This is a genomic window from Ruminococcus flavefaciens MA2007 (assembly GCF_000621845.1).
Taxonomy (GTDB): Bacteria; Bacillota; Clostridia; order Oscillospirales; family Ruminococcaceae; genus Ruminococcus; species Ruminococcus flavefaciens_E.
The window spans coordinates 170,566-379,736 of record NZ_JHXF01000001.1; the positions used below are offsets into that span (position 1 = coordinate 170,566).

General features: G+C 48.7%; 164 protein-coding genes and 3 tRNA genes (1 of these 167 running past the window's edge). 105 read left to right on the forward strand and 62 right to left on the reverse strand.

Going from position 1 to position 209,171, the window contains the following annotated elements; genetic code table 11:
• From dnaX to T497_RS0100955, 7 genes are all read left to right on the forward strand, one after another.
• Nucleotides 1–901: the 3' portion of a DNA polymerase III subunit gamma/tau gene (gene dnaX, locus T497_RS15415; protein ID WP_037324136.1), read on the forward strand. Its footprint begins 710 nt before the window's first position; the window shows 901 of its 1,611 coding nt (coding positions 711–1,611); its start codon lies off the left edge, out of view; it ends in the stop codon at nucleotides 899–901.
• Between the two features lie 306 nt (nucleotides 902–1,207).
• On the forward strand, nucleotides 1,208–1,558 hold the full coding sequence (locus T497_RS0100925; protein WP_028513994.1) for a YbaB/EbfC family nucleoid-associated protein: 351 nt from the start codon (nucleotides 1,208–1,210) through the stop codon (nucleotides 1,556–1,558).
• A gap of 6 nt (nucleotides 1,559–1,564) precedes the next feature.
• Nucleotides 1,565–2,167: a recombination mediator RecR gene (gene recR / locus T497_RS0100930; RefSeq protein ID WP_024861208.1), complete on the forward strand. Its 603-nt coding sequence runs from the start codon at nucleotides 1,565–1,567 to the stop codon at nucleotides 2,165–2,167.
• A 163-nt stretch (nucleotides 2,168–2,330) separates the two neighbouring features.
• On the forward strand, nucleotides 2,331–3,137 hold the full coding sequence (locus tag T497_RS0100935) for a peptidylprolyl isomerase (RefSeq protein WP_028513995.1): 807 nt from the start codon (nucleotides 2,331–2,333) through the stop codon (nucleotides 3,135–3,137).
• Nucleotides 3,138–3,339: 202 nt separating this feature from the next.
• Entirely contained in the window at nucleotides 3,340–4,854 is a 1,515-nt protein-coding gene (locus T497_RS18900) for a peptidylprolyl isomerase (RefSeq protein WP_080693255.1), read from the forward strand.
• A gap of 111 nt (nucleotides 4,855–4,965) precedes the next feature.
• The gene (locus T497_RS0100950; RefSeq protein ID WP_028513996.1) at nucleotides 4,966–6,270 is read left to right on the forward strand and encodes a UDP-N-acetylglucosamine 1-carboxyvinyltransferase; all 1,305 of its coding nucleotides are present in this window, start codon (nucleotides 4,966–4,968) and stop codon (nucleotides 6,268–6,270) included.
• A gap of 349 nt (nucleotides 6,271–6,619) precedes the next feature.
• Nucleotides 6,620–7,960 carry an MATE family efflux transporter gene (locus tag T497_RS0100955; RefSeq protein ID WP_028513997.1) on the forward strand — a complete coding sequence of 447 codons (1,341 nt, stop codon included), beginning with the start codon at nucleotides 6,620–6,622 and terminating at the stop codon, nucleotides 7,958–7,960.
• 63 nt (nucleotides 7,961–8,023) lie between these two features.
• Here the strand turns inward: T497_RS0100955 and T497_RS0100960 are convergent, their stop codons facing one another.
• A complete protein-coding gene (locus T497_RS0100960; RefSeq protein WP_028513998.1) occupies nucleotides 8,024–8,635 on the reverse strand; it encodes a TetR/AcrR family transcriptional regulator in 612 nt (203 codons plus the stop codon).
• A 489-nt stretch (nucleotides 8,636–9,124) separates the two neighbouring features.
• Between T497_RS0100960 and T497_RS0100965 the strand changes: the two genes are divergently transcribed.
• Entirely contained in the window at nucleotides 9,125–11,224 is a 2,100-nt protein-coding gene (locus T497_RS0100965; protein WP_028513999.1) for an efflux RND transporter permease subunit, read from the forward strand.
• A gap of 123 nt (nucleotides 11,225–11,347) precedes the next feature.
• Complete coding sequence (locus T497_RS0100970; protein ID WP_028514000.1) at nucleotides 11,348–14,062, forward strand: hypothetical protein; 2,715 nt, start codon at nucleotides 11,348–11,350, stop codon at nucleotides 14,060–14,062.
• A 257-nt stretch (nucleotides 14,063–14,319) separates the two neighbouring features.
• On the opposite strand, the gene T497_RS0100975 is transcribed toward T497_RS0100970, so the two are convergent.
• The 11 genes from T497_RS0100975 to T497_RS0101025 form a co-directional block, all read right to left on the reverse strand.
• Entirely contained in the window at nucleotides 14,320–15,657 is a 1,338-nt protein-coding gene (locus tag T497_RS0100975) for an aspartate kinase (protein WP_028514001.1), read from the reverse strand.
• A gap of 427 nt (nucleotides 15,658–16,084) precedes the next feature.
• Nucleotides 16,085–16,708, reverse strand: a complete 624-nt coding sequence (locus T497_RS0100980; protein WP_028514002.1) for a redox-sensing transcriptional repressor Rex — start codon at nucleotides 16,706–16,708, stop codon at nucleotides 16,085–16,087.
• Nucleotides 16,709–16,729: 21 nt separating this feature from the next.
• The gene (gltA, locus tag T497_RS0100985) at nucleotides 16,730–18,115 is read right to left on the reverse strand and encodes an NADPH-dependent glutamate synthase (protein WP_028514003.1); all 1,386 of its coding nucleotides are present in this window, start codon (nucleotides 18,113–18,115) and stop codon (nucleotides 16,730–16,732) included.
• 1 nt (nucleotide 18,116) lies between these two features.
• A complete protein-coding gene (locus tag T497_RS0100990; protein WP_028514004.1) occupies nucleotides 18,117–18,956 on the reverse strand; it encodes a sulfide/dihydroorotate dehydrogenase-like FAD/NAD-binding protein in 840 nt (279 codons plus the stop codon).
• 331 nt (nucleotides 18,957–19,287) lie between these two features.
• The gene (locus tag T497_RS0100995; protein WP_028514005.1) at nucleotides 19,288–20,238 is read right to left on the reverse strand and encodes a LysR family transcriptional regulator; all 951 of its coding nucleotides are present in this window, start codon (nucleotides 20,236–20,238) and stop codon (nucleotides 19,288–19,290) included.
• Nucleotides 20,239–20,258: 20 nt separating this feature from the next.
• Nucleotides 20,259–20,936, reverse strand: a complete 678-nt coding sequence (locus T497_RS15430) for a sugar O-acetyltransferase (protein ID WP_080693256.1) — start codon at nucleotides 20,934–20,936, stop codon at nucleotides 20,259–20,261.
• A gap of 187 nt (nucleotides 20,937–21,123) precedes the next feature.
• Entirely contained in the window at nucleotides 21,124–22,311 is a 1,188-nt protein-coding gene (locus T497_RS0101005) for a D-alanine--D-alanine ligase family protein (RefSeq protein ID WP_028514006.1), read from the reverse strand.
• A gap of 196 nt (nucleotides 22,312–22,507) precedes the next feature.
• The gene (locus T497_RS0101010) at nucleotides 22,508–24,175 is read right to left on the reverse strand and encodes a Mur ligase family protein (RefSeq protein WP_028514007.1); all 1,668 of its coding nucleotides are present in this window, start codon (nucleotides 24,173–24,175) and stop codon (nucleotides 22,508–22,510) included.
• Between the two features lie 68 nt (nucleotides 24,176–24,243).
• Nucleotides 24,244–25,017 (reverse strand): alpha/beta fold hydrolase, encoded by a 774-nt coding sequence (locus T497_RS0101015; RefSeq protein WP_028514008.1) that lies wholly within the window; start codon nucleotides 25,015–25,017, stop codon nucleotides 24,244–24,246.
• Nucleotides 25,018–25,248: 231 nt separating this feature from the next.
• A complete protein-coding gene (locus tag T497_RS17210; RefSeq protein WP_051530411.1) occupies nucleotides 25,249–25,989 on the reverse strand; it encodes a zf-HC2 domain-containing protein in 741 nt (246 codons plus the stop codon).
• A 204-nt stretch (nucleotides 25,990–26,193) separates the two neighbouring features.
• Entirely contained in the window at nucleotides 26,194–26,664 is a 471-nt protein-coding gene (locus T497_RS0101025; RefSeq protein ID WP_028514009.1) for an RNA polymerase sigma factor, read from the reverse strand.
• Between the two features lie 294 nt (nucleotides 26,665–26,958).
• Here T497_RS0101025 and T497_RS15440 point away from each other — a divergent pair, with 294 nt between their 5' ends.
• The 9 genes from T497_RS15440 (at nucleotide 26,959) to T497_RS0101070 (ending at nucleotide 39,542) form a co-directional block, all read left to right on the forward strand.
• Nucleotides 26,959–29,928 carry an acyl-CoA dehydratase activase gene (locus T497_RS15440; protein ID WP_051530413.1) on the forward strand — a complete coding sequence of 990 codons (2,970 nt, stop codon included), beginning with the start codon at nucleotides 26,959–26,961 and terminating at the stop codon, nucleotides 29,926–29,928.
• Nucleotides 29,929–29,962: 34 nt separating this feature from the next.
• Nucleotides 29,963–31,192 (forward strand): 2-hydroxyacyl-CoA dehydratase, encoded by a 1,230-nt coding sequence (locus tag T497_RS0101035; RefSeq protein WP_028514010.1) that lies wholly within the window; start codon nucleotides 29,963–29,965, stop codon nucleotides 31,190–31,192.
• 125 nt (nucleotides 31,193–31,317) lie between these two features.
• Complete coding sequence (locus T497_RS0101040; RefSeq protein WP_028514011.1) at nucleotides 31,318–32,178, forward strand: phosphatidylserine decarboxylase; 861 nt, start codon at nucleotides 31,318–31,320, stop codon at nucleotides 32,176–32,178.
• A gap of 25 nt (nucleotides 32,179–32,203) precedes the next feature.
• Nucleotides 32,204–32,911: a hypothetical protein gene (locus tag T497_RS0101045; RefSeq protein ID WP_028514012.1), complete on the forward strand. Its 708-nt coding sequence runs from the start codon at nucleotides 32,204–32,206 to the stop codon at nucleotides 32,909–32,911.
• Between the two features lie 297 nt (nucleotides 32,912–33,208).
• Nucleotides 33,209–33,544, forward strand: a complete 336-nt coding sequence (ylxM, locus tag T497_RS0101050; RefSeq protein ID WP_028514013.1) for a YlxM family DNA-binding protein — start codon at nucleotides 33,209–33,211, stop codon at nucleotides 33,542–33,544.
• Between the two features lie 21 nt (nucleotides 33,545–33,565).
• Complete coding sequence (gene ffh, locus T497_RS0101055) at nucleotides 33,566–34,948, forward strand: signal recognition particle protein (protein WP_028514014.1); 1,383 nt, start codon at nucleotides 33,566–33,568, stop codon at nucleotides 34,946–34,948.
• Nucleotides 34,949–35,013: 65 nt separating this feature from the next.
• On the forward strand, nucleotides 35,014–35,256 hold the full coding sequence (gene rpsP, locus T497_RS0101060; RefSeq protein ID WP_028514015.1) for a 30S ribosomal protein S16: 243 nt from the start codon (nucleotides 35,014–35,016) through the stop codon (nucleotides 35,254–35,256).
• A gap of 74 nt (nucleotides 35,257–35,330) precedes the next feature.
• On the forward strand, nucleotides 35,331–35,564 hold the full coding sequence (locus T497_RS0101065) for a KH domain-containing protein (RefSeq protein ID WP_024861192.1): 234 nt from the start codon (nucleotides 35,331–35,333) through the stop codon (nucleotides 35,562–35,564).
• A 534-nt stretch (nucleotides 35,565–36,098) separates the two neighbouring features.
• Nucleotides 36,099–39,542: a glycosyl hydrolase family 95 catalytic domain-containing protein gene (locus T497_RS0101070; protein ID WP_028514016.1), complete on the forward strand. Its 3,444-nt coding sequence runs from the start codon at nucleotides 36,099–36,101 to the stop codon at nucleotides 39,540–39,542.
• Between the two features lie 143 nt (nucleotides 39,543–39,685).
• Here T497_RS0101070 and T497_RS0101075 read toward each other — a convergent pair whose 3' ends face one another.
• From T497_RS0101075 to rplM, 3 genes are all read right to left on the reverse strand, one after another.
• Nucleotides 39,686–42,604, reverse strand: a complete 2,919-nt coding sequence (locus T497_RS0101075; RefSeq protein ID WP_028514017.1) for a leucine-rich repeat protein — start codon at nucleotides 42,602–42,604, stop codon at nucleotides 39,686–39,688.
• A 391-nt stretch (nucleotides 42,605–42,995) separates the two neighbouring features.
• Entirely contained in the window at nucleotides 42,996–43,397 is a 402-nt protein-coding gene (rpsI, locus tag T497_RS0101080) for a 30S ribosomal protein S9 (protein ID WP_028514018.1), read from the reverse strand.
• Between the two features lie 16 nt (nucleotides 43,398–43,413).
• A complete protein-coding gene (gene rplM / locus T497_RS0101085; protein ID WP_024861350.1) occupies nucleotides 43,414–43,842 on the reverse strand; it encodes a 50S ribosomal protein L13 in 429 nt (142 codons plus the stop codon).
• An 878-nt stretch (nucleotides 43,843–44,720) separates the two neighbouring features.
• On the opposite strand from rplM, the gene T497_RS0101090 reads away from it, so the two are divergent.
• The 5 genes from T497_RS0101090 to T497_RS19005 all read left to right on the forward strand — a co-directional run bounded on the left by T497_RS0101090 (nucleotide 44,721) and on the right by T497_RS19005 (nucleotide 50,436).
• Nucleotides 44,721–46,874, forward strand: coding sequence for an endo-1,4-beta-xylanase (locus T497_RS0101090; protein ID WP_028514019.1), 2,154 nt, complete (start codon nucleotides 44,721–44,723; stop codon nucleotides 46,872–46,874).
• A 222-nt stretch (nucleotides 46,875–47,096) separates the two neighbouring features.
• Entirely contained in the window at nucleotides 47,097–47,786 is a 690-nt protein-coding gene (locus tag T497_RS0101095) for a hypothetical protein (protein ID WP_028514020.1), read from the forward strand.
• 98 nt (nucleotides 47,787–47,884) lie between these two features.
• Complete coding sequence (proS, locus tag T497_RS0101100) at nucleotides 47,885–49,330, forward strand: proline--tRNA ligase (RefSeq protein WP_028514021.1); 1,446 nt, start codon at nucleotides 47,885–47,887, stop codon at nucleotides 49,328–49,330.
• A 229-nt stretch (nucleotides 49,331–49,559) separates the two neighbouring features.
• Entirely contained in the window at nucleotides 49,560–50,000 is a 441-nt protein-coding gene (gene rnhA / locus T497_RS0101105; protein WP_028514022.1) for a ribonuclease HI, read from the forward strand.
• Between the two features lie 31 nt (nucleotides 50,001–50,031).
• Nucleotides 50,032–50,436, forward strand: a complete 405-nt coding sequence (locus T497_RS19005) for an EF-Tu/IF-2/RF-3 family GTPase (protein WP_028514023.1) — start codon at nucleotides 50,032–50,034, stop codon at nucleotides 50,434–50,436.
• Between the two features lie 115 nt (nucleotides 50,437–50,551).
• Here the strand turns inward: T497_RS19005 and T497_RS0101115 are convergent, their stop codons facing one another.
• The 7 genes from T497_RS0101115 to T497_RS15450 form a co-directional block, all read right to left on the reverse strand.
• Entirely contained in the window at nucleotides 50,552–52,009 is a 1,458-nt protein-coding gene (locus T497_RS0101115; protein ID WP_242839954.1) for a leucine-rich repeat domain-containing protein, read from the reverse strand.
• Nucleotides 51,996–54,248 (reverse strand): leucine-rich repeat domain-containing protein, encoded by a 2,253-nt coding sequence (locus T497_RS0101120; RefSeq protein ID WP_028514025.1) that lies wholly within the window; start codon nucleotides 54,246–54,248, stop codon nucleotides 51,996–51,998. The genes T497_RS0101115 and T497_RS0101120 overlap by 14 nt, the downstream gene beginning before the upstream one ends.
• Nucleotides 54,249–54,347: 99 nt before the next feature.
• Entirely contained in the window at nucleotides 54,348–55,370 is a 1,023-nt protein-coding gene (fliB, locus tag T497_RS0101125; protein ID WP_028514026.1) for a flagellin lysine-N-methylase, read from the reverse strand.
• 237 nt (nucleotides 55,371–55,607) lie between these two features.
• Entirely contained in the window at nucleotides 55,608–57,581 is a 1,974-nt protein-coding gene (locus T497_RS15445; protein ID WP_242839951.1) for a polysaccharide biosynthesis protein, read from the reverse strand.
• 40 nt (nucleotides 57,582–57,621) lie between these two features.
• Complete coding sequence (locus T497_RS0101135; protein ID WP_028514027.1) at nucleotides 57,622–58,335, reverse strand: CpsB/CapC family capsule biosynthesis tyrosine phosphatase; 714 nt, start codon at nucleotides 58,333–58,335, stop codon at nucleotides 57,622–57,624.
• A 332-nt stretch (nucleotides 58,336–58,667) separates the two neighbouring features.
• Nucleotides 58,668–60,992, reverse strand: a complete 2,325-nt coding sequence (locus T497_RS0101140; protein ID WP_028514028.1) for a cellulase family glycosylhydrolase — start codon at nucleotides 60,990–60,992, stop codon at nucleotides 58,668–58,670.
• Between the two features lie 417 nt (nucleotides 60,993–61,409).
• The gene (locus T497_RS15450; protein ID WP_037324240.1) at nucleotides 61,410–64,871 is read right to left on the reverse strand and encodes a YfhO family protein; all 3,462 of its coding nucleotides are present in this window, start codon (nucleotides 64,869–64,871) and stop codon (nucleotides 61,410–61,412) included.
• A 404-nt stretch (nucleotides 64,872–65,275) separates the two neighbouring features.
• Between T497_RS15450 and glmM the strand changes: the two genes are divergently transcribed.
• The 3 genes from glmM to T497_RS0101160 all read left to right on the forward strand — a co-directional run bounded on the left by glmM (nucleotide 65,276) and on the right by T497_RS0101160 (nucleotide 70,394).
• Nucleotides 65,276–66,661, forward strand: a complete 1,386-nt coding sequence (gene glmM, locus T497_RS0101150) for a phosphoglucosamine mutase (protein WP_028514029.1) — start codon at nucleotides 65,276–65,278, stop codon at nucleotides 66,659–66,661.
• A 213-nt stretch (nucleotides 66,662–66,874) separates the two neighbouring features.
• Nucleotides 66,875–68,458: a hypothetical protein gene (locus T497_RS0101155; protein WP_028514030.1), complete on the forward strand. Its 1,584-nt coding sequence runs from the start codon at nucleotides 66,875–66,877 to the stop codon at nucleotides 68,456–68,458.
• Nucleotides 68,459–68,603: 145 nt separating this feature from the next.
• A complete protein-coding gene (locus tag T497_RS0101160; protein ID WP_028514031.1) occupies nucleotides 68,604–70,394 on the forward strand; it encodes a Na/Pi cotransporter family protein in 1,791 nt (596 codons plus the stop codon).
• A gap of 82 nt (nucleotides 70,395–70,476) precedes the next feature.
• Here the strand turns inward: T497_RS0101160 and T497_RS0101165 are convergent, their stop codons facing one another.
• From T497_RS0101165 to T497_RS0101190, 6 genes are all read right to left on the reverse strand, one after another.
• On the reverse strand, nucleotides 70,477–71,250 hold the full coding sequence (locus T497_RS0101165) for a hypothetical protein (protein WP_028514032.1): 774 nt from the start codon (nucleotides 71,248–71,250) through the stop codon (nucleotides 70,477–70,479).
• A complete protein-coding gene (gene rnr, locus T497_RS15455; RefSeq protein ID WP_037324142.1) occupies nucleotides 71,247–73,427 on the reverse strand; it encodes a ribonuclease R in 2,181 nt (726 codons plus the stop codon). Before rnr ends, T497_RS0101165 begins: the two co-directional genes overlap by 4 nt.
• Before the next feature lie 68 nt (nucleotides 73,428–73,495).
• Complete coding sequence (secG, locus tag T497_RS0101175) at nucleotides 73,496–73,753, reverse strand: preprotein translocase subunit SecG (protein WP_028514033.1); 258 nt, start codon at nucleotides 73,751–73,753, stop codon at nucleotides 73,496–73,498.
• Nucleotides 73,754–73,998: 245 nt separating this feature from the next.
• A complete protein-coding gene (locus T497_RS0101180; RefSeq protein WP_028514034.1) occupies nucleotides 73,999–76,629 on the reverse strand; it encodes a glycoside hydrolase family 9 protein in 2,631 nt (876 codons plus the stop codon).
• A 272-nt stretch (nucleotides 76,630–76,901) separates the two neighbouring features.
• The gene (locus tag T497_RS17215) at nucleotides 76,902–79,448 is read right to left on the reverse strand and encodes a glycoside hydrolase family 9 protein (RefSeq protein ID WP_051530418.1); all 2,547 of its coding nucleotides are present in this window, start codon (nucleotides 79,446–79,448) and stop codon (nucleotides 76,902–76,904) included.
• Nucleotides 79,449–79,764: 316 nt separating this feature from the next.
• On the reverse strand, nucleotides 79,765–81,135 hold the full coding sequence (locus T497_RS0101190; RefSeq protein WP_028514035.1) for an ABC transporter substrate-binding protein: 1,371 nt from the start codon (nucleotides 81,133–81,135) through the stop codon (nucleotides 79,765–79,767).
• A 297-nt stretch (nucleotides 81,136–81,432) separates the two neighbouring features.
• Between T497_RS0101190 and T497_RS0101195 the strand changes: the two genes are divergently transcribed.
• The 9 genes from T497_RS0101195 to T497_RS0101235 all read left to right on the forward strand — a co-directional run bounded on the left by T497_RS0101195 (nucleotide 81,433) and on the right by T497_RS0101235 (nucleotide 87,861).
• Nucleotides 81,433–82,548 (forward strand): D-alanyl-D-alanine carboxypeptidase family protein, encoded by a 1,116-nt coding sequence (locus T497_RS0101195; RefSeq protein ID WP_028514036.1) that lies wholly within the window; start codon nucleotides 81,433–81,435, stop codon nucleotides 82,546–82,548.
• 13 nt (nucleotides 82,549–82,561) lie between these two features.
• Nucleotides 82,562–83,287 (forward strand): RsmE family RNA methyltransferase, encoded by a 726-nt coding sequence (locus T497_RS0101200; RefSeq protein WP_028514037.1) that lies wholly within the window; start codon nucleotides 82,562–82,564, stop codon nucleotides 83,285–83,287.
• Between the two features lie 108 nt (nucleotides 83,288–83,395).
• Nucleotides 83,396–83,659, forward strand: a complete 264-nt coding sequence (locus T497_RS0101205) for a hypothetical protein (RefSeq protein WP_028514038.1) — start codon at nucleotides 83,396–83,398, stop codon at nucleotides 83,657–83,659.
• Nucleotides 83,660–83,828: 169 nt separating this feature from the next.
• A tRNA-Pro gene (locus tag T497_RS0101210) sits at nucleotides 83,829–83,905 on the forward strand.
• Nucleotides 83,906–83,978: 73 nt separating this feature from the next.
• Nucleotides 83,979–84,054, forward strand: a tRNA-Thr gene (locus T497_RS0101215).
• 38 nt (nucleotides 84,055–84,092) lie between these two features.
• Nucleotides 84,093–84,178 (forward strand) — tRNA-Tyr (locus T497_RS0101220).
• A gap of 219 nt (nucleotides 84,179–84,397) precedes the next feature.
• A complete protein-coding gene (gene typA, locus T497_RS0101225) occupies nucleotides 84,398–86,218 on the forward strand; it encodes a translational GTPase TypA (RefSeq protein ID WP_028514039.1) in 1,821 nt (606 codons plus the stop codon).
• 163 nt (nucleotides 86,219–86,381) lie between these two features.
• The gene (locus T497_RS0101230) at nucleotides 86,382–87,194 is read left to right on the forward strand and encodes a hypothetical protein (RefSeq protein WP_028514040.1); all 813 of its coding nucleotides are present in this window, start codon (nucleotides 86,382–86,384) and stop codon (nucleotides 87,192–87,194) included.
• A gap of 13 nt (nucleotides 87,195–87,207) precedes the next feature.
• Nucleotides 87,208–87,861, forward strand: coding sequence for a hypothetical protein (locus T497_RS0101235; protein WP_028514041.1), 654 nt, complete (start codon nucleotides 87,208–87,210; stop codon nucleotides 87,859–87,861).
• A 401-nt stretch (nucleotides 87,862–88,262) separates the two neighbouring features.
• Here T497_RS0101235 and guaB read toward each other — a convergent pair whose 3' ends face one another.
• The 7 genes from guaB to T497_RS0101270 form a co-directional block, all read right to left on the reverse strand.
• Nucleotides 88,263–89,735, reverse strand: coding sequence for an IMP dehydrogenase (gene guaB, locus T497_RS0101240; protein WP_028514042.1), 1,473 nt, complete (start codon nucleotides 89,733–89,735; stop codon nucleotides 88,263–88,265).
• 172 nt (nucleotides 89,736–89,907) lie between these two features.
• A complete protein-coding gene (locus tag T497_RS0101245; RefSeq protein WP_028514043.1) occupies nucleotides 89,908–91,197 on the reverse strand; it encodes a leucine-rich repeat protein in 1,290 nt (429 codons plus the stop codon).
• A 1-nt stretch (nucleotide 91,198) separates the two neighbouring features.
• Nucleotides 91,199–92,368: an amidohydrolase gene (locus T497_RS0101250; protein WP_028514044.1), complete on the reverse strand. Its 1,170-nt coding sequence runs from the start codon at nucleotides 92,366–92,368 to the stop codon at nucleotides 91,199–91,201.
• Nucleotides 92,369–92,374: 6 nt separating this feature from the next.
• Nucleotides 92,375–92,872, reverse strand: coding sequence for a shikimate kinase (locus T497_RS0101255; RefSeq protein WP_028514045.1), 498 nt, complete (start codon nucleotides 92,870–92,872; stop codon nucleotides 92,375–92,377).
• A 10-nt stretch (nucleotides 92,873–92,882) separates the two neighbouring features.
• Nucleotides 92,883–93,338 carry a GNAT family N-acetyltransferase gene (locus tag T497_RS0101260; RefSeq protein ID WP_028514046.1) on the reverse strand — a complete coding sequence of 152 codons (456 nt, stop codon included), beginning with the start codon at nucleotides 93,336–93,338 and terminating at the stop codon, nucleotides 92,883–92,885.
• 1 nt (nucleotide 93,339) lies between these two features.
• Entirely contained in the window at nucleotides 93,340–94,176 is an 837-nt protein-coding gene (locus tag T497_RS0101265; RefSeq protein WP_028514047.1) for a shikimate dehydrogenase family protein, read from the reverse strand.
• Nucleotides 94,173–95,081 (reverse strand): ACP S-malonyltransferase, encoded by a 909-nt coding sequence (locus T497_RS0101270; protein ID WP_028514048.1) that lies wholly within the window; start codon nucleotides 95,079–95,081, stop codon nucleotides 94,173–94,175. The genes T497_RS0101265 and T497_RS0101270 overlap by 4 nt, the downstream gene beginning before the upstream one ends.
• 284 nt (nucleotides 95,082–95,365) lie before the next feature.
• Between T497_RS0101270 and T497_RS0101275 the strand changes: the two genes are divergently transcribed.
• The 19 genes from T497_RS0101275 (at nucleotide 95,366) to T497_RS0101365 (ending at nucleotide 110,495) form a co-directional block, all read left to right on the forward strand.
• Nucleotides 95,366–96,352 carry a beta-ketoacyl-ACP synthase III gene (locus T497_RS0101275; RefSeq protein ID WP_028514049.1) on the forward strand — a complete coding sequence of 329 codons (987 nt, stop codon included), beginning with the start codon at nucleotides 95,366–95,368 and terminating at the stop codon, nucleotides 96,350–96,352.
• 131 nt (nucleotides 96,353–96,483) lie between these two features.
• Nucleotides 96,484–97,410 carry an enoyl-[acyl-carrier-protein] reductase FabK gene (gene fabK, locus T497_RS0101280; RefSeq protein ID WP_028514050.1) on the forward strand — a complete coding sequence of 309 codons (927 nt, stop codon included), beginning with the start codon at nucleotides 96,484–96,486 and terminating at the stop codon, nucleotides 97,408–97,410.
• On the forward strand, nucleotides 97,407–97,613 hold the full coding sequence (locus T497_RS15465) for a DUF4177 domain-containing protein (protein ID WP_037324146.1): 207 nt from the start codon (nucleotides 97,407–97,409) through the stop codon (nucleotides 97,611–97,613). Before fabK ends, T497_RS15465 begins: the two co-directional genes overlap by 4 nt.
• 78 nt (nucleotides 97,614–97,691) lie before the next feature.
• Nucleotides 97,692–98,432, forward strand: a complete 741-nt coding sequence (fabG, locus tag T497_RS0101290) for a 3-oxoacyl-[acyl-carrier-protein] reductase (RefSeq protein ID WP_028514051.1) — start codon at nucleotides 97,692–97,694, stop codon at nucleotides 98,430–98,432.
• Between the two features lie 80 nt (nucleotides 98,433–98,512).
• Entirely contained in the window at nucleotides 98,513–99,769 is a 1,257-nt protein-coding gene (gene fabF / locus T497_RS0101295; protein WP_028514052.1) for a beta-ketoacyl-ACP synthase II, read from the forward strand.
• Nucleotides 99,770–99,781: 12 nt separating this feature from the next.
• Entirely contained in the window at nucleotides 99,782–100,255 is a 474-nt protein-coding gene (gene accB, locus T497_RS0101300) for an acetyl-CoA carboxylase biotin carboxyl carrier protein (RefSeq protein ID WP_028514053.1), read from the forward strand.
• Nucleotides 100,255–100,839 (forward strand): hypothetical protein, encoded by a 585-nt coding sequence (locus T497_RS0101305; RefSeq protein ID WP_028514054.1) that lies wholly within the window; start codon nucleotides 100,255–100,257, stop codon nucleotides 100,837–100,839. Before accB ends, T497_RS0101305 begins: the two co-directional genes overlap by 1 nt.
• Before the next feature lie 3 nt (nucleotides 100,840–100,842).
• On the forward strand, nucleotides 100,843–101,499 hold the full coding sequence (locus T497_RS0101310) for a hypothetical protein (protein WP_028514055.1): 657 nt from the start codon (nucleotides 100,843–100,845) through the stop codon (nucleotides 101,497–101,499).
• A gap of 5 nt (nucleotides 101,500–101,504) precedes the next feature.
• Nucleotides 101,505–101,948 carry a 3-hydroxyacyl-ACP dehydratase FabZ gene (gene fabZ / locus T497_RS0101315; RefSeq protein ID WP_037324149.1) on the forward strand — a complete coding sequence of 148 codons (444 nt, stop codon included), beginning with the start codon at nucleotides 101,505–101,507 and terminating at the stop codon, nucleotides 101,946–101,948.
• A 22-nt stretch (nucleotides 101,949–101,970) separates the two neighbouring features.
• Entirely contained in the window at nucleotides 101,971–103,323 is a 1,353-nt protein-coding gene (accC, locus tag T497_RS0101320) for an acetyl-CoA carboxylase biotin carboxylase subunit (protein WP_028514057.1), read from the forward strand.
• A gap of 12 nt (nucleotides 103,324–103,335) precedes the next feature.
• Nucleotides 103,336–104,196 (forward strand): acetyl-CoA carboxylase, carboxyltransferase subunit beta, encoded by an 861-nt coding sequence (gene accD / locus T497_RS0101325; protein WP_051530419.1) that lies wholly within the window; start codon nucleotides 103,336–103,338, stop codon nucleotides 104,194–104,196.
• A 2-nt stretch (nucleotides 104,197–104,198) separates the two neighbouring features.
• Nucleotides 104,199–105,005, forward strand: a complete 807-nt coding sequence (locus T497_RS0101330) for an acetyl-CoA carboxylase carboxyltransferase subunit alpha (RefSeq protein WP_028514059.1) — start codon at nucleotides 104,199–104,201, stop codon at nucleotides 105,003–105,005.
• Nucleotides 105,006–105,048: 43 nt separating this feature from the next.
• Nucleotides 105,049–105,285, forward strand: coding sequence for an acyl carrier protein (gene acpP, locus T497_RS0101335; RefSeq protein ID WP_019680237.1), 237 nt, complete (start codon nucleotides 105,049–105,051; stop codon nucleotides 105,283–105,285).
• Between the two features lie 197 nt (nucleotides 105,286–105,482).
• Nucleotides 105,483–106,154, forward strand: coding sequence for a cobalamin biosynthesis protein CobQ (locus T497_RS0101340; protein ID WP_028514060.1), 672 nt, complete (start codon nucleotides 105,483–105,485; stop codon nucleotides 106,152–106,154).
• Between the two features lie 118 nt (nucleotides 106,155–106,272).
• Nucleotides 106,273–106,479: a 4Fe-4S dicluster domain-containing protein gene (locus tag T497_RS0101345; RefSeq protein ID WP_024861397.1), complete on the forward strand. Its 207-nt coding sequence runs from the start codon at nucleotides 106,273–106,275 to the stop codon at nucleotides 106,477–106,479.
• Between the two features lie 42 nt (nucleotides 106,480–106,521).
• A complete protein-coding gene (locus tag T497_RS0101350; RefSeq protein ID WP_037324243.1) occupies nucleotides 106,522–107,565 on the forward strand; it encodes a 3-methyl-2-oxobutanoate dehydrogenase subunit VorB in 1,044 nt (347 codons plus the stop codon).
• Complete coding sequence (locus tag T497_RS0101355) at nucleotides 107,565–108,338, forward strand: thiamine pyrophosphate-dependent enzyme (RefSeq protein WP_028514062.1); 774 nt, start codon at nucleotides 107,565–107,567, stop codon at nucleotides 108,336–108,338. Before T497_RS0101350 ends, T497_RS0101355 begins: the two co-directional genes overlap by 1 nt.
• Nucleotides 108,338–108,871: a 2-oxoacid:acceptor oxidoreductase family protein gene (locus T497_RS0101360; RefSeq protein ID WP_028514063.1), complete on the forward strand. Its 534-nt coding sequence runs from the start codon at nucleotides 108,338–108,340 to the stop codon at nucleotides 108,869–108,871. Before T497_RS0101355 ends, T497_RS0101360 begins: the two co-directional genes overlap by 1 nt.
• Nucleotides 108,872–109,433: 562 nt before the next feature.
• Nucleotides 109,434–110,495 (forward strand): alpha/beta fold hydrolase, encoded by a 1,062-nt coding sequence (locus T497_RS0101365; protein WP_028514064.1) that lies wholly within the window; start codon nucleotides 109,434–109,436, stop codon nucleotides 110,493–110,495.
• Nucleotides 110,496–110,541: 46 nt separating this feature from the next.
• On the opposite strand, the gene T497_RS0101370 is transcribed toward T497_RS0101365, so the two are convergent.
• Nucleotides 110,542–111,453, reverse strand: coding sequence for a hypothetical protein (locus tag T497_RS0101370; protein WP_028514065.1), 912 nt, complete (start codon nucleotides 111,451–111,453; stop codon nucleotides 110,542–110,544).
• Nucleotides 111,453–112,508, reverse strand: coding sequence for a hypothetical protein (locus tag T497_RS0101375; RefSeq protein ID WP_028514066.1), 1,056 nt, complete (start codon nucleotides 112,506–112,508; stop codon nucleotides 111,453–111,455). Before T497_RS0101375 ends, T497_RS0101370 begins: the two co-directional genes overlap by 1 nt.
• A 226-nt stretch (nucleotides 112,509–112,734) precedes the next feature.
• Here T497_RS0101375 and T497_RS0101380 point away from each other — a divergent pair, with 226 nt between their 5' ends.
• From T497_RS0101380 to T497_RS0101410, 7 genes are all read left to right on the forward strand, one after another.
• Nucleotides 112,735–114,102: a citrate/2-methylcitrate synthase gene (locus T497_RS0101380; RefSeq protein ID WP_028514067.1), complete on the forward strand. Its 1,368-nt coding sequence runs from the start codon at nucleotides 112,735–112,737 to the stop codon at nucleotides 114,100–114,102.
• A 7-nt stretch (nucleotides 114,103–114,109) separates the two neighbouring features.
• Nucleotides 114,110–114,532 (forward strand): hypothetical protein, encoded by a 423-nt coding sequence (locus tag T497_RS0101385; RefSeq protein ID WP_028514068.1) that lies wholly within the window; start codon nucleotides 114,110–114,112, stop codon nucleotides 114,530–114,532.
• Nucleotides 114,533–114,559: 27 nt separating this feature from the next.
• Nucleotides 114,560–115,573, forward strand: a complete 1,014-nt coding sequence (locus T497_RS0101390; protein WP_028514069.1) for an aldose 1-epimerase — start codon at nucleotides 114,560–114,562, stop codon at nucleotides 115,571–115,573.
• A gap of 106 nt (nucleotides 115,574–115,679) precedes the next feature.
• The gene (locus T497_RS15470; RefSeq protein WP_051530421.1) at nucleotides 115,680–116,318 is read left to right on the forward strand and encodes a YbhB/YbcL family Raf kinase inhibitor-like protein; all 639 of its coding nucleotides are present in this window, start codon (nucleotides 115,680–115,682) and stop codon (nucleotides 116,316–116,318) included.
• A 363-nt stretch (nucleotides 116,319–116,681) separates the two neighbouring features.
• A complete protein-coding gene (locus tag T497_RS0101400) occupies nucleotides 116,682–119,168 on the forward strand; it encodes a GH36-type glycosyl hydrolase domain-containing protein (protein ID WP_028514070.1) in 2,487 nt (828 codons plus the stop codon).
• Between the two features lie 532 nt (nucleotides 119,169–119,700).
• Nucleotides 119,701–120,225, forward strand: coding sequence for a TIGR04002 family protein (locus T497_RS0101405; RefSeq protein ID WP_028514071.1), 525 nt, complete (start codon nucleotides 119,701–119,703; stop codon nucleotides 120,223–120,225).
• A 169-nt stretch (nucleotides 120,226–120,394) separates the two neighbouring features.
• The gene (locus tag T497_RS0101410; RefSeq protein WP_028514072.1) at nucleotides 120,395–120,880 is read left to right on the forward strand and encodes a hypothetical protein; all 486 of its coding nucleotides are present in this window, start codon (nucleotides 120,395–120,397) and stop codon (nucleotides 120,878–120,880) included.
• A 526-nt stretch (nucleotides 120,881–121,406) separates the two neighbouring features.
• Here T497_RS0101410 and T497_RS15475 read toward each other — a convergent pair.
• A complete protein-coding gene (locus tag T497_RS15475; protein ID WP_037324154.1) occupies nucleotides 121,407–121,601 on the reverse strand; it encodes a hypothetical protein in 195 nt (64 codons plus the stop codon).
• A 315-nt stretch (nucleotides 121,602–121,916) separates the two neighbouring features.
• Here T497_RS15475 and T497_RS0101420 point away from each other — a divergent pair, with 315 nt between their 5' ends.
• Nucleotides 121,917–122,879, forward strand: a complete 963-nt coding sequence (locus tag T497_RS0101420; RefSeq protein ID WP_028514073.1) for a helix-turn-helix domain-containing protein — start codon at nucleotides 121,917–121,919, stop codon at nucleotides 122,877–122,879.
• Nucleotides 122,880–122,999: 120 nt separating this feature from the next.
• A complete protein-coding gene (locus T497_RS0101425; protein WP_028514074.1) occupies nucleotides 123,000–123,800 on the forward strand; it encodes a DUF3592 domain-containing protein in 801 nt (266 codons plus the stop codon).
• An 82-nt stretch (nucleotides 123,801–123,882) separates the two neighbouring features.
• Here the strand turns inward: T497_RS0101425 and T497_RS0101430 are convergent, their stop codons facing one another.
• Complete coding sequence (locus T497_RS0101430; RefSeq protein ID WP_028514075.1) at nucleotides 123,883–125,121, reverse strand: hypothetical protein; 1,239 nt, start codon at nucleotides 125,119–125,121, stop codon at nucleotides 123,883–123,885.
• A 468-nt stretch (nucleotides 125,122–125,589) separates the two neighbouring features.
• On the opposite strand from T497_RS0101430, the gene T497_RS0101435 reads away from it, so the two are divergent.
• The 7 genes from T497_RS0101435 to T497_RS0101465 all read left to right on the forward strand — a co-directional run bounded on the left by T497_RS0101435 (nucleotide 125,590) and on the right by T497_RS0101465 (nucleotide 133,456).
• On the forward strand, nucleotides 125,590–127,995 hold the full coding sequence (locus T497_RS0101435; RefSeq protein WP_051530425.1) for a glycogen/starch/alpha-glucan phosphorylase: 2,406 nt from the start codon (nucleotides 125,590–125,592) through the stop codon (nucleotides 127,993–127,995).
• Between the two features lie 81 nt (nucleotides 127,996–128,076).
• On the forward strand, nucleotides 128,077–129,966 hold the full coding sequence (locus tag T497_RS0101440; protein ID WP_028514077.1) for a glycoside hydrolase family 13 protein: 1,890 nt from the start codon (nucleotides 128,077–128,079) through the stop codon (nucleotides 129,964–129,966).
• Between the two features lie 14 nt (nucleotides 129,967–129,980).
• Complete coding sequence (locus T497_RS0101445; RefSeq protein ID WP_028514078.1) at nucleotides 129,981–130,691, forward strand: AzlC family ABC transporter permease; 711 nt, start codon at nucleotides 129,981–129,983, stop codon at nucleotides 130,689–130,691.
• Nucleotides 130,688–130,987 carry an AzlD domain-containing protein gene (locus T497_RS0101450; protein ID WP_028514079.1) on the forward strand — a complete coding sequence of 100 codons (300 nt, stop codon included), beginning with the start codon at nucleotides 130,688–130,690 and terminating at the stop codon, nucleotides 130,985–130,987. The genes T497_RS0101445 and T497_RS0101450 overlap by 4 nt, the downstream gene beginning before the upstream one ends.
• A gap of 307 nt (nucleotides 130,988–131,294) precedes the next feature.
• Entirely contained in the window at nucleotides 131,295–131,780 is a 486-nt protein-coding gene (locus T497_RS0101455) for a terminase small subunit (RefSeq protein WP_028514080.1), read from the forward strand.
• Entirely contained in the window at nucleotides 131,767–132,480 is a 714-nt protein-coding gene (locus tag T497_RS15480; RefSeq protein ID WP_431602418.1) for a PBSX family phage terminase large subunit, read from the forward strand. The genes T497_RS0101455 and T497_RS15480 overlap by 14 nt, the downstream gene beginning before the upstream one ends.
• A 46-nt stretch (nucleotides 132,481–132,526) precedes the next feature.
• Nucleotides 132,527–133,456, forward strand: a complete 930-nt coding sequence (locus T497_RS0101465; protein ID WP_028514081.1) for a hypothetical protein — start codon at nucleotides 132,527–132,529, stop codon at nucleotides 133,454–133,456.
• 40 nt (nucleotides 133,457–133,496) lie between these two features.
• Here the strand turns inward: T497_RS0101465 and T497_RS0101470 are convergent, their stop codons facing one another.
• Complete coding sequence (locus T497_RS0101470) at nucleotides 133,497–136,301, reverse strand: dockerin type I repeat-containing protein (RefSeq protein WP_028514082.1); 2,805 nt, start codon at nucleotides 136,299–136,301, stop codon at nucleotides 133,497–133,499.
• A gap of 719 nt (nucleotides 136,302–137,020) precedes the next feature.
• On the opposite strand from T497_RS0101470, the gene T497_RS17220 reads away from it, so the two are divergent.
• Both T497_RS17220 and T497_RS0101485 read left to right on the forward strand, forming a co-directional pair.
• Nucleotides 137,021–138,337, forward strand: coding sequence for a sensor histidine kinase (locus T497_RS17220; protein WP_051530427.1), 1,317 nt, complete (start codon nucleotides 137,021–137,023; stop codon nucleotides 138,335–138,337).
• Complete coding sequence (locus tag T497_RS0101485) at nucleotides 138,318–139,121, forward strand: LytR/AlgR family response regulator transcription factor (protein WP_028514083.1); 804 nt, start codon at nucleotides 138,318–138,320, stop codon at nucleotides 139,119–139,121. The genes T497_RS17220 and T497_RS0101485 overlap by 20 nt, the downstream gene beginning before the upstream one ends.
• 212 nt (nucleotides 139,122–139,333) lie before the next feature.
• Here the strand turns inward: T497_RS0101485 and glmU are convergent, their stop codons facing one another.
• Nucleotides 139,334–140,710, reverse strand: coding sequence for a bifunctional UDP-N-acetylglucosamine diphosphorylase/glucosamine-1-phosphate N-acetyltransferase GlmU (gene glmU / locus T497_RS0101490; protein WP_028514084.1), 1,377 nt, complete (start codon nucleotides 140,708–140,710; stop codon nucleotides 139,334–139,336).
• 19 nt (nucleotides 140,711–140,729) lie between these two features.
• On the reverse strand, nucleotides 140,730–141,866 hold the full coding sequence (locus T497_RS15490) for an alpha/beta hydrolase (protein WP_051530429.1): 1,137 nt from the start codon (nucleotides 141,864–141,866) through the stop codon (nucleotides 140,730–140,732).
• A 246-nt stretch (nucleotides 141,867–142,112) separates the two neighbouring features.
• Here T497_RS15490 and ppdK point away from each other — a divergent pair, with 246 nt between their 5' ends.
• Nucleotides 142,113–144,740 (forward strand): pyruvate, phosphate dikinase, encoded by a 2,628-nt coding sequence (gene ppdK / locus T497_RS0101500; RefSeq protein WP_028514085.1) that lies wholly within the window; start codon nucleotides 142,113–142,115, stop codon nucleotides 144,738–144,740.
• A 116-nt stretch (nucleotides 144,741–144,856) separates the two neighbouring features.
• On the opposite strand, the gene T497_RS15495 is transcribed toward ppdK, so the two are convergent.
• The gene (locus tag T497_RS15495) at nucleotides 144,857–145,810 is read right to left on the reverse strand and encodes a hypothetical protein (RefSeq protein ID WP_051530431.1); all 954 of its coding nucleotides are present in this window, start codon (nucleotides 145,808–145,810) and stop codon (nucleotides 144,857–144,859) included.
• Nucleotides 145,811–146,033: 223 nt separating this feature from the next.
• On the opposite strand from T497_RS15495, the gene T497_RS0101510 reads away from it, so the two are divergent.
• Nucleotides 146,034–146,336, forward strand: a complete 303-nt coding sequence (locus tag T497_RS0101510) for a metal-sensing transcriptional repressor (protein WP_028514086.1) — start codon at nucleotides 146,034–146,036, stop codon at nucleotides 146,334–146,336.
• 16 nt (nucleotides 146,337–146,352) lie between these two features.
• Nucleotides 146,353–148,839 (forward strand): heavy metal translocating P-type ATPase, encoded by a 2,487-nt coding sequence (locus T497_RS0101515; protein WP_028514087.1) that lies wholly within the window; start codon nucleotides 146,353–146,355, stop codon nucleotides 148,837–148,839.
• Nucleotides 148,840–148,962: 123 nt separating this feature from the next.
• Here the strand turns inward: T497_RS0101515 and T497_RS0101520 are convergent, their stop codons facing one another.
• Nucleotides 148,963–149,955 carry a GDP-mannose 4,6-dehydratase gene (locus T497_RS0101520; RefSeq protein WP_028514088.1) on the reverse strand — a complete coding sequence of 331 codons (993 nt, stop codon included), beginning with the start codon at nucleotides 149,953–149,955 and terminating at the stop codon, nucleotides 148,963–148,965.
• Between the two features lie 392 nt (nucleotides 149,956–150,347).
• Here T497_RS0101520 and T497_RS0101525 point away from each other — a divergent pair, with 392 nt between their 5' ends.
• Entirely contained in the window at nucleotides 150,348–151,514 is a 1,167-nt protein-coding gene (locus tag T497_RS0101525) for a nucleotide disphospho-sugar-binding domain-containing protein (protein ID WP_028514089.1), read from the forward strand.
• A gap of 1,101 nt (nucleotides 151,515–152,615) precedes the next feature.
• Here the strand turns inward: T497_RS0101525 and T497_RS0101530 are convergent.
• Nucleotides 152,616–153,317 carry a hypothetical protein gene (locus tag T497_RS0101530; protein WP_028514090.1) on the reverse strand — a complete coding sequence of 234 codons (702 nt, stop codon included), beginning with the start codon at nucleotides 153,315–153,317 and terminating at the stop codon, nucleotides 152,616–152,618.
• A 388-nt stretch (nucleotides 153,318–153,705) separates the two neighbouring features.
• On the opposite strand from T497_RS0101530, the gene T497_RS0101535 reads away from it, so the two are divergent.
• Together T497_RS0101535 and T497_RS17225 are read left to right on the forward strand one after the other, a co-directional pair.
• Nucleotides 153,706–154,374 (forward strand): response regulator transcription factor, encoded by a 669-nt coding sequence (locus T497_RS0101535; RefSeq protein WP_028514091.1) that lies wholly within the window; start codon nucleotides 153,706–153,708, stop codon nucleotides 154,372–154,374.
• 18 nt (nucleotides 154,375–154,392) lie between these two features.
• Complete coding sequence (locus tag T497_RS17225) at nucleotides 154,393–156,513, forward strand: sensor histidine kinase (protein ID WP_080693263.1); 2,121 nt, start codon at nucleotides 154,393–154,395, stop codon at nucleotides 156,511–156,513.
• A 435-nt stretch (nucleotides 156,514–156,948) separates the two neighbouring features.
• On the opposite strand, the gene T497_RS0101545 is transcribed toward T497_RS17225, so the two are convergent.
• From T497_RS0101545 to T497_RS0101575, 7 genes are all read right to left on the reverse strand, one after another.
• On the reverse strand, nucleotides 156,949–157,917 hold the full coding sequence (locus T497_RS0101545; RefSeq protein ID WP_028514092.1) for a GTP-binding protein: 969 nt from the start codon (nucleotides 157,915–157,917) through the stop codon (nucleotides 156,949–156,951).
• Nucleotides 157,918–157,958: 41 nt separating this feature from the next.
• Entirely contained in the window at nucleotides 157,959–159,608 is a 1,650-nt protein-coding gene (locus tag T497_RS0101550; RefSeq protein ID WP_028514093.1) for a dockerin type I domain-containing protein, read from the reverse strand.
• A gap of 379 nt (nucleotides 159,609–159,987) precedes the next feature.
• Nucleotides 159,988–161,010, reverse strand: a complete 1,023-nt coding sequence (locus T497_RS0101555; RefSeq protein WP_028514094.1) for a sensor histidine kinase — start codon at nucleotides 161,008–161,010, stop codon at nucleotides 159,988–159,990.
• The gene (locus T497_RS0101560) at nucleotides 161,007–161,669 is read right to left on the reverse strand and encodes a response regulator transcription factor (protein WP_028514095.1); all 663 of its coding nucleotides are present in this window, start codon (nucleotides 161,667–161,669) and stop codon (nucleotides 161,007–161,009) included. Before T497_RS0101560 ends, T497_RS0101555 begins: the two co-directional genes overlap by 4 nt.
• Before the next feature lie 309 nt (nucleotides 161,670–161,978).
• The gene (locus T497_RS0101565) at nucleotides 161,979–163,304 is read right to left on the reverse strand and encodes a hemolysin family protein (RefSeq protein WP_028514096.1); all 1,326 of its coding nucleotides are present in this window, start codon (nucleotides 163,302–163,304) and stop codon (nucleotides 161,979–161,981) included.
• A 450-nt stretch (nucleotides 163,305–163,754) separates the two neighbouring features.
• Nucleotides 163,755–165,209 (reverse strand): zinc-ribbon domain-containing protein, encoded by a 1,455-nt coding sequence (locus T497_RS0101570; protein ID WP_028514097.1) that lies wholly within the window; start codon nucleotides 165,207–165,209, stop codon nucleotides 163,755–163,757.
• Nucleotides 165,210–165,363: 154 nt separating this feature from the next.
• Nucleotides 165,364–166,038 carry a dockerin type I domain-containing protein gene (locus T497_RS0101575; RefSeq protein WP_028514098.1) on the reverse strand — a complete coding sequence of 225 codons (675 nt, stop codon included), beginning with the start codon at nucleotides 166,036–166,038 and terminating at the stop codon, nucleotides 165,364–165,366.
• Between the two features lie 365 nt (nucleotides 166,039–166,403).
• On the opposite strand from T497_RS0101575, the gene metG reads away from it, so the two are divergent.
• Nucleotides 166,404–168,389, forward strand: coding sequence for a methionine--tRNA ligase (gene metG / locus T497_RS0101580; RefSeq protein ID WP_028514099.1), 1,986 nt, complete (start codon nucleotides 166,404–166,406; stop codon nucleotides 168,387–168,389).
• 354 nt (nucleotides 168,390–168,743) lie between these two features.
• On the opposite strand, the gene T497_RS0101585 is transcribed toward metG, so the two are convergent.
• The 4 genes from T497_RS0101585 to T497_RS0101600 all read right to left on the reverse strand — a co-directional run bounded on the left by T497_RS0101585 (nucleotide 168,744) and on the right by T497_RS0101600 (nucleotide 173,534).
• Complete coding sequence (locus tag T497_RS0101585; RefSeq protein ID WP_028514100.1) at nucleotides 168,744–170,621, reverse strand: hypothetical protein; 1,878 nt, start codon at nucleotides 170,619–170,621, stop codon at nucleotides 168,744–168,746.
• Nucleotides 170,591–171,106, reverse strand: a complete 516-nt coding sequence (locus T497_RS0101590) for an RNA polymerase sigma factor (protein WP_028514101.1) — start codon at nucleotides 171,104–171,106, stop codon at nucleotides 170,591–170,593. Before T497_RS0101590 ends, T497_RS0101585 begins: the two co-directional genes overlap by 31 nt.
• Nucleotides 171,107–171,391: 285 nt before the next feature.
• Nucleotides 171,392–172,069 carry a 2-C-methyl-D-erythritol 4-phosphate cytidylyltransferase gene (gene ispD, locus T497_RS0101595; protein ID WP_028514102.1) on the reverse strand — a complete coding sequence of 226 codons (678 nt, stop codon included), beginning with the start codon at nucleotides 172,067–172,069 and terminating at the stop codon, nucleotides 171,392–171,394.
• A gap of 25 nt (nucleotides 172,070–172,094) precedes the next feature.
• Nucleotides 172,095–173,534: a hypothetical protein gene (locus T497_RS0101600; protein ID WP_028514103.1), complete on the reverse strand. Its 1,440-nt coding sequence runs from the start codon at nucleotides 173,532–173,534 to the stop codon at nucleotides 172,095–172,097.
• Between the two features lie 277 nt (nucleotides 173,535–173,811).
• Between T497_RS0101600 and T497_RS0101605 the strand changes: the two genes are divergently transcribed.
• The 4 genes from T497_RS0101605 (at nucleotide 173,812) to T497_RS0101620 (ending at nucleotide 180,275) form a co-directional block, all read left to right on the forward strand.
• A complete protein-coding gene (locus T497_RS0101605) occupies nucleotides 173,812–174,576 on the forward strand; it encodes a histidinol-phosphatase (RefSeq protein ID WP_037324158.1) in 765 nt (254 codons plus the stop codon).
• Nucleotides 174,577–174,753: 177 nt separating this feature from the next.
• A complete protein-coding gene (gene pth / locus T497_RS0101610; RefSeq protein WP_028514105.1) occupies nucleotides 174,754–175,380 on the forward strand; it encodes an aminoacyl-tRNA hydrolase in 627 nt (208 codons plus the stop codon).
• 11 nt (nucleotides 175,381–175,391) lie between these two features.
• The gene (mfd, locus tag T497_RS0101615) at nucleotides 175,392–178,859 is read left to right on the forward strand and encodes a transcription-repair coupling factor (RefSeq protein ID WP_028514106.1); all 3,468 of its coding nucleotides are present in this window, start codon (nucleotides 175,392–175,394) and stop codon (nucleotides 178,857–178,859) included.
• Between the two features lie 300 nt (nucleotides 178,860–179,159).
• A complete protein-coding gene (locus T497_RS0101620; protein ID WP_028514107.1) occupies nucleotides 179,160–180,275 on the forward strand; it encodes a hypothetical protein in 1,116 nt (371 codons plus the stop codon).
• A gap of 179 nt (nucleotides 180,276–180,454) precedes the next feature.
• Here T497_RS0101620 and T497_RS0101625 read toward each other — a convergent pair whose 3' ends face one another.
• From T497_RS0101625 to T497_RS0101640, 4 genes are all read right to left on the reverse strand, one after another.
• Nucleotides 180,455–180,664: a helix-turn-helix transcriptional regulator gene (locus tag T497_RS0101625; protein ID WP_028514108.1), complete on the reverse strand. Its 210-nt coding sequence runs from the start codon at nucleotides 180,662–180,664 to the stop codon at nucleotides 180,455–180,457.
• A 15-nt stretch (nucleotides 180,665–180,679) separates the two neighbouring features.
• Entirely contained in the window at nucleotides 180,680–181,009 is a 330-nt protein-coding gene (locus tag T497_RS15505) for a DUF6442 family protein (protein ID WP_037324161.1), read from the reverse strand.
• A 12-nt stretch (nucleotides 181,010–181,021) separates the two neighbouring features.
• Nucleotides 181,022–181,354: a DUF6442 family protein gene (locus tag T497_RS0101635; RefSeq protein WP_028514109.1), complete on the reverse strand. Its 333-nt coding sequence runs from the start codon at nucleotides 181,352–181,354 to the stop codon at nucleotides 181,022–181,024.
• 389 nt (nucleotides 181,355–181,743) lie between these two features.
• Entirely contained in the window at nucleotides 181,744–184,161 is a 2,418-nt protein-coding gene (locus tag T497_RS0101640) for a GH36-type glycosyl hydrolase domain-containing protein (protein WP_028514110.1), read from the reverse strand.
• Between the two features lie 433 nt (nucleotides 184,162–184,594).
• On the opposite strand from T497_RS0101640, the gene T497_RS0101645 reads away from it, so the two are divergent.
• The 22 genes from T497_RS0101645 (at nucleotide 184,595) to recG (ending at nucleotide 206,024) form a co-directional block, all read left to right on the forward strand.
• Nucleotides 184,595–185,041, forward strand: a complete 447-nt coding sequence (locus T497_RS0101645; RefSeq protein ID WP_028514111.1) for a LytTR family DNA-binding domain-containing protein — start codon at nucleotides 184,595–184,597, stop codon at nucleotides 185,039–185,041.
• A gap of 12 nt (nucleotides 185,042–185,053) precedes the next feature.
• On the forward strand, nucleotides 185,054–185,797 hold the full coding sequence (locus tag T497_RS0101650) for a hypothetical protein (RefSeq protein WP_028514112.1): 744 nt from the start codon (nucleotides 185,054–185,056) through the stop codon (nucleotides 185,795–185,797).
• A 294-nt stretch (nucleotides 185,798–186,091) separates the two neighbouring features.
• Nucleotides 186,092–186,685, forward strand: a complete 594-nt coding sequence (locus T497_RS0101655; RefSeq protein WP_028514113.1) for a hypothetical protein — start codon at nucleotides 186,092–186,094, stop codon at nucleotides 186,683–186,685.
• A 187-nt stretch (nucleotides 186,686–186,872) separates the two neighbouring features.
• Nucleotides 186,873–187,307 carry an SMI1/KNR4 family protein gene (locus tag T497_RS0101660; RefSeq protein WP_028514114.1) on the forward strand — a complete coding sequence of 145 codons (435 nt, stop codon included), beginning with the start codon at nucleotides 186,873–186,875 and terminating at the stop codon, nucleotides 187,305–187,307.
• Nucleotides 187,308–187,489: 182 nt separating this feature from the next.
• Nucleotides 187,490–187,963, forward strand: coding sequence for a ribosome maturation factor RimP (gene rimP, locus T497_RS0101665; RefSeq protein WP_028514115.1), 474 nt, complete (start codon nucleotides 187,490–187,492; stop codon nucleotides 187,961–187,963).
• Between the two features lie 56 nt (nucleotides 187,964–188,019).
• Entirely contained in the window at nucleotides 188,020–189,222 is a 1,203-nt protein-coding gene (nusA, locus tag T497_RS0101670) for a transcription termination factor NusA (RefSeq protein ID WP_028514116.1), read from the forward strand.
• Nucleotides 189,223–189,224: 2 nt separating this feature from the next.
• The gene (gene rnpM, locus T497_RS0101675; protein ID WP_028514117.1) at nucleotides 189,225–189,503 is read left to right on the forward strand and encodes an RNase P modulator RnpM; all 279 of its coding nucleotides are present in this window, start codon (nucleotides 189,225–189,227) and stop codon (nucleotides 189,501–189,503) included.
• A complete protein-coding gene (locus T497_RS0101680) occupies nucleotides 189,472–189,795 on the forward strand; it encodes a L7Ae/L30e/S12e/Gadd45 family ribosomal protein (protein WP_028514118.1) in 324 nt (107 codons plus the stop codon). The genes rnpM and T497_RS0101680 overlap by 32 nt, the downstream gene beginning before the upstream one ends.
• A 74-nt stretch (nucleotides 189,796–189,869) precedes the next feature.
• Complete coding sequence (infB, locus tag T497_RS17895; protein WP_028514119.1) at nucleotides 189,870–192,563, forward strand: translation initiation factor IF-2; 2,694 nt, start codon at nucleotides 189,870–189,872, stop codon at nucleotides 192,561–192,563.
• Between the two features lie 39 nt (nucleotides 192,564–192,602).
• Entirely contained in the window at nucleotides 192,603–193,193 is a 591-nt protein-coding gene (locus T497_RS0101690; protein ID WP_028514120.1) for a hypothetical protein, read from the forward strand.
• A gap of 17 nt (nucleotides 193,194–193,210) precedes the next feature.
• Nucleotides 193,211–193,549, forward strand: coding sequence for a 30S ribosome-binding factor RbfA (gene rbfA, locus T497_RS0101695; protein ID WP_028514121.1), 339 nt, complete (start codon nucleotides 193,211–193,213; stop codon nucleotides 193,547–193,549).
• Nucleotides 193,550–193,561: 12 nt separating this feature from the next.
• Entirely contained in the window at nucleotides 193,562–194,512 is a 951-nt protein-coding gene (locus T497_RS0101700; RefSeq protein WP_028514122.1) for a DHH family phosphoesterase, read from the forward strand.
• The gene (gene truB, locus T497_RS15510) at nucleotides 194,512–195,405 is read left to right on the forward strand and encodes a tRNA pseudouridine(55) synthase TruB (RefSeq protein ID WP_037324167.1); all 894 of its coding nucleotides are present in this window, start codon (nucleotides 194,512–194,514) and stop codon (nucleotides 195,403–195,405) included. Before T497_RS0101700 ends, truB begins: the two co-directional genes overlap by 1 nt.
• Nucleotides 195,406–195,409: 4 nt before the next feature.
• Complete coding sequence (gene ribF / locus T497_RS0101710; RefSeq protein WP_028514123.1) at nucleotides 195,410–196,294, forward strand: riboflavin biosynthesis protein RibF; 885 nt, start codon at nucleotides 195,410–195,412, stop codon at nucleotides 196,292–196,294.
• Between the two features lie 107 nt (nucleotides 196,295–196,401).
• Nucleotides 196,402–197,532 carry an ABC transporter ATP-binding protein gene (locus T497_RS0101715; protein ID WP_028514124.1) on the forward strand — a complete coding sequence of 377 codons (1,131 nt, stop codon included), beginning with the start codon at nucleotides 196,402–196,404 and terminating at the stop codon, nucleotides 197,530–197,532.
• Entirely contained in the window at nucleotides 197,532–198,251 is a 720-nt protein-coding gene (locus T497_RS0101720; RefSeq protein ID WP_028514125.1) for an ABC transporter permease subunit, read from the forward strand. The genes T497_RS0101715 and T497_RS0101720 overlap by 1 nt, the downstream gene beginning before the upstream one ends.
• A gap of 27 nt (nucleotides 198,252–198,278) precedes the next feature.
• On the forward strand, nucleotides 198,279–199,910 hold the full coding sequence (locus tag T497_RS0101725) for a Gldg family protein (protein WP_028514126.1): 1,632 nt from the start codon (nucleotides 198,279–198,281) through the stop codon (nucleotides 199,908–199,910).
• On the forward strand, nucleotides 199,907–201,439 hold the full coding sequence (locus T497_RS0101730) for a DUF4340 domain-containing protein (RefSeq protein ID WP_028514127.1): 1,533 nt from the start codon (nucleotides 199,907–199,909) through the stop codon (nucleotides 201,437–201,439). Before T497_RS0101725 ends, T497_RS0101730 begins: the two co-directional genes overlap by 4 nt.
• 51 nt (nucleotides 201,440–201,490) lie before the next feature.
• Nucleotides 201,491–201,772: a hypothetical protein gene (locus T497_RS0101735; protein ID WP_051530436.1), complete on the forward strand. Its 282-nt coding sequence runs from the start codon at nucleotides 201,491–201,493 to the stop codon at nucleotides 201,770–201,772.
• 404 nt (nucleotides 201,773–202,176) lie between these two features.
• The gene (locus T497_RS0101740) at nucleotides 202,177–202,785 is read left to right on the forward strand and encodes a response regulator transcription factor (protein WP_028514129.1); all 609 of its coding nucleotides are present in this window, start codon (nucleotides 202,177–202,179) and stop codon (nucleotides 202,783–202,785) included.
• Nucleotides 202,761–203,975 (forward strand): sensor histidine kinase, encoded by a 1,215-nt coding sequence (locus T497_RS0101745; protein WP_028514130.1) that lies wholly within the window; start codon nucleotides 202,761–202,763, stop codon nucleotides 203,973–203,975. The genes T497_RS0101740 and T497_RS0101745 overlap by 25 nt, the downstream gene beginning before the upstream one ends.
• 12 nt (nucleotides 203,976–203,987) lie before the next feature.
• Nucleotides 203,988–206,024, forward strand: a complete 2,037-nt coding sequence (gene recG / locus T497_RS0101750; protein WP_028514131.1) for an ATP-dependent DNA helicase RecG — start codon at nucleotides 203,988–203,990, stop codon at nucleotides 206,022–206,024.
• Between the two features lie 393 nt (nucleotides 206,025–206,417).
• Here recG and T497_RS0101760 read toward each other — a convergent pair whose 3' ends face one another.
• Nucleotides 206,418–208,073, reverse strand: a complete 1,656-nt coding sequence (locus tag T497_RS0101760) for a DAK2 domain-containing protein (RefSeq protein ID WP_028514132.1) — start codon at nucleotides 208,071–208,073, stop codon at nucleotides 206,418–206,420.
• A gap of 34 nt (nucleotides 208,074–208,107) precedes the next feature.
• Nucleotides 208,108–208,467: an Asp23/Gls24 family envelope stress response protein gene (locus T497_RS0101765; protein WP_028514133.1), complete on the reverse strand. Its 360-nt coding sequence runs from the start codon at nucleotides 208,465–208,467 to the stop codon at nucleotides 208,108–208,110.
• Nucleotides 208,468–209,171: the final 704 nt, after the last annotated feature.

The following is a 209,171-nucleotide window of genomic DNA, read 5'->3' on the forward strand; positions in this document are numbered from 1 at the left end:
TGCCGCAGGTATCGCAGGCAGAGACTACCTCTATGATATGCTTGACGCTGTATCGGACTCCGATACTCCAAAGGCGTTATCCATAACCGCAGACCTCTATGATATGTCGAAAGACCTGACAAGGCTCTGCGAGGAGCTCATAACACAGCTCCGCAACGTTATGCTCATAAAGGCTTCTCCCGATACGGCGGACAAGCTCATAGTTTGTATGCCCGACGAGCTGGAGCGCTTAAAGGCTATCGCAGAAAAGTCCGACCTGCCTACGGTCATGGACAGGCTCTCAGCTTTGCAGGAGTGCCGCGAGCGTATGCAAAGGGCTATGAATAAGCGCGTAGAGTTCGAGATGTCCCTCATTAAGCTCTGCGGAAATGTAAAGAATACAACAGAAAGTATTGACAATTCTGAAATATATGATAAAATAAAACAGTTGGAGGATAAGATAAACACCGTCCCGAGAGCTGTTCCTGCGGCTGGCAAGCCTGCCGAGGAAAAGCCCGAGGTGCTTGAAGCAAGCGCCGTTCCTGCGGACGAGAAAATTGTTCCCACCATTGATATCAAGAAGCTCAAGCCCGAGGACATTATCCCCTGCGAACGCTGGAACGAAGTCCTCGACGAGTTCAGGAATATCAACCCTGCCGTTGCAGGAAGCCTTGACGGCTCTTTTGCAGGTACAGCAGGAAACTACATCTTTATCACAGCTCAGAACCGCTTCTTTATGGAGCTTTTCAAGGTCAAGGAGAACGCGAATTCCCTCGGCGCGGCTATCGCAAACGTGCTGGGACAGCGCTTCATAATCAAGGCAAGGTGCGCCACAACTGTTGCGGAGCAGAAAAACCTCGCCGAGAGCCTTATAAAAAAGGCTATGGACAGCCAGATAGAGACTGCGGTGGAGAATCAGTAAGTTTAAAAGCAAATATGATTTGGTTCAGCTTGAAAAACGGTTTTACCTAAGAAAGGGATTCCAAAGGGACTGTGTTCCTTTGGCAGAGTCCAGAGGCAGCGCCTCTGGCGGGTTTGGGCAGAGCCCAAATATCGAAGGCGCTTCGCAAAGAGTGAATCAAAAAACAGTCCGGCGGACTGTTTTTTGAGAGGGAACGCCTTGCAAGTGAAGGCGTTCCCTTAAAATACGTTTATTGACAGACTGAAACAAGAATAATTTGCTTTATATAAAACATAGAAACTAATATTTTCAAAGGAGAATTTTAAAATGAAAGCAAGAATACCTAAGAATATCAACGGCGGCGGCGCTCAGAACATGAACCAGATGATAAAGCAGGCTCAGAAGATGCAGGATCAGATCACTGAGCTTCAGGAAGATATCGAAGGAAGAGAGTTCTCTGCTACAGCCGGCGGCGGCGCAGTTGAAGTTACTATCACAGGCAAGAAGACTATCAAGTCTCTCACACTCAAGCCCGAGGTAGTTGATCCCGAGGATATAGATATGCTTCAGGACCTCATCATCAGCGCTGTAAACGAAGCTATCAACAACGTTGAGACTACAACAGAGGCTGAAATGAGCAAGATCACAGGCGGAGTATCTCTCCCCGGTCTTTTCTGATAAAGAATGGCGGATCATAACGCTCTGCCGCTGGTCATACTGGCGGAGAAGTTCGCTTCTCTCCCTGGTATCGGCATGAAATCTGCCCAGAGACTTGCGTATCACGTAATGTCAATGGATACCGAGGCGGTGGAGGACTTCGCAAAGGCGCTCATCGACGCAAAGAAAAACGTTCACTGCTGTAAGTGCTGCCAGAATCTCACGGAGAGGGACATCTGCCCTATCTGCGACGATCCCGAGCGCGACAGGAGCGTTATCTGCGTAGTCGAGAATCCCAAGGACGTTACAGCCTTTGAGCGTACCAGAGAGTACGGCGGCGTGTACCACGTGCTTCACGGACTGCTGTCCCCTATGGACGGCATAACTCCCGATAAGCTTCGCGTAAAGGAGCTTCTTGCGAGGATAGCCGAGGGCGGTGTGGAGGAAGTCATCATGGCTACCAATCCCACTGTAGAGGGCGACGCAACGGCGATGTATATAGCAGGACTTTTAAAGCCTATGGGCATAAAGGTCACAAGGCTTGCATTCGGACTTCCCGTGGGCGGTATACTTGAATATGCCGACGAGGTAACGCTGTTCAAGGCGCTGGAAAATCGAAATGATATGTAAAAAAGTGGGCAAATGCCCACTTTTTTTAGCTTGTAGGGGCGGATATTATCCGCCCGAAAAACGATATGAACCGACGGGTGAACAGCTAATAGCTGTAAATGGTTGACAAAAACAGGAGTTTTGGTTATAATAAAGGGGTATATGCTTAGGAAAGGACTATTTTATGCTGAAAAAGAACAATGTTGTCAGACTCGTTTTAATATTTACTCTTATAATGGGCGTTACATCACTGGTGGTAATGCTCAGCAATACCCTTATGGCACGCAATAACAGCTACATCACCATTGACGCCGAAACTATGAAGCTGGTACAGCTTGATCCCCCGAAGGACGGCGATCCTATCGCTATCGTGGATACTGACCTCGGAGAATACCGCTTTGTGCTCTATCCCCAGTATTCCCCCAACGCCGTGGCTAACTTCACGGAGCTTGCAAAGCAGGGCTATTATAACGGCACCTACGTTTTCCATTCGGAGAGCGGCGTTTATTCTGCGGCAGGAGCTCCCAACAAAAACGGCAGTGCCAACGACAACTCCCACGAGCTGGTGGAGAGAGAGCTTCATCAGGACTTATGGCCTTTCAAGGGAGCTGTTCTTGCCATGAATACCACTGTCAAGAAGAGCTTCAAACAGAAAGTCCTCGGCGGCGGCACATATTACAACGGAAGCCGCTTCATGACGCTGAATACCGTGAAATTCAACGACGAATTCAAGAAGGAGCTCAAGGACTATTCCGAGAGCGAAAAGCTTGCCGACGCCTTTATCGAGCACGGCGGAGTTCCAAATTTCTCACAGCAGATAACAGTAATTGGTCAGACCTATAAGGGCATGGACGTTGTCGAGAAGCTTGCAGGTCTCGAAGCGCAGGAAATGGGCGTTTATAAAGTCCCCGTAAAGGACGTGAAGATAAAAACCGTCACTATCGGCACATATTCCGCAGCCGAAGAAGCAAAGGAAGAAGCCAAGAAGTAACCGTATACCGTTGCTTTTAGGAAGAAATCACCATGTTTTAACCGCTTTGATTGTCTGAAAAATACAAAAAATTATGAAAACTCTTTACAAAACGGTTTTTGTGGTGTATAATATATAAGTTGAAGTATAAGTTAATGCATAGTTTTTTTGTTCTGTTTTGAACATACTATCATATAGTTTCACGTTTTCAAGGAGTGAAATCATGTTTAGAAGAATCATTGCAGGTATTTTCTGCATGGCTCTTGTGTTCTCGTCTCTTGCATCATGCGGCAAGAATACCAAGGGTAACGGCGGTTCTGCTTCTGACACCTCGGGTACATCGAGCTCTGCCGAGATCGGTACTACAGAGGCGGCAACAGAGCCCATTACAGCAGAAAACGTCGATATAGCCAATTTTACAGCTCCGCAGAAGGGCGATACCATAATCACTATGAATATCAAGGATTACGGTGCCGTAAAGTTCAGACTCTTCCCCGAATATGCGGACAAGGGAGTTGAGAACTTCGTTGAGCTGGCTAAAAAGGGCTACTATGACGGACTCAAGTTCCACAGAGTCATCAAGGACTTCATGATTCAGGGCGGCGATCCCGAGGGAACAGGAATGGGCGGCGAAAGCGTCTGGGGCGGCAAGTTTGACGGCGGCTCGGATCCCCACCTTATCCACTGTGCAGGCGCTCTTGCTTACGCAAACAGCGGCGGAACAGCTACTGACGGAAGCCAGTTCTATGTGGTAACAGGTACTGTTCCGACAGATCAGAATTTCGAGGACTTTGCGGCGGCAGGATATGCTTTCTCCGACAACGCAAAGGCTATATATAAAAAGGTCGGCGGTGCGCCGTGGCTGGACGGCGGTTATACCGTTTTCGGTCAGGTCATCGACGGACTCGATGTTATATTCAAGGTACAGAACGTAGCGGTAGACGCTCAGAACAGCAAGCCCTTCAGGGACGTTATCGTTGAATCCGTTACTGTAGGCGAGTATAACGGCGAGGATATACACTGGTATCTCGACGAGTACGAAAAGTTCGACGGCGAGGCTATCAGACAGGCTACAGGCAAGGAAAATCTCTCAATAGCCAACTTTACAGCTCCGAGAGAGGGCGAAAAGGTAGTTTCCATGAAGCTCAAGGGCTATGACGGAGAGATAAAGATAAAGCTCTTCCCCGAGTATGCGGAAAAGGGTGTTCCAAGCTTCCTTGAACACGCTGAAAAGGGCTATTATGACGGCCTTACATTCCACAGAGTTATCAAGGACTTCATGATACAGGGCGGCGATCCCAAGGGCGACGGTACAGGCGGCGAGTCCATATACGAAAAGGGCTTTGACGACGGTGCAGATTCTCACCTTATCCATGCCGCAGGAGCTGTTGCATATGCAAACAGCGGTTCTACTGCTTCAAGCGGAAGTCAGTTCTACATCGTTACAGGTCAGAAGTATGACGCAGACCAGATAAAACAGCTGGAAGACGGCGGTTATTTCTTTACCGAAAACGAAAAGGAGATATACTCAAAGAACGGCGGCGCTCCGTGGCTTGACGGAAATTATACTATCTTCGGTCAGGTATTCGACGGACTTGATATCGTATTCGATGTCCAGAACGTTGAGGTAGACGACAGCAGTAAGCCAACCAAGGACGTTACCATAGAGTACGTTAAGGTTTCGGAATATAAGGACGAGCCCGTCCGCTTTGATATTTCCGATTACGATAAAAACTAATAATTCAGCAAAATCCCAAATTGTGTAAATTGCCGGCGTCTTATGCCGGGGAACAAAAGAAAGAAATTCGGGAAAAGATAAAGATACCCGAAAAATAAGGAGAGAAAATATTTGGATAAGTTTGTTGTAAAAGGCGGAAGACGCCTTGAGGGTGAAGTCACAATAAGCGGTGCCAAGAATGCGGCTGTAGCTATTCTTCCCGCAGTTATTCTTTCAGATGAACCATGTATCGTAGAAAATGTGCCCTACATCAGCGATGTCAGAATCTGTATCCAGATCCTTAAAGAAATGGGTGCACAGGTCGAGAATATAGGCAAGGACGCCTACAGGATCGATCCTACTACAATAGATAAGTTCTGCGTACCTTATGAGTATGCAAGAAAGATGCGTGCTTCGTATTATTTCCTTGGAGCGCTCCTCGGAAAATTCAATAAGGCAAGAGTTTCCATGCCCGGCGGATGTCCATTGGGCGACCGTCCTATCGACCAGCATTTAAAGGCTTTCACAGCTCTCGGTGCGAATTACAGTCTCAGTCAGGGCATGATAGACCTTACTGCAAATAAGCTCAGCGGCAATCAGATATTCTTCGACGTTGTCACTGTCGGAGCTACTATGAACGCTATGCTGGCGGCTGTAAAGGCAGAGGGACTCACAATCATCGAGAATGCGGCTAAGGAGCCACATATCGTTGACCTTGCAAACTTCCTCAACTCTATGGGAGCTAACATCATGGGCGCAGGTACAGACGTTATCAAGATAAGAGGCGTCGAGCACCTCCACGGTACTACCTACGCTGTTATCCCCGACCAGATAGAGGCAGGCACTTTCATGGTTGCAGTTGCCGCTACAAAGGGCGATGTGCTCATAAAGAACGTAATCCCGAAACATCTTGAGTCGATCACAAAGAAGCTTGAAAAGATCGGCGTGAACATAGAACAGTTCGACGATAGTATCAGAGTATGGGTTGACGGTCCTCTTGTAAAGACCAACATCAAGACAGCTCCGCACCCCGGATTCCCTACTGATATGCAGTCTCAGATAGCTACGCTTCTCTGTCTTGCAGAGGGGACAAGCATTATCACCGAAAATATCTGGGAACAGCGTTTCCGCTATGTTGACGAGCTCAGAAGAATGGGCGCAGATATCACAGTAAACGGCAAGGTTGCTCTTATCGAGGGCACAGGCAAGCTTATGGGAGCTCCCGTAAAGGCTTGCGACCTGAGAGCAGGCGCTGCGCTGATAATCGCAGGACTTGCTGCAAGCGGCGTTACCGAGATAGAGGATATCTACCATATCGAGAGAGGTTATGACTGCATGGAGGGCAAGCTTCGTGCGCTGGGCGCTGATATCGAAAAGGTGAGCGTACCTGATAAGGCTGAGGAAACAAAGCCCGAAAACGATAAGGCTGCTGTTTAATAAGCAATATGGCTGCTGCACAGATGTGCGGCAGCTTTTTCGTCATTTTGCAGGGGCGCACAGTGTGCGTCCGTGCCTTACGAAATAGCCTTAAATGACCTAATGTAGGGGCGGATAATATCCGCCCGTTAAGGGACGCCCTCTCTTGCAGGGCGTCCCCTCTTCAAAAACAGTCCACCGGACTGTTTTTGAATTCACCCCTTGCGGAGCGCTTTGTAACTGTGGGGCTTTGCCCCACACCCCACCAGAGGCGCTGCCTCTGGACTCTGCCAAAGGAACACAGTCCCTTTGGAATCCCATTCATGGGCTCGGCAAGTAATATAATCGCCACATAAGAAAAAGGAGATTTATGAAAGATAAAAGTATATACAAAAAATTATTCACCATAGTAACGCCCATAGCTTTCCAGTATTTCATGATGTCGCTGGTATCGGCTTCGGACGCCTTTATGCTGGGCTTTATGGATCAGGACTCATTGTCGGCTTCGTCGCTGGCAGGTCAGGTCGCCTTTGTGTACAGCCTGTTTTTCATGGCGTTCATATCGGGCTGCAACGTCCTTGCGGCTCAGTACTGGGGCAAAAATGACCACACCACTGTCGAGAAGGTACTCGCTCTTACAATGCGATACTCTCTCCTTGTGGGAGCTGTTTTTACTCTGGGAGCTCTGTTCTTTCCCGAGTACATTATGCGCTTCTTCACCAACGAGCCCGAGCTGATACGTCTCGGCGGAGTTTATCTCCGCACCGTTGCCCTGTCATACGTACTGGCAGGCTTCTCACAGGCGTATTTCGGCATTATGAAGGTCTGCGACTGCGCAGGGCTCAGCTCCCTTATCGGCAGCCTTTCCGTTATATTCAACATTGTGGTGAACTGGCTGCTTATCTTCGGCATCGGACCTTTTCCGAGAATGGGCATTTCGGGCGCGGCTCTGGCGACAGTCCTTGCGAGAGCCTTTGAGTGCGTGTTTATTCTTGTAGTAATGCTTCGCGGCAAATGTCCGCCTTTGCGTGTGGGTATGCTGTTTCATCTTAATGAAGCCGTTCTGCACAAGGACTACATAAAATATACCCTGCCGCTTCTGCTGAATCAGCTTGGCTGGGGCGGCGGTGTCACCATGTACTCGGTCATCATGGGCAGACTTGGCAGCGACGCTGTAGCGGCGAACTCCATAGCCAGCATAGTCCGCAGCATGATAGCGAGCCTCTGTTGGGGCATTGCCGCCGGTGTAGGCATAGTTATCGGCGGTATGCTGGGCAGGAACGAGTTAGACGAAGCCAAAAAGGCTGGCGGAAAATTCGTGCGGCTTTCACTTCTTATCGGTGCAGGCTCGGGAGTGGTCATACTTGCGCTGACGCCGTTTATCCTTAAAGTAATAACTCTCAACGAGCAGGCGCAGTATTACCTGAAGTATATGATGTTCATGGCGGCTTACTATATCATCGGAAACGCGCTGAACTCCACTGTTATCGGCGGTATCTTCCCTGCCGGCGGAGATACGAAATTCGGCATGATATGCGACATAGTGACGCTCTGGTGCGTGGTAGTCCCCATGGGTATGATAGCGGCTTTCCTGCTGAAATTACCCGTTCTTGCAGTAGCATTCATACTAACTCTGGACGAGTTCGTGAAAATACCTGCTGTATACAAACATTACATGAAGTATAAATGGGCTAAGAACATTACGCGCTAAATCAGCCCCTACAAAAGAAAGGCGAACCGTTCGGTTCGCCTTTTACTATTTACTACTCACTATTTACTTCGTATTCCCCTCATGCTGTGCTATCATCATTCTTATATTATTGTACAGATAGGGCTTGAGCTTTTCAAGTGAGCATGGCTCCTTGTAGAGTATCGCCGAATAACAGGTTGAGCTCACAAGCTCGATTATCATAAACAGCATTATTTCGGGGTCCTTTATGCCCTTGGGAGCTTCCGAAAGGAGCTTCTCGTATATGCTGGAGAAGTCCACGTCGTCATCGGAAACAGGCGAAGTGATAGCTGTCTTGAATATGCCCCAGCTCAGGTTCTTGGATATGAATGTGAGCAGGGACTGGTTCTCGTTGAGCTGATTTATGATATGGTCGCTGACCTTTATTATCTTTTCCTCAAATGGGAGAGCGTCCAGCTTGTCCCCAAGGTCAGCTATGGCTTTTTTGAAAAGCTGGCTGGATTTATGGGATATGAGCTTGTTCCTTATGTCGTATTTATCCTTGAAGTATAGGTAAAAGGTGCCCTTTGCAACTCCTGCCTTACTGACGATGTCTGTTATGGAAGTCTTGCTGAAGCCCTTTGTGGTAAAAAACTCGAATGCAGTTTTCAGCAGTGAGTTTTCCTTGAGCTTTTTGTTTGTATCGACCTTTCCCATTAGTACACACCTTTCTGCAAATCCGAAATCGCTTTTCAATTTTGGATTTAGTTAAGAGTTGAGAGTTTAGAGTTGAAAATTATAGAGTCGTTTATGGTGAGAGTTTCATAATAATGTGAGTGAACACTTTAACTCTCAACTCTCAATTCTCAACTCTGAACTTTGCGCTGTATTTATTATAGCCCGAAAAATAGAGCCTGTCAAGGGCATAAAAGTGACTAACGGTCACGAAAAAATCAAGCCGTATTTGTGCAGGTATACAAAAATATGACCAGAAGTCAGTTTTTTATATTTTCACGGTTGACTATTGGTCATTTTTGTAATATACTATGTAATAACAACGATAAACGGGCATATATTGAATGTCCGCCGAGCAATTTCCTCTTTCTGTTTCCTTTCCCAAAGCAGTTAAGATTATTCTCCTAAAGGTATAACGGCTGGCGGACTTTCAATATATGCTCGTAAAATCATAAAGAAAGGATCGATAATATGCTGAAATTCGGTGAATGGATAGCCAAGCACCGCGTACTGATACTTATATTCGGCGTGGTAATGCTTCTGCCCTCAGCAATGGGCTATCTGAAAACTCGTGTAAACTACGATATACTATCCTATCTGCCAAAGGATATAAACACTATGGTGGGACAGGATATCCTGAAAGATGAATTCGGAAACGGCGGCTTCTCCCTTGTAATGGTGGAGGGAATGAGCGACAAGGACGTGGCGGCGACTGCCGATAAGATAGCCGCTGTCGACCACGTTTCAAACGTTGTCTGCTACCAGTCCATGACAGGCTGTACTATCCCGAAGGAGATACTTCCTGCGGATATCTACGACTTCTTCAACAAGGGCGACAACACCATGATGGCGGTATTCTTTGACGATACCACCTCGGCGGACTCAACACTGAACGCTGTTGAGGAGATAAGAGGAATAGCCTCAAATCAGTGCTTCGTCAGCGGTATGTCTGCCATAACCCTTGACATGAAAAATATCACAGAGAATGAGACGCTCATATATGCGGTCATCGCGGCGATACTCACAAGCATCGTGCTTATGGTGACTATGGATTCGTTCCTGATACCCGTATTCTTTATGCTGAGCATAGGCTTCGCGGTAGTCTGGAACCTCGGCACAAATATCCTCCTTGGAGAGATATCGTTCATAACACAGGCTCTTGCAATGGTCTTGCAGCTTGGCGTTACGATGGACTACTCAATATTCCTGTGGCACAGCTACAAGGAACAGCAGAAGTACTTCCCGAACAGCAATCAGGACGCAATGGCACACGCTATCGCGGCTACTATCACATCAGTCGTGGGAAGCTCATTCACAACAGTTGCAGGCTTCCTTGCAATGTGCTTCATGACATTCACACTTGGCCTTGACCTTGGCATCGTAATGGCAAAGGGCGTTGTATGCGGCGTTATCTCCTGCGTAACAGTGCTCCCTGCAATGATACTTCTCTTTGACAAGGCTATAGCAAAGACCTCACACAAGGATTTCTTACCTGCTTTCAAGCGCACATCTTCATTTATCGTCAAGAACTCATGGATATTCCTTACAGCGGCTATCGTAGTTCTTATACCTGCTCTTTACGGCAATAACCACTACAGCGTTTACTACAAGCTGGACAGCACCATGCCAAAGCATCTGGACAGCGTTATCGCCAATACAAAGCTGGCTGAGGAGTACGGCATGAACAGCACCCATATCCTCATGGTCAAGTCGGATATGAGCGCTAAGGACGCAAACAAGATGCTCGGCGAGATAAAGGACGTTGACGGCGTTCAGTTCGCAGCAGGCTTCAATTCACTGGTTGGCTCGGCTGTTCCCGAGGAGGTCGTTCCAGACGAGATAAGAAGCGTCCTCAAGAGCGACGAATGGCAGCTTATGCTTATCGGCTCTGAGTACGAGATAGCCTCCGACGCGGTAAACGCTCAGGTTGGCAAGATAGACGATATCGCACATAAGTACGATCCCGACAGTATGCTTATCGGTGAAGCTCCTGCAACAAAGGATCTCATTACTATCACCGACAGGGACTTCAAGGTAGTAAATCTTCTTTCCATAGGCGCTATATTCCTTATCATAGCATTCACCTTCAAGTCCATATCGCTCCCTGTGATACTTGTATCGGTCATCGAGCTGGCTATTATGATAAACCTCGGCACAGCCTACTACACAGGCTCAACGCTGTCGTTCATAGCTCCTATAGTAATAGGAACCATACAGCTTGGCGCGACAGTTGACTATGCGATACTCATGACCACAAGATACCGCACCGAGAGACACAGCGGCAAGGACAAAAAGGAGTCAGTGGGCATCGCTCTCAGCACTTCCATAAAGTCCATAATCACATCGGCTCTGGGCTTCTTTGCTGCTACAGTAGGTGTTGCCGTTTACTCGGATATCGGACTTATCTCGGAGCTGTGTATGCTCCTTGCAAGAGGTGCGCTTATCTCAATGGTGGTAGTTATAGTAACACTGCCGTCAATGTTCATGGTATTTGATAAGCTTATCTGCAAGACAAGCGCAGGCTTCCTGCCAAAGGCAGAAAAGTACACATACAGATTCAAAAACGCTTAATGGCTTCAGCGGGGAGCCCCCGCAGGCATTTTCGCGTTTCACTTCTTGTGGAGCACGATTATTATTCCGCGCATTAAGCCGTATCTAAATTGTAACACATACACATATAAAGGAGAGATAGATATGAAAAAGCTAAATAAGATAATGGCAGCACTTGTAGCTGCGGCAGTTTCCGCGGGCGCTACAGGCTCTATAGCATACGCAAACAGCGGCAAGGAGCAGGAAGCTCCTCAGGTCAAGGAGAAAAAAGAGACAGCGGAAAGCGCTTCAAGAGCCGACAACGGCGAGAACGCCTACAAGGACGAGACGGTTTACGTCCTCTGCAACAGCGATTCCTCCGTCAAGAACGTAGTCGTAAGCGACTGGCTGAAGAACGCTCCCGCACTGTCAAGCATTTCCGATATATCCGACCTCAGCGACATCGTCAATGTAAAGGGCGACGAGACCTTTGAGGTATCGGACGGTAAGATAAGCTGGAATGCTGACGGCGACGACATCTACTACAAGGGCAATTGCAAAAAGGACCTGCCCGTTGATGTTACTATGGAGTACTTCCTCGACGGCAAAAAGGTAACTCCCGAGAGTATCGTAGGCAAGAGCGGACACCTTGTTATCCGCTGGACATACAAGAACAACCAGAAGGTCACAAAGAAGATAGGCGGCACTGACAAGGAGATATATACTCCTTTCATGGCTGCAAGTGCGGCTCTGCTCAGCACTGACAAGTACCTCAACGTAGAGGTCACAAACGGCAAGGTCATCTCAGACGGCGAAAAGCTCATCGTTGTGGGCATGGCATTCCCAGGTCTGGGCGAGAGCCTTGACCTCGGCAGGATAGAGGGCATGGACGTTGATATCCCCGAGAGCTTCGAGCTTTCCGCAGACGTAAGAGGCTTCGAGATGAACACCTCTGTTACAGTGGTATCCAACGAGATATTCTCACAGCTGGATCTTGACGAGACAGTTGACATAGACGACGTTATGGGCAAGCTCAGGGAGCTCAGTGACGGCGCAAAGAAGCTCACCGACGGTACAGCTTCACTCTATGACGGCGTCAAGAAGCTCAACGGCGGCGCAGGCGACCTTACAAGCGGTATCGACAAGTTATTATCGGGCTCTGCGGAGCTCAAAAACGGTGCGGCAGACCTGAATAACGGCGCTAAGAAGCTGGCTGACGGAGCTAAGACTCTCTCGGATTCCACAGGCAAATTCTCCGCAGGTCTCGGCAGCGCAAAGGACGGCTCTGCTAAGTTAAAGGACGGTATCGGTCAGGTAAGCGGCGGCGCAGCACAGCTCTCAGAGGGTATAGGCTCTGCAAAGAACGGTTCTGCGGCATTGGTCGACGGATTCGGCAAGGTAAGCGCAGGCGCAGACGCTCTCAGCAGCGGTCTCAAGGACGCAAAGACAGGCTCAGACGCTATGACGGAGGGCTTCACAAAGGTAAACGAGGGCGCAGCAGCTCTCAAAACAGGCGCAGATACACTCAGCGGCGGCGTTGGCAAGCTCACAGACGGCAGCAAGCAGGTCAAGGACGGCTCTGCTAAGCTTTCCACAGGTGCGGCTGCACTTAACGACGGAGCTGCAAAGCTCAGCGAGTCCGCAGGACAGATGTCAACAGGCATAGGCTCTGCAAAGAGCGGCGCAGACAGCCTTGCAGAGGGTATTGCAAGCGCTAAGACAGGCGCGGCTTCACTGGTAAGCGGCGCTGACGCTCTCACAGCAGGAGCTTCACAGCTCAGCGACGGTATCGCACAGGCAGGAGCTTCTCTTGACACAACTATCACAGCAAACGAGCAGGCTCTTGCAGCATTGCAGGCATTATATCAGCAGTCTCCTTCACAGGAGCTTGCGGTGGCAATAGGCACATTACAGCAGACTATCGACGGTCAGAAGCAGATAGCGGCTTCTATGGCAGAGGGTGGAGCTCTCAGCACAGGTGCGGCTTCCGTAAAGAGCGGCGCAGCACAGCTTGGCGGCGGACTTGGACAGCTCAGCACAGGTCTTGAAGCTGCACAGGGCGGCTCAGCGGCATTACAGCAGGGACTTGCAAAGCTTGACGAGGGCGGCAAGGCACTGGCAGCAGGAGCTTCACAGCTCTCAGGCTCTACAGCACAGCTCTCAAAGGGCGCGGCAGACCTGAGCACAGGCGCGGCTGCACTTGACGGCGGTATCGGTACTCTCGCAGGGGGCAGCGGTCAGCTCATAGGCGGTCTGGACTCCCTCGTAAAGGGACTTGAACAGCTCAGCGGCGGAAACACCACACTCAACGCAGGTCTTGGCAAGCTCTCGGCAGGCGCGGTTGACCTCAGCGGCGGTATCGGACAGCTCTCAAACGGCGCAGCAGCTCTGGACAGCGGTCTTGCACAGCTCGCACAGGGTTCACTCACACTTAACGGCGGTCTTGGACAGCTCAGCACAGGAGCAGCAGACCTTGACGGCGGACTTGCACAGCTCTATGGCGGCAGCTCACAGCTCAGCGGCGGTGCAAGGACTCTGTACGATTCCATAAAGCTTCTCAGCGGCGGCGCAGGCAAGCTTTCGGACGGCTCTGTGGCTCTGTACAACGGTATCGGCACATTAAAGGAAGGCGGCAAGACTCTTGCTGACGGCACTCAGAAGCTGGAGGACGGCGCAAAGGAGCTCAACGACGGTATGGTCAAGTTCAACGACGAGGGCATATCAGTTCTCACAGGTGCAGTTGACAAGGCTCTTCCTGAGATGATAGACACATTCAAGGCGCTGAGAGAGGCTTCACAGGAGTACAACAGCTACTCAGGCATCTCGGATAAAATGGACGGCAGCGTCAAGTTCATCTATCTGGTAGACGGAGCTAAGTAATAATGTAGGGAACGGCGCCCTCGCCGTTCCACAAAAAAGGCAGTCCGTATGGACTGCCTTTTTTATTCGTAATGCGTAATTAGTATATTTTGTAGGGGCGGCGTTCCGCCGCCCGTGCTAATAATATCGTAAGACGCGGGCGCCCAAAGGGCGCCCCTACAAATGGCTAAAAACTAAGGGCGGATAATATCCGCCCCTACACGGAACGCCGAGGCGTTCCCTGCTAATCACTATTCACTATGCACTAATCACTAAATTTACTGCTTCTCGGAGTTGATGAACATATCGTATATTCTGCGGATAGCCTCGGGGAGGTCGTTCTCGCTTACGCCGATGATAACGTTCAGCTCGCTGGAGCCCTGATCTATCATCTTAACGTTGATACGCGCATGAGCCATAGAAGCAAATATACGTGCAACAGTACCGCGTGTGTTCTTCATTCTGCGTCCAACGACTGCTAAAAGTGCGATACCGTCCTCGATTTCGAGGTGATCGGGAGCAACAGCCTTGCGGAGGTCTGCAAGCACCTTGTCGCGTACTGCGTCAAGCTTCTCGGTGCTGAGAGTAATGCTCATGGTGTCGATACCAGAGGGCATATGCTCGAATGAAAGACCGTTGTCGTAGAGCACCTTGAGTACCTTCATACCGAAGCCTGCTTCGTTGTTCATCATAGCCTTTTCGATATTGATAGTGCTGAAGCCCTTCTTGCCTGCGATACCTGTGATAGTATGGCTGAGGCTCTCCCTGCTGAAGTTGTAATCGTCGCTGACGATCATAGTGCCTGCGTCCTCGGGAGCGTTAGTGTTTCTGATATTTATCGGGATACCTGCTGAGCGTACAGGGAAGATAGCGTCCTCGTGGAGAACAGAAGCTCCCATGTAAGCAAGCTCGCGGAGCTCACGGTATGTGATGACCTCGATAACATCGGGCTTGTCAACTATTCTCGGATCAGCTACGAGGAATCCGGAAACGTCTGTCCAGTTCTCGTAGATATCAGCCTTTACAGCGTTTGCGATGATAGAGCCTGTAACATCGGAGCCGCCGCGTGAGAATGTCTTGATGAAGCCCTCTGTAGTCCTGCCGTAGAAGCCCGGGATAACAGCGTTGTCCAGTCCCTTGAGCTTGTCGCGTACAGCCTTTACAGTATCGTCAAGGAGAAGTGAGCCCTTTGTATCGAAGATGATAACGTCAGCTGCGTCAACGAAAGTGAAGTCCAGATACTTAGCAAGTACCTTGCCGTTGAGGTACTCGCCGCGGCTTGCAGCGAAGTCCTTGGTAGGACGAGCCTTGAGCTCCTTAACGATAGCGTCGAACTCGCTGTCGAGGGACATATCGATGCCCAGCTCGGAAATAATGCCGTTGTAGCGGTCCTTTATCATCTGGAAGTCCTTGGAGAAATCCATGCCGCTGCTTGCCAGCTCGCAGCACTTGTAGAGCATATCAGTTACCTTGATATCGTCGGAAAATCTCTTTCCGGGAGCAGAGGGAACAACGTATCTGCGCTTGTCATCGCTCTTGATGATAGCGGCTACCTTTTTGAACTGATTTGCGTCGGCAAGGGAGCTTCCGCCGAACTTAACGACCTTATTACTCATATATATCATTCCTTTATTACATTGATAATTTTATAGCAATATATATTATATGCTATTTCACGTATGAAATCAATTGACAGAAAGTCGAATTTCACCGCAGTAAAAACTGTGTTTTTGGTGAATACGCTTGTACGCCGCTGGCGGACAGTGGCGAGCCTTTAGCCTATAGCTTGTAGGGGCGGATATTATCCGCCCGAGGAAACGATGAAATTACTTTGTAGGGGCTGCCTTTGGCAGTCCGCGGTTTCCGACGCAAATATAAACAGCTAATTGTAGGGGCGGCGTTTCGCCGCCCGTATGGATACGCGATGTTGTTTGGCGGGCGACGGGACGTCGCCCCTACAGTCTAAAGGCTGAAAAAGGACTGCCTAAGCAGTCCCTTTTAGTTTTATTTGATTCATATAGTGCCGTAAGCGTTCGAGCTGGCTCAGCTCGCGTGACACCTTGCAAGCATTGCAAGAGTCAGGGAAATATTCTCATTATGCACCGCAACGCCCTTGGGAGCGTTGAGATGTACTGCGGCAAAGTTCAGGATAAACCTTATCCCTGCCTCTGCCATACGGTCACAGACCTCTTGTGCCGCTGTTTCGGGCACGGTGATGATACCGATACGGATATCGTTTTCTCTGCAAAAGCTCTCCAGCTGGTCTATATGGCGGACGGGCTTGCCGTTTATTGAGCTCCCCACACTTTCCTTTTTGTGGTCAAAGCCGCATACTATATCAAAGCCGTAAGCCTCAAAGCCGTTGTACTCCAGCATAGCCCTGCCGAAGTTGCCCATGCCTGCCACAACTACCCTGTCGCGGTTCTCAAAGCCGAGGAATCTGCCGATATCGCTCATGAGCTCCGAGGTCATATACCCCACCTTCGGTCTGCCGCCGCTGCTCACAGAGGCGAGGTCTTTTCTCACCTGCACGTCGTTGAGCCCAAGAGCTTCGGCAATAGCCGTTGCGGATATATTGCCCTTTTTTCTTTCCTCGGGCAGCGACCTGAGATAATTGAAGTAAAGAGGCAGACGTGAGAGTGTCTGTGAGGTAATATTTTTGTCCATATTATACCTCCGTCAGAGGGCTCACTTGTTCTGCATATATTTATCCATAGCCGCAGCAGCCTTTTTGCCTGCGCCCATAGCGAGGATAACTGTAGCAGCTCCTGTTACAGCGTCGCCGCCTGCGTAAACGCCCTCCTTGGATGTGAGACCGTCCTCGTCAGCGATGATACCGCCCCACTTCTGGGTGTCGAGACCTGCTGTAGTTGACTTGATAAGAGGATTAGGCGAAGTACCGATAGACATGATAACGCAGTCAGCCTCGATGTCAACGAATGCGCCCTCTATCGGAACAGGCTTTGCTCTGCCCGAAGCGTCAGGCTCTGAGAGCTCCATCTGCTGGCAGTGAACGCTCTTTACCCAGCCGTCCTCTGTAGCCTGTATCTCTATAGGATTTGTGAGGAACTTGAAGATGATGCCCTCTTCCTTAGCGTGCTCAACTTCCTCTGCTCTTGCAGGGAGCTCCGCCTCTGTACGTCTGTATACGATGTATACCTCAGCGCCCAGTCTCTTAGCGCAGCGTGCTGCGTCCATAGCAACGTTTCCGCCGCCTACGATAACAGCCTTTGTGCCTGCTTTTATAGGAGTAGCGCTGCCCTCTTTGTAGGCTTTCATGAGGTTGATACGTGTGAGGAACTCGTTAGCGGAATAAACGCCGTTGAGGTTCTCGCCGGGGATATTCATGAATCTCGGGAGGCCTGCACCTGAGCCAATGAATACGCTCTCGAAGCCCTCTTCCTTCATGAGCTCGTCAACTGAGATAGTCTTGCCCACTACTGTGTTTGTCTCAACCTTAACGCCGAGAGCCTTGAGACCGCCTATCTCCTTCTGAACGATAGACTTAGGAAGTCTGAACTCGGGGATACCGTAGGAAAGAACTCCGCCTGCAACGTGGAGAGCCTCGAATATAGTAACGTCATAGCCCTTTTTTGCAAGGTCGCCTGCGCAGGCAAGACCTGAAGGACCTGAACCGATAACAGCAGCCTTGTGACCGTTCTTTGCAGGTATCTCTGGAGCTGTCTCGGGCTGTGCGTTGTGCCAGTCTGCAACGAATCTTTCAAGACGTCCGATAGCAACAGGCTCGCCCTTGATTCCTCTAACGCACTTGCTCTCGCACTGTGTCTCCTGAGGACATACTCTGCCGCATACAGCAGGGAGTGAGCTTGACTTTGTGATTATCTTGTAAGCCTCTGCGAAATTACCCTCAGCTACCTGAGCGATAAATGCAGGGATATCTATCTGTACGGGACATCCTGTTGAGCAGGGCTTGTTCTTGCAGTTGAGGCAGCGCTTTGCCTCGTCGATAGCCTGCTCCTCGGTATAGCCGAGAGCTACCTCGCTGAAATTCTTGTTTCTTACATCGGGAGCCTGTACAGGCATTTCATTTCTTGTAGGTGACATATTAGCCATTTCACTTTACCTCCTTGAACAGATTGCAGGCTTCTTCGTAAGCATGGCGCTCAAAGGGCTTATACATAGCGCCTCTTGCCATAGCCTCGTCGAAGTCGATGAGATGACCGTCGAACTCGGGACCGTCAACGCAGGCGAACTTAGTCTCGCCGCCTACTGTCAGACGACAGCCGCCGCACATTCCCGTGCCGTCTATCATTATTGGGTTCATGGAAGCAACAGTGGGGACACCGTACTCCTTAGTCAGCTTACAGACAAACTTCATCATGATAAGAGGACCGATAGTGATGACTCTGTCATACTTCTCGCCGCTGTCGATGAGCTTTTTGAGAGCGTCGGTAACGAGTCCCTTTTCGCCTGCTGTGCCGTCGTCGCTCATGAGAACGAACTTGGAGCTTGAAGCCTTGAATTCGTCTTCAAGGATAACGAGGTCCTTGTTTCTGAAACCAACTATTGAGTGCACCTCAACGCCGAGTTCGTGGAGCTTCTTTGCAACAGGGTAAGCAATAGCACAGCCTACGCCGCCGCCTACGACAGCGACCTTTTTCAGTCCCTCTGTCTCTGTAGCTCTGCCAAGAGGACCTACGAAGTCCTGTAAGCAGTCGCCCTCGTTAAGGTGATTGAGCTTTTCTGTAGTAGCGCCTACTATCTGGAAAATAATAGTAACCGAGCCGCTCTGGCGGTCAAAATCAGCGATAGTGAGTGGGATACGCTCACCGTCGGCGTCTGTTCTGAGTATAATGAACTGTCCGGGTTCAGCCTTTCTTGCTACCTTTGGAGCGTTTATGCGCATAAGGGTAACAGTAGGGTTGAGGCTTCTTTTTTCAAGAATTTCAAACATTTAGTCCATACCTTCCTTGCCAATAGATTTACAATGCAGGATATTTCGGGGAGTGTCGCCGTTGACTTCCGCCGATACAGGCATTGCAGGATATATTCAATATTATATCACACAAAACAATGTTGCACAAATATAACAGAGGAATATCGGTATTCCGATATCGATATTCTTATAGCGATTTATATATCGGACATTGTCAGACATTGGCTTGTCTCCGTGGCAAAACAGTGGAAAACAGTAAAAGAGGACGGCAAAAGCCGTCCTCTTATTCGTGAAAATAACTTACAATAACTATTCTTAAATAGAATATATCCATTCCCAAGAGAATATATCACTTATACTCTGCAAAGGCGCTCTCATTTCGCACCTCATAGAGACGGTTCACCAGTTTGAGCTCGTTTTCCGAGAGCTTGTGTCCCGATGTGTATATGAGCAAGTCCTTGTAGCTGTTGTCGGGGAATGCGCATTTTCTCTGCACCAGACCGTACTTTCCGCAAAGGCTTGCAGGCATAGGCGAGTCCATCATAAACGCCTGCGGCACGGTCAGCAGGAAGTCCAGAGCGCTTCCGCGGTCATACATACAGACCTTTCTCACAGGCACGTCCGCAGGACGGTTTGAAGCGTAGAGCTTCTCCACAGCTCCCGAAACATATGGAACTGCGTCGTCGCCCTGTCCAAGCTCGGTATAATTGCAGGACAGGTCTGCGTAGGTTATGCTGTCAGCTCCTGCGGCAGGGTGCTCGGCGGACATTACCGCCAGCATCTCGAACTCCCAGAGGAGCTTGCTGTCCAGATTCTTTTCTGCAAGGAAGTCGGTGAAATACTTCTCGTGAGCAGTATTGAAGCGGATAACTCCGAAATCATAGCCGTTTTCGCGGACATTCTCGATAGTTCTCAGGGAATTGGTCTCGCAGAAGAATATCTCCATGTCCTCGGGAGCGTTCAGCGAGGCGATGTACTCCGAGAAAGCCTTTGAGATATAGCCCGTTCTCGGCACGGATATGCGCAGACGGCTGTTTTTCGGCTTGTCGGGAGAGTGTATAGCCTCCATATTATCTATCTGGATAAGTATCTGCTTGGCATAATCAAGGAATTTCAGTCCCTGATCCGTGGGGATAACGCCCTTTGATGTACGTCTGAAAATAGTTATGCCAAGGGTGCTTTCCAGTTCCTTGATAGCCTTGCTCAGATTAGGCTGAGCCATGTAGAGATTTTCCGCTGCCTGAGTGATAGAGCGTGTTTTTTCAATTTCAACAGCGTATTTGAAGTGCAGTGTGTTCATGGTCCAGTCGTCCTTTCGTCTTAATCAATGCGGCGTATCTCGATTCTTCTTGACTTTGGCTTTTCCTCGGGAGCAGGCTTCTTTTCGGCAGGCTCGGGCTTTTTCTCCGCAGGCTTTTCTGCAGCGGCTTCGGCAGCCGCAGCAGGCTCCAGAGTTTTTGTGGGAGCGCATGGATTGCCCACAGCCACGCAGTTTGAGGGGATATCCTTGGTAACTACGCTGCCTGCGCCGATAACAACATTGTCGCCGATAGTAACTCCGCCGATAACGGTAACTCCGCCGCCTATCCAGACGTTGCTGCCGACTTTAATGGGCTTTGCGTATTCAAGTCCCTGATTTCTCAGGTTAGCTTCAATAGGGTGTTCTGCGGCGTAGAATCCGCAGTTAGGACCGATAAAGACGTTATTGCCGAACTCGATATCGGCACAGTCAAGGATAACAAGGTTGTGATTTGCGTAGAAATTGTCTCCGATAACGATGTTATAGCCGTAATCGCAGAAGAAATTGGGCTCGATAACGGTGTTTTCGCCTCTGAGAGCCACAAGACGGTCAAGTATCCTCTCGCGCTTCTGGAAGTCGTTGCACTCAACGGCATTGTACTCGGCGCAGAGCTTCTTAGCCTTTATCCTCTCGTTGAAGAGCTCTCTGTCGTTGGCATTGTAAAGCTCGCCTGCCTGCTGTTTTTCTTTTTCGGTCATTTTAAACCCTCCATTCATCAATTCATAATTCGCAATTCGCAATACATGGCAGCGAATAAATGCACTTTTTTAGAGTTGAGAGTGCAGAGTTGAGAGTTATTGTGTTCGCTTCGCTCACATTATTATAATGATCCCGCCGCAGGAGACTCCATAACTTTCAACTCTCAATTTTCAACTCTCAACTTATTCATCTCTTGCTTCCCTTTGAACCGAAGCTTCCTCCCATAGAGAGGATATTGGTATCAAAGGTGTAGCTTATCTTCTCGCCCTGTCTGTAGCGCTTGAGAGCAAGCTGGATAAGTTTTTCAAGCAGCTCAGTATACTTAACGCCCTTTGGCTCCCAGAGATAGAATGCAAGAGAGCCGGGGATAGTATTTATCTCGTTTATGTAGACCTTGTCTGTAGCCATATCTATCATGAAGTCGATACGTGTAACGCCGTTGAGTCCCAGATAGCGGAATGCGTCAACAGCAGTCTTTCTGATGAATTCGTCCTGCTCGGGAGTGATATCGGCAGGTATCTTTCTTTTAAGGGTAGCCATACCCTTGCTGCCGCCCTTGCCGCCGCCTACGTACTTCTGGTCGTAGCTGAGGATATCGTCGCCGCTTGCCTGTACAGGCTCCTCGCATACGGAAGCTTCTGCGGATTCGCTGTCACCTGCAACTGCGCAGTTTATTTCCTTGAGCTGTACAACGCATGGCTCGATGAGGATACGGTCAGCGAACTCGAAAGCCTCCTCGATAGACTTGATAAGGCTGTCTCTGTCCTTGCCCTTGGAGATACCAACGCTTGAACCGAGGTTGATAGGCTTAACGATAACGGGATAGCCGAACTTCTTCTCAACTTCCGCTACCATTCTGTCCATTTCGTTTATCTCGTATGAGGAGAAACGGCAGCAGTCCAGTACAGGGAAACCTGCGTCCTTGAGGAGTATCTTCATTACGAATTTGTCCATTCCGATAGCAGAAGCTAAAACATCGCAGCCTACATAGGGCAGGTCGAGAGTCTGGAGATAACCCTGTAATGCGCCGTCCTCAACGTTAGTACCGTGAACTATAGGGAAAGCAACGTCGATATCGGAGATGACATTGGAGCCGAACATCTTCTTTTTCAGGCTCTGAAGCTGTACCTTGCCTTCTGTACTGCGGACAAATACGCACTCTGTTGATTCGCTGAGCAGAGCAGGAATGTCCTTGAAGCTGTTGATGTCCAGCATTTTTTCGCTTGTGAAAAATTCGCTCTTTTTGGTCATGTAAACGGGGATAATGTTGTATTTTTCCTTGTTTATGCTTGCCATAGCCTGAACTGCCGAGATAACTGATACCTCGTGCTCAACGCTTCTTCCGCCGAAAAGAACTGCAAGATTGATCTTCATTGTAATTTCTCCTTATGATCTGGTGTAGGGGCGGCGTTCCGCCGCCCGACAGTTTTTTGTATTCAGCACGGGCGGCGGAACGCCGCCCCTACAAAGACAATAATTAATGTGCTGTAAGCGATGTACAATTATCACTTTTAATGAAAGTGAACGAGTTTACGAGTGCCAACGTGGCAAGGGTGCAGCGTCACGCTGCTTAATAGTTGTCGGGTAAATCGTTTTCAAGAAGAACTATTTTCTTCTTGTCTGTCTGATATGCGTTTACGTGGGCAAGAGCCTCGTTAAGACTGTCCGCAACGAAAACGTTGTCCATATCGTAGCCTGCGTCCTTGATACCGTTGTATATAGGAACTGTCTGATTTTTGCCGACGAGCACTATGTGGTCGCAGGCTTTTGCAGCCTCCTGACCGAACTCGAAGTTCAGCTCCTCCTGCTTTGCGCCAAGCTCGACCATACCAGGTGTTACCAGTATGCGGCAGGCGTCGAAAAGTCCCAGAACATTGAGGGCTGCACGGCAGCCGCTGGGGTTTGAGTTGTAAGCGTCGTCGATAAAGGTCATATTTCCGCCCTTGTCGAGAAGCTGTAATCTGTGGGGAACTGCGGCGATACGCTTAACGGGAAGTGTGAGCTTGTCGAGTGAAATGCCTGTTCCGTGTGCGTAGGCGATAGCTCCGAGAACGTTCTGTACGTTGTGTTCGCCGAGGAGCTTCATTGAGAAGCGTTTTGTCTCGCCGTCGGGAGCAGTTACCGTGAACTCCGTGCCTCTGTCGGATACGGAAATGTCAGTTGCGCGGTAGTGGTTGCCCTCCTGAAGTCCGTAAAGCACCGCATTGGGGTACTCGGGAGCTTTCCTGCGGATAAGCTCGTTGTCGCCGTTGAGGTATATCTTTCCGCCCTTTGCCTTTACATGGTCGGCAAGCTCGAACTTGGTGTTTACCACGTTCTCGATAGAACCGAAAGTCTCAAGGTGCTGAGGACCAACGGAAGTGATGATACCGTCGTGGGGATCTGCAATGCCGCAGAGCTCCTTTATCTCGTGAACTCGTCTCGCGCCCATTTCGCAGATGAAATACTCGTGTGTGGGCTTTAAATCGCGGCGGATAGTTATTGTAACTCCCATTGGAGTGTTGAAGCTTTCGGGAGTTTTCAGCGTGTTGTACTGAGAATTGAGAAGCTCGTCAAGGTAGAACTTCATGCTGGTCTTGCCGTAGCTTCCCGTGATACCCACCTTGTGAAGCGTGGGGCACTCGGAAAGTATGCGCTTGGCGTCGTTGATATACCAGTTCTGTACCGCCTTTTCCACGGGCTTGTTGATAAGGTTGGAAAGCGGAACAAGTATTGGCGTGAGGTACAGTGCCGAGCTAACAAGTATAAACGACGGAGCTATTGATATGATTCTGAATGAGATATAAGCCGGTATTGGCATGGTCGGGAGATATCTCGAATCGCTGCGGTAAGCGCTGTCAGGTATAAACTGCTTTGCGTTGATTATCGCAATTACATAGAACACCGCAATGAGTATGCCGAAGGTTATCATCATCCGCTTCATGCGGGCTGTGTACACAAGGGGCTTCTTGAACTTCTTGCCGGGCTTGTTGAGCAGTGCGATAATTGCATTGAAGAAGCACAACGCTATGGCAAGAGAGGCTGCTGCCAATTTATGATACTCAAGCGGTATCAGCAGGAACTGCACACAGAACAGCACTGCAGGCAGTATATACCGCTTGGCGTTCTTCTTCATCCAGCGTGAATGCTCGGGAGTCTTGTAGCCGTTGAGCTGGAGCATATGGAACTCTCTCAGCCCTAAAAACACGATCGCTCCCAGCGCAATGACTGCATATATTATCCATAAAACCAATTTCATACTTATCTCCTTTAATTCAGTGAGTAGTGAGTCGTTGTGGTGTCCGCTTGCGCGGACGGATTTTAAATCTACTCACTTATTTTGAGGAACGAGCACATTACGCGGTTGAATGTGAACTGCTGTTCGAGGAAGGAATAATGTCCTGCGTTTTCAAGCTTTACAAGACCTGCGTCGGGAATGAGCTTTTCCATTTTTTCGCCGTCGGAGAGCGGTGTGGCAGTATCGTTCACGCCCCATACAAGCAGTGTAGGCGCCTTGATATTAGGCAGATAAGGCTCCAAGTCCTCGTTTACCACCTTTACCATGACCTGTCTCATCATAGGCGAAGCTGCTGCGTAGTCCGCGCTGCCCATTTTCTTGCGGAAGTTCTCCAGCGCGTCGGGGAAGAGCTTCTTAACTATGCCCCACGAAAGGACAGTCTTGCCCATTTTGTAGTAGCGTGTGCGCCATGTCTTTTTGTTGGACTTTGGCGGCATGATGCCTGCGCTGTCTACAAGAATGACCTTTGTCACCTTGAATGGCAGGTCATTGCGGCTGTGCATTTTTATGATGACACGTCCGCCGAAGCTGTGACCGAGGAGCATTACCTCCTTGGCGTCATAGTCCTTGAGAAAGTCGATGACGAACTGCACATATGAGCTTACGTCCCATACCTCTTTTGGCTCGTCGCTTTTACCGAAGCCGGGCATATCCATAGCCACGACCTTGTACTTCTTGGAGAGGAGCTCCATCATATTGGCGAAAAGGGTGATATTGCTGCCCCAGCCGTGGAGCAGGACTATGAGGTCGCCCTCGCCCTTTTCCTCGTAGTTTATCTTCAAACCGTTTACTGTTTTTATCAATTTTATTATCTCCAACCTGTTATTAATTGAGAATGGAGAATGTAGAATTGAGAATGAATGTATTCGCTTTACTCACATAATAGCAGAACAACTTTCAACTCTCAACTCTCAACTCTCAACTTTATATCATATACGGCATACAGCCGCAAATATACATATATAATTTATTATATCACTTACGGAATTTATTGTCAACAAAAAAATCGGACGGCAATTGCCGTCCGAATGAGATTATTTTTCGACATTTTCCTGATAGAGCTCCCAGAGGTCAAAAGTCTCGGTCTTATCGCGGTAATGGATAGTAAGTGTAGAGCCTTCCTTTACGTCGTTTGCGCCCCATGAGTACTGATTCGGGTATTTTCCGCGTTCGTCATAGGGAAGCTTCATAACGGGATATATCCAGATATGATAATGACCTATTATGTCGTTTATGCCCTCGTCGGTGACGATATATTCATATTTTGAATCGCCGCGCTCGTTTATGCAGCTGCAATCGCCGTAAAACTCGAAATTTATCATTTTTTCTGTTTTAACATCAACACCGTCGGGGATAGGGTAGAAATTATCGTTAAACTCAGAGCGGTATTCACATTCATAGCCGCCGGCTTCGTTAGGAGCATCGTTTTTTACAATGTATGATTTGAATTCCTTTGCTTCTACGGTATAGTGCAGCTTATCCGAGCTTATGGGGATAACTCCCACAAAAACGAACACAAAAACTGCTGCCAGAACAGCTATTGTCCCGAAAACAGCTCCGATAACTTTGAGTTTTGTGCGCTTTTTTACCTTTTTCAGCGGTTTTATGTCCTTGTCGGGGACTTTTATATCATCTTCCTTTTGTTTCATGCTCTCATAGACGGCGTTGCACTCCCCGCACTCATGGAGGTGCTTTTCTATCTCCTCATTGCTGTCCTGAGATGTAAGTTTGTCGCAATACAGCGGCAAAAGGTCTTTCACGATGTTGCATTTCATATGCTCGCCTCCGTCCATTGTAGGGGGCGATGCCTTACAGGCACCCGTACCCTCTGTCCTGCGGACATCTCCCTGCACAGCAGGGAGTCACCCACATCGCCCCGTGGCTATTTTGTATTTTGGGCGGGCTGATGTGGGCATCAGCCCCTACATTGGTCATTTTCATTTGTTTCGTAAGACACGGGACGTCGAGGACGCCGTCCCCTACAGTAGCTTTTGTTTTGCGCGGTAATAGGTCACACGCGCCCAGTTCTCGGTCTTGCCGAAAATCTCCCCTATCTCGCGGAAACTCAGCTCCTGTGTGGCTCGGAGAAGCACTATCTCCTTTTCCGTTTCGGGCAGGGAGTGTACCTTTTTCAGCAGCCGCAGTCTGCTGTCGGAGCTCTCTGCCGCTTCGTCGGGACGGGGCGCATTGTCCTCTATCAGCTCGGATATCTCTTCGGTCTTGTGGCTTTTTCGCTTGCGGAGCTCCTCAAGCCAGCAGTTTCGGGCGATACTGCACAGCCATGTATACACCGAGCACTCGCCCTTGTATTTCTTCAGGGAGCGGATAGCACGGTAAAAGGTCTCCTGAGTGAGCTCCTCGGCAGTATCGGAGTTTCCGCATAGAGTCATCAGATAAAGGAACACCTTTCTGCCGTTATCTCTGTAGTATTTTTCCATATCCGACGACATACCACCGCCCCCTCTCCTTGAACGTTCACTTATTAGTTGCACGAAAACGCCATTCGTTACAGTAATGAGCTAAAATTTTCAAATTGACATTGCAATTCTTTCGTGCTATACTGAAAAAGCATTGAATATCGGTCATTTTAATCCATTATACCATTTTTGGACAGATCAATCAATCGGCGGAACGGCGTTCTCCGCAAAAATAACCTTTACATATTATTATAAATATGGTATAATAAAATATTAGCGGCGGAATAAAAACGCTCCGCTGTACGATTACTTCTACTGAGGTGTAAAATGTCAAATAAATATTCTCTCGGCATAGATGTGGGCTCTACCACGGTAAAAACAGTAATTACAGACGCAGACGGCGAGATAATCTACTCCAAATATCAGCGCCACCTTTCGAAGGTCAAGGAGACCGTTACAGACCAGCTCAAAATAATACAGGCTGACCACCCTAATGAGGAATTTTCCGTTTGTATCACGGGCTCGGCAGGACTCGGTCTTGCAAACTCCGCAAAGATACCCTTTGTTCAGGAAGTTCATGCGGCTTTTCTCGCTGTAAAGCAGAAGCAGCCCGACGCTGACGCAGTTATCGAGCTGGGCGGTGAGGACGCAAAGATAATCTTCCTCACAGGCGGCGTTGAGCAGCGTATGAACGGCACCTGCGCAGGCGGCACAGGCGCTTTCATAGACCAGATGGCTACTCTCCTCGGTATCACCGCAGATGAGCTCGACGAGCTGTCTCTCCACGCTCAGAAGATATACCCAATAGCTTCGCGCTGCGGAGTTTTCGCTAAATCCGATATACAGCCCCTTCTCAATCAGGGCGCAAGACGCGAGGACGTTGCCGCAAGTATCTTTCAGGCGGTAGTTGACCAGACCGTCTCGGGACTTGCTCAGGGACGTACTATCGAGGGAAAGGTGCTTTTTCTCGGCGGTCCGCTGTTCTTCCTCAAGGGACTGAAAAAGGCGTTCACAAAGACACTCGGACTTGACGAAAAACACGCTGTATTTCCGCCCGAGGCTCCTGTTTTCGTGGCATACGGCTGCGCAATATATGCGGCAACTGCCGAGGATTCATTCAAGATAGAGGACATAATCGACAAGATAAGCAACGCCAAGGCTTCCGATGATATCGTAACAGGCGAGCCCCTGTTCCGTTCACACTCCGAGTACGACAAGTTCATCGAGCGCCATAAGAAGTTCGACCTCGGATATGCTGATATACATACATATAAGGGCGACGCATACCTCGGTATCGACGCAGGCTCTACTACCACAAAGCTCGTTCTCATCACCGAAGACGGACGTATGCTCTACAACCACTACTCGTCCAATCAGGGACAGCCTCTTGACAAGATAGCCGAGCAGGTAAAGCGTATCTACGCCGCTATGAACCCCGAGATAACCATAAAGGGCTCTGCGGTAACAGGCTACGGCGAGGACCTCATAAAGGCAGGTCTTTCCATTGACCACGGCATTGTCGAGACCGTGGCGCACTTCAAGGCGGCGGCTTACTTCTGCCCCGACGTTGACTTCATCATCGACATCGGCGGACAGGACATCAAGTGCTTCAAGATAAAGAACAAGAGCATCGACAGCATAATGCTCAACGAGGCCTGTTCCTCGGGCTGCGGCTCTTTCATACAGACATTCGCAATGGCTTTGGGCTATGATATCGCGGAATTCTCACAGTTGGGACTCTTTGCCGAGCACCCTGTTGACCTTGGCTCGCGCTGTACCGTATTCATGAACAGCTCAGTAAAGCAGGCTCAGAAGGACGGCGCAACAGTTGAGGATATTTCCGCAGGACTTTCATCGTCTATCATCAAGAACGCCATTTACAAGGTTATCCGTGCCAATTCTCCCGACGACCTCGGCAAAAACATCGTCGTACAGGGCGGTACATTCCTCAACGACGCAGTGCTCCGCTCATTTGAAAAGGAGCTGGGCAGAAACGTTATCCGTCCTGCTATTTCGGGACTTATGGGTGCTTTCGGCTGTGCCCTCTACGCTAAGGAGAGAGCAAACGGTGAGCCCTCAAAGCTCATTTCCGCGCAGGAGCTTGAAAACTTCACCTACGAATCACGCTCCGCTAACTGCGGCGGCTGTACTGCTCACTGTCAGCTGAACATCATCAACTTCGGCAAGGGCAGACGCTTCATTTCGGGAAACCGCTGCGAAAAGGGCGGCGGTATCGCCAACAGGAACACCGTTCCAAATCTCTACGAGTTCAAATACGACAGTATCCTCAATACAGTGAAAACTCACCAGCCCAAGCGTTACCGCGCTACTGTGGGGCTTCCCCTTGCGCTGAGCTTCTATGAGCAGCTGCCCTTCTGGCATATGCTGTTCACAACGCTTGGCTTCAGGACTGTCATTTCCGACGAGAGCTCCCGTGATATGTATTATCTCGGTCAGCACACTATCCCCTCGGATACGGTTTGCTACCCTGCAAAGCTTACTCACGGACACATCGAGAATCTTCTCGACAAGGGCGCAGACTTCATATTCTACCCCTGCATGAGCTACAACATCGACGAGGGCGAGAGCGACAACCACTTCAACTGTCCTGTTGTTGCCTATTATCCCGAGCTTCTCCTTGCAAACAACCCGAGACTCAACAAGGATAATTTCATACACCCGTATCTCGACCTCAATATCAAAAAGAACGTGATAAAGGTGCTGAGCCACGCTTTGAGAAAGTACAACGTCAAGGGCAGGATACCCGAGGCTGTTGACAAGGCTTACGAGGCTCTGGAGACCTACCATAACACCGTTACACGCAAGGCTTTCGAGATAATCGAGCAGGCAAGAGCCGAAAAGCGCAAGATAATCGTTATCGCAGGCAGACCTTATCACATCGACAAGGAGATAAACCACGGCATACACAAGCTTGTATCAAGCCTTGGCATGGCTGTCATCACTGAGGACAGCATTGCAGGTCTGTCAAAAACTCCCAAGCTGGGCGTCCTCAATCAGTGGACATACCATTCAAGACTTTACCGTGCGGCTAAGTACGTTACAACTCAGCCCGATATGCAGCTCATACAGCTGGTATCATTCGGCTGCGGAATCGACGCCGTTACAGGCGACGAGGTGAGACATATCCTCGAAAGCCGCGGAAAGCTCTACACTCAGCTTAAAATCGACGAGATAAACAATCTGGGCGCGGCAAGGATAAGACTGAGAAGCCTTGTTGCCGCTATGGAGCAGGCAGAGCAGAAGCCTGCAAAAAAGCCTGTAGTACAGCCTGTGTGAATCACAGACCTGAAGTAATTTTACGGAGGTTCTTATGCCTGAATATGCAAAGTTTACCGAGGATATGATAAAAACTCACACTATCCTCGTTCCCGATATGCTGCCCATACACTTCAAAATGCTCATATCCATATTTGAAGCAAAGGGCTATAAGCTGGAGCTGCTGCGCAACGACTCACGCTCGGTAGTAGACGAGGGACTTAAAAACGTCCACAATGACGCCTGCTACCCTGCTCTGCTGGTAATAGGACAGTTCATGGACGCGCTGAAAAGCGGCAAGTACGATCCCGACAAGACCGCTCTCCTCATCACACAGACAGGCGGCGGCTGCCGAGCTTCAAACTACATACACCTGCTGAGAAAGGCTGTTGCCAAGAATTATCCACAGATACCTGTGGTATCACTGAATTTCAGCGGACTTGAAAAGGACAGCGCCTTTAAGATAACCGCTCCCATGTTCCTGCAAATGCTGTACGCAGTGCTCTACGGCGACCTGCTGATGACCTGCTACAATAAGTGCAGAGCCTATGAGATAAACAAGGGCGAATCAAAGAAAATGCTGGATAAATGGCACAGGAGACTGTGCAATATCTTCCTGAAGGGCAGCAAGATGTTCCTTAAATCCAAGAAGATATACAGGGATATCCTCAACGACTTCGCTTCTATCCCGTTAAGCAATGAAAAGAAGATAAGAGTCGGCATAGTCGGCGAGATATATGTAAAATATTCGCCCCTCGCAAACAATCATCTTGAGGATTTTCTTATTTCCGAGGGCTGCGAGCCCGTTGTGCCGTCGCTGCTGGAGTTCGTAATGTACTGCGCAGCTGGCACATTCAACGACGCCAAGATATACGACCATACCACAAAGGAGTCTATATTCAACAAGATAGGTTATGAGCTTATATACGCAAAGCAGAAGGAGCTCATCAAGGTAATGAAGGAGCAGGGCAGCTTCGAGCCCCTCCACGACTTCGAGCACCTGAGAAAGCTTGCGGACAAGTACATCAATCAGGGCGTAGTAATGGGCGAGGGCTGGCTCATACCTGCCGAAATGGCGGCTCTTGCAAAGTCGGGAGTCGAGAATATCATCTGCACTCAGCCCTTCGGCTGTCTGCCCAATCATATCGTTGCAAAGGGTATGTCAAGAGCTATCAAGCAGGACAACCCCAACGCAAATATAGTCGCAATAGACTACGATCCCGGCGCTACAAGAGTAAATCAGGAAAACCGCATAAAGCTCATGCTTGCCAACGCACGTCTTTAACTATTGTATATAACCCATTTGTAGGGGGCGATGCCTGACAGGCACCCGTACCCTCTGTCGCTTTGCGACATCTCCCTGTACTACAGGGAGTCACCCACATCGCCCTGCAATACAAGGAGCTTAACATGATAAAAACAAGAACAGGACAAGTCATAGAAACAAACGCAAAACAGAACAAGCTTCTGAAAAAACTGTACGGAAACGTTTTCGGCAGAGTACTGCTGAAAACGCTGACAGCTCCTGCGATATCGAGAGCTGCCGGTGCTTTTATGGACTCGCGCCCCTCAAAGGTGCTCATAAAGCCTTTTATCAAGCGAAGCGGCATTGATACCTCGGAGTACATGATGAACGGCTTCCGCTCGTACAACGACTTCTTCACACGCGTCATAAAGCCCGATAAGCGCCCCATAGACCGCGTACCGAGCCACCTCATAAGCCCCTGCGATTCAAAGCTGACTGTCCATAAAATAGGCAAAAACAGCATATTCCGCATAAAGGGCTCGCGCTACAGAGTCAGCGACCTTGTGCAGAACGAGTTCCTCGCAAAGCGCTTCGGCGGCGGATACTGCCTTATTTTCCGCCTTGAGGTCAACGACTACCACCGCTACTGCTATATCGACGACGGTACGAAGTCAGAGAATACCTACATTGCAGGAGAGCTCCACACCGTAAATCCCATAGCTCTCGAACGATACAACATATATAAGCGCAACTGCCGCGAATATACAGTGCTCCACACCGAGAATTTCGGGGACGTGGTACAGGTAGAGGTGGGAGCTATGCTCGTTGGCAGGATAGTCAACCACCACGGCGAGACAACATTCCGCAGAGGCGATGAAAAGGGCAAATTCGAGTTCGGCGGCTCGACTATAGTCATGCTCTTCGGAAAGGACAGTATTGCCGTTGACGAGGATATACTCCGAAACTCCTCGGAGGGTATCGAAACTGTGGTGAAATACGGCGAAAAGATAGGAAAAAAAGCATAAAGGCAAAGAATTACAGGAGATAAACATGAAAAAAGCTATAATATTTTTACTTTGCGCTTCAATGCTCGGAGCAGTGGGCTGTATGGAGAAGAAAATGCCCGAATCGAAGCCAAAGACTATATATTACGACGATAACGGCAATCCTGTGGCAACTCCGCCGCGTAAAAACGGCGAGGGAGAGCTTGAAACACAGCCCCCTGTGCCCACAGAGCCTACAACTCCGCCGCCTACAGCTCCCGAGGGCGAATTTGACGTTGATATAGTCCGTCAGAACATCTACATAAAGGGACAGCTGGTGCAGATACCTGTAAAGCTCGGGGATTTCCCTGTGGGCTGGACATATACCCTCTACGATAAGAAAGAATACGGTATCGAAGAGGGCAGAGGCATGGCTAAAATGTACTACTGCAGCGAGTACATGGGTACGGTACTGCTGGATAACTGCTATGACGGCAAAGAGGACGAAAGTACAGTATACAGCATATCTACCAGCGAATCGGACAGCAATATCTATGGTATAACTCCCCGTGTTTCCACTGTTGAGGACGTAAAAGCCCATGTCGGCGAGCCCGATGAGGTGCAGGAAATGGAAAAGCCGTTCAAGCATATGTTTACCTACGGCATATCGGAGGGTACGGACAAAAACGGAGTTCTCCGCGCAAATATGCTTGACGTTTCATTCGACGAAAACGGCGTTGTGGAGCTGGTCAGCGTTTATTATTCAATGAAGTGAGAAAGGGCGGATATCCGCCCTTTTTTGTTTTTGCTTCAAGAGGAATCATGTGTAGGGAACGGCGCCCTCGCCGTTCCGCTTGATGATATTGCGTGTGACGTGGGACGCCGAGGGCGGCGTCCCCTACATATGTCATTTGGAATCGTTTTGTCAGGCTCGGGCGCACATTGTGCGCCCCTACAGGCAACGTGTGAAATTTTTCGCAGAAAAATTTCACCCAAGCCCTTGACAAAAGGGAAAAGATGTAGTATAATGTGTAAAGTGATTTTGCATTACACCCAGTGAGGTACGCGAAAAATGGCTAAGGAATTAAAATTCGTTATGCTCCTCGACTGCTACGGAGACCTGCTCACCGAGCACCAGCGCAGTATCATGGAGCTGTATTACTGCGAGGACTTATCCCTTGCGGAGATAGGTCAGCCGCTGGATATCACCAGACAGGCTGTGCGCAGTATCATAAAGCGTACCGAGGAGATACTCCTCAATTACGAGGAAAAGCTGGGATTTGCCGAAAGGCTCGGCAAAATGCGGGACTGCTTCCGCAATATCGAAGCCGCCGCAGAGCATATCACCGACGAAAACACAAGAAATATCATACTCTCCGAGACCGCTAAGGGCGGAGAGCTTCTGTAAAATATACGAAGGAGGCTCGTCATGGCATTTGAAGGACTTTCCGAAAAACTGAATAACGTCTTTAAAAAGCTCAAATCAAGAGGTAAGCTGACAGAGTCCGATGTTAAAGAGGCTATGCGCGAGGTGCGCCTTGCACTCCTCGAAGCTGACGTAAGCTACAAGGTAGTAAAGGACTTCGTAAAAAAGGTAACTGAAAGAGCTGTCGGCGAGGAAGTGCTGGCAAGCCTTACTCCTGCTCAGCAGGTGATCAAGATAGTAAACGATGAGCTGGTAGAGCTCATGGGCAACAGCAATGCAAGGATAAATATGGCGTCGAAGCCTCCCACGGTCATCATGATGTGCGGACTTCAGGGTTCAGGTAAGACCACCCACGCCGCAAAGCTTGCAAAGCTCCTCAAGAAAGAGGGACACCGTCCTCTGCTTGCAGCCTGCGATATCTACAGACCTGCGGCTATCAACCAGTTACAGGTAGTTGGTGCAAAGGCTGACGTAAAGGTATTTGAAATGGGACAGATAAACCCCGTGGAAATTGCGAAGAAGGCTCTTGCCTACGCTAAGGACTACGGCCACGATATCCTCATTATCGATACCGCAGGACGTCTCCACATCGACGAGGCTCTTATGGAAGAGCTTGTCAACATAAAGGCTGAGACTCATCCTGACGAGATAATGCTTGTCGTAGACGCTATGACAGGTCAGGACGCAGTCAACGTAGCTAAGGCATTCGACGACGCTGTGGGCATCACAGGCGTTCTCATGTCAAAGCTGGATTCAGATACAAGAGGCGGTGCGGCTCTGTCCGTACTCTCAGTTACAGGTAAGCCTATCAAGTTCGTTGGTATGGGCGAAAAGCTCGATGATTTCGAGCAGTTCCACCCCGAGCGTATGGCTTCGCGTATCCTCGGCATGGGTGATGTGCTCACTCTTATCGAGAAAGCCGAGAACGTCATGTCCCAGAAGGACGCTGAAAAGCTCACCAAGAAGTTCAAGGAGAACAAGTTCGATATGGACGACCTCCTTGACCAGATGAAGCAGATAAAGCGCATGGGTTCAATGAAATCCATACTTGGAATGCTCCCCGGCGTAGGCGACAAGCTGAAAGACGCCGATATAGACGATAGTCAGCTCACCAGAATAGAGGCTATGATAACCTCTATGACCAAGGCTGAACGCGCTAAGCCCTCTATCATCAATCCCTCCCGTAAAAAGCGTATCGCTAACGGTTCGGGTACAAAGGTAGAGGAGGTCAACAGACTGCTGAAGCAGTTTGAACAGATGCAGAAGATGATGAAGCAGTTCACAGGCAAGTCCGGAAAGATGTCACTGCGTAAGGCAAGAAAGAACCTTGCAGGCATGAACTTCGACAAGCTCACAGGCAAGGGCGGCGGAAATCTGCCGTTCTGACAAAGCTTTCAATGCGGTCTCCCGCCGCTTGAATATACAAGTAATCATATGGAGGTGAATTTAAAATGGCAGTAAAGATCAGACTGAGAAGAATGGGGGCTAAGAAGGCTCCTTTCTATCGTGTAGTAGTTGCTGATTCAAGATACCCAAGAGACGGTCGTTTCGTTGAGGAGATCGGTTACTATGATCCTACTAAGGAGCCATCTGTTGTTAAGATCGACGCAGATAAGGCTAAGGATTGGATCTCTAAGGGTGCACAGCCTACTGATACAGTAAAGGCTCTCCTCAAGAAAGAGGGAGTTCTTTGATTCAAAAGCTTAATGGAGGAGGAGAGGCTCACGCGTCTCTGCCTCTGTCCCCAAGCTTTACGGAGGTTATTACAATGAAAGACTTACTTTATGCTATCGCAGCAGGCCTCGTAGAAGACAAGTCCGCTATCAATATTACCGAGGACGCACCCGACGAAGAGGGCGTTATCGTTTTCCACCTTAACGTTGCTCCAGACGATATGGGCAGAGTTATCGGTAAGCAGGGCAGGATCGCCAAGGCCCTCCGTACTATCATGCGTGCAGGCGCAGCAAAGAAGGACCAGAAGGTCTCTGTTACGATCGAATAAGTATCATAAGCTCCCCAAAAGGGAGCTTTTTTTGTTTGTTTAGTCAACAGACCTTATTCAAAAATTGCTCATATTTATCTTTTTTTGCTTACTTTATGTATAGTACTTGACACGATAGGTTATGGAGTATATAATAAATAACGGTATTGGTCCAGACAAGACACATATCAAAAAGCTTTAAAGCTTATATACCCTCTCTTTAAAAGCCCGTGCTGCGCTGCACGGGTTTTTTCTTTTTGTAGGGGCGCACAGTGTGCGCCCCTACAGGCTAACGGCTGAAATATGGGCATTTTGACGGCAAAACGATAATATTTTGCAGTAAAATCAGCCTTTTTTGCAAAATAAGTGCTTTATTTGCAGCGGTGATGTAGAAAATGTATATATTTTGTTGACACATATTTATAATAATGATACAATTATTATACATAGATATATATAATCTGTTATTTGGTTAAAATAACAGACAGAAGGGTGATATTAAAATTTATGGAACGGTCCTCCCTCGGACTGTCCCAAAAAAGGAGTTGGAAAGGAATGAAACTTAAATCCACCAGAAAATTTCTCTCCGTTTTCCTCTCAGCGTGTATGGCACTCCCTATGGTAACAGGCGGAGCTCCCGTACCACAGCTCAAAACGGAGAATACTGCGGCGGCAGCCGAGTACCCCCACGATGACGACCTTGTACTGCGTTACAATACTCAGGCAGGCAACGTCAACACAGATAACGCTTTCAATAACGACGAGTCGTTCTACAAGGCGCTCCCTCTCGGAAACGGCAGAATAGGCGCAATGGTCTACGGAAACTGCCCCAACGAGCTCATCGACATCAATGAGTGTACCGTATGGAGCTCAGGTCCCGGAAGCAACAATAAGGAGGGCGGCGGAAACCATATCAAGGAGATACAGGACCTCATCAAGAACGGCAAATATAACGACGCTAACGGTCTCGTCGGCAGATATCTCATAGGCGGCGGCGAAGCAAAGTACCAGAAGGTGGGCGCTCTCAGGCTCAACCTCGGTCACGAGAATGTCTCGAATTATTCCCGTACCCTCGATATGAACGACGCTGTAGCCCGTACCACATATACTGCAAACGGCAAGAAATACACCCGTGAGACCTTCGTAAGCTATCCCGATCAGGTCATGGTTACACGTATAACCTGCGACAGCGCAGGCTCGGTATCCCTTACGGCAGGCTACGATGGCCTGCTCAACGGCGGCGTTACTACCGACGGAAACGATACTATCGTTGCCAACGGTCACGCTGACAAGGACCTCTGGATAGACGGAGCAGTTTACTACTCCTCACGGAGCAAGGTCATTCCCGACGGCGGAACTATCAACGCAGGAAACGGCAGAGTAAACGTTTCGGGTGCTGATTCCGTGGTCATTCTCACATCTGTCCGCACTAACTTTGTGGACTACAAGACCTGCAACGGTGATGAAAAGGGCGGTGCGGCGGCTGATATCAAGAACGCCGAAAAGCTCTCCTATGATACTCTATATGCGCATCATATCGCCGATTATCAGGAGCTCTTCAAGCGCGTTGACGTGGAGCTTGGCGGCAATACAGCCGATATCATCTCAAAGACAACTCCACAGCGCATAGCCGAATTCGGCAGATCAAACGATCCGAAAATGGTAGAAACTCTCTTCCAGTACGGAAGATATCTTATGATAAGCGCCTCCCGTGACGCTCAGCCCATGAATTTACAGGGTATCTGGAACAAGTATTCCTCCCCTGCATGGGGCAGTAAGATGACTACCAATATAAATTACGAAATGAATTACTGGCCTGCATTCACTACAAATCTGGGCGAGTGCTTCCAGCCTTTCGTTGAGAAGTCCAAGGGACTGGCAGAGGCAGGAAACGTCACCGCAAGAGTGAATTACGGCATACAGAAGGGCTGGGTGCTCCACCATAACACCGACCTGTGGAACAGGACGGGCGCTATCGACGGCGCGTGGGGACAGTGGCCTACAGGCGGCGCATGGGTATCGAATATGCTCTATGACGCTTACCGCTTCAATCAGGACGAGGAGTACCTCGCTGATATCTATCCCGTTATCAAGGGCAGTGCGGAGTTCCTTAACTCCCTCATGACGCCTGCTACCATAAACGGTCAGCAGTACATGGTCATCAGCCCCAGTACCTCTCCCGAGATAAATCTCCCTGCTTACCCGAATTCATGCATAGACCAGAGCGTCACTATGGACAACGGTATCGCAAGAGAGCTCTTCAAGGACGTGGCAGAGGCTTCCGAGATACTGGGCACAGACGAGGCTCTCCGCAGTATGCTCAACAGCAAGCTCACAAATATCCGTCCCGAAACTATCGGAAAATGGGGACAGATACAGGAATGGGCTCAGGACTGGGACAACAAGAACGAAAAGCACCGCCATATCTCCCATATGTACGCTCTTTATCCGGGCTACGAGATAACACCTACAGATAACCCGACTACTGCAAAGGCGGCTTCTGTTTCGCTGAATGCAAGAGGCGATGACGGTACGGGCTGGTCTGAGGCGTGGAAGCTGAACTGCTGGGCAAGACTTGAGGACGGCGAACACGCATACAAACTTGTCAAGCTCCTTATCTCTCCCGTAAACAACTACGGAAGACTTTACGATAATCTCTGGGACGCACATCCGCCTTTCCAGATAGACGGAAACTTCGGCTTCACATCAGGCGTGGCTGAAATGCTCCTCCAGAGCCAGAACGACGTTATAACACTTCTCCCTGCACTGCCCAAGCAGTGGTCAACAGGTCACGCAAACGGTCTCTGCGCCCGCGGAAACTTTGAAGTTACCGAGATGTACTGGGAGAACGGCAGACTTGACAGAGCAACTATCCTCTCCAAGTCAGGCGGCACCTGCACAGTCAGATACGGCGGCACAGTTATAAGCTTTGACACCGAAAAAGGCAAGGAATACAAGCTCAGCGGCGAATTACAGCTTGAAAACGGCGGAGATATCCTCCAGAATCTTGCTATAGGCAAGGACGTTACAGCTTCGGGTGCTGAATCAGGCGATGACGCAGCTCAGGCAGTTGACGGCGACGACAGCACAAAGTGGTGTCACGACGACGGTCTCAGCGGCGAGTGGATACAGGTAGACCTTGGCGCTAATTACGATATCCAGCGCTGGAACGCTAAATTCGCAGGTATACAGGAGAATATCAAGTATAATCCCCGTGATTTCGTGATACAGGCAAGCTCCGACGGCGAGAGCTGGACGGACATAGCTAATGTATACGGCAATACCAAGAGCTCCTGCGGACGTTATACCAAGGGCGTTTCCGCAAGATATGTAAGACTGGAAATGAAAACATCTACCCAGAATGCCGACGGCGGCGCGAGAATTTACGAGCTTGAGGTATGGGGAAAGGACGACAAGCCGCCTGTACCAAAGACTGCATTCAAGAAATACGGCTGCAGCGGCTATAACTTCAAATACGGCGAGATACGCAAGGACGACAGCGGCAAGACTGCTATCGGCTATATCACCGACGGTTCTTACATCGTTTTCCGCGGTCTCGACTTCGAGAGCGGAGCTGAGGGCTTCCGCGCAAGTGCGGCAAGTGCTACCGAGGGCGGAACTATCGAGGTCCGTATTGACGGAGCAGACGGCGAGCTCATAGGCGAGTGTACTGTTTCGGGCACCGACGGCTGGGACGTATATACCGAGACTTCATGCAAGACCGCACAGTGTACAGGTCAGCACGACGTTTACCTTGTATTCAAGGGCGGCGACGGATATCTGTTCAACGTTGAGGACTTCGGATTCTACGGTATCAAGGGCGATATCAACGGTGACCGTGTGGTGGATATCTTCGACATGGTGCGCTACAGAAAGGCGCTCATCGAGGAGATAACTCTCAGCGGACTTGCATATTCCAATGCGGATATGAACGCAGACAATAAAAACAACGTAGCCGATATACTGCTGTTACAGAAGCAGATACTCGGTAAGGCATAAAAACAAGGGCGCTGTGCGCCCTTGTTTTTTATGTTATAAGTAAGCAGAAAGTAGTGAGTAGCGAGTAGAAAAAACAGTGCCCTCGCAGTTCCATACAATTTCGCATTATGCATTAAAAAGGACGGCTTTGCCGTCCTTTTGCATTAGTTATCTCTCATTGACTCCAATATCTTCTTGCGGAACTCGACCATATCGAATATATCAACATTTCCGTCGCCGTTAAGGTCAGCGGACTTGGTCTGTGCTTCGTCCAGCGAAGTCATGCCCTTGATAAATCTTGACATCATTACAAGGTCAGCCACATTGAGAGCTCCGTCGCCGTTGAGGTCACCGTTCTTATAAGCTGTCGATGTGTCTATCTCCTCGAACTTTACGCCGTACATCTTGGCGTAAGCCTCTGCGGTAGAGCCTGCATAGCCGTGGATAACGGTTTCATAGCAGTTGCCTTCTGCACATGTTCCAAATGTTCTGGTCAGGCAACTTGAGGACGTGAAGCCAACTTTATCCCAAGGCATTTCACTTTCAAGTTCATTGTGAAATGCAGGGATAGTCTGAGAACCTGCGCAGATCTTGCACTCGGGATCATAAATATAGATATCCTTAATGTATTCAGCATACTTGAATGCGTCAAAGTCGATAATGTTGGAATAAACCTCTGCTCTTGTACAGTCCGGAGCATTGCCGCCTATCATTTCCCAGCTCATTTTTGTGACGCTCTTCGGGATAACTATAGGTACGCCGGCAGCTATTGACGCAATTCCTGTAGTACCTTCTCTTGGTACTATCTCATTGCTGCTTAATTCTTTATCAAATATTTTTACTTCTCGTGTCGGCGGTACTCTTTCATCATTGCTGTATGAAATGATTTCAACGTATTGCTTCATAGATTTATTGGTATCTACGAGCCAAGTGCCAAGGTATCCGAGACTGTTCTCAAATTCCACAGCAGGAACATCGTTAAAAGCGTCAAGACCTATCTGATTTACGCTTTCGGGAAGTGTTATATCTGTAAGCTTAGTACAATACATGAAAGCAGAATCGCCGATAACGTCAAGATTCTTGGAAAGCTTAACGCTTTTAAGATTATTTGACCTCATAAAAGCACAGATACCGATAGTTTCAACGCTGTCAGGGAGCTCGATGCTCTCAACATTGTCGAGGCTGTAGAATGCAAAGCTGTCTATTATCTTTACGCCGTCGGGAACGACTATCTTCTTGCCTGCGTATCTTGACGGAACTTTGATGAGCTTTGTCATGTCCTTGGTGTAGATGATACCGTCAACTGATGTGAGATAAGGGTTATCCTTGTCCACATTGTAGTACGCTACCTTGTCCTCGGCGGAGTCCACCTGCTGAACATAGCGCTCAGCAGTTGCAGGGATATTTATTATATCAGCATTTGCACGAGGTACTGATATATCCTTTACGGGAGCGCCGTTTGCTTCGGGAGCTATGGTTATTTCCTTTATTTTATCGCCGTTGTTAATGTTTACCTTTGCTGTAGCATAGGTATCCGTGTATCTATTGTAGGTAACTCCTGCGTCGTCGTCGTGTATTGTGGTGGGGTTACCTATAGAGCTTCTGAGCGCCAGCGGCTTGAATATTCTTCTGTATTTTACAGCGTAGTCCTCTGCTGTAGAGCCCTCAATACCGTAGATAATAGTGTCATATTTGGTTGCTGCGCCTATCTTTATAGGTGCTGATTTTACCTTGACATCAACAGGCTGTGCTATTGCAAAGCCTGAGTTATCCTTCTCATCGAGCGCAGCCATTTTCTGAACGTATTCATCGTCTTTGCTGACGTCTTCATCGCTTGCGGTAATGTTTATAGATTCGTCAAGCTCAATGAGCTCGGTATTTATTGCCTTCTGTATCGTATTTGAGCCCCCATTCGGTGAATGAACAGTTGTTACTCTTGCACCAAGCTTGTACTCTATGGGCTCTTCTTCATTATTGCTCGGAGTTAATGAATCGTCGCGCTCAACCCAGTATGGAGGCAGAGCTGTCTTGGAATCTATTATCTTGCAGTTAGGATCGAATATGCATATCGACTTGATACCGTTTGTAGCGAAACAGCGTTCCGGGATAGCGTCGTTGTAGAAATCTATGCAATCAATGTTCAGATACTCCCCAAGACCTGAAACAAGGTATTGTGTGATATGCTTTACGGAGCTTGGCACATAAATGTTTCTGAGCTTGTATCTTGCGGTGAAAAGTCCGCATACTGTACCCACTGTGCCTTTTCTGATATCGCCGTCTTCAATGTCCTTATCCGAGCCTACAGCCCAGTTGTCAACGTACTTTATACCGTCCTCGGTCTCGACGCAGGCAGTATCCCTGAATACGTCCTCGTACATTTCCTCTAAGCTGTCAGGCAGGTCAACGCTTTCCAGCGATGAGCAGCCTGCAAAAGCCATGTATCCAACAGCCTTGAGCTTCTGCGAGAAGTTTACCTCGGTAAGACCGCTGCAGCCGCAGAAAGCAGAAGGGTATATCTTCTCAACATTCTTGCCCATAGTTACCTTTTTGAGGTCACGGCAGCAGGCAAGGGCTCCGCGGTCGATGCTGACAGTTTCATCGGAGATAGTGAGCTCTGTTTTGCCGTTTCCGTTTGGGCAGGCAACGAGTTCCTTCATATCCTTGGTATAGATGACTCCGTCAACAGCAGTGAAATACTTGTTATCCTCGGGAACAGTTATCTCCTCTAACCCTTCCTCTGCGATATACAGCCAATCCAATACCGCAGTATTCTTGGACATATTTATCTTTTTAAGCTTTTTGCATTTTTCAAAGGGACCTATCCCAAAACCAACAACAGGCAGCTCCTTGTATGTTTCGGGAACGGTGAATTCCTCGATATCTTCCTTGTCCACCTTTGCTATTGTCGCAAACTTGGTGTAAACATTGTAGGTTATGCCGTCAGCTTCGGCAGTTGAATGACCGCCGTCAAGGTCGAATTCTTCCGTGCTTATGCTGGCAGTTTCTGCGAAAGCAGGTGCAGCTGTGCCTATTGAGCCGCAGATGATAGAAAGAGCAGCGAGTGTTGAGATGATTTTTTTCATAATAATAACCTCCTATATCATTTTGACATATGGCAGTTTAATCACACCATATATTATAACATATAACGAATTTTATGTCAATATTAACAACAGAATAAAGACTCAGGGCTTTGTGTGTGCTTATTTTTTGTTCAGATCATATGATGCTTCGTAGCTGAGATTTGCATTGATAAAAAACAAAAAACCTCGCAGGATAGCCCTGCGAGGCGATTTTTCGTATAGTCCCAATAGGGATAAAATTATCTCTTTGAGAATTGTCGCCGCGTTAAGAAAACAGTCCAGCGGACTGTTTTTAGCGGAGACCGCAGCGGCTGTGCCGCGAGGACACTCAGTCCGGATAAAAGAAAAGTACCTCCGCGAAAGCAAAGGTACTTGATAAGCAATAATCTGATTATCTCTTTGAGAACTGAGGAGCACGACGAGCAGCCTTGAGACCGTACTTCTTTCTCTCCTTCATTCTTGGATCACGAGTGAGGAATCCAGCCTTCTTGAGGGTTGGACGGAGCTCGGGATCGAATTCAAGAAGAGCTCTTGAAACGCCGTGTCTGATAGCGCCAGCCTGACCTGTAACGCCGCCGCCTGCAACAGTGCAAACGATATCGAACTTCTCAACATTGTCTGTAACAGCGAGTGGCTGACGAACGATGAGCTTGAGAGTCTCAAGACCGAAGTAATCGTCGATGCCTCTGCCGTTGATAGTAACATTACCTGAACCTGGGTAGATTCTGACTCTTGCTACGGAGTGCTTTCTTCTGCCTGTTCCGTAATAGTATTTAACCTTTGATTCGTACATTTAAAAGCACCTCCTATTAAAGCTCGTAAGCAACAGGCTTCTGAGCCTCCTGCTTGTGATTAGCGTCCTTGTAGGTTCTGAGTCTCTTGAGCTGAGCTCTGCCGAGGCTGTTGTTAGGGAGCATACCGTTAACAGCGATCATCATAGCTCTGTCAGCCTGCTGAGCCATCATGTCCTTGTAAGAAATGGACTTGAGGCCGCCGATCCAGCCTGTGTGCCAGTAGTACTTCTTCTGCTCGAGCTTTCTGCCTGTGAGAACAGCCTTAGCGCAGTTGATAACTATAACGTGGTCTCCGCAATCAACGTTGGGAGTATAAGTGGGCTTGTGCTTACCTCTGAGAATGTGAGCAGCCTTAGCAGCAACACGACCGAGGGACTGTCCCTCAGCGTCGAGGATATACCAAGTACGGCTTACTTCAGCGGGTTTTGCCAGTGTAGTTGACATAAATATTTCCTCCTGTAATAAAATTTCGGACGGAAAGCGTATCCAGAAACAAGAGGCAGAGCCTCTGTAAGAAGCATAAGGACCTGCCTCTTGCTTCCCGAAAAAACGCCTGTTCCTCCGCAGTGCAAGAATTATTATACACTATAGTGCAGGAGATGTCAAGGCTTTTTTACGGATTTTTTTAATATATACCCTATTTTCTCTTAAAATCTCTCACTTATGCTCTCTTTCTCTCTCTTTCTCACGTTTCATTTCAGCTTTTGAGGTAGAAAAACGAGGAGACATTTCACGGAATTGTGTGCATTTTGTTGTAGGGGAGCCCGCCCTCGGGCTCCCGAGCCCTTAGCCGTTAGCTGTAGGGGCGGCGTTCCGCCGCCCGCATTAAAAAAACGAATAAATGGGCGCGGACGCACACTGTGCGCCCGTGCTTGATGAAATAACCTGAAATGACCATATGTAGGGGACGGCGTCCTCGACGTCCCACAATAGCAACGAAATCAAATGGGCTGTCGGGGACGCCAGCCCTACAATTGGCTATTTACATTTGAAGCGCAAACCGCGGACACGCAATGCGTGTCCCTACAGGCTAATTATTTTTCATCATATTTACCGTAAGCGATGTACGATTATGTTTAACAGATGAAGTGAGCGAGCTTGCGAGCGTCAACGTGGCAAGGGTGCAGCGTCACGCTGCCGTGGCAAGGGTGCAGCGTCATGCTGCCGTGGCAAGGGAGCGGCGGCACGCAGTGGCTGACCATTTTTATTGTGATATATGAAATCCTGCCAATTATTGCTGATTATCGCCTGTAATCATTGACATATGTGCACAAATGTGATATAATACAAGCACAAAAATTTATTTTTTGGAGGAATTAACAATGAGAGGAAAACACATGAAGAAGCTGATAGCTGGCGTTATGGGTGCAGCAATGGCGCTTTCAGCTGCGGCTTCGGCTGCTAATGCGGCAGTTCCTGCAAATGTGCAGATTGCAGGCAGCAAAACAGCAGACGCAAAAGAAGGCAAGGTAGTTTACGAGTGCGGCTTTGAGAGCGAGGCAGACCTCGAGCACTGGTCAAACAGAGGCGGCGACGATACTACCGTTATCGCTATCTCAAAGGACGCTGCAAAGAGCGGCGACAGCGGTCTTTCCGCTACAGAGAGAGGCGACACATGGCACGGCCCTGCTTTCCGTATGGACGGCTTCCTTGAGCCCGACAAGCAGTACTACTTCTCCTGCTCCGTAAGAGGAGAGTGGTACACAAATACAACTCTTAGCTTCCAGTTCAGCGTTGACGGCGAGACTTCATACTCAAACCTCAAGCAGAACATTCAGGCTACCAGCGGCGGCGGAAACAGCTGGGCAGAGATAAAGAACGTTCCTATCAGCTATTCTGAGGGTATGGAGGGCGTTTACGTTTACTTCGAGGGCGGACAGGAGTCCATATTCATCGACGATGTAAAGATAACAGAGGCTCCCCGTGTTGATATCGAAGCTGACCTTCCTTCACTCAGCGAGATATACAAGGACAAGTTCAAGATAGGTACAGCCCTTTCTCCTGAGGATATGTCGTCACAGCCGTTTATGGACCTTCTTCAGAAGCACTTCGGCGAGAGCATCACAGTCGGCAACCAGATGAAGCCTGACTACGTTCTCAACAAGACAGCTACTCTTAAATATCTCGAAGAGACAAACGACGACGAGAATCCGCAGATAAGCTTTGCACAGGCTAAGCCTGTTCTCAACTATGCAAGAAAATACGGTATCCCCGTAAGAGTTCACACTCTCGTATGGCACAGCCAGACTCCTGAGTGGTTCTTCAAGGAGGATTTCGACGAGAAGAAGGATTACGTTTCTCCCGATAAGATGAAGAAGCGTATGGAAAACTACATCAAGAACTTCTTCACAACACTTACAGAGCTCTATCCTGATGTTGACTTCTATGCCTGCGACGTTGTAAACGAGGCATGGACAGACGACGGAAAGCCCCGTGAGGCAGGTCACTGCTCACAGTCCAACAACTACGGTGCTTCCGACTGGGTTGCAGTATTCGGCGACAACTCATTCATCGACTACGCTTTCGAGTATGCAAGACAGTATGCTCCTAAGGGCTGCAAGCTCTACTACAACGACTTCAACGAGTACATGACAGGCAAAATGGACGCTGTATGCGACATGGCTGAGAGACTCAAGAAGGCAGGCAACATCGACGGTATCGGTATGCAGTCTCACCTTGACGTAAGACAGAGCCTTGACGCAGCATTCCCGTCACTTGGTATGTACGAGAACGCTCTCAAGAAGTACACAAGCCTCGGTCTCGACGTTCAGATAACAGAGCTTGACGCTACAGTACAGGAGAACTCAGGCGACAAGTACTTCGACATTCAGGCTAAGTACTACAAGGGACTCTTCGACCTCTATGAGAAGTACAGCGACAAGATCTCCGCAGTTATCTTCTGGGGAATCACAGATCCAAAGAGCTGGAGAGCTTCACAGAATCCGCTTATCTTCGACAAGGAGTTCATGGCTAAGCCTGCTTTCACATCTATCGTTGACGGCAGAACAGCAGCCGATCCTGTAAGAACTACTATTGCAAGCGGCGGCAAGACAACTACAACAACTACTACCACATCTGCTACAACTACTACCACATCTTCCGCAACAACTACATCGGGCAGCACAACGACTACAACAGTATCAACACCCGATAACGTAACAACAACTACTACAACAGCTCCAAGCGATATGCCCAAAGTAAAGAAGTACGGCGACGCTAACGACGATGAGGGAATCGACATGGGCGACGTTGTTATCATCATGCAGGCACTTGCTAACCCCAACAAGTACGGCATGGAGGGCTCGGACGACCACCACATCACAAAGCAGGGCTGGGTAAACGCTGATATCAAGGGCACAAGCGCAGGCGTTACAACAGACGACGCACTTGCAGTACAGGAATATCTCCTCGGCAAGCGCAAAACTCTTGACGGAGGCATCAAGGGTTTGAACGAGCCCGGCGGAGCTTCAAAATGAGTTTTGAGCATTACATGATATAGTTTATTTAAGGCTGCACGGCTTGTCTGTGCAGCCTTTTCTTTAGTTAAAGGACGGGCTGATGCAGGCATCAGCCCTGCAAGCTAACGGCTATTATCGCAAAATATTGACATTTTTCGGCAAGTGTGGTATCATTAGGCTGTATTTATGCACCGCGTAAATCAGAATGTTTTTACGAATACTATACTAAGGAGAACTATTATGAGCTTCACAAATTTTTCAGACGGGAATCCATCATTTGACAGCGGCAGAAAGACTATGTCGCCTTTGGCTGCCATACTTATGCTGGTACTTATTGCGGCATTCGGACTTTTCATGGGCATATCCGGCTTTTTTAAAACTGAAATGTCTCTTGACGACGCTCTCACAGCAGGTCCTAAGCCCGGAAAATACGTCAGCGGAGTTCCTGCTTACGGCGCAAATCACCCCAATTTCGAGTATTCTCACAAGATAAGCGTTCTGCCCCTGATAAATGAAAACTATTACCTCGTTCTTTCCGAGGATATGCAGCATGGCGTTCTTGTACGTGCTGACGAGGAATTCGGCAAGAATTTCAGCAGCGAGGATTATTCAAATATCACAGGCATAAAGATAAAGGGCAACGTAAAAAGCACAAGCACAAAGGTGCAGAATAATTTTTCTGGCATGGACTACAGGTCGGTGCACAGTTCATACTACATAGACCTGCTCAGCACAAAAATGAACATATATTGGCTTATCATAGGCATATACAACGTAATTGCGTTAGTGTGCGTCATTATACATTTCAAAAAGAACGGCGTCGGCAGTGCACCGAGCACAGTTCTCGGCAAGGTCTTTGCAGGCGTTATGTTAATAGGCGCATTTTACATCACATATCTCCTTTTAGTGATGATAGTTCAGTTAGTGTGAGGAAATTCCCGAAATCGGGCTGTCGCTGATTGACAACAGTAAAAATAGATGATATAATTAATGTATCTATTGAAATATAACAGAAAGAGGTCATATTTATGGCAAAAGATAAAAAGCTGGTATCCGAGATAACCTCAATGGACGAGGATTTCGCACAGTGGTATACCGACATCTGCAAAAAGGCAGAGCTTATTGAATATACAAGCGTTAAGGGCTGTATGGTAATTCGTCCCTACGGCTATGCTATCTGGGAAAATATGCAGCATATCCTTGATACTACTTTCAAGGAGCTGGGACATGAGAATGTTTGTATGCCAATGTTTATCCCCGAGAGCCTTCTCCAGAAGGAAAAGGACCACGTTGAGGGCTTTGCCCCCGAGGTTGCATGGGTAACTCACGGCGGCAGCGAAAAGCTTGAGGACAGACTTTGTGTACGTCCTACATCAGAGACTCTTTTCTGCGAGCACTATGCTAATATCGTTCATTCATACAGAGACCTGCCAAAGCTCTATAACCAGTGGGTAAGCGTTGTCCGCTGGGAAAAGACAACACGTCCTTTCCTCCGTTCAAGAGAGTTCCTCTGGCAGGAGGGACACACTATCCACGCAACAGCTGAGGAGGCTGTGGAGGAGACAGAGCGTATGCTCAACGTATACGCAGATTTCTGCGAGAAGTCCCTTGCAATGCCTGTTATCAAGGGCAAGAAGACAGAGAGCGACAAGTTCGCAGGAGCTGTTTCTACCTACGCTATAGAAGCTCTTATGCACGACGGCAAGGCTTTACAGGCTGGTACTTCACACTATTTCGGCGACGGCTTTGCAAAGGCTTTCGGCATTGAATATACAGACAAGGAAAACAAGAGAGTAAATCCTCACCAGACAAGCTGGGGCGTTACAACACGTCTTATCGGCGCAGTTATCATGACTCACGGCGACAACAGCGGTCTTGTGCTCCCACCTGCTGTAGCTCCTGTACAGGCAGTTATCGTGCCTATCGCACAGCACAAGGAGGGCGTTCTTGACAAGGCTGGCGAGCTCCTTAACGAGCTCAAGGCAGCAGGTATCAGAGTAAAGCTTGACGACAGCGAGAACTCACCGGGCTGGAAGTTCGCAGAGTACGAGATGAAGGGCGTACCTGTACGTATAGAGATAGGTCCCCGTGATATCGAGGAAAATCAGTGCATCGTGGCTGTTCGCTACAGCGGAGAGAAGAAGACAGTAGCTCTCGGCGACCTTGCAGTATATGTAAAGGCTCTTCTCGAAAAGGAGATACCCGAGGGTATGTTCAATAAGGCTGCTGAGAACCGTGCAAACAGAACATATGCCTGCACAACTATCGACGAGATAAACAAGGCTCTCACAGAGCACGGCGACGGCTTTGTAAAGGCAATGTGGTGCGGCGAAGAAGCCTGCGAGGACGAGGTCAAGGAAAAGACAGGCGTTGGCTCAAGATGTATCCCATTCGAGCAGGAGCAGCTCAGCGACAAGTGCGTATGCTGCGGCAAGCCTGCAAAGTGCATGGTATACTGGGGCAAGGCATATTAATTAAGAACTAAGATTTGTAGGGGCTGCCTTTGGCAGTCCGCTAATGCCATATTTACTGCAAATAACCAACTGTAGGGGGCGATGCCTACATCGCCCCGTTGGATATATATTATACCGTCGGGCTGATGTGGGCATCAGCCCCTACATTATTTTCCTTGCATTTTCAGCGGGCGGCGAAACGCCGCCCCTTTTTAAAACAAGCTAACGGCTATATTACGAGGTGAGAACTATCAAAACAGTTGAGATATTCACAGACGGTGCCTGCAGCGGCAATCCCGGACCTGGGGGCTACGGCGTAGTGCTCCGCTTCGGCAGCGTGGAAAAGGAGCTCTCGGGCGGCGACAGCGCCACCACCAACAACAGAATGGAGCTTCTCGGCGTTATAACGGGACTTTCCGCTCTGAAAGAGCCCTGCAAGGTAATACTCACCACCGACAGCAAATATGTTGTGGACAGCGTAACAAAGGGCTGGGTGTACGGCTGGAAGAAAAAGGGCTGGATAAAGTCCGACAAGAAGCCAGCCCTGAACGTTGACTTATGGGAGCAGCTCCTGCCTCTGCTGGAAAAGCACGATGTGACCTTCAACTGGGTAAAGGGACACGCAGGGCACCCCGAAAACGAGCGCTGTGACCGCCTTGCAGTCGAGCAGCGCGACTTACACGCAAGATAACGGGAAAAATATCCGAATGGGGAGTGATATCATGGGGATTTTAGACAATATCAAGAATATGCTCTTTAACCGCGAGCCCAAGGACAACGGCTTTATGACCGACGACGAAAAGGAGCTCCGCGAGTACGAGGAATACTACACACCGCAGTCGGGAGTTGCCGAGGGTACATACTCCGAGTTCGTGGTGAGCGATGTTTTCAGCATAAGCGGCAGGGGAACTGTTGCCGTGGGAACAGTCACAGGCGGAGTTTTTCACGCAGGCGACGAGGTTCTCATAGTTCACGGCAATAACGACGGCATACCCACGACAATAGTCAGCATAGAGCAGTTCCGCAAGATTTGCGACAGCGTTTCCGAGGGCGCAAATGCAGGCTTTCTTCTCAAGGACGTGGACAGAAAGCAGATATCGCGCAATGATATCATCAAGAAGAAGTAATCAGTTATTATTTATTAGTGATTAGTGAATAGAAAAAGGCAGTCCATACGGGCTGCCTTTTTAAATACATAAATTTCAATATTACGCCTTTTGTGAGTATATATAGAGGGCGATTTTATTCTTCTTCGTCCTCTTCTTCCGCTTCGGGAGCTTCTTCGTTATCGTCGTCCATTATCTTTTTGTAGTTCTTGGCTTCTTCGGCTTCCTTTTTAGCTTTAAGAGCCTTTTTAGCGCCTGCGGAAGCTGTTTTTGAGCTTCTGCGCATGAGAACTACTGCAAAAACTATTATAAGTATGGCAAGCCCTGCCATAGCGGCAATGAAAGCCACCTTTTTAAGGTTCACGTCGGTAACGGTGTGGGCTATTTTTTCTGACTTTGCGTACTTTTCGCCTGCCGAGCCCGAGAAAACGCTGAGATTGAAGCCCTCAAGGAGCTGTCTCTGTGAGTTCTCAACAGTATAGCCGAAAGCATTCTTGCCTATGGTCTTGATACTCTTTGGTATGCTGACCTGTTTCAGAGCGTCGCATACGAGGAAAGCGTCCTCGCCTATGGATTCAATGCCCTCGGGGAGTATCAGCTTATTCAGCGCCATGCAGTACGCAAAGGCGTTGTCGTCAATTTTTTTCAGAGTGGTAGGCAGTGACAGCGTTTCTATCTTCTGGTCGAACATGAAAGCTCCGTAGCCTATGGTATCAAGTCCCTCTGCGAAATCCACGGACTTTATCTCCGAGCAGTAGCTGAAAGCCTCGTCCTGAATATGGGTGAGCGAATTCGGGAAATGTATTGCACTTAGCTTTGCACAGGTCGAGAAAGCGCCCGAGTGTATCTTCTGAACTCCCTCGGGGATATTTATCTCGCCGCTTATCAGGGTAGAAGCGCGGAAGATCTCGGTCTTGTCCTTATCCATGAGCATATCGTTCTCATAGACAAATGAGCTGTTTGCAGATGCGTCGATATCGCTTATACCGAACCAGCTTCCCATAGCGTTGTCGCCGATAGTCTGGAGCGAAGCAGGCAGCTTAAAGGAGCTTACATTGCCGCACTGATAAAAGGCGTAATCGCCAAACCTGGTGATAGTGTCGGGGAGCTTTATCTCTGCGAGAGCATCGCAGAGTGCAAAGGAATAGTCGGGTATCTCCGTTATAGTTGAGGGGATATCAATGCTTGTAAGTTTCTTGCAGTCGAAAAATGCGTGGTCGCCAAGGCTTGACAGCTTTCTTGGCAGAGTTACGGTTTTGAGGGCTTCACAGCCGTAGAATGCATTTTTTCCGATAGATGTTACCGAATCAGGTATCTCCAGCGAAGTGATCCCCGTACAGTAGGCAAAAGCCTCGTCACCGATAGCTGTTATAGCCTTGCCGTTTCTTATGGACGGCACTTTTTCTACGATTATAGCACTGCACTTTGTGATAGTATAGGTGTCGTCGTCATTGAGCTCATAATAGAACGAGCCGTCGTAGAGCTCATCGCTGCCGCCGGGCAGATCGTCGGCAGCTGCGCCCATTGGCACTGCACAGCATACAGCCGCACCGAAAGCGGTGATAGCTGCGGCAATATTCTTAATCCTCATCATCTTCAAGGGAATCTTCCTCCTTGTCGGTATCCTCGTTTTCTTCCTCCTGACGCTTTTTGCGGCGTTCAGCAGCCTTTTCCCTGTTTTCAGCCTTAGCCTTTTCAGCCTTGCTCTTTTTTATCTTCTTTCCTGTGAAAGCGCCGATAATACCAAGGATAAAGGCTGCGATAATGCCTCCCACGGTATAAAGGAAGCCCTTTGAGATATTCTTGCCGAATATCTCCGCAGTGCCTGTGATGACCTCTATTCCTGCGTCCTTTGCCCACTTGCAAGCCTCGCAGTCCTTGACGGTGTAGAGCTTGAAGCCCTCCACAAGAACGTCAGAGGGAGCGCCGTTTTCAACGTCGGCGTTGTCATCGTGATAGTAGCCGAATGCGCAGGTGCCGATATTTACGAGAGTATCGGGAAGATGCAGTGATTTCAGGGCGTTGCAGTTATAGAAAGCGTCGGCGCCGAGAGTTGTAAGGCTGTCCGACAGCTTTACCTCGGTGAGATTCTCACAGCCCTCAAATGCATAGGCGTTTATAACGTCCGCCTCGGGTATCTCCACCTTTTTCAGATTCAGTGCACGGATAAATGCGGACTGAGCTATCTCCTTCAAGCCCTTTGGAGCAATGAACTCTGTCTCGGGCTTTGCAGGAGGATAAGCGATAAGCACCGACTTGTCCTTATTGTAGAGGACTCCGTTTTCCGAGCTGAAATTGCCGTCGCCCTCGGTAATGGTTATATCTTCAAGACCTATAGCGTACAGGAAAGGCTCCTCGTCGTTCCATTCCTTCAAGCAGCCGTCAGCCTTTACAGTCTTCAGTGCCGAGCACTCGCGGAAGATTTGGTTTCCGATAGTCTCTGCGCCGAGGAATTCAACGCTTTCAAGAGCCATACACTCGTCAAAGGCATTGTCGCCTATGGTCTTGACGCTTGCAGGGGTAGTAATCTTTTTGAGATTTCCGCACTGATAGAAGGCTCTTCTTTTGAGCTCCTTTATGCCCTCGGGAATGATTATCTCCGAGGCAGGACAGCTTACATTGAAGCAGTTGGTATATATAGCGTCTACTTTTTTGCCGTCAATGGTATCGGGAACTGTTATCTTGTCCTCCTGTGAATAGCAGAAGATGAGTGCCACCTCGCCGTCTATGACAGCGTACTCATAGTCGCCCGACTTTGTGCTGTTGAGAGCCTGTTCCTCGACAAGCTTCTCCTCGTACTCTTCGGGAGTCATAAACGAGAAGCTATTCTGGTAATCGTAATCGCTGTCTTTGTCATGAGCGTATACAGACGCAGCTCCGCCCTGTCTGCCCACGATAGTAAATGCTTCGTTCTTGGAAGCTACCTGACCGCTGGCGCTGGTATAGTAGCCGAATGCGCAGTAGCCTATAGATGTTACCGAATCGGGTATGACTACCTCGGTGAGCCCTGTGTCAAAGAAAGCGTACTGACCTATGGTCTGGAGCTTTTCGGGCAGGGTTATCTCTTCGAGCTGTCCGCAGCCTGCAAAGGTTCCGCCGCCGATATGTTCAACAGTATCGGGGAGCTTTACTTCATTCAGATGACTGCAGTTCGTGAAAGCGTAATCGCTTAAATATTCAAGCTTAGTGCCGCTGAAATCAGCAGAGCTGAGCCTTGTGTTGGCAAATGCGAAGTGCTCTACCTTTTCCAGTGAAGCAGGTATTTTTATATCATAAGGTATGGTATTGTAAAACGCAGAAGCGCATACCTTCTTTACGGTGTCGGGGATAGTGAAGCTGTCGCCCTTTTTGCAGCATGGATAGCAGATAATTTCAGTCTTGTCCTTGTTGTATAATATGCCGTCCTCAGCGCAGAAATCAGCGCTGCCCTCAGCGACCTTTATCTCGGTGAGATTTGTGCAGAATACAAAGGGATTGTCAGCTGAGATATATGTCACAGAGGCAGGGATAGTCACGGTCTTGAAGGTGTTGTTCTCATGGTCGCTGCCGAGAGCGGATCTGCCCAGCTCTGTAACTGCGATACCGTCGAGAGTATCGGGGATAACAAGGTTTTCGGCAGTGCTTGTGCAGTCCTCGATGCATACCTTGCCGTCGTGAGTAAGCGAATACATGAAATCGCCGCTCTTTGTATAGGCGTCTGTGCTTGTAACAGCTTCTGTAGCGCCCTCTACAAGGAAATCCTCATCGGCGAATGCGTTTATAGCAGGAACAGCCGCATATGCGCAGATAAGCATTCCTGCGATGAAAGCAGCCGTTTTTTTGCGGTCAAACATAAATATTACCCTCTCATTATGATTTGCTCGTCAGGAGCCTATAATTCCTATATATTGTATCATAAAATGTGTAATATTGCAATGAATTTCACGCAGTTTTCAGAATAGCTCTCTTAGAAGCTCTTTCAGCGCATCGCAGCTTAAAAAGGGCTCACTGCCCAGAATTTCAAGGAGCTGCGCCATGTTTTCGTCGGAATACTCCACTTCCTTGGAATAATCCTTGGCGATATCGGCACATTCCTCAAAGCCGCATATGCCCTCGGCAGCCTTGCAGCGGTAAAGGGTACTGATGACGATAACGCTGAACGCCGCGAATTTGGCGTAGCTCAGCACCTCGCCGTCGTAAACGCTTTTCAGCAGGTAGCGGAATATAAGATACAGGGCTATCCTGCGCAGATAGGGCAGGTGAGCGCTGTCCGCCGCAGGAGCGTTTTTCAGCTTGCCCTTACAGCTGCGAATATAGGGCAGCCAGTGGTCGTCAATGGGTTCAAGTTCTTCAAGACAGGCGAATATGTCGCTGAGAGCGTCCTCGCCGCCTGTTTTCGGGACTTCTTCCGTGGGTATGTCTATGTACTGCTGAGCGTTCTCCGCTATGTCCAGAATTCGGCAGAGGGCTTCACCGAGAGGGATAGTCCCGTCGTTCAGCACGTTGAACATCTCTCCGCGCACTTCAAGGAGCAGTCTGAGAAACTCCTCATCATATTCTCCCGAAGCCGATTCATAGGGGATATCCTCCTCGCAGAGCGAAAAGTCGCTTGAAAGAATGAGCCTTGCGGCGGCTTCACAGCAAAGCCCTACGCCGCCCTCCTTGAAAACGCCGAACCACTCGAAGTATCGCGGGTGGTCGGAGCATATCTGACAGAGCCTGTCCTCTCCCAGCTCGGTGTAGATATCGCATAGTCCTTGTCGGTTGAGAAAGGGGCAGCGCTCGTCCTCGGTGAGCAGGAAGGAGCCGTCCTGTATGTTTTTGCGGAGCCTTTCGCCGAAGTCTCCGCCTACGGTCATGTAGTAGTCATAGGTGTCGCTGTCGATGTCTATTTCCCAGCCCTTGCAGCAGCTGTCGCGGCATTCTCCTGCGATACAGCGGAAATGGCGGCAGTATACAGGCGTTCTGTAAATCATATCATTCACCTTGAAAAATAAAAATGTAAAAACAAAAGCGGGGCGATGTGGGTGACTCCCTGCTGTGCAGGGAGATGTCCGCAGGACAGAGGGTACGGGTGCCTGTAAGGCATCGCCCCCTACAGATGTTTTTGCAAACGTGCTTTGGGGCTGATGCCTACATCAGCCCGTTTTGGGTTTATATGGAATGGTTATTTCGATAAGCTAAAAGGGACTGTAGCCAGTCCCTTTTTAATATCATTTTTTCTTAGGATAGGGGACGTTATCATAGTCCTCTTTGTGTATCTTCGGGTTTTTCTTTTCGGTAATGAGCGCTGCACGGTTAAATTCCTCAGGTGTTGTGAATGTGGGAACTATCTCGTGGAGAGCCTCAACAGCCACGTCGTTGAGATTCTCGTTTGCGGCGTTGCGGAGCTTTCTCAGCTGCTTGATGAACTTTTCGCTGTCAAGCTCTATCTGCTTACCGATAAAGATAAGCTCGTTGGAGGTCTTTTGCAGTCCCTCCTCGTCCATAAGGAGCTCTTCGCGGAGCTTCTCGCCCGGGCGGAGTCCCGTGAACTTTATCTCTACCTCGTCGTATGGCTTCTTGCCGTACATACGGATAAGGTTCTCGGCAAGTCTTACGATGTGAACAGGCTGTCCCATATCGAGGACGAATATCTCGCCGCCGTGAGCTATGGCAGCAGCCTCCATAACGAGACTTACAGCTTCAGGAATGGTCATGAAGTATCTGATAACGTCGGGGTGTGTTACGGTAACAGGTCTGCCCGACTCTATCTGACGTCTGAAAAGCGGTATTACAGAGCCGTTTGAGCCAAGTACGTTGCCGAATCTTGTAGTTACGAACTCTGTGCAGCCGTCATGCTGCTGTGACAGATACTGGATTATCATCTCGCAGCAGCGCTTTGAAGCGCCCATTACGTTGGTAGGATTTACAGCCTTGTCCGTTGATATCATAACGAACTTCTTTACCTTGTGGAACTGCGCAAGAGTTGCGGTATTGAATGTACCGATGACATTGTTCTTGATAGCCTCCATAGGCGAGTTCTCCATAAGGGGAACGTGCTTGTGAGCAGCTGCGTGGAACACGATATCGGGCTTGTAGCGTTCAAAAATGCAGTTCATGCGGTAGTAGTCTCTTACAGAAGCGATAAGTACTGTAAGATTGAGCTTTTCGCCGTACTCCATTATGAGCTCCTGCTGAACGTCGTAAGCGTTGTTCTCGTAGATGTCCACGATAATAACATGATTGGGGTTGTACTTGGCTATCTGGCGCACCAGCTCAGAGCCGATACTTCCGCCGCCGCCTGTTACCATGCAGGTCTTGCCGCTGATGAAGTTCCTGATATCCTCGTTGTCGAACTTGATAGGAGCTCGTCCGAGGAGGTCCTCGACCTTGATGTCGCGCATCTGAGTGAGGATAGGAGTATTGCCGCCGTCAAAGATAAGGCTTCCGATAAAGGGAACAACCTTTACCTTTGCGCCTGTTCCGGAGCAGATATCGAGGATACGCTTGCGCTCGTCCTCGAGACAGGACGGGATAGCGAAGATTATCTGTTCGATGTGCTGCTGGTCAACGAATTTATGTATCTCGTGGGTAGTGCCCACAACGGTAACGCCGTTTATTTCGCTGCCTATCTTGTTTCTGTCATCGTCGATTATACATACGGGATCGTATACCGCCGATACCTTGTCGTCCTCATAGGGCGACTTCTTGGCATTCTCTATCTCTGTGAGTATCATACGGCAGGTCTGACCTGCGCCGACTATCATGGTACGCTTGCGGCTGCCGTCGGTCTTTGACTTTGAGAACGTTACGAAGGTCTCCTTGAACAGCAGTCTGAACATACACACGCCTACCAGCGCTATCGCAGCCTGAACTGTCAGGAACAGGGCAGGAACGTCCTTGCGTATGATGTAGACTATTATGCCTGCTGCAAGGAAGCCGAAAACGACTCCGTTGATACAGGACAGATAGTCACGCTTGTGGAAGAATCTCCACAGCTTGCTGTAAGCGCCGAATATGAACAATGTACCGCAGCAGGTCAGTGAGCACACAGCGAAGCTCATGAGCATATCGGAGCGCCCGACGTCTGCATTAAAGAATGAAAGCGCGAAATTGGCTATCAGTGCGGCTGAAATTACGATGAATACGTCAGCAAGAGCGAGAATTATCCTGCGTATGCTGAATTTCTCAAGTGTTTTTTTCAATTTTCTTCCCCCCATATCGGCTTATAGCCGAGTATGTTTTTTATCCCTCTCCAATTACAACTTCTTCTGCCACGAATGGCAGCACTTCGTTTGAAGTCTTTATGACTTCGGGATCACATCTCTCCAAAAGTAAATCCCAGTTAGGGCGGCGCGTATCTGTATTATGGGCGTCGCTGCCAAAGATGATACTGCGTTTTTCGTCCCTTAGCCGATTTATCAGTTCAGCTTCTCTTTCAAGGAGAAACACCTCGTTGTTGAACTGAAAAACAGCGTCTGTATGCAAGATCCTGTCAAAATTCTCAGGCGTGTAATACGCCATGCAGCGGTGGATATGAGCGAGGACGACAGTCAGCCCGTATTCTGACCGTATGGCGTTTATCTCCTCGGACATCCATTCCTCATAGTCACGGAAAGGCAGCTCCAGCAATATCATCTCGGAATCTTCGATTGCAAGCTTGTCTATCCCGTGTATCTTCGATATACCGTGCTCGATAGCGACCTCAGCTCCGAGTGCGATATTCGGCAATACTATATTCTGCATTTCCGCAAGCTCCGCCATGCTCTCATAGGCGTCCTCGCGTCTCAGCAGATATTCTGTCAGTGACCGTTCCTCGTGGGCATAGAAATGGGGCGTAGCGATGATACGCTCAACGCCCTGCTCCTTCATGATATTTATCATTTCCAGAGAGGTCTCTGCGTCCACAGCACCGTCGTCAAATCCGGGCAGAATATGGCAATGGTAATCTGTAAGCATATTCAGTTGTCTTCCTTTTTCTTTTTTGAACTACATTTCCCCGTATTCAAAAACAAAACATCTATCGGGGCAGCACTGCATATATTTTTCTCTGCTGCTGTTATATCTTTTTCGTGAAAGCCGTTTATGTTATTTTCTTAAAATAATCTGAAAAAACGGCGTCGATATAATTATATAACAGGAAACAGCGCTTTGTCAATAGGTAACAAAAGTTAATATTAAATAATATGTAAACTCAGTAATTATATTACCAAAAAATGTAATAAAAAATACAGCTGTCATAAGACAGCTGTATTAAGAGGTATATGAGAAACCTGGTTTTTGTGTATCAATTACTTAACAACAACGCCTGCTGGAACAGGAAGTGCGTTTATCTTGTTAAGGAGGAAGCACTGGATAGCCAGAGCGTCCTGAGCTGTAACGCCATTGTTTTCGTAAACGTCAGCAGCTTCAGCAGCCTTGCCCTCAAGCTTGTACTTATTTGGGTTAGCAAGTGACTGCATGATAAGAACTACGTCAGCCATATCAACCTGACCGTCCTGGTTAGCGTCGCCGTTGCCGTTGCTCTTCTTGTCAGGAGCTGTAGTTGCAGTTGTTGTAGTTGTTGTGTCAGTAGCGCTTGAAGTTGACTCAGTTACAGTTGTTGTAGTTGTAGATGATGTAGTTGTTGTTGCGCTTGTAGTAGTTGTGGTTGTTGCAGAAGTTGTTGTAGTAGTTGTAACCTCTGCCTTGCCGAAGTTGTAGCCGTCGAAGTCAACGAGCTCTGCCTGATACCAGATCTGAGCCTCAGCTGACTGGATACCGCTTGGGAACTTGCTTACAGGGATCTCAACTGAGAGATTACCGTTAGCGTCTGTCTTGCCTTCCCACTCGATCTGCTCCCAGCCGTTGCCGTTGAAGCCGATGCAGCCGTTAGTATCAGTGTTAGGCTCACCCTTGATCTTGATGATGAGGTTGTCGCCAGCCTGTGCGTTAGCAAAGTCGATGTTGGTCTTCTTTGTCTTGTCAACAGGAACGTCGATCTTAACATCAGGAGCATCGAGGATAACGATCTTTTCGATGTTTGTCTTGCCTGGTGTTCTTGCCTGCATATGGTTGATAGTTGAAAGGTCACCTGAGTAAGCCTTTGGAACCTGCTGATCTACGAGATAGTAAGCGATACCGTTAGCTTCGTCAACTGTGTAAGCAGCCATTTCAGACCAGCCCTTGTAGTCCTTATCGGAAACTGCAAGGACAGGCTGATCGCCTGTGTACTTGATAGCAACTTCCTTGCCCTTGAGGTCGTTCCATGAGATCTCCTTGCCGGGAGTTGAGTTGCCGTATTCCTTTTCCCTTGCAACATCGATCTCAGCATTCTCGAGGAATACCTTACCTGTTGAGAGATTCTGGTGGTCGTAAGTAGGCATCTTGCCTTCGCTGCCCCAAACGATAGACTTATCGTTCATGATCTCCATCATCTTGTTGATGATAGGGAGGTTGTTTTCAAACCATTCGCCTGTTTTACGGTCAATATAGCCGTGTACCTCGCCTGGGTTCTGAGTAGGATCGCTGGCGTCCTTTTTCTGTCCGTTGTCCCAGAGAACGCAGGGGATACCATATTTCTTTGTAGTCTCAAAGTACTGTGTTGTCCACTCAACACGAGCCTGTGTATTTCCAAAGTCAGAAGTACCCATTTCTCCGATAACTACAGGAACGCCCTTGTTAACGAACATATCACGGAAGTTCTGGAGGTTGTAAGCAAGGTCGTTGCTGAACTCCTTAGTGAAGGTGTCGTGGTAAGCGCCTTCCTTCTCGTTTGTATTCATTGTGAAGTTATAAGGTGTATAAGCGTGGATAGAAACTGCAACGAAGTCGTCGTCAGGAAGCTCTATCTGGTTGAGGAAAGTCTTGTCTGAGCTTGCAACGTAGCCAGGGAGCATAAGGAGACGAGTCTTAGCGTAAGGACTGTCCATGTCTCTGATGAGCTTAACGAAGTTAGCTTCCAGCTTGTTGATAACGTCAGCTTCCTTAACAGGAGTTGCAGACCACCATTCCCAAGATGTGCCCTTAGCACGAGGCTCGTTCATGCACTCAAATATGAGGTGCTGATCGTAATCCTTGAATTCTGTAGCGATCTGAGTCCAGATCTTCATGAGTCTTGGGTTGATCTCATCATAAGCTGTAGCAAGATCGGATCTGTTGATCCAGCCCTCCTCATGGTGAACGTTAAGGATAACGTACATACCGTTCTTGTAAGCGTAGTCAACTACCTGATGAACACGAGCCATCCACTGGGGATCGATGTTGTCGTTCGCGTCAAGGTGCTGGAACCATGTTGTAGGGATACGGACTGTATTGAAGCCCTTTGCCTTGATAGCCTTGAAGAGTGTCTCGTTAGCCTCAGGGCAGCCCCAGCAGGTCTCTGTCTCAAGACCGGCGCTCTTAACGGGGATATAAGTTTTGGGATCGTTAGGATCGGGCTCCTGAGCATAAGCGTCGAGGGTATTACCCAGATTCCAGCCCACCTTCATGTTTTCTGTGATCTCAAATGCTGTCATTGTCTTGTCCGCAGCGTCAGCAACAAAACTGATCGGTGCGATGCGAAGTGAAGAAAGGAGGCATACTGCTGCAGCAGAAATGCTTACGAATCTCTTCACGTTCTTTGAATTATTGAACATAAGTATCGTTCCTCCCTGAAAAAGTATCAGTAGTTTTTTTGTTAAGGTCCAGTGCAGTAAACCTTAACTTCCTTACAACTAAATTTTAGCATAAATGTAGAATAAAGTCAAGCCTGTTTGTGCAAAATGCAACAATATTTGCATAGAAATTATGGTGAAGTTTTTATTACAAATGCCAGTAGAACAAGCGATAAATCGCGGTATTTGTTTCTATTATATTATTTCGTCAGATTAATTTTCAGGTATTGTTTATACTATTTCATATTAAGACAATAGAATTTACATGGAAATAATTTGTTAATAAGTGGGTATCTAAATTACTATTTTTTAGCGTAAATTACCATAAGGAAAAGCCCCTGCATTTGCAGGGGCTCAAACTTGTTTTTGCTTTGATTTTAGGTCAGCTGTTTCCTGTGCTTATTCCTCGTCTTCGTCGTCGTCGGACATAAGCTCCTCAGCGGCTTTTTCAGCTCTTTCTGCTGAATCCTCAGCCGTCTTTTCGGCGGTATCCGCTGCCTTTTTGAACTCTTCATCAGCGTTTGCGATGAATCTTTCGGCGTCGTTTACCTCCTCTTCGGGCTCTTCCTCGGGTTCTTCAACAGGTATTGGAGCTACTGCGCCCTTGGATTTGATTATTTCCACCTTTTTCCTGCCTGTATCCTCAGACTTTTCGGTGTCCTTGGGCTTTTTAGGCTTTTTGTTCTCCTTGGATTCCTTTTTCTCCTTGTCGTTCTTGGAGCTCTTGGTCTCCTCGGGTTCTTCCTCGGGCTCGTCCTCTATCTTTTCGCCCTTGAGTATCTTCTTTGCTTTCTGTCTTTCCTTGAGCACCTTATTGTGCTTCTTGTCGTACATATAGAAGAATATGAGGCAGGCAGCGCCAAGAATAAGGGTTATTATTCCTGTGTTGAAGCCCGGAGGAGTATACTTCATGGATACTGTGTGATGTCCTGCGGGAACGCGGATACCGATGAGAGTGCCGAGAACTATTACTTCGCCCTCTGAGCCTGCCTTGTTGCGGAGTATCTTCTGCTTTGAACCCTCGACAGGCTCTTCGGAGATGAGGCTGTCAACGGTCTTGCCGTCTATCTTTACTTCCCAGCCGGGCTCGTAAGGGATAGTGGTCATGAGTATCTGACCGTCCTGAGCGTCAATGTCGCCTACGAGATAGCGGTCATTGGTCTTGCTCATATCGAGGTTCCACGGGTTAGCCTTGAGCTTTGCGATGTCCTCTGCGAAAGCCTTTTCATCAAGATAGTAGAAGTTGAAGCCGGCTTCCTTTCTTATCATTATGTACTCATCGCTGCCGTCGTACTGTCCGTTAGGACCTGACGGAGGAATTGTAAGTCTTATCTCGACCTCGTCGCCTTCATTGAATGGTCCCATTCTTACGACAGGTGAGGAGTTTGTGTTGAAGTATGTGCCGTAGCCGTCATAAGCTTCTGTGCCTGACTTCTTGCCTCTGTAAACGCCGTCCTCGCCCTTTACAGCTACCCATACGTTTGCAGCTCTTCTCATTTCAGAGCCGAGGTGCATATAGATGTCGCCGTCGTGAGGAACAGTTACGTCAACGTTTATTACAGCGTCGTCAACGCCTGCATATGCTTCGTAGCAGTCGTGGAGAGTGCCGTTGTTGTTGTAATCGTGGAGATATACCTTTGAATCGTCGTAGTGTATATCGCAGTCAAAAGGAACATAGTACTGCTTAGGCTCTATCGGTACAGTGGTATAGTCTGTTGTGCTGCCTGTCATAGAGCTGAGGAAGTTGTTGAGACTGTTGAACGGGTTGTCGTTGCCCAGTCCCGAAAGGATAAGGATATCGTCGTCAGCCATATAGCCTATTCCGAGAGCGTTGGGGTTCTCGTAAACGTCTATGTTGGCAGTAACGTCCTTGTCCTTCTTATATGTTGTTGAAAAACGCTTGATGTATGATGAATCAAGCATTTCCGAGCTGGAAAATCTTCTGTCGGGATCATCGAGAACGTACTTGATACCGAGGATAGAGTCAGCAACGGGATTGCAGCCCTCATACTTTGACTCGAAGCTCTGTGTGAAGTAGCCCATAGTCTCGATGAATGTGATAGCGCGTGAGTTCATTACCGAGCTGGAGTGTGAGATACCTTTGAGACCGTAAGCGAGGTCGTCGTTTACCATACGGTTGAAGGTCTTTTCTGCGCGGTAGAAGCCGCCGTCGTACTCTTCAAGCTTCTTGACAACGTCGGGAGCGCTCATTATGTCGGTATAGGTGTACTTGCCTGAGTTGCCGACCTCCTTGTATATCTTTCTGAAGGAGTCGAAGCAGTTATAGCCTGTTTCAAAGAAGATAAGGAGAGACATAGCCACTGTGATAGCGTTTCTGCCCTTCTTTGTCCTTGAGTGGCTGTACATATATACGCCAACGATGTAGATAGCTGCAAGGATAAGACCGAATGCAATAGTACCCAGCCAGAGCTGCTCCTTGGCGTCGGAGGAATCAAGATATGCCTTGTAAGGTGTGATAGCAACGTACTTGTACTTTTCCTCGTTGTAGTTGAAGCTCTTCATCATGCCGCAGAATATAGCGGTGAGACCGCTTATGATACCGCCTGATACAAGAGCGCTCGGCAGCGACATCTTGTAGCCGTCCAGATGTGAGAATACCTCCGCAGCCATGGACACAAGAATGAATGAGAGCAGGAAAGAGTATCTGTATGGGAGCCAGTTAGGATCCTGACCGCCGTGCCACATCATGTTTACAGGCTTTACGTACATACTGAACAGCATTACGAATGTCAGGAAGCCGTAGCCTATCTTGTTGTTGCGCTTTATCTTCTTGTTTGCGAAGAACAGCGGTATAAGAACGAATGTGAGCACGCCGCAGTATATCTCGGGGCGTCCGTAGAAGCGGGTTCCCTCGTCAACGTTTACCGAGTAGTACTGGTTTGGCAGCAGACAGGGTACAAGCTCAACAGGGTTGAACATTGCCTTGTAGCTGTAGTCGGGCACTGAGAAGTCGAACTTACCGAGAGCCAGTGCGTTGTAAACGGGGAGTATCATGATAGCGCTGCACATTACCGTTACCGCAGCCGCGATACCCATTCTCACGAATACTGTGAAGTAATCGCTTATGCCCTTGAATTTCCGCTGTGTTCCAAAGAATACATAGTAAAGGAAGTACAAAGCGATGAAAATGGCTATCATAAAGCCGATATAGAAGTTTGCGATGAACATTATCGCCGTCGGGATAATGAAGTTTATCTTGCGTCCGTCATCGACTAAGTATTCAACACCGAGGATTATCAGCGGCAGGAATACAGGACCGTCTATCCACATAGGATCGATGAGCTGGATAACGACATATGCCATCATTGCGTACATCGTCGAGAACATGACAGACTGGAGAGGCTTCAGGTTCTTGGATTTCTGTGCGTATACACAGAAGGTGAGACCTGCTGCGCCTACCTTTGTCATCTGCATGATCATTACGCTTTCGAGGATCATCTTCCTCGGCAGCAGCATTACGATCAGCGTGAAGGGACTTGCGAGGTAGTATCCTATGATACCCATGAAGCCGCCTGACAGGTTTCTGCTCCAGCTGTAAAAGGCGCTTCCGTCGCCCCAGAATGCGTCTCTGAGAGCCTCGAAGTAGTAAATGTACTGACCGTTGAGGTCAAGGGTGAGCACTGAGCGCTCGCCGAACGGGTAGACATCAAAGCATATGTACGACACGAATGTCAGCATGAAGGGGACGATAAAGGACAGAATATAGAATACAGGTCTGAACTTGTGTCCGCGCTTCTCGGCTATGATGTCTGCGGCAGTAACGGCTGGCTTGGTGCTGCCGATCTTTGTGCGGGCATTGCTTTTTCCGGATTTTGTGCCCGTAGCTTTTGACTTAGCCAATTTTGTTCCTCCTTTATTTCGGGCGGCAGAAGCCATAATACCCGATTATAATACTATTTTTAATTATACTACAAAATCAAAACCTTTGCAATAATAAACATAAAAATATTTTTGAAAAAATTTTCGGAAAAAGGTGAGAGTTTTCGCTGTCTTTTACGTCTAATATATAGGAGTACTTTTTATTGCTTTCGGTAAACAATTAATTTTGTGAATTATTTATTAAATCTGTTGACTGCTTTGATACAAAGTGCTATAATAAAAATGTTCAGGTTTTTTACGCCTGTATGATCGAAGTATGTTATAGTTGATGACGGAATTATTGATTTTTCCCTGTGTGTTGCAGGCACGGAGAGGAAAACAGAAAGCTTTTCAACTAAAAATTTATTTTAAGGAGATAATCAGAAGTGGGTAAATATTTTGGAACTGACGGATTCAGAGGAACGGCAAACGAAAACCTTACAGCCGATCATGCATATAAGGTAGGACGCTTCCTTGGCTGGTACTACGGCGAGCTCAAGAGAAGAAATGGCGACGAGAGCGCTCCGCGCATAGTAATAGGCAAGGATACACGCCGTTCAAGCTATATGTTCGAGTATTCTCTGGTAGGCGGACTTACCGCTTCGGGCGCAGACGCATATCTGCTCCATGTTACAACTACTCCGTCAGTGGCTTACATTTCGAGAGTTGACAGCTTTGACTGCGGTATCATGATTTCCGCAAGCCATAACCCATACCACGATAACGGCATAAAACTCATCAACGGACAGGGCGAGAAAATGGAGGACGAGGTTATTGACCTCGTTGAGGCATATCTTGACGGAAAGCTTGAAGCATTCGGTCAGAAGTGGGAGGAAGTCCCATTTGCTCACGGTGAGAAGATAGGCAGAAGCGTTGACTATGTAGCAGGCAGAAACCGCTACCTCGGCTACCTTATCTCACTCGGTATGTACTCATTCAGAGGCATGAAGATAGGTCTTGACTGCGCAAACGGCTCCGCATGGAACATTGCAAAGTCTGTATTCGAGGCTCTCGGCGCTGAGACTCACGTTATAAATGCATCTCCTACAGGCATCAACATCAACAACAATGCAGGCTCAACACATATCGAGGGACTCCAGAAGTTCGTAGTTGAGAACGGTCTTGACGTTGGTTTTGCATACGACGGAGACGCTGACCGCTGCCTCTGCGTTGACGAAAAGGGCAATGTCATCACAGGCGACCATATCCTCTACATATACGGAAGATACATGAAGGAGGGCGGACGTCTCCTCAACAATACAGTCGTTACTACAGTTATGTCCAACTTCGGTCTTTACAGAGCCTTTGACGAGATAGGCATTGACTACGCAAAGACTGCTGTAGGCGACAAGTACGTTTATGAGTACATGAAGGAGCACGGCTGCTGCATCGGCGGCGAGCAGAGCGGACACATCATCTTCTCCAAGTATGCTTCTACAGGCGACGGTATACTCACCAGCCTTAAAATAATGCAGGTCATCATGTCCCGTCAGAAGAAGCTCAGCGAGCTTGCAGCTCCATTCGTTGTATATCCACAGGTACTTGAAAACGTAAAGGTCAAGGACAAGGCTGCTGCACAGGCAGATCCCGATGTACGCGCAGAGGTGGACAAGGTAGCAGCAGAGCTTGGCGACAGCGGAAGAATACTCGTCCGTGAGAGCGGTACAGAGCCTCTCGTAAGAGTAATGGTAGAGGCACAGGACGAATCTGTTTGCCGCAGCTGCGTTGACAGAGTAGTAGATGTTATCAAGCAGAATGGACATACATTATAATATAAGCATATAAGCTCTCCGAGTTATGCGCTCGGAGAGCCGTTCTGCGTTATTGGTGCAATCTGTAGAATGTCACAGAGGGCATATTGTTCAATTTTAGCGAATAACTGGAAATTTTGTTAAGGTATTGACGATGTGCTTTTTTAGTGATATAATAAACAATACGGCGTGTTATGCCGTAATAAAGGAAATAACAATAAAACGGAGGGTAAAATGGCTAAGAATAACGAACGTAACCTCAATGTTACGATAAAGAATCAGGAAGATAACAAAGACGAAGTAATTATTTCGATCTCCGCAATAATGAAAAATCTCAAGAAATACCTTGCGGTATGGCTGGTGATTGCTATTATAGCAGGTCTTCTGACATTCTCTTTATCAGCGATAAAGTCTTTTACAGCAAAGACACCTGCTAAGGCTCTGGTAAGCTTTACATACAGCGGTATCGAGCAGGGACTTGATCCTAAGGGACGCAAGTTCGAGATCGAGAGCATGAAGAACCCTAAGGTCATTGAAAAGGCTCTTACAGAAAAGGGACTTGATCTTAAAAAGATCGAGGATATCAGAACAAGCCTCAGCTTTGATTATAAGATCCCTCAGGAGGCTTACGATCAGCTCACAGCCTACAACAGCGTAATGGACAAGGCAACAAGCGGAAGCCTTTCAGCTGCACAGGCTATGCTGGATACAAAGTACTATCCTACACAGTTTACTGTACACTTTGATTTCGGCAAGGCAGGCTTTGACAGACAGACAGGCGTTGATTTTCTCAATACACTGCTCAGATGCTACGGCGATTACTTCTATGAGGAGTACGGCTTCAACGAGCCCCTTGGTACAGCTGTAAAGGCTGCTGATTATAATAACTATGATTATGCTCAGCAGGTTGACCTTTTCAGAAACTCACTGAGAACAGTTAAGAGTTACCTTGACAACCTTGCAAAGGACGATACAACAACATTCCGTTCAAGTGCTACAGGCTATACATTCAGCGACCTTTCAGATTATGCAAAGACTATCACAGGCATCGATCTTGACAGAATTTCTTCTTATATCACTGTAAACAATGTAACTAAGGATAAGGATTCCACACTTGCTTACTATAATTACAGAATAGAGAACCTCAAGCGTGACAAGGATGAGTATGCAGAGCGCCTTGCTGCGATAGAGAGCTCTATTGCTTCATATGAAAAGGATGTTGTTCAGGTATTCGGAAATGGTATTGATGATACCGAAAAGAAGCAAACTGTTCATTCCGAGCAGTATGATACACTGTTCAAGCAGAAGACAAGCGTTGAATCAAGCCTTGCACAGACAAAGCAGGATATTGACTTCTACACTTCCAGACGCGATGCTCTCCAGAACAACAAGGCAAGCTCAAAGGCTAATGTTGACAAGGTAGAGGCTGATATTGCAGACCTCAGCAAGAAGGTAGAGAATCTCGTTGATCTTACAGAGCAGACTGCAAGCGATTATTACGAGAACGTACAGTTCGCAAACGCTTACAATATCCTTGTTCCTGCGACAAAGTCCGTAGGAGCAGGCATCAGTCAGGCTGTAAGCGATTCTGTAAAGACTATCGTTATAGTTGAGCTTCTTATATTCGTAGTTTACCTTGCCGTTGCATTTATCGCAGCTCTCAAGTCTGAGAACAGCAAGAAGCCCGTAAAGGCTGGCGCTGACGACGATGATGATGACGATGAGGACATCGACCTTGAGGAACTGGTAGACGTTATCGAGGAAGAAGCTGAAAAGGCTGAAAAGCAGACAAACGTTAAAAAGAACAAGAAAAAGTAAATGAACTATTAAGGGACTGCCTTGTGGCAGTCCCTTTTCTTATGTTAAATCCACGTTAAAGAATGGCAAAAATCCTTGACTTGCGGTCATATCCTGATATAATTATAAATAGAAGCGGGAAAATATATTTTATCAGGAGAAAATTATGGAAGAATTTTCTATTTTTAACATCTTCACCCTTTTGGGCGGACTTGCCTTCTTCTTGTACGGCATGAAGGTAATGTCTACGGGACTTGAAAAGCTCACAGGCGGCAAGCTGGAGCTTGCACTTAAAAAAATGACCTCTAACAAAATCAAAGCACTGCTGCTCGGAATGGGCATAACTATTGCGATACAGTCGTCGTCAGCAATGACTGTTATGCTGGTAGGTTTTGTAAACTCGGGCATTATGTCACTTGAGCAGACTATCGGCGTGTGCTTTGGCTCTGACATCGGCACAACACTTACTGCGTGGATACTCAGCCTTGCAGGTGTTGACGGAAAGAATCCGTTTATAAAGATGCTCAAGCCTTCATCATTTGCACCGTTAGTTGCACTTATAGGTGTTATAATGATAATGGCAGCAAAGAAAAACAAGAAAAAGGACATAGGACGTATTCTTGTAGGCTTTGCCATTATAATGACAGGTATGACTCTTATGTCAGATGCGGTATCACCTCTTGCTGATTCGCCTAAGTTCCAGAATGTACTTACCGCATTCCAGAATCCTATCCTCGGCGTTCTTGTAGGAGCAGGCTTTACAGGCATAATCCAGAGCTCCGCTGCCTCTGTCGGAATATTACAGGCGTTTTCACAGACAGGTGCGCTGACATATGGTATGGCGCTTCCTATAATCATGGGACTTAATATCGGTACTTGCGTAACAGCTCTCATTTCGAGTATCGGAGTAAACAAAAACGCCAAGCGCGTGGCTTGTATACACATACTGATAAAGATACTCGGAACGCTTATACTGCTTCCTATATCAATGATACTTGAAAGCGTGATCCATCTTAGTATATTCGATCAGACTGTTGGCTATGTCGGAATTGCGGTCATGCACTCTATATTCAATATAGCAACGACAATCATTCTCTTGCCGTTCTCAAAGCATATCGTAAACCTTTCAAAGATAATAATCAAGGACGATGCTGCCGAGGAGGAAAGCTCGAAAAAGACAATTACAGGTCTGGACACTATACTCCTCAAAACTCCTGCTGTAGCTGTACACACCTGTATCTCAGCTACAAATCAGATGGCAGAGCTCACAAGAGAGACTATCCTCAAAGCATTGGAGCTACTTAAAGGCTACGACGAGGAAGCCTGCGACATCATAATCGAGAACGAGGATATTATCGACGGCTATGAGGACAAGATAAACAGCTTCCTTATCAAGCTGTCGAAATCCAGTATCACAGGTGCAGACAGCCGAAGCGTTTCCAAGATGATGCACTGCGTCGGAAACTTCGAGAGAATATCCGACCATGCAGTAAATCTTGTGGAGTCGGCTCAGGAAATGCACGAAAAGGGCATAATGTTCTCTGACGAATGTATCAACGAGATAACAGTTATTACCGACGCTATTGCCGAGAATATAAACAAGGCGTTCGACTCATACGTCAACAGCGACCTTGCTACTGCCCATAAGGTAGAGCCTCTTGAAGAAGTGGTGGACAACCTCAGCACAGAGCTGAAAAACCGCCATATCCGCAGACTTCAGAATGACGAATGTACAGTTGAGCTGGGATACATCTTCCAGGACGTTCTTACAAATCTGGAGCGCGTATCCGACCACTGCTCCAATATCGCAGGCTGTCTTATCGAGACAGACGAGAAGAAGACTCTCCATGCTTATCTCCACGATGTCAAGGAGAACGACGAGACATTCAGAAATGAATATCGTGAGTATGCAGAGGAATATTTCCGCAGACTGAGCGGTACAAGCGTAAATGCATAAAATTAAGCGGCTGATGATTCAGCCGCTTTTTGTTATATTTTGCAGAGGACGCCGTGAATGTGCGCCCGATAAACACGCTGCATTAATAAGGCAGATTGAACTTTCCTGCCTTCCAAACGTTATCGCTGCCGATAACTACGGAGAATTCATCAGTTTCGGTATACGGAGCCTGACCGTAGTCGTCGCCGTCATAGTAATTCTCAACGGTGAATACTATCTCATTGTCAGACTTTGACTTTATCTCGGTTACCTTTGAGGACGAATAGTAGATATTACCGCCGCGGTTTCCGCAAAGAGCATATGCAGAGCCGTTCTTGTCCATATAGAGAGAAGCAAGCTCGTTGGCATGGCTGTCGCTGAATACCTTGTGGTACTCGTTCATTACATCGCTGAAAGAATGTATTTTGCTGTCGGTTATGCGGTAGAAGCGCCATGAAAGGTCGTTTTCGATGTAGTCGTTGTTGTCTGTCTCAAAGGGACAGCCTACTGTGAACTTCATCTCTGTGCGGCAGGCGGACTCGAAAAGAGCCTGTGCAGCTGCAATAAGTGTCTTGTCGTCAGCCTTGGAGCTGTCCTCGCTGAAAGCTACAGCACCGTCGTCGTTGTACTCGAAAGCGCCGCCGCCCAGCGGATCGGGCTGCTGTGCTGTCTTTGTAGTGGTCACAGCGGAGGTGGTAGTGGTTGCTGCGGTAGTTGCAGCAGATGTTGTAGTCTCGGTGCTGTATGCGCTTGTAGTGGTCACAGCCTCTGTGGTCTTAGGCTTAGGCTGCTGTGAAGCTGTGCCTGCCTTTTTGCCGCAGGATACTGCGCCTGCTGTAAGAGCTGCTGCTGCCATTAATGCGATTATCTTTTTCATTGTTCTTCCTCCTGTTCGTCGTCGTCAAGGACGAAATCAATAGTTCCGTCGCTGACATTTACTGCGGCGCAGACCACCTGAACGGTCTGTCCCAGTGTGTATGATACTCCGCTGAAGCTCTCTGTAAGGGAGACAGGCTCGGAGTAGTCGTATTCGCCCTCGGGGAGCGTCCTGATATGAACGAGTCCCTCCACGGTGTTGGGGAGCTCCGCATAGAAGCCGAACTCGGTAACGCCCGATATCTTAGCGGTGAAGCTCTCGCCTAAGTGAGCCTTCATGTATTCCGCCTTGTAGCAGTCCTCGCATTCGCGCTCGATAGTCACGGCGCGAAGCTCTGCCGCTGATGAACGCTCCGCGGCATTGACCGCAAAGCCAGCATAGCGCTTGTTGAGCCAGTCATTGTTGTAGCCTGCCAGTATATCCGTGATTATGCGGTGTATTGCAAGGTCGGGATATCGGCGGATAGGCGAGGTGAAGTGAGCGTAGTCCTCCAGCACCAGTCCGAAATGTCCCAGCGGTTCGTGGGAGTACTTCGCCTTTGCCATTGAGCGGAGCACCAGCATATTGACCGCCTCGAATTTCTCCGTGCCCTTGGCTTCTTCCAGTATCTTAGCCGCGTGAACGGGCTTGAATTCGCTGAAATGTGGACACTCAAAGCCGTACTTCGGCAGTATCTCGTGGAGCGCCTCGGTCTTTGCTTCGGGGGGAGCTTCGTGTATACGGTACACGAATGGGACTTTTTTGTCCTTTGCAAGCTTAGCCGCCGCTTCGTTAGCCGTCAGCATGAATTCTTCGATTATGCGCTCGGACTTTCCTCGCTCACGGGGCTGTACGTCACAGCAGATGCCGTTTTCATCTATTATGAGCTTGCTTTCCGTGGTCTCTATCTCGGGAGCGTGGCGGAGCTTTTTCTTTTCGATGAGCTTGTCCGCCAGCTCGTTCATAAGGTCGATGCTCTTGCGGACCTTTGAGTATTTCTCGGCTATCTCAGGGGACTCCGCACCTTCGAGAATGCGGTTTATCTCGGAGTAGACGCCCTTTACACGGGAGCGGATAACACTTTTGCAGAAGCGGTAGGAGAGCATATTTCCCTCCTTGTCCAGCTCCATGAAAGCCGAAAGAGTAAGCCTGTCCTCGTTGGGATTGAGGGAGCAGATACCGTTTGACAGCTCCTTGGGAAGCATTGGTATGACCTTGTCGGCGTAGTAGATACTTGTGCCGCGCATGAGGGCTTCCTTGTCGAGGGCGCTGTTGCCCTTGACATAGTGGGAAACGTCTGCGATATGAACGCCGAGACAGTATCCCTTTTTCGTCTTTGTCAGGGAAACTGCGTCGTCGAGGTCCTTGGACTCGGCACTGTCAATGGTGAATATATCCATATCACGCAGGTCCTCGCGGTTGTTGAAAGAGTACTCCTGCACACCGCCCTCTGCTATCTTGCGGGCTTCTCTCAGAACTTCCTCGGGGAATGCCGTGGGAGCGCCGTGTATCACCAGTATTGAAGCTGCCGAAGAAGCGGCGTATTCCGAGCTGCCGAAAACGAGGGTTATCTTTACCTTGTGCTCGGCGTGTCGCCTGCCGCGGTAGACTATCTCCGCCAGCACCTTGTCGCCGTTTTCAAAGGGAACGCTTTCCTCTTTCACGATGATGACGTGATTCCTCGAAGCTGTATCGGGAACGAGATATGGCTTGCCGTCCTCGAACTCTATCCTGCCTGTGAGCTGTGAACTGCCGAACTCCAGTATATCCAGCACTTCGCCCTCGGGTTCACCCGAACGGGAGGGGATAGCGGAGATAAGCACCCTGTCGTTGGGCATAGCGCCCAGCATACACTTGCCGGGTATGAAGTACTCCACGCCCTCGTCGGTAACTGCAAAGCCGAATGTCCTGCTGAGCCTTGTCACCGTGCCGGGGTATACGTTCATACGGGAGCAAAGGGCAGCCTTCATGCCCTTTTTCATCATGACAACGCCCTCGGTGCGGAGCTGCGAAAATGCCTCGGTGAAGTTCTCTCTGCCCGATTTTTTAGTCCTGCACTTGGACTCCAGCTCGCTGAGGGGCATGGATTTCTTTCCGTAAGTCTTTAAAAAGGTGACTATTTTATTTTTATAGCTCTCTACCGATACGGGAGAGCTGCTTTTTTTTGCTGTTTGCTTTTTCTTTGGTTTTTCTGACATAAACTCTCCTTGCCTTGAGGATTTCAATAAAAATTTAAGCCCCATGACCTAAGTCACAGGGCAGCTTTTTACTTTGTGAAGATCGGTACGATGTTTACCGCAAGTACAATGATGAAAAGCAGGATAGCGAGGAATCTTGTTATCTTAGCAAGTATAGCTTCCTTGGTTCTGCCCTCGTTCTTGCCGTAGAATGAATCAGCGCTCGCACCTGTGAGAGCAGCGGTCATGCTGTCCTGTGATTTCTGCTCCTGTGAAAGGCAGAGGATAACAGTGATAACACTGATGACGAGTATTGCGATACCGCCGATGATCTCTAAAGTTGACATAAAAAACTACCTCCGAAATATACAGTTATGATTTACGGCGAAAGCCGAAATATTTCAATTAGCTTTACTATTATATCACAGAAGCGGCGGATTTGCAAGAGTTTTCAGCGAAAAAGCGAGGCAAAAAAACAAAGCAAAATTGTTGAAATCATACAAGTTTATGGTTTGTAGGGGCTGATGCCTACATCAGCCCGCAGTATGCACGTAAAATAAAAGCAGCTCCCGTTGGGAGCTGCTTAATGTCATCAAACCTGATCTGTAGGAAGTGAAGAGATCACATTGAGGAGCTTGAGCTGGATAGCGAGAGCGTCGTTTGAAGTAACACCGTTACCTCTCTTGTGAACGTCTGCGTTAGCCTGTCCCTGCTCTGTCATGTGTGTTCTGTCAGAACCGTTGAGACCGTACTTATTTGGGTTAGCAAGTGCCTGCATGATAAGAACTACGTCTGAAAGGTCAACCTGATTATCGCAGTTTGCGTCACCGAGGAGCTTAGCGTCGAGTTCCTTGTTAGAAGCTGTAGTAGTTGTAGTTCTTGTGGTTGTGGTTGTTTCCTTTGTAGTTGTTCTTGTTGTAGTAGTTGTAACTCTTGTAGTTGTCTTTGCACTTGAAGAGCCGTCCATGTGGAGAACTACCTTTTCGATAGTAACGCCGTCATCGTGTGGCCACCAAACCATAGCCTTGATAGTAGAGCCTGCATTTGAAGGAATTGTGTAGTCGATAGATACAGTCTTGTCAGAATTTACCTTAACGCCCTTGAATTCTTCCTGTAACCACTCGCCGTTCCATGTACCGAAACCGCCTGATACCTCAGTGTCGTTTGAATTTACCTTGAGGTAAAGAGTAACTGACTTAGCGCCGTTGTGAGGGAACTCAGCAACGTTGTTTATTGCGCCGTCATCGCCCTCTTCTGTCTTTGCACCAAGCTTTGAGCCTTCAAGTACAACATCGTTTCCGTTTGAAGAAGTGCTGCTGTTGTCAGGCTTTGTAGTTGTTGTTGTGGGCTTTGTAGTTGTAGGCTTTGTAGTTGTGGTCTTGTTTGTGCCTGAGCTTGAACTTGCGCTCTTATGGAGAACTACCTTTTCGATAGTAACGCCGTCATCATGCGGCCACCAAACCATAGCCTTGATAGTAGAGCCTGCGTTTGAAGGAATGTTATAGTCGATAGATACAGTCTTGTCGGAATTTACCTTAACGCCTGAGAATTCTTCCTGTAACCACTCGCCGTTCCATGTACCGAAACCGCCTGATACCTCAGTGTCGTTTGAATTTACCTTGAGGTAAAGAGTAACTGACTTAGCGCCGTTGTGCTCAAACTCAGCAACATTGTTTATTGCGCCGTCATCGCCCTCTTCTGTCTTTGCACCAAGCTTTGAGCCTTCAAGTACAACATCGTCATCGTTTGAAGGGGTGTTGCCCGGGTTATAAACTGTTGTGGTAGTTGTATTGTTGCCCGGATTAGGCTGAGTAGTAGTTGTTGTATTATTGCCGGGAGTTACAGTAGCGCCGCTGCCGCTGTAGATCTTCTTAACGCCCTCGATCTGTGATACAGTAGAGCCTGTCTTGTAGAAGTGGTAAAGACCAGCTGCTGCACCAACGAAACCTGCGTTATAGTCGATAGCAACCTCGTTGCCCTGATAGTCGGAACGGATATCCTGATATGTGCCGTTAGCATCGAGAGGACCGCCGCAGAGAGCACCTATAAGGAGGTACTTGTTGTTCTGTCCGTCGTTCTCCTTGCTTGCTCCTACATCAGGAGAAGCTGCTCTGTGGTGAGGATTCTTTGAAGAATCAGGCTTGAAGCCAACTACGAGACAGTGCTTCTGTCCGTTTGCGAAAGCCTTGTCGCCTGTGAGGTATTCCATCTGGCCCTTAGCCCATGAGGAATCAGCCTTATTGTACTTAGCTGCTACGAGTGAGCAAAGCTGAGCTGTAGCGTTGTGTCTTGCGCTGCCCCACTCGTTAGCGAAGTAGTAGTTGTTGCCGCTGAACTTGCTGAGCTCTGCTGCGCTGCCCCAGTCGCCTGTGATCTCGCCCTTGAGGATAGCAGCACCGAGCTGAACGCTCTCCCATGAGTGAACTGAGTAAGCTGTAGGACAGCCCTTCAGATCGTTGAGGTAGCTCTGATCCTTTGTTGCGAGGTAGAGCCAGCCTGCAGCCCATGCAAGCTCGTCGTCAGAGCCTGTCCAGTGAGCATCATAGAATGTACCTGCTGAGTAGAAGCTCTTGTCCTTCTTTGAGAATTCGTAAAGAGCCTTAGCGTACTTAAGGTCATCAGCGTTGCCGAAGTTTACGTAGTTAGCTGCGAGAGCTGCTGCATATTCAGCAGTTACGTTAGCAGCGCCGCCTGTTGTCCAGAGCATACGTCCTCTGTCGCCCTGAGTTTCAGGAGCACCCCAGTAGTTATGGTCTGTGTTGCCCTCGCCCTTTTCGATGAGGACTCTTGATACTGTATTTCCGTTAAGCTCTGTAGCGTCACGGAAGAATTTAGCGAATTTGTCAGTTATCACCTTGAGGTGAGCTGTCTGACCTGTTGAGTCGTAAGCGTCCTTGAATTCATAGTAGGACCAGCCGAGAGTAGAAGCTGCATAGCCCTGTGGCTGACCGAACATTACGTGGTCACCTGCGTCATGGAAGCCGCCGGGAACTACATCGTTTGTATGGCAGTTGCCTCTCCATGTGAGAGCGCAGTCGGAATTGTTGCCACACATATTTGCGTCATAGAAATAGAGGGAGTACTGAAGGAGCTTTGCGTAGTTATCGCCGTCTGCCGCATTTGCTGTGAGAGAGGGAGACACCGCTGAGAGAGGTGCCGCAAGTGCGGACATAGCGACAGCGCCGCTGATGATGGCTGATTTCAGCCTGTTGAATTTGTTCATGTTATCACACTACTTTCTAAAGTTTTTTCGCCTATAATATGTCTCAAAATCTATTATACAAGTTTTGGTATGAAATTTGGTTACAAATCGGTAACTAAAATATTACAATACGGTTAAATCATACTGTTTGCCTGTATTTTCGGCATAGTGTGCAATCAGGAGCGATAGATATTGTGCACAATCACGATGAAATTGTTGTGCAACAGGTGGACAAAAACAGCCCGTGCAGAGCAAGCTCCGCACGGGCTCTAAGGAGGTGTTGAGTTATATCTTTATCCTATGACAGGTATCGGCAGCTCGGATATGAGCTTCAGCAGATACTTCTGAATATAGAGGGCGTCCTCACCTGTAACGCCGCCCTGCTGATTTACATTTGCATTTGCAAGACCTGATTCTGTGATGTGGCTCTTGTCTGTGCCGTTCAAGCCGTATTTATTTGGGTTGGCAAGAGACTGCATGATGAGTACAACGTCCGAAAGGTCAACAAGGTCGTCGCAGTTGGCGTCACCGTACACTATTCCTGCGCCTACGGTGAGGGATACTGCCTTTGACTGACCTGTAGGAGCGACAAATACTATCCTTGCGCTGCCTTCCTTCAGTCCGACTATCTCGTATGTGCTGTCGGTCTTCTTGGTCAGTGAGATAACGTCGTCGTCATAGCTCAGATTTCCGAACTGGATAAGATTTGCGCCCTTTGTAAATGTGAGGACAGCCTTATCGCCCACGGATATTTTCTGACGGTCAAGGCTCATCTCAAAGTCGGAGCCGTCAAGATATGTGGTAGTCGTGGTAGTCGGCGTTGTGGTCATTGTAGTAGTAGTAACAGCTGCTTCCTTGACGGCTATATTGTGCCTGAAGTTTGTAAACTGTATATTACGGTGCCAATCGTCAGTGTATGTGCCATCGTACATTACTGTATAGCTGCCGGGCTTCAGCTCGTTAGCCATATCGCCCTTCCAGATAGCGCCGTTATCGCCGCCTATTGTTACCACCTGGGGATCGAGGGTGATATTGTCGATGATGAAGGGCTCGCCGTAGATTATGCCTGCTCTGTTTCCGCCCTCTACCTCCTGCCAGTACGTCTGCGAGCGTACCTTTACGGAAATTCCCGAAAGGTCAAGGCTTTCACCGACGGTGTAGATGCTCTTTGAGGGATATGAGATCACTTCCTGAACAACGTAAGCAGCAGTCATTGTAATGGTATATACCGGCTGAGGCGATGTTGTAGTGGTAGTCGTAGTTGTTTTTCCGTTATCAACCGATGTTGTGGTAACAGTGGTGGTAGTCTCGGTAGTAACAACTGACGAGCTGCTGCCGAACTTGAAGTTTTCGTTTATTTCGGCTGCCTTTTTGGCAAGTGCAGGCATAGCTGTTGCGTCGCCGCCGTAAAGATTAGCGATACCTGCGCAGGCGATAGCGAAGCAGCCGTTGTAGTCCAGCGCACCCTCGGTGTACTGGTATTTGTCGGTCTGATCCTGATATCCGCTCTTGTCGTCGCCGCCTACGAGGAGACCGTAAGCTGTGTACTTAGCGGAAGGATTTGATGAAGCGCCGTTTGCGTCGCTGCCCGGGTTAGCTGCGCGGTGGTGGATATGTACAGGCCACTTGTCGCCGTAGCCCAGCAGGAAGCTGTAGCCCAGACTGTTGTCGCCGAGGATATGATCCATCTGATATTTTGCAGCCTTTGCGTAGTCAGCGTCCTTGTCGCCGTTTGCAAGAGCTATAGCGTCCATCTGCTTGGCGCAGTTGTAACGTGAAGCTCCCCAGCCGTCGGCATTGTAGGTGCCTACCTTGAGGTCGCCCTGACTTTCAAGCTCTACCTTGAGCTCGTCTGCGAAAGCCTGCTCGCCTGTAGCCTTGTACATCAGAGCCGAGTAGCCCTGCCAAACCTTGTTCCAGCAGTAAACCCAGCCGTCATACTGGCTGTTGCCGTAGTCCTTGTTCTTGGGGACGCGGGTGGGCTTGTCGCCTGCCTTGCAGAGCCACAGCCAAGCCTGAGCCATAGCCTCTTCGTCCTGATACTGAGCCTCGGTGCCGTAGAAATCCGCCAGTCCGCCGCCCTCGTTGCCCACGTTCTTCTGACCGAAAGCAAGGAGCGCCTTAGCGTACTTGATACACTTATCGGCGTAATCGGGTTCAGTGTCCTTTAATACGTAAGCCGTACCTGCCAGACCTGCTGCCATTTCGCAGCATACTGCGGAGTTGTTTTTGCCTGCCGTCAGCCAGTAGATAGGTCTCTTATAGGTCTGTGCCTCAGGAGATGACCATATAGCGTGATCCTCGCCGCCGTTTGCGACAACGTGAGCTACAGCAGCTACATTGCCCGAGCTGTCGAGGAAAGTCGTCTTCATAAGGTAGTCTGCGCCCCATTTCAGCTCATATATAAGGTGGTCCTTGCAGCCTGCCTTTTCGTATACATCAGGGTTGAGGTAGTCCGAAAGAGCCAGACTGTTGATACCGAAGCCGATAGTGAGGTTGAACTTTATGTGGTCGCCTGCGTCGTGGAAGCCGCCCGAAACATCAACTTTACCGTCACCGTCGGGATCGACTATGGACTTTTCGGAGCTGCCTAAATCTCCCACGGACGCCTCTGCGTCGTAGGTATGGCAGTCTCCGCGCCATGTGAGCGGACCGTCGGTGATACCGCTTCCGCAAGCATTTGCGTCGTACATATAGAGCGACATTGCAAGTGCTTTATAGTAGTTGTTGTCCGCTGCTGCTGATGTAACGGGCTGTATGAACGCTGTTGAAGTCAGCGCCATAACTGCCGATGCGGCGGCAGCGGTAAGCTTTTTAGAAAGCTTGACTAAATTCTTCATTGTAAAAACCCCTCTCATGTTTTGTCACAGAAGCATAGCTTCTATATTAACATTATAACATATTCGGACGAGTTTTTGTGAACGTTTTGTGTACATTTGCACAATGAGGGTAAACTTTGGAGAATGTATCAAAAACCTTGCAGGGGATTTGTTATATTTTACTATCGGAAAACGAAAAAGGACGGTTATACCGTCCTTGTTTAGCCTTTAGCTATTGTAGGTGAGGGCGTCCTCGACGTCCCGAAATATTGTTACATATGGTATGTAGGGGCTGATGTAGACATCAGCCCCTACACTAATCACTAATTTCTTAGTTCTAATTATACTTCTTTATCTCCTCGTCGATAACAGGGGACATTCTGTCGCGGAGCTCCTCCCATGAGCCCACGGGAGCGCCGCCCTCTAACAGAGCTGAGGTAATATTGTCCATAGCACCGCGTGTATCAAAGTTGCAGTCGCCGTTTTTCAGCATTTTATCGCCCATTCCGTAGCCGAGGTCAACAACAGGGTTTGCCTTTGCGGAGCTGATGTACTCCTGCAATGCGTTGTACTGCTCCTCGGTCATGGTCTTGAGAGCCTGTTCCTTTTTCTTAGCCATGAACTTCTCGTCAGAAGCCGCCAGTCTCTCGCATTTGAGATATGTGGCAACAGCCTTGCCCTTTTTGGAGCCCTTTACCAGCATTCTTGCGTCGTAATCGCAGGCGATGTAGTACTTGTCTGCGTCGGGAGACTTGGGGAAAGGAACTATCATAAGGTCTGCTTCGGGATTTATCCTGTTTGAGGTAGCCAGTGTAAGGTCGCTGGAAGCATAGAACAGAGTGCTCATATCTGTGCGGAAAGCGCCGTTAAGGCTCTTGTTGTACAGCCAGCGTGACTGGAGATCTCGCATTATGCCCTCAGCCTTGGCTATTTCGCCGTCCTTGATGTTGTTGGTGAGCTTTTCGCCGTCGAAGCCCACAACGGTCTTGCCGCTCGAAGCGAGGATAGCTCTTCCGAAGAAGCCGCTTATGCCGAAATGGTGCAGAGAATCTTCACTCTCCGAGAACTTGTTTATCATGTTATTGAATGCGTTCCAGTCCCATTTGCCGTCCTTGTACAGGGTGTAGGGATCGTCCATGCCGCCGTCCTTCATGAGCTTTCTGCTGTAGGTTATGAGCTGGGGCTCGGAAACAGAGAAAGGCACGACATAGTGCTTGCCCTTGTATGCAAATTTGTCTATGACAGCGGACATATCCTTCCACATTCCCTCGTCAACGCCCATTTCGCTGAAATAGGAATCGAGGGGCTGGAATCTGTCCTTGAGAACGCCCTCGGGGAATACGCTCATATCGTATGGGAACATATCCACCTCGTCGCCTGCCTGTATCATCTGGTCAAGCTTTGTGAACTTTTCGTCGGGCGAAACGGATACGAACTGTATGCTGCCGCCGTAAACGTCCTCGAATATTGACAGTGCCGATGAGCGCTGACCGCCCTCGGGGTTGAGGTCAAAATCCGACAGCCACACGATATCCATGCTTCCGGGCGCGGTGACGGGCTCGGGCTTATCGTCCTTTTTCTGATTCGTGACAGCGGAATCGGGGGCTTTCTCCGACGATGTCTTTGTATTCTTTTTGCTGCATGAAGCTGCGGAAAACACTGTTCCCACGGCTAAAAAGCCAGCAACTATTCTTTTGATGTCTGACATAGAATTACTCCTTTCACATACTGCACAGATGAATGTACAGTATGAGCATATATTATTATACTCGTTTCATTCGGGCGTGTCAAGGACGGCAGGATTTTAACCGCTTTGTAACCAAAATTCCGCTCCTTTGTGGAAAAACGCCAAAAACGATGCGCGTTACTTGTCAAAATGTTCAAATAATACGGAATCGACATAAAATTACGTGACATTTCATTTTTACTGTGATATAATATAAATAAGGTATTTAACAGGCAGTAATAATGACCTGCCGGAAATTATAGAAAGGGCTTTATCAATATGGACAACAACCAATACGATAGATACGAATCACATCGTCCCCGTAAAAGAGTATCACGCAAGACACTGAGAAACAGACGTCTTGCAGCGCTTTTCATAATAGCATTTCTTGTACTTCTGTTCATAATCCTCATTGCAAAGGGCTGCTCAAAGAGCGACAAGAAGGGCAAGGCAAGCAAGGTGACATCTGCAACTACAATAACCACTCAGGCTACCACCACGGATCCTGCCATAACTACAACTGCTACTACTACAACAGTTGCAGATCCTGTGAACAAGAGCGATTTCAAGCTTGACAAGACAAGCGTTTACATCGAGGTCGGCGAGCAGGATACACCTATGGTACAGGCTTATCCCGAGGGCACCTACGAAGCTGACGAGCGCTGGTCAACAGGCGATCCGAGCATTGCAAGCGTTGACAACTACGGACATATCAAGGGCATCTCTCCCGGAGTATGCTACGTAACTCTCAGATCGGCGGCTGATCCGAAGCAGGAAGTTATGATAAAGGTAACTGTCCGCGGCGAAGAAACTGATACATCAACGCCTCAGTCAAACAAGGCTGAGGCTCCAGAGCCCCCTGTATATGATACAGAGGGGCTTACTTATATTGAAGGGGTATTGATAGCAAACAAGTCCTACAGTTTGCCCGCCACATTCGCACCCGGGCTTGAAACTATCTGTTATTCCCAGTTTCAAGCCCTTTCCGGCGCAGCAGCCAAGGAAGGGCTTAGTATTTATCTGCAATCGGGCTACCGCTCCTACCACGATCAGGAGATAATCTATGATAACTACGTAAAAGAGGACGGCAAGGAGGCGGCTGATACCTATTCCGCACGTCCGGGGTACTCCGAGCACCAGACAGGACTGTGTATCGACGTAAATACCATAGACGACGCTTTCGGCTATACTCAGGAGGCTTCATGGCTGGCGGAGCACGCCCATGAGTACGGCTTCATAATCCGCTATCCGCAGGGCAAGGAGTCATACACGGGCTACAAGTACGAGCCGTGGCACATCAGATACGTAGGCTCAAAGCTGGCGACGAAGCTCCACAAGAGCGGACAGTGCCTCGAGGAATATCTGGGCGTCAAGTCCGAATATAAATCAGAATGAAAGGCTGAGGAATATGCCAAGATTCTTTACCAATGAGATAGATGAGAACAATATCGTCCTGACAGGCAGCGACGCCAACCACATCGGACGCTCCCTCCGCATGAGAGTGGGCGAGGAGGTGACAGTCTGCTGCAACGGCGTGGACTACTGCTGTACTATCGGCAGTATTACCGCAGACAGCGTGTATCTCGACCTTGTTGAGAAGCACCGCTGCGCCGCCGAGCCAAATATAAATGTGACGCTGTTTCAGGCTGTCCCGAAGCTGGACAAGCTGGAGTACATTATACAGAAAAGCGTGGAGCTGGGCGTATCGCGGATAGTTCCCGTGCTCACAAGACGCTGCATATCCCGTCCCGACGAGAAGGACTTCGGGAAGAAAAAGCTGCCACGTCTCAACAAGATAGCCGAGGAAGCGGCAAAGCAGTCGGGCAGAGGCATGATACCCGAGGTAACGCCTATGGTGAGCCTCAAGGAGGCTGTTGCGATGATGAAACAGCTTGACAGAACAGTGCTCCTCTATGAGGAAGAGGGCGGCTGTTCCTTCGGAAACGTCGATTTTTCGGGAGCTGAGACCGTGGGACTCTTCATCGGCAGCGAGGGCGGCTTCGACAGGGAAGAGGCTGAAATGACCGTAAATGCAGGAGCAAAACAGGTCTGGCTGGGCAAGAGGATACTGCGTTGTGAAACAGCACCAATAACAGCCCTTTCAATTTTGATGTTTTTAACAAATAATATGTAAAGAGTTGAAATTTCAGAAAGAGTATGATATAATATTTATAGATTATCGTAATCCGATCGCAAGCGGTTCGGTAAGTTCTAATTCTTGCGGAGAAAAGAGGAAAATAAAATGAATAAGTTTTTAGTTGCTATTTTAGCTGCTGGCGCAGCAGCTGCCGTTGGATATGTCGCAGCACAGGCTCTCAAGGACAAGGGTTCGGATTCAGATTATGATGACGACGATTACGATGATTTCGACAATTTCGATACTGATGAAAGCATCGACTTTGAGATCAGCGAGGACGCTGCTGATGAGATAAAGGAAAAGGCAGAGGACGTTGTTGAGGATATCAAGGACGCTGCTGAAGAAATCGCAGACGATATCAAGGACTAATGATCTTTATAAGGGAGCTGCGGCTCCCTTTTTGTTTTATCTGCTTTTCGCAAAAAACGACAAAAACAGCCGATGTTATTGTGAAATCCTACAAAATGCATGATTTGCACTTGACAATGACATTTTGCTCTGATATAATATAAAAGCTGTCTGTCACAGACTGTATCAACGAGGCGTAACTCAGTTTGGTAGAGTGCTTGCTTTGGGAGCAAGATGCCGCAGGTTCAAGTCCTGTCGCCTCGACCAGATTTTTTTGAAAAAATTCAAAAAAGTACTTGACAAGCACAGCAAATTATGATATAATAATTAAGCGTTAAACGCTGGTGTAGCTCAGTTGGTAGAGCAGCTGATTTGTAATCAGCAGGTCGGGGGTTCGAGTCCGTCCACCAGCTCCATTATTTTGTCCTGAGACAAAATACAACAACTCTTAACTGGGAGAGTTCCCGAGTGGCCAAAGGGGGCAGACTGTAAATCTGTTGCTTTTCAGCTTCGATGGTCCGAATCCATCCTCTCCCACCAGAAACGCCCCGAAAAAATTTCGGGGCTGTTTTTGTTTCATTCGCCGTAAACCTTGCAAATCCACTGCAAGGGCTTTTTTATGCCCGGGAAAAAAGAGGATTTGCACGGAAATACAGGCTTTATGTTCAGAAAAGTATATATAATGCAGGGACAAATCGGCATGAGCCGTTTACATATATAAACACAAGAAAGTCAAAGACTATCTGGAGGAAAGAAAATATGATAAGAGAAGATTTAAGAAACATTGCCATTATCGCTCACGTTGACCATGGCAAGACCACTCTCGTTGACGAAATGTTAAAGCAGGGCGGCGTTTTCCGTGAGAATCAGGCTGTTGCAGAGCGTGTAATGGACTCAAACGACATCGAGAGGGAGAGAGGTATCACTATCCTTGCGAAGAATACCTCAGTTATGTACAACGGAACAAAGATAAACATCATCGACACCCCCGGCCATGCTGACTTCGGCGGCGAAGTTGAGCGTGTACTGGAAATGGTCGACGGCGTTCTTCTCCTTGTTGACGCAGCAGAAGGCCCTATGCCCCAGACACGTTTCGTACTGTCAAAGGCTCTGGAAATGGGACACAAGATAATCGTTGTGGTAAACAAGATAGACCGTCCCGACGCCCGTCTCGACGAGATAGGCGACGAAGTTCTCGAACTTCTCCTTGACCTTGACGCAAACGAGGAACAGCTCGAAAGCCCACTCCTTTTCTGCTCGGGAAGAAGCGGTACAGCTTCACTCAGCCAGTATGAGGCAGGTACAGACCTGAAGCCCCTTTTCGATACTATCATCAACTACATCGAGCCTCCGAAGGGCGAGGAGAACGATCCTCTCCAGATGCTCATCTCCTCTATCGACTACAACGAGTACGTCGGACGTATCGGCATTGGTCGTATCGTAAGAGGCAAGATAGCCGTAAACCAGCAGGTAACTGTCTGTGATTACACAGGCTCAAAGAAGAACTACAATGCCAAGATAGTTTCACTTCTCCAGATACAGGGACTCAACCGTGTTCCCGTTCAGGAGGCTCAGATGGGCGATATCGTATGGATATCGGGTATCGAGAACATCACTATCGGCGATACAATCTGCGCAACAGACGCTCCCGATCCGCTCCCATTCGTAAAGATAAGCGAGCCTACTGTTGAGATGACATTCTCGGTAAACGACAGCCCATTTGCAGGACGCGAGGGTAAGTTCGTTACATCACGTCAGCTCCGCGAGAGACTCTTCAAGGAGCTCTTAAAGGACGTTTCTCTCCGTGTTGAGGAGACAGACTCAACAGACGCATTCCGCGTAGCAGGTCGTGGTGAGATGCACCTGTCAATCCTTATCGAGAATATGCGCCGCGAGGGCTATGAGCTGGGCGTATCAACTCCCCGTGTACTCTTCAAGACCGACGAGAACGGCAGAAAGCTTGAGCCTATCGAGCGCCTTGTTATCGACGTTCCCGAGGACTGCGTCGGCTCCGTAATGGAGAAGATAGGCGCACGTAAGGGCGATATGGTGGATATGCACCCACAGGGCACACGTATGCGTATCGAGTTCCTTATCCCTGCAAGAGGACTTTTCGGCTATAAGAGCGAGTTCCTTACAGATACAAAGGGCGAGGGCATCATGAGCCACGTATTCGACGGCTATCAGCCTTACAAGGGCGATATCGAGCGCAGAAACACAGGCTCTCTCGTTTCATTCGAGACAGGCGAGGCTGTTACCTACGGTCTTTACAACGCTCAGGAGCGCGGACAGCTCTTCATCACATCGGGTACTCCCGTATATGAGGGCATGATAGTAGGAGCTTCACCAAAGACAGAGGATCTTGTAGTAAATGTCTGCAAGAAGAAGCACCTTACAAATACCCGTGCAAGCGGAAGCGACGACGCACTCCGTCTTGTACCGCCAAGAATACTCAGTCTTGAGGACTGTCTTGAATTCCTTGCTGACGACGAGCTTCTCGAGGTAACTCCCGAGTCTCTCAGAATCAGAAAGAGAACTCTCAGCAATACTCAGAGAGCAAAGGACAGAAGCAAGAAGTAAATTTCATCAAACAAACACATTAAAACCATACAGTTTGCAGATTTGGGAGCTATGATAGTAAAAAATCTCTGTCATTGCTCCCGAAAACGTATTTTTCAGGGGATCAGGCAGGAGAAATAGAACAGCAGTAAGCCTTTTTAAGTCAAAACGAGAGGAAAGTATCATGGATAAGAAAAGAGTCATTGCACTTATTCTTGCCGCAGCAGGACTTCAGTGCCTTGCAGGCTGCGGAAAAAATAAAAAAGATGACAGTATGCCGCTTTATGCGGAAACTCCTGTTGAGACCACAACAGAGCCCCCTGTGGGCGGAGCTGATATATCAGGCGATAAATACGACAGCGAAGCCTATCAGGCTAAGATAAACGAACACGTCAAGGCTGCGGAGCTCACAGACGCACCGCTGGTGCTTGGCAGCGTGGGCAAGGACATTATCGTACCCGATGAGGGCGCGGAGGATTCGGGACTTGGCACGTACCGCGTAAGTAGCAGCGGCATAAAGCTGTATTACGACGAGACCGTCTTCCCCGAGGAGCTCATGCTCACACTGGAAAAGTATTTCACTTCGTTCCCGTCGGCTGATTATGCAACATACAGCCGCTGTGTCTTCCCGAGCTACATCACGGAAATGGAAAGCTTCCTTGAAAAGAACTACAATTATGACCTGAAGGCCTCTTTTTCAAAGCAGTGCTCGACACTGGCAGAGAAAATGAAGGGCGACTACAGGATAACCCGTATAAAGCTGGAAGAGGCTCCCGTATATGAGGAAGGCAAGGATAATATTGAGAACTATTTCTCGTCCCTTGACGAGGTGTTTGAAAAGGACTATCTGAATCAGGTCAAGGAGGAAAGCGACGAGCTCATCGACGCCTGCTTCTATGTAATGGCTGAGGATCCCTACGGAAAAGAGCAGATGCTTGTTGCGGAATACGAGATAGTCTTTGCTGTCAAGGACGGCAAGTATTATACATTTGGCTGAGGTGGCGCATAAAATGAAAGGATATATCGGAAAAGCGGCAGCTTTTCTTGCGGCGGTGCTGGTAGCTGTTTCTGCGGCAGGCTGTGCCGATAAAAAAGAAGATGAACACGACCACGGACATAACATGGCAGGTATCAGTGCTGCTGACGGTGACTATTCGGAGTTTGCCGAGAAAGAGCTGAAGCCCGACAGTAATGACGTGCCAATATTTATAACCTTCCGCGGAAACCTTGCCGAAGATGAAGAGGCTGCAAAGGTAGCTGAGTTTTACTATGCAATGTCGGAAAAGAGCGTCGAGTACCTTGAAAAAAGCGTACAGCCCGACGTGCTGAAAATGAAGCTCAACGGCTCAACATCAGCGGACTATCTTGATGTTCAGTATAATTTCATCAAGGACTCCATAACAGGCTGTGACTTCAAATTCACTGCTGTTACCATTGATGAGGACGCGGCGAATGACGATACGATATATTACTATGATTCACTGCTTGCAAAGGCTGCTCCCGACTTGAAGCCCACTGCAAAAAAGGTGTTCAATGTAAACTGTCTTTATGACAAGGGCGACGGCGGACAGCTTTCTATCGCAGCAAGACTCAAAGAAAAGGGCATGAACGAATTGGAAGTTGCGGTCTATACTATAGACGGCAAGCCATATATAATATTCTAAAGCAAAAGGACGGCATTGCCGTCCTTTTTTAGTGATTAGTAAGTAGAGATATCCACTATGAATTTACTGGCTGAGAGTATGAACGGGATTCCTAAGGGACGTGTTCCTTAGGCGGAGTGACTCCCCATAAAATGGGGAGATGTCCGTAGGACAGAGGGGACGTACCGGTAAGGTCAGAGGCAGCGCCTCTGGTGGGGTGTGGGGCAAAGCCACGCAGTTACGAAGCGCACCGCAAGGGTGAATCCCGAAAACAATCCAGTGAATTGTTTTCGGGAGAGGGACGCCCTGCAAGAGAGGGCGTCCCTTATCGGGCGGATATTATCCGCCCCTACAGACCATTATATCGGGACGCCGAGGGCGGCGTCCCCTACAAAAAAAGGCGGACTTTCGTCCGCCTTTTTTCATATCTGTGTTGAATAGTTTGGAGCTTCCTTTGTGATGTAGATATCATGTGGGTGGCTCTCTTTAAGTCCTGCGCCTGTAATGCGTATGAACTTAGCCTTTTCGTGGAGTGTGGGGATATCTACACAGCCGCAGTATCCCATACCCGAACGGATACCGCCGACCAGCTGGAAGATAGTATCTGCAACAGGTCCCTTGAAAGGCACACGGCCTTCAACGCCCTCAGGAACGAGCTTCTTAGCGCCCTCCTGGAAATATCTGTCCTTAGAGCCGTTTGCCATAGCGCCGAGGCTGCCCATGCCTCTGTATACCTTGAACTGACGTCCCTGATATATCTCAGTTTCGCCGGGAGCTTCTGCACAGCCTGCAAGGAGCGAGCCGAGCATAACTACGTTTGCGCCTGCTGCAAGAGCCTTTACGATATCGCCCGAGTACTTGATACCGCCGTCAGCGATAACAGGGATACCGTATTTCTGAGCTACACAGGCAACGTCATAAACGGCAGTTATCTGAGGAACACCGATACCTGCAACTACACGGGTAGTACAGATAGAGCCCGGTCCGATACCTACCTTTAAGCAGTCAGCGCCTGCTGCGATAAGAGCCTCAGCAGCTTCTGCTGTAGCGATATTTCCTGCGATAACAGGGATATCGGGATATGCTTCCTTGACCATTTTCAGGCACTTGATGATGTTTGCGCTGTGACCGTGAGCAGAGTCAAGAACAAGTACGTCAGCCTGAGCGTCGATAAGAGCCTTTGCTCTTTCGAGAACGTTAGCTGTTACGCCGATAGCAGCGCCGCAGAGAAGTCTGCCCTTGCTGTCACGGGCGGAGTTAGGATACTGAACTGATTTCTCGATATCCTTTATAGTGATAAGTCCCTTGAGGATACCTGCCTCATCAACGAGAGGGAGCTTTTCTATCTTGTGTGCACGGAGGATATCCTGAGCCTGAGCGAGAGTAGTACCAACAGGAGCAGTGATAAGGTTGTCCTTAGTCATTACCTCTGATATCTTAGCGTTGAAGTCTGTGAGGAAACGCATATCTCTGTTGGTGATGATACCGACCAGCTTGCCGTTTCCGTCAACTATCGGAACGCCTGATATCTTGTACTTGCCCATAAGCTCGTCCGCATCAGCGACGATATGGTCTTCGGTGAGGGAGAATGGGTTCACGATAACGCCGTTCTCACTTCTCTTGACCTTGTCCACCTCTTCAGCCTGCTGTTCGATGGACATATTCTTGTGGATAATACCGATACCGCCTTCACGGGCAATGGCGATAGCCATACGGGAATCGGTAACTGTGTCCATAGCGGCTGTCATGATAGGTGTGTTGAGGCGAACGGTTTTTGTGAGCTGAGTACCGATCTGTATCATGTTGGGCGTAACATTTGATTCAGCGGGTATAAGCAGCACATCGTCGAAGGTAAGACCTTCCTTCTGAAATTTGCTGTTCATGTCGGTCAGCATAAAAAATTCCTCCTTGCAGTTGTAATATTAACTTTAATGATACTATTTTTTGCGGCTCATGTCAATAGTTTCAGTGGCTTGCTGTGCATAGAATTTTGTTTTCAAAAAAGGTCGCTTTTTGGCGAAAAAGCAGTTTGTTATATTAAAGTAATTCAGTGTTAAAGCGGCATTATCAGTGCTTTAATGCGTTTTCCGCGTATTTTGTAAGAATGAGCGAAGCGTCCACTGCATTGACAGCTGTGTTGTTGTCGTAATCGGCGGCGATGACCTGTTCAACATTGAAAGACGACGGCTTGTCGGTGGAGGTAAGTGCGTACTCAGACAGTACCGTAGAGGCGTCAACTGCGTCGATAACGCCGTCGCCTGTGACGTCGCCCTTCTGAAGCACTCTCGTGCCGAAGATGATACCGTTTTCAGAGGCATACTTTTCCGCGGCAGAGCCCTTTTCGCCCTTGATGACGAAGCCCGAGATGTTCTCGGAGGAGGACTGTCTTGTGTCGTATCTTCTGCCTATAGCGTCTTCATTTATTGTGGTCACGGTTTTGGGGATATATATGCCGCTGAGAGAAGCACAGCTGAAAAAAGCATCACAGTCGATAGATTCGACGCTGTCGGGGATAATGATGTTATTGAGCGATGTACATGAGTAGAAGCAGCTGTCTGGAATAGCTTTCAGAGAAGAGCCGAGGCGCACCTTTGAAAGTGAGTTGCAGCTCATAAAACAGCTATCGCCGAGAGACTTTACCGAATCGGGGAGCTCCACTGATTTAAGGGAAAGGCAGCCCGAAAAGGCGGCGTCGTTTATTGATGTGACGGTATCGGGAATGGATACGGAGGCCATATCCTCTCTCTCAAAAAAAGCGCCTTCGCCGATAGTTTTTATCTTATCAGGCACAGCAGCACTGCTACCGCCTGCATATTTTACGAGGGTATCGCCGTTCTTGCTGCACAGGCAGGAGTTCACCGAAGAATAGCTCTGATTATCCTTGCTGACGGTGAACGAGCTGAGCTTTGGGCAGGCAGAAAAAGCGTATTCGCTGATATTTGCAGCTCCTTTGCCGATAGTTACGCTTGTCAGTTCGGGGCAGGCGGAGAATGAAAGACTGTCTATCTCAGAAGCACCGTTGCCGATAGTTACGCTGACCAGATCGGGACAATCGAAGAAAGCCCGATTGCCTATTTTTTCCACACTGTCGGGAATAACGCAGGTCTTGAGACCTTCACAGTGAAAAAACGTATTCTCGCGGATACAGGTAACAGGCAGCCCGTCGATCTTTTCGGGAATGACAAGGTCGCCGTTACGGAAATCTTTCCCTATGCCGTCAATGCTTATGTGGTCTTTTTCTACCTTGTATACTACACAGCTTGCGCCGGCAGGAGTTTCAGCGGCATATGAGGGCGTTTTCGGAGCTGCTGCAAAGAGCACTGCGGCAGCAGCGGCAAAGGATATCAGCCTTTTCATTTTATACCTCCCTGCGGCATACTTCGCCGCTTACCATAACGAGTACGGGCTCGGACATCAGGTCGAGGGGGTTATCGCCCTTTCTGTAGAGCTGTATATCCGCGTCCTTTCCCACGCTGAGAGAGCCTGTGGTATCGTCGATGCCCAGTATCTCAGCAGGGGCTATAGTGAGAGTTTTCAGTGCCTCGTCAAAGTCAAGTCCGCCCTTTACCGCAGCCTGTGCGGAGAGGGGGAGATACTGTATGGGGATAACCGTATGGTCTGTGCAGATAGCTATTTTTACGCCGTTTTCATGGAGTACAGAGGCGTTTTTCAGTTCAAGTCCGCGCATTTCGGGCTTGCAGCGGTCACAGATAACGGGACCGCATATGACGGGTATCTTCTCCTCGGCAATGATGTCGGCTATCTTGTGTCCCTCAGTGCCGTGTATGATGACCGCGTCAAGGCTGAATTCCTTTGCAATGCGCATAGCCGTGCAGATATCATCTGCGCGGTGGCAGTGGAAGAAAGCCTTCATCTTGTGGTCGAGCAGGGGCATGAGAGCCTCGCATTTTATGTCATATTCGGGGGGATCGTAGTTCTCGCTGTCGGAGTAGTAGCTGTCCATATCATGGGCATAGCGGCGAGCCTTGTAGAGTCCCTCGCGGATAAGAGCGGTTATCGCCATACGTGTTACGGGAGTTTCCTCGCGTCCGTTGTAGACGTTTTTGGGATTCTCGCCGAGAGCGAATTTTATTCCGCAGTTCCTTATGAGCATATCGTCAATGCGCCTGCCGTATGTTTTTATAGCGGCTATCTCTCCGCCGCAGGCATTGGCGCTTCCGGGGCTTGAAGCCGCCGCGGTTATGCCGCGCATACGGGCTTCCTCGAAGCAGCGGTCAAAGGGGTTGATACCGTCGATAGCTCTCATCTGGGGAGTAAATGGATCGGTGGATTCGTTGCAGTCGTCCCCCTCGAAGTCCAGACCGTCCTCGATAATGCCGAGGTGGTTGTGGGCGTCGATAAATCCTGGCAGAAGCATACCGCCCTGTGCGTCTATGGCGTCCTTGTCGTCATAGGGGAGGTATCCGCTGCCGATATTGCGTATTTTTCCGTTCTGGATATCTATCCAGCCGTCCTTTACCACACCAAGAGAGCCCATGGTGTGAATTTCAGCATTATAGATAAGCATAGCCGCTCACTTTCTCAGTATCCCGGCAATTTTCTCCGCATTTTCAACGGGACTGCCGTTACATTCAAGTCTTATGGTCGAGTGTGCCAGATAAACGTCCCTGCGGGAGTTGTAGAGAGCTTCAAGCTCCTCCTTTGTGGACTTCACCACGATAGGACGGTTTGTATCGTCTTTTATGCGCTCGTAGCAGGTCTCAAAGGGCACGTCGAGGAATATGACAGCCGCGCCTGCGTCCTTTGCCGCCTTTGCCGTATCAGGATTAAGCATAGCGCCGCCGCCGCAGGCAGCAACAGTAGTCTTGCCGCAGAGGGACTTGACTATCTCAGCCTCGGTCTGACGGAAGAAGGGCTCGCCCTTTTTCTCGAATATCTCGGGAATGGTCATTTCCAGAGTGCGGACGATGAGGTCGTCCGTGTCGCAGAAGCCGCAGCCGAGCTTTTTAGCCGCAAGCTTGCCTATAGTAGATTTTCCGCAGCCCATAAAGCCGCATAAAAATACAGTCATAGTATTCTCCTTATTCTTGCTTGTTGCGCGCCAGCTTTACCAGCGGCACCCATTCGTCCTCTATCATCTTCTCGCCTGTGAGCTGAAAGCCGTGACGCTCATAAAAGGCTATGCCTCGGGAGTTGTACTCCAGCGCCCAGAGGTTGTCCGCGCCGAAGCTCTCCATTGCAAATTGCAGGAGCTCCGCGCCTATGCCGCCGCTCTGGAACTGCGGCTCCACATAGAGCTTTACCACCTCGGTGCCGTTTAAACGGATAATGCCCTTTATTACGCCGTTATCCTCGTAAACATATGTATTCAGCAGTTCCTCCGAGCCCTCGGAGTATTCTGCCGCCATATCCACAACGTTGAGCTCCGAAAAATAGAACTCGTCATTGCGGAAGAAGGGGTAGAAGTTCATGCGGTAATTGGTTATGATTATCTCGGCGATACGGGAGGCGTCCTGTGGTTTTGCAGGTCTTATCATGCTACTTGTTCATGCTGTCAACAGCGTTCTCGACGTCGGTGATTATCTTTGCGATATCCTCGGTTCTGAAGCTGCCGCCGTACCATATCTCGTGAGCCTTTACAGCCTGATATACCAGCATTGAAGCTCCGCCTACGGCTGTCTTGCCGAGAGCACGGGCTTTCTTCATGAGGAGAGTCTCCTTGGGATTGTAGATAACGTCGAATACGCTGCCGCTGTTTTCGATTATGGTATCGCTTACTGCGCAGGCGTCGACCTTGGGGTACATACCTACGGGAGTAGCGTTTATAAGCAGGTCATAGCTGCCGTCAAGAGTGGATATATCGGCAATTCTCACAGAAGCGCCGCTGCACTTTGCCAGTATCTCAGCCATGAGTATCTGAGCGTTCTTGACGTCCTGAGGGATAACTGCGAGAGTTATGGTGCCGCCGTGACGTGCGACCTCTATAGCTATCATTCTGCCGACGCCGCCGCAGCCTAAAATAGCCACATTGCCGCCGATAGGGAGCTGCTCTGCGGAACGGAGGAAACCGTCGCAGTCGGTGTTGTAGCCGATGAGCTTTCCATTGTCGTTGTTGATGCAGTTTACGGAGTTATAGCGCTGAGCGCTTTCGCCGAGCTCGTCCACAAGGGCGATAACAGCCTGCTTGTGGGGGATAGTGACGTTGAGACCGCGGAGAGCTTCGAGAGTGCCGCGGCTGTTTGCCATATCCTCGGGGGCTATGTCGATAAGCTCATATGATGTATCTGCAAGTCCGCTGAGAGCGAACAGCTTTTCGTGGATAAGAGGGGACATTGAGTGTCCCAGCGGGTGTCCTATAAGCGCAAATTTATTCATGATAATGCTCCTTCAAGTGTTTCCATATCTTCAACATTCACTGCTGTCACGTCCTTGAGAGTCTTCTTTACCAGACCTGTGAGAGTTCTTCCGGGACCGAATTCAACGAACTTGTCGGCGCCTGCTTCCTGCATAGCTGCCAGCTCGGAAGTAAAGCGTACAGGTGATACGATGTGCTTTGCAAGCATGGAAGCCATATCGGAGAAGTCTGTGAGCTCGCCGCCTGTGAGGTTTGAATAATACTTCACATTTGGAGTCTTGAATTCGATAGTCTTGGCTGTTTCGTAGAATTTATCGGCAGCAGGCTGCATGAGCTTTGAATGGAAAGCGCCTGCAACATTGAGTGGGATAACTCTTGCCTTCATGCCTGCGAAAATATCGCTTACCTCGGCGATTCCCTCGGGAGTGCCTGCGATAACTGTCTGAACAGGTGAGTTGTAGTTTACGGCTGTGACATATTCCTTAGCCTCGCCGCATACTCTCTCAACTTCCTCGGGAGCTATCTTCATGATAGCAGCCATAGAGCCCTTTGCAGAGGAAGTAGCCTCCTCCATAGCGGCAGCTCTTGCCTTGATAAGGCGGAAAGCGTCCTCAAGGCTTATCATGCCCGAAGCGTACATTGCAGCGTATTCACCGAGTGAGTGACCTGCAACGCCGTCGAATGTGAAGCCCTTTGCCTGAGCAGCTTTAAGGCATACGATAGATGTAGCCATGATAGCAGGCTGAGAGTTGATAGTTCTCGATAATTCGTCGAGAGGAGCGTTGAAGCATATCTCCTTCAGGTCAGTGCCCAGTATCTCCGAGCCTGTCTCGTATACCGAGAGGAGTTCGGGCATTGCTTCTGCTATGTCCCTGCCCATTCCCTCGTACTGTGAGCCCTGTCCTGAAAATAGTGAAATTGTCATAATATTAAACTTCCTTTCTGTGTGTTCTTCACAAATGTGTAGTGAAAATTCACTTATGTATTATTGTAAATTTGTGAGAAATGCCGATATTTTGTTTTAAGTTTGTCAAAGTGCTGAAATATCGTTGCAAAAACCCTCAAAATGATTTACAATATATTATGTGTGGTATTCTGTCTGCTCATAGAAATCCCCTGCAAACGGGATACCGACATTACTACTATAACATAAATTTTTGGTTTTTACAACCATGTTTTATAATTTTGTTGATTCTAAGGAGCTTTTTAATGGGTATAAGCATTTTGGGAATGGGCAGCTATGTGCCCGACCAGATAATGACAAACGACGATTTTACCCGTTTTGTTGAAACTGATGACGAGTGGATACGCACAAGAACAGGTATATCTTCGCGCCATATGGCAGGCTGGGAGCCCACATGGTACATGGGAAAGCAGGCTTCGCTGAGGGCTATAGAGGCATCGGGCATAAAGCCCGAGGATATCGGGCTCGTTATCTCATGTACGGCTACGTCCGATTTTCTCACGCCGAGCATGGCAAGCGTTATCCAGCATGAGGTAGGCGCTGTCAATGCGGCGGCATTTGATATGAACGCAGCCTGTTCAGGCTTCGTTTATGCTGCGGACGTTGCAAGGCGCTTTCTTGAGACCGATGATTCGCTGAAATACGTTCTTGTTGTAGCCAACGAAGCACTGACCAGATTCCTTGATTTCACCGACAGGTCGTCATGTATACTCTTCGGCGACGGAGCTGCCGCAGTCATACTGGAAAAGAGCGGCAAGCTCTATTCCTCGGCGCTCTGTTCGGACGGCAGCGGAGCTTCACTGCTCTGCGCAAGGTCGCTGAAAGTAGCTCCCGAGGTAGCTGTTGAGAGCGATTTCGAGGATCCCTTCCCCGATGTGCCGCTCCACAAGCTCCAGCAGAACGGAAAAGAGGTATACAAGTTCGCAGTATCGGCTCTGCCTAAGTCATTTGAGCTTGCAGCAGAGAAGATAGGCGTCACCAAGGACGATATCGACTGGTTCGTACCTCATCAGGCGAATATACGCATAATCGAGACCGCAGCCAAGAAGCTGGGCGCACCTATGGAGAAGTTCATCGTGACTCTCGACCATTACGGAAATACTTCCAGCGCTTCAATACCTCTTGCACTGTGCGAGGGCATAGAAAAGGGACTTATCAAGCGCGGACAGAAGATAGCTCTCATAGGCTTCGGAGCAGGTCTTACCTACGGCGGAATAATTTTTGAGTATTAAGAGCTAAGAACTAAGAGCTAAGAACTAAGATGTAGGGCTGGCGTCCCCGACAGCCCGTGAGTTTTGAACGTATCGCGGGACGTCGGGACGCCGTCCCCTACAAGGATATGAGAAAAAGGAGAACTACTACTATGAAAACACGCATCACTGAGCTTCTCGGCTGCGAATACCCCATAATACAGGGCGGTATGGCATGGGTAGCCGAACACACATTAGCTTCCGCAGTATCAAATGCAGGCGGTATCGGACTTATCGCAGGCGGCAGTGCTCCCATTGATTATCTTCGTGAGCAGATACACCTCTGCAAGGAAAAGACAAACAAGCCATTCGGCGTAAATATAATGCTTATGAGCCCCAATGCCGACGACCTTGCCCAGCTCTGTATCGACGAGGGCGTTAAGGTCATCACCACAGGCGCAGGCAACCCCGGCAAGTACATGGCTGCATGGAAAGAGGCAGGCATAAAGGTAATGCCCGTTGTTCCGTCAGTTGCTCTTGCGAAGAGAATGGAGAAGTCAGGTGCTGACGCTGTTATCGCTGAGGGTACAGAGTCAGGCGGACATATCGGCGAGAACACAACAATGTGTCTCGTTCCGCAGGTAGTCGACGCTGTTGAGATACCCGTTATCGCAGCAGGCGGTATCGCTGACGGCAGAGGTATGGCAGCTGCTTTCATGCTGGGCGCTGAGGGCGTTCAGATAGGCACACGCTTCCTCGCTTCCGAGGAGTGCCAGATTCATCCCACATTCAAGGACCTTGTCATCAAGGCTAAGGATACAGACAACATCGTAACAGGAAGATATACAGGTCATCCATGCAGAAATATCAAGACCAAGTTCGCTAAGAAGCTTGCTACAGGCGAAAAGGAGGGAACTCTCTCACCCGAGGAGTTCGAGCAGCTCACAGTGGGCGCACTCCGCAGAGCTGTAGTTGACGGCGACGTTGACAGCGGTTCGTTCCTCTGCGGCGCTATATCGGGCATGGTAAATGACATAAAGACCTGCGCGGACATCGTTAAGGAGATAAATGACGGCGCAGAAAAATTGCTGAAGATATGAAGTACATTTACGTTAAAGCAAGGAAGAAGCTCAGCGGCAGCTTCTATATAAAGAGCCGCGAGGGTGAGCTCAGACCGCGTGAGGTCATTGACAAAATGGCAGAGCAGGGCTACAGATATGTAGGTCATGTTCCCGTTTATATCGGAGTTCAGGGCGCGCTCGAGGAATACGACATGATATTCGAGGAATGCGGAAAACAGTGACATTTCTCACTTTTATTCATGCGTGAATATGTGTTAAAATAGAATAAAGACTTAAACTTATTACGGAGGTAATAAAATATGGCAACAGCAATAATCACAGGCGCTTCTCAGGGTATAGGCGCTTGTATCGCAAAAAGACTCGCACAGGACGGCTTCGACGTAGTAATAAATCACTATCCCAGCGACGGAGATAAGGAAAAGGCTCTTGCAGTGGCAGAGGAATGTCGTGCATTCGGCGTAAAGGCTGAGTGCTATGCGGCTGACGTCTCAAAATTCGACCAGTGCGAGGCTATGGTGAAGCAGGTAAAGGCTGACTTCGGCACTATCGACGCCCTTGTAAACAATGCAGGAATCACAAAGGATAAGCTCCTTGCGAGAATGTCAGAGGACGAATACGACGCTGTTATCGCAGTAAACCAGAAGAGCGTGTTCAATATGACAAAGTTTGTAACTGCTGTAATGATGAAGCAGAGAAGCGGCAGGATAGTAAACGTAGCGTCCGTTGCAGGACTTTACGGAAACCCCGGTCAGATGAATTACTCGGCTTCAAAGGCTGCCATAATCGGAATGACAAAGACCACGGCAAAGGAATTCGGTTCACGAAACATTACCTGTAATGCGGTAGCTCCCGGCTTCATACATACACCGATGACAGATGTTCTGTCCGATGAGCTGAAGGCAAAGATGCTCGATGCAGTTGCTCTCAGACGCTATGGTGAGCCTGAGGAGATAGCTTCTGTAGTATCCTTCCTCGTTTCCGATAATGCGTCCTACGTTACAGGACAGGTCATCGAGATCTCCGGCGGTCTTTCAATGTAACTTCGATAAAGTCACACTATGGAGCTAAGCTCCCATCGTACTAAAATACCTATTTGTAAAGAATTAAGAGAGGAAAATATATGAGCAGAAGAGTTGTTATCACAGGAATGGGTGCAATAACACCACTGGGTACAGGAGTTGAAAAATTCTGGAACGGAATAAAGGAGAATAAGCTGGGCATATCTTTTATAGATATGTTTGATACCAGCCGTACAGGCGTAAAAATAGCAGGTATCGTCCGCGACTTCAACGAGGAGGATTACTACGGCGTTGAGGGCTGCTTCGACAAGAAGGAAGCACGTCACATGGATAAGTTCACAAAGTACGCAGTAGTAGCCGCTCACGAAGCCCTTACAGACGCAGGCACCAACTTCGGTGACATTGATCCTTACAGAGTGGGCGTTCTTGTAGGCTCGGGAATCGGCGGCATAGACCTTACCCTTTCCGAGTATACAAAGTATCTCGAAAAGGGACCAAACAGAATGTCCGCATTCTACATTCCTATGATGATAAGCAATATGGCGGCAGGAACCATTTCCATGAAAACAGGTTTCCGCGGAGCTAATTTCGATATAACAACAGCCTGTGCAACAGGTACTCACTCCATCGGCGAAGCCTTCCGCAAGATAAAGGACGGCTACCTTGACGCTTGTCTTGCAGGCGGCACAGAGTCCACGGGAGTTGAGTTCACATTCGGCGGCTTCTCCAATATGAAAGCCCTCACAAAGTCCGACGACCTTACAAGAGCCTCCATTCCTTTCGACAAGGAGAGAAGCGGCTTCGTTCTCGGCGAGGGCAGCGCAGTCCTCGTTCTTGAGGAGTACGAGCACGCAAAGGCAAGAGGCGCTAAGATATACGCAGAGGTAGCAGGCTACGGCGCTACCTGCGACGGCTACCACATGACATCTCCTATGCCGGGCGGCGACGCTGCTGCAAAGGGCATGGAGCTTGCAATAGAGGAGGCCGGTCTCAAGCCCGAGGATATAGATTATATCAACGCTCACGGCACATCTACAGGTCTTAATGACAAGTACGAGACTGCCGCTATAAAGAAAGCGCTGGGCGACCATGCAAAGACAGTAAAGATAAGCTCTACCAAGTCCATGACAGGACATCTTCTCGGCGCAGCAGGCGCTGTAGAGGCTGTAGTATGCGCAAAGAGCATACAGGAGGGCTTCATTCACGCAACAGTGGGATATAAGGTACCCGACGAGGAATGCGACCTCGATTACTGCGGCAGCGGTAATATCGAGCAGGAGGTAAATGCCGCACTGTCCAATTCACTGGGCTTCGGCGGACACAATGCAACTCTCTGCTTCAAAAGGGTAAAAGATTGAGGAGGACATTAAATGGAGAAGATTTACGGTCAGATAGACCTTGAGACAATAGAAAAGCTTGCTGACATAATCAATAAAAAGGAGCTTTCAGAGCTCACTATCGCAAGCGGCGAGAATACTATCACATTAAAGGGCAAGAAGGCTGTTCCCATGCCTATGCCTGTAGTTGCTGCGGCAGCTCCCGCACAGACAGCAGCTCCCGTTGAGAGCGCACTTTCCGCAAGCGAGGCTTCAATGGCTGAAGAGGTAAGCGGCAAGATAGTGAAATCGCCTATCGTAGGTACATTCTACTCTGCACCTTCACCAGATAAGCCGCCTTTCGTAAAGACAGGCGATGAGGTCAAGAAGGGCGACGTTATCATGATAATCGAGTCCATGAAGCTCATGAACGAGATACAGTCCGAGTACGACGGAGTAGTTGAGCAGATACTCGTATCCGACGGACAGGCAGTAGAATTTGACCAGCCTATCATGGTCATAAAGTAATGACTTACAAGTACATCACGCAGGCGACTATAGATTCGGGCGGAAAGAATATCAAATCTCCCGAGGAGTTTCAGGAAGCCCGTATTTATAACATGGAGGCTGTAAAGAATTACAACAAGCGCCATAAGGTACACGCTGTATTCAATGTATGGATAATAGTCCAGTATGTTCTTCTGTTCTGGAAGTTTACAATAGTACTGTTAGGAATGACATCAACTTCAAGCGCAGGTCTGACGAACTGGAGGATAGCTCTCGGAGCTATCGGTTTAATTTCATATCTTGGACTGGTGACATATTTCGTCTTTATAAGAGGCTGCCGCGACAAGTTCATACTGGGACTTGTGTCAATGCCGGTCGCTCTGGTGTCGCTGGTATTCCTGACCTTTCCGCTGGGAAATTTCACCGCTGCGCTGTATTATTCCCATGTTGAGAACGAGCTCTCAAAGGAACTGGGTTATCCCTCTTTTCCGAGACTTAACGTCACAACTTTCAATACCGACGCGGACAACCTCTCCGAGCTCACCTATGACAGCATACGCGAAAAGATAAACAGAGACCACCCCCACGACGGAACATTTCTATAAATTATGGAACTGAAATATATTACACAGGATAATATCGACGAGTCACATATAAATATCACCTCTGCTGAGATGTTCAAGGAATTTCAGGAATACAACGGGCTCATGCTCCGTATGCAGAAGAAGCGCTATGCTTTTCTCCGCGATTTCTGGGCGTTATGGATAATGAACGCCATACTTCTCTTTTTTGGTGTAAAGCTCATTTTATTCTGGAAATGCTCGCTGATATACATGGCAAGCGGAATGTATCCGCTTTGTTTACTGGTTGCAGCCGTTTACCTGATCCTTATGATATACTTTATAGGTATACGCAAGCTGTACAGCTGGAAGGCAGGACTTCTTATATCTCTCCTGCTGATACCCGTAAACATTTCGTTAATACCTCTTGCTGCCGCAAATGCTATTGTTATCTACCTTATGGAGAAGATAGACAGCGAGATGAGAAACGAAACAGGCTATCCTCATTTTACGCAGCTTCACGGCTCATATAAGAGCATGGTCAAGGACGGCGAGGTCTTCGGCATAGAGAGCGAGGGCGTTTACGCCACGGGCATGAAGGCTGATTACGTAGTCCCCGAGGATCCATTTGCAAAGTACAGGATAAAGCCCGAGGACGATATGGGTATGCTTGCAGATAACGATATTAGTAATATTAAGGAGTAACTATCATGGCTGATATACTTATGAATAAAGAACAGATAATGGAAATAATCCCACACCGCGATCCTTTTCTTCTCATTGACGAGATAGTTGATATGGAAGTCGGCGTAAAGGTACACGCAAGAAAGTACATCAAGGAAGAGGACTTCTGGTTCAAGGGACACTTCCCGGGATATCCCGTAACTCCGGGCGTACTCATGGTTGAGATGCTTGCACAGGCAGGAGCTGTTTGTATGCTCTCAAAGCCCGAGTTCAAGGGCAAGCTGGGACTTTTCGGCGGTATCGACAAGGCTAAGTTCCGCAGACAGGTAGTTCCCGGTGACGTACTCGACCTGGAAGTAGAGATGATACGTCAGAGAGGACCTGTGGGCACAGGAAAGGCAACTGCCTCTGTAGGCGGCGAAAAGGCTGTATCCTGCGAGATAACCTTTGTAATTACTGACAATAAATAAACTCATACAGGAGATAAGATAAATGTTCAGAAAAGTACTTATCGCCAACAGAGGCGAGATAGCTGTACGAATCATAAGAGCCTGCCGCGAGCTGAATATACGCTGTGTGGCAGTCTATTCCACTGCTGACCGCAATTCTCTCCACGCACAGATAGCCGACGAGGCAGTATGCATAGGACCAGCGGCTACAAAGGACAGCTACCTTAACATGAACGCTATCATACAGGCGGCGCTGAATACGGGCGCTGAAGCCATACACCCGGGCTTCGGCTTCCTTTCCGAGAACGCTGAGTTCGCAAGGCTCTGCGAGGATAACGGAATAGTTTTCATCGGTCCGTCATATAAGTCTATAGAAATGCTTGGCGACAAGGCTGCTGCCAAGGAGACAATGGCTGCTGCGGGAGTACCTGTTATCCCCGGCTCTAAGGGCGCAGTAAAGTCCCTTGAAGAGGCTAAGGAAATTGCCGACAAGGCAGGCTACCCCGTGCTGGTAAAGGCTTCGGCAGGCGGCGGCGGACGCGGCATACGCCGTGTTGACAGTCCCGACGAGCTTGAAGCTCAGATGACAGCCGCTCAGCAGGAGGCGAAGAACTTCTTCGGCGATGACGCCGTTTATATCGAGAAGTTCCTCATAAATCCCCACCATGTGGAGATACAGATAATCGCCGACAAGCACGGCAACTATATCCACCTCTGCGAGCGCGACTGCTCGATGCAGCGCCGCAACCAGAAGATGCTGGAGGAGTGCCCCAGCCCTATCGTAAGCCCCGAGCTTCGCGCAAAAATGGGCGCTGCGGCAGTTACAGCCGCTAAGGAGTGCGGCTACTACAACGCAGGTACTATCGAGTTTCTCGTTGACGAGAACCGCGACTTCTACTTCATGGAGATGAATACCAGAATACAGGTAGAGCACCCTATTACCGAGGAGGTAACAGGCTTTGACCTTGTAAAGGCTCAGATAGAGATAGCAGACGGCAAGCCTCTTGAAATAAAGCAGGAGGACGTTACCATGCGCGGTCACGCTATCGAGTGCCGTATCAACGCCGAGAACCCCGACAAGGGCTTCCGCCCGTCACCGGGAACTATCACAGCCCTCTATATGCCTGGCGGTCCCGGAATAAGAATAGACGGCGCTGTATATCAGGGTTACACTATCACACCTTACTATGATTCGATGATAAGCAAGCTCATTGCTCACGGCTCCGACCGAGAGGACGCCATAAACAAGATGAGATGGGCACTTTCCGAGTTCATCGTAGAGGGCGTCGATACAAATATCGACTTCCAGCTTGAAATAATCAGAAATGCCGATTTCAAGGCAGGAAAATACGATATAGGCTTCCTCGGAAGATATATGGAAGAAAAGAACAAATAAGAATAAGAGAGAATGGGGAGAAAAGAATTGTTTGAAGATTTTTTTAATGTAGTAAAGAAACGCTTCAATGACGGCGAGGAGGAATACAAGCCCCCTATGTTCAAATGCCCCCGCTGTCAGGGTACGAGCCCTCTTTCCAAGTATGAGGAGCTCCACAGAGTCTGCCCCAAGTGCAACTATCACGGCAGACTTTCGTCAACAGAACGTATCGCAATAACAGTAGACAAGGGCAGCTTCAGAGAGCTCAACGGCGGCATGAAGAGCGCCAATCCGCTGGATTTTCCTGATTACAGCGAAAAGCAGGCGGAGCTCCGCGCAGCAACGGGACTCAGCGAGGCTGTCATCACAGGTACAGCTACTATCAAGGGCTCGCCTGTAGTCATCGGTATCATGGATTCACGCTTTATGATGGGCTCTATGGGCAGCGTCGTAGGCGAGAAGATAACCCGTGCCTTTGAGTATGCCACGGAGAAGAAGCTCCCTGTGGTAATGTTCACCGCTTCGGGCGGCGCACGTATGCAGGAGGGTATAGTATCCCTCATGCAGATGGCTAAGACCTCGGGCGCAGTAAAGCTCCACAGCGAGGCAGGCGGACTTTATATATCCGTAATGACCGATCCTACCACAGGCGGCGTAACAGCAAGCTTTGCTTCACTGGGCGATATCATCATCGCCGAGCCGAAGGTGCTCATAGGCTTCGCAGGCAGACGAGTTATCGAGGGAACTATCAAGCAGAAGCTTCCCGACGACTTCCAGCTTGCCGAGTTTATGTATACCAAGGGCTTTGTTGATATGATAGTCGAGCGCAGAAAGCTGAGAAGCGTACTTTCTCACCTTCTGAAGCTCCACGGATTTTACCCCAAGGAGGCATGAGCATGGACGACAAGAGAACAGCGTGGGAACGCCTTCAGCTCATACACACTAAGGGCAGACCTACTATAAAGGATTATATACCACAGATATTCACAGACTGGTACGAGATGCACGGTGACCGACTTTTCGGCGACGACAGGGCTATCATCGGCGGTCTGGCAAGACTTGACGGCAATCCCGTTACCATTATCGCAGAGGTAAAGGGCAGGGATATCAACGAGAACAAGACCTGCAACTTCGCAATGCCCCACCCCGAGGGCTACAGAAAGGCTCTCAGACTGGCAAGGCAGGCTGAGAAGTTCCACAGACCTATCATCTGCTTCATAGATACCCCCGGTGCATTCTGCGGAGTTGCCGCAGAGGAGCGCGGACAGGGCGAGGCTATCGCCAAGAATATAGCCGAGTTCATGACTCTCCGCACACCTATAGTATCTATCGTTCTCGGCGAGGGCGGAAGCGGCGGAGCTCTTGCTCTTGGCGTATGCGACGAGCTTGCTATGCTTGAGAACGCAGAATACTCGGTATTATCGCCAAGAGGCTTTGCAAGCATACTCTGGAAGGACGCTTCAAGAGAGCAGGAAGCCAGCGAGATAATGAAGATAACCGCAGAGGATATGGTTCGTCTCGGCGTTGCAGAAGCTATCATCGAGGAGCCTCTCGGCGGCGCACATAACGATTTAGACAAAATTTCAGAAAATATACACGAATATTTGTCACAAAAAATCCCGGAAAAATGCAAAAAAGATATTGACGTTTTGCTTAAAGAACGCTATACTAAATTTAGAAAAATCGGAGCGTTCACAGAATGAACCGATTTTGACAAAAAAATAAAGAAAAATGGAGGACCAAATAATGATTTTTGAAAAACTCAAAGATATTATTGCAGAACAGCTCAGTGTGGAGGCAGACGAAGTAAACATGGATTCAAATATCCAGGACGATCTCGGTGCTGATTCACTGGACGTTGTTGACCTCATCACAACTATCGAGGACGAGTTCGATATCTCTATCCCCGACGAGGCTGTAGAAGAGATCAAGACAGTAGGCGACATCGTAAACTACATTGAAAAGAACACAGACGCTGAGTAATTCAGCGATATATGCCCCGACCACCGGTCGGGGCTTTTTTTACAGCGTGACGCAGCTCCGTTTTGTATATCATCGGTAAAAGAGGTTTAACAGCTGTACAACTTTGTCTATGTTGAAAAATACCACTTGCAATTAATGTTTTAAAGTGGTATAATATAGTTTGTAGGATTTTTCACAAGTAATTCAAGAGGATATTTATGAAAGAGATCAAGATAGTTACAGGTCACTACGGCAGCGGAAAAACCAATTTCTCCGTAAATCTCGCGGTAAAAGCCGCAGCGGAGGGCAAGTCCGCAGCTATCGTAGACCTTGATATAGTAAACCCCTATTTCCGAACAGCCGATTTCCGCGACCTGTTTGAGGAAAAGGGCATAAGGCTCATTGCTCCCGATTTCGCAAGGAGCAACCTCGATATCCCGTCTATACAGTTCGACGTTGTGGAGCTGGCTACCGACGAGGACTGCCTCATCATTGACGTGGGCGGCGACGACGCAGGCGCTGTTGCGCTGGGACGCTATGCCGACGACCTGGAGCAGTTCAAAGACAGTATCGAGATGTACTACGTCATAAATCAGCGCCGATACCTCACCAATACCGCTGAGGAAGTCACAAAGCTGATGTATGAGATAGAAGCGGCAGCACGTATGAAGCATACGGCTATCGTAAACAATACCAACTTAGGCTGCGAGACTACTCTCGATATCATCGAGCAGTCACGTCCCTTTGCTGAGGAGACCTCCCGTATCACGGGGCTCCCCGTAAAATACACGGTCTATCCCGAGGAGCTTGTAAAGCCCTCCGACAAGTCCGACGTATTCCCCGCAAAGGTATATGTAAAGCCCGTCTGGGGGCTCACCCAGAATGCATAATTCATAATGCATAATGCATAATTGCATGAAAAATCGGTTATTCCGTAAATTTCGCAAGCAGCATTAATTATGAATTATGAATTGTGAATTATGAATCAATTTGAAAGGAGCGAAAGGTATGGAAAAAATGACAGTTATTACCGAGCGCTGCAAGGGCTGCGGTCTCTGTACAGCTGCCTGTCCCAAGAAGATAGTCGTTCTCCAGAAGGAGAAGCGTAACAAGAAGGGATATTTCTACGCAGAGTGTACCGACCAGTCAGCCTGCATTAGCTGTGCAATGTGCGCAACTATGTGCCCCGACTGCGCTATCGTTATTCAAAAATAATTATTTATCGAAAGGAGCTGTTTAGCTTTGGAAAGAAATCTTATGAAGGGCAACGAAGCGCTGGCAGAGGCTGCTATCAGAGCAGGCTGTAAATGCTTCTTCGGTTATCCTATAACTCCTCAGACAGAGCTTGCCGCTTATATGGCAAAGCGTATGCATAAGGCAGGCGGCGTATTCTTACAGGCAGAGTCCGAGATCGCTGCTATCAACATGGTACTCGGCGCTGCTTCAACAGGCGTCCGTGCAATGACATCATCATCTTCACCGGGAATCTCACTGAAGAGCGAGGGCGTATCATACATTGCAGGTTCAGATCTTCCTGCTGTTATCATCAACGTTGAAAGAGGCGGCCCCGGTCTGGGCGGTATCCAGCCTTCACAGGCTGACTACTGGCAGGCTACAAAGGCTCTCGGTCACGGCGACTTCCAGCTTCTGGTATATGCACCTGCTTCAGTACAGGAAATGGTAGACTACGTTGTCAAGGCTTTCGACCGCGCTGACAAGTACCGTATGCCTGCAATGATCCTTGCAGACGGACTTCTCGGACAGATGATGGAGCCTGTTACATTCCCTGAGATCAACCCCAACGCTTACGATAAGAGCGGCTGGGCTGCAAACGGTCACAAGATGCAGAGAGAGCACCACATCATCAACTCCCTCTACCTCAAGCCAGATGAGCTCGAGAATTCTATCCTCGACCGTTACAAGAGATACGAGATAATCAAGGAGACAGAGACCGAGGCTGAGCTTTATCTCACCGAGGACTGCGATATCCTTGTATGCGCATTCGGCGCAACTGCAAGAGTTGCAAAGTCTGCTGTAAACGACGCAAGAGCACAGGGCATCAAGGCTGGTCTCTTCCGTCCAAAGACACTGTGGCCATTCCCTGTAAAGGAGATAAACGAGGCTGCTAAGAACGCTAAGAAGCTTCTCAGCGTCGAGATGTCAATGGGACAGATGATAGAGGATATCAAGCTTGCTATCAACTGCTCAAAGCCTGTAGAGTTCTACGGAAGAACAGGCGGCGTTATCCCCACACCTGCTGAGGTTCTGGGCGAGATCAAGAAAATAGGAGGTGCTCTCTGATGGCTGTAGTATTTGAAAGACCAAAGTCGCTTATCGACATTCCTACACACTACTGCCCCGGCTGCACACACGGTATAGTTCACAGAATACTCTGTGAGGTTATCGACGAAATGGGTATCGAGGGCGATACTATCGGAGTATGTCCTGTTGGCTGCTCTGTTATGGCATATGATTACTTCAACTGTGATATGATAGAGGCTGCTCACGGACGTGCACCGGCTGTTGCAACAGGCGTTAAGCGTACAAACCCCGATAAGTTCGTATTCACATATCAGGGCGACGGCGACCTTGCTGCTATCGGTACTGCCGAGACAGTTCACGTTGCTACAAGAGGCGAGAATATCGTCGTTATCTTCATCAATAACACTATCTACGGAATGACAGGCGGTCAGATGGCTCCTACAACTCTTCCCGGTCAGGTTACACAGACCACACCTTTCGGAAGAAGCCCCGAGCTTGCAGGTTATCCTGTAAAGGTATGCGAGATGCTCTCAACACTGACAGGTACAGCTTATGCTGAGCGTGTTGCAGTTGACAGCGTTCCTCACATCAAGGCTGCAAAGAAGGCTATCCGCAAGGCATTCGAGAACCAGAAGGCAGGCAAGGGCTTCTCAATCGTAGAGGTTCTTTCAACTTGTCCTACAAACTGGGGACTTGCTCCTCTTGACGCTATCAAGAGACTTCAGGACGAAATGATACCATACTACCCGCTCGGCGTTTACAAGGACGTTGAAGAGGGCGTATTCCCAAAGACAGAAGGAGGTAACGAGTAATGGCTACTACAGAGATCCTTCTCGCAGGCTTCGGCGGACAGGGTATCCTTTTCGCAGGAAAGATACTTGCATACTGCGGACTTATGGACAATAAGGAGCTCTCATGGCTCCCTTCATACGGTCCTGAGATGAGAGGCGGTACCTGCAACTGTTCAGTTACTATCTCCGATGATCCTATCGGTTCACCTCTCGTTGTTACACCACATCTTCTTATCGCTATGAACCAGCCTTCATTCGACAAGTTCGTAAGCTGTGTACGCCCAGGCGGTAAGGTATTCTTCGACAGCACAATGATAGAGCCTGCTACAGACAGAACAGACATCGAGCTGTACGGTATCCCGTCACAGCAGATGGCTGACGACAACAACCTCAAGGGCGGCTCAAACATTATTCTTCTCGGCAAGCTCCTCAAGGAGACAAACATCTGCTCACTTGAGACAATGCAGAAGGCTATCGAGAAGGTAGTTCCGCCTAAAAAGGCAGCACTTATCCCTAACAACTTCAAGGCTATCGAGCTCGGCATGAACGCATGATCAAAAACGTGAAGAAGCATTGCTTCTTCACGTTTTTTAGTTATTAGTGAGCAGTGATTAGTAGGGGACGGTGACTCCCTACAGTGTAGGGAGATGTCTGAAGGACAGAGGGGCGCGGCTTCTGTTGGAAGTTCTCGACGTCCCATGTAGGGGCGGCGTTCCGCCGCCCGTGCTTTGTGCTGAAATAACAGCAGCAAATTTATCGCATATACATTGTAGTGGGCGATGCCTACATCGCCCCGTGGAAATTTTGTAGAATTGGCGGGCTGATGTGGGCATCAGCCCCTACACATGGTTATTTAAAGCTGATACAAAAAATCCCCCGAGATGGTACTCTCTGGGGATTTCCTTGCGTGAAGCAATACATAATTACCTTCGTGGTTATATGTATTATAACACGTTAAATTAGATTTGTTAAGCGATTAGGGCTGCGTTTTATGCGGACGCCAAACAGTCGCCCGTACAGATTGATTGACAAATCTGCTGCTATATGCTATAATATGTAAACTATGCCGCAAAAACGGCAAATATAAGGATATGAGATATTAAGGAGAGAAAGACTATGGGAGTTATCAAGAAGATATTCAAGGTTATCGGCAGGATACTGCTGGTATTGCTGATACTTATACTGATATTTATTATCGTAAGCTTCTTTTATCAGAGATCTGCGCAGAAAAAGGACAGGGAGCTCCTCGAAAGGGACGGCTTCGTTCACTTTTACGACGCAGGGGACTATAAAATGAACATAAACATCTACGGCGAGGGCAAAAACAAGATAATCGTTATGCCCGGCAACGGTCATGCGGAGTTCACCGTGGATATGAAGAAGTTCTCCGAGCATCTCAGCGACGATATCAGCCTTGTGGTCGTTACACGTCCGGGCTACGGCGTTTGCGAGGAGACAGACCACGATGTTACAACGGAATACATAGTTGACAGCACACGAACCGCTCTGAAAAACGCAGGAGTTGAAGCTCCATACATACTTATGCCCCATTCTCTCAGCGGAATCTACGGCACCTACTGGGAGAACACCTATCCCGAGGAGGTATCGGGAGTTATCTTCCTTGATTCCGTCAATGAAGCTTACCCAGAAGCGACCGAAGAGGAGATAAACGAGATGACTTCGGGCGTTCAGTTCCAGATCACTAAATTCCTGTACAAAACAGGCGTTTTAAGAGTTATTAGCGATATTACAAGCAAAGACAGCTCCGAAGAATACGCAAAGGACGCAAATGCTCTGTTTGCGCTGAATCCGCCTGCATTTTCAAAGTCTCATATCAGCGAGACGAAGAACTTCAACAGCAATATGAAAACAGCGTGGGCTTCTATAAAGTCCAACGATATCCCGAAGATATACATATCGACCAACTATCAGACAATTGACGATATAAGGGACTATCTTATGTTTATGGACGGCGAGGTGGACGAAGCCAAGGCTCAGGAATGGTTCGAGGACGAAAAGTCCGAGAGAGAAACGGAATATCGTAATAACAGAAGCAAATACATTGAAAAGGTAGGCAACTGCAAGGAGATAAACATTGCAGGAAGTCATTTCATCTATGAGCAGAAGCCCGACGAGGTGGCAAAGGTCATCGAGGACTTTGTCAGCGGTATAAAGTAAAATACAAAAAGCTCCCGTTTCGGGAGCTTTTTTTGCAATATTTATCTTATCTGTGGTGACCGCCGCCGCCGTGGCTTCCGCTGCTGTGATGGCCTCCACCTCCTCCGCTGCGATGACCGCCTCCGCCGCTGCTGCTTGATGAGATCCTGTGTCTTGTCTGATATGTACGGATATGATTATCGGACTTCTGTGTAAAGTTTACAGCGTCCTTTGACAGATAAACGCTGGGATTTGTCTTTGCCTTAAAGGTGTAGTGCCTCTTTGAGATGAGGAACGTGATAAGGGCTGTGACAAGTCCTATGATAGCTGAAGCAAACCATATGGGAAGCAGTAATATCAGTGGTTTTCTTGTTGTTACATAAAGCTTATCGCCTTTATAGTAGATATAAGTGCCCTTTGACTCGTCGTGGTAATAATGAGAGGTATTTCCGTTATTTGCGTATACGCTGAGCTGATTGAGAAACTCCACAACAGCATCGTATATCTGGTCGCTTTCATATGATGAGCCCGAGGAAGGGAGGTAAAGGTCCATGTGGCTGAAGATGCTCTCCCTGTTTTCCTCATAGAGAAGTATAGCCTTTCCTGATGTGGATATATAGTCGTAAGCAGGCACCTTGCTGGAAAGGTCAAGGTAATACATAAGACCGTCGGTGTCTGGCTGGAAAAATGCTTCATATGTACAGTCGCAGAAATCCTTTGTCTCATAGTCGCTGCGGTATGTACCGTTTACATAGATGAGGATATTCATTTCCAGCTCTTTGGCTTTCTGCTGTATCATTTCATCAAGCTCTTGTCTCTGAGTGTCCGAGAACAGATTCTTGTCATCGTGCAGGAATGAGTCCTGATAATTGCCGTTCCAGCCTACATAGTTATTTGGCGGCTCTGAGCAGCCGGTCAGCGCCATAAGCATACACAGACACATTATGGCTGTCATTATAAGCGATAAAAGGCGTTTCATCAGAGGGTAGCACCTCCTATCACAGCACAGACAGCTGCAACTGCTGCTCCTAAGCCGAGACAAGCCAGCCAGAGCCTGCCCTTTGAAAGGGGCGGAGTACCTGCAAGCTTTCCTGTCTGACCGTTTATGGCAAATTCATATACCTTATCCTTATATTTATAGGACATGAACCATACAGGGAGCAGCATATAGCTCCAGTTGGTCTGCTTTATGCGGTAATCCTGTATCATAGGCGAAACGCTGCTATAACCCTTTATGGTATCATTTATAAGTGAAGCCGTCGCCTGAGTTGCACGGACGCGGATACGCGGAAATACCGCTGCCTTGTCCACGTCGTACTTATCTGCATAGAAGCCGCTGAGATATGACATTGAGAAGTCTTTAAGCTCTCTGTAGTCATATGGCTCGATAGACTCCATGAGCAGGTCGTCTATCTTGGTCTCGCCGTCGGCAGGGATACCTCTTGTAGTAAGGTTTCCGCGGCGGACAACATCATATTCCTGAGTTTCGGTGACACGGTAGTCTCCCGATGTCCAGCTCCTTGTCTTTTTGCCTATGGCGTGATAATCAATGTCGATATCGCAGTCAGCTACCCAGAACGGCACGTAAAGACCTGTAAGCTTTTCCAGCTGCTGCTGTGATTTGAATTCCTTTGGCACGAACCAGCGCTTGCCTATCCACTTCCTGAAGATGGATATAGCGTTGTCTTTTGTGAGCTTGAAGCCGATGACCTTGTCGGGCTTGAATTCGCCGCCCATTTTGCCTGCAAGGATAACAGGGTTGTGGCAGTAATAGCAGAAAGTCGCAGTCTGCTGGTCATCAGCCATAATTTCGGCACCGCAGCTCTTGCAGTGATACAGATTCGTGTGGCTTGCAAACTCATTCTGCGTCTGTGCAGCCGCCTGCGGTATACTGTTTTCGGTATTTGCGCAGAGCTCTTTTATTTCCTCTACAGTAAATGCACTGAGACAGAATTCGCATTCCAGCTTCTGCGAAGCAGGGTTGAATTTCAGGTCTGCCATGCAATTGGGGCATTTATACTCAACTGATTCCAATTTATATCATCTCCCTTGTACCATTAACAAAAGTCGGCAGAAAAACCGACAAATATATTTTACCATATCACACAGATTTTTTCAAGAGAAATGATAAAATTTAACATCTTTTCTTTGACAAAGAAATTAACTTTTTGTTTAGCCTTGACAAAATTACTAAAATCAAATATAATTGTAATATGCATATTTATTACTACTATTCGTAAAAAGAAAGGGATGACGATACATGAGATACAAATTTTCAGACATCACACCAGAGATCACAAAACTTGCTGATATGTCGCTTGAAGGCTACAAAATAGATCCCGAGCTCTACACACAGTACGACGTAAAGCGCGGACTCCGCGATATAAACGGCAACGGTGTAGTTGCAGGTCTTACCAATATCAGCACTATCAAAGTGATAGACAGCGGCGACGGAATGCCCAATCACGGCGACGGAAAGCTGTATTACAGAGGAATTGACGTTGAGGATATCGTCGCAGGTTTCATAAAGGAAAAGCGCTTCGGCTTTGAGGAGACCGTATATCTTCTTCTTTTCGGAAAAATGCCCTCGGAGCACGAGCTTGCCGAGTTTAGGGCTATACTTGCGGATTTCCGCGAGCTCCCGTCCAATTTCATGCGCGACGTTATTATGAAAGCTCCCACAGACAATATGATGAATACTCTTGCAAAGAGCGTTCTTGCGCTGTATTCATATGATGATAAAGCAAACAATATCTCGGTGCCCAATGTACTGAGACAGAGCATAGAGCTCATAACCCTTTTCCCCGTGCTTGCAGTGTACGCATACCACGCCTACAGATACGCAAGACTGGGCGGAGACCTTTTCATACACAGTCCAAAGCCCGATATGTCCATAGCTGAGAATATACTCTATATGCTCCGCGAGGACGGCAAGTACACCGAGCTTGAAGCCCGTATACTTGACTTGGCGCTGGTTCTCCACGCAGAGCACGGCGGCGGAAACAACTCCACATTCACAGTTCATGTTGTGTCCTCCTCGGGAACCGATACCTATTCCGCTATCGCGGCGGCACTGGGCTCGCTGAAAGGTCCCAAGCACGGCGGTGCAAATATCAAGGTAGCAATGATGTTCGACGATATGAAGCAGAATGTAAAGGACTGGACTGACGAGGAGGAGGTAAAGGATTATCTCCGCAGGCTTCTCCACAAGGAAGCCTTTGACCATGCAGGACTTATCTACGGCATGGGACACGCAGTCTACTCACAGTCGGATCCGAGAGCCAAGGTATTCAAGGGCTTTGTAGAGTCTCTCAGCTCCGAAAAGGGCAGACACGAGGAATTTGCGCTGTATTCGCTGGTGGAGCGCCTTGCTCCCGAGGTCATCGCCGAGGAGCGCCGCATCTACAAGGGCGTCTGTGCAAACGTTGACTTCTACAGCGGCTTCGTATACCGTATGCTGGGCATACCCGACGAACTGTTCACGCCTCTTTTCGCAACTGCGAGAATATCGGGCTGGTCGGCTCACAGAATAGAGGAGCTCATCAACTCCAACAAGATAATCCGTCCTGCGTACAAGGCAATATCGCCTATGCGCGAGTACACCGACATGGAAAACAGAATGGACTGATGACATCATGAAAACTGTAGTTCTTTGCAAGTCCTACCTCATGGGGACAATTTGTCCGCTGGTGATATATCTTGCGGCAGGCGCATACGACATCATCACACAGGAAGATAATTCGGCGTTGAATGTTATGGTAATCGAGGGGCTGCTTCTTTTTGCACTGCCTGTATTCTTCCTCAATATGGAGAAAAGGCTTGGCAGTCAGTGTCTCACAAAGTGGATACCGCCGATGTATCTCATAGCTTATGGGGTGATAACACTGGTAATGCTCATTGTTTTAAGCAGCCTTGACATGACAAAGCTGTTCGGTCACCGGACTTTAGGCGGCATAGGCTTGATATTCATGTGGTTCGTAATGGTCGGCGGCTGTATATGGGCGATATTGTTCCGCATAGGAGCTCTTATAGTAAGAGCCGTAAAAAAACAAAGTTAAAATACATTTAAAAGGAATGTGATATAAATGAACAACACAGCAGAATTATTCGACTGGAAGGGCATGACCTGCGTAAAACTCAGCGCAGGCGGCTATGAAGCATGGGTAGCCAATGAGATAGGCTCAAATGTTATCCGACTCCGCGACAACGTCAACGGTCTGGAGTTCTTCCGCTTTGTGGAGAGCAATACACCCGACGCTATCAAACAGTCCGCAGAGGTATGGGGACTTCCCACACTTTACCTGCCTAACCGCTTTGCAGACGGCGTACTGAAAACATCTGACGCAGTATATCAGCTCCCCGTGAACGAGCCTGCACCCTATAACAACCATATCCACGGCTTTCTCCACAAGAGAACTCATGAGGTCGTTGAGTACAAGGCTGACGACAACTGTGCATGGGTAAAGACTCGCTATGTATACGATGAAAAGGACGAGTTCTTCAAGTATCTCCCTGTACGCTTCACAGCAGAGTACACATTTACTCTCTCGGAGCAGGGACTTGAGCAGAATATCCGCTTTATCAACATGGACGGCGAAAAAGTCCTTCCCATGTCGCTGGCTTCACATACAACTATCAATTCTCCGTTCGTTGACGGCGCAAAGGAGGAGGATATCCGCCTGACAGTGCCGATAGGCAAGCGCTGCGAGCTCAACGAGCGCTGTCTGCCTACAGGACAGCTGAAAGTGCCCACAATGCACGACCTTGAGTACAAAAACGGCGCAAAGAAGCCTGTATTGCAGGTAGTTGACAACGAGATGTACTTCGGCGAGTATATCGACCTTGACGGAGAGAAGTTCCACGGCGTCATCGCAGAGGATACTGCCAGCGGCAAGAAGCTCTGCTACGAGGTATCCGAGGAGTACGGCTTCTGGATAATCTGGAACGACCGCGGCTTCAATCATTATTTCTGTCCCGAGCCGATGACAGCGATGATAGACGCTCCCAACCTCAGTATGCCTGCCGATGTTACAGGCTACCGCGAGGTAAAGCCCGGAGACGTTTTCGAGGCACACGAGAGATTCTTCACTAAGAAGTGATCAGTGAATAGTGATTAGTGATTAGTTAGGGAGCGCAGGCTCTGCGCTGTAGGGGCGGATATTATCCGCCCTTTATGGTTTTATCAGATACGGAAAGGAACATACTATGAGATATTTCAGAATAACTGCAATACTATGCGCAGCAGCAATATTTGCACTTAACACAGGCTGTACTCAGGAGTCCCTCGAGTCAAGAATTACCGAGCCGACTACTGCTGCAACGACAGCAGCCGAGGTACAGACAACGTCTGCTGTCGAAGCTGTGGCTGAAACAACTGCCGAATCAAAGGAGCTTGACCTGAGCAAGCTCAGCACCTTTGAGCTTAGCTCCGAAGACTTGCATGACGGCATATGGGACACGGTCATAACCAAGACCGAAAAGGGCGAAAACCGTTCACCTCAGCTCTCATGGAAGCCTGTTGACGGCGCTTCATGCTATGCTGTATTTATGATAGATACCTCCGCAGGCAACTGGCTGCACTGGAAGTCCGTGACCGACAGCGAGACTGTTCTTCCTGCGGGCTGGGCGCCCCAAAGCGAGTACGTCGGACCTTATCCTCCCAGCGGAACTCACGATTATGAGATATACGTGCTGGCGCTCAAAGAAAAGCCCGAGAGGATAAAGGGCTCATTTGACAACTCAAATCCAAAAATGCTGGAGTACGCCAAGGAAATAGACGGTGAAAAAGAGGATAATATCATATCCTACGGTCATCTTATGGGAACATATACCCACGGGGATTGAATCAAGGGCGGAGCTATCCATTCTTTAAGTTATTAGTAATTAGTGATCAGTGATTAGTTAGGGAATGCCTTCTGAACGCCCGTGTATAGTATAAATGTGCCGTAAGCGATGTACAATTATCATTGTTGATAATAGTAAGCGAGTTTACGAGCGACAACGCGGCAAGGGGGCGCAGGCACTGCGCTTGTCCACACGACTCCCGTAAATACGACAGAAAAGTAGGACAATGTGCACAAAAAAGGACTTGAAAAAAATACAACGCAATTTTTGCTTAATCTATTGTATTATATGCAAATATATGGTATAATAATACAAATGCGGTTTTTATGCCGCTTTTGTCACCAAAAATAAAGGAGTATAATTATGAAGTTCGGATTTTTTGACGACGCAAGGAAGGAATATGTTATCAATTCCCCTAAGACTCCCTATCCGTGGATAAACTATCTCGGCAATCAGGGATTTTTCTCACTTATCTCTAATACAGCAGGCGGCTACTGCTTCTATAAGGACGCACGCCTCAGACGTATCACTCGTTATCGCTACAACAACGTGCCTCTTGATATGGGCGGACGTTATTTCTATATCAACGACAACGGTACCATCTGGAACCCCGGCTGGTCTCCTGTAAAGACAGCTCTCGATTTCTATGAGTGCCGTCACGGTATGGGCTATACCGTTATCACAGGCAAGAAGAACGGACTCAAGGCTGAGGTAACATTCTTCGTTCCTCAGAACTACGACGGCGAAGTTCAGCAGGTCGTTCTCACAAACGAGAGCAATGAGACAAAGAGCTTCTCTATCTTCTCTATCGCTGAATGGTGTCTCTGGGACGCTCAGGACGACTGCACAAACTTCCAGAGAAACTTCTCCACAGGACGTGTTGAGATAGAGGGTTCAACTATCTACCACGTAACAGAGTACAGAGACAGACGTAACCACTACGCTTTCTATACTGTAAACGATACTATCGACGGCTACGACACAGACCGTGATTCCTTCCTCGGAAGCATCTACAACGGCTGGGACAACCCTGAGACAGTAAAGGCTGACAAGCCTGCAAACTCATTTGCAGACGGCTGGTCACCTGTAGCTTCACACTACAAGAAGGTAACTCTCGCTCCCGGCGAGTCCAAGACTCTCATCTATATCCTCGGCTATGCTGAGAACCCACAGGACAAGAAGTTCGCTTCTGAAAAGCCTGCGAACCTCCTCACAAGAGAGACATGGGTACTCAACAAGGAAAAGGCTTATGCTATGATCGAGAAGTACAACACTCCCGAGAAGGTAGCAGCAGGTCTTGAAGAGCTCCGCAATACATGGGAAGAGCTCCTTTCAATCTTCAATGTAAACACACCTGATGACAAGGTAAACAGAATGGTAAACATCTGGAACCAGTATCAGTGTATGGTAACATTCAATCTTTCACGTTCCGCTTCTTACTTCGAGAGCGGTATCGGACGCGGAATGGGCTTCCGTGACTCCAATCAGGATATCCTCGGCTTTGTACACCAGATACCTGAGCGTGCAAGAGAGAGACTTATCGACATCGCTTCAACACAGCTTTCAGACGGCGGCTGCTATCACCAGTACCAGCCACTTACAAAGAAGGGCAACGCTGATATCGGCGGCGACTTCTCAGACGATCCGCTCTGGATGATCCTTTCTGTTGCAGCTTATATCAAGGAGACAGGCGACTGGGGAATCCTCGACGCTAACGTTCCTTTCGACGACGATCCGAACGGCAAGCACACAATGCTCGAGCACCTCAACGTTTCCTTCTATCACATCGTAAACAACCTCGGACCTCACGGTCTCCCGCTTGCAATGAGAGCTGACTGGAACGACTGTATCAACCTTTCATGCTTCTCAGATACTCCCGGTGAGTCCTTCCAGACCTACACCAATCCTAAGTTCGCAGCAGAGGGCGGCTACTCCAAGATAGCTGAGTCCGCATTCGTTGCAGCACTCTTCACATACACAGGTCCTGCATTCGTAGGCATTCTCCAGCACCTCGGCAAGGCTGACGAAGCTGCAAAGGCTCAGGCTGAGATCGACAAGATGAAGAAGAACGTTATGGAATCCGCATTTGACGGCGACTGGTTCATCAGAGCTTACGACGCAAACGGCGAGAAGATGGGCTCCAAGGAGTGCGAAGAGGGCAAGATATTCATCGAGCCGCAGGGCTTTGCAGTTATGTCCGAGATAGGTAAGGATCAGGGCGCTGATATCAAGACTCTGAACTCTATCGACAAGTACCTCAACTGCGAGTTCGGTCTCGTTCTCAATAACCCTGCATTCACAAAGTACTATATACAGTACGGTGAAATTTCCACATATCCCGGCGGATACAAGGAGAACGCAGGTATCTTCACACACAACAATGCATGGATAATCTGTGCTGAGGCATATGTAGGACGCGGTGACAAGGCATTTGAGTACTACAGCAAGATAGCTCCTGCATTCACAGAGGAGACATCTGATATCCACAAGACAGAGCCTTACGTATACGGTCAGATGATCGGCGGTAAGGACGCAAAGAACTTCGGTCAGGGCAAGAACTCATGGCTGACAGGTACAGCAGCATGGAACATGGTTGCTATTTCCCAGTACATTCTGGGTGTACAGCCTGTATTCGACGGACTCAAGGTAGATCCTTCCATTCCTCACGAGTGGGACGGCTTCACAGCAGTTCGTAAGTTCCGCGGTGCAACATTCAACATCACAGTCAAGAACCCTGCACACGTTTGCAAGGGCGTAAAGTCTATGACAGTTGACGGCAAGGCAGTAGAGGGATGCGTAATTCCTGTATGCAGCGGCGGCACACACGAAGTTGAAATTATAATGGGTTAATCAAAAGGGCAGGCTTTGAGCCTGCCCTTTTCAGTTATTAGTGAATAGTGATTAGTAGGGGCGCACAGTGTGCGCCCGTTTTTTTGCAATGTACGACCTGTAGGGGCTGCCTTTGGCAGTCAGCAAATCCTGTTATATTGCCGTAAATGTGTAGGGGGCGATGCCCACATCGCCCCGCAAGTACCGTATTTACCTTAAATGACCTTAAATCTGTGTAGGGGCGCTTTCCGAGCGCCCCTCGATATCCGTAAATCTTCAAATGACCAATTGTAGGGGACGCGCCGCAGCTAACCGCTGCACGTACCCTCTGTCAGCTACGCTGACATCTCCCTGCACAGCAGGGAGTCACTCAGCGTCCCGAAAGCAAACCTATACCCCGTAAAAGCCTCCGTCTATACGTCAACCGCACCACAAAAAAGCAGTTGACGCTCACAAAGATTGTGCATGATACCGCTTGAAAAAAGTCATATCTAATGCTATAATAAGTTCAACCTAAAACATAGGAATTTAGTAGATAAAGGAGCGGTTATCAATGACAAGGACGGCTCAGGACACAAAAATCAGGAGAATAGTGCTGACAGGACTGTTTTCGGCGCTTATTTTCGTATTTACAGCGTATATCCACGTACCTACGGGAGCAGGCTACACTCACGCAGGTGATGGCTTCATATATCTTGCGGCTTGTATATTGCCTACGCCTTACGCAGTTGCGGCAGGCATGATAGGCGGAGCTCTTGCGGACGGACTTACAGGCTTTCCTGTGTGGATACCTGCAACTATAGTTGTCAAGGCAGTCACAGCTCTGTTTTTCACGAGCAAAAAGGACAAGATACTGAATCTCCGCAATATACTGGGAATTATCCCGTCACTTGCGGTCTGCATAGTTGGCTACAGCCTTTATGAGGGAGTCTTCATGGCAGGCGGCTTCAACAAAGCGGCAATAATAGCGGCATTCGGACAGACTCCGTTCTATGCCATACAGGTAGGAGCAAGCGCGGTGCTGTTTTTAGCGGCAGGCGCGGCTCTGGACAAATCTGGACTTAAAAAGCGGATATAAGCGTAAAAGGACGGCAAAGCCGTCCTTTTTTATATGTAGGGGACGGCGTCCTCGACGTTCCGAAATTGAATTAAATTAAACGGGCTGTAGGGGACGCCAGCCTCTACAGACTTGAATTTTAATACATAATATGGTATAATAGCTTAACAATAACAAGAGGGTGAAAGCAATGCTCAAAAAGATACTCAGCGGCGAAGCCTGCGCGAAATGTCGGCTCTGCTGCATATTTGACCGCTATGACGTATGGGAGACTCCCGTATTTACTGCGGAGCTCTGCGAAAAAATAAGAGCCGTCCGTCCCGAGGCCCAGTTCATCACCAAGGACGGCGGCTACATATTCAGAGTAGGTGAGCTCAGGGGCGACGAGCTCTTCTCATGTCCAGCCCTTGCGGAAAATGGCTGTATGTTGGGTGACGAGAAGCCCTTTGACTGCCGCATATGGCCATACCGCATAATGGAAGTTGGCGGCAGACGTGCCATAACCTTTGCCTCTATATGCGAGGAGCTCTACCACAGACCGCTGTCGGAGCTTGTAGGACTGCTGAAAGAGGGGCTTGCGGACGTGATATTCGCCTATGCAGACCAGCACCCCGAGATAGTGAAGCCCTACTATGAGGGCTATCCCGTGCTGATGTTTGAGCGAAAGCCGCTGTAATCTTTGCGCTGTAACTTGCTGAACCTATGAAAGGGATTCCAAAGGGACTGTGTTCCTTTGGCGGAGTGACTCCCCATAAAATGGGGAGATGTCCGAAGGACAGAGGGGACGTACCGGTAAGGTCAGAGGCAGCGCCTCTGGTGGGGTGACTCCCCACAGTGTGGGGAGATGTCGCAAAGCGACAGAGGGGCTGGGGCGGTTAGCCTGGGGCAAAGCCCGCAGTTACAAAGCGCTCCTAACAGGAGCGAGTACCCTCTGTCAGCTACGCTGACATCTCCCTGTACTACAGGGAGTCACCGCAAGAGGTGAATAAAAAAACAGTCCACTGGACTGTTTTTTTAGAGGAGACGCCCTGCAAGAGAGGGCGTCTCCTAAAGGGCTGTCGAGGACGCCAGCCCCTACAATGGGACGCCGAGGGCGGCGTCCCCTACATATGTTTAGGTTCTGTCTTGATTTGCCAAGAAAAATCCGCAGCTTTTAATATCTGAAAAAGGGACATTCCCGTAACAGGAACGCCCCTTTGCGATCACTTCTTGATCTTGTCAACGATATCCTCAACCTTATCCTTGACCTTTGCGATGTTTTCCTTGGTAGCAACCTTGCTTATCATGTCCTTAGCCTTTTCAATGTTTTCTTTTGAAGCAAGCTTTTCGATCTTCTCGTCGGGGAGGTCGATGCCTGTTTTTTTCTCAACTGCTTCTACTGCTTTTTTGATCTCCATAGGGGGATACCTTCTTTCGTATAAAATTTATATTTTTATTGTAGCACACTTTTTTCATAAATGCAATACTTTGAAATGACTTTTTACAGTATTTTATTTGTAAAGGCGGTATTATCCGCCCGAGAACATTAAGCTGCCGCCGCAGGCGGCAGCTTAATGTCTGATTATTGAAAAGTGCGCGAAAAATCGGCAATTGCAACTGCCGATTGACAAATTGTAAAGGCGGCTTGCTTGCGTGTAACCGCCCGAAATGATAAAATAAAATCATAGACCGAGGGACATTCCCCACGGAAAAAACATATGGAGGATACATATATGATACTTGCAGACAAAATAATCGAATTAAGAAAAAGACAGGGTATGTCACAGGAGGAGCTCGCCGAAAAGCTCGGTGTGAGCCGCCAGTCAGTATCCAAATGGGAGGGCGCACAGTCCACTCCCGACCTTAACCGTATATTACAGCTCTCGGAGATATTCGGAGTCACTACAGATACATTATTAAAGGACACCGAGGAGCTCTCCGCAGGCAATGTTCCCGTGCAGGAGAGCGCCGAGACCGAGCCACCGCTCCGCAAGGTATCAATGGAGGAGGCAAACAGCTTTCTTACCGTAAATGAAAAGCGCTCAAAGCTGGCCGCTATCGGAGTATTTCTCTGCATAATCAGTGTAATACCGCTGATAGTTCTTGAAGAACTGACAGGCTTCAGCGACCTCATAGGTGTGCCGCTGATGTTCATACTTATAGCCATAGCTGTAACGCTGTTCATCATCTCGGGAATGAAGATGAAGCCCTATCAATACCTTGAAAAAGAGGGTATTGACACAGAATACGGCGTTTCGGGCATGGTAAACGAGAAAAAGTCAAAGTATGAGCCAAAATTCACCCTCAGCATAATAACTGGCGTAGTTCTGTTCATACTGTCTTTCGTTCCTACTATTATCATTGAATCGCTCATGGGCGAAACTGCTCTTACAGGAGCTCTCGAACCGTCATTTTTCTTAGGAATGATAGCTATTGGCGTAGGTGTCATTGTCCGTTCAAGCATAAGTATGAACGGCTACAGGAAGCTTCTTGAAGAGGACGGCTTTACCCGTGAGGAAAAGGCAAAAGGTCATGCGCCGAATCCTGCAATTATAGTATACTGGTGCGTAGTTACAGCCCTGTACCTCTCCATTAGTTTCCTCACCAAAAGGTGGGACATGACATGGCTCATATGGGTGATAGCAGCAGTCCTCAATCCTGTAGTGGTTATACTTTTCCCGAATAAGAAGAATTGACGATTGCGGGCGCACACTGTGCGCCCCTGCTTATTTCTATTTACTGCTCACTGCCTTCTTGAAGCAAGCCTTGATTTTTCGCATTATTTGTGGTATAATCAGCGAAAAGGGGGTATTACCATGAAAAAGAACGAAAAAGACAGCATGAACTATGACGAAAACGGCAATTACTACGACGCTTCCAATGACAGCGCATACAACGGACTTGCGAAAACATTTGAGAAGATACTTGGTATTCTTCTGCTGATATGGTTTGGAGTCACCGTAATACTTATGATAGTGTTATCCCAGAGCAGCGGCAAGAGCAACGGTTGGCTGATAGTGATACTGTTTTTCCAGCTTGTCGCAGTTTTCGGAATATTCGGCATAGTGTCCGAACTTATCAAAAAGCAGCGATTTCAGGCAGGACTGCTTCTTCCGCTTATAATAGGCGCAGGCGGCTGTATCGTCACACTTCTGATACACAACAGCGAGGGCGAAAAGCGCGAGTTCATACTGAAGCTCCTTGCAGTGCTGTTTCCGCTGATATTTGCAGTGATAGGCATAGGTATCATAGTGGACTCGCTGAGGGCAAAATACCACACAAAGAAAGTGTGTACCGAGCCTATAACCGCAAAATGCGTAGATGTATCCACGAATTCGACTACCGTAAACGGACGCACCACATATAAATACGTTCCGACATATGAATACGAATACGAGGGCGTACAATACACCTCAACAGCCTATAAAACGCCCGAAGACCGCATAATAGGCGACAACTATGAAATCCTCGTCAATCCGAACAAGCCAAAGGAGATATACGACGCCACTTCTGTAGATGCAGGAGCAGCAAGCATAGTGCTGACAGCACTTTTCCTTATCGGACTTCCAGCAGCTATTTCCGCACTGGCTGCATATTATCTGCTTATCGCACCATAAGCGGTGGGATTTTTCCAAAAAATGAATATATTGCATTATTCGTGCAAAACTAAAGGCAGACCATTCGGTCTGCCTTTTATTATCAAAGCTTGTTCTTTTCAGCCTCTATCATCTTGATGAGGTCGTCAACCGACATACTTGACGGAGACTTCTTCTTTTCCTCCTGCTCGCTCTTGCTGATGATATCGGAGATATCAGGAGTGCTGCTCTTCTTTACAGGCTTGGGAGCTGCTGTTGAAGGAGCTGACTGGCTTCTCAGCGGAGTTGTCTTAGGAACGTCGTTTCTTGACATCTCGGCAAGCTGGCTCTTGGAAAGGATACCTGTATTGTCTGTGATAGGCTCTGACGGAGCAGCAGGTGCGGCAGTCTGCGGAGCGTTTGCGCTTGCGACGGCATTCTTGATATTGAATGTGCCTGTGCGCTCAGCCTCGGCAGTCTTGCGGAGCATTTCCTCTCTGAGGGCGTCTGCTGTAGGAGCTGTAGATGATGAAGCGCTCAGATTCTTGGCTGCAAACTGGCTTTCTGCGCTTCTCTGAGCCTTGAACTGCATTGTGCGCTCTCTTTCTTTCTGGTAAGGAGAATCGGGATTTACCTTCTTCTGGCTGAAATTCTCGGCGATAGACATTTTCTTGCGCTCAAGCTCGTTGCTTGGCTGAATCTCCTGAGAAGGCTCGAAAAGCGGATTTGCGGACTTGTCGTGGATATTCTTTCTGCTCTCCGAGATAGCTCTCTGCTTTTCCTTTTCGTCGTATTCGTAGAAGTCGAATTCGTCGTCGAAGTCGTCCTCGCCCTTGCCCGAAGCAAGCTTGGCGATGAGGAAGATAACGAGGAGCACACATGGGAGCACGAGAAGGAAGATGATACCCTTTATGCTTGAAGCAAATCTGATAAGAGCACCCAGCTCAGCGCTTTCGGTGTGACCTGTACAGATAGCCGCAATGTTTTCTTTTGAGATAGAGTCCTCGCTGCCTACATTAGTAGCGTCGGCAGTGATATACTTGACAGTGCCGTCCTCTGCGGTAACAACGTCGTAAATGCTGAGGACTTTAAGTGTATTGGGATCGGCTGCTGGATAGCAGAGAACAATATCGCCCTTTGCGACAGCCTCGTTCTTTGCGTCGGGAGAGATAAGACAAGCGCCCTTTGTGACGTTGTCGCCCATGTTGTCAGCTTCCTTTACGATGTAGAAGTATCTGCCGAAGAGCTTGGGAGTCTTGCCGCCCGAAAAACCGATATTAACAATGATCGAAATAACGATCAGGAGTATACAGAGTACGATAAGTACAAATTTTAGTACCGAGAAGCGTTTTTTCTTTTCCATAATACATCACCTTTTTTTAATTCTTTTGTTGTCTTTTTTCTTTATTTTTTGCGTTACAGTCTGCTTATTTGAAACTGCTTTTTTTATTATACCACATAATAATACAAATTTCAAACATTTTCTAAGTTTTATCTTTTAAAAATATAGAAATTATTTCAGAACTATAAGTCTGTGTTGAAACTGCACAAATCGAAGCCTGATTTTCTTCCTATACAGGCAAAATGCACAATACTGTATTCGTGAAACAGGGTGTATGCAAATTTTTCTTTGGTCAAAAACTGCAATATATAAAATCAGTGGACAAATATTTGTTGAAATAAACACTTGAAAAATCTGATAAATCATAGTATAATTTTAATGTATATTGTTTGTAGTGATATAGGTTTGTATCGCCTTAAATGGCGGTAGAGTACGGGGATATTATACAAGCAGTAAAAACGTCGCACAGCGGCAGAATGGAGATAAGATATGGCTACAAAAAAAGCAAACCCTCTTATGGACAGGATCAGAGAAGAATTCCCGAGAAAGCTCCAGCTTTTATACAGCGTTTCTCCCGAGGAAGCTTCAGACAAGCAGGTTTACCATGTTCTCTCATCTATAATCGTTGAGATACTCGGTGCGAAGAGGCAGAGCTTCATCAATCATACCAACTCTGTCGGCGGCAAGCAGGTATATTACCTTTCAATGGAGTTCCTCATGGGACGTTCACTGAAAACCAGCATATACAACCTTGAACTGGCTGACGGCATAAAGGATATGCTGAAACAGTACGACATCAACCTCGATAAGATATACGAGAACGAGCCCGACGCAGGTCTGGGCAACGGCGGTCTCGGCAGACTTGCAGCCTGCTATCTGGACGGTCTTGCTACAACAGGCTTCCCTGCAATGGGACATTCTATCTGCTATGAGTACGGTATTTTCCAGCAGAAGCTTGAGGACGGCTGGCAGACAGAGCTTCCCGACAACTGGCTTCCCGGCGGTTCAGTATGGCTCGTTCCAAAGCCCGAGCTTTCAATAGATGTCCACTTTGAGGGCGATCTCAATGAATACTGGGACCATCAGTACCACTATATCTCTCATGTAAACTACAATACAGTAGTTGCTACACCTTACGACCTTTACGTTTCGGGCTACGGCTCCGACGGAGTATCAGTGCTTCGTCTGTGGTCTGCAAAGGCTCCGAACTTCAATATGGAAATGTTCAACAAGGGCAACTATGAGGCTGCTCTTGCACAGAACTCTATCGCAAACGCTATCTCAAAGGTGCTCTATCCTAACGATAACCATCTCGAAGGCAAGAGCCTCCGTCTGCGTCAGCAGTACTTCCTCTGCGCAGCTTCTATCGGCGATATCGTAAACGCTCATATGAATGTTTACGGAACTCTTGAAAACCTTGCCGACAAGGTAGCTATCCACATCAATGATACCCACCCCACACTGGCTATCCCCGAGCTCATGAGAATACTTCTCGACGACTGCGGCTACAGCTGGGAAAAGTCATGGGACATCGTAACACGCACATTTGCCTATACGAACCACACTGTAATGGCAGAGGCTCTGGAGAAATGGGACGTAAACCTTGTAAAGTCCGTTATCCCGAGAATATTCTCACTTATAGTTGAGATAAACAACCGCTACTGCCAGTCTCTCATGGAGAGAAACGGCGGCGACAGCGCAAAGACCACACGTATGTCCATAATCAAGGACAATCAGATACACATGGCATCTCTCTGTGTTGCGGCTTCACACAGCGTAAACGGAGTATCAAAGCTCCATTCCGAGATTATCAAGCAGTCCGTATTCCACGACGAGTATGAGAATACTCCCGAGAAGTTCAAGAACGTTACAAACGGTATCGCATACAGAAGATGGCTGTATCAGTCAAACCCTGCACTTACAGACCTTCTCACCGAGACTATCGGACCGAAGTTCATCAAGGACGGCGCAGAGCTTGAAAACTTCCGCAAGTTCCAGGACGACAAGGAAGTGCTCAAGAAGCTCATGGACGTAAAGAAGGAAAACAAGGAAAACTTCGCAAAATACGTCAAGAACGAGTCGGGCATAGAGCTCAATACCGACAGTATCTTCGACGTACAGGTAAAGCGTCTCCACGAGTACAAGAGACAGCACCTCAACGTAATGAATATCCTTTCGGATTACGCATATCTGCTCAACGATCCGGACGCACCTTTCACACCAAAGACCTACATCTTTGCAGCTAAGGCAGCTCCGGGCTACTATCTTGCAAAGCAGATAATCAAGATGATATGGGCTATCTCCGAGGAGATAAGAAAGAACCCCAAGATAAGCCAGAAGCTCTCGGTAGTATTCCTCGAGAACTACTGCGTAACTCTCTCCGAGCACCTCATGCCTGCTTCCGATGTTTCCGAGCAGATATCCCTTGCAGGAACAGAGGCTTCGGGTACAGGAAATATGAAGCTCATGCTCAACGGCGCAGTAACACTTGGTACTCTTGACGGCGCAAACATCGAGATAAAGGAAGCCTGCGGCGACGACAACATCGTTATCTTCGGCATGACAACACCCGAGGTCAACGACCTCAGATGCAGAGGCTACAATCCCTGCGATTACTACAACAACGATCCACGCATCCGCGAGGCTATAGACCGTATGTACCACGGTATAAACGGCTGTACCTTCAACGATGTTGCAAACTCACTGAAGGACAGGGATCCTTATATGGTTCTTGCAGACTTTGAAAGCTACAGAAAGGCACAGCAGTACATTACTGAGTGCTATAACGACAAGATGAAATGGGCAAAGATGTCCCTCAACAATATCGCAGGTGCAGGAATATTCTCCGCAGACCGTGCGGTAACAGAGTATGCACACGATATCTGGCATCTTTGATAGAAATTAAGGCTACACCGTAAAGGGGACGTTGGCTACTTCGTCCCCTTTTTGAATGATGATTAACGGAGTGTTTTTGACATGAGACCTATCTATGATACATGGAATTTAGGCTATAAATCAATATTCGGAGCGGTAAGGCAGTTCGAGACCTGCCGTTTCACCATAAGGCTTCCAAAGCACGTAAAGCCCGACTTTTCGCCTGTGCTTGTGCTTTTCAGAACAGGCTTCAAGGAGCGCTTCATCAGCATGAACGATGTTGTGGAGGAGGAGGACTGCTTTGCATATACCGCTTCATACGACGCAAGGTATACCGACGTCCATTATTATTACTTCTCCTATACAGAGGGCGGTACCCGTCACTACATCAAGAAGGTGAATCTCCACGAGGGCGGTCTTGACAACGGCGAGATGTTCCAGCTCACTGTCTACAGGAGCGACTATGAGACTCCCGACTTCTTAAAGGGCGGAATAATGTACCAGATATTCCCCGACCGCTTCTGCAACAGCGGCAAGCCGAAGGAGAATATCCCCGAGGGACGTATACTCCGCGATGACTGGGGCGGAACTCCGCTTTATAAGCCCGACGAGAACGGTCACGTATGGAACAACGACTACTTCGGCGGCGATTTCGCAGGAATACAGTCCAAGCTCCCATATCTGAAGAGCCTCGGAGTTACCTGCATATACTTAAATCCTATATTCGAGTCTCACGAGAACCACCGTTACAATACCGCAAACTACATGAAGGCTGATCCTCTTCTCGGCACGAACGACGAGTTCGAGGAGCTCTGCCGCGAAGCCGAAAAGTACGACATATCCATTATACTTGACGGCGTATTCTCACATACAGGCGCAGACAGCGTCTACTTCAACAAGTTCGGACGCTATGAGGACGAGCTGGGCGCATATCAGTCCAAGGACAGCAAGTACTACGACTGGTACAGCTTCATCGAATACCCCGATGTATACGAGGCATGGTGGGGCATAGACACTCTCCCCAACGTAAACGAGAACAACGAGGACTACACCGAGTTCATCTGCGGCGACGATGGCGTGCTCCGCTACTGGCTCGACAAGGGCGCGGCTGGCTACCGTCTTGATGTTGCCGACGAGCTCCCCGAGCAGTTCCTCTGCAACCTGAGAAAATGCGTAAAGGGCTACGACAAGGATAAGGTAGTCATCGGCGAGGTCTGGGAGGACGCCACAAACAAGCTGAGCTACGGCGTAAAGCGCCGCTACCTCTTGGGCGACCAGCTTGACTCCGTAATGAACTATCCTTTCCGCGAGGCTATAATGAACTTCCTCAAGGGCGGCAAGCCTGTTGACTTTATCAACTCTGTTATGACCATAGTTGAAAACTACCCCAAGCCTACCGTCGATGTACTTATGAACTTCGTCTCCACCCACGATATCGAAAGAGCTATCAACCGTCTGGGCGGCGACGACTGCGAGGGCAAGCCGAAGGAATGGATGGCTGAGAGATACCTCACTCCCGAGCAGTACGCTCACGGCAAGGAAATGCTTAAAGCCGCTATGGCGCTGATGTACTTCCTCCCGGGCGTACCCAGCATATACTACGGCGATGAAGCAGGACTTCAGGGCTACAAGGATCCCTTCAACCGCCGCTGTTTCCCGTGGGGAAAAGAGGATACCGAGCTCATCGAGTACGTTTCCGAGCTCAGCCGCGTAAGAAAGTCCATACCGAATATGAAGGACGGAAGGATATACTTCGTCATCAACGAAAAGGAAACTCACGATAGCCGACTTGTGGGCTTCACAAGACAGGGACAGAAGCAGGACTACATCATTTTCGTCAACAGGAGCGCCGATGTGGTAAAGCTGGAGCATATGAGCGAGATACTTGACCGCTTCACCGATATACAGCCATTCTACGGCGAATATATGGACGACGCCATAACTGTTCTTCCCTATGATTATACTATTATAAAGGCAAAATTTGTTAAGTAATCGGAGAAATTGAATTGAAAAGCAAGTTTTTGCGCGGAATTACACATGGGATACCGATATGTTTAGGATACTTATCGGTATCCTTTGGTTTTGGCATATTAGCGGTCAAGGCAGGTCTTTCCGTGTTTCAGGCGGCGGCAATATCCGCCACTAATCTTACCTCGGCAGGTCAGAAGGCAGGACTTGACGTAATAGCGGCAGGCGGAGCTATCATCGAGATGATACTCCTACAGCTCACTATCAATATAAGGTACTCCCTTATGGCGCTTTCACTGTCACAGAAGCTGGACAAGAGCTTCACTACGCCACACAGATTTTTGGCGTCATACGGCATAACCGACGAGATATTCGCGGTCTGCTCGGCGCAAAACGAGCCCCTCACCCCTGCGTATATGTACGGCATGATATTCATAGCCGCAGTTGGCTGGGTAACGGGCACGGCACTGGGAGCGGCGGCAGGAGAGCTTCTTCCAGCGGCAGTCAGCACAGCTATGGAGATAGTCCTCTACGGAATGTTCATAGCAATAGTTATACCTCCTGCCAAGAAACAGCACGGCGTACTCTTTGCGGCAGTCATAGCGGCGGCGCTGAGCGTTATGTTCAAATTTGCAGTACCTGCACTGAGCGAGGGCTTTGCAATGATGATATCCGCCATAACATCAGCACTTCTGACAGCGCTGATATTCCCTGTCAAAGACGAAGAAGGGGAGGCTGAGGCGGCATGACGTTAGTGATATACATAGCGGTAATGGCAGGCGTTACCTATCTGATACGCATGATACCGTTCACCTTTTTCCGAAAGAAGATAAAGTCCCGATTTTTCAGGAGCTTTCTTTACTACATACCCTATGCGGTGCTGAGCGCAATGACCATACCTGCCATATTCTACACCACCCATAATATATGGACAGCGGTTGCAGGTACGGCAGTAGCGCTGATACTGGCATTTCTGGAAATGCCGCTTATCGTGGTAGCACTTGCGGCTTCGGCGGCGGCATTTATAGCAGGACTGTTTTTCTAATGCATAATTAAGGCGGACCTTTTGGTTCGCCTTTTTTGTAGGGGCGCACAGTGTGCGCCCGTTTTGTTTTTGCAGGTCATTGTAGGGGCGCTCGGAAAGCGCCCCTACAAAATAACAACAAATTATATTGTAACATCTGTCAAAGGGCGGCTGCTGATGCAGTCGCTCTTTGTTTATTCATACGAATCGGAAAATTATTTTTTTGAAATTCAACGTGTTCGCGTTGAAAAAAACCGCTTTCCGAGGCATATATGAACGGTGGTTTTCAAACAGCAAAATAAAATCACCGAAAGGAGGTCATATTTTTTTGAACAGAAACTTGAAAAATAAGCTCAATTCATTCTGCTGCAATTACGTGTTGCTCGGCAGCATTGAAGAAGCCGCGGTACGGGCAGGCATACCCCGTGAGAACGCTCTTGCCGAGGGTATCGAGCTCCTTAAAGCCGACGAATGTCAGCAGCTGATAGCACAGCTTCGGGAGCTCCTTGCCGACAGCGGCAGCGTCACGGCAGGTCTCAAAAGGCTTGCATTCGGCAGCTGCACCGACGCGGTGTATCTGGTATTCGCCGACGAGCTTCCTCCTGCGGAGGTCATCGGCAAGCTGGACTTATTCAATGTATCCGAGATAAAGCGCGTAAAGGGCGGCGGCGTAGAGGTAAAGCTCTTCGACAGAATGAAAGCGCTGGAAAAGCTTTTCGAGCTGGAAAGCGCATTCACAGACCGCTGCAAGGCGGAAAGTCTCATCAAAGCACTGACCGCCGACGAGGAGTGTGAGAGCATTGACGATAACTGAATTTTCCCCGAAACAGCGCTTCGTCATGAAATGGTGGAATATGCACGACTACAACAGGCGTGACGCCATTATCGCCGACGGAGCTGTCCGAAGCGGCAAGACTCTTTCCATGTCGCTGGGATTCCTGTTCTGGGCAGCCGAGCGCTTTGACGGCGGAGCCTTTGCCATGTGCGGCAAGACCATAACCTCACTGCGCAGGAACGTCATAACTCCCATGATACCTATACTGGAGGGCTTCGGCTTTACGGTACGGGAGAAGATAAGCGGAAACTATTTCGACTTTGCGTGGAACGGCAGAACGAACAGGGTTTATCTTTTCGGCGGCAGGGACGAGAGCTCTGCGGCGCTGATACAGGGAATGACTCTTTCGGGAGTATTTTTCGACGAGGTGGCTCTCATGCCGCGGTCTTTCGTGGAGCAGGCACTGGCTCGATGTTCGGTCAGCGGCTCAAAGATGTGGTTCAACTGCAATCCCGACAATCCGTCTCACTGGTTCTACACCGAATGGATAAAGAAGCGCCGCGAGAAAAACGCGCTGTATCTTCATTTCACTATGGACGACAACCCGTCCCTGTCAGAAAAGGTCAGGGAGCGCTATGAGCGTATGTATTCGGGAACCTTCTACGACCGCTTGTCTTTGCGGACTGCCGAATGCTGTCCTATGCTTTTGACGACAAGGGCGGCGACTGGGCTGACGTAACGGTGGTGCTTCTTACTGCCGAGCCCGTAACAAGGAGAATCACGCCATGAGTTTAAGGATAATAATTACAGACAAAAGCGGCTCATCATGGTATGCCGAGAACGATGTGCTTGGCTTCAGCTTCCATAAGGATATCTATACGCCCTATACGTCGCTGACTGCAAAGGTCAGGGCTTCGGGAAGCTCCTACAGCGGCGCGGCGGAGGTCTCACTCATTATAGACGGGCGGGAGATACATCACGGACTGGTGGACAGTCTGAAATGGGAGAAAAAAGGCGGCGAGGACTTCCTTGTGATAAAGTCGCGCGGCTTTACATCGCTGCTCACTCAGAATCAGATAGAGCCGGGACTTAAAATGAACATCTCATTCAACGACCTTATGGACAACTTCTATACTCTGCCCTATGTCACCCACGAGAACAACTCCGATAATAGCAGCTATATCTACGTAAAGCCAAATACTTCTATGTGGGACGCGGCTGCGAATTTAGGGTACAAGCTTCTGGGGACTTACCCCTATATCAGGGGCGCCAATACGGTGATGATAAGCCAGTATCCGACTCCCGAAAGCTTCGACCTGAGCAGCGAAAAGCTCATAACTACGGGCGCGGAGCTCATATACAGCAGACTTGCCAGTGACTATCACATGGCGGATATCAACGGAAATTACGGCAATTTTGACCTTAACGACAGCGACGTTACAGTGCTGAAAATAGTCCGTCATAAGTACTTCGACCTTGATATGCGGTTCCTCTATTCGCCTCAGCAGGCTCTGACCTACCGCGACAAGTACGACTTCCGCGGCGCAGAGAGAGTTTTCTGCTCTTACTGCGGCTATCGCGGAGAGGATATCGGAGACAGAGTGAGCTTCGGCAGTATCACTGCGGAGCGAATCGCGGAGGTGTCCGTAAACGGCAGCATCAGGGGAGTTTTCACCGAGATAAGCGTGTACAGGGGTAAGTTCCCCCATAACTGAGTATAAAAAACGGCTTCCGATATGGAAGCCGTTTTGGTGTTTATTTAACCGGCAGAGAGGGTACCAGTTTTAAGAGATAGCGCTGAATTGTGCCTGCGTCCTCGTTGGTCATGCCGTCGTTGCCTGTAACATCGGCGTTCTTGACGCCCTGTGCGGTGATGTGGTGCTCGTCTGTACCTGTTACGCCGAACTTGTTCGGATTTGCAAGAGCCTGCATTATCATTACCACGTCTGAGAGGTCTACTTCTCCGTCAGCGTTTGCGTCGCCTGCCTTGTAGTCCTTGTCATACTCGTATGGATCAGGCTTTGCAGTTGAAACAGAAGTTGTTGCAGTTGTTTTGTCAGCTGTTGTTGTGACTTTTGTGGTTGTGACCTTTGTGGTTGTGACCTTTGTTGTTGTGGTCGTTGGAGGTTTACTCCCTGCTATGCAGCCGTAAACGATACCGCAGCCGACTGTTGACATATATACCTTGCCGAATTCGTTCATGTCGCCTACGAGGTAGTTACCGTTTCCTGTACCGCCGTAGAGGTGGTCTGTGTTGATGCAGACCCATGACTTTCCTGCGTCTGTGGAGCGGTAAATGCCCTCCTTGTCGTCCTTTTCGGGCTTGCCGTAGATGTAGAGGGTATTCACATCGCCCTTCTTCTCGGGAGCGCCGTAGCCGATACACTTAGCGTACTCGACATTTTCGAGGTGCTCAACAGTCTTGCCCTTGTCGGAGATTATGTAAACGCCCTGATTTGCGCCTGCGAAAGCTATCTTGCCGTTGCCGAGGTATGCAGGATCGCCTGTCTCCTCGAACTTCCATGTGAGCTCCCAGTTATATGGGCAGATACGTGTTTCTGTGAATGTAGCGCCGTAGTCATCGCTCACATAGTATGAGTAGTGTGACTCGTCGTAGGTAGGCTCTTTCTTGGACATATCAGATGACCAGTACTCGTTGTACTGAGCGCCTACAGCGTAAACTGTCTTAGCGTTCTCGGGATCAACGAGAGTATAAACGGTCTTTGAAGCCTTGATACCGTCGCAGGTCTTCCATGTTGCGCCGAAGTCGTCTGTGTATGAAACTGCGCCCTTTGAGCTGGAGTTGATTATTCTGTACTTGCCCTTTGAAAGCTCTGTTATAGAGAGCTTTCCGCCTGTGCAGGCAGGCTTGAATGTCTTCCATGTCTTGCCGCGGTCAAGTGTGTAGTAGCCGCTGCCTGTGTTGTTGCCGTCGCCGTTTGCGGTTCTTGCCCAAACGTCGGTATTCTGAGGGCAGACTGCGATAGCTGAGGTAGAGCCGAGATTCGGCTTGTACTGCTCAGGGATACCGTCAACTGTCTCGTGAATGAAGCCGTCGTAGTCGCCGATAGCGGAGAGGTCGAGACCGTCGGGAGTGCTGACGAAGTCAAGGCTTACGCATTCCTCAACGCCGTCAGGCTGGAAGTAGAACTGGATACCCTTTTCGTCCCATGCGTTGTCGCAGGCGAAAACACCGTTTCCTGATGTGAGGAGGAGTCTGTCTCCCTCCTTGTCTCTCGGATCGATAACGATACTGCTGCCCCAGTGGCAAGCCTTGCCGTATATCCAGTCATAGCCGCCGAGGTCCATAGGAAGTGAAACGAATTTCTTGACGCCCTTGCCTGTGGAGTAGTCTGTCTCACCTGCACCGGGAGTTATATCCTGCCATGTCTTGCCGCCGTCAGATGAACGGAAGAAATGGTCGCCCCATGCGATAGTTCCCTCGTTTTCGGGAGTGGAAGGATCGTCCTGTATCCACTCCTCGCCGAACCACTGGTCTGAGAATACGCCGCAGGTACGTGCGAAAAGCTTGTTCGGATCGTTCTTGTCAGCTTCTATCATACCGATAGAGTTGTCTGATACGGAGAGCTTTTCAGCCTTGCCCGAAGCAATGTTGTACTTGTAAGCGCCGCCCGAAGCTCCTGCGAAAGCAAGACCTGCGATATATGTGAAGAAAAGATTTCCGTTGTGGTCGCTGGTTATAGAGAGGGGATAGTTGTCGTGGGGGAGAGCTGTTAAAGCCGTGAACTTGTCGTCCTTTACGCTTGCAACGTGGACGTTTGCCTCGCCCTTTACGGAAGTACCGACATATACCTTGCCGCCCTCGATATAGACGCAGCCGATACCGTTCTGCTGATTATAAAGCTTGGTGGGCTCAGTACCTCTTACCATATGATCTGTCCATGACGGGTACTTGAGCTCGCCTGTGAAAAGTCCGAGATCGTCATAGCCCTCTACAGGCTTCCATGTTTTACCGCCGTCAGTGGACTTGATAAGAGCGGACTTGCCTGCGGTAACGTCGCCGCCTGCGTAGATAGTATTTGTGTCGTCGGGATCAACGGCGATAGGCTCGATACACTCACGTCCGTCGCCGTTTCCGTGTACCTGAATATGCTCGGTAACGTCAACGCCTGTGAAGGTCTTGCCACCGTCTGTAGTCTTGTAGATGACTGTCTTTGCGTCTGAGAAGTAAGCGCAGCCGCAGAGGAAATAAGCTGTCAGGTCATCTGTAGGATCGATAGCGATACCCTTACAGCTGAGAAGACCTCTGTCGTCCTCGTTGATGAAGCCGAAGAGCTGTACCCATCTGTTCTTGTCATAGTCGTATCTGTACGCGCCGCCTACGTCTGTACGGAGATACATTTCCTTATCGCCAGCAACAATGCCTGAAACAAATCCCGCACCGCCTATTTTGAGGGTGTCCCATTCCATTGTTGAGGAGATATCCTTTGTGGCTGCAAAAGCTGTGCTGCTCTTGTCCGATGTGCCTGATACGGACATTGAGCCTAAGCTGAAGCAAAGCGCACAAAGACCTGCAATAGTCTTTTTCATTCTGTTCATTGTAATTTTTCCTTTCTGTTTAGGTTTTTTATATTTACGGTAACCTATTTCATGTTTATTTTACGTCTTAATTTTATCATCTATATACAATAGTGTCAATACGATATATCAGTTATGACACTATATGATATAATGAGAATACTATATTGCAGAGCCTAAATGTGAACTATCTTTTAAGCCGCGCTTACTTAAATCCAATTAACAGAATCATAATATTTCGGGACAAAATAAAGGCGCAGCTTTTCAAGCTGCGCCTGCCGTTATTATTCAATAATAACAATGAAGATCATAATGCCTCTTTTACTCTCTGTTTGCCCCGTACACGGAGCAGGGATCCGCTTCCTTGCAGAGAAGGAGACACCGCAGCACGTTCCGCACGGTCAGCGACCTGTGCGACACTGTTTCCCCCCAGTTCCTGCCAGCCGCAGCGTCTGTGTCCTTTCTGCTATCACGATATATACATATCATATCCCACGCTCCTATTGTAACACAGGCTGTTCCACATGGTTCAACAAAAATGCCGCTTTTTAGGCTTTTTTTGAAAAATTTTTTTGAGGGAGTTTCAAAAACGCGGATTTTTCGGCGTTTTTAAATATGAAAAAATCATCGTGGTCAAAAAAAGTTTACAAATTCCCTCTCGTCATTTATTTACAAACAATGCAGAATGTGATATAATGCTTTTGTGTATATTTTTTGTCACGGCAGGGAGGCGGCAGTCTGTGGGGACTATACAGGAGATTCTCAATAACAATTTTATTTCTATCGCAATGATAATCGGAATAGCTATAATGATAATGGAAAACCGCAAGGAAAACCCTCAGGGAACTGACCATATCGCTGTTATCATGGTTCTGCTGTCCATTATTGTCGTCAATACCGCCATGAAGGACTGGTATATGTCGGAGGCTTACGATCCGCGGCACAGCTACGAGGGCGACAGCATAAGGACGCTTTTGTATCTGCGTTCGGCCATCGAGCATATACTCTTCCCGCTGATAGCCTATGTGCTGCTTCTGCTGGTGGCTCCTGTAAAGAAAAAGTACATTATCTTTATCCCCGAGGCGGTGCTTATAATCGAGGAGATAATAAACCTCTGCGGTACAAAGATAATCTTCCACTATGACAATCACCTTGAATACCATGATGATATACTGTTTTTGCTGCCTTATTTCGTGGGTATGCTGTATCTGCTGCTGCTCATACGGTATTCCATTGTATTTATCAAGGAAAAACAGCTCAGCAAGGGCTTTACGGTAATATTCATCGTATTCCTCACCCTTTTTGAATGCTACCTCGAAGCGACTTACATAGTTGTTGACCTTATGGACGAGATAGTTGCGCTGGATATCATAATCTACTATTTCTACCTCGTTGCGATATATCAGAGCGAAATGAAGATAAAGCTCAGGACTCAGGAGCTGGAGCTGGAGCGAAGCAAGCGTCAGCTGACTATTTCCCAGATACAGCCCCATTTCATGTATAATTCACTGACCTCTATAATCTATCTCTGCGACAAGGACACCAAGAAGACCAAGAACGCTCTCATAGATTTCTCGAAGTTCCTGAGAAAGAACCTTGAGGCTATGAGCCGTCAGAGCATTGTTGACATAAGCGAGGAGATAGAGCACACAAAGGTCTATCTTTCGCTGGAAAAGCTCCGATTTGAGGACGAGCTGGAGGTTATCTTCGACATAAAGGACAAGGAATTCGAGCTGCCCCAGCTGACTATACAGCCTATAGTCGAAAATGCCGTAAAGCACGGTATCAACAGGTCGGAAAGCGGCTGCGGTACGGTGTGGATATCCACTGAGGAGACAGAGGACAGCCACAAGATAGTCATCAGGGACAACGGAGCAGGCTTTGATTTAGAGTCCCTGAAAGACCTCGACGACAGCCATATAGGCATTGCAAACGTCCGCAAGCGTCTTGCCGATGAGTGCGGAGGCGAGCTTATTATAAAAAGTGCTCCCGATGAGGGCACAGAATGTACTATTTTAATTCCAAAGGAGTTAAGAAATGAAGATCTTGGCAATTGATGATGAACGCTATGCATTACAGCTTCTCGTAGATACTATACATAAGGTCCGCCCCGACGCGGAGGTAGTTTCCTTCCGCAGACCGTCGCAGTTCCTCGAATATGAGGACAAGGAGCCCTTTGACGCGGCTTTCCTTGATATAAGAATAGGCAAGATGTCAGGCATACAGGTGGCTATCGAGCTGAAAAAGCATTCGCCTATGTGCAATATAGTTTTCGTGACGAGCTATTCCGAGTACGCTTTTGCGGCTATTCAGATGCGTCCCAGCGGCTATATCATGAAGCCCTACACCGAGGACGATATCCGCAATGAGTTTGAGAATTTCAGATATTCCTCAAAGGCTGAGGACAAGAGCAGCGGAAAGCTGAAGATACGTACCTTCGGAAACTTCCGTGTTTTCGGCAAGGACGATACGCCAATAAAGTTTTCGCGTACTATTTCCAAGGAAATATTCGCATACCTTATCGACCAGTGCGGATATCCCGTTACCAGCAAGGAGATAGCCGCAGATGTTCTTGAGGTGGAGGACTTCGACAGACCGACCTCGAAAAAGGTTTCGCAGTATGTTTCGGACCTTATTAAGGATATCGAGGCGGCTGGCTTTCATAATGTCATAATCAAGCAGAACAGACAGATACAAATAAACAAGGAAGCCGTGGACTGCGACCTCTATGACCTGTTTTCGGGTGATACAGAGGCGTTCAAGTCCTATCACGGCGAGTATATGATAGACTACTCGTGGGCAGAGATAAGCGACTCTGCCGAGAGGATAAAGTCACTTTGATAGAAAAAAGCGTGATGTTTTACATCACGCTTTTTTAGCCGTTAGTTTGTAGGGGGCGATGCCTACATCGCCCCGTATGCTTTTGCGGTAATTGGGCGGGCTGATGTGGGCATCAGCCCCTACATATGGTCATTTGAGCTTATTTCGGTAGGTGAGGACGCGCAATGCGCGTCCCTGCAAAAAAGGGCGGATAATATCCGCCCCTACATTAATCATTTGCCAAGCTTGGTTTTGAGCTTGCGGAGGGTATAACCCTCGTTTATCTTCATCACGCCTCTGTCGATAGCAAGTGCATAGTCGGGAACGTCTCTTGTTACGGTAGTTCCTGCGGCTGTATATACTGCCTTGCCGAGCTTTACAGGTGCGATGAGGTTGGTATTGCAGCCTACGAAGCAGTTATCGCCGATAACGCAGCGGCTCTTTTCGATACCGTCATAGTTTACGGTAACTGTTCCGCAGCCGATGTTTACGCGCTTTCCGATATCGCTGTCGCCTACGTATGCAAGGTGTGCGATAGCGGTCTTTTCGCCGATAACGGAGTTCTTTATCTCTACGAAGTCGCCTATCTTTGTGCCTGACTTGATAACGCTGTCAGGACGGATATGTACGTAAGGTCCTATTTTTACGCCTGATTCTATCTCGGCTTCGTATGCCTGTACGGTGTGGAGATTTACATCGTCGCCCAGCTTGCAGTTCTCGACTACGGTATTAGGACCAATCTTGCAGTTAGCGCCGATAGTTGTATTCTTGCGGATAATAGTGTTGGGGAGTATCTCCGTGCCCACGCCGATAGTAACGCCGCGCTCGATGACTACTCCGTCTGTGCAGGTGAATTCCACGCCGTTTGCAAGGTGCTTCTCAATAACTGCCATACGGGCATAATTGTTGAGCTCCAGTAAGTCTTTTCTGTCGTTGGCGCCCTTGATGATGTCGGCGTTGTCGGACTTGTATGCGCCTGCGTTCTTGCCCTCGGAAATAGCTATGGAAATAGTATCTGTGAGGTAATACTCGCCCTGTGCGTTGTTATTGTCAAGCTTGCCGAGAAGCTCCACAAGGTCGGCTGTTCTGAACCAGTAAGCGCCCGAGTTTACTTCCTTTATGGCTTTCTGCTCGTCGGTAGCGTCTTTCTGTTCAACGATACCGCTGATACCGTTTTCTGTGCGGATTATCCTGCCGTAGCCGAAAGGCTCGTCAAGCTCCGCAGTGATAACTGTAACGGCGTTGTTCTGCTTTTCGTGCATTTCGAGGGAGCTTCTGATAGTTTCCTCGTCGATAAAGGGAGCGTCGCCGCATAATACGAGGGTATTGCCGCTCTTGTCCTTTTCGAGGAATGGGATAGCCTGCTGTACTGCGTGACCTGTGCCGAGACGCTCAGCCTGCAATACTGTGGTGTATTTGCCGCCGAGATACTCGTCTATCATCTCGCCCTTGAAGCCCTTAACTACGCATATATCGGCAAGGTCAGCCGCTTCACAGGCTGATATTACCCAGCGGAGCATAGGCTCTCCGAGCACCTTGAAAAGAGGCTTTGGCATTTCCGCTTTCATGCGCTTGCCCTGTCCTCCTGCTAAAATAACTGCTTTGTTCATTGTATTTTCCTCCTGTATGTCAATTTTGAGTTTTATCCTCTGGTGGGAAATTCTGTTTCAGGTAATCCTTGAGCATATCTGCAAGGTAATTATCGTGGTAGCAATCCTCATATATCTTCAATTCAGCATTTGTACCGTGAGAGACGAGCCTTTCATGGAGAAGCTTTGCCTCTTCGGGGATAGTGACAAGGTCATCGGCGTTTTTCAGGTCGATATAGGCTTCTCTGCCGCCTGCACAGATGAATACGTTCTTGTCCATTTTTTCATTGCGGTCAAAGTAATCGAACTCGCGCTGAAAAGCATAGGGGTCTTCGATAGAACTGTTGTCGAAATACTCCGAATCGGGGTAATAATATCCCCAGAACGCGGGACTTCCTATGATATAGTTTGCAAAGGGCTGGTATTCGTACTTGTCGGAGTTGCAGAGGGCGTAATGCGAGAAGGCTCCGCCGAAAGAATGCCCGAAGAATACCGAGCGTGAAGCATCTACCTTGTAATTAAGTGAGATAGTTTTCATAAGGTCGTCGGTGATGAAATCAAGGAACTCCTTGTCCTGCAAAATGAATTTGTTGAAGCGTTCAAGGTCCTCACGTGTGTCGTAATCGTAGCCGAGAGTTACGAATATAACGGGAGCGGCTTCGCCCTCGTCTATGACTTTCCAGAGGTCGGGAACTTTTTTCAGATGATACATCGAATCAGTGATGAATACCACCGGGTATTCCTTGTCTTTGTCATAATTCGGCGGAAGTGTTATATGCACAAGGAACTGCTGGTCAAGCTGTTCGTCGTATATGGTCAGCTCGCGGAAAGAGTCCTTTATCTTTTTTAGTTTGGATTTATCCGAGTCATAGAAGTAATAGGAGTTACGTCCGCATTCGCCTATAGTGAAAGCCTTACCGGGATCAAGCAGCGTAAATTCGCGGAAGCTTGACCTCTCCTTTTCCTTGGCGGTCATATTGTCCGAGCAGATAAGCCCGTCGTAGTATTCAACAGTGGGCTTGGTCGCTTTTTCCGTAGTGGGTTCGGTGGCGGCTTCTGTTGTGGTCTCTGCTGTTGTGACCTCAGCAGAGGACAGGGGAGTATCATTGTTGTCCGTGCAGGAAGCCAGTGAAAGGGCAAGCATGCTGCCGAGAATAAGTGTTGAGATTTTTTTCATGTTTTGTTCTCCTTATAATATGCGTTATATTATTAATTTTACATACTTTAACTTCAAATGCAAGCCTTTTTTGAAGAAAACAAACTTCTTTGTTGATTTTTGTACAAAGTGCAGCGTTTTTAACGCCTTTTTTTTGTCATCACATATATGGTATTTTTTTCTAAGATGTGTTATAATATGTATAACTCGGATATTGTACCCTTTCGGGGAAGTATTCGGTAATGTTAAAAATGGAGGTATACACCAATGGCAAATAAGTATTGTTACCTTTTCTCTGAGGGTAATGCCAACATGAGAGAGCTTCTCGGCGGTAAGGGCGCAAACCTGGCTGAGATGACAAACATCGGTCTTCCTGTTCCTCAGGGCTTCACAATCACAACAGAGGCTTGTACTCAGTACTATGAGGACGGCGGAATCTCTGACGAGATCATGGCAGAGATCAACGAGTATATCGTTAAAATGGAAGGAATCACAGGAAAGAAGTTCGGCGATAAGGAGAATCCTCTCCTCGTTTCTGTTCGTTCAGGCGCAAGAGCTTCAATGCCTGGTATGATGGATACAATCCTTAACCTCGGTCTCAACGAGACAGTTGTTAACACAATCGCTGAAAAGTCCAACAATCCAAGATGGGCTTGGGACTGCTACAGAAGATTCATCCAGATGTATTCTGACGTAGTTATGGAAGTTGGTAAGAAGTACTTTGAAGAGCTTATCGACGAAATGAAGGCTAAGAAGGGCGTTACACAGGACGTTGAGCTCAACGCTGACGACCTCAAGGAGCTCGCTGGCCAGTTCAAGGCTGAGTACAAGGCTAAGATCGGCAAGGACTTCCCAGACGATCCTAAGGAGCAGCTCATCGGCGCTATCAAGGCTGTATTCCGTTCATGGGACAACCCAAGAGCTAACGTATACAGAAGAGATAACGATATCCCATTCTCTTGGGGTACTGCTGTAAACGTACAGTCAATGGCATTCGGTAACATGGGCGACGACTGCGGTACAGGTGTTGCGTTCACACGTGATCCTGCTACAGGTGAGAAGAAGCTCATGGGTGAGTTCCTCACAAACGCACAGGGCGAGGACGTTGTTGCAGGCGTTCGTACTCCTATGCCTATCCAGCAGATGGCTGAGACATTCCCTGAGGCTTTCGCTCAGTTCAAGGAAGTTTGCCAGACTCTCGAAAATCACTATCACGATATGCAGGATATGGAGTTCACTGTTGAGAACAAGAAGCTCTATATGCTCCAGACAAGAAACGGTAAGAGAACTGCACAGGCTGCTCTCAAGATCGCTTGCGACCTCGTTGATGAGGGCATGAAGACAGAGCAGGAAGCTGTTGCAATGATCGATCCAAGAAACCTCGATACACTTCTCCACCCACAGTTCGATACAAAGGCTCTCAAGGCTGCTACTCCTATCGGCAAGGGCCTCGGTGCTTCACCAGGAGCTGCTTGCGGTAAGATCGTATTCACAGCTGATGACGCTGTAGAGTGGGCTGCTAAGGGCGAGAAGGTCGTTCTCGTTCGTCTCGAGACTTCTCCTGAAGATATCACAGGTATGAAGGCTGCACAGGGTATCCTCACAGTTCGCGGCGGTATGACATCACACGCTGCTGTTGTTGCTCGTGGTATGGGTGAGTGCTGCGTTTCAGGCTGCGGCGATATCAAGATGGACGAAGCTAACAAGAAGTTCGAGCTCGGCGGCAAGACCTTCAAGGAAGGCGACTATATCTCGATCGACGGTACAACAGGTAACATCTACGACGGCGTTATCGCTACAGTTGACGCTCAGATCGCAGGTGAGTTCGGAAGAATCATGGCTTGGGCTGATAAGTACAGAACTCTTAAGGTTCGTACAAACGCTGATACTCCTGCTGACGCTAAGAAGGCAAGAGAGCTCGGCGCTGAGGGTATCGGTCTCTGCCGTACAGAGCACATGTTCTTCGAGGCAGACAGAATCGCTGCTTTCCGTGAGATGATCTGTGCTGATACAGTTGAGGGCCGTGAGGCTGCTCTCGCTAAGATCGAGCCAATGCAGCAGGCTGACTTTGAGGCTCTTTATGAGGCTCTTGAGGGCTGCCCTGTTACAATCCGTTTCCTCGATCCTCCTCTCCACGAATTCGTTCCTACAGAAGAGGCTGACATCAAGCTTCTCGCTGATTCACAGGGCAAGTCCGTTGAGGATATCAAGAACATCATCGCTTCTCTCCACGAGTTCAACCCAATGATGGGCCACAGAGGATGCCGTCTTGCTGTAACATATCCTGAGATCGCTGCTATGCAGACAAAGGCTGTTATCAAGGCTGCTATCAACGTTAAGAAGAAGCACGCTGACTGGACAGTTAAGCCTGAGATCATGATCCCACTCGTTGGCGATGTTAAGGAGCTCAAGTATGTTAAGAAGGTAGTTGTTGAGACTGCTGACGCTGTTATCAAGGAAGCAGGTTCTGAACTCCAGTACGAAGTTGGTACAATGATCGAGATCCCAAGAGCTGCTCTTACAGCTGACGAGATCGCTAAGAACGCTGACTTCTTCTGCTTCGGTACTAACGACCTTACACAGATGACATACGGCTTCTCACGTGACGACGCCGGCAAGTTCCTCGGCGCTTACTACGACAAGAAGATCTTCGAGAACGATCCATTTGCTAAGCTCGATCAGACAGGTGTTGGTAAGCTCATGGAAATGGCTATCAAGCTCGGTAAGCCTGTTAATCCTAAGCTCCACTGCGGTATCTGCGGCGAGCACGGCGGTGATCCTACATCTGTTGAGTTCTGCCACAAGATCGGCCTCGACTATGTATCTTGCTCACCTTTCCGTGTTCCAATTGCTCGTCTCGCTGCTGCTCAGGCTGCAATTGCTGACAAGAAGTAATTAGAGTATATATATAGTATACCTTATAGACGTTTTTAACGTTTTGTGTTCATACGGATAAAAGAAGTCCTCACAGTTTCGGCTGTGAGGACTTTTTGCTGTAATAAAGACCGCAGTTAATTCTGCGGTCTTAATATTTTCTTTACTCTTAAAACTATGCGGCGCTCCTTTGAAAGTGCAAAGGCTGCGGCGATAAATACCAATGTTCCTGCCGCAATCTCAAATGGGAATCTCAGCAGCGCACCCTCGGGTATTATGAATGGCAGAGTTGCTATTGCTCCGCAGGGCGGGAAATAGAGCTTCATTCTGCACACGGCGGCGAGTATCACTGCACAAGATAAAGCAGCCGATACTGCAAGGGGAAGTCCCAGCTTTTCTGTGAGAACAAAGCGCGAGAGAACTCCGCTGACCGAGGCAAGAATCATAAGCGAAGCCGCCTGCGGTGAACGCTCCAGAAGCTTGCTGTTGGGCTTTGACATCTCAAAGAATGCTACGATGAGCGGCGGAGCTATGAAGAATATCTCCTTTGTCAGAAGTGGGATCATGCAGATGACGCTTGCAGCTGCTATTTGTCTTATGCGCAGCGCGAAAAGCTGTTTATCGGGCTGTACGGGAGTAAATACACTTTTTTCGCGCAAGCTGCACTTCTCAAGTATCAGCTGTGCAAGGAGTATCAGCGAAGTCATAACGACTACCGAGCCTATGTATACGGGGCTTTTTGTTCCCAGCAGCACAGGCAGTACACAGGCTGATACGGCAGGAAGAAACTCCGTTTTTGACGCCGTAACGCAAGCCACTGCACATACCATAGCAAGGGGTACCTTTATGACGGGAGGAATCGGCACGAATACCAGTCCTACGCCGATAATTGCCGCTGCGGTTATTGTCAGCAGCAGCCTTAGCCTTGATACGTTCCACGACTGCTTCGGAGCAGCAAGCGCTCCTATGGCAACAGCCGTTATTTCGGGGAAGATTACCTCTTTATCGTGTAAAAGCTCCGAAGCTGCAACCATTCCTGCCGCTAAGGCGAGGGATATGAAAGCAGGGAGCACTTTTTTGAAATGAACCACTTATTTCACCTTTTCTTATATGATCACAAGTAGTATTATACAACTTTTCTGCCTTGAATGCAACTGTATTATTCGATAAAAAACTGCAATTATAGTATTGATTTATGTTTTCTTTAATGACAGTGGCGGAAAAGTTTTTGAAAAAGCTCTTGACAAATACCCTGTGGGGGTATATAATATGATTACAAGATACCCTACAGGGGTATACAAGGGAGTGTTATTCATGAATGATAAGGAATGCTGCTGCGGACGCAAGAAAAAACGCAGCGAAGAGGAATTCAGGTCGCTGATGAATCGTCTGAAAAGAATAGAGGGACAGGTCCGCGGAGTTGAAAAAATGCTGGAAAATGACGCCTACTGCCCCGATATATTGACGCAGGTATCGGCTATAAACAGCGCACTGAACAGCTTCAACAAGGAGCTGCTGGCTTCTCATATGAAGAGCTGCGTCGTGAACGATATCCGTGCAGGAAAAGATGAGGTCATAGACGAGCTTGTGGCTACATTGCAGAAGATAATGAAATAACGGGAAAGGAGCTTCAATGGAGCAATATAATGTGACGGGAATGAGCTGTGCGGCTTGCAGTGCAAGAGTTGAAAAGGCTGTATCAGCCGTTCCGGGAGTCAGCAGCTGTGCGGTTAGCCTTCTTACAAATTCAATGGGAGTTGAGGGGACTGCTTCGGAAGCGGACATAATCCGAGCCGTTGAGAATGCAGGCTACGGAGCTTCAAAAAAGGGCGCAGAAGCTAAAACAGCGGCAGCCGATGAAGATATGCTGAAAGATACGGAAACACCTAAGCTGAGAAAACGTCTGATAAGATCGGTGATAGTGCTGCTGGTGCTGATGTATTTCTCAATGGGACACATGATGTGGGGATTCCCTGCACCTGCGGCGTTTGATAATCACGTATTTCTCGGCGTATTTGAAATGCTTCTCGCTATCATCATAATGATGATAAACGGGAAATTCTTCACTAACGGATTCAGGTCGCTTTTCAGCGGACACCCTAATATGGATACCCTTGTGGCGCTGGGTTCAAGTGCTTCATTCGGCTATTCGCTTGCGGAGCTTTTCATTATGATACTTGCGCAGGGCAGCGGCGACCATGAGACGGTCATGAAATACGGAATGAACCTGTATTTCGAGTCCGCAGCCATGATACCCACCCTTATAACCGTGGGAAAAATGCTTGAATCCATGTCAAAGGGACGGACTACCGACGCTTTGAAAGGTCTTATGAAGCTCGCTCCGAAAACAGCGATTTTATATCGGGACGGCGAGGAGCGCGAGGTCGGTATCGAGGAGGTCAGAGAGGGGGATATCTTCGCGGTAAAGCCCGGCGGAAGCATTCCCGCTGACGGAGTTGTGGTGTATGGTTCGTCTTCTGTGGACGAATCCGCTCTCACAGGCGAAAGCATACCCGTTGACAAGGAAGAGGGCTCTGCTGTCTCGGCGGCTGCGATAAACAAATCGGGCTATATCCGCTGCCGTGCCACAAGAGTAGGCGAGGATACCACGCTTTCCCAGATAATCAGGACAGTATCGGACGCAGCGGCTACAAAGGCTCCTATTGCACGAATAGCCGATAAGGTATCGGGGATATTCGTTCCTGCCGTTATAGGGATAGCTCTCCTGACGCTTGGCGGCTGGCTGATAGCGGGCAAGGAGTTCAGCTTTGCCATTGCAAGAGCCATATCCGTGCTTGTTATAAGCTGTCCCTGTGCTCTCGGACTTGCTACTCCCGTGGCTATAATGGTAGGCAGCGGCGTGGGAGCTAAAAACGGCATACTCTACAAGACAGCCGCTTCTCTTGAAGCTGTTGGCAGAGCCAATATAGCCGCCCTTGACAAGACGGGAACTATAACCGAGGGCAAGCCCGATGTTACGGATATTATCCCTTTCGGTACAACAGAAAAGGAGCTGCTCACATACGCTTCGGCTCTCGAAGCAAAAAGCGAACACCCTCTTGCAAAGGCGGTGATTGCAAGGGCTTCGGGCATTACTATACCCGAGGTCACTGACTTCATGGCGCTTGCAGGAAACGGTCTTTCCGCTGTCCTTGGCGGGGAAGTCCTCGAAGGCGGCAGCTATAAGTATATCTCGCAGAAGTATGATATCCCGGCGGACTTTGTTTCAAAAGTGACCGAGCTTTCCGACGGGGGAAAAACGCCTCTGCTCTTTGCAAAGGGCGGCAGGTTCATAGGTATCATAGCTGTTGCGGACACTATAAAAAGCGACTCGGCAGACGCCATAAAGGAGCTCAAGGGCATGGGCATAAATGTGTATATGCTCACGGGCGACAACGAGCGCACAGCCAATGCCATAGGCAGACAGGCAGGTGTTGACAATGTCATCGCAGGAGTCCTTCCCGACGGCAAGTCAAAGGAAATAGCCGAGCTTAAAAAGCAGGGCAAGGTCATCATGGTAGGTGACGGTATCAATGACGCTCCTGCACTGACTACTGCTGACACAGGCGTTGCCATAGGCGCAGGTGCAGATGTTGCAATAGACGCCGCTGATATCGTCGTTATGAAGAACAGGCTGACGGACGTTTCCGCCGCGATACGTCTCAGCCGCGCAACGATAAGGAATATCCACGAGAACCTCTTCTGGGCATTCATATACAACGCCGTGTGCATACCCCTTGCAATAGGTTTGTACGGCGTCGAGATGAAGCCTGCATACGGTGCGGCGGCTATGGCTATGTCAAGCTTCTGCGTGTGCATGAACGCTCTCAGGCTGAACTTGGTGAAGATACATGACGCAGGTCATGACAAGAAAATAAAGACCAAAATAATAAAAACGGAGGAAAAAGCTATGACAAAGACATTAAAGATCGAAGGTATGATGTGCGAGCACTGTGAGGCAAGAGTAAAGAAAACTCTTGAAGCTATCGACGGTATCGAGAGCGCTGTTCCCGACCACAACGCGGACACTGCTGTTATCACCCTCAGCAAGGACGTTCCCGAGGATGTCATCAAAGCCGCTATAGAAGCTCAGGATTACACTTTTGTCGGCATAGAGTAAACTATAAAAGCCTTGCTCTGTGAAATATGAGAACAAGGCTGATATCAGGGAATGATACGCAAAAGTGGCATAATAAAAGGAGTATGTCCCCTTATTCGGGAACATACTCCTGTGTTTTTTTACTCAGTTCAACTTGAAGTATACGTTTCTGTACCAGTCAACTGTCTCAGCAAGTCCCATATCTACAGAGTACTCAGCCTTCCAGCCGATACGCTCAAATGCCTTTGTTGGATCTAACTGCTGTATCAGTATCTCATTAACATCGCTCTGCTGGATAACAGACTCGATATTCTCGCAGTTCATAACAGCCTTTATCTTGTTGACGATAGTCTCAATGTCTGTAGCGATACCTGTACCGAAATTGAATGCGTTTCCTACAACGCCTTCCTTTTCGATGTTGTAAAGCATATACATATAAGCATTGACGATATCCTTGATGTAGAGGAAGTCTCTCTTGAATACGCCGTTTGCAGGGTGTCTGATAACAGGAGACTCGCCGTTTTCAAGCTTCTGGATAGTTCCGGGGATAAGTCTGTTGAAGTTGTTGTCTCCGGGACCGTAGATGTTGCCGAATCTTCCTACTGCAACAGGGAGCTTGTAGCTGTGGTAGAAGCTTCTTGCCAGCATATCCTGACAGACCTTAGAAACGTCGTATGGGTTGCTGCCCTGAAGTATCATGCTCTCGTTGTATGGGAGCACATCGCTGTCGCCGTATACCTTATCGCTTGAAGCAACGAGAACAGCCTTGACTGTATCCATATGAAGTCTTGCAGCGTCCAGGATATTGTATGTACCTACGATATTTACCTGGAAAGTCACCTTTGGCATCTTGTAAGCCAGATCCTGAAGAGCTACAGCAGCAAGGTGGAAGATGAACTCTATCTTCTGCTCAACGAGTATCTGCTCGATAAGAGCGCCGTTGCTGATATCGCCGTAGTAAATGTTTACCTTTTTGTCAAGTCCGCAAATGCTGAAATAGCTTGTGCTGTCACATCTCTCGATGAGAACGGTAACATTTGCGCCAAGCTCGATAAGGTGCTTTGTGATGTGCGCTCCTACAAATCCTGTAGCACCTGTTATAAACACACGCTTGTTTTTCATGTCTTTGCTATTCATTTCTTCTCTATCCTCTTTCTTTTTGACCTTTTGGCCGATTTTCTCTGACCACAGCGCGAATTTTTGGCTAAAAATAAAGCCTGACACCTCGCTGTGGGAAAACACTGAAACAATGAGTAGTATAGCATATTCGTCGAATTTTGTCAAGTATTAATTGTTTTAAGAACTTGGGCAAAAAACTGTTAATAATCATCGAAATACGGCGTAAAAAATTGAACCATCAGCACATGAAAATTATATAGGAACAGGTCGAAAAAAGGTATTGATTTTCTCTATGAAGTGTGCTATAATTTTAATCAGCGTCTCCGGACGCCGGGGAAATAAATGGTACCGAGCCGCTTATTTCCTTGAAGCAAAATCCTATAGAAAAACATAACGGAGGAAAAGAAAACATGAGCGAGATCAAGCCCAAAAAAATTGCCGTTTTGAACGGTATCTTACACGGTCACTTTACGGGAAGTGTTGAGGTCGTAAGAGAATTAGCCGCATTAGGACATGATGTGACTTGTTTTGTTACAGACGAATTTGCACCGAGATTAGACGAAGTTCCTGTAAAGAAAGTAGTTTATTCAGCAGATGTAAGTGAAATTGCTAAAAGATTACCTCCAAATGTTCCATCATTCGCTATAAATTCATTCATGGTAGGCAAGGCAACAGACGTTGTTATGACACTGCTCATGAATGATAAGACAGAGTACGATTACTATATCATCGACGCATTTTTCGACATTGAAGAAATGAACAAGGTCTTAAAGATCGATCCTGCTAAATTCGTAATGATCTACCCTTCATTCATTCTTACAGACGAGAACCAGTTTGACAATGCAAGACTGATAGGCTTACAGGCAACAAACGCTAAATACAATATCAGTCTCCGTGATTTCGTCGGACTTATATTCACTCCAAACAACTTCAAGAAGATACTCCTGACATCAAAGTATTTCCATTTAAGACCAGAGGATACAGACGACAAGTGCTACTTCCTCGGACCACACATCGAGCAGAGAGTCGTTGACAAGAGCTTTGACTTCAAGAAGGACGAGAACAAGAAGCTCCTCTTTATCTCACTGGGAACTATATTCGGCAAGGACTTGGAGTTCTATCACCGCTGTATCGAAGCTTTCAAGGACTCGGACGAGTATCAGGTAATCATGTCTGTTGGTAAGTTTGTAAATATCGAGGAGACCTTCAAGGAGATCCCCGATAACTTCACTATCTACAACTATGTACCACAGACACAGCTTTTACCGCAGGTCGATGTATTCATCACACACGCAGGCTTCAACTCAACATCGGAAGGTCTTGCAAGCGGCGCTGCACTGGTGCTTGTACCGCAGGCTGTTGACCAGTTTGACGTTGCAAAGGTAGTTGCAGGACTTAACGCAGGTATCGCTCTCAACAAGCATGAGATAGACATTACAGCTGATATCATCAAGAAGGCTGTTGATGACGCTTATGCTAACAGAGAGAACTTCAAGGCAGGCACAGATAAGATAATCGCTTCATTCAACGAAGCAAGAAGCAACAGAACAGCACTTTACGCTGAGATATTTGCTTGATTTGACAAGAAAAGCCGACAGGGAGCACCTGTCGGCTTTTTACGGATTGCATATTTATATTGAACGGGCGGATACTATCCGCCCCTACACATTTACGGCGATATAGCACGGGCGAGCGGAACTCGCCCCTACAAAAAGGCGAACCGCTTGGTTCGCCTTTAATTATGCATTATGCATTATGAATTATGCATTAAAAATCCCACCACGAAAAAAGACTGCCATGCGGCAGCCTTTTATATATAGGTATAGAACAGGATTGCAAAATAATAACGACCTTCATTGACACCCTCTCAAAAAGCCAATCAAGGTCGCTATTGAGTGACGCCTGCGCACCCTCTATACGCAGTTGTCAATACGGCAGCACATATTCCGAAGTGCCATATATCTTCTTGCTGTGATGTCATGCTTGTTTGGTCGTTTCAAGCGATGCGTGAACTGCTTTAGGCGATTAAACATATTATAGGCATTAATGTTTAATAGCAGTTGAAGTAAGTCCGATGTGTGCTGGATCGAAGTGGTAAAACCGAAGATCCGGCGGAGTTTGATACCGGATCAAGCAAAAGAACGATATACTTGCCGATTTTGTTACAGGACACATAAAAATCTGTTGAAATTATGTGGCGGTAGAGAAGCCGATTTTTCGGCGGTTTTTCTACCAACAATTGTATTATAAAGCATGACGGCGTTAAGTTCAATTGATTATATTGCTCAAAATTAGGACTATATTGCTAAATTTAGTATTATATTTTATATTAAGGATTTATGAACTAAATTACTGATTTTAATAAATAAGTTTTAAGACATAAAAATAAAAATAAACGGCTGATTTTGGTATAGAGCAAAAACCGTATTGACAAATCTGCGTAGATACGTTGATTTGAGCTTCGACAAAAAATGTAGCACAATTACAACATCTTTTAACGAGGGTGACGTTTTGAACTGTAAACTGATAAAACTTGCTATGGTTAAAAGTAATACAAAATTGTGCGACAAAAATTTTTTGGAATTTTTTGAATATTTTTGATATTTTTTTATTTTTTAATCAAGGCTGACAGCTCCGAGGCATAAAAAAGCTCCGAGGTTTAACTCGGAGCCCATGTTTTACAGTATGCCCTGTGAAGCGTCTCTTATTCTCTTCTGGTAGTATTCCTCCTGCCATGAGAAATCGAAATCCTTGAACAGCTTCAGACAGCCGTTGGCGTTTGCGAGAGCGCCCTCCAGACCTTCGATATCGTCAGCCTTTGCGAAGATATAGACTGCGGTTATCATTATCTCAAGAAGCATTGAATCGTTTCTGCCCTGGGGCTTATAGCCGAATTTCAGGAGCTTGAGAGCGTCGCGGTAATTCTTTGCGGCGCAGTCTGCCAGCGCAAGCGAGATATAGAGCTTAGCCTGACGCTTTAGGCAGGTCTTTTCGCAGTATTTCTGCAAAAAGCTTATGTTCAGCGTGCGGAACTCCTCGGCGTCGCGCCAGTTGCCTATCTTGCTGATAGTGCTGAGCATTTCGGTGCAGTAGCCGAATTTCTCGTCGCCGCTGAGCTTTTTGTCTATGAGCTTTTCAAGATAAAAATAAGCTGTCTTATTATCGTATATCTTATCGTAAAGAGATGCTATCTGGATTATATCGAAGTATGTGGGCTTTTTAGCGTTGTCGATGAAAGCGTCGGCGTAAGCCTCACACAGCTCCTTGGAGTAGCCCTTGTCAACGAAGAGGCTGTAAACTTCCGCATATTTTTTCATCTCAGCAGCGTGAGATGTCAGCAGAGGAAAGCCTGCCTTTTTTCGTTCTATAGGTGATAACATATCTTTGCCCCTCCCATCTGATATGGAACAGCCGACTGCAAAAAACAGGGATAACAGTGCCTGAGGTTTCACTGTTTTTGTATCGTCTGCGTATATGAACTTATATATTTTCTATATAATGAGTAAAAACAGTAAATTATTTTCACTCGTCTGTGTAATCAATCATAACACAAATTTATAGGTTAGTCAACGCCTACTGGCAATTTAGTGACAAAACTGTTGATATGCACAAAAAAATCACTGATTTTTTTCCTAATTATTTTTTTAAACTTAAAATTCCTTTAAGCTTATTTCAATATTTTGTGGTATAATATAGTTACAGTGGAATGGTGTCCGCTTTTATAGATATATGCCTTACATATATAATGGCATTCAAGGGGGTATTCCTATGAGGCTTCTCGTTGTTGAGGACGAGATACAGCTCGCCGACGCTCTGTCGGAGATACTTAAAAGAAATATGTACAACGTCGATACCGTTTACGACGGCGTTGACGGACTCGATAATGCTCTTACGGGAGTTTACGACTGCATCATACTGGATATCATGCTTCCCGGCATGAACGGTATGGAGGTGCTGAGGAATCTCCGCCGCGAGCACGTAAATACGCCAGTTCTTCTGCTCACCGCACGAAGCGAGATCGAGGACAAGATCAACGGTCTTGACTGCGGTGCAGACGACTACCTTACAAAGCCCTTCGTTACTGGTGAGCTTCTTGCGCGAGTAAGAGCACTCACCAGAAGAAAGGGCGAGATAGTCGACGAGAACAGAATGGATTACAACGGACTTGAGCTTAACAAGAGCACCTGTTCCGTAATGTGGAAGGGCAATGACGTTAAGCTTTCGCTCAAGGAGTACCAGATAATGGAGCTCCTTATATCAAACCCGCACCAGATACTTCCAAAGGAGCGTATAATCGAGAAGATATGGGGCTATGAGAGCGATGTTGAGTACAACAACATCGAGGTCTACATATCCTTCCTGAGAAAGAAGCTTTCGGTAATATCCGCTCCTGTTCAGATCAAGACCGCAAGAGGTATAGGCTATTCTCTTGAATGATGAAGGAGGAATGTCGCAATGTTAAGGAAACCTCATGATCGAATGTTCAGAAAAGCCCAGATGAAGCTTTTCTCGCTGATCGTAAGTATTCTCCTTGCTGTTTTCATTGCACTTATCGGTTCTATAAACGTTATCACCAAGGAGGTCATGCGAGGGCAGTCCAAGGAAGTGCTCATGCAGATAGCTTCGGGTATCGAGTATAACGACAAGAACTCAACATTTACATATACCAAGCCTGTTGAGCAGAAGGGCGAAAAGCGCGACAAGGGCGGCAATCCGCCTGCGAAGCCCTCGGAAACAGCCAAGCCTGCCACCACTGAGGCTCCGACGACTACAACAGCGACTACTGTGACTACAAAGGCTGACGAGACTACTCAGGCAGTTCCGTCAACTGACGAGAGCACAGAGTACAGCGAGCAGTTCACTCCCGACGAGCCCGAGTACTACGAGGAGCCGCACGAGGAGCAGCCTGCTGAAACTCAGCCCCCCGAGACTCAGCCCTCAGAGGCTCAGACTACCGCGCCTTTCAGCGGACAGCAGAGCTGGGCTGCATGGGGACAGCAGGACTGGAACAACTGGAACCAGCAGGGACAGCCTGACTGGAACAACTGGAGCCAGCAGGACTGGGATAATTTCTGGAAAAACTGGAATAATAACAACGGCGGTCAGCAGGACTGGAACAACTGGAACAACTGGGGACAGCAGAACGGCGGCAGCGATCCCAATAACCCGTGGAACCCGTGGGATCAGACAAATCCGTGGAACCCGTGGAACCAGATGAACCCGTGGAACCCGTGGATGCAGTGGAACGGCAATATGACAGGTTCTCTTAAAGCAAGAAGCAAGGAGCCTGATAAGAACGGCGTCAAGGTACACGAGGATAATCAGACCTACAAGCGCTACAGCGGCGAAGAGCAGCAGGACGATGAAAACGCAGAAGCCGAGGACGAGCTTATTGCAGAGCCCCAGAGCTTCGGCGGCGAGGCTGTTCTTGTGAATACTGTATATACAGGCGAGCCTGTGCTGGAGGGCTTTACAGTTCTTTCAAACAGCGGAAGCAGCGACGCTCCCACAGCTATGGCTTCATCTTCCTCAGAGCCCAGCCGCATGGCTTATTCAAAGGTAGAGCCTATTCCGAAAACTCTCGGCTCTATAGATTTCTTCGTTATCATGGCAGATACAAAGGGCAATTACCTTGCGACTCTCAATAACGACAAGCTTGACTCACAGGGAGCTCAGGACTACATAACAACTATCCTTGACAACGGCAAGGATACAGGTATGATAAACGGCTATCAGTTCTATCAGACAGACAAGTCAAACGGCACTATCATGGTGCTTACGGATAAGAGCTCCGAAATGGATATGCTCAAGCAGCTCAAGCGTACAACTATAATTATAGGTCTTATAGCGCTGGTCGTTCTCTCTGTTTTTGCATATTTCCTCAGCCTGAGAAGCATTCAGCCTATCAAGGTCGCATTCGAGAAGCAGAAGCAGTTCGTTTCCGACGCCAGCCATGAGCTGAAAACTCCTCTTGCAGTCATCACCACAAACGCAGATGTACTTTCCGAGGAGATAGGCGAGAACAAGTGGCTTGAATACATCAAGGCTCAGACTGACCGTATGAACGTGCTGGTCAACGACCTGCTGAATCTCACAAGACTGGAGAACAATACCACTGATTTCGAGCGCAAGTACTTCAATCTCAGCAAGGCGGTAATAAATACCGCACTTCCATTTGAGTGTCAGGCATTCGAGAACAACAAGAAGTTCGAGGTAAACGTCGAGGATGATATCATGCTCAGCGGAAGCGAGAAGCACATCAAGCAGATGACAGCTATCTTCATTGACAATGCGCTGAAGTACTCCAACGACGGCGGTACGGTAAGAGTATCCCTGAAGAGAGTGGGCGACAGGAAGCTTCTGTCGGTATACAACACTGGTCAGGGTATCAAGGAAGAGGATACCGAGAAGATATTCGAGCGCTTCTACCGCAGTGATGAGTCGAGAAACCGCTCCACAGGCGGCTACGGACTGGGACTTGCAATTGCAAAGTCGGTAATTGACAAGCACAAGTTCAAGATACACGTAATGAACCAGCCGGGCAAGAGCGTTTGCTTCATGGTAACAATGCAGTAAGAGACAGGGCGCGATTTATCGCGCCCTGTTTAATGCGTAATTATTGTAGGGACGGCGTTCCGCTGCCCGAATAAGATTGCCGTATATTTCGACGGGCGCACACTGTGCGCCCCTACAAAAAAGGCGAACCATAACCATAGTACTTATATAGAAGCTCATGGTTAATTATGGGGGAAACCTTTCTGAGGAAAGGTTCTCCCCCATACCCCTTTCCAAAGACTTTTATCTGGTTTTTTCACAGATAGGGCGCTCCTGTATATGCAGTTTTTTTTATTTTATGAAGCGCCCTATCTGCGAAAAAACGAAAAAGAAAGTTTTAGGGAGAGAGTTTGAGAGAAGCCCCTTTTTCAAAAGGGGTTCTCTCAATAATAAGCATAAAACTTCTATATGAGTGTCACGGTTATGGTTCGCCTTTTTTATGCATTGAATTTAGTTCTAAATAGAAACATACTCGCTGTCCGTATTAAGCGGTTTCAGATATTCGTCGATACGCTCTCGTGAGACATTGTCCCCGATGACGATGAGCACGGGCTGTCCCTCTGAGACCTCGGCTGTCTCCGTCTTTTCACGGGTAGCGTTTATTTTCAGCCAGCCATTCTCCGCAGGCAGGGCACCCTTGATACGGAATATCCTGCCGCAGCTCTCGTCTGTGAATATATCGGCGATAAGCTGCTCCACGCACTCTCTCGGTATGGCGATATGCATGAAGTAGTGAACGGAGCTCTCTATATCCTCGGGGCTGAACTTCTTCACGTAGCTCGAACCGCGGTAGCCTGCGCTGCCGAAAAGTCTGTAGTCCTCGTCGTCAAGGCTCTCCCAGTCCTTAGCCACAACATCGCGGAGAGTGAGTCTGCGGTCACAGCGAATATCCTCAAGAGCGCGGTTCACATGGTCGAGTATGGACTGCACAAGCTCACTGTCGGCTTCACCGCGGAGCTTGCTTATCACTATCTTTCCGCAGCAGGCTGCCTCAGAGCCCAGTAGATACTCCATCTGCGGCGAGAGGTGCTCCTCCATTTCGCTGTCGACGATAGTGAGGACGCTGCCTATTTCAAACCAGTTATCCAGCGGCGAGTCGTGGAGTATATCGAAGAATTCGTCCATGTCGAATATGCCCGAGGGCTCGACGATAACGCGGTCAAAGTGCTGCATACCGAGAGATATGAGCTGTGTTTTGAAGCGACGTCTGTGGCAGTCCGCGTCGCAGCCTCCTGCTATCATTTCAAGGCGGCAGCGTTCGCCTTTAAGCTCCTGTAACATGAGCATATCAATGTTGACAGCGCCGAAGTCGTTTTCAAGTATGGCGATATTCTCGCCTCTGTCTATGCAGTTTCGGGCGTATTTCAGCAGAAAAGTGGTCTTTCCCGAGCCGAGTATACCCGTTATAAGGTCTATCTTTGTCATTTTATGATTTCCGTTTCTGTTTAGATGTTTTTATGGGCGCATTACGAACTGACCTGCGATATGGTTATGGTATAGGTCGCGCCGCTGAGGTGATCGGGATCGTTGGCGAGGTGACGTTCATCGCCGCCCCATGCGTCGGCTCCCGAGAAAGGATCGGGCTCATAATTTGGATCCGGGCGCAATTCTGATATCTTCACTTTAAGCCCCGTATCAACAGTCAGTCCGCCCTCCTCATCGTACCACCTGAACTCCTCGTTGGCGCTGTCGACAACGTCCCTGTAGTTGAGACCTCTCACACCGGGGTAGAACATTCCGCTGTCATTCACAAGGCGCATAACACGCTGTTTTTTGTCGGTTTTATCGTAGTCGGGACTGTTTATGCCGTATTTGTAATCCCTGCCGAACACTCCGTCGGAGACCTCCGCGTTGCAGTGAAGTATGCGGACTCCGCCGCTTTTCTGGAACAATGTGCTATACAAACCGTTTATGAAGCAGGCTGAATTATTGCCCTCGCCTGTGGTAAACTCGATGACGAAGTACTCTCCAAGCAAGCCTTTTTCACTGCCCCTCGGGATAAGGATACAGGAGGGCTTCTGCTGTGAGGAATTCAGCGTAAAGGACTGCTCGCCGCCTGTGTAGAACTGTATATCCTCCTCGGCTATCCAGCCCAGCATGAGCTTTGAAAACGCGGACAGGTCGCCGCTGCCCTCGTCCATGAGCTCGCTGCCTGCGGAGCCGCTCATACTGCCGATATCACTGCCTGACTCCTGATTTGTGCCGTAGTAATCCGTAAGTCCCATAGCGTGACAGAGCTCATGGGCTATCTTGGAATTTGTGCCTGGGCGGTCGTTCTTCCAGTACGGAATCACGCAGTATGAGCCAAGTTTCATGCCGCCATAGGTATCACTGCCGTAATACTTTGCGGAAAACGGCCACCAGTCGGGTATCTTGTCACCGTTATTGTCCATCTCCAGCAGCTTTTCGGGAACTATTATCACCATGGAGTCCAGAATATCATCTTTATTTGCGTCATAAACGCTCAAATCAAGCTTTTCTGCGTATTCCGACATTATTTCCTCAGCCAATCCAAGGGAATTGTTCTGGATATAGCTCTCCGCAGGATTTTTCGCCCTGTAGCTCATAACGTCGCATTCAAGGTACATTTTTCCGTAGGAAGCACGGTCAAAATAGGCAGGAACGCTCTCCAGAGGGTAAAAGCTTTCGTCTTTGTCTTCAGCGCCGAAGCAATTCTGCTTCACCTGCTCTGCAAAGTCAGTATCCGCGTAATGATCGGGGAACTCCACAGCAAATACGGGTAACCTGCTTCTACCCATGCCTGACATCGCAGGCGCAAGCTCGCTTACGGGAGCTTTTTTGTCCAGTCCCTTTATCTTCCCGAGAAGCAGACGTCTCAGGGCTGTCAGGTCGAAAATATCCACTCTGCCGTCCTCGCAGATATCGGCAGTCTCCGATACATTCAGCTCTGTATCTTCTGCACCTATGAGCCACTTTTGCAGCAGCACAAGGTCTGATATTTTTATCTGTCCGTCGCAGTTCACGTCGCCCTTTTCATACTGAGAAATGTCAGCATCGGCAGCGATGCTGTCTGCGGCTTCTCCGCCATGCACAGCGTTTGCGGCAGGCTGAAAAAGCAGCGCAGCCGCCGCAGCTCCTGCAAGAAGCTTGCTCATATTATCCACCCCTTTTTGCACCGTTCGTGCTTTTTATACTTCAAATATACTATAACTCCGTGAAAAAGTCAATCGGTTTATGTTTGTCGAAAAAGTCATTTTACCCATGAAAGGGATTCCAAAGGGACTGTGTTCCTTTGGCGGAGTCCAGAGGCAGAGCCTCTGGCGGGTTTGGGCAGAGCCCAAATATCGAAGGCGCTTCGCAAAGGGTGAATCAAAAAACAGTCCAGTGGACTGTTTTTTGAGAGGGTGACTCCCTGCTGTGCAGGGAGATGTCAGCTTTGCTGACAGAGGGTGCCGAGCCCGATTAGGGACGCCTTGCAAGTGAAGGCGTTCCCTTAATAAAATTGAGTTTATTGACAGTCTGAGTAACAATGTATCATTGCTCCTGCATTTTATAAAAATCGTTCTTGGCAAATGCCACGGTAAACTCGGTATACTGCCCCTGCTCTGATTTTACGGAAATGCTGTGCCCGAGTCTTTCGCACAGGCTCTTCACGATGTAAAGTCCCATACCCGTGGACTTTGCGTACAGACGTCCGTTCTCGCCTGTGAAGCTCTTGTCGAACACGCGGCTCAGGTCATTTTCGGGTATGCCTATGCCGTTGTCGCGGAAGTGAAGCAGCACACGGTCAGGGAGCTCCTCTGCGCTTATTTTCATAACGGTCTCGCGCCCCTCAACTGTGTATTTCAGGCTGTTTGCGATGAACTGTCCAAGCATGAATTCCAGCCACTTGCCGTCGGTCAAAACGCTTACGTCAAGCCCCTCGGTCTCGATAGAAGCTCCTGCAAGCTGGATATCCTCGCGCTTTTTCAGAGCTGTATTGGACACGGTGCGCTTCAGGGAGGTCTCCTTGATGATGTAGTCTTTTTCGGCACTCTCGGAACGGGCATAGTACAGCACCTGATCGGTATAGTCGTCTATGCGGCGGAGCTGCTCCAGAAACTTGTCTCCCAGCTTGTCGTTGTGGTTGTGCGCCATGAGCTGCAAACTTGCCACGGGGAGCTTTACCTCGTGCACCCACATCTCGATAAATTCGCGGAAGTCAGCGGAGCTCCGCTTATAGTCCGATACGTTCTCGCACATGGCTTTATTAGCCTGACAAAGAATCTCATAGGTGAGCCTGCCCTCAAGGAAGTCGGGCTCTCTTACCATTTCGTGAATGAGGTATTTTTTGTCCAGTATATCAAGCTTTTGTATAAGCTCGTCGTAGAACCGCCTTTTCCGCAGAAAGCCCACAAGCTCCTCTGTTATGATGAACAGCAGGAATATGACGGCGATAAATGCCCTGAGCTGGCTGCTTACCCTGTAAGCCGTCAGAAACAGCAGCATAAGTCCGAATGAGACCGCTGCGATAACGTAAAACCACAGTCTGTCCCTGATATAATCGCGGAATCTCATCTCAGTATGTACCCCTGCTTCTTGCGCGTTTCGATAGCGTCCTCGCAGCCAAGGTCGGCAAGCTTTGAACGCAGGCGGCTTATATTAACGGTGAGGGCGTTGTCGTTGACGAACTCGTCGTTGTCCCACAGCGCCGTCATAAGCTCGTCACGGGTGACGATAGAGCCGCGCCTGTCCAGCATAAAGCGGAAAATTATCATCTCGTTCTTGGTGAGGATAAGCTCGCGGCTGCCGTCGGTCAGACAGCCCTTGGCGTCGTTGACCTGCAAGCCGTTGTAGGACTGGACTGTTGCCGAACCTGCGGAACGTTTCAGCACAGCAGATATCCTCAGCAGCAGGATAGTGGGATTATAGGGCTTTGTGATGTAGTCGTCGGCGCCGTAGCTCATGGAAAGCACCTCGTCGGTCTCGGAAGTCCTGCTCGTCACCATGATAACGGGAGTATCCGTTTCGCTGCGTATCTCCTTGAGAAGCTGTTCGCCGTTAAGGTCGGGGATATTTATGTCCATGAGGATAAGGTCGGGCTTTGCGGAGAGTATCTTTGCCTTTGAGTTGCTGAAATCCGTAAGGTATTCGGCATCGTAGCCCGAATTGCGGAGAAGCTCGGCGAGCTCCTCGCGGATAGACCTGTCGTCCTCGACAATGAAAATCTTGCTCATATTTCACCTCTGAATTATTATTGTTTTAATTATAGCACAAATGAGCGGATAAAACAAGCCTTTAGCTGTAGGGAACGCCGCCCTCGGCGTTCCGTAAATTGATGATTGAGAATGTAGGGGCTGATGTACACAGCCCGAATAATTGCTTTGTAACCACACGGGGCGATGTAGGCATCGCCCCCTACACATTTTTACGTTATATCATGGGCTGTCGAGGACGCCAGCCCCTACAAAAAAGGCGAACCGATCGGTTCGCCTTTAATTATGCATTATGCATTGAACGGGCGCACATTGTGCGCCCCCTACACATTACTCGTCTGTTTCGTCGGTCTCGACGGGCGGCAGCTTCTCCACGCGACAGACCTCGATTCGGTGGTGCTTTACCTCGACCACGTTTATGTGAAGTCCGCCTGCTTCAAGCTCCAACTGTGTGCCGTCCTTGGGTATCTCGCCAAGCTTTGCTATGACGTAGCCGCCAAATGTCTCATACTTGTCCGCAGGAAGCGTTATATCAAGCTCCTCGCAGACATCGCTGAGGGAACTGATACCCGGAACTGTCCACTGGGTATCGTTTATCTTTTCAAGTCTTACAGCAGGCTCGTCCTCGGGATCGTCAGCGAAGTCGCCAACAAGCTCCTCGACAAGGTCGGTGATGGTGATTATACCGCTCATGCCGCCGTATTCGTCAACTACTATTGCGAAGTGGTCTGCGCCGCGCTGCTTCATCTGGTCGAACAGGCGGTCAGCCTTCATATTCTCGTGTACAAAGCAGGGCTCGCGGACAGCCTTTTCCATGATGTTGTCCTTGCTCTTGTCCTCAAGTCGGAAATAGTCCTTTGCGTTGAGAACGCCGATAACGTTGTCCACGCTCTCGCCGCACACAGGGAACGAGGAATGACGGGTGCGGTGTATGGTCTCCTCCCAGACGCTGATATCGTCGTCGCTCCAGAGCACGTCGACGTCTGTACGGTGAGTGCAGACCTGTTCCGCGGTCATATCGTCAAAGGCGAAAACGTTCTTGATTATGCGGTTCTCGTCCTCGTCGATAGTACCCTTTTCCGCGCCTGCATCGGACATCATGAGTATCTCTTCCTCGGTGACTGTGTCGTCGTCGCTGTTGGGATCAATGCCCATGAGGCGCAGTATACCGTTTGCGGAGACGTTCAGCAGCCATACCAGCGGTGCGAAGAAAACTGCCACGAAGTTTATGACTCCGCTCATGGCAAGAGCTATCTTCTCGGGATCCTTCATAGCAAGGCGCTTGGGCACCAGTTCTCCGAAAACCAGAGTAAAATAGGAAAGCACCAGTGTAATAAGAACTACCGCTGCCTTTTTGATAACAGCCGCAGGTATCCCTATGCCTGTTTTGACCAGCGCAGAGGTAAGAAGCTCCGCAAAGCTGTCTGCGGCAAAAGCGGCGCCTATGAAGCCTGCAAGGGTGATAGCCACCTGAATAGTAGCAAGGAATCGTGTAGGCGTATCGGTAAGCTTTTTGAGTCTCGCGGCTTTTTTGTTGCCGCTGGCGGCAAGCTTTTCAAGCCGCACATCGCTTGTGGAGATGACCGCCACCTCCGTACAGGCGAAAAGCGCGTTCAGCGCGATAAGTATTATTTGCAGAATTATCTGCCCTAACATATTCATATCCTCCGTTAAAATAACTGTATTTGTCTATATGTCTATAACCTCATAAAGGCACAGCCTAACACAAACGATAGTGCAGACCATGCCTTGATAATACATATTTAACGAAGTATGTCTCGTAATTATAAGGATTACTGCCGTCAGGGGCACCGTCCATTATTATTTTCATCTCCTGTTCTGCTTGAAGTATATGTATTATAGCATATATTTTATAAAAAAGCAAGTCTCACGGATAAAAAATCAGCAATCAGCCTGTAGGGGGGCTGATTGTGCTCCTGTGTCCTGTGTCTCGCCTTACAAAAACAGCCCGAAAGTATTACCGTTACACTTATATAAAAGTTTATAGTTAATTATGGGAGAAACCTTTCCGATGAAAGGTTTCTCCCAATAATAATTATAAAACTTCTATATGAGTATCAGGGTTAATGCTTTCGCGCTTTATGTTTATTTGTTTTCTGTTGAAGCCGCAGCCGCTGCTGCTTTCTTAGCCTTTTTTCTGATAGCTCTGTTTGTCTTTCTGAATATGAATCCGAGGAAGAGCTCGGCAGCTCCGATTATCAGGAGCATACAGGTGAAAGGCAGGAGCAGAGTCTCTGTCAGGTAGAATCCCACATTATGTGTGAATGTGAACGCTACAGCAGAACCGATAAGTATCACAAGTCCTGATATGAACATCAGCAGACCTACGATATTGAATACAGTTGCGAAGAAGCCTGTAACGTATCTTGCGCGTTTTGCAAGTATAACAGCTGTCCAGATAAGGAACAGTATCACAAGTCCGCCGAGAATGCCGATAGTGATGAATGAGAACGCATAGCTGCACTTGTCAATGTCGAAGCCCAGCTTTCTGCTCCACTCCTTGACGCTCATGGTGTCGCTGAAGTTGTCCTTCTCCAGATTCTTTTCAATAAGCTCATAACCGCTGTCGGTGATCTCGTAATCGAACTCCTTGACAGCCGCATTCTTGTTTGTTCTGATGAAGTCGTTGACGAAGTCCTCTGCGGTAATTGACGGGTCTCCGCCCTTGCCGTCGATGATGTAGTCGAGGTAGTCCTTAGCCACTCTTCCTGCATACTCGCGGAAGTCCGTATTCATCATGTATCTCTTGAAGCCTGCCTCGTCAGCCGCGCCCTTTGTAGCTGTGCGGAAGCCCATTGAATCATAGAGAGTCTTGGCAAGCTCCTTGCCGTCGAACTGAGCCGACAGGGTAGTGCTTGCGTTGAGCTTTTCTGCTCTCTTGCGGATAACACTGCCGTTAGCGCCGATCTTTACCGCAAGGGAAAGGCTGAACGCCAGCAGGAAAACAATAGTGAATATAGTCACCAGCGAAGCTCCGAAGATACGTCCGCCGCCGACTTTCTTGCGAGCCTTTGGCTTGTCCTCCTGCTGAGGCATAGGTGCTGGAGCAGGTGCAGGCTCGGGCTGTACAGGCGGGGGAGGAGCGATACTGCTCTGTATAGGCTGAACTGGTATCTTCATTGTATTGCTGTTGTCGTTGAAGCCGTTATTGCTTACGGGAGCGGCAGGAGCCTCCTGCTTGGGGAACTCCGCAGGCTTCTGAGGTTTTTCCACGGGAACAGGCTCAGGCTTTGGAGCTGTGAATACTTCGGTAACAGGCTCGGGAGCAGGCTCGTTCACAGGTTCGGGCTCGGGGAGCTCGATAGTCTCGGAGGTGCTGAGTATCTCCGTCGGCTCGTCATTGAGGAGCTCTGCTTCGCCGCTGGTAAGGCTGAGAGTTTCCTCGTTGGCGGCGATGATCTCTTCAAGGTGAGGAAGAATGGAAGTAGGCTCGTCGTCGGTATGTACATCGGGAGCAGGCTCGTTTTCGATACGGGCACCGCATTCTGTGCAGAATAAAGCGTCGTTTGGCAGTTCACTGCCGCATTTTTTGCATAGCATAATATCCCTCCTGTATTTTTCGTAAATGCTATTACAATTATAAGTCATACCAATAAATATGTCAAGTAAAAAAACTGTAACATTGTATTACACATGGGTATTTTCGGCAAAAAAGCGGATACAATGACAAAAAGCCCGCCGAAGCGGGCTTTAATTATTCGTTTTCGTTTGTGGTATCATCAATTTCTTTGAGCATATCGAAAGTATCTGCCGCCCAGTTTTCGATTTCAGTCTGGGGAACAGCGTTGATCCATTCTGCCCACTGCTCGGGGTCGTTCATGGAGCCCCACGGATTTGCCGGGTTATTTACCCATATCCACGGGCTGTCTGCTCCCGGAAAGTTTTCGGGAAGCCATGACGACTGATCGCTATTCGGATCAAGTGGATTCTGCGGATCCCACGGGTTCCACGGGTTCCACGGGACCCACGGGTTCCACGGATCCTGAGGATCCAACGAACTGGTATCCGGCCATTCCCATGCAGTCAGCTCGCTGATAAATTCATCAATGAACTCCTCGATGGAAATATCCGTGCTGTTCAGTGACTGGTCAACGTAGTATGAGAGGACGTATGAAGCGTCCATAGCGTTCACGCTGCCGTCCTTGTTGACGTCGCAGAGCGAAAGGAGCTCCTGAGTGATATCGGCGTTATTTACGGCAAAGTCGGCGTAAAGGGACAGAATATACGAAGCGTCCACAGCATTGATGATGCCGTCGCCTGACGGATCGCCGAGACCGAGGTCAGCCGCATTTGCGCTGACAGCCGAGCCAAGTGAAAGTGCCGCAAGCATACCTGCTAAAGTGCCTGCGAAAAGCTTTGATATCTTCATTGTAAAAACCTCCTTTGATGTCGGAAAAAACGGATTCTGTAAATTCATTATAGCGCAAAAAATCGGTACTGTCAACTTATATATTGCGGTTTTTAGGATTTAGAGCTAAGAACTAAGTGTAGGGGCGCACAGTGTGCGCCCGTGAATGAAAAATACGTTATTCACGGACTGCCAAAGGCAGCCCCTACAGGCTAACGGCTAATCACTGATCACTAAAAACTGGTCACTTCGGGACGCCGAGGGCGGCGTCCCCTACAATAATCACTATTACCACTGGACATATTGCAAAAAACGTGATATAATATAAATTAACCGTTTCTTTCATTCGGAAACGGAATCTTTACACTCAGATTGGAGCGATTTTTATGTCAAAGAAACCCTTTTACATCACAACGCCGATTTATTATCCGTCGGGCAATCCGCACATAGGTCACTGCTATACCACAGTTGCCTGCGATTCTATCGCCCGTTACAAGCGAATGCAGGGCTATGACGTAATGTTCCTCACAGGCACTGACGAGCACGGCCTCAAAATTGAGCAGAAGGCTGCCGAGCAGGGCGTAACTCCCAAGGAGTACGTTGACGTCATCGTTGACAGGTTCAAGAACCTGTGGAAATATATGAACATCTCATACGACAGATATATCCGTACCACTGACGACTATCACGTAGAAGCCGTTCAGAAGATATTCAAGGCACTTTACGACAAGGGCTATATCTACAAGGGCGAATACTCGGGCAAGTACTGTACTCCCTGTGAGAGCTTCTGGACTGACTCTCAGCTTGACGAGAACGGCTGCTGTCCCGAATGTCACAGACCTGTAAAGTACGCTAAGGAGGAGGCTTACTTCTTCAAGATGTCTCCCTTTGCAGAGCGCATAGAGAAGCTTCTTCTCGAGACTGACTATCTCCGTCCAAAGACAAGAGCTGTTGAGCTGGTAAACAACTTCATCAAGCCCGGTCTGGAGGACCTCTGCGTATCAAGAACCACATTCAAGTGGGGCGTACCTGTTACCTTTGACGACAAGCACGTTGTATACGTATGGATAGACGCCCTTTCAAACTATATCACAGCTCTCGGCTATGAGAACTCCGCACACAATGACTATGAGAAGTACTGGCCTGCCGATGTTCACATGGTAGCAAAGGACATCATGCGTTTCCACGCTATCATCTGGCCTGCAATGCTCATGGCACTTGACCTGCCCCTGCCTAAGCACCTTGCTGTACACGGCTATATCACCATGCAGAGCAAGGGCGGCGAAAGCGTTAAGATGTCCAAGTCACTGGGCAACGTTGTTGATCCTTTCGTACTGGGCGAGCGCTACGGCTGTGACTCTATCAGATATCATATCCTCCGCGAAATGGCTCTGGGCGCAGACAGCCTTTTCTCCAACGAGATAATGATAAACCGTATAAACTCCGACCTTGCCAACGGCTTCGGAAACCTTGTTTCCCGTACCGTTGCAATGGTGGACAAGTACTTCGGCGGAACTCTCCCCACAGAGCGCGAGAGCGATGCTTTGGACGACGAGTTCAAGTCAGTAGTCACAGGACTTCTTGCCGAGACTGACAAGTATATCGACGAGACCAAGCTGAAGCAGGTACTTGAAGAAATATTCAAGGTAGTTGACCGCGCAAACAAGTACATTGACGAGACCGAGCCGTGGAAGCTGGGCAAGGACGACACAAAGAAAGCCCGTCTTGCGGCTGTTCTCTACAATCTCCTTGAAGCTATCCGTGTTACATCTGCACTTCTTGCACCTTTCATGCCTACCACAATGCCGAAGGTATGGGAGCAGATAGGCGCTTCCGAAGCAGATGTAGAGTATGATAAGCTTGACAAGTTCGGCGTACTTCCTGCAAACGTTACAGTTCACAAGGGCGAGATACTCTTCCCGAGGATCGACGTTGACAAGGAGATAGAGGAGCTCAACGCTATCCTCACCAAGAACATGGAAGAAGCAAAGGCAAAGCTTTCATCAGAGGAAAAGGGCGAGGCGCCTGCCGAGCCTATCGAGCTGAAGCCCGAGATAACCATTGACGACTTTGCAAAGGTAGAGATAAGAGTTGCAAAGGTAGTAGCCTGCGAAAAGGTGAAGAAGTCCGACAAGCTCCTGTGCTTACAGCTTGACGACGGCATGGGCGGACGACAGGTAGTATCGGGTATCGCTCAGTATTACCAGCCCGAGGACCTTATCGGCAAAAAGCTCCAGCTCATAGCAAATCTCAAGCCTGTAAAGCTGAGAGGCGTTGACAGCAACGGAATGATATGCGCCGCAGATACTCCAGACGGAGTAAAGGTCATCTTCGTAGACGACAGCATACCTGTAGGCTCTAAGATAAGATAAGAAAAAACGGCGCATTATTGCGCCGTTTTTCAGTATATAGTGAGTAGTAAGCAGAAATATCCGTTTTGAATTTACTTGCTGAGAGTATGAGCGGGATTCCAAAGGGACTGTGTTCCTTTGGTCAGGTCAAGGGCTGAAAGCCTTGCAGGGTGACTCCCCACAGTGTGGGGAGATGTCGCAAAGCGACAGAGGGGCTGGGGCGGTTAGCCTGGGGCAGCGCCCCGAAGTTACAAAGCGCTTCGCAAGAGAGGGCGTCCCTTAACGGGCGTATAATATCCGCTATTATAAAAAAACTCCGCTGTGAAGCGGAGTTTTTCTATTTTACTATATCATGTATCAAAGCTTTTGCAGGAGTTATTTTTTATATTCTTCGTACAGCTTATCCAGCCTTTCGGAAATCTTTTCGGGCTCGGTGCAGCGGTAGCTGCGGCCTGTCTCCTGATTGGTGTAGATGCCCGGATTGTTGATACCAAACATTTTGTAAACCGAGTTCTGATTTATCATGTAGAGCTTTATATTAACCCCGTCTTCGTCATATTGAGAATAGATCTCATCGTAGAGCTCGCTTTCATCGGCATATTCCTTGAATTCCATTTCTTCCCATTCAAGTCCCTCGAATACTTCACGGAGTTTTGCCGTTGGTATTTTACGTCCGCTTTCTGTATAAGGATAATCGGTGCCGAGTAGATTGACTTCTGCTATATCTCCGCTGAGACAGATATCAAGCTCCCTGTTGATGAGCTCGTTAGTGTTGAGCGAAGTCATCTTGCTGTTCATCGCCTTTGTATCGGAGATAAGCTTGTCAATGCCGTCGATATGGTACACATCAGGCATAGATGACGGCGTTCCGTTTTTATCGGAGTATATCGCCAAGCCGCCCGAGTATATGAACAAAAACAGCTCCTTATTTTTCAGGACAATGCTGTTATTATAAAATGACGTTTCGGCAAATGCAGATGAATTTATAGCATTGGTGTAAAGCTCGGGCTTCCATTTACAGTTCTCCAGCAGTGACTGCAATTGCTTCATCTGTTCTTTATCGAGGGTATAAACATTGCACTTATTATCAAAAGTGCATTTAAGCAAAGTGCCGTCCATATCTGCGACATCCACAGGACAGGGTATATCGTCCAAACCTGCGAGTATGTTTTTGATGTCGCTGTAAACGATAGGATTGAAATTGTAGGCTCTTTCTGTTATCTCGTTTGTGGAGTTTATCATCTTTTTATTGAAGGCTTCGCCGGTGGAGTAAAAGTCTACTCTGCAATCGTAAGCGTCGTCCTTGATAAAGAGAGAAATAGGCTCTTCGTTGGCAGGTCTCTCTTTGTGATCCTCGGAAAGCATGGTATCTGACATTTCCTTCAGGCATTTGGCAAGATATTTTGCCTGATCATCGGTGACAGTTCCTGACTGACCGTTTATGGCGTATCTTGCGCCGCTGAGGTCAGCCTTTATGCCTGCAAACGTAGCCATGTGTTCTTCTTTGCCGAAAATCACCGTCTTTATTGCTTGGTACTGCTCGGACGTCATGTTGTATCCGAACTCTTTTTCGAGACCGTTGTCTACGCTGCTCATGGATACATTTATCATACCGCTTTCATACATATGCACATAGTAATAATCGCCGTTATATCCGTAATTGAATGTGATATTTTCGCCGTTTAAAGAAGCATTGATAGCAGTATAAATCTCATCTGCCTCGGAATTATCGTCGTCGTCTTTATCATCGGGGATATTTACAGTATATGTTACACTTTTGCTTTCGTTCCAGTTCACCTGAGAAAAAATCTCTATGAGCTGAGCCGCCATATCAGAAGAAGCGACAACAGGCACCTTTGAATGTATGCTGCCGTAGTTTGTTTCCTGCAAAATAAAGGTAGTGCCTTTAAGGTCTATAGAAGCAAAGGGGAACTCGAATACACTGTCGCTTTTTGTGGTTTCAGAGGTGGCTTCCTCTATCTCGGAGTCCACGCCGTACTGCTCGTCAGAGCCGAAATTATCTTTCAGGCGCATATAACCGCCGCCGCCCACAGTTCCGATAACAGCGATAACAGCCGCTGCTGCCAGATACTTTTTGAAGCCCTTGTTCTCAATGACCTCCACGTGGTTTTCCACTTCCTGATAGCCGTCGTCGTCAAACTCTGCCTTTGACAGCTTCTCCTCCATTTTTGCGCAGAAATCCGAGCTCAGACGGATATCGTTCAGAGCGTTTTTATAATCTTTACTTGACATAGATCTCCCTCCTCCTCAAGTTCTGCTTTTAGTTTTTCCCGTCCTCGTCTGAGCAGCGAACCCACGGTGTTCTCGTTTTTATTCAGCATAGAAGCTATCTCCTTAATGGAATAGCCCTCATAGTAATGCAGGAAAATGACCTCTCCGTATTTTTTCGGCAGAGCCGCTATCTGCTGTCTCAGCTCACGGCTTCCTGTATCCATTTCGCATATGGCTTCGGAATGTTCAAGGTCGTCAATGGAGCAGGTCCTGCTGAAGCGGAAGCTTCTGCGGAAATTCTTGCATTTATTTATGGCAGCACGGAGAAGCCACGCTTTTAGGTGTTCGTCGTCGTTAAAGGTTTGGGGATTAGTGTGAAGTGAAAGAAAAACGTCCTGAACGATGTCCTCTGCCTCGGCGTAGCTGCCGCTGAAAGCGAAAGCAGCGCGCAGAACGGTGTTTCCGTATTTTTTGAAAGCATACAATGCTGTATTTTCGGTATTCATTGCTGTGACCTCCTTTCACATATAACACACATGGGAGAGACGGAATTGTGCAGGGATAAAAATTTTTCTTTGAAAAATTTTTAGTTGTAATCTTGTAGGGGACGCCGCCCTCGGCGTCCCGCAAATTATATGTTGCTCCAAATGACCTTAAATCCAATGTAGGGGCGGATATTATCCGCCCGAGCCGTTAGATATTAGAACTAAGAATGTAGGGGCTGGCGTCCTCGACAGCCCGTCGATATAATTGTAACTCACGGGACGCCTCCCTCGGCGTCCCCTACAAATTCATTTCTGTTTAAGCAGGATTTCCGCGATAGCTATATCCTCGGGAGTAGTTATCTTGATATTGGTATAATCTCCCACGGTCATAGCCACCTTGCCGCCGATAGCTTCTACGAGCTGGCAGTCGTCGGTGAAGTCCAGACCGTGCTCAAGGGCGAAATCAATTCCCTCGAAATAAAGCTTTCTCTTGAATATCTGCGGAGTCTGAGTGATATAGAGGTACTTCCTCGGCGGAGTATCGGTGATGAGACCGCCCTCTACGGTCTTTATAGTGTCTTTTACGGGAACTCCCAGTGTAGCGCCGCCGAAAACAGAAGCGTCCTTGATGACCTTTTCGATGTGTTCGGGCTTGACAAGGGGACGTGCTCCGTCGTGGACGGCAACAAGCTCGGTATCCTTTGATATTTTGCGGATTCCGTTGATAACGCTCTCCTGACGGGTAGAGCCGCCTGTGGTGCACTCTTTGAGCTTGGTGATTCCTGCGGCTTCTGCCTCAGCCTTGATAGCAGGGATATCGTCCTCACGGGCAACTATGACTATCTCGCTGACGCTTTCGCAAGCCTGAAAAGCCTGCATGGTAACGCCTATTACCTTTCGCTCGCCCAGCGGCAGCAGTATCTTGTTTACTCCGCCCATTCTGGTGGAGTTTCCTGCGCAAACTATTACAACTGATGTTTTCATGTTATTTCTCCTTTATTTAAACTGATTAATCGGGACGCGGCTCTGTGGGAGCTGTTCTTATGCGTATTTTCGGCAGCTTCTCCAGCGTACAGTAATAATTGTACAGCCCGTCGGGGAGCGACAGGTCGTTCTCGCCGCTGACAGGAGGAGCAAATATCCTCAGCTCCATATCTGTGGGAGCGTTTATCCTTTTGCCGAAAAATGCAGGCATAAGGTCTATTATCTTAGCCTCTGGAGACTTGTAGAACCACTGTCCGTTCACTTCTATCATAAGGTTTGAATCGTCCTCGAAGTGAAGCTCGCAGAAGTGGGGCTCGCCGTCGAAATGCAGGGGTATGGCAATACCCTCTGCGTCTTCGGAGCTTCCCCAGCGCAGCTTCACAGGCAGGGTGATTTCTTCTCCCTTGACCATAGTCGGCATAAAACGGGGACGGTGTATTATCTCCCTGTAAACGTCCATGACGGGCTGTGGAACGCCTGTATCGCGGTGGTTTACGTCCTGTATCTCCAGACCGAGCCTGCCGCGGTCACGGAACTGATAAAAGGTCACTCCCGACAGCCAGTCGGCGTTTTCGGCTTCTATCATGTCGTAGAATCGCTGTATATCCTCAGCCTGTCCGTATGCTCCCGACACATCGCCGTCGGAGTTAAGCTCCGACACCAGCATGGGCTTGGGAACGCCGCCGTTGAGGTACATAAAGCGCTCGTAGCTTCGCTTTATCATCTCGAAAATGTCCTTTACGGAGGTGCGCTGATGAGAGTTTCCGCCCCTTTCGGCTATATCAAAGGGGAATCCCCAGTGGAGGGATATGTACTTATCCACCGACCAGATATCGGTCTCGCGGACAGCCTGTGCGAACTCCTTTTCCTTTACCATTTCCTCGACGTTCAGGTCCTCGACTCCGCCGATGCAGAGGATAGTCAGCACATTGGGAGCGTGCTCCTTTATGATGTGTATGGCGCGGCAGTAGAAGTCCGCTACCTGCTGATAGGTAGCACGCTTGTTGAACTCGAACCAGTTTCCGGTGGCTTCGTGATTGATACGCAGGAAGAGTCTGCCGAACGGGCGCAGGTCATCGCCGATAGCGGCGAGGTGCTCGTCGGAGACAAAGGGATCAATGGTAAGGGTAAGGATAACGTCCTGACCGTGTCGGCGGATATCGCGCATTGAGGTGAAGGGCTCGCTGTCGGTATTGCCGCCCGGACCGCCAAGGTACGGGAAATAGTCATCGTATGGGTAGTCCCACTGGAAACGAGCCTTTCTCATGTTGGGAACTTCCGAGATACGGGCAGGGAACTCCTTGTCCAGCGGATAGTAGCAGTACATGAGACTGACAGCGCGGTGCGGTCTGCCCAGCCTGCGGAGAATGTAGTCCTGAGGGACGTACTCGCCGCGCTCACTGCCGTCGCCGATATCCGCGGCGCACCGAGCCTTATTCAGTTTTACGGAGAATATCTTGTCCATTGTATCCCTCCCGAGTATTTATTTGCAGGGGCTGCCTTTGGCAGTCCGCATAATGCTTTGTAAAGTTGAGAGTTAAAAGTTAATGAGTTCGCTTCGCTCACATTATTGAAATTATATCGCCGCAGGCGATACCACAACTGTCAACTCTAAACTCTCAACTCTCAACTAAAACAATTATAATATACCGCCGAAAAGATGTCAACATAAACCGTCCTGCATTACACTTGAATTTTTTCGCGGAAAGTGGTATAATCATACTTTGAAAGGAGAGCTGTTTATGCTTGCTAATTATCATACCCATACCGAACGCTGCGGACACGCAAGAGGCACAGACAGGGAGTTCGTGGAAAGCGCTATCGAGGGCGGCTTTCAGGTGCTTGGCTTTGCGGACCACTGCCCGTGGGTATTTGAGGACGGATATGTTTCACATATAAGAATGACTCCTGCGGAGGTAGACGGCTATTTTGCGTCCCTTACCGCGCTGAAAAAGGAGTACGCCGACGATATCCGCATTTATATCGGTTTTGAGGCGGAGTTCATACCGCAGCTCATAGAGGCGCAGGATAAGCTTCTTGCGGACTATCCGCTGGACTATATGATAATGGGACAGCACTTCAACAAGCCAGAGAACTGCGGCGAGTACATGGGCGTGCCAACGAGCGACGAGGGACTTCTCAGGGAGTACGTTGACCGTATCATCGAGGGTATGGATTCGGGAAGATACCGCTATCTTGCGCACCCCGACCTGCTGGATTTCACAGGCAGCAAGCAGGCATACGAGGAGCATTATACGCGGCTCTGCGAGTATCTCAAAGCAAAGGATATCCCCGTTGAGATAAATATGCTTGGCATGATGAACAACAAGCACTACCCGACGGAGCGCTTTTTCCGTATCGCGCAGAAGGTAGGCAACAAGGCTATAATCGGCTGTGATGCCCACGTCCCCGAGTTTCTGAAGGACTCGTCTGTAATGAAATTAGGCAAAGCCTTTGCGGACTTGATGAAGCTGGAGCTGGTGGAGTCGCTGAGCGGTCTGGATTAATGTTTAGAGTTATATTTTTTAAGCAGTTAAGAGTTTAGAGTGGAGAGTTGAGAGTTAATGTGTTCGCTTCGCTCACGTTATTTAAATATTGTCGCCAACGGCGACTCCATAACTTTCAACTCTCAACTCTCAATTCTCAACTTTGAATGAATTTATATAAATCAGGAGATAACATAAATGAGTATTTTTGATGTGTTCGACAGGATTTCCGCAAATTCTAATGCGGCAAGAGGTAAAATAGAATATGTAATAGCAGGTCTTGGCAATCCGGGGCTTGAATACGAGAACACCCGACACAATGCAGGCTTCATGGTGCTGGATATGCTGGCGGAGCAGCTGGGCGAGAAGATAGACCGCCTTAAATTCAAGGGCAAGACTGCCGAGGTCACTATCGAGGGCAAGCGCTGCCTGCTGCTGAAGCCCACCACCTACATGAACAACAGCGGCGAAGCTATCGTGCAGGCGCTGGAGTTCTACAAGATAGAAGCTGACCACCTTATAGTCGTATGCGACGATATCTCGCTGGACTGCGGAAAGCTCCGCATACGCCGCAAGGGCAGCCACGGCGGACACAACGGTCTCCGCAGCATATGCGAGCTGACGGGCAGGGACGACTTCCCGCGCATAAAAATGGGCGTTGGCAAGAAGCCCCACCCCGACTATGACCTTGCAAAGTGGGTTCTGGGCAAGTTCGGCAAGGAGGACTCGGAGAAAATGGCTGAGTCCGCGAAAAACGCCTGCGAGTGCATAAAGCTCATGGTTCAGGACAAGACCGACGAAGCCATGAACAAGTACAATTCCTAACGGAGAAACAAATGGAACTTTTCAGACAAATATTCAGCGAGCTTGCAGGCTTCAAGAGCCTGCGGGAGGCTGTTGACAAAAACATCTCACCTGTCTCCGTGACAGGTCTTTCCCATATACACAGGGCGCAGCTCATTTACGCTCTCGGGGACAGGGGAAAGATAGACATTGTAATAACGGGCACGGAAGCCGAAGCGAAAAAGCTCTGCGACGACATCAACATGATGGCAGGCTGCGAGGAAGCAGTGCTGTTCCCGTCAAAGGAACTGGTTTTCACTCCCGTTGACAGCACAAACCACGAATACGAACATATGCGTATAGCCGCCCTCATAAAGGCGGCTAAAAGTCGTTGCAGCGTTATCTGCGCGAGCATTGAGGCTGTCATGCAGCCCGTTATCCCTGTGGGAGTCCTCATTGCCGCAGGTATCGAGCTTACGCAGGGACAGGAGGTCAACCTCACAGAGCTTGCAGTGACACTTGCAAAGTGCGGATATCAGCGCTGCGAAAAGGTGGAGGGAGCTTCCCAGTTCTCAATTCGCGGCTCTATCCTTGACATCTTCCCCGTGCAGGCTGACAAGCCTGTCCGTATCGAGCTCTGGGGCGACGAGATAGACAGCATATCCGAGTTTGAGACCGATACCCAGCGCCGCACGGACTCCCTTGACAAGGTGGAGATTTACCCCTCGGGAGAAGTCCTCTACGACAACGAGGAGCTTGCCGACAAGATAGAGGAGCTCTGCAAAAAGGTACGCGGCAAGCGCATGGACGCAGTCCGCGAGCATCTGGGCGCAGACGTTCACAGGCTGAGGGCAGGGGAGATACTGGCTCACAGCGTCAAGTATTACCCACTTGTATACGGCGAGCCCTCCACGGTTTTCGACTATATCGACGGAGCTGTGCTTTTCAGCGATTATTCCGACATTATGGACAACGCCGCAGGCATACTCACCCGTCACAATGAAGACGTAAAGATACTCATGGAGGACGGTCAGCTCTGCAAGGGACTTGACGGCTACGTGCTGGAGCTCCCCGAGGTACAGCACCGCGCCGAGAAGCGCGTCTGCCTGTACATGAGCAGCTTCATGCAGGGCGGCGAGCGTATCGACTTCCGCAGACTGGTAAGCTTCGAGGCAATGCAGACTGCACCGTGGAGCGGCGAGATGAAGCAGCTCATCGAAGACCTTGAGGAATACAAGCGCCGCGGCTACCGCATGATACTTGCGGCAGGCAGCGACAAGACGCTCCCTATCATACAGCAGGATATCACCGAAAAGGGCATACCCTGCGACCTTGCCGAGCATAACATCGAGCCTGCCGAGGGCAGAGTTGTGCTCATGTCGGGCAGCTTCGGCGGCGGCTTCGAGTATCCCGAGAACAAGACAGTTCTCATCACGCAGGGACGCTCTATGGACGCAGTCCGCAGAAAGCGCCGCAAAAAGAAGAACAAAGCCGAGGAGATACGCTCCCTTGCGGATATCAGCGAGGGCGACCTCATAGTTCATTCGGGACACGGCATCGGACGATTCATCGGTATCCGCAAGCTTGAAATGGACGGCGTCACCAAGGACTACATCACCATACAGTACGCAGGCACGGATAAGCTCTATATCCCCGTAACACAGCTCGATATGGTGTCAAAATACATCGGTCCAAGGGACGACAGCGGCGTGAAGCTGAACAAGCTCAGCTCGGGCGAATGGCAGAAGACCAGAAGTAACGTAAAACGCGCCGTCAAGGACATGGCTCACGAGCTCATTGCCCTCTATGCAAAGCGCGAAAAGAGCGTGGGCTTCGCATTCTATCCCGACGACGAGATACAGCGCGATTTCGAGGAGCGTTTCCCATACGTTGAGACCGACGACCAGCTCACATCTATCGCCGAGATAAAGGCTGACATGGAGCGCCCCCGTCCTATGGAGAGACTGCTCTGCGGCGACGTAGGCTTCGGCAAGACCGAGGTAGCCCTCAGAGCCGCCATGAAGTGCGTCCTCTCGGGCAAGCAGTGCGCTATCCTTGCGCCTACAACTGTGCTCGCCTATCAGCACTACCAGACGGCGCTCCGCCGTTTCGAGCACTTCCCCGTGCAGATAGAGCTCCTCAGCCGTTACCGCTCCCCGAAACAGCAGGAGGAGATAATCAAGAAGCTGAAACAGGGGCGTATCGACCTTATCATCGGTACTCACAAGATAATCCAGAAGTCCGTAGTTTTCAAGGACTTGGGACTTGCCATAATCGACGAGGAGCAGCGCTTCGGCGTTGCCCACAAGGAGAAGTTCAAGGAGAGCTTTACGGGTGTGGACGTTCTCATGCTCTCCGCAACGCCTATCCCGAGAACCCTTAACATGGCTATGAGCGGCATACGCGATATGTCGGTAATTGAGGAGCCTCCCCAGGACAGATACCCTGTTCAGACCTACGTTATCGAGTACAACATGGGCACGGTAGTCCAAGCTATCGTCAGGGAGCTCCGCCGCGGCGGACAGGTCTACTATATCCACAACCGCGTGGAGACTATCCGCGGCTGTGCTTCGCGTTTGCAGGAAATGCTGCCCGAAGCCCGTATCGCAGTTGCACACGGACAGATGAGCGAGGACGAGATGTCCGACATATGGGAGCAGCTTGTTGAGCACGAGATAGATATCCTTGTCTGCACCACTATCATCGAAACAGGCGTTGACGTACCCAACGTCAATACCCTTATCATCGAAGATTCCGACCGCTTCGGACTTTCCCAGCTGTATCAGCTCCGCGGACGTGTGGGACGTTCAAACCGCCGCGGCTATGCGTATTTCACCTATCAGCGCGATAAGGTGCTGACGGAGATAGCCACCAAGCGACTGAACGCCATGAGGGAGTTTACCCAGTTCGGCAGCGGCTTCAGGATAGCCCTCCGCGACCTTGAGATTAGAGGCGCAGGAAGCATACTGGGCGGCAGACAGCACGGACACATGGAAGCTGTTGGATACGATATGTACTTACAGCTCCTCTCCGAAGCCATAGCCGAGGAAAAGGGCATACAGCCCGAAAAGGTTCCCGAGTGCCTTGTGGATATCCAGATAGACGCGCATATCCCCGAAAAGTATATTTCAAGCCTTAATCAGCGAATAGATATGTACCGCAAGATAATGCTAGTCAACGAGGACAGCGACAAGACCGACCTCATCGACGAGCTCATAGACCGTTACGGCGAGCCGCCGAAGTCCGTTGTGGGACTTATCGACGTGTCGCTGCTGAGGAACAAGGCAGCACACCTCGGAATCACCGAGATATCCCAGAAAAACGGCGCTATGTACTTCTATACCGAGTACCTTGTGCCTGACCAGATAGTAGCGCTCCAGCAGGCGTACAAGGGCAGGATAGCCTTTAACGGAGCAGGAAAGTCCTATGTGTCGGTGAAGATATCGCCGAAGGTGCGCCCATTTGACATGATGCGCGACACCGTGGAGATAATCTACCAGAACCGCGAAACTAATGCATAATTCGTAATGCATAATGCATAATTAAAGGCGAACCGCATGGTTCGCCTTTTTTGTAGGGGCGCACAGTGTGCGCCCGTCGGGATATGCGGCAAATTTATTCGGGCGAGTGGAACTCGTCTCTGCAAGCTAATGGCTAAAGGCTAAGGACTCGGACGCGCAACGCGCGTCCTTACGTGAAAACCGCGTGAAAATCATAAAAATTAACAGAAAAGACTTTACTTGAATGACCATTTGTGCTACAATGTTGGTGTAAACAAAAAAGGAGCGAGAGCTCCGTAAGATATAAAAAGGAGTGACATTATGAACTATAAAAGCTTTATCGCAGGCGCTATGGCTTTTGCTCTGGCGGCTTGCGCGGCAGGCTGCGGAGAGAAAAAGGAGTCCGACAGCAAGCCTGACAGCAATAAAGAGACTACAGCAGCTCCCACAGAAGCGACTACCGAAGAGGTCACAGAAGAAGAGCCTCCGAAGCCTGTAGAGGCTACAGATCCCAATACAGTTACCTTTGACGACGGAGTTTTCGACTTTGCATTTGCAAAGGGCGATGACGATGACTGCGCAAAGGGCGAGCTTTCCGTTGTGGAGCTCATGGGCAATAAAATGCTGAAATTCACCGATGACAATACCGTTCCTCTCAAAGGAAAGGTCCAGAAAATAGGCATCAGCGCAACAAAGCTTCTCGGAAATGAGGGCGCAGCAAAGGTCCGCAGCATTGAGTTCGATGTATACGCTCAGGCTACAGCCGACCACCTCAAGACCGACGACGCTGACGGAGTAAGAGCTCCGGGCTGGCTCGGCGGCGGCGGCGGTACAGTTACCGCACAGGAAAAGTGGTACGACTTCAAGGAATTCAGCGGCGGCGAGTACAACTTCGAGACCTCGGGCAACGTCCATGCGGTATTCAAGTTCCTTCTTGCCGACAGCGGACAGTGCTGGAGCGAGGATATGGAGGACGCAAACTTCCTTATCATGCGCTGGGGCGTAGCAAACGAGTCCGACCTGTACATTGATAATATCGTGTTCTACGACGAGGACGGCAAGTCCATACCGCTTCTTGATCAGAAGTCCAAAAAGGAACAGCTTGAAGACGCTGCAAAGGAGAAGGCTTCCGAGGCAAAGGCTCAGTTCGACGAGGCAGTTGAGAATGCAAAGGCTGACGCTGAAAAGACCAAGGAAGAAATGAAAGCCGAAGCTGAAAAGACCAAGGAAGAAATGAAGGACGAGTACGAAAAGGCACTTTCCGATATGAAGTCTGACTTTGAAAAGGCAAAGAGCGAGATAGCTAACTCCGAGGAATATGAAAAGGTAAAGGCAAAGATAGACGAAGCCGAGGCAAAGCTTAAAGAGGACACCGAAAAGGCGAAATCAGCTATTGAAGAAGCTTCCAAGGCCATCGAAGAAGCAAAGAAAAAATGACATGAAAAAGCTCCCGATTTTCGGGAGCTTTTTTGCAGCGTGACGCTGCACCCTTGCCACGTTGTCGCTTGTTTCACGCGCTCACTTTTATAAAGAGTGTTTATTGTACAGCGCTTACGGAGCCAAAAGAAGCAAGGCGTCCTGCAAGAAAGGACGCCTTTTGAATGTATTTTTATAATTCAGTCAAAATAAAAAATATCCTCAAACTTCTTATCAAGAGCAATGCAGAGTATCAGTGCCAGCTTAGCCGTGGGGCTGAACTGTCCTGTCTCTATGGAGCTTATGGTATTACGGGAAACACCCACCATTTTTGCAAGCTCGTCCTGCGAGAGTCTTTGCTCCTTGCGTATCTCTTTCAGGCGGTTTCGGAGTATAAGTGAATCGTCTATCATTGAACCACCGCCTTACGGTTTGATATTGAAAAGCTCGCATATTCCGATGAAAGCGGGGATAAGAAAGGTTAAGCCCGAGACTGTTGCCAATAAAATATCCGAGGCTTTTTTGCTTTTTATTGCTCTGTAAAGCCACATTGAGAACGACATACAGAATTCCACAGCGATAATACCATAATTAACACGCTGTGTAGCGATCAGGGACAGCATAGTCCATAATGCCGTGAAAGCCATACTGATTATCAGAGCGAATCTTGCAGCGCTTTTGAAATGGTCTATCTCTGCGATGTCGCGGTTCTTGTTTTCCAGTCTGCTTTTAGCGAGAATTTCTTCTTTATTCATGAAATCACCTCATTATAGAACAGATTTTTCAGTAAAGTCAATAATGGCAAGTATCAGAACTATTATCGTGCAAAATCCCCATAATATAGCGGCAGGACGCATTTTTTCATTGCCCAGCCTGAATGCTTTGTAACCGCACATCATGCAGTTCATAAATGCGAGCATTGCCCATAAGCTGTTATTGTTATGACCTGTTATTACCGCTTCAAGAAGGAAAAGCACTCCCGAAAAGATCGCAGAAGTTATAATTGCAAATTTGGCGGCGCTTTTTCCGTTTTCCAGTTCGGCGATATCGCGGTTTTTGTTTTCCTGTCTGCTTTTAGCGAGTATTTCTTCTTTATTCATAAATGTTACCTCCCATATCATGCAAAGTTTTGTTGACGATTTTTGACAAGTATACTTGGTAATTGTATTATAGCACTGCCAAGTGTACTTGTCAAGACCTTGCAAAGCGAACTTGTCGTTTTCGTGATTTTTACCAATCGGGCGGTCCTCGAATAGTTGCATATGCACAAAAAGCCCTTAGCCTGTAGGGGCGGCGGAACGCCGCCCGCAGGTCTTGCAGCGGCTATAAATGACCATATGTAGGGGCTGGCGTCCCCGACAGCCCGTGATAGGCGTATAATCCATGTCGGGAGCCCGAGGGCGGGCTCCCCTACATATCATACTATAAAAATGAAAAGGCACCGTAATTTTACGGTGCCTTAATTCTTAGCTCTTAGTTCTTAGTTCTGTTAGCCCATAACTACCTTTATCTCATTAACATCGGCAAGCTTATCAGCAGGAACATAGTTGCCTGCAAGCTTCTCGCCGTTGAGAGTGAGCTCCTTAACGCCGCTCTGAACGTGTGCGGAGTTGTCGATAGTGATGTTGAGCTTCTTGCCGCGGAAGTTCTTCTCAATTTTGAAGCCGTCCCACTTAGCAGGGATAGACGGAGCGATAGCAAGTCCGTTAAGGTCGGGACGCATACCGCAGATACCCTCAACACAGCCTACCATTACTGTAGAAGCTGTACCTGTGAGCCAGTGAACGTGTGAACGTCCCTCGTAAGGAGAAGCCTTCGACTCGGTGAACTGACCGTGTACATATGGCTCCATAACGCGAATTTCAGCCTTGTCGTTCATAGCGGCAGGTGAGCTTTCAAGGAAATACTCGAATGCGCGGTCACCGTGACCGAGGAGAGCCTCTGCAAGTATCAGCCAGCCCTGTGACTGTGAGAAGATACCGCCGTTTTCCTTTGTATCGAGGTTGAACACCTGCATGAGAGCGCCCTTGAAGTGGTGATACTTGTAAGGAGGATCAAGGAGCTTTGCTCCGTAAGGTGTATTGAGTATATCGTGAACGCTGTTCATAGCCTTTTCAGCCTGCTCGTCGGAAGCAAAGCGTGAGATTACGCTCCAGCTCTGAGGATTGAGCCACATATTAGCCTCGGGATCCTTCTTGGCACCGACGATAACGCCGTTGTCGCGGATACCGCGGATAAATCTGTCCTCGTCCCAGCACTTTCCGAGAGCGTCGCCCAGCTTCTTCTGAACGCCGTCGAGGTATGCGATGTATTCTGTATCGTTCTTGTCCTTAGCCATGTCGCGCATAACGTTCATAGCGTAGTAGAGCTGGAATGCCACGAATGTGGACTCGCCCTGTGCGCCGAGGCGGAGACAGTCGTTCCAGTCAGCGTGGAGACCTGCGGGCATATCGTGACTGCCGAGACGCTCCATAGAGAAGCGGATAGCGTTCTTGAGGTGCTCGTAAACGGTAGCCTTTCCGCCGCCCTCTTCTGCGTATGTGATAACTTCGTCGAGGAAGCCCTTGTTGCCGCTCTCGCCGAGGTACTTTACGATAGTGGGGAAGAGCCAGAGAGCGTCGTCAGCACGGTAAGAGGGGTGACCTGTTTCCTTAGCGTAAACGCTGTGCTCGTCGTTCTCGTCGGGACAGGTCTCGTGACCTGCGTTGTGGTCGAACTTAACAAGTGGGAGACCGCCGCCGTTGCTTACCTGAGCGGAGAGCATGAAGCGTATCTTCTCAGCTGCCATTTCGGGATCAAGGTGAATGATACCCTGAATATCCTGTACAGTATCGCGGTAGCCGTAGCCGTTTCTGAGACCGCAGTATACGAATGAAGCTGCTCTTGACCAGATGAATGTGATGAAGCACTGGTAAGCGTTCCATACGTTTATCATGTTGTTGAACTCGTCTGACGGAGTCTCTACCTTGAAGTTTGAGAGCTGACCGTGCCAGTAGTCCTTGAGCTGCTTAACTTCAGCGTCTACCTTGCCTGCTGCCTTGTATTCGTCGAGGATAGCAGCAGCCTCGGGGTCCTTGCGCTCGCCGAGTACGAAGATGAATTCCTTTGTCTCGCCTGGAGCAAGAGTGATATCGCTCTGGAGAGCGCCGCAGGAGTTGGAGTTATAGTTCATAACGCCGCTGCACTTGCCGTTCTCGACAGCGATAGGATTCGAGAAAGTTCTGTAAGGTCCGATGAAGTCGCTGAGACTTCCGCAGCAGCCTGTAACGGGCTGACCTACCATGCCGAAGAATCTCTCCTGACCGTTGTAGCCGTTCTCGTCGAAGCCTGTGTTCTCGTTCATGTGCTGGATAATGCGGTTGCCGCCCTCAAAGCTTGTGCGAGTGATGAACAGTGTATACTGGAGGTTTACCTGATCCTGCTCGTAGTTAGGCTCGTTGGTGAACTCGATAAAGCCGAATACAGAGAGCTTTCTCTCCTTTGAGGAGTTGTTTGTTATCTTAGCTCTCCATACTTCGTATGTCTTTCCGTAGGGAACGTAGTATGTAGTTTCGGACTTGATATCAGCATATTCAGCTGAAATAACAGTATAAGCAGTACCGTGGCGGCATTCGCTCTTGTACTTGTCAAGGGGCTTGCCTACAGGCTGCCATGAAGCCGACCAGTAATCGGCTGTGTCGTTGTCTCTTATATAGATGTAACGTCCGGGGAGCGCCATATCCGAATTGAAGCGGAAGCGTGAAAGACGTCCGTTAGCGCCTGACTTAACGAAGCTGTAGCCTGCTGCGTTATTGGATATCATAGCGCCGTACTCGGGGTCTCCGAGGTAGTTAGCCCATGGCGCGGGAGTCGCTGGGTTAGTGATGACATATTCCTTATTTTCAAGGTCAAAGTGTCCAAACTGCATAAAACATTTCTCCTTCTCATTCTGCCCTTGGACAGTGCTTGCCTCGGGCATAAAATATCATTCTAAGTATACCATGTAATGCAAAATTTGACAAGGGGGTGATGATGAACAAATTATGAACATCAGTCATAAAAGTGCAGTTTTTTACTACAAATTGTAATAAAGTGTTATAGATTTGCTTATAGTTGATATATTCGTGACAGAGGCTTATACATTTCGTTTTAGGGAGAGCCCTGTGCAAGCTGTGAATCGGAGAGTGCAAGGTATGCATAGCGTATTGATTTTTGTCAGCTTCTCAATTATAATAAAATCACAGGGAATAGCTATTACCACTGATTACATATATTCTTTTGCTAAGGGCATTTGAGGATATTTTCCCCGCCTTCGGCGGGGAAAATATAAAAAAATAGGAACAGGGAGGCGATGTGAGCAAATGAAGATAAGATTGCTGGTAAGCGACGAACACTACGATTCCATAGCGGCTGAGCTCATAAAAAAGGGCATAGACATAGACGACAGTGCGGAGCTGATACTCTCCGAGAGCAACGTCACCGTGTCGCACCTTATAGCGCGGCGCAATGAGGAGATATACAGGCTCGAAACAAAGGATATATCCCACATCGAGAGCTTTGCCCATGATATAGTGGCATACTGCGGAGAGGACGAGTACAAGCTGTCCGAGCCGCTGAAACGTCTCGAGGAGATACTCGACTCAAAGGAGTTTATCCGCGTGAGCAATTCGGTGATAGTGTCCGTATCGCACATAAAGAGCATACGTCCCGCGCTGTCGCAGAAATTCCTGCTGACCATGAAAAACGGCGCAAAGGTTGACGTGACAAGGACGTATTACTACATATTCAAGGAATTCTTAGGTATATAAGGAGGGATAGATATGGCAGCAGGAATAAGTATTGCAAGTCTCTTTCTGCCGATAGCTGCTGTTGTGATTATAGTAGCCGCTGCATTTGCGGTTTATAAAGCGATATATAAACGCAGGATAAACAAGCGGCTTGCAGAGGGCAGAGAAGCAGATATAAAACCCATGATGTCGCCTTTTAAGTTCATTATCGTCACTTTGCTGGGTGCTGTGGGCGGAATGATATTGATATGGCTGATAATAATAATAGTGTTCAGCGCGAGAATGAACAGTCAGAAGAAAGACATGGCAGTATATCCGAGCTTGAGTTTTTACAGAGATGAGATGCTTGAGGATTCGCTGTTTGCAGGGTATAAATTCGGCGATGAGATAAAGGGTTATAACAGGGTATCAAAGCAGTTCGGTGATGTAAAGCTCGAAGTATACATCATAAAAAACAGCTATGATATGTTCCCGACTGTCCTTGTCGCTTCGGACTATGTCGGCGATAAAGAAACTGTTACATTCTGCGAAGGGGTTAAATACAGCTTTTACAGTGAGAAATGGGGGAACGATGTATGCCCCGATTCTCTGACCGCGATAGATGTAGGCGGCTATAAGGGCGAATTTACATTGGAGCATAATGTGTATTACACGGACGATGCTGAGAAATTGATAAATGAACCTCCCGATGAGAGTTACAGGCTTGATTTCAAGATACATGAGTCGGGCTCCATATCTTGTCCGCAGCTGGGATTTACGGTAGACAGCTGGGACTGAGGAACAAAGGAAATAAACATACAGCAGGCGGCACTTGCCGCCTGTTTGCTTTAGCACACAGAAGTGACAAATGTCATTATTTTAGTGACAAATGTCACTGCGAAAGTGACAAATGTCATCTATACAAACGCAAAAAAATGAGTATAATAAAAGCATAGGGTTGCGCGACACCTAAAACAAATCTTTATCCAAACAAAATCCAAACAAATCCAAACAAAAACAGACAATATCACACAGGCATAATTTTATTTTACGAATCAGTATTTTTTAAATTTAAATTAAGGAGAAATTATTATGAAGGTCAATTTTAAAAGAATGATAACAGCATTAGCAGCAGCCGCAATGTGCGCAGTACCAATGACAAGTGCAATGTCCGCAGGCGCAGAATACGCAGAGCTTTCAAAAATGCAGACACTTCAGGGAGTACAGCTTTCTGATGTGATGGAAGTTAATACAGCCAAAGCAGCTCAGGGGGTACAGCTTGCTGCTTCAATGGAAACGGCAAAGGTCAATATCAAGAACAAGTTAGAGTTTCAGGGCGACTCCGATGTGATAAAAGCGTTGCAGAACGACAAGGAATACATGAATATAATGGAAAACACCTCTTTCAAGACATTAGCAGAGAATGAGGGTGAATGGTGCGGAAACGGAATCAGATACAAGTTCCGTAAAGAGCGCCGTCATGTAATTATTATTATCATTGTTATCGGCCCGATAATTGTTTGGCCAAGACCTCATGTAGATCCTCCGAGGGATTACATGGTAAGAGGCTTAAAGAATGAACAGGCTGCGCTGGAAATGGCAGATAAAAGAGCTGCTTTGAAGATGGCAGATGTAAAGCCTGCTTTAGTAGAAAAGGCTGCTTCTGTTAAGTTAAGCAGAGCCTGATCTGTTTACGGCAAATAAGCACTTTTATATATAGGGACAAAAAGGGATTTAATAAATTAATATATACGATGACCGCCTCTGGGGTATGGGACACATACTTCGGGGGCAGTTTTTTCGGGAACTGAGATTTGACACAAAGAATATTTACTGCTATAATCAATATAAATTCAGTGAAAGGAGAATCACGATGTTCATACCCGAAATACCGAATAACAGCCTTACCGAGAAAATAACCGCAATAGCCGAACTGAGCCGCGAGCTTGAAGATTCCTGCGATTTTGAGTATTCTGCTCCGAATACCGAGGAGGAGATATTGGCGTGGGAGACCGAAAACGACATAAAGATACCCGAAGCATTAAAGGACTGGCTGAGATTTTCGGGATATTCAGATATCTGCAATGAGCTTGCTGTCATAAGAGGAGTGGGCGGCTTTGAGGTCGGCTGTGAATTAGTTCCCGAGGACATGGTCATAATCGGCGAGGTCATAGGCGACGGAGAGTTCATAGGCTTTTCTTCCGTGACAGGAAAGATACTGCGTGAGGATCACGGTGATATCACCGAATACGGTTCATTTTCGGAGTTTCTTGACCGCTTTGTTATACGTATGCTGAGAAAAAGCTGAAAAACTTGGGATTTTTTTGAAAAAAATTCCGAAAAACACTTGATTTTTGCGAAAAACCGTGGTATAATACTTTATGATGATAGTAAACCCAAAGACCGGAACCCTTCCGGTCTTTAGTATTTATATTGGGACTATTACATTACAGAGAAAGGAGAAACCCGAAATATCGGGAAAAACTGCCTATGAAATTCAAAAAATTCGGCGGTACGGAACAAAAGGTATACGACCTTATCAAGCCCATTACCGACGAGCTGGGCTACTACCTCTGGGACGTCTGCTACGAAAAGGAAGGCGCTATGTGGTATCTCCGCGTGTTCATCGATCAGGACGAGGGCATAACCATTGCGGACTGTGAACGCGCCAACGCTCCTATCAGCGATATTCTCGACGAAAAGGATCTTATCGCTCAGAGCTATATGCTTGAAGTAGGCTCGGCAGGTCTGGAACGCGAGCTTGTCAAGGAGGAGCACTTCGAGGTCTGTCAGGGCGACACCGTAAGAGTGCATTTCATCAGAGCTGTTGACGGCGAAAAGGAAATAGTCGCACAGCTTGCAGGGGCTGACAAGGAGGGCGTCACCGTCATACTTGAAAGCGGAGAGGAAAAGAAGTTCCCTCTGGCAGATATAGCTTTCGTAAAGCTTTATCTGGATTTCTGAAAAATAACAATATTTGCTTAAAACCAAAATAAAATATATTGGAGGAATTTACAGACATGAACATGAATAAGGACTTTTTCAGAGCGCTTGAAGCTCTCGGTGAAGAAAACAGCGTAGAGACCGAGCTTCTCATCGAAAAGGTTAAATCGGCTATGCTCAAGGCGGCAAGAAGAGCTTACCCACACAGCGAGGAGAGAATTTCCGTTGAGATCGATCCCAAGACAAAGAAGTTCGAGATGTATATCAGACAGGACATCATCGACGATGAGCCTATCGACGAGAACGAGGTAAACATCGACGTTGCAAGAACTATGGATCCCAACGCTATGGTGGGCGGCACTATCATGAAGGAGCTGGATATCTCCAAGCTTGGCAGAATGGCAGCCCTCTCCGCAAAGCAGTCCATCAAGGGCGACCTGCGTGAGATAAACCGCGAGCAGATGCTCAGCAAGTTCGAGCAGAAGGAGCACGAGTGCATAACTGCCAAGGTATCACAGGTAGAGCCCGGCAGAGGTACAGTTACCGTTGTATACGACGGAACAGAGCTCTATCTCTTCCGCAACGAGCAGATACCCGGCGAGAACCTTGAAGAGGGCAAGTCCGTCAAGGTATACATCACAGGCATCATCGGCAAGAACAAGAAGCCTGTAGTAAAGATATCACGTACACACAAGGACCTCGTAAAGAGGCTCTTTGAGCAGGAAGTTCCCGAGATATACGACGGCACAGTTGAAGTAAAGTCCATATCCCGTGAAGCAGGCTCAAGAACCAAGATAGCCGTATGGTCAAAGGACGAGAACGTAGACGCAGTAGGCGCTTGTATCGGACCTAAGCGTTCAAGGATCACCGCAGTAGTGAACGAGCTCAGCGGCGAGAAGATAGACATTATCCCATGGAGCGAAGTCCCCGAGGAATTCATCGCAAGAGCGCTTGCTCCTGCCGAGGTATTAAAGACAGTCATCACCTCTATGGAGGAAAAAGCCTGCACAGTCATCGTTCCCAACAATCAGCTCTCACTTGCTATCGGCAACAAGGGACAGAACGCAAAGCTTGCAGCAAAGCTGACAGGCTTCAAGATAGACATCAAGCCCCAGTTCGACAACATAACAGGCGAAGAAGCTCCCGAGATGAGCCCCGACTTTGTAGCTCCCGTATTTGAAGCAGCTCCTCCTGTTGAGGAAGAGGCTGAGGAGACAGCTCCTGCCGAGGAAACAGCCGAGGCAGCAGCAGAGGAAGAAGCTCCTGCAAACGAGGAATAATTATGAAGCCTAAGAAAATACCCATGAGAATGTGTCTCGGCTGTAACGAGATGAAGCCTAAAATGGAGCTTATCCGCGTGGTAAAGTCTCCCGAGGGCGATATAAGCCTTGACTTCAAGGGCAAGGCAGCAGGCAGAGGAGCGTATATCTGCCGCAGCCGCGAGTGTCTCGACAAAGCCAGAAAGGCAAGACGCTTTGAGAAGTCATTCTCATGCAAGATAGAGGACAGCGTTTACGAGGTGATGATGAATGAGCTCGGAGAGCAGCCGCAGGATAATTAATCTGCTGGGTATCTGTATAAGAGCAGGAAAGACCGTAAAGGGCTTTGACAGCTCGGTTGAAGCCGCAAAGAACGGCACAGCTCAGTGCCTGCTCACAGCCTCTGACGCTTCTCCAAAGACCGTCAAGGAGGTCCGCTTCTACTGTGAGAAATACTCGGTGAAGCACCTTGAAGCAGACATAAGCAAATCCGATATTGGAAAGCTCTGCGGCAAGGAGACCGCCGTCATAGCAGTGACGGATAAGGGCTTTACAGACGGCTTTGAAAAGATAATATCCGACATATCGCAGTAATGCGTTTATATAGATACGGATCATAATTTCGCCGTGACACGCACGGCATAGTACAATGGAGGTAAATAAAGCCTATGGCAAAAAAGATAAAGCTTAGCGACGCAGCAAAGGATATCAACGTCCCTGCACAGGAATTAATTGATTTTTTCACTGAAAAGGGAGATAATAAAAAGAAAACAGGCTCTTCACTTACAGAGGAGGAGATGAACTCTGTTCTTGAGCATTACATGAAGAACCGCTATTCGGTAGATTCACTGAACGATTACTTCAACTCAAAGAACGATCCACGTCCCGTAAAGGAAGAAGCTCCCAAGGCTGAGAAGAAGCCTGCTGCAAAGAAGTCCGAGCCCAAGAGCGAGGAGAAGAAAGCAGCAGCTCCTGCCGAGAAAAAGGAAAAGGCAGCTCCCAAGAAGGAAGAAAAGCCTGCAAAGGCAGCAGCTCACGAGAAAAAGGAAGAGCCGAAGCAGGAGGCTCCTGCAAAGAAAGCAGAGCCCGAGAAGAAGCAGGAGACAGCTCCTGTCAAGGAAGCTCCAAAGGCTGAGGCAAAGCCCGAGCCAAAGGCAGAGCCTGTAAAGGCTGCCGAGCCCGAGAAGAAGCAGGAAACAGCTCCCGTCAAGGAAGCTCCAAAGGCTGAGACAAAGCCCGAAGCAAAGACTCCTGCACCAACTCCCGAAAAGAAGAGCGACAAGAAGAAGGACAAGAAAAAGACAGAGCCTGCAAAGGCGCAGGACAGAGGCGAGAGAACCAAGTTCAACGCTACATTCAGCTCTGAGACAGCTCAGACCTCAACTCAGCGCCGCACTGTCGATACAAGAGGAAGCTACGTTGACCTCGACAAGTACAACGAGAGATACGACCAGATGGCAGCCTCCAACAAGCACAAGAACGACAACTACTCTTCCAAGAAGCAGAAGATAAACCAGAAGTCCGCACAGAGAACACGTCAGCAGTTCTCCAAGAAGGAGTCCGAGGCTGAGAAGCTGAAGAGACTGGAGCTTGAAAGAGCAAGAAAGCAGCAGCTCAAGGTACTTATCCCCGACAGCATTACTGTAGGCGAGCTTGCAACACGACTCAAGGCTACAGCTACAGAGGTCATCAAGCAGCTGATGAAGCTGGGCGTAATGGCTTCTATCAATCAGGAGATAGACTTTGATACCGCAGCTATCGTTGCAGACGAAATGGGCGCAAAGGTTGAAAAGGAAGTCATCGTAACTATCGAGGAGCGCCTTATCGACGATACCGATGACGACGATACAAATCTCCAGCCCCGCTGCCCTGTTGTAGTTGTAATGGGACACGTTGACCACGGTAAGACATCTATCCTTGACCGTATCAGAAACGCTCACGTTGCAGCAGGCGAAGCAGGCGGAATCACACAGCATATCGGTGCTTATCAGGTAAACGTAAACGGACAGGACATCACATTCCTTGATACCCCCGGACATGAGGCATTCACATCAATGCGTGCAAGAGGTGCGAATATCACCGATATCGCTATCCTTGTTGTTGCCGCAGACGACGGTATCATGCCCCAGACAGTTGAGTCGATCAACCATGCCAAGGCAGCAGGCGTATCCATTATCGTTGCTATCAACAAAATGGATAAGGAGGGCGCAAACCCTGACCGTGTAAAGGAAGAGCTGACAAAGTACGACCTCGTATGCGAGGACTGGGGCGGCGACGTTATCTGCGTACCCGTATCAGCAAAGACAGGCGAGGGCATCGACGAGCTTCTCGAAAACGTACTTCTCGTTGCAGAGGTCAAGGAGCTCAAGGCTAATCCCGACAGACTTGCAAAGGGTACTGTTATCGAAGCACGTCTCGACAAGGGCAGAGGACCTATCGCAACACTTCTCGTACAGAACGGTACACTCAGACAGGGCGACGTTATCATCGCAGGCACCGCTGTAGGACGTGTACGTGTAATGACCAACCACAAGGGCAGAACTGTAAAGGCAGCAGGACCTTCCGTACCTGTTGAGGTAACAGGTCTTGCCGAAGTTCCAAGCGCAGGCGATATCTTCAACGCAGTTGAGGACGAGAGACTTGCCCGTGAGCTCGTTGAGCAGAGAAAGCACGAGCAGAAGCAGGAGCAGTTCAACGCATACCGCAAGGTAACACTTGACAACCTCTTCAGCCAGATAGCAGAGGGCGAGATAAAGGAGCTTCCTATCGTAGTAAAGGCTGACGTACAGGGCTCGGTCGAGGCTGTAAAGCAGTCCCTTGAAAAGCTCTCCAACAACGAGGTAAGAGTAAGAGTTATCCACGGTGCAGTCGGCGCCGTTAAGGAGAGCGACGTAATGCTCGCAAGCGCTTCAAACGCTATCATCGTAGGCTTCAACGTAAGACCTGATCCCGTTGCAGCCGAGAATGCAGCCCGTGACGGCGTAGATATCAGACTCTACCGTATCATTTATGACGCAATCGAGGAGATATCCACAGCTATGAAGGGTATGCTCGCTCCCAAGTACCGCGATGTCGAGCAGGGACGTGTTGAAGTGCGTCAGGTATACAAGATATCCAACGTTGGTATGGTAGCAGGAAGCTACGTACTCAGCGGCAAGGTAACAAGAGGCAGCAAGGTAAGAGTTGTCCGCGACGGTATCATCATCGCAGATGACGAGATAGCAGGACTCAAGCGTTTCAAGGACGACGCAAAGGAAGTGGCCGAGGGCTACGAGTGCGGTATCAGCCTTGAAAAGTTCAGCGATGTCAAGGAAGGTGATATCTTCGAGACATACATCGTTGAGGAGTACCGAGAGGACTGATGAACGAAAATTTCCGATAATGATAAGGGGGAATTTCTAATGGATAACAGCAGAATGAGTACTGCGGATATGCTGCAGTACTGCAATGAAGCACTGGCATGGGACGACTTTGGACCTATAGATATTTTCTTCTTTGAATCTGTAAAGAAGATTCTTCTCGGTCAGTGCAGCGCTATAGAAGCGCCCGAGCCGTATACAGACGACTTAATGGGCATAGAGCGCCCCGTCCGCGACGTGGAGCTTGAGCCCGAGTACGGCAACTATGCCGATATCTACTACGGCGAGGAAGGGGACGACGATATCCCCGACTACAGCTTAACGGCTGAGGACGAGGCTTTTTCTGCGGAGATCTTCGGGGGTGGCTTCTTTACGGAGCACGAAGGCGCAGACGAGGGCGAGTCAGCTGAAAATGCTGAAGAGCCAAAGGCTGAGGAGACTGCTCAGGAGACTGAGGCAGCTGCCGAAAAGCCCGAGGAAAAGACAGAAAAGAAGACAAACACCAAAAAGACAGCCGAGAAGAAAACTGCGGCAAAGAAGCCTGCCAAAAAGGCTTCCAAAAAGACCGCAAAGGCTGCCGATCCAGACAAGCATGAGGAAACAACAGGGGGAGGCTTTACAGTCAAACTCTGACCGCAGAAAGGAACAAAATGCCTAATTTCAAGAACAGCCGCATGGCTGAAGATATAAAGCGTGAGATGACGGCGATCCTCCGCGAGCTGAAGGATCCGAGAATAGACAAGATGCTCACCATCGTCCGTGCAGACCTTTCGGGCGATATGTCAAGCTGTAAGATATACGTATCCAGCTTTGAGGGCATCGAAAGAGCAAACGAGTCCGTTCAGGGACTAAAAAGCGCCGCAGGCTTTGTCAAGCGGGAGCTTTTTCACAGACTAAAAATGCGCAAAGCGCCTGAGCTAACGTTTATAGCCGACAATTCAATAGAGAGAAGTGCGGAGATAAGCAAAAAGCTCCATGACCTACTGTAAGGAGTGCTTCATATGTATATAGGCTTCAGTGAGGCTGAGCTCTTTCTCAGAAACTGCGAGGACGCAGTTATATTGACTCACCGCAATCCCGACGGCGATTGCATAGGCGCAGGCTTCGGCTTGAAGGATATCCTTGCACAGCTCGGTATCCGCAGCAGAGTCGTGTGCCACGACGTTTTTCCGTCACGCTACAGTTTCCTCACAGATGAGGGAGCGGGGGAAGATTTTGAACCAAAGACCGTTATAGCGGTGGACATCGCCGATACCACCCTTATGGGCGATTATAAGGACATTTACGGCGACAAGGTACAGCTCTGTATCGACCACCACATCTCAAACAAGAATTTCGCGGAGAGAACACTGCTCCGCGGCGACGCTACAGCTGCCTGCGAGATAATCTACGAGCTTGCGCAGTACATGGGCGTCAAGATAACAAAACACTGCGCAATGTGCCTTTATACGGGCATTGCTACCGATTCTGGCTGCTTCAAGTACGGCTGCACCACTCCACGCGCTCACGAGATAGCCGCAGAGATGATGCGCAGCTACGATATCAACTTCGCAAGGATAAACCGCTATATGTTCGACGTAAAGTCAATGGGCAGACTCAAGCTCGAAGCAAAGGTCAACGAGCTCATGGAGTACTGTCTCGGCGGCAAGCTTGCTATCGCTGCGGTAACGCAGGATATGATGAAGGAAATGAACGTTTCCATGGAGGAGCTGGAGGGCTTTGCACCTCTCACTATCCAGCTGGAGGAAACAGAAGTCGGCATACTCATGCGCGAGCGCGAGGACGGAGTATACAAGTGCTCATTCCGCTCGGCTAACGATGTCAACGTATCCACTATATGCCAGTCCATCGGCGGCGGCGGTCACGCAAAGGCAGCAGGCTGCACCATAAACGGACCACTTGACGAGGCAAAGAAGCAGCTCATCGAGGCTGTCGAAAGGGCGCTCGGCTGATGAACGGTATCCTCTGCGTAAACAAGCCTCAGGACTTCACATCATTCGACGTGGTTGCGAAGCTCCGCGGCATACTGCAAATGAAACGCCTCGGTCACGGCGGCACTCTTGATCCTATGGCTATGGGAGTCCTTCCCGTATTCGTAGGCAATGCCACCAAAGCCTGTGACATCATGCCCGACAATACCAAGAGCTACCGCGCAGGCTTCCGACTGGGAGCCGTCTCCGATACGCAGGACGTGTGGGGCGAGGTGCGTGAGCGCTCGGATATGGCTGTGAGCCGTGAGGACATAGAAGCTGTTATCCCCGATTTCACGGGAAAGATAATGCAGCTTCCGCCTATGTACTCGGCTGTGCAGGTAAACGGACAGCGTCTTTACGACCTTGCAAGGCAGGGCATAGAGGTAGAGCGTCAGGCGCGTGAGATAGAGGTAGACAGCCTTGTGCTGGAAAGCTACGACAGCGTATCCCGTGAGGGAGTACTGTCCATAGCCTGCGGCAAGGGCACATATATAAGAACTATAATCAGCGATATCGGCGAAAAGCTGGGCTGCGGCGGCATAATGACCTCACTGGTCAGAACGTCGTCGGGAGGATTCTTCCTTGACGACTGCCACAGCTTTGAGGAGATACAGCGTGCAAGGGACAAGGGCAGGCTCGAAGAGCTGATACTTCCCATAGAGCGCGTATTTGAAAAGCTGCCGAAGCTGAGACTGGGCGAGGCTCAGACAAGAATGTACAGAAACGGCGTAAAGCTCGACATATCAAGGCTGCGGGACATACGCAGCGGCGCCGAGCAGTACGGAGTCTACGGCTTTGACGGAGGCTTCATCGGCACCGCATTCGCAAACTTTGAGACAGGCGAGCTCCGCGTGGGAAAGAATTTAGGGTGACGGCATGGACAATAAAAGAACAGCCGTTGCTTTGGGACTTTTTGACGGCGTACACTTAGGGCACAGAGCTGTTATAGATGCAGCACTTGCTCAGCGCGGAAAGGGACTTTCGCCTGCGGTGTTCACCTTTGAGCCTGAGTGCGCCCTGAGAAAATCAGGCGGCTCATCGGGCTATATCTACACAAGGACCGAAAAGGAGATACTCCTTTATGAGCAGATAGGCGTGGACGATATCATAAGTCCGCCCTTTGAGCACCTTTGCGGTCTCAGCGGCGAAGAATTTGCTGAGGAGATACTCGGCAGACAGCTGCGTGCTGCTCATGTGTGCTGCGGCGACGATTTTAAATTCGGCAAAAATGCAGCCTGCGGAGCGCAGGAGCTTATCCGCTTCGGAAAACGCTTCGGCTTTGAGGTAGAGGTAGTAGGGGCAGTCGAATACGGCGGCAGCGTCGTATCGTCAAGCCGCATAAGGGAGCTTCTGCTCAGCGGCGATATCCCTGCCGCAAACGAGCTTCTCGGCTCTGCGTACTTTATAAGCGCCGCGGTCACGGACGGCAATCACATCGGCAGAACTATCGACTTCCCGACTATAAATCAGGATTTTGCCGAGGGACAGCTTGTGCCGAGGTACGGCGTGTACGGTACATTCACAAATATAGGCGGAAGGATATTTCCTTCTGTGACCAATGTGGGCGTAAAGCCTACTATAGAGGGTGTCCGCAGACCTCTTGCGGAGACTCATATCATCGGCTATAAGGGCGACCTTTACGGAAAAAACATAGACGTAAACTTCAAAAGCTTTATCCGTCCCGAGATGAAATTCGGCTCATTGGACGAGCTGAAGGGGCAGATAAAAGCTGATATAGTCTCCGCCCTGAATATATTGTAAAAAATTCGCTCTGCTTTCACTGTGCTATCACATAGAAGTATTAACATAGTAAAGGTGCGAATACGCGGCAGTATATGCCGCACATATAATAAGGAGGGTAAAACCCAATGATAGAGGTCAGGAACCTTACCAAGAGATACGGCGACAAGCTTGCCGTAAACGATATAAGCTTCAAGGTCGAAAAGGGTGAGATACTCGGCTTCCTCGGACCTAACGGTGCAGGAAAGTCCACGACCATGAATATGCTGACGGGATACATCTCGTCAACCTCGGGCGATGTGCTTATCGACGGCGTCAATATCCTTGACGATCCCAAGAAGGCAAAGGCAAACATCGGTTATCTTCCCGAGATACCGCCGCTTTACGTTGATATGACAGTTGAGGCTTACCTCGGCTTCGTATACGATATGAAGAAGTGCAAGCTGCCCCGAAAGGCACACCTCAAGGACGTTTGCAGCCTTTGCAAGATAGAGGACGTAAGAGGCAGAATAATCAAGAACCTTTCAAAAGGTTACCGCCAGAGAGTAGGTCTTGCACAGGCGCTCATCAACAATCCGCCCGTGCTCATTCTCGACGAGCCTACAGTAGGTCTCGATCCTAATCAGATAATCGAGATAAGATCACTCATCAAGAAGCTGGGCAAGAAGCACACAGTTATCCTTTCTTCCCATATTCTTCCCGAGATACAGGCTGTCTGCGACAGGATAATCATCATCAACAGAGGCATGGTAGCCGCTGACGGCACTGCCGACGAGATAGCAAAGAACATCACCAACGAGCACAAGATGACGCTTCGTATCGAAGGTCCTACACATACCGCAGACGACAAGCGTCTTATCGCAGAAAAGATAAGAGCCATGGACGGCGTAAAGTACGTCCGCGCAGATATGGAGCGCGAAAAAGGCATTTACGATTACGATATCGAGACCGACGGCAAGACCGATATCCGCCGCGCACTCAACAAGCTCTGCGCTGATAACGGCTGGAATATACTCATGCTCCAGCTCTCAGACCTCACACTCGAGGATATCTTCCTCAAGATCACCATGGACGAGGGACTCAGCAAGTCCGACGACAAGGGCGGCAAGTCCAAGCCAAGGATCGAGATAAAGACCACTGCAAGCGGCAAGCTCAGAGCCGTTCAGGAGGACGATGAGGAAGAAGAATCGTCTATCGTTGACAGCGGCGATGAAGATACAGCCGCAGACAGCGCAGAAAATAACGGAGGTGAGGAATAATGCTGGCTATTTACAGGCGCGAAATGGGCGCATTCTTTACGTCGGGCGTAGCATATGTATTTCTTGCTGTGTTCTGGCTGGTATCGGGCATATTCTTCTATAACGGAGTCATCGCCAGCGGATTTGCCGATACTTCAAGTATGTTCAGTTCAATGTTTTATATCGTAATGTTCCTTATCCCTGTGCTGACCATGAAGCTGCTCAGCGAGGAAAAGAAGAACAAGACCGATCAGGGACTTCTCACAGCTCCCATAAGTCTGTGGGACATAGTTCTCGGCAAGTATTTCGCAGCACTTACACTGTTCATTATTGCTGAGTCTATCATATTCGTATACGCATTCATCATCAACTATCTCGGTGACGTGGTATGGCAGACGCTCCTCGGAAACTATTTCGCAATGCTCTTCCTTGGCGCAGCCTTTATCGCAGTAGGACTTTTCATCTCCTCACTTACCGAGAACCAGATGGCGTCGGCAGTTGTCAGCCTTGTGGCTATATTCGTTATCTACCTCTCCGAGAGTCTGGTAGCGGATATGGAGAACGGCAACTTAGTAAAGAGAGTGATATTCAAGGCAGTTTCATCAATAGCCTTCTATTCGAGATACATTGAATTTACCAAAGGAGTATTCAGTCTCCCGAGTGTAGTATTCTTTATCAGCACAGCCTTCCTCTTCAACTTCTTCACCGTTAAGGTGCTTGAGAAGAGACGTTGGAGCTGATTTTCAGAAAGGAAGGTTTTGATACAAATGAGTAAAAAAGAATTAGACAAGGATAAAGACCTGACAAATAAATACGCTCCCGATGAGCTTGTGACCATAGAGGAGGAGACTGAGAAGGAGGAAAAACCTGCCTCAGGCTTCAGAAAGAAGCTGAAATACGGCTCAATGTTCTATATCGTCATCGCTCTGGTCGTAGCTATCGTGGTAGTTATGAATATCATGGTAAGCGTTATCGGAAAGCGTTCGCCCATGAAGATAGACCTTACTCCCGACGACAGATTCGAGCTCAGCGACGAATCGATAGAGGCTGTAAAGAATATCAACAAGGACGTTACCATAACAGTTACCGCAAAGAGAGACTATTTTGACGCACTTGCAAGCTACTGGCGCGGACAGACAGGCTATGATACTCCATTTGAGCTTATCCCCGAGCTTCTCGACAAGTATTCAGTATACGCAAAGCAGGGCAATGGCAGCATTGACGTAAGATACGTTGATATGGACGTCGATCCCGATATCATCAACCAGTACAAGAAGTTCTACAACGGCGATATCGAGCGCGGCAGCATTATCGTATCATCAGGCGACAGAGTAAGCGTTATCAGCAACACAGACGTTATGAACATGATAGCTCCCGACCAGTATACAGCTCAGACCACAGGCGAGTACAAGTTCAAGTTCACAGGCGAGAGCACTATCACATCGGCTATCACAAACATATGTGACGCTCACCCCGTAAAAACAGCCTTTGCAATGACAATGAACGGCGCTTCAATGTTTGACGCACAGAGCTACGGCAGCGCAGTAAACGCATTTGAGAACGAGCTCCTTGCAAAGAACGGCTATGACTGTACAGACGTTGATATCGCTCTTGACGATATAAAGCCCGAGGACTACGACATGGCAGTTATTTTCGCTCCGTCGGTAGACTTCTCCGAGGACATCATCAAGAAGCTCAGCGACTTCCTCTACAACGGCGGAAAGTACGACAGGAACCTTATATACGTTCCCGATGTTTCAAAGACCAATCTCCCCAATATCGAAGCATTTCTTGCTGACTGGAACATCAAGGTAGAGAACGAGATAATCTGTGACGACCAGTATAATATCGGCGCAGCCTATGCTATCGTACTTAAAGTAAGCGACAGCGAGGCAGTGGGAACTCTTCCGAATGATAAGCTCCCGATCGTGTCACCTTATACAAGAACACTCACAGAGATAACCAAGAACAACGGCAACATCGTAAAGAGCATCATCAGCTCCTATGACGAGGCATACACAGTAAGCATTACCGATAAGAATGCAGAGGTAGGCGAAAAGGGCGAAAAATCAGCAGTTATGCTCTCACAGAAGCAGACCTCAGAGGACTTCAATGTCTATACCAGCAGCGTTCTCGCACTGGGAAGCCCTGATATGCTGGACAGCCGCTATATCAGCCTGAACACCACATATAACAACGCAAATGTTGTTATAAGCGCAATAAATCAGATAGCAGGCAAGGAAAACAGCACTGTTATCCTTGACAAGTCGCTTCAGTATTCGGCAATATCGCCTTCTACCGATCAGGCAAAGTTCATACAGATATTAGTATGCTGGGTTATCCCATTCATCATCGCTGCGATCGGCATAACTGTACTGTTAAGGAGAAGAAACAAATGAAAAAACAAGCTAAGGGCATTATCGCGCTCAGCGCTGTGCTTGCAGCTATGCTGGGCGGCGGATTCGCCTATATGAAGCTTAACCCAAGCGAAACAGAAAGACACAGAGGCGGCAGCTCTTCGTCTGCTCCCGAGCTTCTTGCCACACAGGCAGCCGGACAGGGCACCGTCCTTGTCAGCGACGGCACCGAGGACGCTGTAGTAAAGAGCGTTGCTGTAAAGAACAGCAGCGGCGAGCTCAATGTCATAATGAAGAGCGGTCCCGACAAGGAAAAAAATACAGGAGCGACCTATACTCTTGACGGCTATACAGACCTTGATGTCAATACCGCAATGGTAGGTACACTTGCAAACAACGCAAACGGTATGCAGGCTCAGTCACTTGTGGCTGAGGGCTGCACCGACCTTGCAAAATACGGACTTGCTTCACCGTCGGCTGAGGTAGAGCTGACCTATGAATCGGGAACAAAGGTAAAGTTCTTCATAGGCGATGCAGCTCCGTCAAGCGACATCACCTACTTAATGGTAGATGACGGACGCAAGGACGTTTACACTGTAAACACCTCAACTGTCGCAAACTACAAAAACAGCAGCAAGGATTTTATAGAAAAGACCATTCTTGCAAAGCCCTCAGACGAGGAAATGCCGAATGTAGAAAGTCTAAGGATAGAGCGTGAGGACATCGACTATGATATCCTCATCAAGTACGACAGAGACAAGACCGACGCCCACGCAGGCGGCACTTCATCGCCTCACAAGCTCGTAGAGCCGACAGACAGCTATCTCACAGTAGAAAAGGCAACTGATATCATATCGGGAATGTTCGGACTTTACGCTTCGGATATCCGCACACTGCATTGTACAGAGGCTGATATCGCAGAGGCAGGACTTGACAAGCCCTTCTGCAAGGTCACTATGGACTGTGACGACGGAAAGAGCCATGTGCTGCTTCTCGGCAAGGTATTTGCCGATGAGAACGGCGGCAGATGCGCATACGGTATGCTCGAGGGCGGCAAGGTAATATACATTATTGACGAGAGCAGTGCAAAGTGGCTGACAGTTACTCCAAGCGATATTTGCTCAAGAATAATGATAGCGTCATACGTATGGAACATCACCGAGCTCAGTGTAAACGGCGGCGGTGAGAGTGCAGAGTTCAGGATAGAACCCAAGGACAAGGATAATTTCCCTGACAGCCCCAAGTCCGAGGACTTCAATGTCACAAATAACGGCAAGGAGTTCGATGCCGAGCGCTACAGACTGTTCTATTCATTCCTCATAAGCGCCAACGCCGAGGAATTTGCACTTGACGCACCTGTACCGAGCGGCGAGCCCGAGGTATCGGTAACTATCAAGGACGAGCAGATGGGCAGGACTATGAAGTACGACTTCTATGAGGATACATTCATGCGCTCGCTGATAGTAATAGACGGCAAGAGCAAGTATTACTGCACAAAGTCTTATGTGGACACTCTCAAGGAGAACATCAAGCGCATAAGCACAGGAGAGGATTACATCACAACATGGTAAGAGCGAAGCCGCTTTTACCCAAGCATGACAGGAATATAAGGAGGTATTATGATGAGCGAGAAATTCAACACTTATAAGGGCTATCCGCTGGTAAGGAACGGCAAGGATATATACTACGGATATATGCAGGATCCGTATGTAATTTACATTACTATCCTTGAGACCAAAGAGGAAAACGGCGAGCAGGTCACCTCAAAGGTAAGGATAGTTCAGATGGACACAAACGAGCCCAACCCCCTGAAGGCATTTGTCAAGAATGCAGAGCGCGAGTGCGGACTTTACGAAGCACTTGATTTTGCGAATGTATGGCTTGAAAAGGCACTGAAAAGCTAAGAGAGCAGCCGCCCGCACGGGCGGCTGTTTTAATTCATAATTCATAATGCATAATGCGTAATTATTGTGTGAACGTGAAATTACTTGCCGACAATATGAACGGGATTCCCAAGGGACGTGTTCCTTGGGCGGAGTCCAGAGGCGGCGCCTCTGGTGGGGTGAGGGGCAAAGCCCCTCAGTTACAAAGCGCTCCGCAAGGGTGAATCCCGAAAACAATCCAGTGAATTGTTTTCGGGAGAGTGACGCCCTGTAAGAGAGGGCGTCACTTAACAGGCGGATAATATCCGCCCCTACACTATGCACTAATCACTGACCACTAATCACTGATAACTCTGCCGCCTTGATTTTTAGCAAAATATATGATAGAATTATAACAACACTTAAACAGCCAATGGGGTGAGACTATGAACAAGATACTGCTCGTTGAGGACGACGAAACACTAAACGCCAATATAAAGCTTTCCCTTGAGACCGAGGGCTACAGCGTCATTGCTGTGCGTACAGTTGCTGCGGCAGAAGCCGCGGCTCCCGATGCAGACCTCATTATCCTTGATGTTACCCTGCCCGACGGCAGCGGCGTAGACCTTTGCAGGCAGCTCCGCAAAACAATGGAAACTCCCGTTATATTCCTGACCTCCTGTGACGACGAAGCCGATATCGTCCGCGGACTTGACAGCGGCGGCGACGACTACATCACCAAGCCTTTCCGTCTGCGCGAGCTCTTTTCACGTATCCGTGCAAATCTCCGCCGCATACCCGAAGTCCCCGAAATAGAGCTTACCGCATTGGAGCAGAAGCTCCTAAGCTACCTTATGCTAAACCGCGGACGATATCTCACAAGGGAGCAGATACTCGCCTATTTATGGGACTCAAAGGGCGAATTTGTCAACGATAATACCCTTTCGGTGAACATCAGCCGACTCCGCGAAAAGCTCAGCAAGGCGCACAACTGCGGCACCATAGTCACCAAGAGAGGAATGGGCTATAAATGGACAGAACAGACCGATTCATAAACAACCGCGCCCCGAAAAAGCTGCTGCTGATATTCCTCTTTCTGCTGGCTGTATCGGCTTGCGCCGCATTTTTCATATCGGGCAAGTGCGCGGACGTCATAGTGCATGAGCAGATACGCTCCGGGCTTTCCGTGGCAGGGGGCGGCAAATTCACGGACTTCCCCGACGACGATTCTATATCGGCAGGAGAGGAGGCAATGAAAAAGTACAGTATCGACAGGAGTATCCCCCCTCGTATGATGAAGAACTACGGCTCTGTCCGCAGGGTGATATTCTATCCCGTATTCGGACTTCTTGCCCTGATATCGGCGATATGGTACTTCATATCTCTCCGCGAGCTCATGGCGATATACCGCGACTTGGAGAAGCTTCGCAATGAATGTGTGAAAGCCGCCGACGATTCCGAAAACGCAGTCATAACTCTTTACGGCGAGGATTTGGGCTCAGTCCACAGGATATCCGACGCCGTGGAAATGCTGGTGGACAGACTGAACAACACCAAATTCAGCCTCAGCAGCGAGCAGCGCTATCTCCGCGTTTTCCTCACCGACCTTTCTCACCAGATAAAGACCTCCCTTGCGGTAGTCCGTCTCAACACGGATATGCTGACGGAGCTTGACGACCTGTCCGAGGAGCGCCGCGAGAAGCTCTCCGACGAGATACAGCTGAACCTTGACGGTATGGAGCGCCTTGTCATCGAAGCCATAAAGTTCGCAAAGCTTGAAGCCAATGCAGTGGAGTACGATATGCAGGAGAGCGACCTCTCCGCAGTTTGCCAGCTTGCCATAAAGCGCATATCGCCCCTGCTCCGCAAGAAGAACATCACCGTAAGAACACAGCTCCCCGAGAATATCACCATGCTCTGCGACAAGAGCTGGCTCTGCGAGGCAGTTGAGAACATACTGAAAAACTCCGCCGACCACTCGGGCTGTACCGAGGTATCCGCCGAGGTCACTGCCGATCCCGTCATGGTGAAAATGATCCTTACAGACAACGGCAGGGGCATACCGCAGGAGGATATCCCCAAGCTTTTCGAGCGCTTTTCGTCCAAGTCCAGCGATACTACCATGTACAGCTCGGGACTGGGAATGTCCATATCACAGAAGATAGTCCGCGGACACGGCGGCGATATACTGGTGTATTCCGAGCCTGACAAGGGCACACGATTTGAATTTGTATTCTTGAAATAACGAGGAATTTTTATGCCGACAACACTTTTCACCGAAATAGAATACTTAAAGGGCGTGGGAAAGGCACGCGGCGAGAAATACCGCAAGCTTGGCGTAACTACGCCCTATGAGCTCATATATCATATCCCACGGGACTATCTTGACTTCCGCACACACGTACCCGTAGCGCAGGCAGTCCTCGGGGACTACAACGTATTAAAGCTTACCATATTCAGAAAAATGCCTCCACAGCGCATAAAGGGCGGACTTGTCATCTGCAAAGCCGCCGCCTCCGACGGTACAGACGATATCCTTATTGTGGTCTACAACAACGTCTACTACTTTCAGGCGCTGAAAGAGGGCGAGACCTACTATATGTACGGCAAGGTGTCGGGCAATTTCCTCCGCAAGGAGATAAGCTCCCCCATATACATCAAGGCGTCCGAGCAGGTGCTGATACAGCCCATATACCATCTTACTCAGGGACTTTCCGTGACCATGGTCCGCACCAATATGCGGCAGGCTCTTGAAATAATGCGCAGTGAGCCCTTTGAGACCTTATCCGACGATATACTGCGGAAATACGACCTTGCCCCCCTCATGTGGTCGCTGGAGAATATCCACTTCCCCGAGAGCGAGCTTGCCGCGGAGACTGCGCGTCGCAGGCTTGCCTTTGACGAGCTTCTGAAGCTCCAGCTTGGTATGTCCGTGATGAAGTCCCGAAGCCGCAATAATACCGCCTACAAAATGGACTCCGCCGTGAACGTTAAGGACTTCACCGAGGGACTGCCCTTTGAACTCACCGACGACCAGAAAAAGGCAGTTGACGAGATAGTATCCGACCTCTGCCGTGACGTCCCCATGAACCGACTTTTGCAGGGCGACGTGGGCAGCGGCAAGACCGCTGTTGCAGCGGCAGCCTGCTATTTTACGGCAAAAAACGGCATACAGTCCGCACTTATGGCTCCCACGGAGATACTTGCGGCACAGCATTACCGAACCCTCAGCGACTTCCTTGAACCCTTCGGCGTCAAGGTCTGCCTGCTGACTGGCTCAATGACCGCAAAGAAAAAAGCGGCTGTCCGCGAGGACATAGCCGCAGGAAATATCGACGTTATCGTGGGCACTCACGCCATTATCCAGAAGGACGTGGAGTACAGGGCGCTCGGACTTGTCATCACCGACGAGCAGCACCGCTTCGGCGTTGCACAGCGAGCAGCACTTGCTGAAAAGGGCGACGCTCCCCACAAGCTTGTTATGTCCGCAACTCCCATACCGCGCACCCTCGCTCTTATCATCTACGGAGACCTTGATATATCGGCAATAACTCAGCTCCCCAAGGGCAGAAAGCCCGTAAAGACCTATGCGGTCACGGGCAAGCTCCGCAGCCGTGCATTCGGCTTTGTACGGGAGCGCCTTGACGAGGGACGTCAGGCGTATGTGGTCTGCCCCATGATAGAGGAGAGCGAAAGCGAGCTTTTCGCGGTCAAGACCTACGCCGAGAACGCCGCAAAGGGTGACTTAAAGGGCTATACCACGGCTCTGCTCCACGGAAAGATGAGAGCCGCCGAAAAGGACAAGGTCATGGAGAAATTCCGCGACGGCGAGATACAGGTGCTTATCTGCACCACCGTTGTGGAAGTGGGAGTCGACGTGCCAAATGCGGCAGTCATGGTCATTGAAAACGCCGAGCGCTTCGGACTGTCCCAGCTTCATCAGCTCCGCGGACGAGTAGGCAGAGGCAGCTTTGAGAGCAGCTGCATACTCATCACCGACAATACTGCCGAGGACTGCGTGAAGCGAATGAAGATAATGTCCTCGACTACAGACGGCTTTAAGATAAGCGAGGAGGACCTGAAAATGCGCGGTCCGGGAGACTTCTTCGGCAGCGCACAGCACGGACTTCCACCGCTGAAAATAGCTGATATCGCCTGCAACATGGAGCTTATGAACCGCGCCCAGAACTGCGCAAGGGAGCTCCTCACCGACGATCCGCTCCTTGAAAAGCCGCAGAATAAAGCGCTGAAAATGGACGTAATGCGCCTTTTCAGCAAGGATATAATCGGATAGATATGCAGGGGCGCACAGTGTGCGCCCGAAATTTTTGAAATATCCGTTTTGTAGGGGCTGCCTTCGGCAGTCCGCAGGTTTTGCATTTAGCTTATTCTTGCAGCACGTCTTGTCGCTTTTGAGAAAATATGGTATAATAAGGTGTCGGCTTCTTCCGTCAGGAAGGAGGTGAGCTAATGCTTTTCTACATACTTTCATTCGTAATTTCTGTCGCAGCAAGTGTAGTTGGTTACTACATTTGCAAGTGGCTTGACAGGAAGTAAGCCCGACAAAGCACAAAAAAATCCCGAGAGCGGCAACTCTCGGGATTTTCTTTTTTTGCATGAACTAATGCTTCATACTTTCATTCGTGGTTATATACATTATACCACGTTATATCCGTCTTGTCAATACTTACTCAACAGAAATGATATAGTAGTACACAGGCTGACCGCCGTTTACCAGCATTACCTCTATCTTGTCGCTGAGCTTGGACTGAATGAACTTCTGGAGCTCCTCGGCGTCCTCCTCGGGCACATCAGTGCCGTGGATAAGGGTAACATAGCTTACATCGCCCTTAGCCAGCTTCTTGACCAGCTTGTAGGTAGCCTTGTTTATGTCGCGCTCTGTGAACGAGAGCTTGCCGTTATCGAGAGCAAGTATCTCACCCTCTTTTATCTGATGGCCTTCAAACTCGGAGTTTCTTGCCGCAAAGGTGATAAGACCTGTTGAGACCTTCTCGAAAGCCTTGGTCATAGCGATACGGTTCTCGGAGAGGCTGCTGCTGTCATCGAAAGCCAGCATAGCCGCGATACCCTGCGGAATAGTTCTTGTCTGAAGCACGCAGACCTTTCTGTCGGTGAGCTTTACAGCCTGCTCAGCCGCCATGATGATGTTCTTGTTATTGGGAAGCACGAATACTGTATTCGCAGGAGTTTTCATAATAGCGCGGAGAATATCATCGGTAGAGGGGTTCATGGTCTGACCGCCCTTTACAACAACATCAGCGCCCAAGTCTGTGAACATAGCCTCCAGACCGTGACCTGCGGCAACAGCAACGAAGCCGAACTCCTTTTCAGGCTCTGCGGGAGTAAGTCCCTCCTTGGCAGCCTTAGCGTCCTTGACCTTGTTTTCGTGCTGGATACGCATATTCTCTATCTTCGGACGGGGATCGTTGATGAAGTGACCGAACTCCAGTCCCTTTGTGATAGCCTTACCGGGGTTATCGGTGTGAACGTGTACCTTGATTATCTTCTCGTCATTGACAACAACAACGCAGTCGCCGATAGTTTCCAGATAAGCGCGGAGCTTGAACACGTCGGGGCAGTTTTCTTCCTTTTCCAGCATGAACTCTGTGCAGTATGTAAACCTGATATCATCGTCATACTCGCTGACAGCAGTTCTGAAGGAATCGGACGAGCCCTCCTGAGCAGCAGGAGCTTCTGCGGACTCAGCTATCTTGCCACCGTCGAAGACATCGGTCATAGCTCTGAATATGATACACAGACCTTTTCCGCCTGCGTCAACAACGCCTGCCTTTTTGAGCTGCGGCAGCATTTCTGTAGTTTTAGCAAGAGTAGCCTCCGAAGCGTCGCAGACCTCTTTCCAGAAAGTTACCTCGTCGTTTGTTTCTATAGCGATCTCCTTAGCCTTTGCAGCCGCCGCTTTGACTACAGTGAGGATAGTACCCTCAACAGGCTTCATAACAGCCTTGTAAGCGGCTTCGACGCCGAACTGCAAAGCGTCTGCGAAGTTCTCGCAGCTTGCCTCGGTGCAGCCTGCAAGTCCCTTGGAAAAGCCTCTGAAAATAAGTGAAAGTATTACGCCCGAGTTTCCTCTTGCGCCTCTCAGAAATGCAGAAGCTGCCGTTGAAGCGACCTCGGATACTGGAGCCTTATCGTCAAGACGCTTGAGCTCGGCAACGGAATTGCCGATAGTCATTGACATATTGGTACCTGTATCGCCGTCGGGAACGGGGTATACATTCAGCTCATCGACCTCGCGCTTGCGGTTGCCGATAGTAACGGCAGCGGAGATAATGGCATCTCTGAGTAAAGAACCGTGTATCACAGTAAAAGTCCTCCAATTCTATATGCCTGAACGCTTAGGAGTTCAGGTCGTCAACATAAACGTTGACCTTATGTACGTTTATACCTGCAGCTTCCTCCACAGTGAAGCTGACCTTATGGGTAATGCTGTTTACGGCAGCAGTGATGTTGGTACCGTAGGTCACTTTGATATGCAGGTCGATGATAAGACCGCCGTCCTTGTCGGTGCGCAGACGAACGCCCTTATTTTTTCTGAAAGCCTTGCCTGCGGTAAGAGCAGAAACAGCGGAACGGAAAGTGCTGACGTTGCTGACGTCTGCGACACCGAAGCAGTCAGAAACAGCGTGTTTAACGAGTTCGGTGAGATAATTTTCCGAAATAGTGATCTGTCCGATATGATTTTCAAAGCCTACCATGAGTCATCACTCCTTTTTGAAAAAATGCGGCACGAATGACCGCTATCTAAGTAATTATAACATAGTTTGCATAGATTTACAATACCCAAAATGTGAAAATTTAAGATATCTTAGCCGGTATGGGCGCAGGCTCTGCGCTGTAGGGGCGCACAGTGTGCGCCCGAGCCCTTAGCCTTTAACCGTTAGCCTGTAGGGGCGGCGTTCCGCCGCCCACATTAAAACATCGGACAATCGTGAACGGGCGCCGAAAAAACAAAGCCCCTCAACGAGGGGCTTTTGTTATGGAAGTTCAACAAATTGAAGATATCTGATTTATGCAAATAAACGAAATTAAAAATTAATTTTCTGAAATTCAACCTGTTCGCGTTGAAAAAAGTGCCTTTTGGGAGTAACCGTGATACTTATAAAGAAGATTTATGCTTATTATTGAGAGAACCCCTTTTGAAAAAAGGGCTTCTCTCAAACTCTCTCCCTAAAACTTTCGTTTTGTTTTTTCACAGATAGGGCGCTCCTGCATTTTGCAGGATTTTTTTATTTATGAAGCGCCCTATCTGCGAAAAAACCAGATAAAAGTCTTTGGAAAGGGGTTCGGGGGAGAACCTTTCCTCAGAAAGGTTTCCCCCGATAAATAAATATAAGCTTCTATATTAGCATTGCGGTTATTTATGAAAGGACTTTTTTATTCTCGCCCGATGACTTCTTTC

Excerpts from the sequence above, each read along its gene's own strand:
- T497_RS0100925 (WP_028513994.1), top strand. The coding sequence starts at position 1,208 with ATGAAAGCAAGAATACCTAAGAATATCAACGGCGGCGGCGCTCAGAAC.
- recR (WP_024861208.1), top strand. The coding sequence starts at position 1,565 with ATGGCGGATCATAACGCTCTGCCGCTGGTCATACTGGCGGAGAAGTTC.
- T497_RS0100935 (WP_028513995.1), top strand. The coding sequence starts at position 2,331 with ATGCTGAAAAAGAACAATGTTGTCAGACTCGTTTTAATATTTACTCTT.
- T497_RS18900 (WP_080693255.1), top strand. The coding sequence starts at position 3,340 with ATGTTTAGAAGAATCATTGCAGGTATTTTCTGCATGGCTCTTGTGTTC.
- T497_RS0100955 (WP_028513997.1), top strand. The coding sequence starts at position 6,620 with ATGAAAGATAAAAGTATATACAAAAAATTATTCACCATAGTAACGCCC.
- T497_RS0100960 (WP_028513998.1), bottom strand. The coding sequence starts at position 8,635 with ATGGGAAAGGTCGATACAAACAAAAAGCTCAAGGAAAACTCACTGCTG.
- T497_RS0100965 (WP_028513999.1), top strand. The coding sequence starts at position 9,125 with ATGCTGAAATTCGGTGAATGGATAGCCAAGCACCGCGTACTGATACTT.
- T497_RS0100970 (WP_028514000.1), top strand. The coding sequence starts at position 11,348 with ATGAAAAAGCTAAATAAGATAATGGCAGCACTTGTAGCTGCGGCAGTT.
- T497_RS0100975 (WP_028514001.1), bottom strand. The coding sequence starts at position 15,657 with ATGAGTAATAAGGTCGTTAAGTTCGGCGGAAGCTCCCTTGCCGACGCA.
- T497_RS0100980 (WP_028514002.1), bottom strand. The coding sequence starts at position 16,708 with ATGGACAAAAATATTACCTCACAGACACTCTCACGTCTGCCTCTTTAC.
- gltA (WP_028514003.1), bottom strand. The coding sequence starts at position 18,115 with ATGGCTAATATGTCACCTACAAGAAATGAAATGCCTGTACAGGCTCCC.
- T497_RS0100990 (WP_028514004.1), bottom strand. The coding sequence starts at position 18,956 with ATGTTTGAAATTCTTGAAAAAAGAAGCCTCAACCCTACTGTTACCCTT.
- T497_RS0100995 (WP_028514005.1), bottom strand. The coding sequence starts at position 20,238 with ATGAACACACTGCACTTCAAATACGCTGTTGAAATTGAAAAAACACGC.
- T497_RS15430 (WP_080693256.1), bottom strand. The coding sequence starts at position 20,936 with ATGACCGAAAAAGAAAAACAGCAGGCAGGCGAGCTTTACAATGCCAAC.
- T497_RS0101005 (WP_028514006.1), bottom strand. The coding sequence starts at position 22,311 with ATGAAGATCAATCTTGCAGTTCTTTTCGGCGGAAGAAGCGTTGAGCAC.
- T497_RS0101010 (WP_028514007.1), bottom strand. The coding sequence starts at position 24,175 with ATGAAATTGGTTTTATGGATAATATATGCAGTCATTGCGCTGGGAGCG.
- T497_RS17210 (WP_051530411.1), bottom strand. The coding sequence starts at position 25,989 with ATGAAATGCAACATCGTGAAAGACCTTTTGCCGCTGTATTGCGACAAA.
- T497_RS0101025 (WP_028514009.1), bottom strand. The coding sequence starts at position 26,664 with ATGTCGTCGGATATGGAAAAATACTACAGAGATAACGGCAGAAAGGTG.
- T497_RS15440 (WP_051530413.1), top strand. The coding sequence starts at position 26,959 with ATGTCAAATAAATATTCTCTCGGCATAGATGTGGGCTCTACCACGGTA.
- T497_RS0101035 (WP_028514010.1), top strand. The coding sequence starts at position 29,963 with ATGCCTGAATATGCAAAGTTTACCGAGGATATGATAAAAACTCACACT.
- T497_RS0101040 (WP_028514011.1), top strand. The coding sequence starts at position 31,318 with ATGATAAAAACAAGAACAGGACAAGTCATAGAAACAAACGCAAAACAG.
- T497_RS0101045 (WP_028514012.1), top strand. The coding sequence starts at position 32,204 with ATGAAAAAAGCTATAATATTTTTACTTTGCGCTTCAATGCTCGGAGCA.
- ylxM (WP_028514013.1), top strand. The coding sequence starts at position 33,209 with ATGGCTAAGGAATTAAAATTCGTTATGCTCCTCGACTGCTACGGAGAC.
- ffh (WP_028514014.1), top strand. The coding sequence starts at position 33,566 with ATGGCATTTGAAGGACTTTCCGAAAAACTGAATAACGTCTTTAAAAAG.
- rpsP (WP_028514015.1), top strand. The coding sequence starts at position 35,014 with ATGGCAGTAAAGATCAGACTGAGAAGAATGGGGGCTAAGAAGGCTCCT.
- T497_RS0101065 (WP_024861192.1), top strand. The coding sequence starts at position 35,331 with ATGAAAGACTTACTTTATGCTATCGCAGCAGGCCTCGTAGAAGACAAG.
- T497_RS0101070 (WP_028514016.1), top strand. The coding sequence starts at position 36,099 with ATGAAACTTAAATCCACCAGAAAATTTCTCTCCGTTTTCCTCTCAGCG.
- T497_RS0101075 (WP_028514017.1), bottom strand. The coding sequence starts at position 42,604 with ATGAAAAAAATCATCTCAACACTCGCTGCTCTTTCTATCATCTGCGGC.
- rpsI (WP_028514018.1), bottom strand. The coding sequence starts at position 43,397 with ATGTACGAATCAAAGGTTAAATACTATTACGGAACAGGCAGAAGAAAG.
- rplM (WP_024861350.1), bottom strand. The coding sequence starts at position 43,842 with ATGTCAACTACACTGGCAAAACCCGCTGAAGTAAGCCGTACTTGGTAT.
- T497_RS0101090 (WP_028514019.1), top strand. The coding sequence starts at position 44,721 with ATGAGAGGAAAACACATGAAGAAGCTGATAGCTGGCGTTATGGGTGCA.
- T497_RS0101095 (WP_028514020.1), top strand. The coding sequence starts at position 47,097 with ATGAGCTTCACAAATTTTTCAGACGGGAATCCATCATTTGACAGCGGC.
- proS (WP_028514021.1), top strand. The coding sequence starts at position 47,885 with ATGGCAAAAGATAAAAAGCTGGTATCCGAGATAACCTCAATGGACGAG.
- T497_RS19005 (WP_028514023.1), top strand. The coding sequence starts at position 50,032 with ATGGGGATTTTAGACAATATCAAGAATATGCTCTTTAACCGCGAGCCC.
- T497_RS0101115 (WP_242839954.1), bottom strand. The coding sequence starts at position 52,009 with ATGATGAGGATTAAGAATATTGCCGCAGCTATCACCGCTTTCGGTGCG.
- T497_RS0101120 (WP_028514025.1), bottom strand. The coding sequence starts at position 54,248 with ATGTTTGACCGCAAAAAAACGGCTGCTTTCATCGCAGGAATGCTTATC.
- fliB (WP_028514026.1), bottom strand. The coding sequence starts at position 55,370 with ATGATTTACAGAACGCCTGTATACTGCCGCCATTTCCGCTGTATCGCA.
- T497_RS0101135 (WP_028514027.1), bottom strand. The coding sequence starts at position 58,335 with ATGCTTACAGATTACCATTGCCATATTCTGCCCGGATTTGACGACGGT.
- T497_RS0101140 (WP_028514028.1), bottom strand. The coding sequence starts at position 60,992 with ATGTTCAATAATTCAAAGAACGTGAAGAGATTCGTAAGCATTTCTGCT.
- T497_RS0101155 (WP_028514030.1), top strand. The coding sequence starts at position 66,875 with ATGGCTAAGAATAACGAACGTAACCTCAATGTTACGATAAAGAATCAG.
- T497_RS0101160 (WP_028514031.1), top strand. The coding sequence starts at position 68,604 with ATGGAAGAATTTTCTATTTTTAACATCTTCACCCTTTTGGGCGGACTT.
- T497_RS0101165 (WP_028514032.1), bottom strand. The coding sequence starts at position 71,250 with ATGAAAAAGATAATCGCATTAATGGCAGCAGCAGCTCTTACAGCAGGC.
- rnr (WP_037324142.1), bottom strand. The coding sequence starts at position 73,427 with ATGTCAGAAAAACCAAAGAAAAAGCAAACAGCAAAAAAAAGCAGCTCT.
- secG (WP_028514033.1), bottom strand. The coding sequence starts at position 73,753 with ATGTCAACTTTAGAGATCATCGGCGGTATCGCAATACTCGTCATCAGT.
- T497_RS0101180 (WP_028514034.1), bottom strand. The coding sequence starts at position 76,629 with ATGAACAAATTCAACAGGCTGAAATCAGCCATCATCAGCGGCGCTGTC.
- T497_RS17215 (WP_051530418.1), bottom strand. The coding sequence starts at position 79,448 with ATGAAGAATTTAGTCAAGCTTTCTAAAAAGCTTACCGCTGCCGCCGCA.
- T497_RS0101190 (WP_028514035.1), bottom strand. The coding sequence starts at position 81,135 with ATGTCAGACATCAAAAGAATAGTTGCTGGCTTTTTAGCCGTGGGAACA.
- T497_RS0101195 (WP_028514036.1), top strand. The coding sequence starts at position 81,433 with ATGGACAACAACCAATACGATAGATACGAATCACATCGTCCCCGTAAA.
- T497_RS0101200 (WP_028514037.1), top strand. The coding sequence starts at position 82,562 with ATGCCAAGATTCTTTACCAATGAGATAGATGAGAACAATATCGTCCTG.
- T497_RS0101205 (WP_028514038.1), top strand. The coding sequence starts at position 83,396 with ATGAATAAGTTTTTAGTTGCTATTTTAGCTGCTGGCGCAGCAGCTGCC.
- typA (WP_028514039.1), top strand. The coding sequence starts at position 84,398 with ATGATAAGAGAAGATTTAAGAAACATTGCCATTATCGCTCACGTTGAC.
- T497_RS0101230 (WP_028514040.1), top strand. The coding sequence starts at position 86,382 with ATGGATAAGAAAAGAGTCATTGCACTTATTCTTGCCGCAGCAGGACTT.
- T497_RS0101235 (WP_028514041.1), top strand. The coding sequence starts at position 87,208 with ATGAAAGGATATATCGGAAAAGCGGCAGCTTTTCTTGCGGCGGTGCTG.
- guaB (WP_028514042.1), bottom strand. The coding sequence starts at position 89,735 with ATGCTGACCGACATGAACAGCAAATTTCAGAAGGAAGGTCTTACCTTC.
- T497_RS0101245 (WP_028514043.1), bottom strand. The coding sequence starts at position 91,197 with ATGAAAAGGCTGATATCCTTTGCCGCTGCTGCCGCAGTGCTCTTTGCA.
- T497_RS0101250 (WP_028514044.1), bottom strand. The coding sequence starts at position 92,368 with ATGCTTATCTATAATGCTGAAATTCACACCATGGGCTCTCTTGGTGTG.
- T497_RS0101255 (WP_028514045.1), bottom strand. The coding sequence starts at position 92,872 with ATGACTGTATTTTTATGCGGCTTTATGGGCTGCGGAAAATCTACTATA.
- T497_RS0101260 (WP_028514046.1), bottom strand. The coding sequence starts at position 93,338 with ATGATAAGACCTGCAAAACCACAGGACGCCTCCCGTATCGCCGAGATA.
- T497_RS0101265 (WP_028514047.1), bottom strand. The coding sequence starts at position 94,176 with ATGAATAAATTTGCGCTTATAGGACACCCGCTGGGACACTCAATGTCC.
- T497_RS0101270 (WP_028514048.1), bottom strand. The coding sequence starts at position 95,081 with ATGACAATTTCACTATTTTCAGGACAGGGCTCACAGTACGAGGGAATG.
- T497_RS0101275 (WP_028514049.1), top strand. The coding sequence starts at position 95,366 with ATGGGTATAAGCATTTTGGGAATGGGCAGCTATGTGCCCGACCAGATA.
- fabK (WP_028514050.1), top strand. The coding sequence starts at position 96,484 with ATGAAAACACGCATCACTGAGCTTCTCGGCTGCGAATACCCCATAATA.
- T497_RS15465 (WP_037324146.1), top strand. The coding sequence starts at position 97,407 with ATGAAGTACATTTACGTTAAAGCAAGGAAGAAGCTCAGCGGCAGCTTC.
- fabG (WP_028514051.1), top strand. The coding sequence starts at position 97,692 with ATGGCAACAGCAATAATCACAGGCGCTTCTCAGGGTATAGGCGCTTGT.
- fabF (WP_028514052.1), top strand. The coding sequence starts at position 98,513 with ATGAGCAGAAGAGTTGTTATCACAGGAATGGGTGCAATAACACCACTG.
- accB (WP_028514053.1), top strand. The coding sequence starts at position 99,782 with ATGGAGAAGATTTACGGTCAGATAGACCTTGAGACAATAGAAAAGCTT.
- T497_RS0101305 (WP_028514054.1), top strand. The coding sequence starts at position 100,255 with ATGACTTACAAGTACATCACGCAGGCGACTATAGATTCGGGCGGAAAG.
- T497_RS0101310 (WP_028514055.1), top strand. The coding sequence starts at position 100,843 with ATGGAACTGAAATATATTACACAGGATAATATCGACGAGTCACATATA.
- fabZ (WP_037324149.1), top strand. The coding sequence starts at position 101,505 with ATGGCTGATATACTTATGAATAAAGAACAGATAATGGAAATAATCCCA.
- accC (WP_028514057.1), top strand. The coding sequence starts at position 101,971 with ATGTTCAGAAAAGTACTTATCGCCAACAGAGGCGAGATAGCTGTACGA.
- accD (WP_051530419.1), top strand. The coding sequence starts at position 103,336 with ATGGGGAGAAAAGAATTGTTTGAAGATTTTTTTAATGTAGTAAAGAAA.
- T497_RS0101330 (WP_028514059.1), top strand. The coding sequence starts at position 104,199 with ATGGACGACAAGAGAACAGCGTGGGAACGCCTTCAGCTCATACACACT.
- acpP (WP_019680237.1), top strand. The coding sequence starts at position 105,049 with ATGATTTTTGAAAAACTCAAAGATATTATTGCAGAACAGCTCAGTGTG.
- T497_RS0101340 (WP_028514060.1), top strand. The coding sequence starts at position 105,483 with ATGAAAGAGATCAAGATAGTTACAGGTCACTACGGCAGCGGAAAAACC.
- T497_RS0101345 (WP_024861397.1), top strand. The coding sequence starts at position 106,273 with ATGGAAAAAATGACAGTTATTACCGAGCGCTGCAAGGGCTGCGGTCTC.
- T497_RS0101350 (WP_037324243.1), top strand. The coding sequence starts at position 106,522 with ATGAAGGGCAACGAAGCGCTGGCAGAGGCTGCTATCAGAGCAGGCTGT.
- T497_RS0101355 (WP_028514062.1), top strand. The coding sequence starts at position 107,565 with ATGGCTGTAGTATTTGAAAGACCAAAGTCGCTTATCGACATTCCTACA.
- T497_RS0101360 (WP_028514063.1), top strand. The coding sequence starts at position 108,338 with ATGGCTACTACAGAGATCCTTCTCGCAGGCTTCGGCGGACAGGGTATC.
- T497_RS0101365 (WP_028514064.1), top strand. The coding sequence starts at position 109,434 with ATGGGAGTTATCAAGAAGATATTCAAGGTTATCGGCAGGATACTGCTG.
- T497_RS0101370 (WP_028514065.1), bottom strand. The coding sequence starts at position 111,453 with ATGAAACGCCTTTTATCGCTTATAATGACAGCCATAATGTGTCTGTGT.
- T497_RS0101380 (WP_028514067.1), top strand. The coding sequence starts at position 112,735 with ATGAGATACAAATTTTCAGACATCACACCAGAGATCACAAAACTTGCT.
- T497_RS0101385 (WP_028514068.1), top strand. The coding sequence starts at position 114,110 with ATGAAAACTGTAGTTCTTTGCAAGTCCTACCTCATGGGGACAATTTGT.
- T497_RS0101390 (WP_028514069.1), top strand. The coding sequence starts at position 114,560 with ATGAACAACACAGCAGAATTATTCGACTGGAAGGGCATGACCTGCGTA.
- T497_RS15470 (WP_051530421.1), top strand. The coding sequence starts at position 115,680 with ATGAGATATTTCAGAATAACTGCAATACTATGCGCAGCAGCAATATTT.
- T497_RS0101400 (WP_028514070.1), top strand. The coding sequence starts at position 116,682 with ATGAAGTTCGGATTTTTTGACGACGCAAGGAAGGAATATGTTATCAAT.
- T497_RS0101405 (WP_028514071.1), top strand. The coding sequence starts at position 119,701 with ATGACAAGGACGGCTCAGGACACAAAAATCAGGAGAATAGTGCTGACA.
- T497_RS0101410 (WP_028514072.1), top strand. The coding sequence starts at position 120,395 with ATGCTCAAAAAGATACTCAGCGGCGAAGCCTGCGCGAAATGTCGGCTC.
- T497_RS15475 (WP_037324154.1), bottom strand. The coding sequence starts at position 121,601 with ATGGAGATCAAAAAAGCAGTAGAAGCAGTTGAGAAAAAAACAGGCATC.
- T497_RS0101420 (WP_028514073.1), top strand. The coding sequence starts at position 121,917 with ATGATACTTGCAGACAAAATAATCGAATTAAGAAAAAGACAGGGTATG.
- T497_RS0101425 (WP_028514074.1), top strand. The coding sequence starts at position 123,000 with ATGAAAAAGAACGAAAAAGACAGCATGAACTATGACGAAAACGGCAAT.
- T497_RS0101430 (WP_028514075.1), bottom strand. The coding sequence starts at position 125,121 with ATGGAAAAGAAAAAACGCTTCTCGGTACTAAAATTTGTACTTATCGTA.
- T497_RS0101435 (WP_051530425.1), top strand. The coding sequence starts at position 125,590 with ATGGCTACAAAAAAAGCAAACCCTCTTATGGACAGGATCAGAGAAGAA.
- T497_RS0101440 (WP_028514077.1), top strand. The coding sequence starts at position 128,077 with ATGAGACCTATCTATGATACATGGAATTTAGGCTATAAATCAATATTC.
- T497_RS0101450 (WP_028514079.1), top strand. The coding sequence starts at position 130,688 with ATGACGTTAGTGATATACATAGCGGTAATGGCAGGCGTTACCTATCTG.
- T497_RS0101465 (WP_028514081.1), top strand. The coding sequence starts at position 132,527 with ATGAGTTTAAGGATAATAATTACAGACAAAAGCGGCTCATCATGGTAT.
- T497_RS0101470 (WP_028514082.1), bottom strand. The coding sequence starts at position 136,301 with ATGAACAGAATGAAAAAGACTATTGCAGGTCTTTGTGCGCTTTGCTTC.
- T497_RS0101485 (WP_028514083.1), top strand. The coding sequence starts at position 138,318 with ATGAAGATCTTGGCAATTGATGATGAACGCTATGCATTACAGCTTCTC.
- glmU (WP_028514084.1), bottom strand. The coding sequence starts at position 140,710 with ATGAACAAAGCAGTTATTTTAGCAGGAGGACAGGGCAAGCGCATGAAA.
- T497_RS15490 (WP_051530429.1), bottom strand. The coding sequence starts at position 141,866 with ATGAAAAAAATCTCAACACTTATTCTCGGCAGCATGCTTGCCCTTTCA.
- ppdK (WP_028514085.1), top strand. The coding sequence starts at position 142,113 with ATGGCAAATAAGTATTGTTACCTTTTCTCTGAGGGTAATGCCAACATG.
- T497_RS0101510 (WP_028514086.1), top strand. The coding sequence starts at position 146,034 with ATGAATGATAAGGAATGCTGCTGCGGACGCAAGAAAAAACGCAGCGAA.
- T497_RS0101515 (WP_028514087.1), top strand. The coding sequence starts at position 146,353 with ATGGAGCAATATAATGTGACGGGAATGAGCTGTGCGGCTTGCAGTGCA.
- T497_RS0101520 (WP_028514088.1), bottom strand. The coding sequence starts at position 149,955 with ATGAATAGCAAAGACATGAAAAACAAGCGTGTGTTTATAACAGGTGCT.
- T497_RS0101525 (WP_028514089.1), top strand. The coding sequence starts at position 150,348 with ATGAGCGAGATCAAGCCCAAAAAAATTGCCGTTTTGAACGGTATCTTA.
- T497_RS0101530 (WP_028514090.1), bottom strand. The coding sequence starts at position 153,317 with ATGTTATCACCTATAGAACGAAAAAAGGCAGGCTTTCCTCTGCTGACA.
- T497_RS0101535 (WP_028514091.1), top strand. The coding sequence starts at position 153,706 with ATGAGGCTTCTCGTTGTTGAGGACGAGATACAGCTCGCCGACGCTCTG.
- T497_RS17225 (WP_080693263.1), top strand. The coding sequence starts at position 154,393 with ATGTTAAGGAAACCTCATGATCGAATGTTCAGAAAAGCCCAGATGAAG.
- T497_RS0101545 (WP_028514092.1), bottom strand. The coding sequence starts at position 157,917 with ATGACAAAGATAGACCTTATAACGGGTATACTCGGCTCGGGAAAGACC.
- T497_RS0101550 (WP_028514093.1), bottom strand. The coding sequence starts at position 159,608 with ATGAGCAAGCTTCTTGCAGGAGCTGCGGCGGCTGCGCTGCTTTTTCAG.
- T497_RS0101555 (WP_028514094.1), bottom strand. The coding sequence starts at position 161,010 with ATGAGATTCCGCGATTATATCAGGGACAGACTGTGGTTTTACGTTATC.
- T497_RS0101560 (WP_028514095.1), bottom strand. The coding sequence starts at position 161,669 with ATGAGCAAGATTTTCATTGTCGAGGACGACAGGTCTATCCGCGAGGAG.
- T497_RS0101565 (WP_028514096.1), bottom strand. The coding sequence starts at position 163,304 with ATGTTAGGGCAGATAATTCTGCAAATAATACTTATCGCGCTGAACGCG.
- T497_RS0101570 (WP_028514097.1), bottom strand. The coding sequence starts at position 165,209 with ATGCTATGCAAAAAATGCGGCAGTGAACTGCCAAACGACGCTTTATTC.
- T497_RS0101575 (WP_028514098.1), bottom strand. The coding sequence starts at position 166,038 with ATGAAGATATCAAAGCTTTTCGCAGGCACTTTAGCAGGTATGCTTGCG.
- metG (WP_028514099.1), top strand. The coding sequence starts at position 166,404 with ATGTCAAAGAAACCCTTTTACATCACAACGCCGATTTATTATCCGTCG.
- T497_RS0101585 (WP_028514100.1), bottom strand. The coding sequence starts at position 170,621 with ATGTCAAGTAAAGATTATAAAAACGCTCTGAACGATATCCGTCTGAGC.
- T497_RS0101590 (WP_028514101.1), bottom strand. The coding sequence starts at position 171,106 with ATGAATACCGAAAATACAGCATTGTATGCTTTCAAAAAATACGGAAAC.
- ispD (WP_028514102.1), bottom strand. The coding sequence starts at position 172,069 with ATGAAAACATCAGTTGTAATAGTTTGCGCAGGAAACTCCACCAGAATG.
- T497_RS0101600 (WP_028514103.1), bottom strand. The coding sequence starts at position 173,534 with ATGGACAAGATATTCTCCGTAAAACTGAATAAGGCTCGGTGCGCCGCG.
- T497_RS0101605 (WP_037324158.1), top strand. The coding sequence starts at position 173,812 with ATGCTTGCTAATTATCATACCCATACCGAACGCTGCGGACACGCAAGA.
- pth (WP_028514105.1), top strand. The coding sequence starts at position 174,754 with ATGAGTATTTTTGATGTGTTCGACAGGATTTCCGCAAATTCTAATGCG.
- mfd (WP_028514106.1), top strand. The coding sequence starts at position 175,392 with ATGGAACTTTTCAGACAAATATTCAGCGAGCTTGCAGGCTTCAAGAGC.
- T497_RS0101620 (WP_028514107.1), top strand. The coding sequence starts at position 179,160 with ATGAACTATAAAAGCTTTATCGCAGGCGCTATGGCTTTTGCTCTGGCG.
- T497_RS15505 (WP_037324161.1), bottom strand. The coding sequence starts at position 181,009 with ATGAATAAAGAAGAAATTCTCGCTAAAAGCAGACTGGAAAACAAGAAC.
- T497_RS0101635 (WP_028514109.1), bottom strand. The coding sequence starts at position 181,354 with ATGAATAAAGAAGAAATACTCGCTAAAAGCAGACAGGAAAACAAAAAC.
- T497_RS0101640 (WP_028514110.1), bottom strand. The coding sequence starts at position 184,161 with ATGCAGTTTGGACACTTTGACCTTGAAAATAAGGAATATGTCATCACT.
- T497_RS0101645 (WP_028514111.1), top strand. The coding sequence starts at position 184,595 with ATGAAGATAAGATTGCTGGTAAGCGACGAACACTACGATTCCATAGCG.
- T497_RS0101650 (WP_028514112.1), top strand. The coding sequence starts at position 185,054 with ATGGCAGCAGGAATAAGTATTGCAAGTCTCTTTCTGCCGATAGCTGCT.
- T497_RS0101655 (WP_028514113.1), top strand. The coding sequence starts at position 186,092 with ATGAAGGTCAATTTTAAAAGAATGATAACAGCATTAGCAGCAGCCGCA.
- T497_RS0101660 (WP_028514114.1), top strand. The coding sequence starts at position 186,873 with ATGTTCATACCCGAAATACCGAATAACAGCCTTACCGAGAAAATAACC.
- rimP (WP_028514115.1), top strand. The coding sequence starts at position 187,490 with ATGAAATTCAAAAAATTCGGCGGTACGGAACAAAAGGTATACGACCTT.
- nusA (WP_028514116.1), top strand. The coding sequence starts at position 188,020 with ATGAACATGAATAAGGACTTTTTCAGAGCGCTTGAAGCTCTCGGTGAA.
- rnpM (WP_028514117.1), top strand. The coding sequence starts at position 189,225 with ATGAAGCCTAAGAAAATACCCATGAGAATGTGTCTCGGCTGTAACGAG.
- T497_RS0101680 (WP_028514118.1), top strand. The coding sequence starts at position 189,472 with ATGAGCTCGGAGAGCAGCCGCAGGATAATTAATCTGCTGGGTATCTGT.
- infB (WP_028514119.1), top strand. The coding sequence starts at position 189,870 with ATGGCAAAAAAGATAAAGCTTAGCGACGCAGCAAAGGATATCAACGTC.
- T497_RS0101690 (WP_028514120.1), top strand. The coding sequence starts at position 192,603 with ATGGATAACAGCAGAATGAGTACTGCGGATATGCTGCAGTACTGCAAT.
- rbfA (WP_028514121.1), top strand. The coding sequence starts at position 193,211 with ATGCCTAATTTCAAGAACAGCCGCATGGCTGAAGATATAAAGCGTGAG.
- T497_RS0101700 (WP_028514122.1), top strand. The coding sequence starts at position 193,562 with ATGTATATAGGCTTCAGTGAGGCTGAGCTCTTTCTCAGAAACTGCGAG.
- truB (WP_037324167.1), top strand. The coding sequence starts at position 194,512 with ATGAACGGTATCCTCTGCGTAAACAAGCCTCAGGACTTCACATCATTC.
- ribF (WP_028514123.1), top strand. The coding sequence starts at position 195,410 with ATGGACAATAAAAGAACAGCCGTTGCTTTGGGACTTTTTGACGGCGTA.
- T497_RS0101715 (WP_028514124.1), top strand. The coding sequence starts at position 196,402 with ATGATAGAGGTCAGGAACCTTACCAAGAGATACGGCGACAAGCTTGCC.
- T497_RS0101720 (WP_028514125.1), top strand. The coding sequence starts at position 197,532 with ATGCTGGCTATTTACAGGCGCGAAATGGGCGCATTCTTTACGTCGGGC.
- T497_RS0101725 (WP_028514126.1), top strand. The coding sequence starts at position 198,279 with ATGAGTAAAAAAGAATTAGACAAGGATAAAGACCTGACAAATAAATAC.
- T497_RS0101730 (WP_028514127.1), top strand. The coding sequence starts at position 199,907 with ATGAAAAAACAAGCTAAGGGCATTATCGCGCTCAGCGCTGTGCTTGCA.
- T497_RS0101735 (WP_051530436.1), top strand. The coding sequence starts at position 201,491 with ATGAGCGAGAAATTCAACACTTATAAGGGCTATCCGCTGGTAAGGAAC.
- T497_RS0101740 (WP_028514129.1), top strand. The coding sequence starts at position 202,177 with ATGAACAAGATACTGCTCGTTGAGGACGACGAAACACTAAACGCCAAT.
- T497_RS0101745 (WP_028514130.1), top strand. The coding sequence starts at position 202,761 with ATGGACAGAACAGACCGATTCATAAACAACCGCGCCCCGAAAAAGCTG.
- recG (WP_028514131.1), top strand. The coding sequence starts at position 203,988 with ATGCCGACAACACTTTTCACCGAAATAGAATACTTAAAGGGCGTGGGA.
- T497_RS0101765 (WP_028514133.1), bottom strand. The coding sequence starts at position 208,467 with ATGGTAGGCTTTGAAAATCATATCGGACAGATCACTATTTCGGAAAAT.